The following is a 204,901-nucleotide window of genomic DNA, read 5'->3' as shown; positions in this document are numbered from 1 at the left end:
ACCCGATCGGGACGAATGATCGAGTCAAGAACCTTTTTTCGCGTACTTTCGCGTCGTCCGAGAGGCGCCTGCGAATCGATGGCGCAGTTCCGGCGGGCGCAGTACGGTCCAGAGGCTCAAGAACAGCGAACGACCCCGCCGGCGTTAGCGTCGCCGACGGGGTCGAGGGAAAGTCAGATGAAAGGTGGTTCAACCCAGCATGCCCTTCACCCACCACAATGCCCTCGCGAGGCATTCGGTTCCTCCCGAAACTACCATTCCGTGTCGCGGGCCCGGTGAAACGACGCGGAGCCTGCGCATTCTGGACGTGTCCCTGCGCCTGAGTCTGGTGGTGTGCGTTCCCACCGCGCCGCTGGTCGCCCTGGCCGGGTCCCTGGATGCCGGCGCGGCCGCGTTCCTGGCTGCCGCCGCCGCCCTGGCGGGCCGTTCCGTCGTTCGTTACGTCCACGTCCGCTGACCCGAAACGCCGCCGAATCGCGCCCACCCTGCGGTGGGCGCGATTCGGCGGCGCGATTCGGTCAGCCCCCGCGAAGGGAGAAACCGCACGATGAACACCGACCGCGGAACCACCGCGTGCGCGGCGTGCGGCATCACGTTCGACCAACACCCCGGCACCGGCCGCAAGCGGTCCTACTGCACCGTCAAATGCCGCCGCAGCGCCGAACAGGGCCGTATCCGCACCACCACCGGCGCACCCCGCCGCACCACCCCCACCCTCACCTCCGAACACGTCCGTGCCGGCGCGGATGCGGAACTCATCACGCTGCTGCGCACGTTCGCGGGCGCCGTCGAGGACGCCGGCCGAGCCCGCGCGGTGCTGCGGGTGCGCCTGTCATACACCGACCGCGACTGCGGGCGCATCATTCGCTACGGCGCGGTCGTCGGCGCCGACCGCCCGCCGCGCGATCCCCGCGGATCACGTACCGCCGGCGCCGGAGCGGCGTCGCGTCAGGCAGGCCCTCGCCTGGCCGCGGCACTGCGCCTGTGGTGCGAACGCGCCGGCGCGAACACGGACGTCATCGCCCACCGGGCCGGCATCGACGGCCGTCACCTGAGCGACCTCCTCGACGGAAGGAGGCAGCCGTCCTGGCCGTCGGTGCACTCGCTGGTGGCGAGCGTGGGCGGTGACGTCGACGGTGCGCGGGCGTTGTGGGAGATCGCGTGCGGCATCGACCACCGTCTCCATCGCACCCGCGAGGACCTGAGCGGCATGCTCACCGCCGCGCTGCGGGTCCTGCGCCTGACCCACCGTCCGTGCCGCCCCGACACCTTCCCGGATCCGGCCAGATCGGCCGCCACAGGCGAGCCCGGTGCGAGCTTCGACACGATGCCCGACCGGAACGCTCTGGCCGCGGCGAGCGTGGAACTCGATTTCCCCGTGGAGGAGTTGCTGCGTCTGTGGTCCGACGCGCACGCCGCGGACGAGATTCCCGCTGGCCGAGGTCGCGCGCGACGCCACCATCGCGACGGGCAACGGTGATCGCCATCGCCCGCCCGCCGCACACCGAGCCCCGCCCCGGCCCGCCCGGACCGTGCGCCCGAGGCCGATCACATGTTCCCGCGGCCGGGATCGACGTCGCCGCGTTCTTGCAATTGCACCGCGAACCCTGGCGCCGGTACGCCAGGGTGCGCCTGGGTGACGAGGAGGAGGGAACCCGCGTCGCCGACGACGCCCTGGGTCGCCTGGCCGGCGCCTGGGACGGCCTGATGCGCGACGCGAACCCGACCGCGCTCGCCTGGGACCGTCTGTGCCGTGAGGTCGGCGCCCACCGACCCACCCGGCACGGCGACCGCGCCCACCGCCTGCTGCCCGCGCGCGAGGCGGACGCGGTGGTCCTGCACTACCGCCTGGGCCTGACGCTGACCGCGGCGGCGGCCCTCATGGGCACCGACGTGCCCGAGGTCGCGGCCCGTCTCGTCCTGGCGGAACGCCGCCTGCCCCAACCCACCGTCCGCGCCCTCACCCACCGCCCCACCCACCCCTGACCCACCACCCCCTGTCCGCCCCGGCGACACCGCCGGGGCGGGCGCAGAGGTGTCGGGCGCCGTTTTTCCCCACCCCGGCGCCCCCGCGCGCCCGCCGAGAATCGCCTCGCTCCCCTCGAACGGGTGGCTGCGCCGAAGCCCGCAGGGCAACTAGCATGAAGGGCACGGCGATTCGGGGCGCCCGCTCGGGCCGCCCCGGGAGGGGGCAACCGTGAGTGCGGACAAACGCGTCGTCGAGGCGATCGACGTGGACACACCCAGCGTCGCCCGCATGTACGACTGGCTCCTGGGCGGCACCGACAACTACCCCGCGGACCGCGACGCCTGCCACAAACTCCTGGACATCGCACCCAGCACCCAGGCCCTGGCCCGCATCAACCGCGCGTTCCTGCGAAGGGTCGTGCGCCACCTCGCCGCCGAGTGCGGGATCCGACAGTTCATCGATCACGGATCCGGGCTGCCCACCCAGGACAACGTCCACGAGATCGCCCAGTCAGTCGACCGTTCCTCCCGCGTCGTCTACATCGACCTGGACCCGATCGTGCTGGCGCACGGGCGCGTGGTCCTCCAGGAGAACGACGACACCGCCGTCATCCGCGCGGACATGCGCCACACCGACACCATCTTTGCCCACCCCCAGGTCGAGCGGCTCATCCGCCCGAACGAACCGGTCGCCGCGCTGTTCGTGTCCGTCCTGCACTGCATCCCCGACCACGACGACCCCGCAGCGCTGATCCGCCGCGTCGCGGCCCACCTGCCGTCCGGGTCCTACATGGTCATCTGCCAACTCGTCAGCCAGGACGCCGCCATCCGCGACGAGGTGACCGACTTCATGGCCCACACCACCCCCGAATGGGGCAGGGTCCGCGCCCCCGAAGAGGTCCGCGCCTACTTCGATGGCATGGACATCGTCGATCCCGGCCTGGTCGAAGTCTCCCTGTGGCGCCCCGACTCCCAGGTCACGCCCCGCCAACGCACCCAGGAGTGGCAGGAATGGGGAGGCGTCGCCCGCATCCGTTGACCGACCCACACCCGGGAGGGACCGGCACCGTTCACGCCCGGTGCGTATACCGGGTGATGGCCTGCTCCAGCATCGCCTCGGTGGCGGGCCCGTCCTCCGCCGCCTGCACCAGCCTGGACAACCGCAGCCGGTAGGCGTCCAACTCGCTCTCGCGGCTGAGATACAACGCCCCGTCGATCTGCTCGAGATACACCAATTCCGACGGGCCGCCCGCGGCGAACCTCAGCACCGTGACCGACGACGGTGGCGCCACGCTGGCAGCCTCGCCGTAGCGCACCACGTTCACCGAGATCCGACGCCGACGCATCTGCGTGAGCAGGAACCGCATCTGCTCGGCCATCACCTCCGGCCCGCCGACCGGCCGCCACAGGATCGACTCGTCCAACAACGCCAACAACTTCGGCCGTTGCGGACCCCGCAACAGCGACTGCCGTTGCATCCGCAGATCCACCCGACGCTCGATGTCCGACACATCCGCCGCAGGAAATCCCGCCCGCACCACCGCGCGCGCATACGCACGCGTCTGCAACAGACCCGGCACCACCTGCACCTCATAGGTGCGGATCTCCTCCGCCGAGTCCTCCAGGCTGATCAACCGCCGCAACCACCCCGGCGTCACGTCGCTGTAGTGACTCCACCACGACTCCGTCGCCGCGGTCCGCAGCAACTCCTCCACCTCGGCGACGGTCTCCGCCGAATCCGCGCCGTAGAACGCGACCAGATCCAGCACGTCCCGCCGCCGCGGCGGATGCTCGCCCCGCTCCAGACGGGAGATCTTCGACATGGACGCCCGGATCACCGGCGCCGCGTCCTTGAGCCCCAACCCGCGCGCCCGGCGAAGGTCGCGCAACATCGCCCCCAGGACCTTCACCGCAGCGGCGGGATTGTCCTGACGAACCAGCGGCGCCACCTTCGCCTTCGACGAGGCCCGAACCGGACGATCCGCGACCATGCAACACTCCCGAACGCCCGACGACGCCCGTCATTATCCCCGAACGGGAACAGCACGTCCGGCCTTCGCCCGAACGACCCCGACCACGGAAATCACTCCGTCAAATGATCGAACTCACCAGCCCTGGCACCCGCAAGAAACGCGACGATCTCCTCCCGCGTGTACACCAACGCCGGCCCGCGCGGACTCCGCGAATTCCGCACCGCGACACCGCCTCCGTCGAGTTGCGCCATCTCCACACAGTTCCCTTCGAAAGTGCTCGCGCTGCTCTTCGTCCACCGCGCACCGACCAACGCGTCCGCGTGCTCGACGAAACCGACCTGCTTCATGACAACCCCTTCCACCTGCGATCGAATAGCCGACCGACCGCGCGAATCGCGTATGCATTTGCACGCCGATCGATTCCGAAAGCGTAACCACAGCCACCAACCACCCAGAAGTCCCCCGAAAGAGTGACCAATTCCCAGGGACGGAGCGGAGACGCCCGATCGGTGCGCCGTACGTTGCTCTGGCACGCTTGCCGCGTCGGATGCCATGTCTCCTCCCCGGCAGCGGGCCGTGTCCGTGACCAGAACACTTCCGCCGACCGCCGTCGACTTCGCCCACACCCGCCTGCGCACCGCCGACATCGACGGCTCACGCGACGCCTTCACCCGCCGGGCCGCCACCACCGACTACCTCGAGCTCCGCCGCGGCGAGCCGGCCCCGCAGCCGCGACCGCCACCTCTTCGTCGGCAAGCAGATCGCACACAGACGCGCCGGTCACCTTTGGCTGGACGCAATCGCCGCTGCGCGACCTCCCGGTCACCGCCCAACAGCGGTGCAAAGAGCGACTGTCGGAGGCAACCATTGCCACCGGCACGTGCTCGCTCCACCTCAGGACGGAGAGACCGGGTTTGCGGTACACCCGGCCTGCGCGGGAATCGTGCGCCCGTCTTCCATCGCGAAGGTCAGGACGGCTCCAACGCGAAGACGGTCATCGCACCGGCGGCATTGACGGAGATCACCAGCGCCCGGTCGGAGGTAACGCCGTAGGGGAGAGGTCCGTCCCGGCCCAATGTCCTGACCCGGCCCGGATCGGATGCCGCGATCGCGATTCCCTCCGACTCGCCGCGCCGCCCGTAGAGCGTGCCGTTCGCGAAGTTCGTGGGATACAGACCCGGGACCAGGTTGCCGGTTCCGCGTTTTAGATCCAGGACCAGCGGGCCGAGGGCCGCGATCGGGCCTCCGTCCCATCGCCAGTCGGCGTCGGCGATCTCGCGCGCGGGGGTATCGACGGCCAGGACGACCGCGCCGGTGGTCGCGTCGTGCATCGCCACGGTGGTGTCTCCCTCGCGCGCACCCGACCACAGAATCGTCACCCGGTCGTGTCCGCCCGCGCGTACCTGCCGCACCGCAGCGCCGGGGCGCGGAGGTACGGGCGTGACCTCCACGGCGGGCGTGCCCGCTCGGGAGCGCCACCACGTGCCGGTGTCGATCGCACTCAGGACCGTGTCGCCGTCCGCGCCCAACTGCGTCGTCCCCACGGGCAGGCGCACGTTCACCAACTGTGCAGTGTCCTGGTCCAGGACCATGGCGCCGTTGCCCGGGTACGTCACCAGAAGACTGGTACCGGTCGTCGACACACGGGAACCGAGCGGTACGTACGGGGTGGTGGTCGGCGACGGAGACCCGTCCAGGCTCACCATCACCAGACGGGGACCGGAGTGGACGACCGCCAATTCGCCGGCCTTCCACAATCCGTGCAGGGCCGCGTCCGCGGCGAACGGGACGCTCGCGAGGACGTGTCCGTCACGCAGGTCGAGCACGTTGACCCGGGCCTCGTCCGGGGCGATCACGGCCGCCGAGGTCCGCCCGGACACCAGCGGGTTCCGCAGGTCCTTGCGCGGCACCGCGATCGGGGCTTGCCACACGGCGTCCGGTGACCAACCGGGCAACCGCCCGTCGGGGCCTTGGCGTGCGCCGGCCACTGCCCTGGGCGAGGGGGGCGCGCCATCATCGTCGCGCAAGGCGATCGTGAGTGTCGCGGCGATCAGGCCGAGGACCGCAAGACCCGCGACCAGGCCCCACCGGCGGGGTTTCGGGGCGCCCGCAGGGACGGCCTGTTCGGGCATCGGCTCGGCAGGGTGATCCACCGGTGCGGGTGCGACCCGAACGGTGGAGCCGTCCTCCGTCATCACGAACTCGACGCGGGAACCGTCCGGGCGCGTGATCCGCACCCGCGCCCGATGTCCCAACATCTGCACCGACGCGCGCACATGCTCGATTGCCGCCTGCTCCGGAGTGGTGCCTGCCGGGACCGCGATCGGACGGCCCTGGACCCATACGGTGCCATCGGCACGCAACCGGACCTCGACCAGCCTTAACTGCCCACTCTCGACCCTCGGCGCGTACTCGCTCATCGCGTCCCCTCGATCACAGCCCCGGCCCGGATCACCTCGCCGGTCCTCGGACAGACCGTACCGGCGCGGGAGCCGCGAACAGCTTCGAACGGCTGAGCGGTTCCCGTGCCGAAACGCGCAGAACGCCCAACGCGACGCGGAACATTCGACGCTCGGCACGCACATGAAGCGGCCGGCATGTCCCGGCGTGCAGCATTCACAGCCTTGGGATGAGCGGTCGGGGATTGACGTCCGGATGGTTCGTGTGTCCACAGGACGTACCGACCGCGGCCGAACCCCTGCGCGCGCCGCATTCGTCTTAATGGCGGACATCCCTCGGCCGCGAAGCGGTCGATCCAGTCGGGGAGTTCGCGGCCTCGACGTTCGTGCAGCATCTCGGCGAACTTCCGGACCGCGTCGGATACGTTCCGGAGCTCCGGTCCCGTCGGGGCCAGGATGCGGTTGAGCGGCAGTGTTTCCTCGGCGGCGAGCGAGTCGGGGTGGCTGGTGAGCCACTGGGTGACCTGGCGGACGGTGGACGTGTCGGACACCTTTGGCGCTGGCCGTCCGGACACCCGCAGAGGTTCCAGCCACCGTCGCACCGTCCGCACCGGAGAAACCTTCGCCGACGTGGACGTTGTCGGCCGACTCGCCGTCCCTGCCCCGGGATCACGTCCTGCGCGGAGTGATGCCCCGACGCCCCGGCCGCACCGTCGTCTCGAACTCAGCGCTCGGACGGACGTATCGAAACAGAACTGGAATCCCGCGCGTATCAGCGATCGTGTGCCGCCCGCCGTCCACTGCCGCGACTGGGGAGAAGAAGCGGACGTCGCCGGGCCGCGGGGCGACGCCGGAGACGGGCACCAACTCCCGTGCCAGTGCGACACGGCGTCGTTCGCGGGTAATGACGACTCGGTGTCGGGCCGGGTGCTCGGATCCCACAACGTTCCCCCTGGACGAGGATGATGGCGAAACCTGGCGCTGTAGGGCGCGAAGACGGGGAGCGCGGGCGAAACCGGCGGAGTGCGCAGCGCCCGACGTCTCCGACGGGCGGCTCCGGGCGTCGCCCGAACGCGTTTCCGCGCAGGTGTCTCCCGAACTCGCATGGGAGCAACAGCGTTCGGATGGTTGACTGGCAGCGGCGAATTCGCGACGGGACCGAGACGAGGAGGCCGGGCCACGCGTGACTGCGGTCATTGGCGCAGTACACGCGCGAGGACACTCGTCGAGTGTCTTGTCGCGGACTGTACGGACCGACCAGCGGAGGACGCTGGCCGATGGCGTGGCCGGTCGCGCCATTTCGATGCATGTCCCCGGGAGGAGACGAATGGTTCACTGTCCGCGGTGCCGACAGGTCGATCAGGTCGTGAAGGTCCGGGCCCAGTACGAGAGTGGAGTGGCGGTGTCCAAGACCCGGAGCCGCGCGTCCGTACACGTGCACGGCGCGCGCGGACTCGAGAGCGGTTTCGCGTCGGTGACCGGCTCCGGACGGGCGCAAACGCCCCTGTCGCGGTCGTTGGGACCGCCGGCACGCCCGTGGGCGGCACGCGGATGGGCGCACGCATCGGCGGCGGCGTTCGTGCTCATGTTCCTGACGGCACTGGTGGTCAATGCCCTCCTGGGGTCCGCGGCGTCGTCGTCGGCTGCTCTGGTGGTCGGCGTCTGGTTCCTGATCGCCCACCGCAGACGTCACCGCGTGGCCCACCCGCAGTGGCTCGAGCGTCGCGCGGTCTGGGCCCGGCTGTTCTACTGCCGCCGGTGCGACGGGGTGTTCCTGCCCGCCGACGTCGCCCCGGCCCACCTGCGCGGCCGATTCGTGGAACGACACGCCATGCCCGGATTCCTCGCGGGGTGCACCCCACCGCAATAGGGGCGGGTGTGGGATGTCGGCCGAAGGAAGGAGACGGTTGCGCGCCGGCGTGCCCCGTGGGGGCGGACGAACGAAGCTCGCCCGCGTCGAATGGCTCACCGTTCTGGGCGCCGGGACCACAGCCTCGTTAGTGTCCACGAATCCACGGAACCCACGGAGGCGGCAGGTTCCTTCCGGGCGGCATGCGCGGTCGCCGATTGTCCGGAACCAACACGACCCGGTACGTGCACATCGCATCCGCGCGGCGTACACGAAACCCTCGTCGACGCCCTCCGGTCCGCTGCATCTTGGCGCGGCCCGGCGCAGCTGGCCGTCCTGCTCCGCGCTCCGTGGTTACCGGCGCTTGCCGCTCCTCCTGGTGATCGGTCGCTGCCGAATGGTCGTGCGCGTGCCAAAGACGTCGCGGAACGCCGCCTCCCAGTCGGGTTCGTGCACGCCGTTGAGGTCGTCGGTCACCAACAGAATCCCGCGAGGACCACCTGCGGGCGCGGGGAGTACGCCGTGTGCCGCGTACCACTGCTTCTTCGTTTCCCACTTGCGCGCGTACGCCGGATCTTGGAGCTTTCCCAGGTGCTCCCAGTAGATGGGCCGGTTCGGATCGTCCGTTTGGATGGTGAAGTCCGGCCAACGGCGTGTGCCGTCCGCTGCGACGAGGGGTTGCTCGTAGGCCCACAGGCCCGGGGCGAGGCGTTCGAGCAGGTTGGCGACGATGACCTCGTTTTTGCTTCGCACCGCAACGCGTCGGTGCGTGACGTGAATGAGGTTGCCGTCGTAGATCTGGGGGCCTGCGGGAGTGGGGACGAGTACCGGCTTCGGCGGGCGCCGGAGGTCGGTGAGACGTCGTGCGGTGTCGGAGGCGGTCGGTGCGGCGAGGTCCCGAAGGGCTTCCAGCGGCCCTTCGTGGCAGATGACGATCTTGTCGGTCTGGCGTGTAAGGGCCGTGTAGACCAGCTCGCGGGAGATTCTGCGCAGGTCGGCCGGCAACATGAGGATGACGGTGCCGAATTCGCTGCCCTGGCTCTTGTGTACGGTCAGTGCCCAGGCCAGTTCGAGGGCTTCCTCGTCATCGGCCCGCCTGGTGTACGAGAAGCTCATCTTCGGTTGCGTCGAGAATTCGACGTCGGTCGACCACGGCGCGTCCCCGCGTTTCGTGATCCGGCCGGTGACGACCCCGATCTCACCGTTGGCGACGTACGCATCGTGTCGCTGCTGCCCGGAGCGGTGGTCGAAAGCCCGGCGTTGGTGGTTCGTCGTGTTCACGACTTTGTCCCCGACCACGATCTGCTCGGGCCCGAGGGGCTTGGGGATGCTTCGGTCGGGTCGTCGGGCACGTTTCAGGTCACCGGAGCGGTGCGTTTGCTTCAGGTGTCGATTGAGGTCCATGGTGCCGTGCGGTCGCCCGCGTACCGGGGAAAGCACCTGCCACGCGTCGCATCCGGTGGGCGCGAGGGAGAAGTCCGGATAGGTCCTGCCGTCCTTCACATTCTCGCCGGCGCCGTACGACTTCGCGAAGCCGAGAGCGTCGCTGACACCGAACTCCTCCCTCAAGACCTGGTCGAGAACCTGCGCGGGTCTGCGGGAGTTCCACGGCACCGCCCGAAGCGTCGGCATCGCCACGCCGGCGCGCAGGTTCTCCCACACGTGCTCGGCCGCGTCGTCGATCTCGTCGTCTCCGTACCAGCGCGCGAGGGCCAAATCGTGCCGGTCTTGGCCACGTTGGCGGTGCAGCACCGTCAGTTCGGCCCACTGCTTGGCGGTACGCGGCCACGACGGCTGCTCCGGGCGCAGTGTGCTCTCGATGTCGACGAACGGCCGGCCCGAGCCGATGGGCGGTAGTTGGCGCCGATCACCGACCAGGATGAGGCGTCGGGTCACCTCCACGGCGTCGAGCAGGGACGCCAGCATCTCCTCGGTGAGCATGGAGGCTTCGTCGACCACGACCGTGCCCACCGCACGACGGTCCCGCCCATCGCGGGTGACGTAGCGTTCGTACTCGTCGTACCGCTTGGTCTTGCCCATATTGAGGAACTGCGCGAGGGTGAAGGCCTCGCGCCCGACCTTGTTTTGCAACTGCACGCGCGCCTTGCCCGTGGGCGCCAGGAGCAACAATCCGTCCTTCACCACTTCCCGACGGTGGGCCAGTGCCGTGATCAGCGTTGTCTTGCCGGTCCCGGCAGGTCCGTTCAGGACGGTCATCCGGCCGGCGTACAGGACGCCGAGCGCGGCGTACTTCTCCTCGCGCGCCGCCTTCTCGATGCTGGGATCCACCGCGCCACCCTGACGATTCGCCCGGCCGACCACCGTGTTCAAGGTCGTCGCCAGGTCTGCGGGCACCGCGTGTTCCCCGGGCTTGCAGATCTGGTTCAATCGCTCACGGATGAAGTCGCGGCGCGCGGCGGCGGATGCGAGTTTGTACGCCTGCTCGCCTTCGGCGAGTGCGGTACGCCGCACCTGGCTCCAGGGCTGTGACTCGTTGTCGTCGCCGCCGTCGACCGGCTCGCCGTTGCCTTCGCTGTCCCCGACCTCCTCGGATGCCTGCAGGGACGGCGGAACGAGGCCGAGGGCGCTGAGGATGCCCCAGTCGGTGCTGAAGGCTCTGACGATGTTCAAGGTGTCGAGGCGCTCGACCATCTGCTCGAACGGCAGCAGCGTGTGCCCGTCGTTCAGCGCCCGCAGCAGCACCGTGCTCATGGCCGCGTCGATCCTGCGCGGGTCGTTGGGGTCGTCGAACGTGCGGGTGACCGGCAACGGATGGTGCACGGTTACCTGGTGGTCCGCGTAGCACCCGCGGTCGACAACCTCGAACGGAACCGGCTCGCCGTCATCGATCGAACAGGTGACCAGGTCGTAGGGGTTGTCGAGTAGATCGCCGAGTGTCGTCTCGACGCCGAGTTCACCTTGGAAGGCACGCCGCGCCATGTCGGGGGTCAGGTCGAAGCGGCTCAGCAGCTTGAGCGCCTGTCGTTCCTCGTCGGTTTTGTTCCGCCAGATCGTTCGGCGCACGTCGGTCACCAGGTCGGCGACCGCAGCCTCGGGCACGGCCGGGCCGGTAGCGAGGGTCCGCTGCGACCCGAGCAGGCCCTCCAACAAGGGCCAGGGGTCCGCGTTCTCACCGACTGCTCCGAGGACGCGGTGCGCGGAGAACGTCGGGTACTCCCACCCGAGGAGGGAAAGAACCGCCGGCAGACCGGGCGCCGGTCCGCGCCTCTGCCACGCCAACCTCAGTTGGTCGTCCAGCCAGTCGCGAGATACCTCCGGAATCGTCACCGACGGGTCCCCCAGTGCCATGACGGCCCGGACCGCACGGTCCAGCTCCATCAGGGAGGCGACCGCTGCGTCGGGCGCGACATGTTCGGTCCCGTAGGAAAAGTTGCGTCCGACCTCCGGGGCCTTCGCGAGCGTCGCCCCGACTTCGACGCCGGTCGCCGCGAGGCGGGCCAGCGCCTGAACGGGGAGCAGGATGCCACCGGTTCCGCCCGGGCGCAGGCTGTGCCGAAGGGTGGTCTCCCACATGTGGCTGGGGAAGGGGCCCTTGCCCGACCCCGGCCATCTGCCCGGCTGCGTACGGTGGGTCACCGTCGCGGCGCCCACCAGCATGCGCCTCGGCTGATCCTCGAACGGCGAGTGCTTGAGGTAGAAGAACACCAGTGATCGGTCGGCCGTGACGTTCCGGTAGAAGGACTCGATGATGGCCTGCTGATTGTCACCGTGTAGAACCCAGTTCAGGTCCTGTTTCTTCACTGCTTTCCGTGCCGTGCCCTCGAGTTCCTCGTGGAACCCGTCGATCGGCCGATCCATCAGGACGTGGTCGACGTACCTACGGTTCAGCCAGAAGAACGGGATGCTGTGCAGGGCGTACGCCGGGATCTCGAGGTCGGTTTCCTCGAGGCCGCCCAGCCCGGGGAACGTCGCGTAGGGGTGTCGGCGTCGGTACACGTGGGACTTCGCGCTCATGAAACCGCCGCGCTCGGCCGCACACGGCGGTAACCGTCCCACAATCGAGGCCCAGTCGGCCCCGGCATGATTGTTTTCGTAGTCGTCGTTGCGGTGCCTACCGATGTTGTCCAGCATCAGGCAGTGGCTGTTCGCACTCGGGGCTGCGCACACCGCCCCCGTCCAGCCGGTGTCGTGCCAGGGCACGCGTACGGACAGGTGCTGAATGTAGGACATCGGCGTCTCCCCCTCATCCCAATGCTCAAGCCGGACGCCAGCCTAGAGGGTGTCCGGGAGGGTCCGAGCAGGGAAGCTTGGTAGTCGCTTCTTTCGGGTGGGTGCGGGACCGTGGCGGGGGCTCCGCGCCGTGTACGGGGCGGATCCGTCCGACGCGGAGCGGGAGATCCTCGCCTCTCCCGTGCGCCGACGGAACGGGGTGATGAGGCGGGCTCTGACCGGGGCTCCGTGAATAGGAACTTCTAACGAAATGATCTTCGACATGGTTGGACCATTCCCAGCCTGGTGATCTGGGGGTGTGGAGTGGCGCGGCCGAAGCCGGGGAGGTCGACGATGGCCTATGGGCGGTAATCGAGCCGCTGCTGCCTGAGATCGAGCATCGAACTCGGCATCCTCGGCCGCCAGCGACATCCGGACCGGCTGGTATTCCAGGGCATCCTGTTCGTGCTGCATACCGGGATCTCCTGGGAACACCTCCCGCAAGAGCTCGGGCCCGAACGCGCCCGGCCGGCCGGGTGCGCGGAGAAGCCGTCGCGGGTCACGGGCAGTTCCACGGGCGGTGTCCGCCTGGGCAGGTGGCGGGGGGTTGAGAGAACATCAGGGTGCGGGGCGGGGTGGGCTTCGGCTTCGGGCGCTCGGTCCGGTACTGGGCGGTCACGGATGCGCGGACGACGAACGGGTGCTCGGTGTACGCGTGTTGCCAGCGCACAGGTTCGGCGTACAGGCCGCTCCCGCTCCCTCCGAGCGGGCTGTACTGCTCGCCCGTTCCCGGCGGTGGCGTCGGGTCCGGGAAGCGCAGGTCCGGAACCGGTTGGGGCCTCGTCCAGGTCGCCGTGTCCGGCATCAACCCGAGCCTTCGCGCTTCATGCACGAAGTCGGCCGTCAACCTCGTGGGATCGTCCGAACCGTAGAAGTACACGGCCGTGGACGTGCATATCACGCCCACCATGCCCGCCTGGGGCTTGGGCCGGGGCGTGGTGTCGCGCCAACACCTGTCGAACGCGTGGCGCTCGAACTCCGCACTCGCCGGCTCGCGGAAGACCCGGAAAGGCAGCTCCACATCGACCCGGGCGCGCCTCTCCTCGGCGCGGTGCCTCTCGTGTGCCTCCTTCTCCCTCTCGGCCGCCGCGAACTGCCGTTGGCACGCGTACAGTCCGCCGAGGAAGGTCACGACGGCCAGGGTGAGCACGGCCAAGACGAACCGGCCGAGCCACAACAGGCAACCACCCATCGGCCGCGTATCGGGACGTGAAGACATGCGCTTATCGTGTCGCGGAACTCCGCCCATGGAACGCGGAACCGGCCCACGAGGTCGATGGTGCGTCTGTCGGGCGGGGTCCGCGGATTCGCCGGGCGCAGCCACGCGATCCCGGCTCCGGCACCGGTAGCGGCAGCCTTTGCGCCCGGTGCACGATCTGCGGTGCTCCCGAGCTGATCACCGCGGCCGGTACGACGCGCGACATCCGGGACTGGCGGACCATTCGGGGCGGCAGCGGCGGCTATGGCTACTCCGTCGTCGTTCACGACACATCTTGGTGGCCTCGGCCCCCAGAGGGCGTCGTCGGCCGGGCGTCTCCGGAGCTGCGGGCAGTTGACCGACGCGTGGCGCGTCGGCGTTCCTGGTCGGGTTCTCCGGGGTGCGGCGCTGTGGATGTCCGTGCAGGCGGGCGGGGTGTGCGGCGTTGCTCGGGCAACGTGCGAGGGGGCCGGGAACTCCCCGGCCCCCTCGATGGGTTCACCCCCACCTGCGTGGGACACCGTCTTGGACTGCAACCACGGCGATCTTTCGGGCGAGTGGTTCACCCCCACCCGCGTGGGGAACTCCCTGTTCGCCTGCCGAGATTCACCCTCACATCGGTGAGGACGCCGTCGGCGTGGTGCTCGCCATCGGATAGGGGAACTCTACCGTCACAACGACGAATCCGGTACATCAACCTTCGATTTTAGTACTTAGATGTTCGAGATTTGGTCGCGATGGCGCCCGGCGGCTGCGCGAGGGGCCTCAGGTTGTGTGCGTACTCGGTGCAACGGCGCCGGTGCCGCGCTCGCGACTACACCGCGCCGCCACAGGTGTCGGTGCGTCGTCGGGCGCCGGAGTGGCATCGCCCCGGGCTACGCGGCGGAGCCCCCGAGGGGCGACTCGACAGCGGCTGTACGCACTTCCTTGTACAGACCCACCGGGTACAGATCCGTCTCGAGTTCCATCTCGAGTCGGGCCAACGTTGCCACCGTCACGCTCGTCGTGCCGGCCAGGATCCGGCCGAGGGTGGGGTGCGAGAGCCCGGCCCTGGCGGCCACGCTGGTCTCCTTCAAGTGTCGGTCCCTGAGGATCGTGTGCAGTCGCCGCGCGACCTCCCGGCCGTAGTGGGCGCTCACCGGCGCGTCCGGCACCAGCTGGACGTCCGGCCACGTGCCCGACCCGGGCAGTTCGTACTCCCGCGGGGGTCGATCGCCACCACTCCGCACGCGCAGGTCCTCCACTGTGTGCACACGCCTGGTCCGGTTGTCGGCCCTCATCATTCCGTGTCTCCTCGCATCTCGTCCCACACCCCCGTATCCGTACTTATATGTACGGAAGCAGTATGTAAATGTACTGGATTAGTTCATACATGTACTGAGGTGTCATCTGGGTGGTCGACTGGTCACGCATCTTCCGTACATGTAAGTTCTGTCTCGTCGCGCGACGCGTATCGCGCGGCGACGGGGGAGGACCACGCCTGTTGCGATCCCGGGCCGGCCTTACAACCGCGAGCCCTCATTTGAGAACGGCGACCTCCCCCGTCCCCCTCGACACCACACACCGGGCGGACCCGTTGGACGTCGGCATCACCGCAGGCATAGATCTCTCCGACAGATGGAGTGACGTCGCAATCAAGGACCCGGCCGGCGACGTGCTCGCCGAGGCGCGCGTGACCAACGACCCCGAAGGCATCCGGCACATCACGGACCTGCTCAAGCAGGTGGCACCGCGCCGGTGGAAGCGCGTACCTGTTGCCCTGGAGCGCCCGCGCAGCCTGTTCGTCGATGCCCTCGTCGCCGCCGGTGTGCGCATCGTGCCCATCGACCCGACCCTGGCCGCGCGCCACCGCGGGCTACGTTCCCCTTCCGGGAAGAAGAAATCCGACGCCGCCGACGCGCGACTACTGGCCGACATGCTCCGCGTGGACGGCCTGACCCGTCGCCCCGCCCCCGCCAACTCGGCGACCGTGCAACGCCTCGCGGTCCTGATGCGCGGACACCTGGCCGCGACCCGCATGCGCACCGATCTGCTGCACCGGATCCGTGCCCTGCTCGTCGAGTACCACCCCGCGATGGTCGCCGCCTACCCCGAGCACCAACTACGCTCCGCCCAGGCCCGCGCGGTCCTCGCCGCGGCTCCCACCCCGGGCCTGGCCCGCGAACTCACCCGCGCACAACTTGCCGACATCCTCGTCGACGCCGGACGCGCCCGGCGCATCGCCGATGAGGCGGAACGCCTCCAACTCCTCATGCGCGCCGACCGACTGCGCCAACCCCCGGCCATCGAGGGCGCGATGGGCATCCGCCTCCTCAGCCTCCTGCGTCTGCTCGATGCCCTGTGCGACGAGATCGACGACGCCCTCCACCGCATGACCGAGGTCCTGCACACTCACCCCGACGCTCCCACCTACCTCGCCGTCCCCGGCCTGGGCCCCGTCCTCGCCACACGCCTGCTCGCCGAAATCGGCGACGACCGCGCTCGCTTCGCCACCGCCCGCGGCTTTTGCAGCTACGCGGGACTCCCCCCGATCACCTGGTCCAGCGGCACCAGCACCCGCGTCTACCACCGCACGGCAGCCAACAAGAACCTCAAGGCCACCTTCTTCCAGGCCGCGTTCTGCTCACTGAGCCACAGCCCCCACGCCCGCGCCCTCTACAACTACCGGCGCATGCGCGGCGACCGTTACGCCGCCGCCCTGCGGCAGGTGAGTCTCCGTCACGCCCGAGCCTTGCACCACTGCCTGCACGCGGGGGTCGCCTACGACGACGCCCGCGCCTTCAGACGGCTCACGGCGGTCACACCGGACCCGGACGGCGTCCGCGTCCCGACCGCGTGAGCATCCGAGAGCGACCGACGGTCGACAACGCCTCACTTATCCCCGGGTCGCAGAGCCCTGACGTGGGAACGGCGGACCGCCGGTCGCTCTCGCCCCGCCACACCGCCCCTCCACAGGAAACACCCGTCCGCGCCCGCCACGGAGGCAGCCCCGTGCATCCGACCCCGACCGTTATCGTCGAACACGCCCGGCACCCCGACGACCTGTACCTCCTGCCCGACGGGCGAACGGAGCCGCAACCGGCTGCCGTCGAACTGAACGTCACGACAGGCCGGTTGACCGCTCTGCCGCTGCCGTACCTGGAAAGCGCCCGCGAACCCCTGGTGGCCATGGGCGTCGCACGCCGCCACCGCATACCGCTGCTCGGCGGCGACCCCGCGAACGAACTCCTCGACCTGCTCGTCGGCGCCGCGCAACGCGTCATCGACGGCGCCTCCTGGCTCTGGAACCCCGACGCGGGCCATCTCCAGGTCGCCCTCGACGCCCGTGCCACTCGTGCCGAGGCCGAGATGCGCGCGTCCTGTACCCGGTGGGACACGCCGGGCCCGATCCGCGACGCCCGAGTCCTGCGTGTCCTGACCGCGCACGGCTGGGCCCGGGACACCGGGCGCACCCTTGCCTCCCTCGCTCACGAACACGACATCGCCGCCGACAGCGACCTCCAACACCTGGCCGCCGTCACCGAGATCGAGACCGCGCGGGCCCGCGCCGCCCTGGGCGTGCCGCACGCACGTGATCATCCCCGACCTGCTGCGGCACCTGCACGATCTCCACCTCACGATCCGAGAACGGATGCGGGCGCCGTAGGGGACGATCAGGCCCGGGTAGGGCGGCTTTCGCGTGCGTGTTGTTCTTCCCGGTCACCGCCATGTCGCGTTCGCTCGATACACGGGACGTGACCGCTGTGGGCGGCGGCTCGTGCCTCGTCGGTCCGGCCGGTCAGCCGCCAGTGTCCGGGCCAGCCCGGATTCACGCGGTCGGCGTGGGCGCATTTGAAAAGATGGTGTGCCCATGGCAGCGCGGACAAGGGAACCATGCGCAACCCCTCGACCCCTTCCATCAGCAGTGCGCGCTCGGCGGGATCGGTGATCAGCGTCGGATACAGGTCGCCCTCTCCGGCCGGAGGGCGGGGCCGCAGCCGGGCGTCGACGGCACGAGCCCAGGTCTCGTCGGGCTCGGTGGCGTCCTCGAAACGGCGGCGAAAAATGTCGTCGACCGCTTCCGTGCCCCTGTCGAAGGCGACGCGTTCGACGTTGGGCGCGGTCAGGACGTCCACGTCCACGTCCGGCAGGAGCAGGAGGTCCAGGTTGTCGGCGTAGGCGACGGCGACCAGGCGTCCGTGGGCCCACTGCGGCCTGGTCAGGATCCGCTCCACCGCGTCCTGGGCCAGGTGCGCCGTCCACAGGACGCGACTGAATCCCTCGTCCAAGCCGCGCTCGGCGGACGGATGGCGCCGGTGCACACGTAGGTAGTCGCCGGGGAGCAGGGCGCCGGCCGGTTTCGCGAACGCCGCAGCGTGGCGGGCCCGTTCCGGCGTGGGCGTGTCCAAAACGGCGACGGGGTCGGCGGGTTCGGTCACGAGCGCGGCGCCGCACAACAGCGTTTTCGTCCCGCCCCAGGTCGGGTGGCGCTCGTCGTGCTCCGCTCGCGCTCGGGGGACACCGCGCAGGGTACGGTGATGGTTGCCGCGATGCAGGACCAGTGGGCCGGGCATTCCCTGGCACCATGCGACGGCCGCGGTCGGAACAGGACGTCCGCAGGCAAGTGTTCGACGCGCTCCACACGCGCGTACCCGGCGTCCGGGGACGGGCCGCCCCGGGTGTCGACCCACAGGTAGTGCCCTGGACGGATGCGGGTGTGGCTCAGAGCGATCCACGGCGGATCACCGACTGGGCGGTTGACGACCGTCGGCGGACGTTCGGGCGATGGCGTGGCCGGCGTGTCGGGGTGGGCTAGGATCGCGCAACCGTTGTCACCCACCGCACGCACTCGAACCCGTGGCGCAGCCGTCCGGGGTCGGTTCGCGTGCCTGTGCGACTCATCGTGCGTGCCTGCCGGGGCCACCCGGTCCGTTCGGCGTTGTTTCGTTTCGGTGCCGAGCGATCCCGTCGATCGCGGCTGGGCGCGGGCGCGGGCGTGTGTGACGTATGAGAGGACGCACGTCGTGGAGATCCTGCCCGAGGTCTCGCGCACGCTGGGCGAGTACCTGCTGCTGCCGAACGAGACCACCGAGGAATGCACTCCGGACCGCGTCGACTTGACGACCGCGCTGGTGCGGCACCGCGTCGGCGAGGTGTCGCCGTTGCGGGTGGCGACGCCCCTGCTGAGCGCGATCATGGAAGCGGTGTCCGGCCCTCGCCTGGCGATCGCCCTGGCGCAGTGCGGCGGTTTGTCGTTCGTTCACCAGAACCAGGCCGTCGAGGCGCAGGTCGAGGACGTGGTGGCGGTCAAGCGGCACAAGGCGGGGTTTCGGCCGGTGCCCGTGGCGGTCAAGCCCACCGCGACGCTCGACGAGGTCACGCGGCTGGTGCGGGAGTCCGGTGCAGAGCACGTTCCGGTGACCGAGGACGGATCCGCGGGCGGACCGCTTCTGGGGTTGATCGGTGTCGGCGACTTCCACCGGGACCGCCATGCTGGCGTCGACCCGGTGACCACGCGCATGCGCGGTCTCAGGGAACTGTTGACGGCGCGGGTGGGTGTGTCGTTGGGCGAGGCGAACGAGTTGCTGTGGGAGCGGCGCGCCGACGTCCTCGCGGTCCTGGACGGCGTGGGCGCGCTCGACTCGCTGGTGCTGCGGCGCGACTACGACACGCACAAGCGGTTCCGGCACGAGAGCGTGGACGACCGCAAGCGGTTGCGGGTTGCGGCCGGGATCAACACCCGTGATCACCATGATCGGGTGCCGGCGTTGGTGGAGGCGGGCGCGGATCTGCTGTGCATCGACTCCTCGGACGGCTACTCCGTTTACCAGGCGCGCGTTCTGGAGGACGTGCGTTCGGCCCACGGGGACGCGCTGCACGCGGGTGCGGGCAACGTCGTGGACGGGCGGGCGTTCGAGTACCTCGCGGACGCGGGTGCGGCGTTCGTCAAGGTCGGCATCGGTGGCGGCAGCATCTGCACGACCCGCGCGCAGAAGGGCATCGGTCGTGGTCAGGCGTCGGCGTTGCTGGACGTGGCGCGTGCCCGGGACGCGTACGCGGAGCGGACGGGCGAGTATGTGCCGCTGGTGTGCGACGGCGGGGTGTTGGAGGACAGTCACATGGCGATCGCGCTCGCCATGGGCGCCGACGCGATCATGCTCGGCCGCTACTTCGCGCGCACCACCGAGAGCCCGACCCGCCGGGTGCGGGTGAACGGGCAGGACTACAAGGAGTACTGGGGCGAGGGTTCGATGCGGGCCCGCAACACCGCCCGCTACGAGCATCACGAGGACACGGAGGCGGTTGCCTTCGCCGAGGGTGTGGACGGGCTCGTGCCGTACGCGGGCAGCCTGTACGATGCGGTCGCGATGACGAGCGCGAAGGTCCGCGCGACGATGGTCAGTTGCGGTTCGACGTCACTCGAGGCGTTTCGGGAGTCGGCGCGCATGGTGGTGGTGTCGGAGCAGAGTTTCCGGCAGACCGGCGCCGAGGTGATGGTGCGCGAGCGCGCCGACGCCATCGGCTGATGTGCGGCGCGGGCCGAGGGGTGTCGGCCCGCGCCGGGCTTGTCAGCGGGTGTGCACGTCGATCCACGCGCGGTTGGCCGGGCCTGTGGCGAGCGCGGGGTGGACTCCGGCGGTGTGGGCGTCGCGCCACAGCCGGGAGAACGTGCCGCGCTGCGACGCCGTGGTGCCGGCGTCGCGCCACATCAGATCGACCCCGGCCAGCGCGTGGGTGGCGGCGGCGTGGTCGCGGCGCGCACGGACCGCGGTGGCCGGGTCCATCGGCGTCCGCTCGGCGGCGTCGGCGGTCTCGGCGGCGTCGAGGAGCAGCAGGCGCGCCGCGTTGAGGTGGGCGGAGGCGGTTCCCGGGGCGTCGGCGTGCAGCGCCGGGTCCGTCCCCGTTTCGCGCAGGCGGGCGATGCGGTGGTCGAGCATGGCTTCGGCTGCGCCCAGGAGCGGCGCGGCGAACGTGAGGCCCGATACCGCTTCGTGCGGGACCGTGACCTTCGTGCGTGCGTGGCCGGTGAACAGTCGCGCCGAGATGAAGACGTCGTCGCGGGTGATGTGGACGTCGTTCAGGCGCAGGGTGTGGCTGCCGGTGGCACGTAGGCCGGTGACGTCCCAGGTGGGGTGCACCGTCCACGCGGTGGCGGGGATCAGGGCGAAGTGGTCGACGGGCCCGGGGTGTTCGTCGGTGGGCAGGCGGCAGGCCAACAGTGCCCATCGGGCGTGGTGGGCGGCGCTGACGTAGGGCCATTCCCCGGACAGGGTCCAGCCGTGGGGGTGGCGTGGGCGGTGCCCTGGGGGCGCAGGGTTCCGGCGATGAGCGTGTCGGGGTCGTCGTCCCAGAGTCGGTGTTGGGCCGGTTCGGGGAGGAAGGTCGCGAAGCGGGACATCGACGCGGTGACTGCGGCGATCCAGGCCGCGGAGGGGTCGGCGTGGGCGAGCGCGGTGATGTCGCGGGTGTGCCCCGGCTGGAGCGCGAGTTGGTGAAACACGAGATGTGGATCTTGCGTATCGGTGATCGCGCCGGGTGTCTGTCACCGAGCTGATCAGGGTGCCCTTCTCTCAATTCGCTCCACGCGTCGAGGAGGATTGCGGGGGCCCGTGCCCGACGCTGTGACGGAGCTTGTCGTTCACGCGTCGAGGAGGGCGAGGAGGCGCTCGGCCTGCTGTTCGAGAGTTCCGGCGGGGTTGCGGGTGTGTGCGAGGCCGCCGGGAAGGAGCATGCGGGTCCACAGGTAGGCGAGCAGGGGCCGCAGTCGGCGCAGGCCCTCGTGTTCGGCCGGGTCGAGGTCGAGGCGCTCGACGAGGCGGTCGGGGTCGAAGGCGTGGGTGTCGACCCAGGTCGAGGGGTGTTCGAGGAGTTCGGCGAGTTCGAAGGCTCGGGTGCTGCGGCCGGAGTCCTCGTAGTCGACGATGTGAACGCGATTCCCGGTGTCGATCAGGTAGTTGGCGAGGTTTCCGTCGGCGATCCCCAGAGCGGGAGGCATGTCGTGGAGACGGCGGGCGTGTTGCGTTTGGAGCCATGCCGCGCCGGAGGTCAGTGCCCGTCCGACGCGGGGATCGAGACCCGGGGGCGGGGGTTCTGCGGTGCAGGCCACGGCTTTGGCGAGGGCGGTCTCGGGGTTCCAGGGAGGTGGTGCGATGGCGTCGAGCGACGGGGAGGGGATGGCGGTGTGCAGGGTGGTGAGCGCGTCGGCGAGCGCGTCCAGGTGCGCGGGGGCAAGGGTGGTGCCGCGCAGGGGTGTTGCCTCGATGCGGGACATGACGATGGTGGGCGGGTCGCCGTCGAGGTCGGCGTGCAGGGGGCGTGGGGCCAGGCCGGGTGCGTGATGGTCGAGGAGGGTGAGGGCGGTCCATTCGCGGGCGGGTTCGCCGCGGTGGTTTCGGGGGAAGCGTTTGACGACCCGGTCGGGCAGGAACTCGACGGCGTGGGTGCCGGTGGGGACGGCCAGGGTGGGCTCCGTGGTGGGTGCGGTGGCGGGGTCAGACCAGGGGTGGGCGGCCGAGGCGGGTCATGCGCCACACGGTGCGCCATCGCATCGGGTGGCGTTCGGCGGGGCCGGTCCAGCCTTCGCGGAATCCGCCGGCCCACGCCTTCAGGCCCCGGGGGTCGCGACGGCCTCGGGCGAGGGTGAGGAGAGTCCAGGTGCCCAGGTAGGCGGGCACCAGTGGCGCGGGCAGGTTGCGGCGGGCGAGCCAGACGCGGTTGCGGGCGGTCATCCGGTGGTAGACGGCGTGCCGGGTGGGTTCGGTGCGCGGGTGCTCGAGCAGGAGGCTCGGCGCGTACAGGACGTCCCAGTCGGCGTCCAGGGCGCGCCAGGCGAGGTCGGTTTCCTCGTGGGTGAAGAAGAAGTCCTGGGGCCAGTCGCCGATCTCGTCGAGCATGCGCAGGGACAGGGCGTGTCCGCCGCCGAGGAATGTGGTGACCGGGCCGCCGCGCAGGGGGTCGCGGGCGCGCAGTCGGGGTACGTGGCGGCGTTGGGTGAAGCCGGTCTCGTCGGCGATGCGGAATCCGACGATGCCCAGCCGGGGCGTCTGGTCGTACAGGTCCCGGAGGCGGCCCAGGGTGTCGGTGTCGGGGAGGAGTCCGTCGTCGTCGAGGTCGACGATCACGTCGACGTCGCCCGCGGCGCGCAGGTGCGCGATGGCAACGTTGCGTCCGCCGGACACGCCGAGGTTCTCCGGGAGTTCGATCCCGGTGACTCCGGGGGGCAGCGTCGGGAGCGGGGCGCCGTTGGCGACGACGACGGTGCGCTCGGGTGGTGCGTCCTGGGCGGCGACCGAGGCCAGGAGCGCCGCGAGTTCGGTGGGGCGGTTGCCCATGGTCAGGACGGCGACGCCCAGGCGGGTGCGGGTCACGATGCGGCCGATCCGTTCGGCAGATGACGACGACGGTCGAGCATATCGGCGTTCGTGGCTGCGGCCGGGACGGCGCGGGGCGTGCGGCGACGGCCCCGGCACGGCATGCGGTCGAGGGCATCCGCCCTCGAGGGTCCTGCCAGTGGGAGCCGCGGCCGAGGGTCCGGGCTGCGTTGTGTGTTGAATGCGCCGAACGTTCGGCATCTGCCTGGTGTGTAAGCCGCAGCGGGGTGTGAATTGCCGGCGATAGGACCAGGGGGTCCGCGCGCGGTCGCGGGGAGTCGGATCAGATGGCGAGTGCAGTGATGAGTTCGCGTACGTGTGGGTGGTGGGCGTGCGGGCGCAGGTGGGTGGTGATCTCTCGGACACGGGCTGTGGCACGGGGGGAGCGGACGTGGTTGCCATGCTGCAGAGCAGTCATGGCGCACGTGGCGGAGGCGTCGATGTCGCCGCGCAGCCGGTGGGCGTCGGCGAGGTCGAGCTGTGCCAGTAGCGCGTCCCGAGGGTAGGCGGTCGCGGTGGCGGCGGCTCGGCGTTCGAGGTGGGCGCGGGCGTGGTCGGGTTCGTTCGCGGCAAGCCACGCGCGGCCTGTTGCCGCGTCGATCGCCTCGGCGGAGAGCCAGGCGCAGAACCAGGGACGTTCGGCCGTTGTGTCCAGGAGGTGTTCGTTGGCGATGTCGCGGGCGCGGCGCAGGGTCTCGGTGTCGCCGCTGCGGCCTGCGGCGAAGATTCGGCGGTCGGCTATGACGGCTCGGAGGAGCGGGGGCAGTCGGTGTGCGTCCTTCTCGGCGACGTCGAGGAGGGTTCGGGCGTCGTCGTGTCGGCCCAGCCAGGAGGCTTGGTAGGCCGTGGAGGCGAGGAGGTTGCGGGTGGCGAGGTCCTTGTCCCGGTTGTCGTCGGTCTCGGTGGCCAGCCGCATTCCTGCCTGATAGACGCGCTGGGCCTGGGTCTGCCTGTTGGAGTCGAACAGCATCCATCCGTATGTTTCGCTCAGTTCGATGAATGTGGTGCGCAGTCGCAGATCGTCGGCGGATCCGGTTGCGGAGTTGGCGAGAACGCGGGCGGTGCTCTGCCACAGTCCACCCGCCCACAGCAGTCCGCTGGTGCTTCCGGTGGTGTCGTCCAGATCCCGGAGTTCTCGGACTGCGGAGCTGATGCTGTCGACCAGGCGTGGCGGTAGGCGCTCGCCTTCCTCGGCTGCGGCGTGCAGCGGGTTCGGTCCGCCCATGAGCAGGAAGAGTGCGGGTGCGGTGGCTGCAGCGCCGGTGAGGTGGGTGAAGCGACGGCGGTCCATGGGGTCTCCCTCGGCGATCTCCCGGAGCAATGCGGATGCGGTGGCCTCGCAGGGTCGTTCGAGCGCGGAGCGGCGGGTGGGTCGCGGCTTGTCCCAGCCGGCGTCGGCCGTGGTGACGGGATGTCCGGCGAAGTCGGCGAGGACGGCCAGCGCGTCGCGTTGGTTCTCGGGGTTGGGGCGTGTGTTGCGCACCCATGGATAGGCGCTTTTGCAGTCCAGGGGGGTCTGTCCTCGCCGGGCACGCAAGATGTTGATCCGTGCGATCAGTTGTTCCGGTTTGAGGCCGTGTTCGCACAGCAATCGTGCGAGCGGGTTGTCCGAGTGCGCGTTCTGGTTCAACGGAATTCCCCCGAGTACCGGTGGCGCGTGTTCCTCTCGCGAACGTAGCACTGTGCTCTCGTACGATCGCGTTTTGAGGCGATCGGGGTGGTGTACCTACACCGGTTCGTGGCGTACACCCGGTGTGGTGCATCCACCGACTACCCCAAGTACACCTCTGCGGGCCCTTCATCGCTCGTCTGTCGAGGCGTTGGATGGTCGTAGTCGCGAGGTTGTCGATGGCGCCCGGTCCGTTCCGGCGCCCTGTCGGCGGGTTTCCGCCGGCCTTCGCGGATGGGGAGAGGGGGCCTGGTGATGCTTCGCGAACGTCTGGGCGGCCTTCATGCCGCCGTCCCTTCCGGACGCGGATCGGCGCGGGCTTGTGGTCCGCGGTTCCGGGCGGGCGGGTCGACCGCGCGGTCGGATTGCGGATTCGAAGCGGGTTGGCCTCGCGCTCCCTGTTCGAGTTCGAACATGGGCGCACCTGCTCGCACGGTGTGGGTTACGGGTCGGCGAACCGGGTCTGGGCGTGGTGCCTGCCCTGTTGTGTCATCGCGGGCCGTCAGCGGCGGAAGCGGACGAGTTCGAGGAGTTCCGGGACTCCGGCAACTTTGTGGTGCGGCGCGAATTGTGGAGCCAGGTTGCGGACGAGTTCCGTGCAGCGGGGTGCGCCGATGCGGTTGGCCAGCGTCAACGCCTGGGTGGCCGCGTGTGCTGCCTGGTCGATGTCGCCGGTGGACAGGAACGTCTCGGATTCGTAGCTCAGGAACACTCCGCGGGTCTTGTCGCGGGGGCGGGGCAGAAGTGCGAGGCCTTCGCCGATGAGGCGGTGGGCGCCCGCGGGCTGGCCGAGGTCCAGTAGGCAGCGGCCACTGTCCACGGCGAGGTCGGCTTCCGACATCCACGAGCACCAGGAGGGTGAAGGGTCGGCGGAAGCGGCGGCGTCGAGTTCTTGTTCGGAGACGGCGAGGGCCCGTCGGCAGGAGGCGGCTTCGCCGAGGGCGGCGTGCGCTCGCGCCTTGCGCAGATGCAGGAGCGATTTGGCGGTGGGGTGGGTGGCGCGGGTGACGGCGTGGTCGAGGATGTCGATTGCGGTGCGCGCCTCGTTGGTCCAGGTGGCCTGGTAGGCGAGGTCGGAGAGGATGCCCGCGCCGAGATCGTGGTCGCCGCTGGCGTGGGCGCTGTGCAGGCCGGCATGCCAGTAGGTCGCTGCGGCCCGGTGGGCGCCTTGGTCGAAGCGGTGCCATCCGATCGTCTGCGCGAGTGAGGCCGCGAGGACGTGCAGCCGGTGTCCGATCGGCGGGGCGTAGCGGGCCTGGGCGATCAAGGTGGTGACCGTTTCCAGGTGCGCGTCGAGCAGGCGGGCGGTGTGTTGGCGTTGTTCGGTGGCCAGTGTGGTCAGTCGGGCGCTGGTGGCCTCGAGCCAGTCGAGGAGTTCGGCATCGACGTGTTGGCCGGTGGTCCCGGTGATCGGGTCCGTGGGGTCGTGGGTGGCCCATTGTTGGGCGAACGCGGCCAAGGCGGCGCCGCCGTAGGTGAAGGTGCGGCGATCCATGGAGAGTTTCAACGCCTCTCGCAGGGCGGGCACGGCGCTGCGTGCACCGAGAAGGATGGGCGTGCTGCGGTGGGGAAGCCAGTGGGGCCAGCCCAGCGTGTGCACGACGTCGGCGGGTACGTCGAAGACTTCCGCCAGCAGGGCCTGTGATTCGTCGCTGGGGACGGTGGTGCGTTCCCACAGGGAGATGCGGTTCTTGTCCGTTCCCGATCGCAGGCCCCTCGCCCGGGCCACGCGTGCGATTTCGCGTGCGAGGTCGGTCTGGGACCAGCCGCGTTCGAGTCGGGCGTGGTGCAGGGGATGGCGGATCGGTGTGTCCACGAACCCATCCCATCACGGCACATGAGCGCGGGTGTAGGGCGTGAAGGGGTGACACACAGGTGACACACAGCCGGCCTCTCCCCGGGATCGAACGGGCGTGCTGTACTCCCATCTCCGGCCCAGGGACGCAGGTGGGAGCTGCGGAACCGTCCCGGGCATGGCGCGAAACAGTGGCCTCGTGGCCCAGGCGAACCGGGTTGGGAAGTCACCTGGTTCGACCACCTCTGGCACTTCTCGTCGAAGGGGGAAACAGTGGCGACAGCATCGATCGGTCCCGAAGTCGAGGGGCGTCCCGGGGTGATGCCGGCCTGCGCGGACTCGGCTGCCACGGCAGGAGCGGGAAACGACCGCAGCAGCGCGTACGCCACGGCGAAGGCGTTGGTGAGCTCGCGTGCGGACTGGGACCTCCTGTGCCGGGGCCGGGATCCGGAGTTGTTGCAGCGCACGGTCTACGCGTTTGTGCTCGCGCTCGACAGCGGGACGGACGACCCCGTCGTCCTGGCCCCGGTCGACGGTGGCGCTTCCCGCCCCGGTTTCGCGTCGTTGCCGATCGTCGCCGGGCGGTCCCTCTTCGATCACATGCGCCGGTGGAATTGCCGCCCGGCCGGGGAGTCGGACGGCACACGGGAGTTGGGGGACCTGCGTCGGCTGATCGATGCCGTCGGGTACCCCGAGTTCACCGTCGCCGACGGTGATTCCCCGCCGTGCACAGAGGAGTTCGCGGATCCTCCCCTCCGGTGCACGACCACGATGACGTACGAAGGCCCGCTGTGGACGCTCCGGGCCCCGCGCGAGCGTTTCGACGAGGCCCTTCTGGGGTCCTTCCTCGGGCAGGCGGCGGCGGTGCTGGCCGCCGTCCGCCGGGCTCCGGCCACCTCGTTCGGGGAGATCGCGCAGGTCGTCCGTGGCGCGACGTTCGATGTGCGCGTGATCACGCCTGCCGGGTTCGCGGCCTTGGACGGTGCGCTGGGGGCGTGGGGCACCACGATCGGCCTGCCGCTGCACGTGCGTCACGTCGAACCCGACGCCGCCCACATCCCCGACACCGGCGCGAGCACCCTGCGGGCCGTGCCGTGGGGCGCCAACCTCGTCGTGGTCGCACCCGGCCTCGCGCATCTCGCGGGCGACGTCGCGATGTCTGCGGATCGGTCGGCAGGCAGGCTCCCCGGTGGCCTGCCGATCGCGGAGTTGAACGCGAACGAGACACGCGAACTCTTCGACGAGATCGTCGTTCGAGCCCGATACCTGCGTGGCGGCATACGGATCGACGACGGAGACCTCGTCGTCGACGTCGGCGCGAACATCGGCCTGTTCTGCCTGTTCGCCGCCTCCCAGGCCTCCGGCGTCCGGATCCACGCCTTCGAACCCGCTCCCGCCGCGGCCGACGCGCTGGAGACCAACGTCCGCGCCTACAACCTTGCGGCTCACGTGGAACGGGCAGCCCTCGGCCGCTCCGACGGGCGACGCGCACTCACCTACTACCCCCGTTCGTCGCTCCAGTCCGGCCTGTACGCGGACAGCGCGGCCGACGAGGACGTCGTGCGCGGCTACGCCCGCCGGCAGGTCGAAACCCGCGCGACGATCCCTCCCGAACTCCGGGAGGCCGTCGCCGATGCCCTCGCTCCGCAGATCCACCGCACCACCGCCGCGCCCGTGAGGTCGACGGTGACCGTCCGGCGGTTGTCCGGGTGGATCCGCGAGCGGGGGATCGACCGGATCGACCTGCTGAAGATCGATGCCGAGCGCGCCGAGGAGGACGTGCTGCTCGGTATCGACGAGGCACACTGGCCGCTCATCGGCCAGATCGTCGTGGAGGTCCACGACACCGACGGCCGGATGTGTCGCCTGCGGGCACTGCTGGACGCGCACGGCTTCGACACCGTCACCGAACAGGACGAACTGTTCACCGGGTCGGAGATACGCATGCTGTACGCCCGCCGCCCCCGGCCCGCACGGGCGGATCGAGCGGCGGCCCCGTGGATGCTCCGACAGATCGACACCGCGGCGCGGTGGGCCGAGAACTCCGCGCTGCCGGTCCTGGTCACGGTCCCTCCCGGCACCCCCGACGAGGAAGCGGGGCGCGTGCGCGACGAGGCCACCGCTCGCGGCCTGTCCTGGGCCGGGCCGGGCGAGGGTTCCACCACGGCTTGGGCGGAGGCGCTGCTGCGCGCGATGACGGCGGCGGATCGACCGGTGGCCAAGGCCGTCGTGGTGGACGGGGACGACACCCTGTGGGGCGGGATATGCGGTGAGGTCGGCCCCGAGAACGTCCGGACGGACGGACCGTATCGCCTGGTGCAGGAGTTCCTGCGCGAGCAGGGCCGGTCCGGTCGCGCACTGGTGCTGTGCTCGCGCAACAACGCGGCCGATCTGCGTGAGGTGTTCGCCGCGCACCCGGACATGCCGTTGCAACCCGGTGACTTCGTGGCCGTGCACACCACCTGGGGCCGCAAGTCGGACGCGGTGGCGGCCATCGCCGACGAGTTGGGCTTCGCCACCGAGAGCCTGGTTTTCATCGACGACAACCCCGCGGAACGCGTCGAGGTCGGACTGCGCCACCCCGCGCTGACCGTGGTGGACGTCCCGGCGGACCCCGATGCGGTCCCGGCGGCCCTGCGGGCCACGTGGCAACTGGCCCTCGACACCCCCGGCACCACCGAAGACCGCCGCCGGACCCGCCTCGTCGACCACGAACGCCTACGCCGTGAAGTCGCCGGCCCGATCACCGACCCACAGGCGTACCTGCGCGAACTCGCCCTCGAGGTGGACGTCATCGACGCCACGGACGCCGACGCCGAGCGCATCTGCCAACTCGCCGCGCGCACCACCCAGTTCAACCTGTGCTTGCGCCGACACCACCTGTCCGGAGTGCGCCGCCTGCTGGCCGGGCCGGGAATCGCCCTGGCGGTCCGAGCCCGCGACAGATTCGGCGACTACGGGCTGGTCGGGTTCGCGAGTGCACGCCGCGAGGACGAGATGCTGCGGGTTCGCGATTTCTTCCTCAGTTGCCGAACCCTGGGCCGCAACGTGGAATGGCGGCTGCTGAGAGCGCTGGGAGAGCGGGCCGCCGCCGACGGCCTGTCGGGCGTGGGCCTGCAGGCGGTCACCGGGCCCCGCAATCAACCCGCACGCACGTTCGTCCGTGCCGCCCACGCCCGCTTCACCGCGGGCAGCCGCGCGGCCACCGCGGTGCTGGACGCCGCCCGGGTCGCGGAACTCGACTGGAAACAGGGCGAAATCCCGCACACCGACCCACACGGAGACCGGGCCGCGACCGGGGTGTCCGACCTGCCGTGCGTCAGATGGCCGGTCTCCCTCGCGGCCGCGCAACGCGCCGCGACAACCGTCGCCCGCCCGGGCACGCAAACCGCACCCACCACGGTCTACGTCCCTCCCGAAACCGCCGTCGAGCACCGGATCACGGCCGTGTGGGAGGAAACCCTCGGTGTACGCTCGATCGGCGTCGCAGACGACCTCTTCACGCTGGGCTGCGACTCCTTGACCGCGGCGGTGATCTGCGCCCGTCTGGACCGGATCGGCCTGCGCCTTGACGTCCACGACTTGTGGCAACATCCCACGATCGAGGGCGTCGCCCGCGCGGCACGCCCCACCCCGACCGAACCCTGCGCGGACGCGGGCGAGCTTGAACCCGAGCCACAAGAGCAGCACGCGCCATCCCTGGGACAACAGCGCATCTGGGTCGCCGAGACGACCCATCCGCACGCCAACGCGCAGATCATCCCCGCCGCCCACCGCATCACCGGACCCCTGGACGTCGAGGCGCTCCGCCGTGCCTTCCAAGACGTCGTCACACGACACCCCGCGCTGCGCACCACGCTGACCGAACGCGACGGCAGTCTCCACACCCACGTGCTCCCGGCCGGCCGCTTCGACTTGGGCCACGTGGATCTCCGGGAATCTACCCGGCGCGACGCGGAGACGGACCGCGCGGCACACGCGTTCTTCGACACGCCCTTCGCCCTGGACCGTGACGTACTCCTGCGCGCGACCCTGATCCGCCTCGCCCCGGACGCCCATCTCCTGATGACCGCAGTCCACCACAGCGCCTGCGACGGCTGGTCGCTGGACCTGCTGAACCGAGACCTGAGCGCCGCCTACGCCGGCCCCCAGGCGCTCGCCGCCCTGCCGGAGCCGACACCCTTCGCCCACTACCAACGCAAGACGGCCCACCGGCTCCGACACGGGAAACACCAAGGCCCCATCAGCGAGATCCTCGCCGCCCTCGAACCGACACCCCGCGCAGCCGGGACCACCCCGTACCCGCACGTCCCGGCGCCCCGACACCATCGCTTCGCCCTCGACCTGGCGCTGACGCACCTGGTGCGCAACACCGCCCGTACGTACGCCACCACTCCCTTCCACCTCTACCTCGCCGCCTACCAACTGCTCCTGGCCGCCGCCTTCGGGACGGACACCCCGGTCAGCGGCTGTCCGGTGGCCAACCGGCACGACCCGGCACACGCGGACACCGTCGGCTTCCTCGCCAACCTGGTCCCCGTCCCCGCCCACATCGACTGGTCCACCACCCTGGGCAGGCACCTGGCCGGTGCCGTCGAGACCAGCACCCGGGCACTGCGCCACGCCGATCTTCCCTACGCGTTGCTCACCCGCGCCCGCCCCCAACCCGGCGGCCTGTTCGACAACCTGTTCACGCTCCAGCCGCCCCCCACCCACCGGCTCGAGTTTCGCAACTGCTCGGTCGAGCGGGCCGAACCCGTCCGGTGGCCGCTGCCCTATCCCTTGATGCTCGACCTGCAAGAGCACGCGGACGGTGCGAGCGCGCTGCTGCGCTTCGACGCCCTCGCCGCGATGCCCGTGCCCGCCGACACGATCGCCGAGGCCTATCCGCTGTTCCTGAACGCGGCATGCGCCCTTCCGGGCCTGCCCCTGGAACGGCTGCGTACCTCGCTGCGCCCGCCCCGCGCCGCCGTCGAACAACTCGTGCGCCGACGCCTGAAGGACCTCGACCGACAGGAGGGCACCGCGGATGCCTGATTCCGCCCGACCCGCCACGGCCGCCGGCACGGTATGGGAGATCCACGCGGGCGCGCGCGGCAGCACCCGTCCGGCGACCGCTCCCCAGCACCGCCGCATCGGCGACAACGACCGACACCCCGGCTGCCTGCTGCGCCTGGCCATCGGCGGGGACATCGACACCGAGCGGCTGCGCGCCGCAGCCGAGCGGGTGGTGCGCGACCACGCCGTTCTGCGACGGCGTTTGCAGCAGTCCCCGGACGGACCCCGCGTGTTCACCGCGGCGCACCTCGCCTCGGCGGCGTCGGCCGATCCTCCGCACGGGACACCGCTCGTACGGCTGCTCGTCGATCACGACGGGTGCCTCCTTCTCGAGCTGCGCCCCGCCCCCGGCGTGCTCGACGGACCGGGACTGCTGCGCGCGGCCGAGGCCATCACGACCGCCTACACCACCCCGGCCGTCGCCCGCCGCCCGGACGACAGCCCCACTGCGGAGGACGTCGACGCCTTCCTCGGCGCGCTGCTGATCGACCCGGAGGCGGCCACGGCCCGGGACTTCTGGCGGCGTGGCCACCAGAGCGCGCCCGCCGGCGACGTCGCCCGAGCCCTGAACCTGCGCCACGCCCCCAGGACGGGACGCGTCCGCGTCCCGGTGCGCCTGGACGAGACGACCCGCCGCGGCCTGAGCGATCTCGCCCGGGGCGCCGACGTGGCGATCGAGGCGGTCGTGCTGACCGCCTGGCGGCTGCTGCTCGCTCGCATCGCCCCCGCCGAGACGGGATCACTGGGCCTGTTCACCGCAGGGCCGGTCGGGCAACTCCCGCATACCATCGGCCTGCTGGGCCGCCACGTCCCGATAGCCGCCGTCCCCTCACCCACAGGCGATCTCCTCGCCGACCACCTCCACGGCGCCGAACAGGAGACGAGAGCCGCCGACCGGCACGGGGAATTCTTCGCCCACCCGCGCCCCGAGGAAGGCTTCACGGTCGGATTCCGGCATCTCACCGCCCCGGCCGTGTTCCCGCTCGGGCCCGGCGGACGAGCCGTGATCGAGGTGGTGGATGCGCCCCTGGACCCCATGGCCCTGGACGTGCATTCCCTGATCCGCGGAACCGAGCTGGACGTGCACGTGGCCGCGGACATCACCGCCCTGGACAAGGACGGCGCCGGTCGGGTCGCCGACTGGCTCGGCCAGATCCTTCATCGGATGGCACAGCCGAACGCCGCCCTGCAACCGGCCGCCGACGTGTGCGACCTGCCGACGGCGTCGAGCCGCCTGACCGGCCCCGCGCGCCCCGCGCCCGCGCACACCCTGCTCGACGCGTTCGACGCCCAGACGACCCGTGGCCCCGACGTCGTGGCGGCCGCCGACGACCGCACCCACACCACCTACCGCACGCTGCAGCAGACCAGCACCGCCCTGGCCCGGGTTCTGCGCGACCACGGCATCGGGCCGGGAGACCGGGTCGCGGTGTGCATGGCCCGCCGGATACCGCTGCTGGTCGCGCTGCTGGCCGTGTGGCGCTGCGGAGCCCACTACGTTCCCCTCGACCCCTTCTGGCCGCCCGCCCGCGTCGACGACCTGCTGCGCGACGCCACGCCCCGACTGCTGCTCACCGACGCGGACACCGCCGACCGGACGACGAGCGCGGGCGTTCGCGTGCTGCGGGCCGACGATCCGCACACCCCCACCGCCCCCGCAGAGCGCTGGGCATCTCGGGCTCGGACCTCGGACACCGCCTACCTGATCTACACCTCCGGTTCGACCGGCCGCCCCAAGGGCGTACCGGTCACCCACGGGGCGCTGGCGCAGTACCTGACGTGGGCTTCCGACCGCTACGACACCGCGAGGGGAACCGGCAGCGTGGCCCACTCGTCGATCGCCGCCGACCTGACCGTGACCAGCCTGTTCCTGCCGTTGCTCACCGGCCGGCGCGTCACTCTGGTGCCCTCCGAGGACCCCGGTGACCTGGCCCGTGTGCTCGACGACGCCCGCGACCTGAGTCCGCTGAAGGTGACCCCGGGCGGCATGCGGTTGCTGACTCGACTCCTCACCCGGGAGCAACTGGCCCGCGCTGTTCGGCATCTCGTCGTCGGCGGCGAGCAACTGACCGCCCGGGCCTTGGCCGCGTTGGACGTGCCCGGCCTTGCGGTCACCAACGAGTACGGGCCGACGGAGGCCACCGTGGGCTGCACCGCGTACACCTTCCGCTGCGGCACCACGGTCCCGGACCCGGTGCCCATCGGCCGGCCGGTATGGAACGCGACCATCGAGCTGCGCACCCCCGGCAGTGGGGAACCGGTGTTGCCCGGCTGCGCGGGGGAGATCGTCGTCCTCGGATCCCAAGTGGCGGCCGGATACCGCAACCGGCCGCAGGAGAGCGCCGCACGGTTCTTCACCGACCCCGCAGGCACCATGGCCTACCGCACCGGGGACCTTGCGCGGCTGCGGCCGGACGGCCACCTCGAGATGCTCGGGCGGATCGACGGGCAACTGAAGATCCACGGATACCGCGTCGAACCCGGCGAGATCGAAGCCGTCCTGGCCGCAGATCCGCGCATCGCCGAGGCCGCCGTCGTCGCCACCGAAGCCCGCGGCGACGAAACCGCACCGGTCCTCAGCGCCTTCCTCGTCCCCGCCGCCACCGACACCGCGGGAATCGTCGAGCGTGCCCGGGTCCTGTCCGAACGACAACTGCCCTTCTACGCCCGGCCCGACCGCATCCACGTCCTGGCAGCGCTGCCCCGGCAGCCGGGCGGCAAGGTCGACCGACGGGCACTGGCCGCGCTCCCGGCCGCAACCCACGGGGCCACCGGCGGTCCCCGGAGCCATGACGATCCCGTCACGGCCACGCTCGCGCGGCTGTGGGCCGACATCCTGGGCGATCCCCCGGAAGGCCCGGAAGCCAACTTCTTCTCCGGGGGCGGCGATTCGCTCAAGGCCGTGCTGTTCGCCAACCGGGCGCAGCGGGCCGGCCTGCGGTTGACGGTGCACGACGTCCTGCACCAGCGCACCCTCGGTCGGCTCGCCACGGTCGCGAGCGCAGCCACGATCACAGGGGGCGGGGTGGTTGCCGACGGGCCCATTCCGTTGAGCCCCCTCCAGGCCGCCGTCCTGAGCACGCGGCCGGTGCCGGGATCGTGGACATTGCGGTACCTGTCCCAGGCGCCGCACCCGGAGGTGGACACCACCCGGCTGCAGACGGCCCTCGAGACCGTCCTGCGGCAACATCCGGCGCTTCGCTCCGCCTTCTCGCACACCGAGGGCAGCTGGTCCGCCCGGCTCCGGTCGCCCACCCCGACCACCGTGCACCTCGTGGACCTGCGCGGCCGCCCGCCCGGCGAGCACGAGGCGATCGTGCGCCAGGAACTGGAGGACCGCGAGCGGCGGTTCGACCTGGCGGGGCCGCTCGTCGACCTCGTCCTGATCCGCAGCCACCGGCAACCCCGGATCGCCTGGATCGCGCACCACCTCGTCGCCGACCTCGTGTCCATGCGGATCCTCACCCACGACCTGTGGCACGCCTACCAACACCCCACCGCGCACCAACCGGTCGGCGACGACGGCTACCTCCCGTGGCTGGCGAGCGCAGCCGTCACGAACACGCCCACGCTTCCCACCGGGACGTGGCTCGCCGAAGCCCCGCGCACCGTGTCCAGCCGACTGGGCCCACAAGCTCGTGACATCCTGACCGCCACCGGACCGGGAACACCGCGCCGGCCGCTCGCCGTCGTCGCCGGCGCCCTGCTCGCCGCGCTCGCCGACGTCCGCCCGGATCTGCCCAGCGCGTTGTGCGTGGAACTCCACGGGCGTGACCTCGTCGGACACGACCTGGCCTCCACGGTGGGCTGGCTCACCACCCTCCGCCTCCTGCACGCCGAACGCGCCCTGCCGGCCGACGCGGCCACCGTGGCCGCCGCGGTGCACGCCCAACTCGCCCACCCCGCTCCCGCACCGGCCGGGCCATTGCCGCTCGTGGCATTGAACTACCTCGGCGAACTCTCCTCCGGCGCCATGGACATGCCGCCCATCGGTGCGTCAGGCCCGCTGTTCCCGTTGGAGGTCGTGTGCTTCGCCCCGCCCGGATCGTTCGAGATCCGGTGGCGCGCCTGCCCTACCTGGATGCCCGACGCCACACTGACCCGCCTTGCCGAAGCCTTCGCCCGCCACGCCGCGACCGCACCGCCTCCTCCCGCCGCCACCGCGGTCACGCCCGACGACCTGGCCCGGATCACCGCGACCTTCGGAAACGAGGGACCATGATCGACTCCTCCATCGCCGCGCTCCACCCCACGACACCCGCACAACAAGGCTTCCTCCTGGGCACGCTCACCAGCCCCGACACCGCAGTCTTCATCGAGCAGACCGTCTTCCCGCTGACCGGACCCCTCGATCCGGGCCGGCTGGACGCCTGCGTCGCCACGATGGTCGCCGACCACGAGATCCTGCGCACCGGCCTGGCCTGGGACCTGACCAGCGACCCGCGCCAAGTCGTCCTTTCCGCAGCCGAACTGCCCGTGGAACACCTCGACAGCAGCGGCAAGACACCCCAGGAGCAGCGCGCAGCCCTCGACTCCCTCCTGCGCGTACACCGGCACACCCCCTTCGACCTGCACCGGCCCCCGCTGCTGCGCCTGGCGGTCCACCACCTGGGCCCGCTGAGCCATCAGCTCGTGTGGAGCCACCACCACGCGATCCTCGACGGCCGCGCCCACCTCCTGCTCGCCACCGAACTCCTGTACCGCTACAACACCCGCACCCGCCCCGCGGCGACGACGGCGCCCTTCGGCCCGTACGCGCAGTGGCTGACAGAGCAGCCTCGCGAGCATCGACAGGCCCACTGGACCAAACACCTCGACGGCTACGCCGGCTGCCCTCCGCCGGCGCACGTGAGAGCGCCGTCCCCGGCGGAGGCCGAGCGATTCGGCCGGCACACCCGTGACCTGTCCGCTTCGCAGGTGCGCGGCCTTTCCGCGTTCACGCGAACCCACGGGACCACGACGGCGGCCGCCCTGGTTGCCTGCTGGAGCCTGATCGCCGCACGTCGGCGGAAGGGGGACGACATCGCGATCGGGGTCACCGTCTCCGGCCGTACCCATCCCCACCCTGACGCCCTCGACATGGTGGGCCCACTGGCCGAGACGGTGCCCCTGCGCTGTCCGCCCGAACCGGGCGAGGCCGTGGGCCCGTGGATCAGCCGAGTCCAGGACGAACTCGCCCTGGCCGACAGGTACAGCGGATGCTCGACCACCGACCTGCACACCTGGGCCCGAATCCCCGAGGGACGGACGCTCTACGACAGCGTCATCGCCGTCGCCAACTACCCCTACACCACGACCGAGTCGCCCCCCGACACCGACGATGAACCCCTCGTCCTGGACACCACCGGGGTTCGCTCGTACGGCGGCCGCACCCGCCACGCCCTGACCCTGGTCGTGGAGACGACCGCCGGACTGCGGCTGCAGTTGGTCAACGACCGTTCCCAGATCGACGACGGCCACGCCCGCGCGGCCTTGGACGCGATGTGCTCGATGCTCGACCGGCTCACGTCCGACGGCCGGGCACAGGTCGGCGACCTCGCGCAGCACACCGCCGAACTGGCCGTCGTCACCGCGCGAGCACCTCTCCCGCAGACCACCGTGCGGACGAGACCCGGCATCGACGGCGGCTCGGACCCGGTCCTGGAGGTGGTGACCGCGCATTTCGCCGCGCTCCTGGGATACCGTGCCGGGCCCGACACCGACTTCCTGGCCGCCGGTGGCCACTCCCTCCTGGCGTTGCGCCTGGTCACCCGACTTCGGGCCGCGTTCGCTGTCGACCTCTCCCTCGGCGCCGTTCTCCGAGCCCCCACACCGCGGACCCTGGCCGCGCTCGTGCGCGAACTCGTCCTGGGCGCACCGGTGGGCGAGGTCCCCGAGGCGCTGCCCCTGCTGCCCGCCACCACCGGCGAAAGCGACGAACCCTTTCCCCTGACCGGCATCCAGCAGGCCTACTGGGCCGGGCGTCGGGACGACTTCGACCGCGGCGGCGTCGACTCCCACCTGTACGCCGAGGTCGATGTGGCGGACCTGGACGTCGACCGGCTGGGCAGGGTGTGGCGCGCCCTGATCGAGCGGCATCCCATGCTCCGCGCCGTGATCACCGAGGACGGCCGGCAACGAATCCTGCCGGCCGTGGCACCGTACCGGATCGACGCCCTCGACCTGCGGCGGAGCCCGGACGCGGAGAGCCGACTCGCCGCCGTACGGAGCCGGTTGTCACACCCGCGCCGCGACACCGCCGCCTGGCCGCTGTTCACGATCGAAGCCGCACACCTGCCCGGCGGCGTCGTCCGGCTCTTCCTGAGCTTCGACCTCCTCATCGGCGATGCCCTGAGCTGGCAGATCCTCTACCGCGAAGCGTGCGCCCTCTACCGGGACCCGGCGGCCGAACTGGCTTCTCTCACCATGACGTTCGCGGACTACGTGGCCCACCAGCACACAGTGAAGGCCTGTGGCCGCCACGCACGCGATCGCGACTACTGGCACGGCCGGCTGGCCGAGTTGCCCTCGCCCCCTCCGCTACCCGTGCTCACCGTTTTGTCCGACGCCGATCGGCCGCGCTTCACCCGTGTGCAGACCCGCTGGACGCCGGGCGAACTCGCCGCGCTGCGGGCCGTGGCCGCCGCTCACGGAACGACCCTTTCCGCGCTCCTACTCGCGGCCTTCAGCGAGGCCCTGGGCCGCCACACCAACACCCGTGCCTTCCTCGTCAACGTCACCGTCTACAACCGGCCGCCCATCCACCCGCACATCAACGGGATCGTCGGGGATTTCACCAGCACCGTCCTGACCGCCGTGGACCTGTCCGGGCCGACGTTCGCGGAGCGCCTGCGCATGCTGCAACACCGGCTGTGGGCCGATCTCGACCACAGCACCTACAGCGGCGTGGACGTGCTGCGCGAGATCCGCGAGAGCACCGACAGCGCGGCGAGCGCGCCCGTGGTGTTCACCAGCACTCTCGACCTCGAAGTCCCCGGCGACGCACCGGAGGAGTTCCCGGGCCGGATCGTCTACGGCATCGGACAGACCCCCCAGGTCCTGCTCGACTACCAGACCTACGAGGCCGCCGGGCACCTGGTGATCAACCTCGACACCGTCGCCGGAGCACTGCCCGACACCTTCGTGAAGGCCCTGCTGGACGAGCACACCACCGGTCTGCGCGCGCTGATCGACGACTCCGCAGCGCCGCGGCGCGCCCATCTCGTTCCGCCGCCCGAACCCGAACGCCTTCCCGCGCCGCTCGGCGGCGACCAGCTGCTCCACCAACCCTTCCTGGACCGCGTCCGCGACCACCCCGAACGCCCCGCGCTCGTGTGCGACGGCCGGACCACGACCTACGCCGAACTCCACGACCGCGCACGGGCGATAGCCGCCCGCATCGGCGCGGAGCCGCCCCACGGTGAACTGATCGCCGTCGTCTGCGATCCCGGGCCCGAGCAGGCGATCGCGGCCCTCGGGGTGCTGCTCGCGGGATACGCCTACGTTCCCGTGGACGCCTCCTGGCCCACCCGGCGCATCACCGACCTGCTCACCGCCACCGGCACACGCCTCGTTCTCACCCACCGCGCGGCAGCCGAACGCCTGACCGGCATAGCGGGACGTGCCGAGCACGTCATGGTCGTCGACGACGAACAAGCGGCCCCCTGCGCCGCGTTCGCGGCGGAAGGCGCGGCGCGGCCGCGTACGGCCGACGACCTCGCGTACGTGATCTTCACGTCCGGGTCCACCGGCCGCCCGAAGGGCGTGATGATCTCCCACCGGGGTGCGCTGAACACCGTGCTCGACATCAACACCCGATTCGGGGTCGGCACGCACGACGTGCTCTTGGCGGTGTCGCCCTTTACGTTCGACCTGGCCGTGTACGACCTGTTCGGCGCGCTCGCGGCCGGGGCCACTCTGATCGTGCCCACCCGGGGGGAACGCACCGACCCGTCCTCCTGGATCCGCCTGATCCGCACCGGTGGCGTCACCGTGTGGAACTCGGTGCCCACCCTGGCGGAACTGCTGCTCGACGCCCCGACCGGCTCCGACGCCCACGACGCCTTTCGGACACTGCGGCTGTGGCTGCTCAGCGGCGACTGGATTCCGCTCGCTCTTCCCGATCGACTACGCGCCCGGGCCGGAGACTGCCGGGTCATCTCCCTCGGCGGCGCCACCGAGGGCTCCATCTGGTCGATCCTCCACGAGGTAGGGCACGTCGAGGCGGGATGGTCCAGCATCCCCTACGGCACCGCCATGACCGGCCAACGCGTGCAGGTCCTCGACGAGAGCCTGCTGCCCTGCCCGGCCTGGACCCCGGGTCAGATCCACATCGCCGGCCACGGCACCGCACTCGGCTACTGGGACGCACACGAACTGACCGAGGCCGCGTTCGTCTTCGACGGCCGCACCGGACAACACTGGTACCGCACGGGGGACTGGGGACGTCTCCTGCCCGACGGCACCATCGAGTTCCTCGGCCGCCGCGACGACCAGGTGAAGATCCGCGGCTACCGCGTCGAACTGCGCGAGGTCGAGACCGCGCTGTGCGCGCTGGAGGGGGTCGAGCAGGCCGCCGTGGTCACCCTCGGCGAGCGCACCGACCGGCGCCTGCACGCCGCGGTGGTCTGTGCCCGCCCGCCATCGGAACTGCGCGCCGAACTCGCCCGCCGCCTGCCCTCCCACATGCTCCCGGCCACGCTCACCGCCCGCGACGAACTGCCGCGCACCGCCACCGGAAAGATCGACCGGGCCGAACTCGCCCGTACCGCCCCGCAGCCCGACAACCCCGCACCGCCACACCATGGGGGCGGGGCGCTGCTCGACGCGCTCCGCGCGGGGCTGCCCGCACCGGCCGAACCCGACGACGACCTGCTCCACGCCGGGCTCACCAGCATCGACGTCATCCGACTGGCGAACGTCGTCGAGCGGCACACCGGGACGCGCCCCGACCTCGCCACGTTCTACCGCGCCCCCACCCTGCGCACCCTGCTCCGACACACCCCCGGCACCGGCGACGCGGACGCCGGCCCGGGACCGGACACCGACGCGTCACCGTGGACGCCCGTCCCCGTCCTCACCGATCCCCGGGAGCGGGAGCGGTTCCGCGCTGCCCGCCCCGCCTACCCGCCCGCTCCCGCCCGACGAATCCTGCCCGCCGCGCCGCCGGCCGCGGATTCGGACCGGGAACGGCGCTTCACCCCACGCGTCTTCAGCGACCGCCCGGTGACCACCACCAGCCTCGGGCAACTCGTGGAAAGCCTGCGCCGGTGTCCGACCCCCGGTCGAACCGGCTTCCTGTACCCGTCGGCCGGCGGCCTCTACAGCGTGCGGATCCACCTGTACGCCCGCCCCGGGCGCGTGGAGGGCCTCGAAGGCGGCGTCTACGGCTACCACCCCGACGCACACGACCTCATCCCGCAGGCCCCGGGCATCGACCTCGACCCGGCCGCTCTGCACCCGGGGCCGGTGAACCGGCCACCGGCCGAGAGCGCCGCCTTCACCGTGTTCCTGACCACCGACCCGGCCGACTCCGCGCCGCTGTACGGGGCGGACGCCGAGCCGCTCGCCCTGCTGAACGCCGGATACATGGGACAGCTGCTGTGCGAACGGGCCACCGACGCCGGACTGGGACTGTGCCCGGTCCACGGCCTCGACTTCGAACCGCTGCGCTGGCTGCTGCCCGACGGCGAACGCCTCGTCCTGCTCCACACTCTTCTCGGCGGCATTCCCGCCGAGCGGCCCCAAGAGGACCGATGATCACCCGGCCCGCCCCGCATCCCGCCGGCCGACCCGCGATCGTGGAGACGGCACCGCTGTCGCCCGGCCAAGAGCGCCTGATCGCCGCCGAGTTCGTCCGCCCCGACGGAACGTGGCCCGCCCCCGGCGAGCCGACCCGGCTCCGACCGATCGACACCGCGGCCGTCCTCGTCGACGGCCCCCTGGACACCCGAGCACTGCAACACGCCGTGTCCGCGCTGATCGTCCGACAGAGCGCGCTGCGCACCCGCCTGCACCACCTGCCCGACAACACCCCGATCCAACTCGTCGCCGCCTCCATCCCGGATCGGGTCGGCCACAGCACCCTCACCGCCCCAACCCCGCCGACCCGCGACGTGCTTCTCGCCCAGGCCCCGCCGCAACACGTCGATCCACGCAGCCACACCCTCTTCCGCACCCACCTCGTCCGCCTCGGCGACCGACGAAACGTCCTGCTCCTGCAAATCCACCACTTCGTCAGCGACGGCTGGTCCATCGGTGTCCTCTACCGTGAACTCGCCGCCCTCTACAACGCCGCCCACACCGGCCGCCCCGCGGAACTTCCCCCTCTCCCGCGCACCTTCGCCACCGTGTGCCGCGATATGCGCGACGAACGCCACAGCCCGAAACTGCAACGGCAACTCGCGTTCTGGCGCGAACGCCTGGCTCCGCCGCGGCCACCCCTGGCCTTCACCACCCATCCCGCCCAGGACGACACCGGGCAGCGGCCCGTCGACGTCCACCCCGTCCACATCCCCCGCCCCGCCCTCGCAGGATTGCGGGCCGGAGCGCGCAGCGCCGCACGGCGCGGCCCGCTGGCCGGCCCGTTCCTCGCAGCACTCGCCCTCGTTCTGCACCATCAGACCGCGGCCACCGACATCCGCGTCGGCATGATGATCTCCAACCGGGCCCGGCCCGACACCGAGCACCTGATCGGCTACTTCGTGAACACCGCGGTCATTCGGCTCCGCCTCCACGCGGACATGACCGCCACATCCCTCACCGACGCCGCGAACAATGCCGTACGCCAAGCCCTCGAACACCAGGCCCTGCCGATCCAGGACCTCGCCCGCGACCTCCACCATCACCACGCGAACACTCCCGGCCCGCTCTACCAGGTCACCCTCGCCCTCAACACGATGCGCCCCCAAACGCTGACGCTGGACGGCCTGACCTGCCGCGACATCGACATGGAACCGACCGGCCCGCGAAACGCCCCCACCAGCATCGAACAGCGCTGGGTCCTCGAAGAACAGGCCGGAGCCCTGACCGGCACGCTCACCTACCGGACCGACACCTTCAGCGAACCGCAGATCCGCCTGGCCCTCGACCACCTCGACCAGGCCATCGCCGCCGTCACCGCCGGCCGCCCCACCGTCGCGGAAATCACCGCCGCCTTCCGCGCACCCGGGAGCGGGCAATGACCCTCTCGCACCCGCGCATCGCGCCGCCCACCCACGACGACATCGCCGCGGTCCTGGAGGAGTACCGGCTGCGCCCCCGGGCGGTTCGGCCGCTGGACGGCGGCATGGAGAACACACACCTGCGCGCCGAGACCCAGGACGGCACCGTCGTGGTGACCTTGCTGCGCAAGAAGGACGCGGCGGCCACCGAGGAGTACACCCGCTTCCTGTGCCACCTCGACCGGGCGGGCGCGCCGGTACCGCGCCTGCGGCAACGGCGCGACGGCGGCTGGGTCGGCGCGTGCGCCGGATACCCCGTGATCGTCTGCGACTTCGTGCGGGGCCACCAACACACGGTGCTGCCCCCGGCTCGGGTCGAGGAGGTCGGCACCATCCTGGGCCGCGTGCACAGCACCGCGTCCGTACCGGACTGCACCCTGGTGCCCCGACTGCGGCTGAGCGGCGCCGAAGCCGTGCTCCTGGCCGATCTCCCCGACAACGCCTTCTCCCGGTGGGCCCGCGCAACCCACCGCGCCGTCGCCCACGTGACCGAGCAGAGCGCGCAGCTCGTCCCCGTCCACGCCGACACCTTTCCGGACAACGTCGTCATCACACCCCAGGGCGAGGTGGTCCTCCTCGACTGGGAGGACGGCTCACTGGACCTCCCGGCCATCGACGTCGGCATGGCGCTGATCGGCCTGTGCTGCCCCGACGGATTCTGCGTGCCGCGTGCCCGCCGCCTGCTGCGCGGCTACCGCGCCGGAGGCGGTCCCGAACTCGCCCCACGGCTCGTTCGCGATGCCGCCCTGCACGCTGCCGTCCTCGTCGCGCTCCGCCGCTACCAGTGGCAGCGCACCGGAAACCTGCCCGCCGACCCGTCCCGCACCCACACCGCCCTCGTCCGCGCCGCACAGGACCTGGAACGGCGCTGGCCGGAGGTGACGGCCGGATGACACCCACCGTCCGCGCGACCGGTGCCGCAACTCCTGTTCGCCATGACCGAAAGCGAGCCGCCATGCCCCGCGACCAGGTCCTCGTCGTCGTCCCTCCCAACTCCAACACCGTCATCACCGGCCGCCTGCTGACCGTGACCCGCCCCGAGGAGCACAGCGACTGGTCCGACTTCCTGTGTCTGGGCGCGCTGTCCCTCGCGTCCGCCCTCGAGGACAACCCACAGATCACCCCGGTCTACATCGACGGCACCGTCATCGACCTCGATGACGTCCTCACCTACATCACCGACCACGCCGAGCACATCCTCGCCGTCTGCCTGGGCATGCTGACCGCGAACTTCGAGGCCGGCGTCCTCATCGCGCGCCACGCCAAGGACACCGACCCGCGCATCACCACCGTCGCGGGCAACGACCACTTCTCCTCCCTGTGGCGCGAATGCATGACCGCCGCCCCGAGCCTGGACTACGGATTCGTCGGCAACGAGATCATCGGCCCGTTCACCCGCCTCATCGCCACCCTGCGCGCCGGCGCACCCGTCGACCCCGGCGCCTTCCCCGGCCTCGTCCACCGCACCACCGACGGAACCCACCTCACCCCGCCCGGCACCGAACCCGTCTTCACCCGATTCGACTACACCCTCGTGGACCGCGCCTTCCACCAAACCCCCCTGTACACCGGGCACTTCCAGACCCGAATCGCGCCACGCCTGCGGGAGCTCCACGGCCGCAAGGTCACCGCGGGCGTACCCGTCGAGATCGGGCGCGGATGCGTAAAGTTCGCGGGCGACGACGCGTGCAGCTTCTGCTCGATCCACCCCGGAATGCTGTGGCGCAACCAACTCAACGCGGCCCAGGCCTGGGACGTCGTCGAGGCCGCCTTCACGGCCGGCTACGACTACCTCTACCTCACCGCCGACGAACTGCCCCTGACCTTCGCCAAACTCCTCACCGCCATGAGCGACACCCGGCCCGCATGGTGGTCGGCCCTCACGGACCGGGACCGCCCCGTCCTGGTCGGCTACGGACGCGCCGACGGCATCGCCGACCCCCGGCGCACCGCACTGCTCACCGACCTGGGCGTACGCCAGATCATGATCGGCATGGACGCGGGCGCGCCCCTGTCGCTGGCCGCCATGAACAAGCCCGTCGGAGGACGCCGACGCGACGTCCTCACCGAGGCCGAGCGGCTGTACGAACTCAACTCGACGGCCATCACCACCGCCCGCGACCACGGCCTGCTCATCCGGGCCGGCTTCGTCGTCGGTCACATCGGCATGAACCGTGCCCTGCTGGAGGAGAACGTGCAGCGGATCCGCGCGCTGATCTCCGAAGGCGGCAGCAACGGGGTCTTCTCCGCGGTCGACGTCGAGGTGCTGTCCCCGCAGCCCGGTGCCCGGGACTACACCTACCTCACCGACCCGGACGCCGCGCAGGCGGCGGCCTCCCGCCTGGGCCTGCACATCGCCGACGGGCCGGTCCGCACCGAGATCGCCCGGCGCTGGGCAGGGCAGGCCGTCATCCCTCCCGAGGACGCGATGCGCGACTACGCCACCGCGCTCATGCCCGAGGTGACCTTCGACGAACTCGCGCAGGCCCGCACGACGATCCGCGCCCACGCCAAGGCCTGCGGCGTGGTCATCGGCGAGTAGCACCCGGCCCCGAACAGTGGTGACGAGGAGAACCCCATGCGCCTGACCCCCGCCGAAAGCGACCGACTCCAGCTCTATCTGGCCACGCTGCTCGCCCGAGAACGACGCGCCCGGGGCGTCCTGCTCAACGTTCCCGAGGCCACCGCGCTCATCGCCCACGCCGCCTGCGAGGCCGCACGGGACGGCGCCCGCCTGGACGAGGCAGCCGCTGCCGCACGCCGCGTCCTCACCACCGCCGACGTCCTGCCCGGCGTCCCGCACATCCTGGACGAGATCCAAGTCGAGGCCACCTTCGACGACGGCACCAAGCTCATCGTGATCACCGTGCCCATCCCCACCACCGCAGACCCGTCGACCGCGCCCGGCGCCGTACTGTGCGCGCCCGCTCCCTCAGCCGACTACGCCGACCCGGTCGACGTCACGGTCACCAACACCGGCGACGTCCCGATCAGCGTCAGCAGCCATTTCCACTTCTTCGAAGCGAACCGGGCGCTCGCCTTCGACCGCCGCACCGCCTACGGCAGACGCCCCGCCCTTCCCGTCGGCTCCGTCCTCGTCTTCGCCCCCGGCACCACCCACACCGTGTCCCTCACCCCACTGGGCGGCGACCGCATCGCCATCGGCTTCGCCGGCCTGGTCGACGGCCCCCTGGACACCCCCGGCACACGCGAAAGGGCACTCCTTCGCGCCCGCGCCGACGGCTACCTCGACACCGGGAACCCGCCCCCGCAGGAAGGCCACCCCACATGAACCCCATGGACTACGCCCAGCTCCACGGGCCCACCACCGGCGACCGGATCCGCCTCGCCGACACCGGCCTGGTGCTCCGCGTCGTCGACGACGCACAACGTCGCGGCGAGGAGTTCGTGACCGGCTACGCCAAGACCGCCCGCGACGGCATGCACATGAAAGCCGAACCCACCGCCGACACCTGCGACCTCGTCGTCTCCAACGCGATCCTGGTCGACCCGATCGCCGGGATTCGCAAGGTCTCCATCGGCATCAAGCACGGCCGCATCCACGCCATCGGCCGTGCCGGCAACCCGGACACCCTCGAAGGCGTCGACGTCGTCGTGGGCACCGGCACCACCGTCATCGCCGGGGAAGGCCTCATCGCCACCCCCGGCATCGTCGACACCCACGTCCACCTCGTGTCCCCGCGCATTCTGGACGCCGCCCTCGCCGCCGGGGTGACCACGATCGTCTCCCAGAACTTCGGCCCGACCTGGGGCTGCGGTGTGACCGCCCCGGCCGAACTGCGCCACGCACTACGCGCGTTCGACGCATGGCCGGTCAACATCGCCCTGCTCGCCAGGGGATCCAGCTCCCACCCCGCCGGCCTCGTCCGAGCCCTGGCCGAAGGTGGCGCATCCGGCTTCAAGGTCCACGAGGACATGGGCGCCCACGCCCGCGCCCTCGACACGGCCCTGACCGTCGCCGACGAACACGACGTCCAAGTCGCCCTCCACAGCGACACCCTCAACGAAGCCCTCTACGTCGACGACACCCTCGCCGTCATCGCCGGCCGAACCCTGCACGCCTTCCACGTCGAAGGCTGCGGCGGCGGCCACGCCCCCAACGTGCTGCAACTGGCCGGTGTCCCCAACATCATCGGCTCCTCCACCAACCCCGGCCTGCCCTTCACCCGCGACACCGCCGCCGAACACCTCCACATGATCGCCACCGTCCACCGCCTCGACCCCGCAAACCCCGACGCCATGCGCCTGGCCGCCGACCGGATCCGCACCGGAACCCTCGGAGCCGAAGACGTCCTCCACGACCTCGGCGTCATCCCCATCACCTCCTCCGACTCCCAGGCCATGGGCCGCATCGGCGAGACCGTACGCCGCACCTTCGCCGTCGCCGCCAAGATGAAAACCCTCGACCCCGACGCACCCACGCGCTCCGACGACAACGAACGCATCCTGCGCTACATCGCCAAACTCACCATCAACCCCGCACTCGCCCACGGCATGGCACACGAGATCGGCGCCCTCACCCCCGGACGACTCGCCGACATTGTCCTGTGGGACCCCCGCTACTTCGGCGCCAAACCCCACCTCGTCCTCAAAGCCGGCTACCCCGCCTACGGCGTCACCGGAGACCCGAACGCATCCACCGAATCCTGCCAACCCCAAACCCTCGGAAAGCAGTTCGGCGCCTACGGCGAAACCGCCGCCGACCTGTCCGTCGCCTTCGTCAGCCAAGCAGCGCACGACACGGGCGCCGACCGGCTGCCCACCCGCCGACGCCGCGTCCCCGTCCGCGACACCCGCACCATCGGCCTGGCCACCATGCACCTCAACAACCGCACCGCCACCGTGCGCGTGGATCCCGCGAGCAGCCGCGTCACCCTGGACGACACCCCCATCAGCTCCCCGCCCGCCCCACACACCGCCCTCGGCCGCCTCTACTTCCTGTGACCGGCCACCAGCCACCCCGCCCCGACCCACCCAGGGAGCCAGTCTTGCCCGCACACACGATCACCACCGAGCTGCTCCGGCACGCCCGCGCGAGCGTCGACCTCGACGCCGACGACCGCCGAACCCTCGCCGCGCTGCGCACCGCCGCCACGGACTTCTTCAGACAGGACGAAGCCGTCAAACGCACCCATGGCAGCATCGACTTCAACTACGGCTTCCGCCCCTGGGGCCGTCAGTACTCCATCAGCCCCGACCGCCCCGACATGAACGAGAGCTTCACCTACTGGGCGGATCGACCCGCCACCGTCCCGGACCACGACGCGCACACCGTCGCACCGTTCCTGGCGGCGCTCGGCGCCTACTGGGACGTGACCGCCCGGATCACCGCGGACGCCCTCGCGGGCATCGCGGCCCACTACGGCGGCCACAGTGAGCCGCTGCCGTTTCGCGACTACTCCTACCTCGAGGTCAACTGGTACCACCCCAGCGACCGGGACCTGCTCCAGGACCGTCACGAGGACGGCCACCTCTTGACACTGGCGGTCGCCGACGGCCCCGGCCTGGAGATCGAAACCGCAGGGAAGATGGAACCCGTGCCCGGGACGGACAGCCAACTCCTCGCCATGCCCGGCAGCCTGCTCACCGCGATGACCGGCGGGGACATCCCCCCGCTGTACCACCACGTCCGCAACCACCGGCTCCCGCGACGCTTGACCGTGCTCTTCCTGGCCAACCCGCCACTCGACCGCCCCGTCGCGCCCTACGCAACGCGCAAAGGCCGGCCCGCGGACATCGCCCGGCTCGCCCGCGACAACGGAGCCATGTTCGGCCTTCCGCCCGCACCCAGCAGCCCGGGCGCGGACGCCGCAGGCAACCCGGTCACGAGGGATCAGGACAGCGACCGGTCGAAGACCTCACGGTTGGTGTAGACGAACGAGGCCTCTCGCCTGCTCCAGGCAATCCGGTCCGCCAGAACGTCCGGAGCCGCAGGAGCCGTCTCCGGCCGCGCCAGGAACTCCGCCCAGAACCGCACGTTCCGCGACTGACGCTCGAGAACGCAGTCGACCAAGGCGTGCCGCTCCACATCCTCCAAGCCGTACGCGTCCGCGATCACCCGGACCTGGTCCGCCTGCTCTTGCAGCGGCATTACCTGCTTGGACGAGATCGTCCACGTCCAGGCCATGTAGCCGACGTCCTCGAGCCGACTGCCCGGAGCGGCCTCCGCAAAGTCGATGATCGCAATCGGCACGTCGTCCCGGAACACGAAATTGTTGGGCCCGGGATCGTGATGGCACACCACGTCGAACCGGCCCGCCAGCGCGCTTCCCCGCGTCGCGTCGTGCATACCCCGCAAGAGACGGGCCGCCGCGCGGACCTGATCGTCCGACCACGGGCGAAAACGTGACGGAACATCCCCGGCAATGTAAGTCAGGACGTCCTTCTCGTCGACCTGGCCCAGGTATTTCGGAGCACCTGGGAAGTTCCCCTGATCCAGGATCTTCAGGAGGGACGCCATGAATTCCGAGGAATCCGACGCGGGTCTGAGAACCGTGTCATGCCTCCGAAGGACCTCCGAGGCCATGCGCCCACCGGTCAGCACGACTGCACCATCGGACGCATCAGTCACTGCTGCCGCTCCCGTACCTAGATTGCCAGTCGACCAACACGCATCGCGTAACTCTCTGCCTGCCCGGACACCCCGGTCCCGCTTCGCGACCCGAGTGATGCTAGCGGAGAGGAGCAGAATCGCGAGGCAGACACCCGCAAGTACACAGGATGCGTCGGCAGGCGCGGCTGCGGCCGGTGATCGACCGCGCGTCGTTGGTGGCTCCGTCGCAGATGGTCGTGTCCTGCGCTGCGGCTTCCGGCGTGGGACGGAACGGTGGCGAATACTCACGACAGGGGCGTAGACGCCCGCGCCGAGGCGGGCGCATCGCCGCGATCCACCTGTTGGCCAGGGGAGAGTACGACCTGGTGTGCCCCTGGCTGGTGCGGCTGCTGTGGCCTCGCGAGGATCCCCCAGGAACTGATGAGCGCCACGTCCGATCTGCGGGCCTGGTGTGGCTGGGAGCTTCCGGCGCAGGTTCGCCGAAACCGCCCACTTCGTGACGGCGAACAGGGCTCCGGAGCGCTCACCCATGTCTCACCGGACACCCGGGGAACCGAGGCCCTGCGGAGCGCCGCTGCGGTGTTCGGTGAGCGTTCGCGCGAAAGGCCGAAAGGTGACGGTGGGAGCGTAGGGTTCCGGACGGCCGGCTGGAACGGCCCCAGTAGGCACAGGCGTTCGATCTCGTCAAGGAATCGGGGTGCCCAGCATTCATTGATTAGCGCCTCTGTGTGTCAAGCGGCTGCTACGAGTTGCTTTCGTTGGTCGCGTTTCATGATCCGATAGACAACGTTCGACAAGCGTCGCTTGAGTGCTCGGCGGGCCTCGGCGGGTGTCTTGCCTTCGGCGATCTTGCGCAGGTAGTACTCCTGGCCGCGGCCGCCGTCACGGATCTGGCAGATCGCGATGATGTGGAGAGCGGAGTTTGCCGCCGGTGTTCAGCCGGTGCCGGACGTTCTTCCCGCTCGAGGGGTCCAACGGTGCGCTTTCGACGTAGCTGGCGAAGTGGTGCTCGGTGGGGAAGCGGGCGGCGTCGCCGACGTGTCCGAGGATTTTTGCGGCCAGCACGGTGCCGAGCCCGGGCAGCGACGTCAACGTGGTTCGGGACGCCGCCACGGCGTCGCGCATCTGGACCTCGTTGTCCTTGACCTGCCGGTCCAGTCGCCGCACATCGGCCAGCAGGTCCCGGGCGATGTCGCGCCGGCAGTTGTCGGTCGCGGTCGCGGGGCGGATGCCCTTTCATCAGCACGGCGGCCTTGTCGGCCGAGAGCCGTGTGGGCGCGCCTCCGGGCAGCAGGTCGCGAAGGACCGCGTGAAGTCGGTTGATCGCGCGGGTGCGCTCGTTGACCAGGTCGTCCGTCAACAACCGCAAAATCGTGGATTGATCCTCTGCGGCCACCTTGCGAAGGTCGGTCCGGAAGAGCGCGACTTGGGCCACGTGCAGGGCGTCCGCGGGGTCGGTCTTGCGGTCGCCGCCGGTGGCAAGGAGCCTGGTTCTGGCCGAGAGTGTCGAGGGAACGTCCACGACGTCCTCGCCGGCCGCGGCCAGTTGCTGGGCGAGCGTTCGACCGAGCCCACCGGCTCCCTCGACCGCGAACCGGCGCTCGGGCCACTGCTCGCACCAACGCATCAGCTGCGCGAAGGTGCCGGCGTTGACGACGAACCGTCGCTGGCCGATCTTCCCTCCCCCGATATCGATCGTGACGGCTGTGTGAGAGGACTTGTGGGGGTCGATCCCGATGGTTATCACGCGCATCCCGACCTGTTCGAAGCGGCAGAAGTGTGCGGTGGGCACCCTGACTTGAAGTAGTGATCACACATTCATGCCTCTGTCGAGCCACACCGCGCGGATGCCGATCGGCGGCGGCACGCTAATCATGAGCCAGTCCCGGAGGACGGCAAGGAGCTATGCGAGCCAGTGCCGATCGGCACCCTGGACGCTACGGCTGCAGACCGAGCATCTGGTGACGATTCAACAAGTCAGGATCTCCGAAGTCGGCTGGACCTTGGCGTAGTTGGCGCGAGTCCGGTCCGCGAACCGATGGTCGGTGGGCCGCGGCGAGCCCGCCGGATTAACCAATGCGAGCCGCGACTCCGGACCGCGTTGATGTACCGCCGGGACAATGATCAGCAGGCGTGAGGGGTGAGGTTCCAGACGAAACAGGCGACGTCGAGGTCGAACGTGGCGACAAGTCCCGTGCTCGTCGCGGCTACGACTCCCGCGACACGGGGCGCCCGGGCGCTGTGAATTCGACAAACCTCCAGCCCGGTGATCAGGTCCCACACCATCGCGGTCCCGTCGTGGCCGGTGGTGACGGCGTGCGGACGCCCGTCGATGATTACCGCGCTTACCGAGATCACCGCGTTGGTGTGGCCGGTGAGCGTATGGCGTCGGATCCCGTTGATCAGGTCCCACACCATCGCGGTCTCGTCGTGGCCGGTGGTGATGGCGTGCGGACGCCCGTCGACGGTCACCGTTGCCACTGAAGTCACCATGTCGGTGTGGCCGGTGAGGGTGTGGCGTCGGGTTCCGGTGGTCAGGTCCCACACCAGCGCGGTCTTGTCGTGGCCCGTGGTGACGGCGTGCGGACGGCCTTTGACGGTTATGGTCGCCACGGCGTGCCACATGTGGGAGTGGCCGGTGAGAGTGTGGCGTCGGGTTCCGGTGGTCAGGTCCCACACCATCGCGGTGTCGTCGCTGGTGGTGATGGCGTGCGGGCGCCCGTCGATGGTCGCCGTCGCCACGGTGTACACAACGCCGGTGTGGCCGGTGAGGGTGTGGCGTCGGGTTCCGGTGGTCAGGTCCCACACGATCGCAGTCTTGTCGTTGCTGGTGACGGCGTGGGGCCGGCCGTCGACGGTTGCCGTTGCTACGGCGTTTACCGGGTGCGTGTGCCCGGTGAGGGTGTGGCGTGGGGTTCCGGTGGTCAGGTCCCACACGATCGCGGTCTTGTCGTTGCTGGTGGTGACGGCGTGGGGCCGGCCGTCGACGGTTGCCGTTGCTACGGCGTTTACCGGGTGCGTGTGCCCGGTGAGGGTGTGGCGTGGGGTTCCGGTGGTCAGGTCCCACACGATCGCGGTCTTGTCGTGGCTGGTGGTGACAGCGTGCAGACGGTTGTTGACCGTCACGGTCGCCACCGCGTTCACGCTGCTGGTATGGCCGGTGCGAGCAGCACGACTTCGAGGTTCTGTGGTCAGGTCCCACACCATCGCGGTCTCGTCGTGGCCAGCGCTGACGGCGTGCGGGCGCCCGTCAACGGTCGCCGTCGCCAGGGAGAGCACCACGTCGGTGTGGCCGGTGAGGGTGTGGCGCCGGGTGCCGGCGGTCAGGTCCCAGACCACCGCGATCTTGCCGTAGCCGCTGGTGACGGCGTGTGGATGCCCGTTGATGGTCACCGTCGCCACTGAGAGCACCGGGTGGGTGTGGCCGGTGAGGGTGTGGCGTGGAGTTCCGGTGGTCAGGTCCCACACGATCGCGGTCTTGTCGTTGCTGGTGGTGACGGCGTGCGGGCGCCCGTCGACGGTTGCCGTCGCCACGGAGTTCACCGGGTGGGTGTGGCCGGTGAGGGTGTGGCGTGGAGTTCCGGTGGTCAGGTCCCACACGATCGCGGTTTCGTCGTTGCTGGTGGTGACGGCGTGCGGACGGCCATCGACGGTTGCCGTCGCCACGGAGTTCACCGGGTGGGTGTGGCCGGTAAGCGTGTGGCGTCGGGTTCCGGTGGTCAGGTCCCACACCACCGCGGTCTTGTCGTAGCTGGTGATGGCCAGCGGACGGCCGTCGACGGTCACGGTCGCCACCGCGCTTGCGTGCCCGTTGAGGGTGTGGCGCCGGGTTCCGGTGCTCAGGTCCCACACGATCGCGGTCTCGTCGCAGCTCGTGGTGACGGCGTGCGGACGGCCGTCGATGGTCACGGTCGCGACCGCGCATACCTCGTCTGTGTGGCCGGTGAGGGTGTGGCGTGGGGTTCCGGTGGTCAGGTCCCACACGATCGCGGTTTCGTCGCAACTGGTGGTGACGGCGTGCGGACGGCCATCGACGGTTGCCGTCGCCACGGAGTTCACCGGGTGGGTGTGGCCGGTAAGCGTGTGGCGTCGGGTTCCGGTGGTCAGGTCCCACACGATCGCGGTCTTGTCGCAACTGGTGGTGACGGCGTGCGGACGGCCATCAACGATCAGCGTCACCACGGTGTACACCGCGTTGGTGTGGCCGGTGAGGGTGTGGCGGCGTGCGGGGTGTACGAGGCTGGTGGCCCAGAGGGGAATGACGCCAGCGGTCTTGTGGTCCAGGGCGGTGGTGGCAAGGGCGTGGGCGAGTGCGGGTTTTCGCCATGCGGCGGCGTCGATGGCCAGCAGGCTGCGGCGGGCCTCGATGTCGTGGCGCCGGGGGTGGTGGGTGGTGGTGGTTCGGTAGACGTAGGCGTTGTCGACGGCGGCGGGGATGGTGGCGTGATGGAGGTGGGGTGCGAGGTGGTCGGGGTCGACGTGGAGCACGAATGCGGGATCGGTGAGGAGTTCGTCGAATGCGCCGTAACCAGCGGTGACCGCGTGGGTGGGGGCATGGCGGTGGAGGTAGGGATGGGCCAGTGCCCAGTCCCGGTGGTGTCCGTTGCTTCGGGGGATGGTGTCCAGGAGTGCTTGGTGGGTGGTGGTGGGGTCGGCGACGTGCGCAGTGTGTTCGGCGAGGGCTTGGTGGTAGTAGCGGTAGAGGAGACGGCCGTCGGTGTCGGCGTCGGTACGCAGGTAGAACCAGGCCTGAGCGAGGGCTTCGCGAGTTGCCGTGATGTCGGCGGGCAGCACGTCGTCGGCGTGGGGGCCATGGTGACCCACGGCGACGGCGTGAAGGAGTTCGAGGGGTATTCCGCGGCCTCGGGCCTGTCCCAGGGCGGCCAGAACGGGGCGGATCCATGGGTTGGCATGCGCGAGCCGGGCAACATGGAGATCGAACATAGCCGTGATGTTGCAGGGCAGTTCGGCCGTGATCCGCGCGACGTCGTGGTCTGCAGTGGCGTCCTGGTGGAGGAGGTGGTCGGCGTAGAGGGAGGCGATGAGGAATGCGCCGTGTTCGGTGGCGTGGGCAAGGCGGTGCGCGATGGCCCGGGCCGTGGCAGCGGGGAAGCGGCCGTAGAGGAGCGCGGCGAGGTAGCCGGTGAGCTCTCGGGTGAGTTCGTCAGGTGTGCGCGTGTCCAGGTCCAAGACACGATCGGGGCGGTCGCGGATGGCCCGGTGGAGGGAGGGGAGGGCGTCCCACCACGGGCGGGTGCCGATCATGATCCGGCATGGGATGTCTTCGGCGGTGGCCAAAGGGAGGAGAAGTTCGCCAAGGATGTGGGTGGGCTCGGGAGACTCGTCGAGGGCATCCAGGACGATCGTCACGGGTCCGACGTCGCGTAGCCGCGTGAACAGACGGTTGTGGTCGCCAACGGGCGAGTGGCTGGGCACGGTCGGGATTGCTCGGGGTGTGTCGGGGAGTTGGCGAGTGAGGCTGTCGACGACTTGGGCGAGGGTGCGTTCGCGGGCGTGGACCGCCAGGACGTGGCCGTGGGAATCGGGCATGAAGCGATCCTGGACGCGGCCCAGAACCGGTCCCCTGATCGGTTCGAGCGCGGGATGGGCGACGCAGACGGTGACGCCCAGGAGCGCGGATTTCCCCGACCCGGGTCCGCCGGTGACCACCAGGAGCCGGTCGTTGTCCGTGTCGGGGTTCTCCAACCAGCCTTGGATGCGGCGTAGTTCGCCGTCGCGTCCGCTGAACAGGCAGGTGCCGTGGGGGGCGCCGGAGGCGCGGGTGACGAAGTGGGCGGGGTCCAGGCCCGGGTCGCTCTCCAAGGCGAACTGGCGCAGGCTGGCGTCCAGTCGGGCGAGGTAGCGGCCAGCGGGGTCGGTGGCATGGGCGGGGTTGCGGAAGAACGGCGGCGGGTCGACGTACGCCTCGGTGCGGGGAGTGCGTACCACGGTCTGTGGGGTTGCGTTGCTCGTGTGGGCAGTGCGGGCGAGGTCGCGGTCGATCTCGCGGGCGAGGGTGGACACGGGAACGTGCTCCAGCGCCGGTGAGAGGTCGAGTCGGCCGTCGGCGAGGTTGCGCAGGACGGTGGCGGTGGCGTTGCTGAAGCGGGCGCCGTGAGTGGTTTCGTCGGCGGCGCACGCCGCTATCACCCACGCCTTGCGATGGTTTCCCGACAGCCGTTGGGCGAGTTGGGTGGCCAGCGCTTGTCCGCCGCCGCACACGTCCAACAGGAACAACACCGGCCCACTGGACCTGTTCTCGACGTCGCGCAGCAAATCGCCCGCCTCGATCGTGGTTGCCCACAACCGGTCGCCCCGTTCGCTGCCGCCCACGGCCAGACACAGGCTCGTCCCGTCGCGGGCGACCTCGCCGTGCCCGCTGAAGTGCACAACCAGCGGCTCGCCCGCGGCTTCGTCCAGCGTCCGTGCCCATACGTCGCGGAACCCGTCGCGGTCGGGGTCGAGCGTCGGCACCCCCGACACCACACCGGCACGGGTCAACGCGCGTGCCACCTGTTCCACAGCGTTCGCCACCTGCGGCAGCGGCGCGAAAGGGGCGATTGCATCCCTGTGTTCCTCCTCGGTCACGATCCGTGAGGGAAAGCTGCCCGCTCCCACCACCAAAGACCGCACCATCACACACCCACTCCCTCCTGTCCCGATGGGACGAACTCGACCGCCGGACTCCGTTTGGACCGCCATCAGCATCTGCGCGGTGCGAGCCTCAGAGGGCGAGGTAGGGCGCGATCGCGGCCGCCGTCAGGCGGTGGCCCAGATACATCCCCAGCGTGTGCGGGTCCGCGATCTTGGCATCAACCGTCTCATGCTCCACTCCGGAGAACAGGCCACCCAACTCGGCTGGGGTCGCGACGAAGTCGCCGACGTCCGCGATGTTCAACCACCGGTCCACACCGGCGGGACGCTTCCCCAGACCATGATGGGGTTCCGGTTCCAGCACAGGGAAGATCCCGGACACCGCCAACGGGGATCCCACCGTCACCAACAACTCGACCCGCAGGTCGGGGTAGGCGTGCAGTGTCTCGTATGCAACCACCGACCCGAGCGAGTGCGCCACCACCACCCGAGGACAGGTCTCGCGGATTCGGTTCGCCACCAGGTTGCGCACCGCCAGGCGGCGCGACCGTATCGAGGTGTAGGCGTCCACCTCCCTGATCGATGCCACGAACGCGCGCGACCAACGACGCACGAACTCCTCCCGACGCGTAGGCGAAGCGTCCTCACCCAACTCGTGCAACCGCTGCCGCGCCAACCACCCCAGCGCCCCCCGCAGCGGCGCCCACATCATGGCCTGCGTTCCGGTCGGTTCGGGTACTCCCGCCGCTCGCAGCCACTCCCTCAGGCGTTCCTCCACGTGCTCGGACAGGCCCTCCAGTGGGTCGGCGGGCTCCCCGGCCTGCTCCTCGCTCGCGTCGTCCAGCAGGTGCGCGTAGTAAGCCATCACCACGTTCGGCACAGGAACGTCCACCAGTCCGGCGGCCGTCAGTCCTTTGCGTACGTGCGACCGCGCACGCTCCGCCAGCCCCTCGGCCGCCGCTTGCAGCGACATCCCCCGCTGCCGGTTCCAGATCCCGTGCACCACGACCAACCCCATGCGTCACCCCCACCGCCGCGCCCCGACAGCAACGCCCCCACTCAACACCCCTACGCCACGGGCCGGGAGTGGAACCTGCGGATTGGTACACCTCCAGTACCGCTACAGAACGGGTCGGATGTTGGGCAGCTGACCGAACACGGGCTTCGACTGGAGTAACCGTCCGGTCGGCCTTCAAATGGTGCCGGGGGCGGGTGCAGCAAGCCGAGCGGTGGCCCGGAAGGGGGAGGACCTCTGGACTTCTGGGTTCGGCGGGAGCCTCCGCCGCTCGAACGCCGGTCCCCTAAATGCCTTTTCACCCAAGATGTGGCTACTACTACTCTGCTCCTGCTGGGCGTCGTCGGGGCTGCGGGCAGGGCGGGATGAACTGGCCGCGTTCCAGGGGAGGCGCCTGTCCGCCCGCGAGACGGCCTTGAGCGTGCTGCAGCGACTCTGCGGCTGCGCGTGACGAGCCGAGAATGGATGCCCGACGTGGTGACGTGCTCAGGCGCGTCCGTGCCGAGTCGCCGCCCGGTTCATTCGGTGGTGGGATCGGCGGCCGGGTTCATGGGCAGGCCAAGGCGCCAGCGTCGTCTCGAGGAGCCGCCGCGCTGAACGGCGGTATCGAACAGGTGTGCGTAGTGCCCAATCAAGTCCGTGTTGGCGGGACTCACGTGTCCGCCGAACGCGTCGAACAGCGCCAGAAGTCGCGCGGCGTCGAGGTCGTGACGTGAGCACCGGGGGCACACGTACGCCACGTGTATCCTCTCTTGTCCGTCGCGTTCGTAGGGGACGTCCAGCGCGCAGTAGGGTTCCCGGCAGGTCAGCGTGTCTTCGGCGCGGACGTCGTATTCGCGGTGCCCGTTCACATGCTCCACGCCTCCGCGCCGAGCATCGACTTGATCTCGCCGGCGAGGCCGCCTTCGGGGTTGACCCGGAAGTCCAGGTTGTAGCGGGTGCGCATGCGCGCGCTCTCCAGGATCAGGTGCACCGGGTTGTCCCCGGGGTGTGAGGAGAGCACCCGCTTGATGTCTCTCACGAGGTTCTCGGTGACCCTGTTCGCCGCGAGGGTGAGGGTCACCGGGGCCTTGCCGCCGTGTTCGGCCGAGCCGATGTCGAGCGGGACCAGTTCGGAGCCGAACACGCTCAGCGCGCCGTCGCGTTCGTTGAGCCGGCCCTTGATGCTGACCGCGACGTCCTCCTCCAGCGCGTGCGCGACCAGCGTGTACGACTGCGGGAAGAACAACACCTCGATCTCGCCGTCGTGGTCGGCGAGGTTGATCATCGCCCACGGCGAACCGCTCTTGTTGACCTTGCGCTGGATGCCGGTGATCAGGCCCGCCAACTGCACCTGGCCCTCGGTCCGGCCGGAGTTCTTCAGCTCGGTGATCGAGGTGTCGCGGTGTCGGGACAGGATGTGCTCGGCGCCGTCGAGCGGGTGCGCGGAGACGTACAGGCCGAGCATCTCGCGCTCGGTGGCCAGCTTGAGCTTCCGCGGCCACTCCTGGTCGGTGAGCGTGAAGTCGAGCCCGACTGCGGGGTCGTCCGCCGCTTCCTCGCCGCCGAACAGGTCGTACTGACCCGCGGCCTCCTGCTTCTTCAGGCCCACCACCGCGTCCAGGGCGCGGTCGTGCACTTCCACCAGGGCCCGGCGGGTGTGCCCGAGGGCGTCGAACGACCCGGCCTTGACCAGTGATTCCACCGCGCGCTTGTTGCACGCGGGCAGGCCGATCTTGGTCAGGAAGTCGGCGAACGAGTTGAACTTCCCCTTGCTCGTACGCGCCTCGACGATGTCGTTGATGACGTTGTCGCCCACGTTGCGGATCGCCCGCAGGCCGAATCGCACGTCGGAGCCGACGGCGGTGAAGTCGGCCACGGACTCGTTGACGTCCGGCGAGAGCACCCGGATGCCGGCCGACCTGGCGTCGGCCAGGTACATGCCCATCTTGTCCTTTTCATCGCCCACCGAGGTGAGCAGCGCGGCCATGTACTCGGCGGGGAAGTTCGCCTTGAGATAGGCCGTCTGGTACGACACCAGGCCGTACGCGGCCGAGTGCGACTTGTTGAACGCGTAGCCGGCGAACGGCACGAGGACGTCCCAGACGGCCCGGATGGCCTCGTCGCCGTAGCCGCGTTCGCGACACCCGGCCTGGAACGGGATGAATTCCCGGTCGAGGACTTCCTTCTTCTTCTTGCCCATCGCGCGACGGAGCAGGTCGGCCTGGCCGAGGTTGTAGCCGGCCAGCACCTGGGCGGCACGCTGTACCTGTTCCTGGTAGACGATCAGGCCGTAGGTGGGGCCGAGTACGTCCTGCAGGGGTTTTTCCAGTTCGGGGTGGATGGGCGTGATCTCCTGCTGCCCGTTCTTGCGGAGTGCGTAGTTGATGTGCGAGTTCATGCCCATCGGACCGGGCCGGTACAGCGCGGAGACCGCGGAGATGTCCTCGAACTCGGTCGGCTTCATCAGCTTGAGCAGCGCCCGCATGGGGCCGCCATCGAGCTGGAACACGCCCAACGTGTCGCCCCGGGACAGCAGTTCGAACGTGGTCGGGTCGTCGAGCGGGATCTTCTCGATGTCGACGTCGACACCCCGGTTGGCCTTGATGATCTTGATGGCGTGATCGATGATGCCCAGGTTCCGCAGACCCAGGAAGTCCATCTTGACCAGACCCATCGCCTCACACGACGGGTAGTCGAAGCCGGTGATGATCACGCCGTCCTTGTCCCGCCGGTGCAGCGGGATCAGGTCGATCAGCGGCGTCGAGGACAGGATGACCGCGGCGGCGTGCACACCGGTGCCGCGCATGAGGCCCTCGATGCCGCGCGCGGTGTCGATCACCATCTTCACCTCGGGGTCGGACTCGTACAGCGCGCGAATCTCGCCGGCCTCGGTGTAGCGCGCGTGGTCCTTGTCGAACATCCCGGACAAGGGCATCGACTTGCCCATCACGTCCGCCGGGTACGCCTTCGTGATCCGGTCGCCGGTCACGAAGGGAAAGCCCAGGATCCGGCTCGCGTCCTTGATCGCGGCCTTGGCCTTGATCGTGCTGAACGTATTGACCTGCGCGGTGTAGGCCGAGCCGTACTTCTCGGTGACGTAGCGCACCATCTGGTCGCGCTGGCGGTCGTCGAAGTCGATGTCGACGTCCGGCGGGTTGATGCGCTCGGGGTTGAGGAAGCGCTCGAACAGCAGGTCGTAGTCGAGCGGATTCAGGCCGGTGATGCCGGTGAGGTAGGCGACCATCGATCCGGCCGCCGAGCCGCGGCCGGGGCCGACGGGGATGCCGTTGTCCCGGGCGTACTGGCAGATGTCGGCGACCACGAGGAAGTAGGAGTCGAAGCCCATGGGCGTGATCACGCCCATCTCCAACTCGATCCGGTCCAGCACCTCCTGGCTCGGGTTGTCGCCGAACCGGTGCTTGAGGCCCGCGGCGATCTTCTTGCGCAGGTACGTCGCCTGCGTCTCGCCCTCCGGGACGTCGAACTGCGGCATCCGGTTGACCTCGGCGAACACCTCGTCGTACGGCTGGATGCGCTCGGCGATGGCCAGGGTGTTGTCGCACGCCTGCGGAAGCTCACGAAAAAGCCGGCGCATTTCGTCGGAGGTCTTGATGTAGTAGCCGGTGCCGGCGAACTTGAACCGGTTCGGGTCGGCCTTGTTCTTGCCCACGCCCACACACAGCAGCGAGTCGTGCGCGTCGGCCTGGTCCTCGGTCACGTAGTGCGAGTCGTTCGTGGCCAACAACGGGATGCCCAGTTCCCTGGCGATCCTCAGCAGACCCTCACGGACGTTGCGCTCGATGTCGAGATCGTGGTCCATCAGTTCCAGGAAGTAGTTCTCCTTGCCGAAGATGTCCTGGTACGCCGACGCCGCCTTGATCGCCTCGTCGTACTGATCCAGGCGCAACCGGGTCTGCACCTCGCCCGACGGGCAACCGGTCGTGGCGATGATGCCCTCGTGGTGCTGCGCGATCAGCTCGCGGTCCATCCGGGGCTTCATGTAGAAGCCCTCGATGGACGCCAGGCTGGAGAGTTTGAACAGGTTCCGCAGCCCTTGCGCGTTCTCCGCCCACATCGTCATGTGGGTGAACCGGCCGCCACCCGAGACGTCCTTGCCGCCCTCACCCTCGGCGGTGGTCACCGTCCGGCGTCCGCCGGGCGCCCAGAACTCGGGCCGGCGGGCGTGTCGGGTGCTGGGGGCGACATACGCCTCGATGCCGATGATCGGCTTCACCGTCGAGCGCTTCGCGGTCTGGACGAACTCGTACGCCCCGAAGACGTTGCCGTGGTCCGACATGGCGACCGCGGGCATGCCCTGGCGCTCGACCTCGGCGATCAGCCCGGTGTTCTTCGCCGCCCCGTCCAGCATCGAGTACTCGGTGTGGACATGCAGGTGCACGAAGGTTGACACAAGGGTTCTCCTCGTCCGCAGAGTCACCCACCCTAGCCGCGCACGCTCTTGCTCCAGAGGGCATCCGGGACCCGAAGTCGCACCGCGACGCGTCGACCCGGGTGACGCTTGGGAAATCACGAACCGGCTGCGGCGAGCCTGGCGTGTCGACTCTCCCGGCTGTCCGCAAGCGCTCGCTCATGACGGCCGGGCCGCGGGCCAGGATCGCCTCGAGCAGGTACCGACGCGTGAGCCCCATCGCTTGCTGTGGGTTCCGGGCCAAGGCGTCGGGCGTCACCTCCGCGCGCGTCATCTGAGTCCATGATGTCTACTCGGGGATGTCTCCGACGAGGGGCTCCTCATGCGGATGGACACCGAGGTCACGCAGGTCGAGATTCCTTCCTGCTCCTGCGCCCCGATCACGATCGGGTGAGGCATGCACCTCTCACGGTGGAGTGGCCCGATCCCGTCTGCCGCGCGATCAGGGCTGCCCCAGGCGTGACGTTGGCCGCCGGTCCAGGTCGGCTCCGACCACCACGCACGGTGGGAGCCGGACCTTGCCTCGCGACGCAAGCTCACCGCAATCGAACACCGCTCCCGTCGCTTCTTCGGCCCTGGGTAGGGTGCCCCGATGATCGTGGGAAGCGAAGCGACGCGCCTGGTGGTGATTCGGGGTAACTCGGCGTCGGGTAAGTCCTCTGTGGCCGCGGGGATTCGCAACCGGTTCGGCCGAGGTCTGGCACTGGTGGGGCAGGACAATCTCCGCAGAGTTGTGCTCCGTGAGCGTGATCGGCCCGGAGCCGCCAACATCGGGCTGATCTCCACCGTGGCACGCTATGCGCTCGATGCCGGCTATCACGTGGTCGTCGAGGGAATCCTGTACGCCGACCGCTACGGGGAAATGCTGGAGGCCCTCGTGCGCGAGCATCGCGGCACCTCCCGCTGCTACTACCTCGACGTGTCCCTCGCGGAAACCATGATTCGGCACGCGACCAAACCCGACGCCGAGTACCTCACACACGTAACCGACCAGGAACTCACCGGCTGGTACCGCGCACGCGACTTGCTGCCCGGTGGAGTTGAGACCCTCATCGGCGCCGACAGCTCGTTGAAGGAGACGGTCGACCACATCATGCGCGACACGGGCCTCGACAGGTTGCCTCCACGCGATCTCTGATTCTGCAGGACCGTCGTCGCGTCGGCCTCCGTTGTCTGTGGCACTTTGTACGTTGCCGCGCATGGAAAACCTCAGCGAGCACGGAGCTCCCACGGCTGGAAGCACCCACCAGCTCAAGGTCGAGGACAAAGCCTTCGGACCGGTCCAGGCCTTCTGCGCGGAGTACCTGTCCGCGGTGTCCTTCGCGGAGGCCGGAGATCGCGTAGTGCTGCACGGCGGGAAGACCCGCATGTACGACATCGCGACCGCACCGTTCTTCACGGATATCAAGACCCTGATGCCGATGAAGCCGCACGAGAGGGAAGAGGCACGGCGCGAATTCGGATACGAGGCCGACTGGAAGCTCTTCGTGCCCAGCAGCGGCGAATTCCCCACGGCCAACCAGTCGGGCAGTGCGCGGCGTACGCACCTCGGGCTCGTCAGACTGGTGGCGGACTACTCGGCGACGTGGACCGGCAGAAAGTTGGTGATCGAAGCAAAACCCGCACAGTTCGTCTGCTCATGGATACCCACCGAGGACGTCAACGCCAGGATCGACGACTCCGGAGCGGTGTGGTATGTCCCGAAAAACTGGCTGGAGTCCTACCCGACATTCGAGTTGAGAGAGTTGGCTACGGGCAACGCAACTGCCGATCGGGTCGACGATCTCCTGTAGCTGAGGCGTCGCGAGGCGGCCTTCCCCTCTCCGGCCCGCTTCGCATGTGGGCCGGTCGGTTGCCGACACAGCGGCTGCGGTGGATGGGCGGGAAATTCCACGGGATGCGTGTACTCGCCGTGCGCCTGGCCCACGCGATCGCGCGGGTCCACGACGAGACGCAGCGCGAGATCGCCCGCCGGGCGGCACACCCCGCCGATGCCCTCGTGGGGCTTGTAGACGTCGACCGGATTGCCTCGGAAGCGAGATCATCGTGAAGGCCGCTGCGTTGTTCTTGTTCGGTGGGCCACAGCGAGCCCCGGGTGGGCCTGACCCTCGGGCGGACCCGCGCCTGGGACGCCGGTCGGCCCGCCGACCGGGGAAGGTGCGACATGTGGCAGGCGGACTCGGGTGGGGAGGCAAGGCCCGATAGGTCTCCTTCGAATATCAGGATCCCCGAGCAACCCTGTCGACGCGGTGCCTCCTGGGTACTCGGAATCATCCGGGTTCACGGACGCCACCGTGGGGGCGAGGCTCGATACCCGCCCTGGCTCCGGTCCGTGTGCGGTGCGGGTGTCAGCGTGATGGAAGGTTGTTCCTGCGGTCGTTGTTCCCAAGTCTGCGCGGGCGACCGGTGCGGCGCAGCGTCAGCGGTAGTCGTCGGGGTGGTCCTGCATCCAGGTGTTGATCCGGTCCCGGGTGCGGATCAGCGAGGTCTGGTGCTTCTTCAGATTCTCGAAGGATCGGTCGCCGCGGAGTTCGGTGTCGAGCGCCTTGATCAGGGCGATCGGTTCGGGAAAGTGACCGGCGCCCTTCGGATCCGCCTTCATCGCCCGATCCAGGCGGTGCAGTTCGTCGTGGACGCGCCCGAGGAAGTAGGCGCAATTGCCGGGGGTGCACGTATCGTTGAGCGTTGCCTGGAGTCCGGCGAACGCGTCCCGAACCCTTACCGCCGGCACTGCGGCCGGCGTGGCGGCCGACGCCGAAACCGGAGCGGGGGAGGCCGCGCCCCCGCCGGGCGTCGGCGGTGGGACGGACGCGCTCGCCGACGCACTCGACAGGGCGGTCGTGTCCGGCGTGTCCTGCGATCCGCCGTCCGACGTGTCGCAGGACACGCTTAACACGACGGATACCGCCACGGCGACCACCGCGCCTCGTACCGATGGCGTGAACGACGTGAACATGGAAGTCCTTTCGCGGGCATCGAGTCGGACGACCATAGCGTCACGCACCGACGCCGTTCGGCTACTGCGCCGGCGGGTGCCTCGGGAAGACCCCGGGTCGCGGACTCGTGCTCGAGGTCGCCGTCGTCGATGGCGCGCCGGGAGAGAGGGGTCGCTGACGAGGGAGGTGTCTCATGTGCTTGAGACGATCCGACGATGCGATTCGGAGAACACCCCTGATGACCCGGCACACCCCTCTTCCGGACGAATTGCGGCGATGGATCGCCGACCACTTGCCCGGCGTGGACGACGTCACGGACGTGTCCTGGGCCCGGGGGAACTCCATGGTGTGGCGGGTGGCCGCTGGCGCGGACATGGTGTTCGTGAAGATCAGCCCCAGCGCACGGGAGTACGAACGCGAGGTCCGGGGCTACGCGCACGCGGCACGCGCTCTCATCGTCGGCACGGCCCCCCGCCTGATTGCCGCGGACCCCGACCTGCAGGCCCTCATGAGCTCGCCGCTGTCGGGACGGGTCGTGCGCGACCTGCCCCTGACGCAGGCCGACGAGCGCCGGGTGCACCAGCAGGCCGGGCATCTGCTCCGCCGCTGGCACGACCACTCCCCGCCCGCCACGGCCCACGACCGCGCGGTCATCCGCGCAGACGTGGCCGGACAGGCGAAGGAGGCCGCCGCCTGCCTGGAGGACACCGCCGGTCACCTCGACGACGCGCAACGCGCCCTGGTGCAGTGCGTGGTCGAGGAACTGCCACGGCGCACCGAGGGGATGCCGGTGGTCTACCGGCACGGTGACCACGCCACCCGCAACTGGCTCTTCGACGCCGCCCAAGACACAGTCGGCCTGATCGACTTCGAAATGGCGCAACACGGCAGCATCGCGGACGAGTTCGTATGGCTGCACGGCGCGCTGTGGACCACCCGGCCCGACCTGAAGGCCGCGCACTTCAATGGCTACGGCCGCCACCTGGACGACGACGAGGAGCGCCTCCTGCTGCTCCTGACCGCCCGACTGGGCGTGTCCTACCTGCGCTCCGGGCTCGCAAAGGAGCGGTCCGACCTCGTTGAGCGCGGCAAACTCGTCCTCACCCGGATGACACGCCGAGCCCGGTAGTCCCCAACCCTGCCACGAGATCCAGGCCACGGCCGCACCGGGCCGTGGCCCCGATACCCCCTTGCCGTCTCCAGCACGAGCAGCCCAACGCGGACGCGCCACTCATACGCACCAGGTCGCTGCCCCGTGCGTGACGTCGGCCCGCCGGTCCGGGTCGGCTCCGACCATTACGTGTGATGCCAGCCGCCCCTCGTTCTGCCTCGCGACGCAGGGTCGGACCGACCCGACCCGTGCGAGAGTGCGGGCCGAAAGCGACATGGGCGGCGCGCCGGTGGTGTCAGGAGGGCGAGCCGTCCGGGGTCACCGCGCCGCACCAAACCGGCTCGAGGAGCAGAGCGCCGTGGGTGAGGCCGACGCCGAACCGGGTTTCGGCAAGCCCGAAGAACAACTCCACCGGGTCGGTGGTTCCCACGGTCGGTGCGTGGGGATCCGCGCCGAGCGCGGTGACGTCCGCGTCGAACATCGCGGGACGGCTTCCTGCGTGACCGCTCGGCGGCGGGCGTCTCCACGTGTTGATCGCCGTGACCAAGGTGCCGTTCTCGGCGCAGGTGAGGGCGGTCATCGACCTCAGGTCGTGGTACAGGGACAGGGCGAGTGTCCCTGCGGACACGGCGCGCGTCACCTCGGGGTCCGCGCTGCGCGACGTCGACTCCTCGTGGGCCCAGGCCCACTTGCCGCAGGTCCCGGCGCGGATCACCCGGCCGTCCCATGCGTCGTACGCGTCGTCGAAGCCGGGTGGATCTCGTCGCCGTTCTCGTCGAAGTTGTCCGCCTGCCCGCGCATGGCGATGGTCTGCGGATCCGCTCCGAGTCGTTCGAGGAGCACGTGCGGTTCGAGGTTCCTCGCGAAGGTCAGGCCGCACCCGCGACGCTCGCACTGCACCAGCCAACCCAAACCCTGGCCCAACGCCGTCACGCCTCCCGCCATCGACGGCCGACAAAGGATGTACTCGCGATTCCGTGCAACGCCCCTGACACACATCAAGCACACACGGCAAGCGGGCAAGTTAACTCGTGGGTGAAGAAGAATGTCGGGCAAGTCGCCGCTCGTGACGGATCGATCCTGGACTCACCGGCAGGTTACGTGCCGGGCGTGCGCCTGTGGGTGGGGCGGGGGGCGGGCGGTGGGCCGAAGGTCCAGGTCGGGTGTTGTTCGGTGAGGTGGGGGAGGTGAGTGGTCCAGTCGGAGGGGGCCAGGGGTCGGGTGGGGAGCACGGTGATGGTTTCGGTGCGGTCGATGGTGAAGCCCCATGAGAAGCCGACCAGCGGGATGGCGTGGCGTTCGATGGTGTCGGCCATGGGGGTCCAGGCCAGGAAACTGTGGGCGAGCCAGGTCATCGGGTCGCGGGTGTGGCGGGCCGGCGAGTCGAAGAGGGTCGGCGTGACACCGAAGTAGCAGTACGGGGAGCCGGCGTCGGCGAAGAGTGGGAACGGGTCCATCTCGAACTCCGTGCCGGCCGAGGAGCCGTCGGTGGATCGCACCAACTGCACCCAACCGAAGAGCGCGCCGTAGCCGCGTGCCGGGAAGTCGACCAGCGCGGTCAGGCAGGGGAAGTCCCTTGCCTCGGCGGTCTGTCCGACGGCGGAGGGGTTCTCGACCCGCTCGACGGTCACCCGGACGGAACCATATTTCTCTTCGCGTACGAAGGGCAGAATCATGCGTTCAACCTGCCGGGGGTTCCTCCGATCGGCAAGGGCCGAAAGCGGCCACGACGGCGCGACGGGACGGGATAGTGGTGATGGTGGGTAGGTGTCGGAACGGCGTTCGCTCGCGGGCGTACCCGATCTCGAGGTCACCGGCGCGGAAACCGAGGAGAAGAAGCAGAACTGCGCGCGGTGAAGCCCAATACGCCGCGCCATTCAGGCGCGCCGCGCACACTGACGGCTCCGCCGCCACCCGGCGCCGTACCGCCGTGCCCGCACCCACGACCAGGGAGGGAAACCGACCTGATCCAGATCAACATCCAGGCCAGGCACCCGGCCGAGGCGGAGGAGGAACTCGGCCGCAAGTACTGCGGCTGGGACGAAGGAATGACCCACCAGGAGATCTACGAATCCTCACGCGGCTGCTGGAGCCTGGGCGAGCAAGCCGACGGCGAGAAGTTCGCCGCGGTCGTGCACGACAAGCTGGTGCGCTGCGTCATCGAGATCGACCGCATCGATACCATGCCCAGCGGCAAGCGCGCCCTCGTCGGACGCCCCGTCGGCCCCGGACACCCCTTCCACGACCGCTGGTACGGCAAGCCCACACCCAGCAACCGCGGCGTCGGCTCGATCACCTACATCGACGACACCGCCACTCCCGCGTGACACCCGCCCTGGGCGAGGCGCCGCACCAACGCATCGCCCAGGACCACACAACCGCGGCCGCGCTCCTCGAGAGGGAGGCGACATGCGCGACGAAGTCATGGGGTCTTCGGGTCGGTGTCGGCGGTGTTGGGCCGCGGGGCGAGGGACTCGCGGAGTTCGGTGGTCTGATCGCGGGCGTGGGCGGCGTATCGGCGGTAGCGGCGGGCCTGTTCGGGGTCGTCCTCGGCGGCGGCGAAGCGTTCGTACAGCACGGTCTGGCGTTCGCGCACGGCCGCCAGTTCGGCCGGCGGCAGGGCTCCGCGGCTGTGCGCGAGCAGCAGGTCGAGTTCCTCGGCCGCGCCCAGCCGGCCCAGACGCTCGGAGATCGCGGCGTCCTGAGGACCGGACGGCCTCGCGGCGTGCTCGCGCAGCCAGGCATCGAGTTCGTGGGCGAGGGCGGCCGCGTCCTCGGCCCGATGCGTTCGGGGCAGACCGGGCCGGCCGTCTGGGCCGACGATGCTCGTTCGCCATTCCTCGACGGCCGGGCCGTGCTTTCGGGCGACGCTCTGCCGGGTCTGTCCCAGGACCGTGGCGATGCGTTCCCAGCCGATGCCGGACGTCTGTGTGTGCACGACGGCCGCTCGCAAAAGGGCCTGGACGTGCTCGGCGAGGTTGCGCGTCGCGATCAGGGTGAGAATGGCCTCCCTGTCGCGTTCGTCCCGGCCGTCCGGGCGGAACTCGTCCTCGCGGATCACCGCCAGGCCGATCGCCCGCTCCGCTACGATCGTTGCCTGCTCGGACAGGACCAGTCGGGACAGACTCGCCGGACTGTAGGTATGGCCGTCGAAGGCATCGGATTCGTTGTCGTCTTCGGTAGCCGTGGAGGTCGAGGTCACTTCATCGAACTCCGCTTCGGATATGTTCACTTGCTCGAATTCGGTCATGTCCGTGAAACTAGCGAACGCCCGAGATCGATGGCGTCGCATTTCACGGGTTCACTCGGGCGGGAAGTTGGCGACGTGGCCGTGTCGGTGCGCGGCACCCGAGCGGTGCCGGTGAACTCAGCCGATTGCCCGGCGTCGCAGTTCGAGTGGGCGGGCCGATCCGGGTCGTCGGACCCGAAGGCGAGGGCAAGGCCTCCGACAGCCGTGCCGTGACGCCACGCACCCCCTACCGGCAACGGTTCCGGCGAGCCCGCAATGATCACCGCGTACCCAAGGTGGAGTACGGGAGGGGGAGCGGATGCGGTGGCCGATGGCGGCGCTCGCGTGCGTGGTGGTGGCCGCCGGGACGTCGGCGACCGGGTGCGCGCGCTACTTCGCGTGTGCCGAGGAGGGCGGGCGACCGTCCGGGTTGGTCGCCTCGGATCTGGTCGGAACCTACACGGGCAAGCCCTTGGGCCGGCTGACGCTGGAGGCGGACGGCACGTTCACGGCGCTGGACTGGCCCGACCCGGACGATTTCGAGATCACGTCCTTGACCCCGCGAATACCGTCCGGCAAGGGAACCTGGAGCTTGAAACCGCGTCGGGACTTCGGCGATGTGCAGCTGCTCTTCGCGACGTTGGGCACCCGCCACAACTACGGCGGTCGCTACGAGGTGTCCGGTTCACGGCGGGAACCTCGGATGTATCGGTTCGCCGGGGACCCCGACATCTGCAAGTTCCACACCTTCCGGCGCACGCTGCGAGAGAGCGAGTCCCCTCCGGTACGCGTGTCCGAATTTCCGGCTGCGCGAGCGGCGGCCAGAGCGTCCGAAACCTCGGTCACCGAGGCCTGACGGGGGCTGTGCCGCGCGGCCCGCTACCCGTGGTGGTCCGGTGGAGATGCCGCGGCTGCGATGCGGCTCTCCCGAAGAGGGAGCCTACGCGGGAATCCCGCCGCGAGGATCTTCGGCGCCGTAGGCGGTCCGTCCTCCGGGTCGCCGGTGTTCTCGCGGCCGGCGCCCGGTACCCGAGCGAGCTCGCCCATGGGCCGCGGCTTTGGCCGGCGCGTCGGGCCCACCCGGGCCGGCATGTCGGTGAACTCGGCTTGATGGTGGGAGCCACCAGGCGACATGCGTGTCGCCGGTGGCCTCGGGGGGCTCCGGATTGTTGACCAATCGAGGGACCGCCGGCGGGCCGGGGCCGGGTTCAGTGCATCGCGGCGAGCAGTTCGCCGTTCTCGACGTCCTCGCGGGGCAGCGTCACGCCGAACTCGGTGTGCATCATGCGGTGGATGAGTCGCTGCCGTTCGCCGATTCCCAAGTCGGGTTCGTCCCCGTCGGGGAGCAGCAGCCCGGCTCGGGTCAGGTGGGGCACGAGCCGGTCTGGATCGGTGCCATGGCGAACCTGTGCCGATTCGAACACACATACCACTTCCCCGGACTGCGCGTGGAGGAACCGCGTGAGCGCGTTGACGTTGCGGTAGGTGCTCATGGCCACGGTGTCGGTCGAGACGACGGCGAGGACGTCCTGGTCGATACCACGGATTCCGGCGTCCTCGATGGCGAACGCCCAGCCGTTCACCTCGCCGGCCCGGATCACCCCCTCCTTGTCCGCGACCGCCCGCCGGCCGAACTCGTCGGCGACGTCCTCGATCCAGTGGTTCGCGTCGGTCGGGGCCTTGCGGGCCGTGTTCGCCACGTCGCACCCCATGCGCCGCAGCAACTCCACTGCCGACAGGCCACGCGCGAACGTCACGCAGTAGCCGAACTCGTCGAAGGACGAATCCTCCAACCATTCGACACCGTCGGCACTCATTGCCTCGCTCCCTTGATGATCGGTCACCACGGGATCCGGACGTCAGCCGAGCGGTCGGACACACCCGGCCCGAGTCGAGGGCCCGGATGCCCAGAAGTGAATCCATGATGCCCGACCGCGTGTGCGTGGATGCGGGGCATGACAAGCGGGTTGTTCTTTGCTGCCGCCCGAGACACGAAGCGGGCAGCCGGATCATGAGCGTCTCCTTGAGGCGGTGACGGCCCCATGGCAGTGCCGCGACTTTGTGTTCCGGCCCGAGAGGATGACGGCGCGGCGACGGACATCAGCGAAGATCACGTGAAGGTTCGCTTCCGTATGGAGGTGGACGATGACGGTTGGCCTCCAGTGAGTGTCGAGAGCCTGTGGGCGGTGGACCTGGGCGATGGGACGGTGCGACTCGACAACACCCCGTGGTTCGTGCGCGGGATCGCCGGCGGCGACATCGTCAAGGTGGGGATCGAGGAGGACGGACTGCGTTGGGCTGGGGAAACGGTCCGCTCGTCGGAGAACTGCACCATCCGTTTGATCGTGCTGAAGGACGGGGGATCGGCCGCTGCCCGGCAAACCGTGCTGGAGACGTTCCACCGGCTCGGCACGACGGGCGAGGGCATAGAGCAGTTCCGCATGGTCGCGCGAGGACGTCCCGCCGGAGGCGGACATCCCGCGCATTCGGAAGCTGTTGGATCACGGCGCGGCCAAGGAGTGGTGGTGTTGGGAAGAAGGGTGTGTCACTTCCGCTTGGAGGGCTGCCGCTGCGGGTGGAGCCGGGGGCAGCTGACGACCTCCTTCTCAGCCTCACGAGGCTCACACGGTCGCGCGATACCGTCCCAGGAGCCCATGCACACACCGTAGGACCGACATTCGACCCTCGCTGCGTCCCCGTGCGAAAACACCGCGTGGTTCGTCCGGGCGAGGGGGCGGTGTCGGTGCCCTGCGGCATGGTGCCGCGCATGATCAACGACTTGGACGGCATCGCCTGGTCGTCTATGGGCCACGCGTACGGCCCCGCCGACGACGTCCCGATGTGGTTGCGGGCGATGACCTCGCCGGACGCCGAGATTCGCGGGAGGGCCCTGGACGACTTCTACGGCGCCGCCCATCATCAGGGCGACGTGTACCCGTGTACCGCGGCGAGCCTTCCGTTCCTGTTCGACATGGCCGACGATCCCGCCACGCCCGACCGCGCCTCGATCGTCGCACTACTCCTCAGCATCGGCCGCGCCGCCGTCGACCGCGGCGACACCGTCTACATCGCCCCCGACGGCACCCTGTCGACGGCGACCGCCGACAGCGCCGCGCTGATGCGCGAACGCGCCGACACCTTCGTCGCCTACGCCACGGACCCGGACGTCCGGGTACGGGGCGCGGCGATCGAAGCACTCGGCCTCTTCCTGGACGACACCGACCGGGCACTCACGATCCTGCAGGGCAGGTTGCCAGCCGAGAACGGGATCGGGGAACGGCTGCTGATCGTACGGACCACGGCCGACCTCGCGCTGCGACTGCCACTTGCCCGAACCCCCGTCATGGCGTGGCTCGACACCCTCGCGGACGACACGACCGCAGACCCCGACATCCGCCTCGCCTCCCTCGTCCACCGAGCCCGCTGCGCCCCTGCGGACATCGGCGCCGCGATCGTGCCCACGACGATCGACCTGCTGCGCGAACTCACCCCCGCACCGCGTCCCGGCCCCGACGACCAGGGATGCCAGGGCCGTTCCGGAGCGTGCGCGTGCACCACCGACGCCAACACCCCGACGGCCGAGGACGTCCCACCGCAGATCGCCGCCGTGTTCGCCGACCTCGAACGGCACAACCGCGTTCACGCGCCCACCACAACCCTGCTGCGCACCTTCCATGATGTCCTCGACGCTCGCGTTCGCGAACGCACGACCCTGCTCACCGAACAACTCCGCAGCCCGGACCCCGCCACCCGCCACGACGCGATCCGCATGACCCGGGACCTGATCGTGCACTGGCGAGGCGACCACCGCGAACTCGTCCTGCTGCTCGCGAACTGCCTGCTGCCCCACGACGCGTACACCGCCGCCGCAGCGGCCGAAACCCTCCAAGCCCTCGCACCGGTCGCCGAACCGGCCCGCGAAACCCTCGCCGCATACGTCACCGCACAACGCACCACCCACGGACCCGCCGCCTGGGCGCATCCGCACCCACTGCTGCGCCGCGCCCATCGGGAAGCCGTCATGGCACTCGCGCGCCTGGGGGACGTACGAGCGGTGCCCTCGCTGCTGACGGCTCTGGACGACGACGTGGACGCCTGGCGCGCCGAACAGGTCGCGGGACATCTGCGCGCGGTCGCCGACGAACTGGTGCCGCGGCTGTCCCGCCGCCTCGTCGACATCGACCTCGCGCGGCAACGGTCGGCCATGAGCGCGGGCGCCGTCGTCCACGCTCTGGCCGAGCTGGGCGACCCGGCGGCCGTCGATGCGATCACCGCGTTCGCCGGTGCCGCGGTTCGCCACGAGCGGTGGAACACCGCCGCCTCGGCCGTGGACGCGCTCGCGTCCTTCGGCACCGCTGCCGCACCGGCCCTGGGGGTGGTTCGTCCCCTGGCCGACGCAGCGGACGTGAACGTGCGCGCGGCCGCGACAGCCGCCCTGTGGGCGCTCGAACGCGACCCGGCCGACGTCGTGCCCCGACTGGAGAAGCTGCTCGACAGCGAACGAAACCACGCGACGATCGACGTCCTCGGCCGGATCGGCCCGCCCGCCCGAGCCGTACTACCGCGTCTGCGAGCCATGTCGCACGACGAACACGATTGGACCCGCGTCCACGCCGCGGCGGCGCTGTGGGACATCGCAGGCGAGACCGAGGCCGACCTCGTCGTACACACGCTGTCGGCCGCCTGGGCGAAGAACGACGCGACCTCGAACCTCGTCCTGACCTGCCTGGACCGGATGGGATCGGCAGCCGCTCCGGCGCTGCCGCGCGTGCGGGCGGAACTCGCGCTGCCCCGCCGCAGCGGCCGCTACGCCAACCTCGCCGACGACGAGGAACTCCAGCGCATGTGCCGTGATGTTCTGGCGCGTGTGGCCGGCGTGTCGAACGATCCGTCGAGGAGCGTGGACACGCGGTGAAGCGGCCGGTCCGGTGTTGTCTGCGGCGTCGGGATCGGGTGTTCCCCGCTGGACCCGTGGTGTCGTACACCCCCGTGCCGCGAACTCGTCTGCAGTGGAAGGACGTTCCCGGGTACGTGTTGTCCGTGCCGTGCGGCAGCATGACGCCTGGTTGCCCGGGTCGGGGACGCGGGGCCGGTGACGTTTCGGGGGAGTGTTCGTGCGGACGGTGTTCGAGGGTTCGGTGCACGTGGAGTACATGCAGATGTACGTCGACAGCCGCGCCAACTGCGTGCCGATCCGGGGCGACCCCCGGGCGGGTCAGGTCAACGGCCTGTGCGCCGCTGCCGTGGAGGGGTATCTGTCGCTGACCACCGGCATGCACACCGGCAGTGTGGGGTTGACCATCGAGGTTCACGAGACCCCGCCCGCGGTGGACGGGCGGTGGGAGGAGGTGGTCGAGGCACCGTTCACCCCCCGGACCCGGACCGTGTGGCTCACGCAGTGGGAGGGCGGAATCGCGTGCGAGTTCGAACTCGACCCGGTGGACCATCGGGTGCGGTACTGCGCGGTGGGGATGGACGAGGCCAACGCCCACGGCGTGGTGTTCGACGGCGAGCCGCCGGTTGACCGCTACCTCCTGCAGTTCTGGCCCGCGCCCGCGGAACCGGACCGCGTGGTGCGGCAGACCAGCGACCAGGCGGCCTACTGGAACCAGGTCGCCCGGGACCTGCCGGCGCCGCCGACGCCCGGCGAGCGGGCCGCGGCAGCACGCGCGGCCCGCGCCGAAGAGGCCCGCGCACGCGCGGAAACCGTCCGGAATTATGAACTCCGCATGTGGGCGGGCCGGTTGCCGACCGAGCGGCTGCGGGGCGTGGGCGGGAACGTGCACGGGATGCGCATGCTGGATGTGCACCTGGTCCACGCGATCGCGCGGGTCGACGACGGGACGCAACGCGAGATCGCCCGCTGGGCGGCGCACCGCGCCTGCGCCCTGGCGGGGCTGGCCGACGTCGACTGGATCGCCCCGGCGTTGGCGGCCCTGGACGCGGGCCTGCCGCTGCCCGCGCCGTTCGACGAACCGGGCGCGGCGTGGCGGCGCCTGCTGGAGGACCCGAATGCTCCACTTACCACGATCACCCTCCCGGACGGCACCACCCACAACGCGTTCCAACAGGCTTTCGCTCTGCCGGCGTTGTTCGGTGCCGCGGAGTCGGACTCGCTGCAGGCCGCCCTCGATGCCCTGTACGCCGTCGCGTCGGCCCACGGCACCGACCATCGCGCGTTCCTGGACGAGGTCCGCGATACCTGGCCCGGGCTCGGTGTCGTACCACCGGCGCCGGCCGAGTCGCTCCCGCCGCCGTTTCCCTTGCACCTGTTCACCCGGGACGCGCCCGACGACACCGCGTCGGGCGAGCCGAACCCGGCCGCGGAAGCACCGCCCGCCGCTTCGGCGCCCGACCCGAAGGCCCCGGCCGCCCCGCCCCGGAGCCGCCCGTCGGCCACGCCTCCCCTCGCTCCCTCCACCGCACGGCGGCCCCCTGGCGTGGACCACGCACCGCCGATCCCGGCCCCCAGCCCTCGGCCGCGCCCCGCCGGCAAGGCAACTCCGATCGCACAAGCTCAGATCGTCATCGCCGCGACGTCGCCGGGCCGGCCGGCGGCCGCCGAGGCCCTCGCACCGGACGGCGCGTCGCTCTTCCCGATCAAGGAGGGCGATTCCGACGGCGACGGCGAGCAGGGGCCTTCGGAAGCCGGATGATCGTGCAGGTCCTGCTGTACGGGGGCGCACCGTCGCACGACGTATCGGGCGGGGCCCCAGGCCGACCGGGACGTCGGCGACTTTGCCGTCACTGCCCGATGAAGTTCAGATCGCGAGCCATCCGGGGCCGCCGTAGCTGGGCGAGACCGCGTTCGCCTCGAACCGGGCGGCGATCTCGTCGCCGAGGGCGCGGTGTTCGGGGCCCAGGATCACCTCGACGTGGTTTGCCATGACGTCGACGTACGTACCGTAGGTGGCGTTTCCGTATGCCTCCCGGACGGCCCGTTCGATGTCGTTCAGTCGGGCGAGTGTGAAGCGGCAGGCGGCGATCCGAAGGCGGTTCGGGTCCGCGACGAGCGCCGCGACCTCCCGCTGTGTCTCGGTGTGGCGGTTGGTCAGGCCCAGGACGACCGCCGAGGTCACGTCCGGGTCCTCCTCGGTCGGCAGGTCCTTCCACACGCCCGCGTAGATGTCCGCATGGTCGATTCCCCAGGCCTCCATGGCGTCGTACGCGTCGTCCAGGATCTGTTCAACCGCGGCTCCATGCCCGTTCCGACGGCGTCGGGAACGACGCGGGCTCCGAGGTATTCCATACCGATCGATCACACTTTCCCTCTTTCCGATTTCCGGGACGAACGGGCGTCGTCCATCTCGCTGGCGAACCGCCGACCCGGGGCGGCCGAGCGAGGGCCCTCGGGTCTGGACAGGGGGAGATCAGCGGCGGGCCCACGGATCGGTCGTGTCGACGTTGTCGGTGTCGACGCGGAACACCAGCCCGTGGTGGTCCGAGGCGCCTTCGGGACGGTCCAGCAGGCGGTAGTTCGACACCGCCCCCGCCAGGGGGCTGCTCACCCACGCCTGGTCGATTCTGTCGTCCGTCCCCGTCCGCGCGAGCAGGCGTTCGTCACCCGTTTGCTCGAACAGGTGCCAGGCTACGTCGACAAGCCCGTTCTGCACCAGCTTGCGGGCCACGCGACGATCCGGCTCCGGCGCCGTGCCGGGTGTGACGTCCCCGGCCGGCAGCAGCGTTCTGGATCCGGCGTTGTACGCCCGCATCGCCGCATAATCCGGCAAGGGGTTCCGGGCGGAGGCCGGGGGATAGTTGCAGTCGCCGCTGACGACGGCGAACGGACCGTACTTGTGGGCGCGACTGGCCACGAGATTGGCCTCGCTGAGAGCGGCGTCCGCGTCGAACGGCGTGAAGTGCACGGGAACGAAACTCAGCGGCGCCGGCAACCCGACGTCGAAGGAGGTCACCGCGAACCCGTGCAGCGTCTCGCACGCGAAGTCCGGGTTGTGGCGCACCCAATGCCCCATGGTCTCGCGGCGGAACAACAGTGCGGTGCCGATGCCGCTACGGGAGGGAGCGAGCGGCGCCGCGTCCAACCCGAGGTCGCACAAAGCCCGCACCAACTGCTTGTGCCCGTACCGGTGCCAGTCCACGACCTCGCAGAGCATGACGACATCGACCCGTTCGGCCGCGGCCAGGATCCGCTCCACCAACAACGGCCACCGACCCTGCGGATCCCCGTCATCGGACCGCAGGGCACCGAGCTTGAGGTTTTGTGTCACGACCGTCAACTCCACGCGAATCCCTCCACGTTGGTCCCATCCAGCGGGCTGCATCCCGGCCGCCGATGGTCCCGGCAGCGGCGGCCTCGAAGCAGGCGTGTCGTCCGGTTGCGAAGCCGGTGCCGGCTTCGGTGCCGGTCTCGAACCTACTCGGCCGACGGATCGGGCGCTTTGCGACGACCCGGACGGTGAACGCCTGTGGGCGGTGGCGACCGGTAACCCGGGCGGCTACCCCCGCAGGCGGTCCGGCGCGAGGTCGTGATTACGGGCTTGGAGGGCATTGCCGAAGGCGGCCCCGCGTCCGTGACCGGGCGGTACCGGACGAGCCCACCGAGCAAGCCGGGGAGAGCGCCGGCGGCGTAGGACGCCACAGGGTGCTCGACTGCTGTTCACGGTGGGGGAGTTGGTTTGCCGGGCGGGCGGGCGGGCGGGCGCTGCGACGTTGAGGTCGAGTGATCCGTGATACTGCTGCGGATGGATCGGGAGTCATTCCTCCGCCGGTTTCCCGGCGGCACGGGGGTGCGGCAGCCGCGGGCGCAGTCCCGGGCGGTTCGGAAAGGGAGGCGCGCAGCCGGGCCTGTGCGACGGGCGCGCCGGCGCCGTGGACGTTTCGATCGTGTCGCGTTCGTTTCGATCGCTGTTCATCGGGGGAGCCGCTCCCGCAGAATGACCGCACCACGGGTCAACCGGGGAGGATGGGGTCCGTGATCGGTTTTGCGCATCGCGCCAAAGGCGGGGCCGTCCTGGGCGCGTCCCGGGGCGACGGGCCCTTCGGTGTCGCCGGCCCGAGCCACCCGGCGGGCGTGCGTCTGGTGCCCCGCTCGATCACCCATCCCGACGCACAGGCCCTCGTGCATGCCCTGTACGCCAGGGAGATGGACCTTCGGGGGTTCGCCGACCACCCCGAGACCATCGAACCCCGCGACTACGAACCGCCCGCGGGCCTGTTCGTCCTCGTCTATCACGGAACGGTGCCGATCGGCTGTGGCGGTTGGCGCACCCTGCCGGGCAGGACGGCACAGATCACCCACCTGTACATCGACGCGGAACATCGGGGCAGGGGCCACGGCCGTCACCTGCTCGGCACGCTGGAACGCACCGCCACCGAGGCCGGAGCACGACGCCTGATCGTGGAGACCGGCAACCCCGACATCGGGGCCCTCGCGGACATCGGCTACACGCCCTGCGATCCGTACTCCCGAGGCCGTGACCCTGCCGTCGACGCGGCGATGATCAAGCCCCTGTTCCGCGCGCTGGGCGCCCGCCCGCTCTCGGCCCCACCCCAGTGAAGAGCGGATCCGAGGCATGGACGGACCGGTCGCGGGACGGCCGATTCCCCGTCGGCGTGGCAGGCAGCAGCAGTCGGCGACCGGCCTCGTGGCGGCGCCCGGCGGGGGATCGACACCACCGGGTTGCCGACGTCGGGGGCCGCGGCGTCCTGGGTTTCCCCGGGTATTCGCAGGGCTCGGTCGGTCCCTTCTGCGAGTGTGTCGCCATGACGATGGCATCACCTGACGAGCGTCCCGACGAGGCCGCTCTCGAATTCCTGCGCTCGGCGTTCGAACCGGCGTGGCGGGAGCCGGCTCTCGGATACGAGGCCGTCTCGGCGTGGGAGACCGAGAACGGGGCCGTGCTTCCGGAGCCGTACCGGAGTCTGGTCGCGGAGATCTCCAACGGGTCCTCGGTCGGGCCGCCGGAGGACGGTGGCCTGCTGCCCCTGGGCCGGCTCACGCCGGGTTGGTCCCACCGGGTCGACCGGGATCCCGCCGCGCCGTTCCCGCTCCGGGAGTCCTGGGCCTGGGAGGGCGAGCCCCTCACGGCTGGCCACGACGAGCGCGTGGCCGACGTCTACGGCCACGGCTCCGTCGTGTTGGGCACCGATGACGAACTCTTCTACTGGCTACTCGTCGTCAACGGGCCCCAACGGGGCAGGGTCTGGCTGGTCGGCGAGACGGGCGCCTACCGGTATCCGGGGCCGGAAGCCTGCGGCTTCCTGGAATGGGTTCGACGTTGGCAGGTCGGCGACGGCTGGTGGGACTGACCGCGACAGGGAGCCCGACGCGCCGAGAGTGCGTCGGGCTCCAACGTTTGGCGGAGAGACTGCCGACGCCGACGGGAACCGCTCGCTTTCCCAGACGGGTTGCCGGTTGTCCGGGGTGCCCTGTGCCGGCCGCGACACCGGCAAGCCGACGCGCAGCCACGAAGCACAAGGTCCGTTCGTCCGCGTGCCCCGGCCGAGGAGCCGGGCGGTCGGCACGTCGAGGATTGTGCACGCCCGGATCACACGTCGAACGGCTCGAACAGCGCAGCGAGGCGAGGCATGGTCACCCCGGTGGCCTGGTCGAAGGGGTACTTGCGCGACCACGTGGGCGCACTGTCCACCCGCAACGCTCGTCGCCGGCGTGGACGTGCTTGCCACCATCACACCGTCGAACCGCAGTGATGGCACCCGCCGTTCGCAGCATTTCCGGCGCCCCTCGACGGCTACAGCACGCGACCCACCATCTCGTAGGACGGCTCTTCCAGAACCGAATCGTGAAAGAAGTGAACATCTCCCGCGAGCGCCTTGGTGAGGAACTCCTTGAAACCCATCTGATAATCGAGCCACTCGGTGCCCCAGTCGACCAGAACGGACCAGCCGTCGTCGACTCGGGCGGCCCTGGGTCGCAGGAACACCTGGTGCCCGAAGTGCGTGTGCCCGATCGGGAACACACCACCTGCCATGGGGAAGATCCGGTACGGCACGAGAGCCGGTTCGGTCTGTTCGTACACGTTGGAAACGGTCGCGATCTTCCAGCGCAGGCTGAGACTGTCGTCCGCATTGGGTGCCCGAGGATGGAAGAGGGTCAACGTGTCGCTGATCACGCACGGCCCGTACGCCGACATGAACCTCTCGTAGTCGAGTGGGAGGCGGACTTCGAATCCGTTCTCGAAATCCCGCCAATCGGAGTCGACGTCGTGATTCAACAGAGGTGCGCCGAGGACGCGCGCAAGCTCCACCAGATGTCCTTCGTATGCAGTCGTGACCGGGTGTGGGATCCGGGAGCGGGCAGCGTCAGTTCTACGCGCCGTCGTCCAGGACGGGCGCCACCAGCGTCGCGAATTCCTCCGGGGTGATGATCTTGATGTTCAGGGTCTCGGCCTTGGCGCGTTTGGAGCCGGCCTTGTCCCCGGCGACGACGAGGGTGGTCTTCGCGGAGACGCTCGACGCGGCGCGGCCTCCGGCGCGTTCGATCAACTCGTTCATCTCGTTGCGGGACAGCGCTTCGAGCACGCCGGTCATGGCACCGGTCACGACGACGGCCTGGCCGGCCAACGGCAGCGGCCCCTGCCCGGCGGCCGGGTCGTCCGCCGCGTCCGGGGCCGTCGATGCTCCGGGGGTGACGCCGGGTTCGGTCGTGTTCACGCCGGCGGCGACGAGCTTGTCCAACACCTCTGCCAAGTCGACGAGTTCGGCCACGATCACCGGGCCCTTGCCGTCGCCGATGCCCTCGACCTGTGCCATCTCGACGACGTCCGCCGCCCGGATCGCGTCCATGGTGGCGAAGTGGCGGGCGATGCGCCGCGACATCGAACGCCCCGTGCCCCGGATCCCCAGCGCGCACAGCACCCTGCTCAGCGGCCTGGTCCTGGCCTGCTCGATCCCGGCGAGGAGCTTGTCCGCGCTCTTGTCGCCCATGCGCTCCAGTGTGAGGAGTTGTTCGCGGGTGAGGGTGAACAGGTCGGCTACATCGGCGACGGCGCCGGTGTCGACGAGTTGGGTGACGAGTCGGCCGCCGATGCCCTCGATGTCGAGCTGGTCGCGGCCGACCGCGTACAGGATTCCGGCGTGCAGCCCGCACGCCCGTCCCTGGACGCACCGCCACCGCTGCTCGGACGTGTCGATCCCGCCGCCGCACTGTGGGCACACCGCGGGGAATTCGATCGGTGTCTCGTCCCCGGTGCGCACGTGCACCAATGGCGCCTCCACGCGCGGGATGATGTCGCCCGCCTTGTAGACGCTGACCTGGTCGCCGATCATCAGTCCGCGGCGTTCGATGTCGGCGGGGTTGTGCAGGGTGGCGAAGCCGACGGTGCTGCCGTCGATCTCGATCGGGTCCAGGATCGCCCGCGGCGCGATCACCCCGGTGCGGCCCACGGCCCAGTCGACGCCGACGAGCCGGGTGATCTTGTGCACGGCGGCGAGTTTGTACGCGATGGCCCAGCGCGGCGCGCGCGTCCCGTTGCCCGCGTCGGCCTGGTCGGCGGCACTGTCGGCCTTGATCACCACGCCGTCGATGCCGAACGGCAGGTCCGGCCGCATGGCCGCGATCGCGTCCACGGCCTCCTGCACCTCCACCAACGTGGGGCACACCCGCAGCCCGGCGGGGGTGCCACCGGTCGTGTTCACCCCCAGGTTCGCCACGGCGGCCATCACCTCGGAGTGCGGCGCCTCGCGCAGGAAGGCGGCGAAGGAGCCGTCGTCGTCGGCCACGGGCATGCCGACGTAGCCGTAGAACGTCGTGGGGATCGTGTACGGCCGGTCCTTGGCCCGCAGCGTGCCGGCGGCGCCGCTGCGGGGGTTGGAGAAGACGGTCGCGCCGTTCTCCACGCGTATCTCGTTGGCCCGCTCGAACTGTTCGCCGGTCAGCAGGATCTCCCCGCGGACCTCGATCGACACCGGCTCGGCCAACCGCTCCGGCAGACCCCGCACGGTGCCGATCGCGTGCGACACGTCCTCCCCGGCGATCCCGTCGCCCCGCGTGACCAACTGCTCCAGCCGACCCTCGCGGTAGTGGGCCGCGACCGCGAGACCGTCCATCTTCGGTTCCACGGTGAACCCGTCGACCGGCCGGCCCAGTCGCCGCTCCAGCGACGCGCCCCAGGCGAGGAGCCCCTCCGGGTCGAACACGTTCGCGATGCTGAGCATCGGCACCGAGTGGGGGACGTCCCCGGGCGCGATCGCCCCGGCGGCCACCTTCCCGACGGGGGACTCGGCGAGCACGTGGTCGGGGTGCTCGCGCTCGTACTCCTCGATGCCGCGCACCAGGGCGTCGTACACGTCGTCGTCGAGCGCGGAGTCCGCGCCGCCGTAGTACGCCCGCGCAGCGGTGGCAACGGTTTCGATTATCTTGGGCTATCCAAAGGCTTCTGGCACGTGAGTTACGTATGCTCTCGTCTCATGTGCCTTACAGATATCAGTAGGGTTTGAGTGACATTGAACGAAGACCGGCCGCTCCCACAGGCCTACCGTCCGGAGAAGGCCGTGTCCCCCGCCGACGGTTCGCCCGTGTGGGTGGTCGTGGACCGGCAGTACCTGCTCCACGAGGACGCGTCCGACTTTCTGGCCTCGCTCCGCGGCCAGGAAGACGCGTCGGTGAACACCGAGCGCACCTACGCCGGTCGTGTTGCCCTGTATCTCTCGTACTGCGAGGAGCACGGGATCGCCTGGGGTGCCCCGACGATGCGTCAACTCGGAGCGTTCCTGAACTGGTTGGCGGCTGAGCCATTGCCCGGGAAGGGCCGTCGTCCTTCGGCAGAGCCACGTCACCGCTCGAAGAGCACGGCGAACGCCATCCTGACGACCGTCTGCCAGTTCCTTCGCTTCTGTTCGTTGATGGGCCGCGTGTCGCCTGACTTGGTGGCGCTCCTGTCGCAGCCCAAGCAACTGCGCTTCCTGCCCAGGGGGTACGACGTCGGCGAGGAAGGACAGTTCGCCACCCTCAACGTGAAGACCATCCGCTTCAAGGTGTCGGTGCCGGGCTTCGAGTACCTGACGGACGGCGAGATCAGCCGTCTGCTCGACTGCACGACCCGGGCACGCGACCGGTTCCTGATCGTGCTGTTGGCGGTGACCGGCATACGCATCGGCGAAGCCCTGGGGCTGCGTCGAGAGGACATGCACTTGCTTGCGAACTCGATGTCGCTGGGCTGCCGGGTGGCGGGCCCGCACGTCCACATCCGGCGGCGCCAGAATGCCAACGGGGCCTTGGCCAAGGCCCGCCAGCCGCGGTGGGTGCCCGTGGACGAGGAAGTCGCCCGGTTCTACGCGGACTACCAGTGGGAGCGCGACACGGTCGCCGAGGCGGCGGACTGCGACATGGTCTTCGTCAACTTGTTCAAGCAGCCGCTCGGCGATCCGATGAAGTATCCCAGCACCTACGAGCTGTTCACCCGCCTGGCGAAGAAGGCCGGGTTCCCCGCCCGCCCGCACATGCTCCGGCATTCGGCGGCGACTCGCTGGGTCCGTGAGGGGCGGCCGCGCCACGTGATCCAGGACTTGATGGGCCACGTCTCTCCCCAATCGATGGAGCCCTATCTCCATGCCAGTGACCAGGAGAAACGCGAGGCCGTGCGGCTCGTGTCCAAGATCAGGGAGCGGCGCCGGTGACGGTCTGTGTGGTTACGACAGATCAGGTCGGGAACGGTGCAGGGGCTCGCTCGCCGGACGACCTCACGGCGTGGGCGGCGTGGATCGAGGGCCAGCTCGATTCGGACTGGCGGCCCGGCGAATGGAGCTACACGGACATGCTGTTCGTTGGCGACCCCGGCAACTCGATGACCAGGCTCAACGCGTGTTCGATCGTGAGCTGCGGGAAGCCGACCACCGCCGCGACGTGGTGCACGACGTGTGAGCGGGAACAGCGAAAGAGCGGCCTGAGCGCCGACGAGTTCGCCGCGACCTTCCGGGCGTCGGAGCGACTCCGCAGCTATGAGATGTGCAAAATCCAGGATTGCCCCCGCACGACGCAGGCCGTCGGGCTCTGCAACACGCACTACATGCGCTGGTTCAGGGAACGAGTACACCAACCGCAGCTGGACCTGTCCGTCTGGATCCCGGCGCAGAGGCCCTGTCCTCCGTTCGGTGAGTGCCCCGTTCTGGGCTGCAGCAAGGAACGGCAGTCGTCGCTGGGACTGTGCAATGCCCACTACCGGCGGTGGAAGACCGAGCGCCGTCGCCGCGAGTCCGAGGGCCGGAGCGACGCCTGCGGTCCGGACGATCTCGCTGTCTGGCTGCGAGGGGAGGTTCCGCTGCTGGACATGGCCAGGTTCTCCCTCGGGCCCTTGAGCGACGTGGGGCGCCTGGAGATGCTCTTCGTCCTGCAGGCGCGTGACGCATTGGGGCAAACGATCCCGCCGAAAGACGTCAAGGCGTGCGTGAAACGGCTGACCGGGCTGGAGTCGATCGCCTTCGCCGGGACGCAGTTCCCCGACTACGCGAAGATGCGTGACATCGGCTGCGCGTCCATTCTGCGGCAGGTCCAGTGGCACCTCTCGGTGGCGCTCGACAACTTTCGGGGGATCGATCCCACCCGCAAGCTCGTCTGGGACCTTCGTGTCATCGGCCAGCGGATCCCCTCTCTCCGGACGGTCACCGATCGCCCCCGTCACGCGTCCTTCCTCGACTTCAGCGAGATCCGACAGCCGTGGCTCCGCGACCTGGTCATGCACTACGGTCGGGTCGCCAGTCCCACTTCGGCGCGGCTCCACGACGCCCACCGCGCCGCCGTGATCACCTCCGAGGCGCTGGACCTGGTGCCCGGTGGGGGCCTGGACCCCAGGGCGCTGGGCTACTCGGACGTGTCCGCCGTGGTCGACGGCTTCAAGCGGGCCAAGGGGCACAATGGCAAGCCCTACCGCCCGCGACAGCAGCAGGGACTATTGAACAGCTTCTTCCAACTCCTGGAGTTCGGGCGGCTCGACGGGGTACTGGGCGAGCTGTCCCCCAGGTTCAGCCGTCACAAGGGACACTCGATCAAGGCGCTGGAGGACAACGAGGACGAGATCGGCAAGAGCCTGCCGGACACGGTCATCCGGCAGTTGGACGAGCATGTGCACCTTCTCGGCGACGTCCCCTACGGGACGATGCCAGCCGAAGCGGTGAAGGTGATGTTCGAGACGGCCTACGTCGTGCTGCGGGACACCGGCCGCAGGCCACTGGAGCTGTCTGGCCTCGCGTTGGACTGCCTGGAATTCGACGAAGGCGAATACCAGCTGATCTGGGACAACCACAAGGGACGTCGGCTGCGGCGGCGTCTGCCCATTCCGTCCGAGACCGCCGATGCCATCAAGGCGTGGCTGAAGGTCCGAGCGACCTTGGAGATCACCGAGACCAGCGCCGAGTTCCTCTTTCCTGGAAAGACCGCCCGCACGAAGCACATGACTACAGGCGACCTGTGGCGGACGTTGCGGACCTGGGCGGACGGCATTCCGGTGCTGGACTCGGACGAGCTCGGTCCCGACGCCAACTTCGTGCCGTTCGACCGCTCCAAGATCTATCCCTACGCATTCCGGCACACCTTCTGCCAGCGTTACGCGGACGCGGGAGTCCCGCTGCACGTCCTGCAGGATTTGATGGATCACCGATCTCCAAAGACCACGGGTGCCTACTACCGGGTCGGCAACAGGATGAAGCGGGCAGCCATGAACACCTTGCGCCAGCTCACCACAGACCGCCACGGCGACCCGAAGCCCATCGCGTCGGCCACCTCATACGCGATCGGGTCGGTGGCTGTTCAGTACGGCAACTGCATCGAGCCATCCAACGTCAAGGCGGGAGGTCACGCCTGCCCGATCCGCTACCAGTGCTCCGGCTGCCCGTCCTTCCGCCCTGATCCGTCCCACCTGCCCGCCATCCAGGACCATCTCCGCACACTGAAGGCCAACCGTGAGCTGGCCATGGCGATGGGAGCCGCCGACTACACCATCACCGGCATGGCGGGCGAGATCGCCGACTACCAGTCGGTGATCGTCAAGATGCGGGCCAAACTGGAGCGCATGACCGATGAAGAGCGCGCAGAGGTGGAAGAGGCCAGCCGGATCCTGCGCAAGCTCCGCGCGGCCTCTGCCTCCCGCGCCGTTGCCTTGCCCATGCCGGTCGTCTCCCGGCGCGACGGGGACCGGCCGTGACCGAGCCTCGGACTCCCGCGCAGGTTCTCCGGGAAGCCCGCCAGAAGGCCAGCCGCGAGAAGCGTGCGCGTGTGATCGCGGTCGTGGACCAGATGAAGGCGAGCGGAGAGCCGATCAGCTTCCTTGCGGTGGCGAGGATCGCGGGAGTGTCGAACTGGCTGGTATATGCCGAGGGAGTACGTGAGCACATCGAGGAGGCCCGCAAAAGCCAAGCCAAAGGCGAGTCCAGAAAGGCCAAGGAGGGTGCGGTCGCAAGCGCTGCGAGCGTGGCCACGGATTTCGAACTGATCCGGGCCGAGCTGCGAGCGGTCCGGGCCGAACGCGACGCCCTCAAGGCCGCCGTTCAACGCAGCCTGGGCCGGCAGGTCGACCAGGCCGGCTCTGCCGAACTCGTGGCCCGCATCCGGGAGTTGATCACACAGATCGAGGTACGGGACGAGACCATCAAGGCTCTGACCAGCGAGCGGAACGCGCTCAAGCACGTGCTGGAGGAGGCTCAGGACGACCTGATTTCGTCCCGGACAGCTCTCCGGAACATGATCCGTGGCCAGAATGCCCCACAAGACGAGGTTCACTGAGATCAGGTCAGTGCGGCGACCCGCTGGTCGAGTTCCTGGGCGGTGGGCACCGCCTTGAGGCGGCAGGCTCGCATCTCGGTGTGACCTTGCGCGTCGACCGTTCCGTCAGTGGCCTCATCTAGGGTCGCCCGATGACCGAACTCTCCCACCTGGCCGCTGTCCGGGAGTCGTACGACACCGTCGCAGCCGCCTACGTCACACGGGTCCTGGCCCCGGCCCAGCTGGATCCTTTGTCACGCGCGATGCTCGCCGCGTTTGCCGAACTCGTGCAGAAGGCCAGCCTCGGACCGGTCGCGGATCTGGGGCGCGGACCCGGCAGGGTCACCGCGTATCTGGCCGAGCTGGGGTTGTCCGCGTTCGGTATCGACCTGTCACCGAAGATGATCGGGCTGGCCCGACATGCCTATCCGAGCCTGCGATTCGACGTGGGCTCGATGACCGCACTGGACCTCCCGGACGACGAACTCGGCGGCATCCTGGCCTTCTTCTCCACGCACCACACCCCGCCGGAGCATTTGCCGGTGGTGTTCACCGAGTTTCACCGCACGCTGGCGCCCGGTGGCTATCTGATGCTGGGCGGCCACATCGGGGACGACGAGCACCTGCGTCACACACAGGCATACGGCGGTCATCCGGTGTCCTACGAGTCCTACTTCCTGTCGCTCGACCGCATCGCCGAGCTGCTGGGCCAAGCTGACCTCATCGTCACGGCACGACTGCGGCAGGAACCCGGCAACAGGGCGAAAAGACCGCATGCCTACCTCTTGGCCCGCAAACCCGAATAGCCGTACCACGGGAGGCCGGCCCATCAGCCAGGCTGTCGGACGAGTTCCTCGGCTTCGGACTCCAACGTGAACGCAGGGTTGCTGATGAGCCTTCGGACCGACTGCGCAGAGCTGGATTGCGAGCTGCCGTGTCGAACCACGACTACTTGTGGCACGAGTTTGGGTCCTGGCTCAAGTTCTGTGGACCGCGCACGCCGAGTCACAACCCTGGGTCGTCCGGCCTGAACGCCAGATGTTCGGACGAGCGGGCTTCGAGCTCCCGCGCGTGCCGTCTGCCCCGTGACAGCCATGTCGCCGCCCGGTGCCATGATCACACCGAACCCGGATATGAGGAGATGCGACCTTGGGCACCTGGGACATCGGCCCGTTCGACAACGACATGGCTGCGGACTTCGCCGGCACCCTTGACGAAACACCCCACGACCAGCGCGTGGGCGTGGTGCGTTCAGCGCTCATGCAAGCCGTCCAGGCCCAGGACTACCTGGAAGGCGCGGAAGGGGACGAGGCGGTCGCCGCCGCGGCACTCGTGGCGGCACAGTGCCCAGGTGGCGAACCCGTCTGCACGAGCTACGGACCTGACGAACCCGTTCCGACCCTCCCCGATGACCTTCGGTCGTTGGCCGTCGCCGCACTCGACCGAGTCGTTGCGGAGAACTCCGAGCTCGCCGAACTCTGGGACGACACGGCCCACGGCCCGGCCTGGCGCGACAGTGTTCGTCGCCTGCGCGCCGTCCTGGACCCGGAGCCGGAACGGCTGGAGGAACCGCTCTTCGAAGTCTGAACCCACAACACAGCACTACCGATCACAAAAGGGGACACCGTGGACGAGCACGTGGTGGTCAGCCTGTTGCGTCTCGCCGCTGCTGACGTGGCACAGGATGCGGCCTGGCAGCGGCCGTCGGACGAACGGCTTGTTCTACTGGGGTTGGACGCTCTCCTGGCTGGTGTCGAATCCCCTTCACTCGCGCAGTTGGCCGGGCTTGGGCACCGCGAACATCACGCGGCGCGAGAGCTGTTCGCTCAGGCACTGGAAGAGCTGAGCCTCCTGCCTCTCGCCGAGGACGACCTCGAGGACGCCCGCTGGACGGCAGCGCGATGGTGGTCCCGCGAAATCCTCGCCGGAAACCTCGACCCCCTCGACGGTGCCACGCTGATCTGGCTCGAAGCAGCCGCCGAACTCGGCTACCCGCAAGCCCTGCAACCCATCGTCACACTGGCCCAGGCCGCCACCGCAAACGAGGACCCACCCGCCGGGCAACAGCCGCTGAAGACAGACATCGTGTCCGCAGCCAGCCGTTTCCTCCGCGCAGTCTGACGAGCCGGGCAGCCGCCATCGTCACCCAGAGCATGTTGCCACAAAACCTGAGCCAGAACCGCAACTCGTGAACAGAGCCAACTACTTGCCTAATGTGACTTGAAGGCTACAGAGCCTTCATCTGCGGAAAGGCTTGACAACCCTAGATAATCGAAACGGCCTGGGCGTAGGCGTCGAGGTCGGCGAGAGCGGCGGCCGGCGCCGGGGTGTCGGTCATGTGGACGATCATGGCCGGGGGCACCGACACCCGCCGACGCGGGGCGTGTCCTTCCGCTCTCTCGGACGCGGACTCCGGGTCCGGATCGACCCGCTCGGCCCGCCTGTCGTCGTCCGCGCAGAACGTCACCCCGACCGAAAGATTGCGACCCGATATGACCGACATGCAAGAGTTCAGGAGTCTGTTCACCGAGCTTGCGGCCACGCCGTATCCGAGTCGCGCAAGGCTGGAAGCGCTACGGGAGGTGGGATCACTCCTTCTCGGCCTCGACACTCACGTCGCGGGATACGCGTCCCAAGTCCATGGCGGCCACATGCAAGCCGAGGAAGTGCCGGACCTGCCTCACCTGCTCGCCGAGGTCGAGTCTCTACGCCGAGCCGCGAATGCCGTTCGTCCGCAATCGGAACAGGACGTCCGACTGGCCCAGGAATATGTCCGGTACATACAGATCCTGGAGTCCTTGGTTCGCAGCCTCGACCGACTCGCCCACGGGCAGAAGTAGCCCCGGCCGGCCGACTTCGTCAACCTCGACTGTGGAGGCACTCACCGCCGGCCACGCAGGCCCCGTCCGCCACGCGAGGTTTCGAGTCCGAGGGGCAGAGACCGGGGGCCGGTGCGCCGCCGGATCGTTTGTGCTCGTGGTGTCCGTGCCGTGCGCCAGCATGACACCTGGTTGCCCGGGTCGAGGACGCGGGGCCGGTGACGTTCGGGGGAGTGTTGATGCGGACGGTGTTCGAGGGTTCGGTACACGTGGCGTACTCGCAGATGTACGTCGACAGCCGCGTCGACGGGGCGGCGATCGAGGGGGAGCACTGGGCGGGTCAGGCGAACGGCTTGTGCGGCGCCGCGGTGGAGGGGTTCCTGTTCCTGGTCACCGGTATGCACACCGGCCGCGTCGGGCTGACCATCGAGGTCCACGACGGCCCGCCCGCCGTGGACGGGCGGTGGGAGGACGTGGTCGAGGCCCCGTTCACCCCGCTGACCCGCGCCGTGCGGCTCGCGCAGTGGGGGGACGCCGACGCGTGCGGGTTTGAACTCGACCCGGTCGACCATCGGGTGCGGTACTGCGCGGTGGGGATGGACGAGGCCTCCGCGCACGGCGTGGTGTCCGCCGGGGAGCAGCCGGTGGACCGCTACCTGCTGCAGTTCTGGCCCGCGCCCGCGGAACCGGACCGCGTGGTGCGCCAGACGAGCGACCGGGCGGCGTACTGGCACAGGTTCGCCCGGCAACAGCCGCCGCCACCGACGCCCCGGGAGCGGGCCGCGGCAGCGCGCGCCGCCCGCGAGGAAGAGGCCCGCGCGCGGGCGGAGCGTGCCCGGGAGTACGAACTACGCCAGTGGGCGGGCCGGTTGCCGACTGAGCGGCTGCGGCGGGTGGGCGGGAACGTGCACGGGATGCGGATGCTGGACGTGCACCTGGTCCACGCGATCGCGCGCGTGGACGACGCGACGCAACGCCTGATCGCCCGCTGGGCCGCGCACCGCGCCTGTGCTGCGGCGGGCCTGGCCGACGTCGATTGGATCGCCTCCGCGTTGGCGGCGCTGGACGCGGGCGCACCGCTGCCCGCGCCGTTCGACGACCCGGGCGAAGTGTGGCGGCGCCTGCTCGAGGACCCGAATGTTCCGCGCACCACGATCACCCTCCCGGACGGGACCACCCACAACGCGCTCCGACAGGCGTTCGCCCTGCCGGCGTTGCTCGGCGCCGCCGAGCCGGACTCCCTGCAGGCCGCCCTCGACGCCCTGTACGCCGCCACGGTGTCCCACGGCACCGACCATCGCGCCTTCCTGGACGAGGTCCGCGACACCTGGCCCGGGCTCGGCGTCGTACCACCCGCACCGCCGGAGTCACCCCCGCCGCACTTCCCGTTCCCCCCGCCCACCGGGGACGGATTCGCCGACACCGCGTCGGGCCCGCGGACTTCGGTGGCCGAGGTGCGACCGACCGCCTCGGCGCCCGATCCGAAGACCTCGTCCACCCCGCCCCGACACCGCCCACCGACCACACCTCCCGTCGCGCGTCGGTCGCCCGGTTTGGGCAAGGGCCTTGCGTCGCTGATCCCGGCCTCCGGCCCCCGGCACCGCCCCGCCGGCGCAGCCACCTCGATGGACGGGGATCGATTCGTCATCGTCGCAGGATCCTCGGGCCGCCCTGCGGCTGCCGAGCCCGCCGCGGTACACGGCCTGGCGGGTGCCCCGAACAAGGGCGTCGACCCCGCCGGCGACGGCGACGGTGAGGAGGAGCCTCACGACGTCGGCTGAACAGGGGCGGATTCCCTGCCGCAACCTGAGCTCGCACCCGGCATGATCTCCCCTGCGGGCACGCCGAGTTCGTCCGTCGAGGGAGTCGCGTCGTGTAACCGCGCGCGACGCATCGGCCGTATCGGTGCCCGGCGGTGTGGGACGCGGCTGCGACCGCCCGATCCGGAGTGTGGGCGGTGTCCGAGCCGTGTGCGAGTGTCCCGGGGGAGCCCCGCATGGGGCTTCTCGGGTCGCGGCTGGAGGGGTCATCGGTGTCGGTGCGGGGGGATGGTTGGGCCGGTATCGGCTGGGACTGGAAGGACCATGACGACATCCGTCGTCGCCTGGACCGGGGCGCCGACCCGGAGGCGTGGCGCGGGCGGCGGCCCCTGCACCGTGCGGCCGTGTTCGGCTCTGCGGAGGTGGTTGCGGAGTTGGCCCGGCGGGTTGCGGACGTGGACGCGCTCGAGAACGGGGTGACGGCGTTGTGGGAGGCCGTCGTGTCCAGGAAACCGGACAACGCGCGGGCCCTTGCCGCCGCCGGGGCCGATCCGTGGCGTCGGTCGCTCGGCGGCTGGTCGCCGGGCCGGCTGAGCCTGGCCGGGCCCACCCCGGACCTGTTCACCGTGCCGCCCGACGAGCACCTGACCGACACGGAGCGCGCGGCGGCACAGGACGCCGACCGGCTCATCGCGGCGCTGGGCCGCTTCCACTGGGATGGCACGGGACTGGCCTGCGTGGCCGGGATCGACGCCCCCGAGGCGATCCGCCGCCTCGAGGCGACACCCGCACCGGCCGACACCGTCGACACGGCGCTACAGAATCCGCACACCGCCGAACAGGACGAGATCCTACGGATCGTCGGTGTGACATCCGTGCCGGGCGGCTGCGCCGTGACCCAACCGTGGGGATACGCCCCGAAGATGCCGGGCGTGCTGACCCGATTGTCGGTGGGAACCGTCTGCTACGGCCTGTACGCCAACCCCAAGAGCGGCAACCAGGGCGCGATCGCACGCGACGGAGCCATCGAGGGCTGGGACCTGCATCCGGGCGGCGGACCGTACCAGGACGACACCCCCGAGGAGGTCTTGACCGCCTACCTCCACCAGTACCACGCGGTGGCCTTCACCTGCGCCTTCGCGGGACTGCGCCCTACAGGGCCGCGGGCGGTTGTCGGACCCCCCGACCGGTGGGTTCGATTGCCGGAACGCGACTTCTGGAAACATTGACACCGGGCAAGCCGGTGCCCCGGAAGGCGGAAGCCAAGAGCACCCGGTTCTCGGGTTCGACCCCGCCGCCGGCAAGGTCGTTCTGTTTGAGAGACCCGACGCCGACTCCTTCTCGGACCGGACTGGAGCGCTGATGGACGAGCAGCACAGCCTTGATTTCGCCGAGCACGCACAACGGATAGTCGAGGCAGCGTCAATGGCACCGTGGCGGCTGCGCGACGGCCGGACCGTGGTTCCGCGCGTGGTACTGGCCGACTTGGCCGAGGTCGCCGTCGAAGCCCCGATCACCGGTCGAGAGATCGACTACACGCAGACGCTTCGCGAGTGCTTCGACGCTCTGGCTGCGAAGGATCACGGTGGCGATCCCGAACTCCACATCCTCGGCCTGATGCTCGCGCTGATGAGCATGGACCGCGGCGGCTTCGTCCCGCAGGCCAACGCCTGCGAGAACGCCCTTCAGTACATGGCCAGCCTGCGAGCCTGGCGCGAGGTCGGTATCACGTTCGGCGGCGCCTCCGCTTGACAAGACGGATTCCACAGAATGCTGCGGTATCTGTCCGAGCCGGCTCTGCGGGAGCACATCACCGCGGTGACGAAGCGCACCGAGGCGTTCCACAACTACGCGACGTGGAGCAGTTCGGGGCAGGATCAACAGACAACCGCAGCGTGGCCGGACAGCAGTTCCGCGGGTCGGGCCGCCGCAAGCGATCGGCGCCGCAGTCGACTTCCGACACGGAGCCGAGACACCGAACGTCCGACACGGCGTGAGACGGTGGACGAGACCGCAGGTCGCGGCGTCGGCATCCGAGGTGAGCCACGAGGTCCTACAGCATGTGTAGGGTCTCGCGCCGTGTGTCGGAACCTCACGCTGGATGTCGGATCGCTATCGGATCCGACATCGCCGTGAGACACCGCATGTCTCGTCTCAACTCGGTTGTCGGATTCTCACTGCATCTCATAGCGAGTTGGCCGATTCTCATGTATCTGGTCGTTCTGGCGATGTCCCGTCTCGGATGATCCGGTCCGATTTGGTCGTGGTTTCCACGACACGACGTGAGACAGCGGACGGACTCGTAGGTCACGGGACCGACATCAGTGCGGTGTAAGGACATCCGGCGCTTCTACTGGCCCGGCACGACCGACGATTTCGTTGTGGAGCCGACCCGTCATCGTCACGTCGCACTCGACGTGTGGTGACACCCATCGGCCGCCCGCACGCGCATGTCCCAGCGCGCGGGCGGCGCACACCGCAGGCCACCGAGCCGGACATGAAAGTTGCTTCCGGTCCCGTTTGGCGGGCCGGGCCAACGGAGCCGAGGGCTGCGGGTCACAGCACCCCTGTGCACACACGGCCCGTCTCGCCACTTCTGCCTGCGCGTCTTGTGATGCGCTCGAGTGGGACGGGACCGTGTGTGCCGGGTGCGCATGGCGAGCCGGGCGATTTGCCGCGACCCGACACGGAACGCCGCGAAGTGTGAATGATCAGCTGCGGCGACGGCGTACGGCGAAGGTGGTGCCGGCGCCCGCGGCGAGGGCGAGCACGCCGGCGGCGCCCAGGAGGGTCGCGGTGTTGCCGTTGTCGTCGCCGGTCTCGGCAAGTTCCGGCTTGCCCTGGGCGGGCGGGACCGGTGCGGCCGTGGCGGGCGTGGACGGCGCGGTGGTCGGAGTGGTGGTGGTCGCGTCACCGGCGCACCTGGGGGCGCCGGGGACGGTGACCGTGGTGAAGTCGGCCTTCTCGTAATAGTTGTTGGGGCCGGCGCCCGGGTAGTAGCCGAAGGCGATCCAGTGGTTCGTCGGGGTGGCGTAGCCACCGCCGATGCTGATCCGGGCCTGGAGGACCTTGTGGTCGACGGGGCCGGTGGCCCACTTGGCGACGTCGACGTCGAGCTCGCTCCGGCCTGCCGCCTCGTTCTTGACCTTGTGCCAGACGCCCTGTGGGTCCTTGACCTCGATCTGGGCGTCGCAGGCGGACGTCCCGCTCATCGCGCGGTCCAGGTCCATGCCGAACGAGGCACGGCTCAGGTGCCAGTCGGCCTTGTTCCGGGTCTTGAGGTGCACCTGGAACTCGTGCGGTTTGGCGTCGGCGGGGAGCTCCTTGGGCAGGCCCGTGTAGGAGGTCTCCAGCCCGCTCACACGCAACATGGTGCGTCCGTCGCCCTGGAGGTCGACGTAATTGCCGTTGGAGGTCGACCCCTTCGCGACGAAGACGCCCACGCCCATGTCGCTGGTGGGGCCCTCCGTGGCGACCTGCAGCAGACGCACCCGCACCCGCCAGGTGTGGTCGTACCCGGCGGGCAGGTCCATGCCCGCGGCCGGGGCGAGGTCGCCTCGCACGTCCCGCAATTCGCCGATGGTCCGGGTCGCGAGCGGCTTCCAGGGAGCGCCCGGTCCGTCGGCGACCTCCACGAGGACGGAACTGGGGACGGCCGGGTCATAGGAGGCACCCTGCAAGGACAGGTACGGGTGAACGCCCGTCAGGGACGTTCCGGTCTTGTTCGTCAGCCGGATCGTCCCCTCGGTCCAACCCCCCGCGTACTCGGCGGCATTGGGGAACTCGACGGTGACCGCCCCTTCGGGCAGGGCAAGCGCGGACGCCGGAGAGGCCGGAGCGAACACGCACAAGGGCACGGCGATTACTGCGGCGCTCACTATGAGACGCAGTGACTTCATGGATGTCCGTTCGAAAAGAACACGCCTCTGGGTGGGGCGTGTCACGTGGAATGCCGGGGAAGGCACGGTGGCTCACTCTAGAGGCCAACCACACGCTCCCACCATCGAGTTGCCCACACCGCCCGAACACGATTCGGCGAACACATTCCGACGTCGGACACCGACGTGTTCCAGGAACTCGTCACGGTCTGCCCGTCCGACGCCGGGTGTCGGTGGGGCCGGCTATGCTCCGCATCCGCCGGGTCCGGGGCGGTGCGGTGGCGCGACCGCCCTCGCGAACGGCCGGGTGTGTGAGGGCGTGTCGAGGGTCGTCGTCGTGTCGGGGCGTGGGGGCTTGGGGGGAGGCGTGCGGGATGGACGACGGTGTCGACGCGAAGGCGTTGCACGAGGCCTGGGTCGATGCGTTGCCGCGGTACTGGTCGCAGCAGTGGCAGGGGACCGACAGGGACGTGCGCACCGTGGTGGCGCGGATGCCGGTGGAGGTGTGGGACGGTTTCGTGTACGACGGGGTGCCGTGGGGCCGGTTCTCCCACGCCTACGGCTCGGGCGAGGACGTCCCCGAGGACCTTGAGGGGATGCGTTGTGCCGACGCCGTGACGGCGGAGCGGTCGCTCGGGTCGTTGTGGGGCTCGATCTGCCATCAGGGCTCGCGGGGTTCGGTGGCGCCGCTCGCGGTGCCGTTCCTGTTGCGGGTCGCCGCGGACCGCCGCGCGCATCCCCGGGTGGGCGCGCTCCTCCTGGTCGCGACGGTGGCACGCTGTGATTGTCAGGAGGATTCCCGCGCCGATCTGCTGCGGGTGGCCGATTCCGACGGCGACCACGGGCACTTCGATGTGGGCGGCTACTTTCAGAACTGGACCGTGGAGGCGGCACGCGACGCGATCACCGCGGACGCGCACATCCCGATCGCGCTCCTTCACGACCCGGACCCCGACGTCCGGGAGGCGGCCGCGTACGCCCTGGCCGCGGCCTCGGGCCGGGGAGATCTCCACCGCCCTGCACGACCGCTTCCGGATCGAGGACCACACGCGCGTACGCGCGAGCCTGATCCTGGCGATCGCGCGGTCGGCCCGGGAACACCGACACGACAATGCCGCCGCCTTCACCCGCGCCCTGTGGTCGGACCCCACGCGCCCCGCCGAGGTCCGGGTGGGCGCCGCCCTGGGCTGGTTGTGTCTGGTCGAGGACCCCGTGCCCGACACCCTGCGCGCCGCCCTCGCCGCGTGCGCCACCCCCGAACTCGACCGTGCAATGGCCTCGGTGCCCTGGCTCCGCCGGGTCGATCAAGCCGGCGCCGGATCGACCCATGTTCTCCGGCAGTTGCTCGATCCGGACCCGTTCCGACGTTCGGTGGCCGACGGCCGCCTCTGGGCGGAGGCCGAGGGCTGCGCCGACGACCCGCCCTTTTGACGGCTCGGTGGCGGCCGCGTCGATCGGGCGCTTCGGGGGCGGTTCGCGTCGGTGTCTGGGCATCTCGGCCATGCGCAGTTCGCATCCGCGCGCCCGGGCGTCGTCGTCGGGGGGTGTGCCGTCCGGGGCGAGGAGCCCACCGTGGCCCAGGACGTCAGTGCGTCGTCTCAGATCCACAGCCGGGAAGGAAGTCGTCGCCCGGTTTCGGGTCGTCGTTCCAGGCCCGGTGCTCCCGAAAGGCTTCCTTGTACGTTGCGCGAAGGTAGCCAAGCACGGCAAGGGAACTTTGCACGAGGTAATCGACGCAGGTCACGCCTCCAGCAAACGTCACTCTCTGATACGTGACGTGTCATGGGGCAGCTTCGGAAGTACCGGGCGCAGAGGGGCCACCGGGGGCCGGTGTGTCAGGCCCGGCGGATCGGCCGGTGCCTCGGAGTTGGAGCCGCTTCGGCAGAGCGCTACGGTGGTAGTGCCGTCGTGGTCCCGGGATGGTGTCCTGGCAACAGGCAGAGGTCTCTTGAGAGGCTCCGGGACGCTTACTTTCTTCCACGGGTTCTCGCAGCCGGTCCCCCGCGACGGGAGCACCTCCTTCACGTGCGGCGCCTCCGATCCTTCTCCCTGCCCGAACTCCCGAACGGGCTACGATCCTTGCATTCGGCCGACGCCGACAACGCGTGACCCGCAATGGGCAACGAGCGTGCCCATGGGACGACGGCATCGGTTCGAGCGGTCGCCGGGGCGCGGACACGGCCGGGATCGCGAGGTGCGCCGCAGACGGCGTTTGCGGACCTCGCGTGCGATACGGGCCGGGACCGGCGTGATGACGCCGCGGCATGTCGCCCCTCTCGCGGCATGGTCGCGGCCGGGACCACAACGGATCTATCGGAGGCTTGGGGTCGCCGGTGCGGGATGGGCGGGTGGTCATCAGGCGGCGGTCGCGAGGGTGGCCAGGGCGGTGGTGACGGTCGCGGCGAGGGTGAGGGTGGCGGCGAACGTGACGGCTGCCCGGGTGAGGGCCTGGGGGTATGTGGCAATGGCAATCCCCCGCACGTGTATCGACGGGCCGCGGTCAGCGTGCGTGTACCGCCCAGGTCACACCGGCACCGGCGCCCGGGTTCGACCGGTTCCGGCCGGGCGGGTGATCGGGTTCAGCCGGTCTTCTTGCGTGTTCGGGCCGCAGGGCCGTTCTTCCTCGTGCTGCCCGCGGTCTTGGACGTCGTGCGCTTCGCGGCCTTGGGGCGGTCCTTGGTGGCCGCCTCGACGCTGGCGGTGAGTGCGGACATCAGGTCGACGACGTTGTCCGCGGTCGCGGTGCGTTCGGCAGCCTCGTCGGGGTGGGCGCCGGCGGCCTTGGCCTCGACCAGGGCGTCCAGTGCGCGTTGATAGTCGTCGTGTACGTCGGCCAGGTCGAAGTCCTCGCTGAGGGTGTCCATGAGCGAGGCGGCCATCTTCAATTCCTGGGGGCGGATGGTCACCTCGCCCCGCGGGGCGATGCCCTCGGGGGCACGGAGCTCGTCCGGCCACAACATCGTCTGGAGGGTGAGGATGTCTCCCTGCACGCGGACCAGGGCCAGGCTCTCGCGGGTGGACAGGGTGATCTTGGTGACCGCCGCCCGGCCCTGTCCGGCGAGGGCCTCGCGGATGAGGACGTACGGCTTGGTCGCGGTGGGCCCGGCGGGCCCGAGGTAGTAGGGCTTGGACAGGGCGAGCGGGTCGATGTCGGCCTCGTCGACGAACGCGAGCACGTCGACGATCTTCTTGCTGGGCAACGGCAACTCGGCCATGTCCTCGTCCGTGAGCACGACCTGGCGCCCCTCCGAGGACTCGTAGGCCTTGGCGATCTCGGCGTACGGGACCTCCTCGCCATCCAGCTCGCAAACTCTCCGGTATCGGATTCGGCCGCCGTCGCTCTCATGAACCTGATGCGCCGCGGAGCGACTCTCCGAAACGGTTGCGGGATACAACTCGACCGGGATGCTCACCAACCCGAACGAGATGGAGCCCTTCCACGTCGCCCGCATACACACTCCTCGCCAAATGACACAAAATGACCGCTTTTCGATCGTATGGGATCAGTGCGGTGGTGACCAGGAACGCTTCGTCACCGACCGACGCCGGCGAGGGCGAGTCGGACACGGCCTCGGTCGCCGAGACGGCGCCGGAGGCGGCCGGGCCGGGGCGGGGCGGGGTCGGCGTGGCGGGGTCGAGCGGCGGTTGTCGGTGCGGCACCGTAGCGTCCGGTTTCGGTTGTCCGCTCCCGGGTGCGGGGTGGAGGATGTTCCCGTTCGGGGGGTGGGTGCGATTCCTGTCGTTGCTTCCGCGCGTGGTGTCGTGTTCGTCGACAATCACTCGCTGCACCTGGTCGCGGGGGAGAGGTTTCCCTGGGACTGGTCGTATTCCGTGGACACCACCGGTCTCGTCGAGGCTCGCGACGACGAGGTCCGCGTGAGCACCGGACTGGCGACGTGTGCGCGGATGCCGTTGACGGTGGAGGTCCACGACACGGACCCGGGCACACCCGGAGGCGAGTGGGACGACGTCACGGAGACCTCGCTGACCGTGCACACCGACGACCTCCACACCGTGGAGACCGGCGATGTCCCCTCCGTGCGCCTGCCCCTGGGCGCCGACGGGGCGGCCACCTACCGCGTCCGGGTCCACGCGCACGGACGCGACCTGGAATACGACGGCAGCGCCGGCGACCCGGCGGGCGAGCGCTACCTCGTCCAACTGTGGCCCGCGGCCCACGCCCCGGACCGCGTCGTGCGCCTGAGCGACGCCGCCCGGCACAGGCGGGACGCCGCGATCGCCCACGCCCGCAAACCCCTGCCACCCGTCCCGCTCCCGCCCGGGATTCCGCCCGGGCGGCCCATGACCGAACCCCGCCCGATGTCCACGCCCGCGTCGGCCGGCGGGCAACGCCCCACAACCATGCGGGCCGAGCGGCGACCCGCGGACGACGACCGACGGATTCCTCCCGGCCGCTAGCCTGCGGTCCATGAGTCTGGAAGCCGAACCGAGCGCGTTGGCGGCCCAGAAGGACCTCGCGGCCGACCTGGTGTGGCGTCTGCTTCGACACCGGGAGACCCGCCGCGCGGTGGCGCTGCTGCGCGAAGACCTGACCGAGGCGATGATCGAGGAGATCATCGCGCTCGGCTCGGCGCGCTCCCTCGCGGCCAACTGCTCCGTGCCTGCCGAGGTCAGGGCCCGCCTGGCGGAGCACCCGGAGCCGGCGGTCCGGTGCGCGATCGCCGCAAGCGTCGCGGACGATCCGCCGGGACTGTGGGTCCGGCTGGCGGACGATCCGGATCCCTCCGTGCGGATGTTCCTCGCGATGAACGATCATCTGGCGCCGGAACTGCCGGCCGGCCTGGCCGCGGACCCGGATCCGGGTGTGCGGTCGTCGATCGTCGACCACTGGCGCGATGCCCCGGACCGGGTGCGTCGGGCCCTGATGACCGATCCCGTCCCCCCCGTCCGCAGGGACAGTGTCCGGAACTACGTCCCGCCGGCGGACCTGCTGCCCGCACTTCTCGCCGACCCCGTGACCCGCGCCGCCGCCGTCGGTCATACGGCCCCGTCGCCGGAACTGGCCGCCGACCCCGATTCCGCCGTACGCGTGGCCGTTGCCGACCATCCGGACCTTCCCGCGGGTCTGCGCGACCAACTCGCGCAAGATCCGGACATGTTCGTCCGCAACGCGATCGCGGCCCGCCCGGACACCCCGCCGGCCCTGCGCGAGCGGATCGTGGCCACCCTGCAGACCGACAACCCCGTCGCCGGGTGGTTCCTGGCGTACCGCCGCGATCCCAACGTGGGTGGCACACCACCACCGGTCCCGCCGATACTCACCCGCGAACAGGCGGAAGCACTCCTGGCCCGGGCCGACCTGTAGGGCGCACGAAGCATCCGCAGCGGCCGAGGCAGGCCCCGCTTCAGGCTGCGGGCAAGAGCCGGACCACGCCCACCGACGCGTCGTCCCCATCCACGTATGCGGCACTCACGCGCCATCGACCGGCCTCGACCGGGACGGGCGCCTGCTCCGGGAGAGCGCCCCCGCCCGGATACCCGACGTCCAACGCGTTCCCGGCCATCACGGCGTCCATCAGCACTGCGGCCCCGTCCGTCTCCCAGACGCCGCAGTCCTCCCACACGGTCGCCGAATCGGCGATGACGGCTTCCGCCATGGCAAGGAGTTCCGCTTCGGAGTCCGCCCCTAGCCACCGCACGAACCCCCGCAGGTCCGGCACGAAACAGCTGCTCGCCGGCTCATCGCCCAACACCAGCACCCGGGCACCGCCGGTTCCGACGGCGAGCACGCCGGCCAAACCCTCCACGTCACAGGCACGGTCGTAGTCCTCACGGACTCCCGTCCGACCCCACGACTGCGACGAGCCCGCCCAGTCCGCCTGCACCGAGAGGGGGACCACGACCAGCGGACCGCCCGTCGACTCCACCCAACACAAGGAGCCGCGGACCGGGCCGAAGGGACCGGACGACACTTCATGCATGCGGTGATTCTTCACCAACGCGTCGAACCCTCATCCACCAGGTGCCCGACAGCGTCACGCGCCGACTCGGCCCGGATTACCAGGGCCGCGGTGGCGGTAGCGGGTCGGATCGACCGGAGGGGGGTTGGAGGTCGGCGTAGGGGGTTGGCTCCCCGGTGCCGCAACGCAGGACGCCCGTTGTCGGGGCGGGGTGGGATGCGCGGTGGGGGCACCTCGACCCGTTCCGGCCCGGGCCGTTCGCTCAGCGTGCTCACCGACCCCGACCTCACCGAGGCGGACGAGGTCAGGGCGTGGCTGGACTACCACGACGCGCCGATCGCGCAGGCCGGAGCCGCGTACGTCTAGCCCGCGCTTCCGGGGCTGCGGTGGCCGTAGCGGGTGAGGTCGGCGGAGCGTTGGCCGGGGGGTTGGAGGTCGGCGTAGGGGTGTTGGAGTGCGCCGGTGCCGTGGACGAGGATGCGCCGTGGTTGGGCGGGGGTGGGGTGTGGGGTGGGGGCGCCGAGGAGGTCGAGTGCGGCCTGGGGTCCGTGGTCGCGGCGGAGGGTGGCGATTTCGTCGAGGTCCCAGGCCATGGTGCCGACGACGGTGCGCCGGCGTCCCCGGACCTGGACCTTGCCTCGGACCAGGAGGAGTCCGGAGTGGAAGACGGTGTGGGCGCAGGCGGGGTGGGAGTCCTCGAAGAAGGCGAGGTCGACGAGGCCGGAGCCGTCTTCGAGGGTGACGAAGATGACGCGTTTGCCGGAGGCGATGGGTGGGGTCTGGGTGGAGGCGCGGACGCCGGCGACGAGGACTTGTCGGCCTGCCGGCTGTTCGGCGAGGTGGGTGGCGTCGACGGCGCCGATCTCGCGGAGGAGTCGGTGGTGGTGTTCCATCAGGTGGCGGGAGAGGTCGATGCCCAGGATGTGGAGTTCGGCGCCGACGGCTTCTCGGGTGGTCATCTCGGGGAGTCCGCTGGGGGCGGTGGCGTCGAGTCGGCTGTCGGCGAGGGGGAGTTGTCCGTCGCCGACCCTGCGGGTGCGGCGGTGGAGTTCGGGCAGTTGCAGGAGCAGGTCGCGGCGGGTCAGGCGTCCGTCGTGCAGGGAGTCGAGGGCGCCGATGCGGGCGAGGTGTTCGGCGGTGGGCAGGGCGGGGCGGGCGCGTTGCCACAGGTCGGACAGTGAGGTGTAGGGGCGGCCGGCGTCGAGGCGGGCGCATTCCTCGTCGGTGATGCCGCGCACCGCGGACAGTGCCAGCCGCACCCCCCACGTGCCGTCGCTCGTCTGCTCGATGGTGTGGCCGGGGCGGGAGTGGTTGACGTCGACGGGCAGGATCGGGACCCGGTGGCGGCGGGCGTCGGCGACGATCACCCGGCGCGGCCACATCCCCGGATCGTGCTCGAGCAACCCCGCGTACAGCGCGGCCGGATGGTGGGCCTTGAGCCACGCACTCTGCAACGCCGGGACGGCGAACGCGACCGCGTGCGCGCGGCAGAAGCCGTATGCGCCGAAGCTCTCGACGATGCGCCACACCTCCTCGCGCACCTCGGGGGTGTAGCCGCGGGTGGCGGCGTGTTCGTGGAACCAGTCGCGGACCTGTGGCATGCGGTCGCGGTCGGACAGGGCGCGGCGGGCGACGTCGGCCAGCGCCAGGTCGCAACCGGTCATGACGGACAGCAGGCCCATGATCTGCTCGTGCCAGATCGTGACGCCGTAGGTGTCCGCGAGGACCGGTTCCAGGTCGGGGTGGGGGTAGGTGGGGGCGGCGCCGTGGCGGGCGGCGATGTACTGCTCCGGCATGCCCCCTGCGACCGGCCCGGGCCGGAACAGGGAGATGTCGGCGATGACGTCCTGGACGCCGCGCGGCTGCAGGCGACTGAGCAGATCCTGCTGGCCCGGGCTCTCCAACTGGAACATGCCGATGGTGTCGGACGCCTGGATCAGCCTGAACGCGAAGAAGTCGTCGAGCGGCACCTGATGTGGGTCGTCGAGGTCGATGTGTGTGCCGGTGGTGCGTTCGACCTCGGCGACCGCGTGCGCCATCGCGGACTGCATCCGCACCCCCAGCACGTCCAACTTGATCAGGCCGAGGGCTTCGACCTCCTCCTTCGCCGCCTGCACCATGGGGAAGGCGTCGCCGGGGGTGGGCTGCACCGGCAGCCGGTCCAGCAGGGTGGCGTCGGTGATGATCACCCCGCAGGGGTGCATCGCCATCCCGCGCGGCAACGCCTCCAACCGCTCGGCGAGTTCGAACAGCGGCCCGTACCGCCCCGCCTCGGCCGCGAGCTGCCGCAGTTCGGGCAACTCGGCCAGCGCGGTGGTGATCCCGCGGGCGCGGATGTGGGGGAAGGACTTCGCGATCCGGTCGATGTCGGGTGCGGCCAGGCCCAGGGCGAGGCCGACGTCGCGCAGTGCGTGGCGGGCCCGGTAGGTCTCGGGCATCGACGTCACCGCGACCCGCTCGCTCCCGAACCGCTCGAAAATTCTGCGGTAGACGTCCAGGCGCCGGGCGGACTCCACGTCGATGTCCACGTCCGGCAACGAGGACCTGCGCTCGGACAGGAACCGTTCGAACAGCAGGCTGTGGTCCAGGGGATTGGCGGTGGCGATGTCCAGCGCGTGGCACACCATCGACCCCGCCCCCGACCCGCGCGCCGCCACCCGCACCCCCATCTCCCGCACATCCGCCACCACCTGGCCGACCGTGAGGAAATAGGTGTCGCACCGCAGCCGCGCGATCACCTCCAACTCCCGCGCCAACCGCCCCATCGCGACCTCGTCGCGGTCCAGGCCCCGCCGGACCATTCCGGCCTCGCAACGCTCGCGCAACACCCGCGCCGCCGACTCGTCCGTGGCACCCACCACGGCCGGCTCCGGCAGGTGCGCCGAGCCCAGGCCCAGGTCTCCCACCGGATCCAGCCGGCACTCGTCCGCGGTCGCCGCGGTCCGCGCCAGCAACGCCCGAGCACGATCGGGCCCGGCCCCGGCGGCGTCCGCGATCCGGTCAGCGATCGCCGCCATCGCCTCAGGCCCCTTGAGCCATCGCTCACCGGAGTCCAGGTAGGCCGGATACGCGAAGCGGATCGGCCGCAGCAACCGGGCCGCGTCCAGAACGTCGGCGACCTTGTGCTGATCCGGGTCGGCGTAGCGGACCGCATTGCTCACCACCGCCGCCACCCCGGTTCGGTCGGCGAACTGCACGGTCCGGGCGGCCAGACGCAGCGAACCCGGCCCGGTCCCCGACAACCCGTAGTAGACGCTCTCCAGGCGCAGCGCATCACCGAACAGTTCACGCCACGGCGCCAACAGGTGCTCCGCGGTGTCCGGCCGGCCGTCGGACAGTGCCCTGACCGGTTCCGAGGTCGGCCCGAGCAGCACGGTCAACCCTGATCCCGCGTGTTCGCGCAGCGCCGACCACGGCACCACCGGCGGCCCTTCGACGGCGTGTTCGGCCGAGACCAGACGGCACAACCGCGACCAGCCCTCGCGGTCCCGGGCGAGGAGGGTCACGCGCAGCGGGGGTTGTTCGACGTGGGCCCCGCCGCGGACCGGCGTTCGGCGCCGCTGCGCGCGGGGCGTGGCGGGCGTGGTGGGGTCCACGGCGACGTCGACGCCGAAGATCGGGCGCACCGCGCGCTTCGCGCAGCTCTGGGCGAAGCGCACCGCGCCGCCGACGGTGTCGCGGTCCGTCAGGGCCAGGGCCGACATGCCGCGCTCGGCGGCCCGCGCCACCAGGTCCTCGGGGTGGGAGGCGCCGTACCGGGCCGAGTAGCCCGACGCGGTGTGCAAGTGCGCGAAACCGTCCACCGCACACCTCCGCCCGCGTCCACCCCCCCTGTCCGAAAATTACCTCTCATTCGGACAATAGTTCGAATAGATCAACTTTGCCAACCGTCCTCCTCGCGACGGGGCGTTGGTTGGCCATGGGCATCGGTCGTTGGCCATCTGGATCTTTCAGCCGTCGGGACGGCCCCGACTCGCAGCCCGGCGTTGTCTGCCACGCAGGCGCCGGCCCTCGGGCGGGCTCGCCGGCAGCGTGTCGGAACCGAAGGGCGGCGCCCCAGGCCCACGTTCCGGCGGTCGGCCCACCCCGAACCTCCGCTTCCGCAGGCCGGCCCTGGGTAGGAGTCGAGCATCCGCGGTGGTCCGGGGGCCGGACCCGAGGCTCGGACGACCACGCCCGATCCGGAAGGCCCCGCCCATGCCCACCACCCGTCACGAGGAACTGCGCACGGCCGTCACCGGCGCCCGCCGCGCACTCGCCGCACACCCGGACGCGGAGACCGCGCCCGCCCTGGCCGACCTGATCGCCGCCGCGGAGCCCTTCGCCAACTTCGCTCCCGCCGTCCTCCCTCCCGTACCGCGCGCTGGGCACACACACGAACACCATCGACACCGCACCACCGACGAGGCCGGGGCGCCGACCTCGACGGGCGTCGTGATCGAGGATTCGGCCGACGGCCCATCGTGCGGCCGCTTCCCGCCCGCGACGACGGATGGCCAACCGACCCTGACCAAGGTGGCCAACGGTCGATGACCGCCCCACCGTTGACCGGCGGTGTTCCGAGCGCCTCTGGCCATCCATCGCCGACGGTGTGCGACCACAGCCGGGGCGGCTGAGCCGTGACAAGGTAGTGGGAACCCGGTCTCGACTGGTGGCACCGGGTCTTGACGGCTGACACCGAAGCCGCACTCTCGTTCTGCGCGTCGGTGTGACGAGTTCCGCAACGCATCCCAGCACCAAACACGGGGCGTACGCGGTGGCGCCCGAATCGGGTCGCGCAGGCATTGTCGGCTGCGAGAGGATCACGCCGGCAGGAGGGGAACGTCAGGGAGCCCGGGTGACTGGTCAAACAGCGAAGATCGCATCGCGTTGCGAGTGCGGCAGCATGGCGGTGCGACAGGTGAACCAATTCATCCTGCGCGACGAGTTGTGGTGGGACACGGAGTTCTCTTGCGGGTCCTGCGGCACCTACCTGTGCGAACACGCCGGTCCGGGACCAGCACCTGATCATGTCCGGGAGGCTCTACTCGCGGCGCACGGACCTGTCAGACTGCGGTTGGTCGGTCCGGCTCCCAGTCTCGTCCCGGCTTTGAAGGTCCTTCGGGAGGTCTCGGCGGCCTCGTTGTCGCGGGCTCGTGAGCTGGTCGGGGAACTGAGCCATGACGGCCTCGTGGGGACGCTCTCGGAGATGGAGTTCCTGAAGGCCCGGCTGCAGTTGCGCGGGGTTCACGTCCACGTCGAACGGTAGTTGTCCCCGGAGTGCCACCCCTGTCGAACTTTCTCGGCCGCCGGTCGTCCAGCGCTCCTAGACTCGGGCGATGAAGAACACCAAGGCGTTCCGTACCGCGTTGGGCGAGACGCTCAGCGAACTGGCCCGACGCGGGGTCACGGTGCGGCCGGGTACGGTCGCCGACACGATCGAGGCCAACATGACCGCGGTGGCCCGGCAGTTGGGGATCCAACCGCGTTCGGCCTGGCGGTACTTCGACGCCGCGGCCCTGGCCGACACGATTGCGAAACAGGTCCATGAGCGCGAGGACCGGGGGTCGAAGGACGTGGGTTGCGCCCCGATGCCGCCGGTGGGCAACCCCGAGCTCGCCCTGATCCTGGCGGGTGTTCCCGACGCCCTGGCGGAGAGCGGCGGCGACCTGTACGCGGTGATGGTCAACGTGGCGGTGAACGCGTGGATGGCGGGCCACATCCACGGCGAGGACGGATGCGACGGGTGCGAGGGCGCGCGCGGTCCGGCCGGTCACGACTGGCAGGCGCGGATGGACGCCGTCTCCACGCTGATGCCCGACATCGACAAGTGGTTCGATCGCGACGTGTGGACCGCGGCACTGCACGACAGCGGCTACGGCGTCACCCGACGCTGACAGCCCCTGCCGGGGAACGTACGGAGCGACGGCCCGGCCCCGCTGCGCAGACGCGTGCCGCCACCCACGGCACCGACGGCGACCCGTTCCGCGCCTCGGGTACCCGACCTTCCGTCGGCTCGGGGTGCGGGCGGTCGGAGTCCACCCGTCCGGGTCGGTCGCACCCGGTTCGCCGGACCGGCCGTGAACGCCGGTCCTACGCTGACGGCCGTGGCAGACATCGAAGAGAGCACGACGTACAAGTCCCTGGTGACACGGATCCGGGCGGCGCTGTCGGAACGCGGCCTGGACGCGGAGCCGGTGGCGGTGCGCAACGTCCTCACCCACGCGGTGGCGACGCTGGCCGAACGCCTGGACGTCGGCCCCCGGGCGGTCCTGCTCTACATCGAGCCCGACGTGATCGCCGACCAGATCGCCGCCGCCGCCGATCCCGCCGCGGAGGGGTCGGACTACGTCCACGGCGTTCGCCCGGCCCGCCCCGACGCGCGTTCGGTCCCCACACCCCGACACGCCTGCTCTCGGCCGCTGATGGCGCTGACCCAGGCCCTCAAGTACGCCTCCACCAACGGGGACTCCCGCACGGTGCAGCACGCCGCGGACCTCGCCTTCGAGCTCGGCGTCGCGGTCGGGGCCGACCCCGACCGGGACCGCGTGGACATCCCCGTGGGCGTCCTCGACGAGGCCGCCGACATCCTCGACCACGTCGCCGACCGGATCGAGTCCCACGGATGGAGCCTGTGCCCGTGCGGCGACAAGCACGGCCAGGCGCGGATCGACGCACAAGTCCTCGACGCCCTGCGCGGCGACGCCGATCTCGTCCGCACCACACGCGCCGGCGTCGACGGCTGAGCGCCCGCAACCCCGGCAACGACTCGGGCTCGCCCGGGCGGGGCCGCGCCGCACCCTCGCCCCCGGCGATTGTCCTGCCCCGCGTTCCTGCAAGGCCGGAGCGACCGGTGGGGTCGAAGACCGTGGGTCGGGTAGTGCGCCACACGGATTCCGTGCTCGACGCAAGCGCGGTGCGTCGCGGAGCGAGGGTCGGCGGCGGGCCATGGGAGCGCCCGAGCTCGAAGTTCCTAGAGGACGTGGCGTACCCCGAAGTCTGACCTGGCAGCAACCGATCGCTGATGCGGACGGAATTGAGGCATACAACCAGAATTGGTGGACCGTCGACGGGTGTCTCCCGTCAGCTCGGGCGCCTTCGCCCTGGCGAGCGCGGTCACCCGTACGTGGCCGAGCGCGGCGTTCACATGCACGCCACCGGGCGGCAGTCCGACCACCGGTGCTCCCGTATCCGGGTGGACCGGGCGGTCGAGACAGGGCTCCCGTTCCCGGCCCGGTCGGACCCGGGCGCGGGGTTCGCCACGGGTCGTGACCGGGATATCGGTGGAGTGTGGATGTTCCGGATGCGCGCTATTGCCCGTCGGGTGTCGGCCGGTTCGCGAACGCCGGCAGCCGACGGCCTGACGCCGTCTCCAGGAGCCGGACGATGCCGGGGTCCTCGACCGCGAGGGCGTCCCTCGCCACTTCGCACCAGTCGTCACGTTCGAGGAGAGCCAGGTAGTCGTCCCGGTAGGGCTGCCATCGCCGAACCGGGCCGATCGAGCCCGCGTCGCCTTGCAGGCTGTTCGCCAGCCATGCGGCGGTGCAGTATCGGCCGGCGGAAGGCTCCGATCGCTCGAGGTGGCGCAGATGCGCGGCGAGTACCGCCTCGGCGTGGGGATAGCGCGCGAGCGTGACGCCCATGCCCTGGCTGTACGTCATCACCAAAAGCAGTCTGCCGGTGTGGTCGGTGATCTCGTCGTCCACGCAGGGGCCGGTGACGACTTCGTGCAGACGAGTGGTCCGGGCGACCTCGCCGACGAAGTACGCGTTGAGGAGATCGCCGTCGCATGCCCTGCGCAGGAGCCAGGGCCGGGCGGTGGGGTCGTCGCGTCGACACAGGGCCTCCACGACGTAGACCCGTCCCCAGCCGGTGACTCGATCGGCGAGCCACAGGAGGGCATCGGTGCCCTGGGGCAGTCTTTCCAGGGTGTGCGCGGCCAGGGGGCCGAAGTGGTTGGACAGCAGGCCGATGGTTCGGATCAGGGTGACGTCGTCGGCCGTTGCGACGGCGGCGACCAGGGCGAGCCCCACGGTGACCGAGTCGCGGTCGGTTCCGTGTCGGACCAGCCATCGGCCCGTGTCGTGAACACGACGCCTGTCCGCTCCCTCGGCCGCGGCAGTGATGTGGGCGTTGGGATGAATGGGGACGTAGACGTCGTGGAACGCGCCGACCAGTTCGCCGGGTTGCGCGGCGGTGCGGGCGAAATACGCGTCCAGGACGAGCGCGGCCTCCTTGCCGGCGGCGTGCCGGTCCTGCGGCGTCTTCGGCCGAGACCGGCGGCGGTGCAACGCATCGTCGGGGTACGGCTCTCCGTCCCGCGGCAGCGGCTCGTCCGGGGCCGGTAGGTGGAGTCGTAGCACGTGTTCGAACAGGGACATCCGCGATCCGGGCGGTTGCATCCCGGCCGTCTCGCTCATCGGCGGACGGAGGACTCGATTCTCTTGATCATGTCGGGCAGCGTGCCACGCCCCGTGGGGGCCTGCAAGGCGAATATCGCTCCTTGGGGCCGCACGAGGCGCGCCGAGTTCACAGCGATCCGGCTATCCCCGGGTGGGGGCTTCGCGTGGGCGCGGGCCCGGCAGCGGCTCGGGCGGCCCGCCGATCGGGGGATGTCGGCGGGCCCGGAGCGCGGCCGCACGACGGGGTGACGCGGGGCCACAATCGACCAACGACCGCAGCGGCCCGAGGTCACCCACGTGTCGATGAACGCCCTCGCTGTTCGGGCGTGTTCCGCCGGGAGCGACCCGAGCGCGACGCACCGGGCCGTCGACCGCGACCGGCACGCAGCCGCGCCGCCCGCTTCGCGGGATCGCTCCGTGACAACCGCATGTGATCTGCGGTCAGCACGCAGTTCCCGATGTCGACGGTGCCGGCGGTTCCAGATATGAGCTGCGCACTGCTCCCTCGCGCCCACGACGCCACGGCCCTGCGATCGCTGTGCCGCGTGCTCAAGGCCGAGCAGGTGGTTGCGCCGGGCCGCCTCGACAAGGTGTCGACGCGCGGACCGGGCCAGGAGCCGTCGAGGACCTCGGGCCCGGTCAAGCGGGACGTTGCCGCCGTTCGGGCGACCCGTGCGGGTACCGGGTGTGGTCGCGAGGCGAAGGTGCGTTCACAGGGCGGGTGTTCCGCTCGACGTACCGAACGCGGCCGAACCCCCGTGCGGGCCGCATCCGGTACGTCGATTCGGCCCGCCGACGGGGGGGGCGCTTTCCAGTGGTCGTTGCAACACGTGGTTGGTTGTTCAGGCCGCGAGCAGTTTAAGCAGGCGCTCGGCTGGGGTTTCCCAGCCGAGCGTTTTGCGTGGGCGACCGTTGAGCTCGGCGGCGACCGTGTCCAGGTCCTCACGGGTGTGGGCGGACAGGTCGGTGCCCTTGGGGAAGTACTGCCGCAGCAGCCCGTTCGTGTTCTCGTTTGAGCCGCGCTGCCAGGGGCTGGCCGGGTCGCAGAAGTAGACCGGGATGTCGGTGGCGAGGGTGAACTCCCGGTGCCGTCCCATCTCGCTGCCCTGGTCCCAGGTCAACGACCGCTTCAGGTGGGCCGGCAGGGTCTGCACGGTCTCCACCAGGGCGTCACGGACCAGCTCAGTGCCCCGGCCGTGGGGCAGGTGCAGGAGCATCACGTAGCGAGTGGAGCGTTCAACCAGGGTGCCGATGGCCGAGGCACCGTCCTTGCCGATGATGAGGTCGCCCTCCCAGTGGCCTGGCACCGCCCGGTCCTCTGCCTCCGCGGGACGCTCGCTGATCATCACCATGGGGTCGCGGTATCGGGGCTGGCGCTGCTGGGCCTGGCGGCGGGGCTTGCGCCGGGCACGGCCGGTGCGCAGGTCGCGGGCCAGGTCGCGGCGTAGTTCGCCGCGGCTTTGGACGTAGAGGGCCTGGTAGACCGTTTCGTGGACCACGTGCATCTCCGGCCGGTCGGGGAAGCGGGCCCGCAGAGCCTGGCAGATCTGTTCAGGGCTCCAACGGCGTTCGAGGTGGTCCCGGATGAAGTCCCGGAGCTCGGGGTTCAGGCCGATCTTCCCCGGCTTCGGACGAGGCCGTCGGGCAATGGCGCGGGACTGTGCGGCGTGTGGCCGGTAGTGCCATTTCCCTCGCGGGTCGATGGTGCGGTTGCGCTGTATCTCCCGGCTGATCGTGGACGGGCTGCGATTCAGCTCGGACGCGATGGTGCGGATGGATGCCCTTTCCCGGAGGCGGTCCGCAATGTGTATGCGCTCTTCCTCGCGAAGGTACCGCCCGCAAGACGCAGAAGCCGGCGCCACCGGTCGAACCGGTGGCGCCGCTCCTGTGCCTCCCGACGCATTGCGTCCATTGCGCCAGCGTCTGCCGGTCTTCGGGTTGATCCCGACGATTCGACATGCTTCGTAGTTGCTGAACCCCTGCTGCACGAGCAGGAAGTATGCAGCTCGCTCAGCAGAGAGCGATCTGCGGCCCTGATTGACCGTCCGATCCCTGATCTCGAAGTCCATCGCGCCCCTTGAGCTGGGGTGTTGCGACGACCACTAGAACGGAAGGGGAGTGCCGGCGGGCCGACCCGGGCCGTCGGACCCGAATGGGAGGGCAAGGTCTCCGACGGCCGTGCCGTGACGGTAGCGACCCCCACCGACAAAGACCGGGCGGGGCGTCGACCAGGCGATGCCGGGATCGACACGGCGTCTGCCCGACAGGCCCGACCGAGAACGGAAGGCCGGGGTGCGTGACCTGGCAGCCACGGTTGCCGACCGCATCGGCCGCCCGATGACGACAACTTTCGTTGTCATCCGTAAAGGCGCTGGTCAATGCCCCGAACGTGGAGCCAGGATGGGCCCGTTCCGGTACACGACACGAGAAGAATCCGATGGCCGTGCCCCCACCGCTGAATCCCGAGCAGCGCCGGGCAGCGCACGACAGGGCGGCCGCCGTCCGCAGGGAACGAGGCGGTGTCCAAGAGCGCGACCGACTCCTCGAGCGCTTCTGAGGGCCTGGGGCGTGTGTCGTGTTCGCCGACATCGCGCACACGTCGCAGGCTGTCGTTCATGCCGTTCACGTGAGCATCCGTGTTGCCGCGGACCGGAGTCGGGTGTCCAGGGGCAGGTCGGTGCTCGGCGCGAACGGGTCGTCGGAGGACACCGCGCGGCGGTCGGTGGTCGACCAGCGCAGGAGGTGCGGCCGCAGGTGGGGTGGGTAGGGCGGACCGATCGACAGGAGCGTTTCGAGCGCAAGCACAGGCGCGGGGAGGGATTCGGCGAGCGCGGTCAGGACCGGCACTGCTTTGGAGCGGTCGCCGGTGATGCGCCAGTGGGCTTCGGCGGCGATCGTCCGTGTCCATTCGTGGCCGTCGGTGAGACGGTCCTCGATCAGAGGCAGCAGCGGTGCGGCCGTCGGGCCCAGGCGACCTGCCTCCTCCAGGTACGGTCCGTCGTCCTTGAGGCGGCGTGCCAGCAGGTCCAGCGCCGGGGCCGGGTCGGCGCCCAGGCGGGCGGCGGCGACCGTTGCGGCGGTGGCGAGTTCGTCGTCGTTGCCGCGGGCGTTGTCGGCGAGCAGGTCGAGCAGTTCGGTGTCGCGGATGCCCCAGTCGCCGAATCGTCGTACGAGCGTCACGGTGGGGCGTCGACGCAGCAGGTCTTTGAGGTCCCGCAGGAGGGTGCGGGCGGCGTGGGATGTCAGCGTGGCGAGGAGTTCGTCGGGACACGCATGGCGGTGGCGCAGCGCGAGCCGTTGGTGGTCGAGGTCGTGGGTGCGGGCGGCGAGCGCGACCAGCGGCCTGGGCTGGGGGTCGGGGACGGCGGTGAGCAGGCGTTCGTCGCCGAGGAGGCCGAGTGCCAGTTGGGCGAGCTCGGCCGTGGTGGTGCCGGCGAGCGCGTGCGGCATGAGGTTGTCCCCGAGCGAGGGGTCGGGGTGGGTGGCGCCGGGAGCCCAGCGGATGACGGCGACGAGCAGTTCGGACAGGTCCCAGGGTGTCGTCGGGTGGGGGAGGGCGGCGGCGAGGAGGGCGAGGGTGTCGTGCTCGCGGTCGCGCCAGTGGGTGGAGAGTTCGTGGGCGCGGCGTGCACCGCGCCCTTCGGCGTTGCCCTGTGCGATCCAGGCGCGGGCCACCGTCGCGGTGGCGTCCGGGTCGTGGGCCAGGACGGCGGCGACGCGGGAGTCGGTGTCGCCGATCCCGGGAAAGAACTCGAGCCGATTGACCGCGAGTTCGCTGTCGCCGCCGGCGTCCGCCAGAACCGCGACCAGGTCCGCCGGGTAGGGGGCTTGTTCCTGTTCCAGGAGGGCCAGGGCGGCGACCGCGCGGACGGCGGCGACCGGGTCCGTGAGGGCGTCGCGGAGGCGCCGTGTGCGGGCCTGTGGGTCGGGGTCGATGCAGGTGAGGACGATCAGGGCTTCCGCGCGTACGGCGGGGACCGGGTCCCTCGCGTACGCCGCGGCCAGTTCGCGCGTCGCCGCCGGCAGGGTCTTGGCGCTCGCGCGGCGGGCGACGCGCACCGCGTGGCGGCGCACCTGCGGGTCGTCGTCACCGAGCAGGTGCAGCAGGCCGCAGACTTCGGCCCCGACCCGCGCGTGCCCCTCTTCCTCGTCACCGGCCCACGGCACGGGACCCTGGCCCCCTGCGCCCGCGAGCAACGCGAGCGCACCCGCTCGTGCGTGAAGGGTGTGCACGGCGGTGTGGGCGAGGAAGGGCACGGCTGCCACGGTCGCCGGATACACCGATCCCTGGTGCAACACATGGTTGAACAACGCGCCCAGGGCCTTGTCGACGCGATCCCCATCGCCCGAATACAGGGCCCGTATCAGGTCCGGGACGTCGCCGCCGTCCCCGTAGGCGTGGTACAGCGACGGCCAGTCGATCCTGTCGAGTTCCTCGGGTGATCTCACGCCGGCGAACTGTAGCGCCCGGCACCACCATCACACGGTGCTTGCATCACCTCGCCGAGGATCGACCCCGCCCCGCAAATCACCGACCCCGCCGGGCTCGGGCGGTGTACCGGCTTCGTCTCGGTGATCGCGGCGTTCGCCTCGAACAGACGCAGGCGCGGCGACAGGGACGGACACCGATTCGGGCCACGAACGGCGCCGTCCCCAACGGTCAAGTCATGTCGAGTGCCGAGGGATTGGTGCTCCAGGTGCGTACCCTGTGCACATTGCAGGCGACCGGGGGGACGGCAATGGCCACAGACGCGGAACAGGCGAGGGAGGCAGCGCGACTGCGCCGCGAAGAGCTGTTCGTCCGCCAGGTCGGGCCGGACACCGCCGCCCGCGAGGACATCGTGGCGGCGTGGCGGGACTCGGCCACCGGTGACCGCTGCGGCAGGCACCTCAGGAAACTACCCGAGGTACTCCTCGGCCGTGAGCGCGTCCTCGTCGTGGCCGCGGGCTCCCTCGACAAGGACGAGGGCGCCGTCGTCCTGACGAGCCAGCAACTGATGCTCATCAGGCAGGGATGGACCGGCACGACCGCCCTCGCCGTATCACTGGCCGAGGTCCGGACCAGCCACCTCAAGCAGGGAGTCTTCCGGACCTGGTTGACACTGCACACCCACGACGGAGCCGAGGCGGACTTCACCGTTCGCGACGCAGCGGACCGCACGCGATTGGACGAGACGCTGCGCCTGCTCCGGGGAACCCTCGCGGCCCCCGATCCGTCTTCCGTCAACGTGTCCGTGTCGATGGCGGCGGAGCCTGCGGCCGAGCCGCAGGACCTCCTCGACCGGATCGCCAAGCTGGGGGCATTGCACGCGGCGGGCGTGCTCGCGGACGCCGAGTTCGAGCGGAAGAAGCGGCAACTGCTCGATCGACTGTGACAGCGACGGTCCTTGGCCGAGCAGGATCGCAACGTCGCGAACAGATCGTCATGACGGGCTCGTTTCCGTATCGACAACGAGGAAATCCCGATGGCCGTGCCCGTGATCGGTCCCGACGACAGGCGTGCCCCGCTCGCCGCACCCTCAACCACTGCCTCTTCGACCCGGCCCAGGCCGAATGCCACAAACCCCTGCCCGAATCCGAACGCGGCACCGGTCCGGTCATCGGCGCCTGCCACCCGGCACGCTGCCGCAACTCCGCCGTCACCACCGCCCATGCGCCCGTGTGGCTCGCCGAACGCGACGACCTGGCCGCCATGCTCCGCACCAAACGCCTCGCCCCACCGCGGGCGTGACCGCGGTGGATCGGACCGGTTTCAGGGCCTGCACGGCCGCGTGCGTGTGTACCGACAGCACCCCCGTGCGAGGCGCTCCACGCCCGTCCCGCTTCCGGTCGCCGGCCGATCGGGGCATTGCCGCCGCGCCGCACGTAACGACCGCTCCCCATGCGACCGTGAGGACGCCCGCGCGGCTGCCACGCACAGAGCTCCGCATGTCCTCGCCTACGGTTCCGCGACACCGTGATCGACCGTGGCTCTGCCGCGTCCGGCCGAGGAGCAGGGGCGGGATGGATGGAAACGACCCGGTTGTCCTCGGCGAAGATCGCTGCCCGTACGCTTGCCCGGCCGCCTGCCACCGCCAGCGGTCACCGTCTGCGGACTCGGAGCCGGCAACACCGTGATGGAACGTCGCAAGGTCTTGTTCACCAGCATCGAGGCCCTCACCGGGGACGGTGAGCGCGATGCGCTTGCCGCGGCCCTGCTCACGGCGGAAACCCGGGAAGGCGAGCGGCTGGGATGGGACCGCCAGCCGACGCTGTGGGCTCTTCACCTCCCGGCCATGGACATCGGCGTGATCGAGTTGCGCGTGGTCCCCTCCCGGCGGTGGCGAGGCAGCGAGGACCGGAATCCGGCCGACGTCCTGGCGGGATGGGGCCTGCGGCAGCCCGTGCCCGAGAGCGCCCCCGCGCGGCGCGTCGCGGACGCTCCGGACGGGTTTGCCGGCATCGCCTTCATGTACGAGGCATGGTCGGTACCGGACGCGGCGCTCGACGAGGCGATGGAGCAGTCACGGGCCGCCGGAGAACGGCTGTTCCACGAGCGTGACGACCGGATCGAAGTACGCCAGATCGTGGCGGTGGACATCAACGGCAACGGCTACCTGGTCGTCCGCCGCCGTGGAGCCGGGCCTGTCCTCAAGGTCACCGACGCGCTCGAACCCCACCATCGGATCGAACTCTCCGGCGACCTGATCGACCCCCTGCACCGCCTGGTCGATGCCGTCCGTGTCGGGGCCGTCCACCTGGGCTGACCCACACCTGTCCCCGATCCCACCTGCGCCCGGCCCACGTCGACAGGGCCCGCACGTCGTGAGCTCCGCAGGCCGGGCATGGTCGCCACCATCGCTCCGAGAGGCAGGTCGGGAGCGCGTGATCCGGATCGCTGCGACAGATCACCCGTCAGAGCGCGCGGTACGCGGCCCACGCGCGGGCGGTCTCCGCCAACGCGCGGGACCAGGGCGCCGGTCTGCGCCTCGTGATGCCCGCCCAGTACCGGACCTCGGCCCCGGCGAAGTCGGTGAGCATCCGATCGGGCACGCCGCGCCAGCCGGGCAGTCGCGTCGCCCACGCCTGCGCGGGGGCGGGCGACTGTCCGCCCGTGCCGACCAGGCGCACCCCACTTTTCACATCACGGACTTATGCGAACTTTCAGACATACCCTACGTCTAGCCCGCACTTCCGGGGCTGCGGTGGCCGTAGCGGGTCAGGTCGGCGGCGCGTTGGCCGGGGCTGGAGGTCGGCGTAGGGGTGCTGTAGCGCTCCGATGCCGTGGACGAGGATGCGCCGTGGTTGGGCAGGCGTGGGGTGTGGGGTGGGGGCGCGGCGCACGCGGCCGAGCGGTACACCGCGTCCGACCGTGTCCCGACGGGGAGCGCTATGCGGCCCTGCGCACATCGACGCGGCGAGGCGGGTTTCACCGTGGTCACCTTCGCCCGGAGCTCCCGCCGCCGGCCTCGTTCGTCGCGGCCGCCGACTGGGCGCGCGGCGCGAAGTCGGTCTCGGCCGACTTGCCACTCGGGTTCCGCGATGCCGAGGACTGGATCCGGGACGCGGCTGCGGACGTCATCGGCGTGTGCCCGCCGGACCCGCCGTGACCGTGCCCGCCGCGGCCCTTGTGGCCGCCGCTCTTGCCACCGCTGGACTTGTCCATGGCGATCACCTCTACGGCCATCCTCCGACCGCCTGCGCCGCCTCGCATCCGGGCCCGACGACACGCGCCACCCTCTCCCCACCGACCCCACCCGTGTTGTCCGACGTGAACCTGTCGTCGGCGGTGACAGCGCGGAGCCAGCCGAGTTGATGACCGGACGCGGCACGGCTCGCCGTCTACGGTCGGCGCGCCTGGCTCACCTCGTCGTCGGTGTTCTCACGCCGGCGGGTCGTGACCGGGCCGGCGTTGCGGCGTCGATGGTGGCGAGGAGTTCCCCGAGGCTGACGCCGTGGGGGAGCCGGTCGAGGGCGGTGAACAGCGCCGCCCAGCGTTTCGGGTCGTCGCCGCACGTGTCGATCAGAACAGGCGTCGCGGTGTGGGGGGCGGTGCGTCCCAGGACATCGTCTGCCGGCAGTCGCAGCAGCAACTCCGGGGTGCAGTGCCGCGACTTGCCCACGGCGCCTGCGACGGCGTGGTAGGGGTCGTCGTCGCCGGTGTTCTCCAGCCAGGACGCCAGGACGGCGGCCGGGTTCGGATGGGCGTCGAGTTCGTCGTCGGTCAGCAGGCGCACGGTCGTGTCGTCGGTGGCGCGATGGTCGGCCGCGAGTGTGCGCAACCATGCGGGTGCGGTGTCGGTTTCGGCGAGGGCGGCGGTCTCCGCGGGGTGGAGCCGTTCGAGGACGCCGATGACGGCGTCGCGCGGGGTGCGTGGGTTCGCCGCGAGTCGGGCCAGGGCTGCGACCCGTCCGCCCTGGTTCCAGCCGAGTTCTCGACCGGTTCCGCTGTATCGGTCGTCCTGGGCTCGGACGACGATGGTGGGTTGGGGAAGGCGGGCGAGCTGCTCGCACAGCGCGGTCAGCTCGCGGGGTTTGTCGCCGACCACGGCGAGGTCCTGCGCGAGCCGCTGGACGCCGTGGTCGGACAGGTTGCGCGCACTCGCCAGTCGGCCTCGGCGCATGCACTCGGTCGCGGCGGCGTGTACCTGCTCGGCGGCGATTTCCAGGACGCGGGGATGCCGGCGGGCGCGGTCGGCGATCTCGCTCAGGCGCTCTCGTTGGGTCACCGAGGGCTTGGGCAGGTCGGCGAGTTCGGGGCAGGTCAGCGCGGGCAGGCAGGCCGTGAGCAGGTCGTCGTCGAGGGCCTCGGTGGCGGCGTGGGTCAGGAGCAGGTGCCGGACCGCGCCTTTCAGATGTGGGTGTTCGACCAGGTCGGCCCAGCGGTGGGGGCAGCGCTCGAGTGCCTGCCAGGCGGGGCCGCCGAACGGGCCGTCGCGCCAGGACATTCCCGGGCCCGTGGACCGGATCCAGTCCATGGGCCATGTCGCGGTCTCGGGCTCGACCAGTGCCCGTGCGCACGGGGCCAGGAGCCGCTCCAGGATCGCGTCCAGCAACGCGTCGGGGATCGCACCCGGGTCGCCGGAGGCATCGCGGCGATGGCGCGTGTCCCAGTACGTGACGACGGCGGCCAGGTCGTGGTCGTCGAGGAAGGTGACGAGATCGGTGGCGGCCCGCACGTGTTCGTCGCGGTCGGCCAACGCCAGAATCAGGGCCGGCCACACCCTGTGGGCGGCGGTGACAGCCGGGAGGTCCTCCGGGCCGAGTAGACCGTTCCGCAGGTGCGACAGGACCTGCTCGCGTCCGGCGGCCCGGATCAACTCCGCGCGCTCGTCCGGCTCCCGCACCCGGGCAAGCAATGCCGGCATGGCCGCCAGCAACGCGTCCTGCCGCCACCGATCGGTGTGTTCAGGGCCGTCGGAGGGTACGGTCAGCGCGCGCACCACGCACGACAGAGCCGCGTCGGGCAGATCCTCACGACACGCCAGTGCACCCCACAATCCGTACGTGCGTGCGTCGACCAACGCCATCCCCCTCTCGTGTGGGCCCTCGACATCCGGACCGCTCGGCCGGAACGTATCCGATACGGGGCGACCCGGGACGAGAATCGGCGAACATCGACCCCCGGGCGCGCTGATGCCTACAATCCGGCCGAAGAACCCGCGATCCCGCCGCGCGCCGGTTCCGGGGGTTGTTGGTGTTGCTACTGGGTGGCGAGCAGGTGCAGTTGTGCGCTGCGTGCGTTGGCCGGGCCGCTCAGGTCGACGACCTTGGCCGGGACCGCGTTCGGGGTGTCCAGGGCGAGTCGGTACAGGGCCGGGGGCCCGGACCCGGCACGGGAGACGAAGTAGGCGGTGCGGCCGTCGGCGGCCAGGACGGCCTCGCTGTTGTCGCGGTCGTTCTCCGGCAGGAGACTCTCGACCCGGGTGACGGATCCGTGGTCGGCTGCGAAGGTGACCCGGACGAGGGCCCGGGCGTTCGCGCACACCAGCACGGTGGGGCCGCTCCAGAATCGCGGCGAGCAGCCGTCCGGTACCCGATCGCTGCCGGGCAGGTTCTTGTCTCCGTAGCGTGAGGGCCCGAGCTTGGGCGTGTCGGTGTCCTCCTGTCCGTTGCGCACCAGGTGCAGGCCCCAGACCTCGTCGAAGACGGCCGCGATCGCGCCACCGGGGGCAATCGCCTCGGCCGAGGCGCTGAGCATCGACCACGACAGGGGAGTCCACACCGTCGACCCCTCCAGCATGAACCCGTTGCCCGCGGAACGGCCGCGTTCCGGCGCCGGGGCCTGCGTCGCGCGCGCGTCGCGGGACCAGATGCGCCGGTCCTGGTCCTGGTACCACAGGAGGTCCGTACCGGACTGGAAGACGGGCGAGGAATGTCGGGGCGCGACACCGAACGCGTCCGGATCGGGCCGCGGACCGACCACCTGCCCGGACTCGAGATCGAGCGCGGTCGCCTGCCGGCCCTGCCCGTTCGCCGCGCGCACGATCCCGGCGAGCAGGGTGAAGTCCTTGTTGAACAACTGCCGCACCTGCTGCTGCGACAGGTCCCGCGGCGACCCGCACACGTACTGCGGTTCGCTGTCGGAGGGGTACGAGACCGGACGCTGCCCGGCGATACGCCCGTCGGCCGTGTACGAGACGATCGCGGCCCCGAACGTGCTCAGCCCTCCCGGCGTGCCATCGCACCACATCACCGTCACGGTTCCCGGCCCGAACAACCCCCCGCGCTCCGGCGCCCGTGCACCGCCCGACGCCGACGCCGGGGCAGGGGAGACGTCCGCAGGTAACCCGGGCAGGCCCGGATTGTTCCCGTCACCACTGCAACCCGCACCCAGCGCAACCGCCAGCATCGCGCCCGCCATGGCCGCGCGACGTCCCCGACGCCTCATGACACCCCCGTGTGGTCGACGCGGCGACCCTACCAATCAAGCCCCGACTACGTGACCGAAGAATCACGTTCCGCTTATGAACCGCCGTGCACGAAAAGGCGATCGGACCCCGGCGCGACCAACGGGCCTACACCACAACGGAGTTCTCGGACGATGGCGGCAACTCTTCTGCGTGGCCCGCCACCGAGGCATCGGGTAAGGCGCCGTTGCTCCGCGTCGGCGCCCGACGTGTCGGCATCTACTGGCGCGCATCCCGGCCAGGGCACCTGCGGCAGGCACGGGAGCGGCCGGATCGACGGGATCGTGGCCGGCTCCGTCACAGCGGACCGTGTCCTTGCCGGCGAACCCCGGCGTAGGGTCGAACGGTGACGAGCACTCACGGGCCCGACGAGGGCGTCGACGCGCGGGCCGAGGCGGGCGAGGCGGCCGCGATCCACCTGATGGCCGAACGGGCCGCCGCCAAACGAGAGTACGACCTCGCGCGTTCCTGGTTGGCGCGGCTGGGGCCGCGTGAGGATCCCGGGAGCTGGTGAGCGTCGCGTCGGATCTGTGGGCCTGGTGCGGCTGGGGAGGCTTCCGGCACAGGTTCGCCGATCCCTTCCACTTCGCGTACGACGAGCAGGGCGACGCGGCGTTCACCGTCGTCTCACCGGACAGCGAGGGGGCGACCGAGGCCCTGCGGCGCGCCGCTGCGGTGTTCGGGCGCGTGATCGGCGACGGATGCGTCCTGTCCTGGGAGGACATCGAGGACGACATCGACCCCGCCCACCCCCACGACGAAGCCACATGGCTGCACAGCGCCAACTACATCTCCGACCCCGAGCCCACCCCCGCGGGGCCCCACGCGTGGGTCGACACCAAGAACTTCCTGCCCGCCCCCATGGGCAAGACCATGCTCCGCCTGCTCACCGACGAACTCGTCGCCGCCCGCATCCCCGCGCACATCGTCTCCGGACACGGCGATCCCGAGGACCTGCCGAAGCGACACACGAACCTGATCCCGCTGTCACCCGGTTGATCACCGAGCCGGTGGCGCCGCACAGCCGGGTCGTTCGGCGGCGTCAGGTTCCCGTGGCGTTGACCAGGTGCGAGCTGCCCAGCCCGCCGTTGACAACCGTGATCGGCGCGTCCGGCGCCTCGGGGACGGACACCAGCACCGACGCGACGTACTCCAGCCGGATCGAGGCGAACGACTTCGTGCGGCCCAACAACGCCACCAGGTCCGGGCCGTCCGCATTCAGCTTCACCACGGGATCGGCCACCGCGGTATCGACGACCTCGTTCAGCACACACGGCACCAACGAACTGCCCGCCGCAGTGCGGAAGACCGGCGCGATTCGATTCTCGCGCGCCGTCACGGTCACGGACCGCCTGATCCGCGCGTCCCGGTCGCCGATGATCTCCTGACGCAGCACCGTGGTGTGGGCGCCGGGCGCGAACCGCCCGTCCTCGGGCGCGGCGCCGGTGTCCGGGACGGACATGTACGCCGCGTACCGCGCGCACGCGGACCGTGCCGGGTCGCCGGGATCCGCGAGCAACGCTCCTCCACCGGCGTCACGCGCCACCGGCTCGAGTTTCGGGAGCGCGTCCCGCGCGGGGTCCGCGCTCGCCGTGGCCGGTGGATCGCCGACGCGTACCCAGGCCGACACGATCGCCTTCCACGGCGCCTGGGGGGACTCCCGGGCGAAGTACATCACCGAGTGGCCCTCCCGACTCCCGGTGTTCGACACGATCACGAACGCGCGGGGGTAGCCGTGGCCGCGAGGGATCCAGAAGGTGGGGTCGTTGTGGGTGAACGGCTTGTACGGCTCGCGGTCCGGACGCAACCCGCGCACGCGGTACGACGCGAGCGAGGTCTCCAAGAGATCGCCCGCCTCGATGCCGGCGATACGGTCGCGGTCCATGTCGGCGTTCGCCGCGTTGTTCTCGCGGTCGTAACTGGCCAGGACCTCACGGGCCTCCGCCTCCGAGACGACCAACGGCGCCTGCCCGGACGGGGAGGCGCTCGGCGCGGCGGTGGGCGCTTGCGAATTGTTCGATCCGCCGCCGAAGGAACAGGCCCCCAGTACCAGAGCCGCCACAGCCGTGAGCCCGCACGCCCGTCCTCGGTTCGTGGACCATCCGCGCATCGTTCCCCCGAACATCCGCCCGACCCTGAGAGTCGCAGCCTGCCACACTCGGCGGACAACCCTCCCGTGATCTGAAAGCGACCGCCGCAACGAGCCGGACCGGCGGCGCCCGACTGCGCCACGGCCGTGGCGCGCGCCGCCGAAACGAGCGGACCTCACTACCGGTCGACCCCTTGAAGAGGTGTCTCAGCGGCTGGGGTCGTGTGAGCGGGGTTGATCCATGTCGGGCGCAGGTCCGTCACAGCAGCCGATGTGCGCGACCCACGCGCTGAGTTGGGATGCCTCTTCCAAATGGGCGGCGTTGAAGCGATGGAAGCCGTCGATCAGGAACAGATAGTCGTCACCGCCTGCCTGCAGGGTGTGGACCAGGACAAGCGGAGGGAGAGACTTCTGTCGGCGGATCTCCAGGCGTAGGCTGTTGATCTTGCGCCAGCTGTCGTCGGCGTCGGGATCGTCGATGAGCTGGGAGCGGTCGATGTGGCGGGTCGCCACCGTCGCGCGATCCCAGCAAGCAAGATCTTCAGTGCTGCGGTAGTTCGCAGCCAAGACGTCCACGACCGTGCCGAAATCCTTGCACGGCCATTTCTCGTGCAGCTCGCTCAATGTCATCCGCGTGGTCACACGGCCAGGCTAGGTGCAGGTCGATGCCTCACACAGTCGAAACGACCGGACGGATTCGGATGAAAGGTCGCTGACCGATTGCTATCCGGGAGCCGCTGGGCAACCCACAACGCCGTACGTCGGTTCGAAACCGCCGCTGGCATCACCCTCGTGGTCACCGCCTACATCGTCCTTGCGGGCTCCGGCCTCGGCGGCGTGGCCGACGTTCTTTCGGCAGATGGGCGTCATCACCCGCTCCGCGCACGACGTGGGGAACGGAGACTGCGGAGCTCCGCTGTACCACGGGCGAGTGCACTTGCCCTCGCTACGGAGTCACCGCCAAGCAGTGGCCGACGCCCAAAGACCACCTCCTGTTCGACGGGCGGTACCGGGAGAACATCCCCCTCGGCCTGGTCCGCCCGACGGGGACCGAGCAATGGGAACGGGTCCTGCACAGGCGCAGAATGATCGAACCGGGGACCGGAAACGATCTCCCCGACAACCTCGTCACCGACCCGGCGACACCACAACCGTCCCCGGCCGCGGCGCTCCCGGAGGCCGGGTTCTGGTGAGCGCGGGGTTCGCGGCGCGCTCAAGGTGGCGTGCCAGGCCGGTCGTTCGGGTGGTGTCGGTGCCCCGTGGTAGGCAAGTGCCTTTCGGCCGGCGACACCCGCAGGAGGCGACCGTGACATCCGAGGAGCTCGTGTTCGATTTCGAGCGAATGCGTGTGCACGGTATCGAGGTGTACGAGGGGACCGGGCTCGATGTGCGCACGGTGGTTGCGGGCTTGTCGAGGGATGTCAGGGACGGGTTCCGTCTCGAGGAGGCGCCGTGGGGCCGGTTCTCCCATGCGTACGGCTCGGGCAAGGACGTGCCCGACCACCTGTTGCGGATGCGTTCCGCCGATGCGGCTGCGGCGCGGGAGGCGTCTTTGTTGCTGGGAAACTCCATCTGCCATCAGGGCACGACGGAGTCGGTGGCGCCGTTGACCGTGCCGTTCCTGCTGCGGATCGCCGAGGACCCGGCCGCGCACGAGCGGGTGAACGCGCTTGGCCTGGTCACCGCGGTGGCGTGTCGCAACCACTGGGGCGACGGGTCGCGCGCCGCCTTGTTGCGGGTCGCCGACCCGGACGACGAGGTGCACTTCGACGGGGGCGGCTATCCGCAGAACTGGTCGGTGCGGGCGGCGCGGGACGCGATCGCCGCGGACGCGCACATCCCGATTGCCCTTCTGGACGACCCGGACCCGGCTGTGCGGGAGGAGGCGGCGTGCGTCCTGGCCGCCTCGTGGGGCCGGGCGTGGGAGATCTCCGCGGCCCTGCACGAGCGGTTCCGCGTCGAGGAGCACCCACGTCTGCGGGCGGGCCTGGTCCTGGCGATCGCGCAACTGGCGAGGGAACACCGCCACGAGGACGCGGCCGGCTTCACCCGCGCGTGCTGGTCCGACCCCGCACGCCCTGCCGAGGTCAGGGTCGCCGCCGCGCTGGGATGGCTGTGCCTGGTCGACGACCCCGCCCCCGAGGACCTGAACGCCGTCCTGGACGAACTTGTGACGCACGAACTCGGCCGCCTGATGGCCGAGGTGCCCTGGCTGCAGCAGGTCGACCACTACTCCGGCGCCGGACTGACCCTCACCCTGAAGCACATGTTCGACCCCGCCCCACGGCCCACGTTCCCCGGCACCTGGGGGAAGCCCGAGGGGTTCGCCGGCGATCCACCCCGCTGAGACCGCGGCGACACCGCCGCCGACGGCGGCGGTGCGTTTCGCGGGACGACGATCGGCGTGCGTTGCAGCGCAGCGAACTGCCCGCAGGATCCCCTGAAGAAGCCCTCGACCGCGCTGGCAACCTCTACCTCAACGCTCCTGCACCGGGCATCTCCGGGCTGATCCAAGTGCCAGCGGGCCTGGTCGTCCTCGTCGGACCGCCGGCCTCGGGTAAGACCAGCTTCGTTCGGGCGCTGATCGTGCGTCAGCAGATCGACGAGGAAGCCGTGGTATCCAGCGACGAGATCGGCGCGGACCTGGTCGCCTTGGTCAAGGCCCCGGATCGCCGTGCCGAGGGATACCCATGACCGCAGTCACCACCCCACTGTTGCTCGTCGACGGCCACCATCTCCTCTACAACGCCTGGTTCGGCTTCCCCGCCCGCATTACCAGCCGCAAGGGCGCCGACCTCACCGGCGTGTTCGGCACCCTCGCCCTGCTCCGCAAGGCGCACCGCGAACACGCCCCCGGACACGAGGTCTTCGTCGCCTTCGACGGCGAACACGGCAGCGCGGCTCGCGCCGAGACCGACCCCGACTACAAGGCCAACCGCGCCAACGCCGACCACAGCCCCATCGCGTCCCTGCCCTGGGTGAAAACCGCCCTCGACTCGATCGGCGTGCGCTGGATCGAGCACGACACGGCCGAAGGCGACGACACCATCGCCACCCTGACCACCCGAGCCCTCACCGAGACACGGTCGGTGCGGATCATGTCCGGCGACCGCGACCTCCTGCAACTCCTGACCGACCCCGCCGTCAGCGTCCTCAACCGCGGGGCCCCACCGGACCGACGCGTCCAGACCCGGCCCGACGTCCACACCCGCTTCGGCGTCCACCCCGAGCAGTGGCCGTGCTTTCGAGCCCTCACGGGCGATCCGGCCGACAACATCCCCGGCATCCGCGGGGTCGGAGCCCTCACCGCCGCGCGACTCCTGCCCGGCGGCCTCACCCTCGACGGACTCCTGGCCTCCGACCGCCTGGTGGGCGCCGTCGGCGCGCGCATCGCCGCCCACGCCGAAGACCTGCGCCGATGGCGCGACCTGATCCGCCTCGACCACAACGTCGAACTTCCCGACGACCTGACCACAGGGCACCCCACACCACACCTCGCACCCGCCGCCGCGATCCTGGACGACCTCGCACTGTGGGACACCGCAACACTGAACACGCCGTCGCCCACCGCGAAGGACCGGATCGCATGCTGAGCCCGGCCGAAGGCGGTGGAACGGATGAACGAGATCCGGGTCAACCACAAGCACCATGGCTCGATCCCTTCACAGACAGACATCGAGCAGGTCCGCGCCGACGTCGGGACCAGCGCGCGACCACGCTCGTCTTCGACGCCGACTTCTTTGCCGTCGACATGGCGGACCTGGTGACTCGTCCCAAGACCTCCGCGCTCCTGGCGCGGGCAGGAGCGCGTCGAAGCCGGCGGGGTGGTGGAGGCGTTCGTGGACCTCGCATGTCTTCGACGAGATGGTGAGCTATTGCGGGCGCCGCTACCACGACATGTTCGAGATCCCCGGCCCGCTTCGCTTGGGTCCGACCGTCCGACCGATCGAACGGAGACGGCCCCGCACGGCAATCGAACGGAGACGGCCCGGCACCGCGGCGGAGGAGCACCGATACCCGCACCATCCCGCATCGCGCGATCGGGCCGACACAACGTGATCGTGTAAGTTCGACGCCGCGTGCGCGAACCGCGACTGCGCGGTCTATGTGGCGCCCCGCGCGGGCGTCGTCGCCCGCATCGGCACGGGCACCGGAGGCGGCGCGTGGGTGACCCGGTGCAGCGCGTGTGCGCCTGACGAGGCGGGGAGTCGTCTCCTCCCTCCGGACCGAAACGGATTCGGAAGGTCCGGTCCCTGGCACCTGACGGCACGGCGGTTCCTGCCGTCGCCGGGTACGCGGCTCCACAGGACGATGTACCGCCTCCGTCGGGTGCGTTCGGCATGAACGTCGCCCGACGGGCGCGGTCTGCCCCTGCGTCTGTCAGGGCTCTAGGATTGCGTAATGGCGATGTCCCCTGGGCCCCGATACAGCGGTGTGGTCTTCGACTTCTTCGGGGTCTTGACCTGGAACATGGTCGAGGTGATCTCGGCCTTCGAGGATCGGGAGAAGGTCGCGCGGGGAACCTTCCTCCGCGGGTGGGCCGATCCGCGAGGGCAGGAGCTGTTCCGACGGTTGGAGCTGGGCCTGATCACTCAGACCGAGTGGAACGAAGGCTACGGGGCTCTGATCGGTGTTGTTCCCCACGACCTGATGGCCCGATACCTCCATGACGCGTTCCCGGCGCACGAGGTGCTCAAGGTCGCTCGGCAGGCGCGGTCCGCGGGGATCAAAACAGCGGTGTTGTCGAACAGTCTCGGGCGGGAACCGTACGATCCCTACGCGGGGTTCGACCTGCGCGGCACCTTCGACGAGGTCGTGTTGTCGGCGGAGCACGGGATACGCAAGCCCGATCCCGCCGCCTTCCGCCTGGTACTCGACAAACTCGGCGTGTCGGCCGAGCGGTGTGTGTTCGTCGACGACGGCGAGGACAACCTTGCCGCCGCGCACCGTCTGGGCATGACGCCGCTGCTCGCACTCGACGAGCGCGTCGCCGCCCGTCGTCTGCGCGACATGCTCGGCCTACCCGACCTGTAGGAAATCGCGCACACCCGCGTGGGAGAGGTGCGCCGCCAGCTTCGCGCGAAGCCCCGTCAGTTCGGTGGCCGAACGGGCGGAATCCACCGACCCGAGACATCGGGCGGCGTGGCGCGCTGTGGCGACCGCGGCATCCAGGTCGTGCAGGGCCAGATGTGCTTCGGCGGCCCGGGCGAGGTAGATCGCGTGGCTTCGCGGATACTCGTCGTCGCCGGGGTAGGACGCCTGCATGGCCGCCTCGAAGTACCGTATCGCCCGGGCCGGTTCGCCCAGCTGCAAGGCGGCCGAGCCGGCGATCATCTCGACCTCGCCGTAGTCCACCCAGTACAGGGTCCTCGGGTCGTCGTCGTGTCTTCCCCGGTCCAAGGCCGCGCGGGCGACGTCGAGTTGGCGTGCGCATTCCTTCTTTGCGCCGGTCTTGGACAGGGCGCGGGCGGTGCGTGCGGCCAGCATGGCGTGCATGCGCGGAGTGGCCTTGTGCTTCACCTGCTCGTGTGCCGTCTCCAGGAGCGATATCGCCCTCTGCGCCTGTCCGGGGGCGGAGTAGCACTGGATCGCGGCGAAGGAGAGTGCGTAGGCGCCGCCGATCGGATCCCGGGCCTCGGCCGAGGCCCGGAGGGAGGCGTCGAAGTAGCGCTGGGCGATGCCGAGACGGCCCTGGTCGAACGCGGCCCACGCCACCTGCCTGGCCGCTTCGGATGCCGTCGAGTGCAGCCGGTCCACGGTCGGCCCGTCGTAGCGGCCTGACTTGATAAGCCCGACGATCAAGGACAGCTCCCCGCGGGCCAGCCGGTACACCTCACCGCTGCCGAGTTCGTCGTCGAGGTGCATGAGGTGGTCGAGCCGCTCGTTCACGTGAGCCAACACCGCCGGGCCGCCGGGAAGAGGCGCGCGCGTGCGGGTCGTCCGCAGCCGTTCCACGGCCTCGGACCAGCCGCGTGCCGAGGCGGAGAGCGCCACTCCTACCGTGAGGAAGCTCCTGCGGTCCACATCACTCCCGTCTGAGAGTCTCGCGAGCACCGTCAGGGCCCCCGCCCGGTTCCACGGCGTGTTCCCGGCCGTCGCCGAGCCGGTGGCCTCCAGTCTCCTCGTGAACACGCCCCCGGTGCGCAGGACCCGGTCGTACGCGGTGGCGACACCGAGGGTCACCGACCGGTTCCCGTTCTCGACGCTGCGCAGGTATGCCTGGTGGAACCCCGCCTCAAGGGTGAACCTCGCCCAGGTCATCGCGGATGCTCTGCGCGCCTCCCGTAGATCGTGCCGGATCTGGTCGGGCATCGCAGACGCCCTCCTCGGTTTGGGATCGGTGCCGGCTCGGCCCACCTCATTGTTCTCCGCCCGATCCCGGTGTGTGCTCGGTTCGGGACACAACGCAACGGTCCTCGCCCCGCCTCGAGGGAGCGGGCGAGGTGTGGACCCCGAGCTTCGTTGCCGACGCCCGCGGACCGCGCCCGGCGGCACCAGGCCGCGCGTTTGCACCAGAGCACCGGCCGCGTATCCGGACCGGTTCCTCCGAAAACGGATCAGGAGCACAGACGATGCAGACTCCGACCATCGGGCAGAGCCCCGAGCCGCAGGACACCGTCGACACCGATACCGGGTTCGACCCCTTCCGGCTCGACATCACGCTCATCGAGAACACGCCGGCGACCGAGACGGTGCTGACGTGCACCACCGGCGACAACTGCGGGAGTTCCTGCCCGAGCGCCTGCACCACCTCATAGCCCGGATCGTTCGGGCTCGCGGGCCGGACGGAGCCGTCCGCCCGGCCCGCGGCCCTTCGTCAGGAACGGAGTGTGGGTGATGACGCGCTCACGACACAGCCTGTACCGGAGCGCCGGTGAAGGGATGCTGCGCGCCGCGGTGAACCTCGCCGGGCCGCAGATGCCCACCTGGCCGAGCCCCGGCGCGCCGTTCGAGCACTGGCGGTCCTGGTTGGGCGCGGTCTGGGCCGACGACGCCTTTCGCCGGGCGGTGTCCGCGGCCAGCCCGGATCTGGACCGCTGTGTCGGGGAGATCCTCGGCGGACGATCGACGAAGGCACGCCGCGCACGCCGGGCCGCACTGGCCACCGCCCGGTACGCGATCAGGTACACGCAGCGCTCCACACCGTTCGGCCTGTTCGCGGGTGTCGCGCCGATCGAGTTCGGCGGCGCGGCACAAGCACGGTTCGGGGACCGACACCGGGTTGTCGCCCGGCCGGACCCGGTGGCGCTGGACGCGGCGATCGCCGAGTGGGAGAGGGACGCCGAGCGGATGGCGGACGTCGAGGTCTGCGTCAACACCCTGGCCCGTCGGCGGAGAGGGCGCCTGTTCGTTCCCTCCGAGGGCCCCTCGGAGTTCTCGCTCGCGTTGACGCCCGCAGTCGCGCTGGTGCTGGAGGCGGCCCGGTCGCCGATTCGGTACTCGGCCCTGGCGGACAAGGTCGCCGCCGAGTTCCCCGACGCGGACGAACACGGCCGGAAGCGGCTGCTGACGCAACTCCTTCGCGTGCGGCTGTTGCGCTCGTCGCTGCGTGCGCCCGCCACCGTCGTCGACACGGCCGACCCGTTGCCCCGCGAACTGCGCGAGAGGGCCCGCACCGACACTGCGGCTCCGGATCTGCAATTGGACGCCTTCGTGCGACTGCCGCGAGCGGTCGAGGTGGAGGCCGAGACGGCCGCGACCGTTCTGGCCAGGCTCGCCACACACCCGTCGGGAACCCGGGCGTGGAGCCGCTACGCCGAGCGGTTCGCCGACCGCTTCGGGGAGGGCGTCGAGGTGCCGCTGTTACAGGCGACGGACTCCGACACGGGCCTGGGCTTCCCCGAGGGGTTCGGTCACGTCTTCGAACCGCCTCGCCCGATGACCCGCCGGGACCGCCTGCTCCTGGAACTGGCCGGCACCGCCGCCGTCGAGGGCCGCGGGTCGGTGGTGTTGTCCGGCGCGATGATCGAGCGGCTGGAGGCCGCGGGCGGCAGGCCCACGTGCCGCGCGCCCCACCTCGAACTGTGTGTGCAGGTCCAGGCGGCATCGACCCGCGTGCTGGACCAGGGGGGCTTTCGCCTGCGGGTGGCCACCGTTTCGCGCGCGGCCGGGTCGATGACGGGCCGCTTCCGGCACCTGTTCCCGCAGACCGCCTCGACCCACGCCGATCTGCCCACGGTCGAACCCGGAGCGCAGAACGCCCAGTTGTCCTTCCACGCCGGCCGCGTCCGGGCCGACCTGCTCACACGCACCCCACAGGTACTGCCACGGCTGATCAGCGTCGGGGAGTTCCGGCACGCAGGCAAGGACGTGCTCTTCCCGGCCGATCTGATCGTCGGCCTTCGCGAGGGACGCCTGTACCTGGCCGAGGCCGCCACGGGCACGCGTCTGGAGCTTCTCGCGCCGACCGCGATCAACTTCCTGTGGAACAACAACACCCCACCGCTGGCCCGCTTCCTCGCCGAGATCGCCCGCGCCGGGGCCCCGCAGGTGACGGGGTTCGACTGGGGCGCGGCCTGGACCCTTCCGTTCACCCCCGCCCTGCACCACCGGCGCTCGATCCTGGTGGCCGCCCGCTGGAAGGTACCGGCCACGGCATTGCCCGGGCCCGCAGCGACGTTCGACGGATGGGCGGGGCAACTGCATGCCTGGAAGAGCAGGTTCCGCGTGCCGGACCGCGTGCTCCTGGCCGAGGACGACCAACACCTGCCGCTCGACCTGCGCCGGGACATGGACCTGGACCTGTTGCGCACGCACCTGGCCGCCGCCCCGACCGGGGTCGCGGTCCTGCACGAGGCGCCGCCGCCGGACGCCGACGGCTGGATCGGCGGCCGTGCCCACAGCATCGTCATCCCGCTGCGGGCACGCCCGTGAAGGCGACCGCCGGCTCGCCCGGGACGCAGGACCTGTCCGAGGGCCCCTTGGGGGTGGCGCTGCTGCACGTCGAACGTGGCCACCTCGCCCGCGCGCGAAGCAGCCTGGAAGAGGCGGTCGCGGGCGGTGTCAGCGCCGGAGGCAACGCGTCGCTGTTCCACGGCGCACCGGCGTTGGAGTTCGTTCTCGGCCGGGCCGGGCGCACCGACCGCGACGTACAGCGCGCCGTCGACCGCATCGTGGCCACCCGGCTGGCGGCGGCCCACCGCCGGCAGGCTTGCGGAGGGCTGCCACGCCTCGCGGAGTTCGACCTCGTCCGGGGCCTGAGCGGACTGGGCGCGCTGCTGCTTGCCCGCGACGACACCCCGCCTCTCCTGGCGGAGGTGCTGGCATACCTGGTGTCCCTGTCCCGGCCGATCCTCGTCGAGGGCCGGGCCTTGCCGGGCTGGTGGTCGCAGACCGGACCCGCCGGCGAGGCGATGGACGGCGGACACGGCAACAACGGTGTCGCACACGGCATCGCAGGCCCCCTGGCGGTACTGGCCCTCGCCGCCCGACACGGCATCCATGTTCCCGGACACAACGACGCCATCGCCGTGTTCGCGCGTTGGCTGGACAGACACGGCCACCGCTACTGGACGACACGCGACCGGTTGTCCGCAGACGAGCCGCCCCCGGCGGCGGCCGCACGCCCGTCCTGGTGCTACGGCGAACCCGGCATCGCCCTGGCCCTGCAGTCGGCCGCCATCGCCCTGGGCGACCCGGCCCGTGCACGCGCGGCGGAGGACACCTTCATGAGCGCGTTGACCGACCCGGACCGTCTGGCACGGGTCACCGACGCCTCGCTGTGCCACGGCTGGGCCGGTCTGCTGACCGCCACCCGTGCCGTCGCCGACCACAGCCCCACGCCCGCCCGGCTCATCCCGCTGATCGCGGACCTCCGCGAGCGCCTGGCCGCCCACGCGGACCGGTTGACCAAGCCCGGCCTGATGGAAGGCCGAGCCGGCGCACACCTGGCACTCGACGGCACGAACTCCACCGGTTGGGCCCGCGCCCTGCTGATCCCCTGACCCGCCCATTCCCGCCCGGACCCCACGACCAGGAGCACCCACCACCATGGACGTCGACGACGAAGACCCCCCGATCACCCGAAACGCGCTCTGGTGGCACGCCACCGTGTCCTTCCCCGACCGCGCGGGAGCCGGCCCGGAAGCCGCCCGGGCGCTGTCGCTCGCCCTGCGCGACCGACGGTTCCACTTCGTACGCAAGGACCCGGGGCTGCGACTGCGCACCGAGCGCCCCGCCGCCCACCTCCTGGACGCACTCGTCGCCGACCGACTGCTCCACGGCTGGGTCGCAGGCGTCTACGAACCGGAAATTACGGCATTCGGCGGCCCCCGCGGCATGGACGTCGCCCACGACCTGTTCTGCGCGGACAGCCCCGCCGCCCTGGCCGAGACCGGCAGCCCCGGCGCCAGAGAACGCTGCGTCCTCCTGCTCTCCCACCTGAACCGGGCGGCCGGCCTGGACCCGTTCGAGATCGGCGACGTCTGGGCCAGGCTCGGCTCGCTGCGCCCCGCGGTCATCGTCCCCACCGGCCGGGCGCGCGAGCGGGCGATCGCGGCGATGCGGCGCCTGATGAACGCCGATGCCGCCCGGCGGCCGGACGCCGAACGCGCCTGGCCGGGACGCGTCGCCGCCTTCGAGGACACCGGGCACCGACTGCGGCGACTGGCCGTCGACGGGCACCTGACCCGGGGCCTGCGCGCGGTACTCGCCCACCACGCGATCTTCGCCCTCAACCGCGCAGGGGTACCCGTCGCCGAACAGGCGGCAACGGCATGGCTGGGCCTACAGGTCGCCTTCGCCGACAGGAGTGAAACCGACGTGTCCACCCACCGAGCCGCCTCTCCCACCCCTAGCCTCACTCGCATGGAGACCACCACGCCCCCGGCCAACGACCCCGCCGCACTTCGCGAGGCGCTCGTGACCCGCCTCGTCGACGGCCACCTGCGCACCCCCGCCGCCATTGCCGCCTTCCGGGAGGTCGAACGTCACCTGTTCCTCCCCGGCGTCGACCTGCGGACGGCGTACGTCGAGGACGCCGTGCCCGTCAAGCACGACGACAACGGCGAGATGATCTCCTGCATCTCCGCACCCTCGATCGTCGCCACCCAGATCGAGCAACTCGGCCCCCGACCCGGCCACAAGATCCTCGAAGCCGGGGCCGCCACCGGCTACAACGCCTCCCTGCTCGGCCGACTCGTCGCCCCGGACGGCCACGTGTGGACCGTGGACGTCGACCAGGACCTCGTCGACCGCGCCCGCAAGAACCTCGCACAGGCCGGAGCGTCGAACGTGAGCGTCGAACTCGCCGACGGCGCCACCGGACTCCCCGAACACGCCCCCTTCGACCGCATCCAGTTCACCGTCGGCGCCGGCGACGTCCCCGTGCAGATCCTCGACCAACTCGCCCCCGACGGACGCCTGGTCCTGCCGATGCGCATCCGCGGCAGCGTCTCCCGCAGCTTCGCCTTCGAACGCGACGGCCGCACCTGGAAGACCGTCTCCTGCGAGATGGCAACCTTCGTACCCCTGCGCAAGGGCGTCTGCGACGACGTCTACACCCTCGTACCCATGGCCGGGGAAGGCAACGTACGTCTGGAGACGTTCAGCGAACAGGACGTGGACCGCGAGGCGATCCGCACCGTCCTCGATCAGCCCTCCCGCAAGGTCTACTCCGGCGTGAAGTTCCGCCAGGGCGACCCCTGGGAGTGGCTGTACCTGTACCTGGCGACCGTGCTGCCCAACGGCCTGTCCCGCATGCCCGGATCCCGCCCCGGCTTCACCCCGCACTTCGCATGGGGCTCCATGGCAGCCCTCGACGGCGACACCCTCGCCTACCTGACCGTGCGCGAAGGCGAGGACGAGCAGGGCAGGTTCTGGGAGATCGGCGCCATCGGCCACGGCCCCCACGCCGCCACGCTCGCCGAACAGGTCGCCACGGAGATCGGCGAATGGGACCGCGGCTGGGGCAACACCGCACCCGAACCCGGCTTCCGCATGGCCGTCGGCGACGCCCGCCGGCAACTCGCGCCCACCGAGCCGCGCTTCGTCGTAGACAAGCCCAACAGCCGCCTTGTCGTCGACTGGCCACGCAGGAGCTGAGTCGATGATCCCCGCGATAGCCGCCCGCATCCCTTTGGTGCGTCGACCGAAAGCGCCCGGGTTACCCCTGGCCGAGCGCATCGACCACCTCACCGCGCTGGCCGCCCCGCCCGCCGACGCGGGCCACCGCGCCTTGGTGGCCCGCGCGAGCGGAGTCCTCAACTACGCCGCGCTGATTGCCTCCGACGTCGGGATGCCCGACCTGGCCGCCGATCTGTGCTGGAAACAGCACCGGGCCTTCGCCGACGCAGGACGCCTCACCGGGGACATCGCAGTGATGGCGCTCATGCCGGTGGTGAACCTGGCCCGCCTGCTGATCCGCGAAGGCGACGGCGAAGGTGCCTACGAGGTCCTGGAGCGGTTGCTCCACGCCGGCCGACGGCGCGGAACAACCGAGATCCGCGACCGGGAGATCGACCTGTCGGTGTTGACCGGCACCGACGCCGACCACCGAAGAATCTGCGAGGAACTGTGGGCGACGGTGCTGATCGACGGCGCCAGGGCCCTGGCGCGGATCGGCCGCTGGACCGAGGCCGCCGAAACCATGGCAGCACACCGGGGCGTCGGCAACCGACTACTCGACGGCCGCCAGATCACGATCATGTCGTTGATGGAACGCGGCCTCGACCGGAAGGCCCGCACCATGATCGACACCACGGTTCCCACGGAACCATGGGAGAACACCGTGGCGGCCCTTCTGCGCGCCCACTGCCGACCACGACGACCGGACCCCGACCTCGCCGTGCGCGAGGCACTCCCGGTGATCACGCCGCCCGATCCGGCCACCGCCGCGTTCCAGGCCCGAGTCGGACTCACCGCGCTCGACCTGAACCGCGAACCCGCGAACCCCACCGGCATCCGCGTGAGGGACGCTCTCGCCGACGTGGCGGCCCTCGACGCCTACGCCGCCCGCGACGTCCTGAACCACCACCCGGCACGCTCCCGCCTGACCAATGGACAGACACGCAACCTGCGTGCCGTCGTGGCCGCATCGGGGCTCGACGCCGGACATCTCTGCGCAGCCCACGCGCAAGCCCTCACGGCCGCCGTGGACAGAGCCGAAATCGCGCTCCGCAGGCAACTGTGAGCCGCCGCACGGTCGACCCTTCGCGTGATCCCGCGGTCCTGGACGACGCCACACCGCGACTGTCGGTAGGGATCTCTACGCTCTGCGTGATGACATCGAACCGTCCCTTCCCGCGCCGCGCATCACTCTCCCCGACCCCGACGGCGTGATCACGAGACCCCGCGTCGAACCCGGAGTCCGCCGACGGTCGGGAACTTCCCTATGCGCGGAGAGGAAGCCGTCTCGCTACCGACCCGGCCCGTCGCGTCCGGTACGCGGGGCGTCCTGAACGTCGTCGGCCTCCACCTGGACGCGCCGCAAACGTGCCCGCGCATGCAGATGATCTTCCGTGCCCGCCGGTGGACGGGCACGCCCGAAGTCCTCGAACCCGACGTGTGCCTCGGTTGGGGGTGGCGGCACCACCACGACCTTCCGACTACACCCGCGCCGTGATCCGAGCCATCCAAGCCGGCCGCCTCTACACCGAGTTCGGCTGGACCTGACATCGAACACGCACCCCGTCCGTACAGAAGGGTCCCCGTCGTGAGCGAGCCCACACCACCCGACACCGCGACCGCCGTGACCGTGCCACTCGATGGCCGGGCACGCAACGCCCACCCTGCGAACACCACCACCCGAGAACCCGTCGCGACGACAGTCGGGTGCAAGTTCCGGTCGGCGTGGTTCGGCGACCACGGACCGCGCGACGAAGGACCACCCCGCCACGACCCACCGGCGGAAGGCCCGTCAGCCGAGTCGCGTCGCTGCCTGCCCAGGGGTGCGAATTGAGCGCGGTGGCGCGGCACACGGAGCCCGTGGACGTCCACCTGATCCTTCGCCGCGACGGCATGGACGGTCCTCGGGTACTGCTGTCGCGGCGGGCGGGAGCGGTGTACGCCGCAGGCCTGTGGCACCTTCCGTCAGGACATCTGGACGGGCCGCACGAGGACGTCGTCGACGCCCTGGTCCGTGAAACGGCGGAGGAGACGGGCGTATTCGTCGACCCGGCCGACGTGCGCCCCGCCACCGCGATACACCATCGCAGCCCGGACGGGGGTGCACGGGTCGGCTTCTTCTTCGAGGTCCGGCGCTGGCACGGCACACCGCGGGTGATGGAACCGGCCGTTTGCGACGCGATGGACTGGTGCCGGCTCGACGCGTTGCCGGTGCCAATGGTTGCCTACTGCCGGGCCGGGCTCGACGCCTACTGGGCCGGCGCCCGACTCGCCGTGCACTTCCAACGCCCCGGCGACCCGATCGCGTACGACCCCACGCAGGACCGGCTGCGTACGGTGCCGGCCGTCGGCGACACGAGGTCGCCGCTGTCCGAGACGGCCGCTCGGGCGCTCACCGAACGCCCTGTCGACGAGGGGAGCGGGGCATGACCGACACCACCGGCAGACTGCGCGACAAGCACGCCGACGCGGGGGAGCCGGAAGCGGAAGCGCCCGAGGAGACGTTGACGTACGACCACCCGGGCGGCGACAGCCTGGAGTTGGCCGAGTTGCTGACCGGCCGCAGCATGGCGCGCCGGCTCCCGTCGCTGGTCCGCAGAACCTTCGCCCTGGCGTGGGAGGTGGACCGCAAGGCGGTCGTGTGGCTGCTGGCCTGCCAACTCGTGTCCGGAGTGTCCGCCGCCCTGGGGCTGTTCGCGACCACCGCCGCGTTCTCCGTGCTGATCGACACGGCACACGACCCCGGCCGGCTGGGCGCGGCGATTCCGGCGGTGTCGGTGCTGGCCGCCACCGCCGGCCTGCGGGCCCTGCTGGGCATCGTCATCCAGGCCCTGTCCAACCGCCTCTCACCCCGGATCTGCCGCGAGGCGGAGTACAAGATGCTGGAGGCCGCGACCAACGCGGAACAGGCCGCCTACGACCACCCCGGCTTCAACGACAGATACGACGCGGCCGAACGGGGCGTGGACGTCAGCCGCGACATGATCGGACAGTCCCAGAACTACATCTCCTCCCTCGCCACCCTCGTCGCCGCGGGCGTGGTGCTCGCCGCGCTGTATCCGCTGTTGCTGCCGCTGCTCCTGCTGGCGGCCGTCCCGCAGGCGATGGCCTCGATCCGTGGCGAACGCGTCACTTACCTGGCAGTGGTGGCCACACACAAGGACCGCCGGGTGATGTCCATGCTGCGCTGGCACCTGATCGCCAAGGAACAGGCCGACCAGGTCCGCACGGACACCCTGGCCCCCTACCTCCTCGACAAGTACAGAGCCAGCGCGGTGCGGGTCGAGGCCACCAACAACCGGGCGACCTGGGATCGGGCGAAGATCGCGGTGGTGGGCGCCGTCGCCACCGGGCTGGCGTCCGCGGTGGTGTGGGGCGCGGTGTTGCTGCTGCTGGGCACCGGGAACATCTCCGCGGCGTCCGCCGGCACGGCGATCTTCGCCCTGCGCTCCGCGGGCACCGGCCTCCAGGGCCTGGTCGGCTACGGCCGCGACCTGCTGCGGACCGGCCTGTACCTCGACGACTGGGAACGGTTCGTCACCGAAGCGGCCGGACAACGCCTGGATCGCGGCGACATCGTCCCGGACCGACCGCGCCACATCGCCCTGCGCGACGTCGTCTTCCGCTACCCCGAGGCCGACCGGGACACCCTGCGCGGCGTCGACTTCGACGTCCACCAAGGAGAGATCGTGGCCGTCGTCGGCGAGAACGGCTCGGGCAAGTCGACCCTGATGAAACTGCTGTCGGGTCTCAACCTGCCCACCACCGGCACCGTCGCCTGGGACGGGGTCGATATCGCCGACCTGGACCCACAGGCCATGTGGAAACAGACGTCGGTGGTTCCGCAGGTCTTCGCCCGCTGGCCGATGACCGCGCGGGAGAACATCCATCTGGGACAGCCCCGCACGGAGGGCGAGCGAGCCGTGATCGCGGCAGCCCGGGCCAGTGGCGCCGACGACGTGATCGAGACCCTGCGGTCCGGAATGGGCACCCTCCTGGCGCGGGAGTGGTGGGGCGGGGTGGCCCTGTCCCCGGGACAGTGGCAGCGCATCGCCGTGGCGCGCGCGATCCATCGCGACGCAGGTCTGCTGGTCATGGACGAGCCGACCTCCGACCTGGACCCGCGCGCCGAGCACCGGATCTTCACCGGCCTGCGTGACCTGGCCGGCAACCGCGCGGTCGTGCTCGTCACGCACAACCTGGCCAACACCTCCGTCGCCGATCGCGTGGTCGTCATGGAGAAGGGCCGTGTGGTGCAGAGCGGAACCTTCCACGAACTGATCAGCCGGCCAGGCCTGATGCAGGACCTGTGGCGCCTCCAGCAGGATCGGGACGCCTACCGGCAGGGAGGGGAGCCATGACCGAGATGCAGGGGCAAACCGGTGACTCTCAATAGGCTGAACGAACCTCGCTCCGCCCGTCTTCGTACACTTCGCCCACCCGCTCAAGTCCCCGGTTGCCACCAAGGTTTGTCGCAGAACGGGCAGTAGTTTTCGGCCGGGTCGGCGTAACCTGTCGGTCTCGGCACATCCCCCCTGGCCGGTGATGGGCCCGTGATCCCCACCCCCATCCGGGATCGCGGGCCCTCGGCCTGGCCGGGCGGTCCCGACGAAGCCCGAGCGCGCAACGCCACCACCGTGTGCGAACGCTGCGGGCGTTCGCGTTGTCATCCCGCGGGTAACGCGCCTGCGGATACCGGGAGTTGCCGGGCCCAACTCCCGAGCATCGCGCGGTCCTCGGCCGGCAGGTCGAAGTACACGGCGGGTTCCAGGGTTTCCACAGGCGGGTCCCTTGCGGACGTGGATGCTTTCGACACCGCGATCGCTCGGCTGCTGGAGCCGGGTCGCACGCCGCAGCCATTCGTCGGCGTCGGTCACGGAAGCAGCCGGATCGGTCATCCCATGCCCCACCTGCGTTGTCCGAATTCGGTAGGCCGGGCACCCCGCGCCACGCCCGCGACGGCGCATACAGGCCGCGTTCGCGGATACCGGACCAGGCCCGATCCCCGCGATCTCACCGTGTGTGTCGGAGCGAATCGCTATCGTGGTCGAGGCCAGGGGAGGACCGTCTCGGGGGAGGCTGCGCATGGCCCGCAGTACGTTCGGCGCCGGCGCATCCGCCGCCCGTCAGTCCCGCTCCATCCGCAGCGCCCACCGACGGGCGCGGCACCGCGTCGCCCTGCGGCGTGCCCCGCTCGTCGCGGGGATGGCATCCCTCGTCGGGTGGGTGGCGGCCGCGGCCTCCGCATCCGCCGGCTTCGGCGCGGGCGCGGGCATCGTGGTGGGCGCGACCCTCACCGGCGGCTCGTACACGCGCTCGCTCACCGCCGATCGCTGGGCCAAGGGCGCCAAGGGGGAGCGGCGTACCGCCCGTTCGCTGGCCCTGGCCCGCGGCTGGGTCGCGTTGCACGATCGGGCGATCCCCGGATCGGCCGCGAATTTGGACCACATCCTCTTCGGCGGCGGAGGAGTGGTCTACCTGGACACCAAGACGTGGACCTCGACCAAGTCGCGGGCGCGCTTCGACGCCGACGGCCGCCTGTGGTACGGCAGATACCCCCAGGACAGGGCCCTGCGCACGGTGCGATGGGAGGCCGATCAGGCCCAGGAGGCGCTGGGCGTGGGCGTGCAGGCGGTGATCTCCGTCCACGGTCAGCCGCATCTGCCTCGTCGGGGCACCGTGGTGGACGGCGTCACCGTCGTGCCCGCCGAGGCCCTGCGTGAGTGGCTCGACGCCCGACCGCGTGTGCTCGACGAGAGCCGTGTCGCCGCGCTGGTGGCCCTCGCCGAGAACGCCCTTCCCCCGTACGTCCACTGACCCCGGAGGCATCGTGTCCGACGTCCCGCCCGGCTACGTCCGCGTGCGCTCGCACCTGCGCCGCAAGCCCCGCCCTCGCCCTGCCGTCAGCGATGGGGGTGACGGTTTCTCGTTCGGGGGGATGGCGACCTTCGGCGGCATCGCGCTCGTCGTGGTCGTCGGGGGATGCAGCCTCCTCAACGCGGGCGACGACAAGCCCGACACCGAGTCCGCCGCCAAGAGCGCCGTCACCGCGTCGACCGCCCCGACATCGGCCGCCACGCCGCCCGGCACACCGGCGGCGAAGGCACCGGCAGCCCCGGCAGCCGAGGCGCAGGTCACCCGCACCACCGTGACCGCGCTGCAGAAGATCGGTCTGCCGATGCGGTCCCGACCCGGCGCCGGTTCCACCGTCACCACGGTCCCCGTGGGCACCGACCTCACCGCCACCTGCGCAAGCACGGGGCCCACCACGTGGGGCTGGCACGGAGTCCGCAGCAACCTGTGGGCACGGGTGACCACCGACAACGGCATCACCGGGTACGCGCCCGTGGCGTGGCTCCAGGCGCCGGCCACCCTCCCCACCTGCTGAATCCGCCGGCCCGCAGGCGAGAACGGCAGTCGGGGCCACACCGGTTCCGTGCATGCCCGGGCGCCCACACACCGATCTCTGCGACCAAGTCGGCTTCGGATGGCTCGGATACGTCACCTCGGTGGGGTCCGTGGATCGAGCGATGCCAATGTCGATGGGTCGATGTCGTGGGGAGCAGCCCTCTCGTGAGCCGATGGCCATCGACTTGGCGTGGATCCCCGCCGCCGGCAGCCGCTTCGGCTCCCGGGCTGCGAGGGGTTGTGTCCCGTGGGGAGGGCCTACGAGGCGGATTCGTGGTCGGTGTCGCAGACCCCTGCGAAGAGGAGCTCCCACAGGTCCAGGCGTCCCTGCGCCTGCTTGGCGGTCACGTACTCCTGGTGCGAGCGGCCCTGTTCGCCGTACAGCTCCGGGTTGCACAGGGCATCCACGAACGCGATCGTGATCAGTTCCGCGTCCGGGTCGATCTCGCGAAGCCGCGCGAGATTGGCGTCCAGGGCCCACGCGTTGGTGGCCTCGTCGAGGAACTCGCGGAGAACCGGATCCTGCTCGTGCATGTGCCGTTCCTTGCGTGGACTACCGGGAAGCCCATCACGGGCAATCGGCTCGATGGGGGCGATCATCGCAGAGAGGGAGTTTCCGCCGTTGCTCGGGTCGCCGTTCTCCCGCGCGACGCTCACCGACATAGCTCCTGCACGTCCGACCGCGCGCCGCGCACCGTCATCCGAAGTCGATGCGCTGGGACCGGTTTCCGCCACGCGGCGATCACCGGACCATGCCGTCGCCGACGCCCTCGACCCGTGGCGTCTCGACCGCGTCGGACGCCTGCGGAGGGTCGTTCGGCGGGAGGGCGCCCTGTGGCCGTCAGGTCCCGGGCAGGTTGGCGATGTAGCCGTTGGCGCGGTCCCCGCGCATGGAGCGTGCCAGTTCGGCGACGTGCCGTGCCTGGGTGGCGGACAGGCGCCGTGCCTCCCACAGCAGGGCGGCGGCGTCGACCGCCTCCGGGGGCGGGGGTGGTGGTACCTCGGGCAAGTGGACGCCCGTCAGCGCCGCCAGCTCCAGGGCGTCGATCCCCAACACGGCCGCGAAGTCCGTCACCAGGCGAGGCGACAACTCCTTGCGACCGGAGCCGATCAAACCGTAGGTGGACGCCGACAGGAGCGTGGGTGTCGCGACCGCCAAGGCCCTTTGCATGCCCGTCCAGCTCAGATTGCGGTACTGGAGCATGCGGACGACCGCTCCGCCCCGATCCGCGAGGGCCGCGAGCGGCTTCGGGACGAAGACGGAAAGCCTTTCCTCCTGGGGCAACGAACGGATGACCCGCAGGAGTTCACGCCGCCCCGCCGCCGGAAGGTGAATCCCGTCCGACACGATGCGGGGCGCCCACTCCTCGGCCGCGCCGTCCAACGGCGCCAGGTCCTCCGGGACGGCCGACCCCGCGAGGATGAACAGATCGACGGTCCGCAACCCGACGGCGGGCGCGATCCGTCGCAGCAGCCGCTCGCCGGGGGCCTCCCTTGCGAGTACCGCCCGGACCTCGTCCGCCGTCACCCCCGCGCGATCGGCCAGATCCCGCACGCCGAGCTCTCTGCGGTCCAGCAACCACGCCAACAACACACCGAACCCGGAATCCTGCGTCATACGCGCATCGTAGGTGTGGTGCCGCTCCACCATGACGGCGTGCTCTCAAGCCACCAGGGTTCGTACGGCTCACGCGCGCACGGAGCGAAGCCTTGGACGACACCGAAATCGCACTCCGCGGAGGGCCCCACTTCGCGTCATGACCGATCGGCCGCGAGGTCGGCCGTCGCGGCGACGACGAACCGGCACGTCGAGTGCGGTACACGTGGCGTCCTGAACGTCGTCGGCGTCCACCTGTACGTGCAGGACTCCCGGGGGCGGATCCTGCTCGGGTTGCGGCATCCCGATTCGCTCTACGCGCCCTCGACCCACCACTTCCTGGCCCGGCATTGCGAGCAGGAGTCCGCCGTGGCCTGCCTGGTGCGTGAGGCCCGGGAGGAGGCCGGGCTGGTGATCCACCCCGACGACGTCGAGTTCGCCCATGCCCTCCACCTCATGGACGCGCCGGGAACATGCCCGCGCATGCAGATGGTCTTCCGGGCCCGGCGCTGGACGGGCACGCCCGAAGTCCTCGAACCCGACAAGTGCCTCGGCCGGGGATGGTGGCACCCCACGACCTTCCGGACCCGACCGTCGACTACACCCGCGCCGCGATCCGAGCCATCCAAGCCGGCCACCTCTACAGCGAGTTCGGCTGGACCTGACATCGAGCACGCATCCCGTCCGTACGGAAGGGTCCCCGCCGTGAGCGAGCGCACACCACCCGACACCGCGACCGCCATGCCGGCGCCTTTGCCGCTCGGTGACCGGGCGTGCAATGCCCACCCTGCCAACGCCACCACCCGAGAACCCGCCGCGAGGACAGTCGGGTGCAAGGCCCGGTCGGCGTGGTTCGGCGATCACGGGCCGCGCGACCCCCGGCACGATTGTGTGGGGAGTCGTCGAGCGGGATGCACCCGCGGCGCACTCGTACTCCGGTTCGCCGTGGACCGGACATGCTCGGGCCGTCTTTCCAGGTCGGTGAGAGGCACCCGCTTCACGAAGACGGGGGTTCCGGCGACCTCCAGCAGGGACGCCGTCCCGCCGATGCCGGACCCGTTCGGCACTGCCGTGTCCACGAACTCGCGCAGCGCGCGATCACTGCACATGGCCAGGGATGTGGGGACGGCGCCATGGGCGGTGAGACGCGCATCGCGCGACATGTCAGGGACTTTCACTGTTGCCTCCATCCGGATGCCGGCCTCGCGTCGCGCATCCCGCGATGGCGGCGAAACCGAGCCGAGCTGCGACCACCGCACCACCAGCCGCACCTTCCCGGTGACCTTATGTGTGCGCGCGAGAGAATCGCGTGCGAGAGGTGTGGGTTCGTTCAGTCGCGGCCGGCGTTTCGGAGGTGTTCCGCCGCGCGGCGGGCGAGTCGGTCCGAGGTGGTGGGGTCGAGGCCGGCGTCGGCGGGGAGCGTGATGGTGGCGAGGTTGGGCCCGATGCGTACGAAGATCGAGTCGACGGTTCTGGTGTCGCCGCTCTGGTTCGTGACGATGCGCATGCCGAGTGTCTCGTCCCCGACGGTGGGAGAGGCGACGGCACGAAAGCGTGCCGTGGCACCCGCCCACGGCACGGGCAGGTCCGCACAGCCGGTCAACATGGCGCGGGTCTTGGCCAACTGAAGCGCGGCACCGTTGCCTTCGTATGCCTGGACGGTGGCGACCAGCCGGGTGCCGGCCGTGTTCTCGAAGGTTCGCTGTGCGCCGAGGAGGACAACGATCGGGCCGGTCGGGGCGCCCGCCAGGGCGCGGTCGCACCCGGCGTCGCCGCTGAGTCCCGAGTACGGCGCGGCGGCCGGCTTGGGTCCGGTGTCGGTCGGCGCGCCCGCGGTCCAGCCGCTGCCGACGTCGTCCACGGTCAACACGGCGCGCCTGGCCCGCTCCGGGGTCAGCGCGGCCGTCACGGGGATCGGGGGAGTGGCGAGCGGGCCGGAGGGGGTCTGTTTCATGGTCGAGGAAACTCCCGGGCGTCCCTCGAACGCGGAGGCCACCGTCGTGATGGTGCCGGGGTCCTTGAGTTTGACGCGGAAGGACTCCGGGAGTTGCTCGGCCGTCATGGCGTCGAGGAGGAGGGGGTTGCCGGCGTTCTGCGCGCGAAACAACTCCCACGCCTGTCTCCGGTCCTCGAAGTACACGTGCTTGACCTGCGGCATGGCTTTGAGGGCGGCGAGGATTTCCTCGCGTTGGACGGTGGTGACGGCGCCGTTCGAGCAGCCGCCCGTCTTCGGGTCGGAGGCCTGGCACAGGAACACCGCCAGGTCCACCTTCCCGGCCCAGAAGTCGACGCCCGGTGGCAGGTTGTCCGTGTCCCAGGCGGGAGCCTCCTCGTCCGCGTCGTCGGAGCCGGGCCCGGCCGACCCCGCGGCTGCCGAGGGGGCCGCCTTCGGCTGCTTCGGGGGTGCCTTCCCGCCGTCGCCGCCGGTGCAGGCGGCGGCCGTCGTGATCGACAGGATCACGGCCGCGCATCGGATGGCGATCCCGCCCGTACGGGACGTGCTTTGTTTGCCCATGCTCATCCCCCGATGTGAACGTGTGTGGAACCGAGCGTAGTTGGTGGGTCTCTCACCGGATCCGACCCACCCTTGTGGATGTCCGCCAGGTCGGACGTCCGGCGCGCCCGCGCGCCGTTCCGGGGGATGCTGCGTTGTGTTCGGTTGCACGGGCGATCGGGTTGGTCATGGCCGGGATCGGTCGGTCTGGCCTATTGGGCCCGGGAGAGGTCCGGTGTTCTGCGTCACCGGGCGCCTCCGCCCGCCCGCCCGAGGGGTGACCCTTCGGCGTGCGGCTCCCGGCACCGGGCCCCTGGCCCAGGGACAGGGGCCCTCCTGCTTCCCCCGCGGAGGGCCGGATCGACGAGGGACCGGAAGGCAGGCACGTGCACGACGACGACGGCTACGACCAACGGCCCGAACCCCCGCGGACCATCTGCGGCGTCGTGACCGTCTTCCACACCCGGGAGTGCCTCGACGAGTTCAGCGCGCAGCTGACTCTCACCCCCGTCACGATGATGCAGCAGCGCGAACGAGCCGTCCGCGCAGGACGCGGACCTTCACGCCGAGCACTCGTAAACGCCTGCGCGCCAAGCACGTGGCGTCGGTCGTCTCGTACGACACCCGTTCTTCCCGGAAGGTCATGACGCTGCGGGTCTCGCCGCCGAGAACGGTCGGTGAGGCGCCGCGCACCCGAGAATCCCTCGGTGCCCCTGGCGGTAGTACCGAACGAAGGTGGCAGCGAGCTGTTGTTTGCGTTCGTCGGCTGCTTGAACGAGCCGGAAGTAGTGCCCGACGAAGGCGTACCCGTGTTTCTCGTGCTTGTGATGGGCTTGCCGACCGGGCGGCCGTTCGTCCAAGCGCATCAGGTGTGCGAATTCGTGCGGGGCCGCGAGCCGCCCCGGAGCATTCGGATGGAGATCGATCCCGCGATTCCCACGCGTGTCCTTCGGCGGATGTGCGGTTTCGGAGCTTGCGTTACCGATCCTGACGTATGCAGAGTTCGCCTCGTGGTGTTCCAGGACACGCAAGGCCCGACGGAGAAACTCCTGCGCCAAGACGGCGTTCTCCGGGCCACCCGAACCGTGTCGAAGGTATGGATGCCCGACGAGAAGCCGATGCTGAACGTAGGAGACGAGGAGATCATGGGGATCGGCTCGCCCTTGTTGTAGTTGCTCCGATGTCCACGTGCCTCGGTCGAAGGGACTGAACGCGCCGTGTACGTGCACGTAGTGACCGTCGGCCTGTGACGCGGAGGAATGGAAGTCGAGGTTCGTGGCGTCGTTCACGGCGGTGCCCTCACGCGGGTCTCCGAGGCGCTCGTGCGTGGCCGCCGAGGTGCCTTCGAGTGGACGGCCACCCAGTCACGGTACGCGCTGAGGACAGACGGAGAACTGGTACGTGGAAAAAGACTGTTCACGCCTGAAACCCGCTCCTGCACGGGTGAAGCAGCAGGCGTCAGGATCAGTTGCCACAGCAACGGCCTCCATGCCCTGGTCGCAGACCGCGCGTTCGGCGCGCGGGTGACCGTGGTCGGCGACCGGGCCTTTGCCGCTGCGATCGAGCACGACGAACTCGACTGCCGCAACGCGCCGCTGGGTCGTCACGAGCCGATCACCGTGCCCGAGGACATCGAGCGTGCGTGTGTCGAGCACGTCCGCGACCTACAACTCTCCAACAGCGCCCTGGACTTCGTGGTCGACCACCGGTTGACCTGGAACCACCTGGAGGCCAACGTCGTCGGCGAGTTCGGCGGAATCGAGAGGAGCACGGATCTGCCGATCTCGACCGAGATCGGCCGCCTTCGTCCACGGCCCCACCACACCGCCCCACGCGCGAGGATGCGAAACATGGACCCGCTTCTTGCCGCCGCGCTTGATGCGCTCGGCGTCTCCGAGCCCCCGCGGCCCCTGAGCCCCGACCACGCCACCGCCTGTCGCACCACCGCGTGGAAGATCAAGACCGCCACCGAGCCCGGTGACGTCGCCTCACTGCTGCACGAGGCACGCGCCGTAGCGCTTCCGCACCACGCTGGCCTGACCCCGATGGCCGTCGAGCACGGCGAATTCGCCGGCGTAGCCCGGAGTGCCAATTCTGCGAGATGAGCTGGCCCGCGGGCGAGCCGGCCGCGGAGGACTACGCGTCCGATGTCCTCGGCTTGTCGTGGTACGACGTCGCGCGAGATGACGCGCCTGCCCCGGTGTACACCTGTCCGGAGTGCCAGCAGTGCGCTCTGGTGGTCGTCGCCGACCCGGACATCGAGACGGTGCTGTGCTTCTGTTGCGGCTTCTCCGATCCTTCCCGAAACCTGGCTGCATGCTCCCGTGCAGCATCCCGATCATCGACTCGAATGGCGGCTTCGACATCTGCGTCCGCCGGGCGAGTCTCATCGGCGACTGAAGGAGTCGGCGGCCCCGAGAGCGCCGGGGTGGAACCGTGCTTTTCCTGCGGCGTGGCCACGTCACGGACGAAGATGAGTAGATGGCGTTCCATCCCGCAAGAGCCTGGCCGACACGTGAGGTTGCCGGCCGTCCTGGTGTTCTGGGTGGCTGCCCTGGATGCCGTCGGCCGCTGACGGAAGAGGGGGAGGAAGCGTGACGCAGCAGGAGCGCTGGGGGCACTGGCAGCCCGGGTTTGGCTCGGGGGAACTGGTGCGCCTGGTACGTGCCTGGTATCGGCGGGCGGAGTGCTCTGCCTGCCACTCGGCCGCCGGCCGCGCCTGCCGCTCTCCCTCCGGCTACTCCACCGAACACCACCGAGTCCGACGAGATGCTGCCGGACAGCCCCCGTACGAGGAATGGCGCAAGCGGGGGCTCATCCCGGAGATCAAGCACATCCCTGTCCCCGCCGTTCTCGAGGCCAGCCGCGCAGCCCGGGACGAGTTCGGGGTCGACGAGTCCGTTGGCGACGCCGTGGCGGTCGTCCGTCGCATCCTGGCCGACCTGCTCGGCATCGCCTTGGGCGACGACACCACGCTCGACCGGCTCGATGACGCAACGCGCGCCCTGGTCTTGGCGCGCGGACCCGAGGGGAGCGCGGACGTGATCACCGTCCTTGCATCTCAGGTGGTCACGCTCACCCGCCGCCTGGCGGGACCAGGTGGTGACCCCGCTGCGCTCTTGACAACCTTGATCCATTCGCAAGTCGATCACGCACGCCGGCAGCGGCATGCCCAGCAGCGTGTGCGCGCCCGGGAGACCTGACGGCGTCGGGCCGGTCACCCACACCACCGCCGGTACCCGAGGCGGCGCGTGGGTGACATGGTGTGCCGCCTGTGCGCCCGACGCGACCGGCGGAGCCGCCTCCCTTTGAACCGGAACGGATCCGGAGGCTCCGGCCCCTGGCGCTTGACGCCACGGCAGCACCTACGGATGCCCGACTGACGATCGGTTCTCCGTTCGGCTTCCCGCACGGTGGCGGGCCCCGAAATGCGAACTGACCTCCTGGCCGGGCTGGTTGCGGTGCCGGCGTGCATGCGTCCGCCGAGCGGTCGGTGCGTCGGGGCTTGTCGGCGCCCGGTAGCCTGTCCGGGAAACGGAGGCGGGGATGCGGACACGGGGGAGGCCGTCCAGGGCGGTTGTCGCCGGGGTGTTGGCCATGGTGACGGCGGCGTGTTCCGGGGGCGGTGGGGGCGCGGGCGTACCGCCGCCGCGGTCGAATGTGTCCGGCGCGCCCGCGGTGGTGCCGCCCGTGGTGAGGGCGTTCGATCCGCCGAAGGCGTTCGCGGGGTCCGGGGTGGTGCTCCCGACCGTGTCCAAGGCGGCGTCGGGGGCGGTGGTACTTCACAACACGACCGCCTACGTCACGACCACGTCGGGGATCCAGGCGCTGGACACCGTGACCGGGCGGCCGTTGGCCACCATCGCGCCCGCCGGTGCCCCTTCTGCGGGTGCCGGGCCGGACGGGCTCATGCAGGGGCTGGTGTCGGCGGGTCCCGCGGTCCTGGTGCGGGTGGGCGGCCGCGAGTTGGTGGTGGCCCCGTTCGTGGTCATGGTCCCGGGCCGCGGCACGACGGCCGGGCGCCTCGATCTGAGCCTCACCGCGGTCGATCCGGCCGACAACACCGCCGCGTGGACGGTGTCCGCTCCCCTGCCCGCCGGTGCCGCGGCGGCGGCGGTGATCGGCACGCACGGCGACCGGGTCCTGGTCACCGTCGCCCGGGACTCCATCGGGTCGGTGTACGCGGTCGACACCGTCACCCGCGCGGTCGTGTGGTCGAAGGACGGCTTCCTCGGAGCCACGGTCACCGGCGACTCGGTCGTCGCGGTCGAACCGCGGGACGGCTCCAACACCATGCAGACGGTAACCGCGCTCAACGTCGCGGACGGCAGCCGCCGCTGGAGCCTGCCGAACAACCGCTACGAGAGCACGATCACGTACGCCGGACCGAAGCTCGTCGCCGTGGAAGGCCGCGACTACTCCAGCGGCCGTGCCTCCTTCCAACTGATCGACGGCGACACCGGTGCCGACGCCATGGCCCCCTCCACCGCCACCGGCTGGTCCGGCACCTACGCCATGAAGTGTCTGTACGACCGCCGCGCGGTGACGGTCTGCTCCGGCGTCGGCATCGTCATGGGACTCGACGCGACGACCGGCAAAGAGCTGTGGCGGCTGCCCGACCGGGCCGCCGGCCGCGTCGCACCGAGTGTCACCGCGGCCTGGCACGGCGTCGTGTACGCAACGGCCGACGGACCGGTCGTCCTGGACGCCGCCACCGGCCGAGACCTCGCCACACCGAACATCTCCCCCGTCGCCGTCAGCGCCACCACAGGCATCGTCGTGGATCCCTCCGGCAGCGTCCGCGCCCACCCGGCCACCGGATGACCCCCGTCCCGCCACCCCCGGCCGGCGTCCCCGGAGCCGGAGGGGTGGTCGACCGGCCGCCGGCATCGACGACGGAGGCAAGCTCTGTGAGGTCGTGACGCACGATGCGGCCGAACACTGTCTCGATCGCGCGGTGCGCTCGCATCCGGAGATCGAGGCGCAACGCGAGAGTGAGCAAGTCGAGCGCGGCCCGGGAGGAGGCTTGGCGGCCCATGACCGCGAGCGCGAACACGTCCGCGTCCCGGCGGTCGCCGACCGCACGTCGACTCGCCTCAACGACAAGGGACTCGGTCGCGACGTGCGACTGAAACCGGTTGAGCACGTCCTGACCCTGGAGGACGGCAGCGCCACCCGGGAATGGACCGTCGAGCGGTATTCGACCTCGGGTGCCCTGACGCCCGACAACCGCGAGGTCGCGCAGCGCGGCGAAAGCCGCTCGCCGCGCGAGCGGCGCTCGTTGCGCCGGGGACGCCCCAGGCGCTCGGCGACCACGACCGCGAACCGCTCGACCGGCCCGTCCGACTACCGCGCGCTCTCCCGGCTCGCGGTCGCGCCCAACGGATCGCTGACCGGAGTCCTGCCGGCGACCCGCGTCACGTTGCCCGACTACCGGCCTGTCTCAGGGACACGAACAATCCTGATCTGCTCACCCCCGCGGCTGTGGCGATCGCGTTCTGGGACGCCCCGCTCGCGGTGAGCTCCAGGGCCAGGCGCACCAGTTCCTCGCGGTCGGCGGCGTTGCTCAGGGCGGCGACCTCGTCGGCGGTGAGGGGACGCCGGAAAGGGCCTCGCATACGCGAGCATGCCTGCGCGCCGCAGGTACGGCCTCGGTCCGCGGATGTGGCCGGGGTGCAGGTGCCGCCGCATCGCGTGCACACGCGCACCCGCAGGCCGGCCACCGCCGCACCCGCCGGTTCTCGATCGACGTATGACGTGTTGGCGGGAGCCGCCTCCGCATCGCCAGGGCCGCGGTGCAGGGCGTCTTGGCACCGTGTTCACTGCCGCGGGTAGCCGTGTCGGAGGAGCGCGCAAGGGCCGAACGGACTCGGCTGTGCGACGGCCGACTGTCCTGCCCGAGGGCCCGGGACGTGGCGGCGCTCGTCGACGAATGGCGTCCGCGCCGGGTGGGGCGTTCACGCGTCGGGGGATGTTCGGTCATCGGCGGGCGACCTTGTCGTGGGGATCGTGCCCGGGCCGGAGGTCTTGGTCGGGTGTGCGCCGTACTGGTCGGACTGAAGTGTGAACATGTCCGCGTAGATCGCGCCTGCCGCCATGAGTTCGTGGTGGTTGCCGTGTTCGGCGATGCGGCCCTTGTCGAGGACGTAGATGTGGTCGGCGTGTTGGACCGAGGCGAGGCGGTGGGTGATCAGGACGACGATGGTTCCGTCGGCGACGAGTTCGCGGATGCGCGCGAACGTCTCGATCTCCTTGCGGGCGTCCAGCGCCGAGGTGGGCTCGTCCGCGATCACCACGGGTGCGCGCCGGTAGCGTTCGCGGGCCAGGGCGATGGCCTGCCATTGGCCGCCGGACAGTTCCACGCCGCCCTCGTAGTTGCGGTCGAGGAGGGTGTCCAGGCCGCGAGGAAGGTCGTCGATGACCGGTCGGGCGCCGGCGTACTCGCAGGCTGAGAGCAGCGCGTCCTCGTCGGGGCCGGTGGCGATGTCGGGGCGGCCGAGGACGACGTTCGTACGGGCGGTGAGGTCCCAACGGACGAAGTCCTGCGGGACGAGGGCGACCTGGTCGAACACGCTGGTGCGGTCGGCGTCGGCGACGTCCACGCCGTCCCACTCGATGCTGCCGCTCTCGGGCCGGTACAGGCCTGCGATCAGTTTCGCCAAGGTCGTCTTGCCGGAGCCGTTCTCCCCGGCGAACGCGACGATGGTGCCCTTGGTGAGGGTGACGTCGACGCCGTCGAGGGCCTTGTGATCCCTGCCGGGGTACGTGAAGGACACGTCCTTGACCCGCACCGTGTGCGGTGCGGTGATCGTGCTACCGCAGGTGGGGATGGCGTGAAGGTCGGCCCGGGCGCACGCCTCCCGGAGGTCGTTGGCGAACAGCGCCTGCTCGTACAGGTGTTGAATCCCCGTGACGAGGCCGGCCAGACTGGAGGTGCCGGTGCGGATCGCCAGGACCGCGGTACCGGAGGTGGCAAGATCCGCCCGCCCGCTCAACAGCAGCCACGCGAGGGTCAGGTACGTCAGCCCGGACGCCACCCCGGACAGCGCGGACGCGAGGAGGTCGGTACCGGCCTCGGCCTTGGCCAGGCGTTCCTTCTCCGCCTCCGCCGCGGCCGCCATGCGCTCGTAGTGGTGCAGCAGATACGGCCCCGCGCCGTGCACCCGGATCTCCTGGGCGGTGCTCTGCGCGGCCAACGCCCAGGCGATCTCCGCCTGTTGCCGACCATGATCGGTCCACGCCAATGTCGACTCGTAGCGGCGCCGGGCCGAGCGCACGGTGCCCCAGCCCGGCGGCAGGATGATCAGCAGCATCATCGGCAGCAACAGCGGATGCAACACCGCCAGGACCGTGCCCACCGCGGCGAGCGACACGAGCGCGTTGACGACCTGCACGCTGTAGGTGATCATCAGCCGGCTGGCGTTGGTGCCCCACTTGGCGGTCTGCAGGAGACGCTTGAAGTCGGCGTCCTCCAGCGTCGACATCTCCACCCGCATCACCCGCCGCAGCAACTCGACCTCGGCGAACCGCTCCACCTTCGGCTCCAGCCGGCCGGTCGCCGCCGTGGACGCGGCCCGCAGCAACGCCCCCAGCACCCCCATTGCGGCGACGAACACCAGCGCGGGCGCGGCCGAGCGCACCCGATCGGGCGTGGGCCCGGCGCTGAACAACTCGACCAGGATGCGGTTGGTGCCCACCAGGCCCAGCGCGGAGGTGACGCCCTGGCCGATCTGGGCGCACGCCACCACCAGCAGAGCGAGCCGGTCCGCCGCCCAGCCCATGCGCACCGAGCGGGCGATCAGACGCGGCAGGCGCCGCAGCGTCCCCAGGAACGACAGTTCCGTGTGGACCCCGCGGTGCAGGTGCCGCCCCCACGTGGGTTTGAGTTTGCCGCCGAACAACTCCCGGCCGCTCGCGTCGCCCTCGGCCATCGTCTCCGCGGCCCGGTCGCGCCGCGCCCGGCGCGGCCGGATCACCCGGACACCGTTTCGTGCGTGTCCCGGTTCGGCGGGTGCGGCGCGAGCAGGGCGGGGCGCGGCTTGCGGTGGGAGTTGGGATATCGATCCATGGGGAAGTCCTCCGATTCCGGTCGGTCCTGGTCGGATCCGTTCTCTGTCGGGTTCGGCCAGGGTTTCGGCGGGGGCATCTCACTCGGGGTGGAGGTCGGACGGGTCCTGACCACCGACCACTTCGTTACGTCGAGGGCGGTTGTCGGTGCCCTGTGGGAGAGGCGGGCTCGTGGATACGACGCATCGGGATTCACCTACTCGACCCTCGCGTCGTGCGGGGCGGGATCGTCGTGTTCCCCCGTCCTCGGGTGAGGAGGCGGGCGCCGCAGGGGATGACGCCGACGGTGGCGCCGTGTTCGGGGAGTTCGTCGCGACGCCGGTGGTGGCGGATGTCGTCCGGGAGTACCGAGGTGAGGCGGGACGGTGGGGAAATTGGGGATGCATATCGGAAACACACCTCCCTTTCATATTGTGGGAGATCATGAGAGCTTGTCCGGAATTTCGCCCGATGCGTCGGCCGTCCGGGCGCCCGCCGGCGAACTCGATCCAGTCGGTGAGCGGTTCCCGGTACGGGGCACCGCGCGTGTGGGATCGGTGAGCCCTCCGACACCCGGCGGACGAGCCCGGCCGCGCGGCTCGTCGGGAACGATCGGGGTCAGGTGGTCGCGTCGGTCGCGGAAGACTTCCTGTGGGTCGGGGGCGAGCGTCGCGAGCGTGACGGCTGCGGTCGCGATGACGTCGCACATCTCCCTCCGGACGTCCTCCCACGTGCCGGCGGCAACTTCCGAGGGTTCGCTCTCCGAGGACGCCGTGGTACGCCTCGGCCGACCTCACCGGCTTCCTCCATGATCTTGAGAATGCGCAGCCGCACCGGATCGCGGCCCTCTGTCCGATGACGCGCGTCGAGCCGTTTCCGCAGCCGATCGATTTCGGTCCGGGTGTCGGCGTCCGCCACGGTTCCATCAGTCGATACGCGGCAGGCAAAAGGGTGGGGCTGCTCGGGGGCGGCACTTCGCTCCGTCCGTCGAGACCCCGGATCAAGGCGGGAGAGAGGCCGGCCGACCATCGACCGTGCGGCGGACACGGGATGGGAACCGCATGGTCGGCCTCGGACAACAATCCGAGGGCGCACGCGATGGCGACCCCGGCGGCGGGGGTGGCCGCGTGCAGCCGTGTGCAGGCCGAGGCGAGGTCTTCGACGTATCGCTCGATCGACACCCCCAGCGTCACCGCGGCGGCATGGTCCGGGATGCCGCGGGCGGTGGCGACCAGCGCCCGGACCTGATCGACCGTCAACACTGCCCGGCCCGTGCGGATGCTCGTCAACCCTGCCGCCCCGAGGGGGTGAGGGCGGGAGCGTCCACACCCAGACGTCGCGCGGTCTGCGCGCCCGCGAACTCGGCGATTGCCCACAATCGCGTCGGGTGCTCCACCAGTCCCAACCGGGACACGTCCGTGGTCACGACGTCGTACACGGCGTCGGTGATCCTCTCGGCGAGGTTGCATTCGTCGCGCGTGCTCCACGTCCGCTCCGGAGCGGTCACGTCCACCTCCCCACTCACCTCGAGCTCGGTTCGCTCCGGAGAGGGGCTCAGGGACTCGGCGGCGTCCGAGTCGCTCACGGCCCGCGTGATCCACAGCGGCCCGTCCGCGCAGTCGATCCGCCGTCCGGACACCGGCCGCGTGCTCGTCGCGGAGACGTAGAAGTCGTTGCCTTCGATCGTGACCCGGGGCCCGGCCAGGCCCGTGTACCGGTGACACCGGACGAGGTCGTGCAGCGCTTTCCGGGGACCGGTGAGGTCGGCGATGTCGAACGCGCCGCCTTCGAGCGGGCCCGCGTACGTCGCCCGGGACTCGTCCTGGGGAACGCCGCGTTCGCCCGCCGCGACGCTGTCGAGGGCCTCGCGCATGCTGTCCTCGACGGCGTCACACAGGTGTCGGTCCAGCGCCACACGGTCGGTGTCGTCGGGTAGCGGCAGTTCCCGGTACGCCAGAACCGGCCCCGTGCCCACGCCAACGCCGTCCACCCGATGCACTGTCACCCCGAAGGTGCGGTCACCGGCGCGGATCGCCCATTCGACCGGGCAGGTGCCCCGCCAACGGGGCAGCAGCGATTCGTGCGCCCGTAGGACCCCGAGCGGGGGAAGCGCGACGACGTCCTTCGGTAGGGGCCGGGACCAGCGGTGGACGACGAGCACGTCCACGGCGAAGCCCCGCAGAACCTCCCCGAGCGACGCGGACCGGGTCGGCGCCACCAGGACTGCTCCGGGCGGGAGTTCGCGGTAAGCCGCCGACACACGGGAGCAGGCGGGGGGAGAGGGTTCCTCCTCGCAAGGGTCAACGCAGATGACGACGGGTTCGAAGCCCGCGTTCAGGGCCGCGGTGTGCAGGGCGAGGAGGCCGTCGAGGGCGTGGACCAACAGGCCCGCGCGCGGCAGGGAAGAGGACACATGCCGTCCAAGGGGTGAGGTGGTCGTGGTGGTTTGTCACGAGAGGGCGTGCGGGCCGTGGGGCGGTTCGCGCCGTGCATCTGCGTGCCCGACGTGGTGCGTCCGGCCCGTGTGGTCACGTGGCGCGACCAGTTGTCCGCCGCGTGGCCGCACGCGGCCAGGTCTGCCAGGACTGCGTCGGTGTGTTTGGTGCCGGCTGCGCCTCGCATTCCGGCGAGGGCTGCGGTCGGGTGGGGGAGAGCTTCCCCCTCGCCTTGTCCCAGCACCGCGTGAGTGCGGGCCCGGTAGTGGACCGCACACGCCGCCTCGAGCGCGCGACCGTGCAAACGGTGGTGCTCCTCGGCCAGCCGCAGCAGACGCAGCGACAACGCGGGGTCGTGCCGACACTCCAACAAGCCCGAGGAGGTGAACATCCGCCTCGGCATCGACGTCGACCCGCAGCGACCAGGACCACAGGCAGTCCGCCGGAACCGCCGCACCGCCAGCCATCTCGCCTGCCCGCGCAGTGGCGAACGTCGGCAATGACGGCGGGCAACTCCGCGAGGAACCACAACAGCGCCTCGTCGGTGTCGGCGAATCGCGCGGCCGGGACGCGGGGACCGCGGCCGGCGGTCTCCAACTGTCGCCGGCCCGGGTGCAGTGCACGGGCGGCGTCGGAGGACACGACGAGGTGATATTCGAGCAGCCCCGCGCGGTTTCGCGTTTTGTCTGCGGACCGTTCGGGTGCCCGCGCTCTCGCAGGCGGGCAGGGCACCGGCCGCGACGACGTGGACGCCCGGAGCGCCTTGTGCGTCGGTGACGAGACGGTGCTCGCGCAGGGCGGCGCTGGCCTGCGCGGCTCGGGAGGAGTCGCCAGCGCCGCGACGGTCCGTGCGGTGAGCGGGCTGCTGAGCAGCAGGCCTAGCCGCGCGAAGAGCACCCAACTGGGTTCCGAGCACGGATCCAAGGCGTGCGTGATCGCACCGTGTGTCACGTGTGATCCGTTTCGTTGGGATGTGGAGGGCGGCTATCGATTCGCTGGGACGTCGGGTGGCTGACCGGACAAGTTACGACCAGGGACGGTTGCCGTCTCGGAAGCGGAGCCCTGGGGAAACCCTTGCGTGCCGAGGGCGGCGAGTCCACCCGGCGCCCCCGCCGTCTTGCCGTCATCCCCACAAAGCCCAACCACACAGGCTGCGTCTGGGTGTAACGTCTTTGCGTCCCTGATTCGATCTATTAGGTGCAAAGCATCCATCGGTCTCACTTTGTGTGATGCTTCGGTATGTCGGAACGAGACGGGGATGACGGCTAGATGGCGGTGCTACGGGAGGCGCTCGCCGCCTGGCCGCCGCCTCCGGGTTCAAGGGCGACGGCCTCTGTCGCCGCCCTGTCCGACGTCTCCAAGCCGAAGTGCGGCCGAGCACCCGCCGGTGGTGCACACGCCCGCGCCGAGCAGCGCGTCCGCGCCCGGCCCGACCGCGCTGCGGAGCATGTGCGAGAGCCGACACGGGCCGCTTGTGGCGCACGGCACTTTGCGCGTCGTGGGACTCAGGCGTCGGGATGCCTAGGCGGCGGCCCATCGATACGCGCGGCTGGAGGGCCCGTCCATCACACCCCCGACGGAATCCGACGTGCCAGCGCGGGCTGGCTGATTCAACAACTCGGACATCACCCCAACACACCCACCTGGGCCCCGGCATCTGGTGCTTGACCCGCCGCGCACTCCCCTCGTGGTCCGCGAGCACGCCACCACGACCACATTCACCGTCACGCTCACGGAGCTGCGGACCGAAGTGGAAACCGCCTTCGGCATCCGCGTCCACCCCGAACCGGCCGCGCCACCCTCGACAACCGTGCGTCTGCGCCGGGCGGCCCTGAACAGCGTGTCTCGTCGAACCAGTGGATGAACTACCGCCACCTGGCCGGGAGGACACGAGAGTCGTGAAGCCGGACCTCGGTCTCTGTTCGGAGGTTCAGCGTCGACGTCCGAGAATGTCGGGTCCTCCACTGCCCGGGTTGAGGGTGGCGTCGGGACGGGCGAGCGGGAGACGGTGGAGAAGGTCCCAGCGGTAGGTGGCGTGTTCGCGGCGGAGCTCGACGAGGTCGACATGGGCGATGTCGAGGCGAACCGGGGCGCGATGGCGCAGGCCCGCGACGGCCCGGATCACCGGCGCGGCCGGGCGGTCGGTGTTGTTGTAGGCGATGCCCAGATGGGGGCGGAACGGTCGTGGTCGCGGGCCGTGGGTGGCAGCTTCGCCGGTGGCGGGCGTGAGGCGGGCAAGCGCGTCCCGCAGGCGGGTCAGGGGAGTCCATGGGGAGAGGCTGAAGCGTACGGCGCCGGATGAGCCGGCCATGGGATGCGCGTGGATGGTGAAGGATTCGCCGGCGACGGTGGCGGCGCGGACGGCGAGATCCGAGACGGCGTGTGCGGGGATGTGCCGGGCGTCGCCGATCGCGGCGAGGGTCACGTGCAGGTTGTCTGCGGGGACGGGGTCCATGCCCAGGTGTGCGATGACCTGTTGTCCGATCGCGGCCTCGGTGGCCAGAGCCCGGTGGCCGGCGAAGGTGAGGAACCAGTAGAGATGCCGGCGTCCGGGTTCCCAATCCGGCCGCGCCCAGTGATCGCTCATGCGGGTGAGTTTTGCGAACGCGGACCAATCGTTGGCGACGATCGTGTCCGGGGCGTCCGGATCGGTGGGCAGCAGCGGAGGGAAGGCGTTCACGGGGCTGTCTTTCGAGTCGAAATGGGGGACGGATCCCGCGGGTTGCCGAGGTCGGCGGTCAACGATGCCGGGGGCAGCGTACGTGTGGCGAGCGCGTGGGCGTATCGGAGCACACAGTCGTGTCCGGACCATGGTTCCGCCTCGTCCCGGAGTTCATGCGCACGGATCCACACGGACCGGATCGGCGTGGGACCGCCGTGCTCCAGGGCGCGCAATCCGAGCGTCATGGCGTGCTCCACGTCCGGCGGGCGCCGGCGCAGCAGCGCGGTGGCCACGTCGAGGTCGACCAGTGCGCGGGTCCAGTCGGAATCGGAGCGGGTGACGAGATCCTCGATGCGGTTCGCATGGCGCAGGACGTCGGCGGTGCGGCCGAGGGACAGGTGCGCGGTGACGGCGTTGGCGAGGGTGCGGGCGGGACTGTAGGGGGTGAAGGCGATGCAGGGGCTGACGCCGTCGGGGAGTTCGACCTGTCGGTCGGTCAGGTCGAGGGCACGTCCTATGGCCCGGGTTGCCCGACGGTGTTCGCCCAGGCGCGCCAGGGCTCGGGCGCGGCCGTTGGCGAGCAGGCGGACGGCCTGGGGGTGAGCCGGGCCGAGGGCGATGCCGGCGGCGGCCGCGGTGTCGGCGTCGGCGTAGCGTCCGGCGTAGTAGAAGCCGAGGGAGCGGGTTCCCCAGATCCATATGCAAGTCTCGGTGTCGCCGACGTCGTCGGCGATGGTCAGGGCGCGGCGGCTCCAGGCCTCCGCAGCGGTGAGGGCACCGAGGTTGACGGCCATGTAGGCGAGCAGGCCGGCGGAGCGCGCGGCCAGGCGTGCTCTGTCCGGCGCGAGGCGACCGTGTGCGTTGGTGCGGGCCAGGGCGTCGGTCATGCGCCACAGCAGTCGGGCCTCGCCCACCATGTGGCCGGGGCCGTGGGACTCGTAACGGTCGACGATGTCGTCGATTCCGGCCTGGGCGGCGTCGATCAGGGCCGTGGCGACGGTTCGGGTCTCGGGGTGCGCGTGGGGGTCGTGGGCGCGGGGGAAGGGGGCGGGGCCGAACAGGGCGGTGGCGGGAACCCCGAGCATGTGCTGGAGGATGCGACGGGTGCCGATCTGGGGCACCGAGCGCACGTCGCCGCTCATCCACCGTTCGAAGGTGCGTTTGGACAGGGTGACGCGATGGAGGTCGGGTTCGCGTTCGCGTCCGGCGAGGGCGTCGCGGGCAAGGGAGAACTTGATGTCGAACGTGTCGTACCTGTTCCACCCGCGTTCGATGACCAGTGCCCTGAACAGGGTGTCGCGCACGGGAGGGTCCTTCGCTGCGAGGGGGCGGCAAGCCGTTCGGTCGTGCGATGCACCGGACCGTGGGTAAAAGCCTTCAGCTGGCGGCTTGGGCGAACCGGTCCACCACGTCACGGATCTCCGCGGATCGGCGCCGGTGGGTGTGGAGTTCACGGCGGAGGCGGTCGAGCAGCCGCCCGCACTGGACGGAGGTGACGAGGGGCAGATGATGCAGAGTCTGCCGGGTGGTGTGGGCGGCTTGGTCGAGGTCGTCGGTGGTGAGCTGGGCGAGTGCCTTGTACGCGCCGTGGCGCAGGGCCGAGCGTTCGTGGCCGGTGGATTGGCGGACGCGGCCGTCGAGGAGGTGTTGGGCCCGGTCGAGGAGCGGGCCGGGATCGGGGGTCTTGGGGGCGATCATGACGAGGGCGCGGCCGGCGAGGGCGTCGAGTTCCGTTCGATCGGCGGTCGGATCGTCGGGCGCGTGGTGATGGCGCAGTGCCTCGTCGTGGGCACGGCACAGGCCCTCGAGGTCCGCGGCGCCCGCGTGGGCGAGGCAGGCGCGTGCGGCGACCATCGCGCGTACGGGGGCGGCCGCGTCGCGGGCGACGTGTTCGGCGCGTCGTGCCAGGTGGAGTGCGTCGCGGTGACGGCCGCACACGGTGGCCTGGTTGCTCATCAGGGCGAGGATGCTCGCGGTGAGGTCGGCATCATGCGCGCTGTGGGCGGCGCGCAGCCCGGTGAGGTACCAACGCTGAGCGGTGCCTTCGTCGGCCTGTTCGTGGGTCATGAATCCGGCGGTGCGGGCGAGACGACCCAGGGATGTGTGCAGGCGGCGTTCGACGACAAGATCGTGGGGAGTGTCGCGGGCCAGGCGGGCAACGGTGGCGAACTGGTCGCCGACGAAGGCCGCGGCGGCGGAGCCGTGGCGTTCGTCGAGGTCGTGCGCACGTGCGGTGATGTCGTCGACGAGGTCGAGAAGCGGTTCGGCGTCCAGCCGACGCGACCGCCTCGTTGCCGGGGACGTGTCCGGCGTGCGCAGGCGTGTGCGGGGTGTGGCGCTCCACAGCGCGGCCCCCCAGACGGCGGTGAACTCCCGGCGATCAAGCATCCCTTGGGACCATCCCTCCACGAGCCGTCGGGCGTCGGCGTGCGTCCACGCTACGTCCAGGCCGGTCGATGCCGGAGCGTGCGCCCGAGGCCGCGATCGTGGGCCTGTGGCGTCGCCGGGCCCCTGCCCGGCGGACACTGCGGTCGCGAACAATTCGTCGGCGGTGTTGCCGAAGAGGTGTTCCAGGATGCGGCAGGTGTCGGGGCGGGGGAGTGAAGACAGGCCTCCGGCCATCCATCGTTCGAAGGTGCGTTCTGAAACGGTGACGCGGTGGAGGTCGGGTTCGCGTTCGCGTCCTGCGAGGGCGTCGCGGGCCAGGCCGAACTTGACGTCGAAGGTGGCGAATCGACTCCAGCCCCGCTCCAGCACCAACGCCCGGAACAATGTCTGACGCACGATCGATCGCTTCCTTTCGTGCGGGATGCTCGGCGCCTTCGCGGGAGCGCATGTGCGATCGCCGTGCGATCAGGGCGAGTTGCGCTGTTCGGCGAAGTCCGCGCCTCGGATGTCGGACGAGGCCGGCTTCTCTCATGGTGGGCCGAGGCATCCCCCCGAACCACGGGTGGCCCATCATTCTCCCTTTGCCGCCGCCGTGTTCGCGTCCGCCTCGACAGTTTCGCTCGGTGTGACATCGACCCGGTAGAAGACTTTGTCCGGCCGGGGTTCGGCACGGTGGGCGTCGTAGAAGGCGCGGGCGCCGGTGTTGTCGCGTTCGGTGGTCCATTCCACGCGCGAGCAGCCACAGTTGATCGCCACCGTGTGCAGGTGTCGCATCAGGGTGTCGCCGACACCGCGTCGGCGGTGGGGCACGCGGACGTAGAGTTCCTTGAGGAACAGGGATTGCGTGTCGCCGGCCGCGGGCCACAGGAACGAGTACGAGGCCATCCCGACCACCTCGCGGTCGAGGCGCGCGAGGGCCACGAACGCGGGTGGGCGAGGTCCGAACAGCAGCGCGGTCAGGCGTTCCAGACGCGCGGGCGAGGTGCCCTGGGCCGGGCCGCCGTAGTGTTCCTCTATCTCGTCGAGCAGGACGGCGAGGGTTTCGACGTCGGCACGTGTGGCGGTGTCGACGGTCATGTCGTTCACGGATCCTCCGGGGCGGGGGTCGGTTCGGCCAGGAACGCGCGCAGCGCGCGGACCGGTTCCGGCGCGTCCGAACCGGTCGGCATGAGGCCGGCCAGGTGGCGGCCGCGCGCGAGGACGATGCCGGTCCGGTCGGGTTCGGGCAGGTCTGTCAAGGCGTCCAGGAGTTCGAGAGCGGCGCCGGCGGCCTCGCCGCGGTGCAGCCGGCACGTGGCGACGTCCGTGCGCACCAGCGCCCGATCCAGCCGCTCCTCGACCGGGTACAGCTCCAGCGCCCGGGCGTGCGCGATCGCGGCGCGGTCGACGTCGCCCAGGTGGGTGAGCGCGTTGCCCTGGTGGAAGCGGAACTGCGCCTCGGTGTAGCCCACAGCCGTGTCCTGTCGCTGGTCGTCGGTGAGGGTTTCGAGCACTCGCTCGGCGCGGGCCAGGGCGTTGTGGGTGCGACGCGTGTCGCCGCGCAGGGCGTGGGCGCGCGCTTCCAAGGGGGCGGCGAGGGCCGCGCCCACGCCGCGCCACCCGCCCGCGCCCTGGGCGCGTCGCGCCAACGCGGCGGCTCCGCTCGGGTCTCCGGCGTAGAAGAGGCCGTAGGCGTCCTCGGCGAGTACCCAGGCGCGCACGGCGTCGTCGTCGGCCTCGTCCGCCGCCGTCCACGCGGTCCGCGCCCACGCGCGTGCCCGTTCGTGCGCGCCGGATCGCACGAGACACAGGGTCATCAGTCCGCCCATCCAGGCCGCGGTCCGGGTCAGTGTGCGCAGGCCGGCCAACGACTGCGGCTGCTCGAGCGCGGTCGTCAACGCGACGAAGTCGCGGCGCAGTTCGGGGAGGAGTTCGGCGTCGGGGCGCCGGCGTGTGGCGAGGGCGTGCCGCAGGACGACCTCCTCCCACACGCGTGCCTGCGCGGCGCCCTGGCGGCCGCGGGTGAGGGCGTCGTGGATCTCGCGGCGGAAGTCCTCGTCGCCGGGCTTCGATACCTCGGGTTCGGGCATGGGCGAGAACAGGTCGGCGGCGGGGACGCCGAACAGGTGCTCCAGGACGCGGCAGGTGTCGGGATAGGGACGGCCCTTGACGTCGCCGGCCATCCAGCGTTCGAACGTGCGCTTGGCCACGGTCACCGTATACAGGCGGGGATCCTTTTCGCGGCCGGCGAGTGCGTCGCGGGCCATCGCGAACTTCACGTCGAACCTGCGGTGGCTGGTCCACCCACGCTCCTCGACGAGGGCACGGAACCGGAGGCGGCGCATCAGTGCGTCCTCCGCCCCGATCCGTACTGCCCGGGGGCCCGGTCGGTACGGATGTCGACGCGGACCGAGGGCCGCAGCGGCCCGGGACCGGTCGTCACCATGGCGGGTTCCCGTCGTGCAGGTAGCGCGGGACTCGATCACGCACCGCGTCGAGAGCGTGTGCCAGGCGCCGGCGTTGCCGCTCGCCCAGCAGTTCCAGGCCTTGGGTCGGCTCGAAGAAGGCGCACGCTGCGATCTCGTCGTCGTGGGGGCGCAGCCGGGCACACGCGTCGGGGGAGAGGGTACCGGCGTCGAAGACGAAGGCGATCAGATCGTCCCAGGGCCCGTGGGGTGCGACCCAGTCCACGCACAACAGGTCGTTGAAGCGGATGTCGAGGCCGAGTTCCTCGGCGAGTTCACGGCGGACGGCGTCCACGGGTGTCTCGTTGGCCTCGGCCATGCCCCCGGGCAGGTCCCAGTCCGGCTTGTATGTGGGGTCGACGAGCAGGACCCGGCCGTCGACGTCGAGGAGGAGGGCGTCGGAGGCGACCCGCTTGCGGGCCTGGTGGGCGTTGCCCTCGGCCATGTGGGTATTCCATCCGGGGCTGCCCGGGCCGGGTATGGCGTTCATGTGTCTGCTCCCCCTCGGGGTGTGAGGTGGATGCGCGGCCGTGCCGACGCAGGGTCTCCATGTGGCAGGTCGAGGATTGGGCGGCCCTCGGCCGGCGCGGGTTCAGCCGCGCGTCGGCGCGTAGTAGTCGGTGAGCATCCGGGTGGGCCACTCGGGTTGGTGGGTGTCGCCGCGGGGGCCCATCTCGGCGAACCAGGGCTTGATGTCCAGGACGGGTGTGCCGTCGACGGCGTCGAGGTCCTCGACGTGCAGGTCCAGGCCGTCGACGGCGAGCAGCCGGCACCGGGAGACACCGATCCAGTTGAGGCGTCGCATGTTGCGGTGCCCGAAGATGCCGACCGGGGGCCACCGGGGGTTGTCGCGGGGCCGGCGGGCGCCGGGGTGCAGGTCGGTGGGATCGGTGAGGTGGAAGCGGAAGACGATCTCCAAATGGGAGAACGCCTCGAGGCCCGCGGTGCTGTCGGGCGGGAATGCCGGGTCGACACGGACGATCGCGCGGGTGCCGCCCCAGTGGTCGTCGGTGGGCTCGATCCGGCCGCCGACGACGTGGGCGACGGGCACCACGGTGTACTCCTGCGTCATGGAGGCGTCTCCTTCAGGCGGTGCGGGCGAGGTGGGCCGTGACACGGGAGTGGAGTTCCCGCGCGGCCGCGACGGTGGGTAGCCGCCCCAGGGTGCGGTGCATGTCGACGGCGGTGGCGCGGGTGCGGGCGGAGCGGATTCCGCCCATGGCGTCGAGCGCCTGCGACCAGACGGCGCAGGCGTGTTCGACGTCGCCCCGGGCGGCGTGGGCGGCGCCGAGGTATCCGAGGGTGACCGCGTGGGTGCGGGTGAACGCGGTCGCCTTGCGGGTGCGCACGCTGCGGTCGAATTCGCGGACCGCGCCGCGCATGTCGCCGAGCTCGCGCAGGGCGCAGGCGGTTTCGTGGGCGAGGCCGGCCTCGCCGAAGAAGAAGACGCGGTCGGGCTCCGGCAGATCCGGGCGGGCGTCGTCCAGGTCGCGCTCGGCGCGCACGAGCGCCGCGGCCGCGGCCTTGGGGCGGTCGTTGACCGCCAGCGCCCGAGCGTGGACGACGCCCAGCAGCGCGCGTTCGCGAGGAGTGGCGCTCGCGTAGCGCCCGGTGTCGATCGAGGCGTCGGCGAGGGCGAGCGCGCGAGGGCGGTCGCCGAGGTCGATCGCCTGGTGGGCCATTGCGCGCAGCACGTGACCGGTCAGCGGTGCGTCGTCCGCCTCCGCAGCCAGGCGGGTCGCCTTCTCGAAGTAGAAGGCGGCCGTGGCGTGTTCCGCGTCGTCGAAGGCCATCCAGCCGCACAGGTAGGCGAGTTCGGCCGCGGCCGAGAAGGCGGCACGTCGGACGCTGTCGTCGGCGAACCGTCCGCTCAACAGGGCCGTCACGTCCGCGGCGAGGTACTGCACGACCGCGCCGCGGGCGTGTCCGCCGCCGTAGCGCTGGTCTATCCGGGAGAACGTGGCCGTCGTCTCGCGCAGCGCCTCGAGGTCTCGGCGGCCCACGTGGCGACCACCCGCGGGCGAACGTGGTCTCTCGGGCGGCGCCGGTACGGCGACGGCGGCGAGGGAGTACGCGGCGGTCGACAGGGCCTGCCTGCGGTGCATGTCCAAGCCCCGTTCCTTCGGATCCCCCGGCGTCGTCAGCGTATCGGCAGCCCCGTCCGCCGGCGGGATGCGGACGCCGCTCGAGGCGCCGTCGTCGGTCGGCGGCGCGAACAACGACTTCGCGGGCTCGCCCAGCAGGTGCTCGAGGACTCGACGGGTCTGGGGGCGGGGCAGCGACTTGATGTCCCCGGCCATCCACCGCTCGAACGTGCGCTGCGCGACGAAGATCCTGCACAGACCCGGTTCGCGCTCACGCCCGGCCAACGCGTCCCGGGCGAGCCCGAACTTCACGTCGAACGTCTCGTACCGGGCCCAGCCGCGCTCCGTGACCAGGTCCCGAAAGCGGGTCTCGCGCACGTCCGTTCCCTCCTCGGGTCGCCGACCGACGTCGCACGACGAGAGGGCCTCACGTGCCGCTACGCTCGCCGTACGCATCGTGACGCCGTCAGCATGCCGGTTCCCGGCCAACAAGGGCAACGTGTTCGGACACATTGACAATATGCGTCTTGCGGGCCCCGCGGCGCGCTCCGCAGACTGACGTCCATGGTCACCCCCTCCCGCAGCACCGGCGAGGTACCCGCGTCCGCCCACCGACGCGAACTCGGGTCCCGCCTGGCCCGGTTGCGCAAACGCGCCGACCTCACCCAGGCCGAGGCGGCCGGCCGCGTCGGCATCGACCGCGCCAGCTTCAGCCGCATCGAACGAGGCCTGCGCGGTACCGGCCCGGACCTCGTCGACGCCCTCCTGGGCGTCTACGGCGCCGATGCCGACGAACGCGACGCCGTATACCAACTGGTCGCCGCCGACCGCGGACGCACGCGGCCCTGGTGGAGGAAACACGGGCCGCTCGTCAACGCCACCTCCTACGCCGCACTCCTCACCCTGGAGACCGGCGCCCGACGCCTGCGCGGCTACGAACAGGCCGTCCTCCCGGGCCTGGTCCAGACCCGCGCCTACGCCGAACACGTCATCCGCGCGTTGCGCCCCGAACTCGAGGCGCGGCAGATCCACTCGCTGGTGAACGTGCGCGAACTGCGCCGCCGCCACCTACGCGAGGCCGCCGTGACCGTGGACGTGGTGGTCGAAGAGGGCGCCCTCACACGACCGGTCGCCCCGCCCGACGTGCTGCGTGAGCAACTGCGGTTCCTCGCGGAAACCACCGACGTCACCGTCCGGATGTTGCCGACCGACGTCGGCTGCCACGCCGGGCTGTACGGATCGTTCCTGCTCGTCGACTTCCCCGCGCCCGGCCCCAGCGTCGTGTGGCAGGAGAACCTGGCCGGGTCCACCAGGATCGAGACACCCGAACACGTCCACCGCTACGACCGGGCGTTCCGCGAACTGTGGGACCACGCCCTCACGGCCTCGCAGACCCGTGACCGGATCCGCCCGCTGATCGAGGAGACGACGCGATGACCGCAGCCGCCGACACACCCGCCGCGGGCAAGCCCTCCGCCGCCGACCTGGATCTCGACGGTGTCACCTGGGAGAAACCCTCGGGCTCGCTCGGCGAGGACAACTGCGTGCAGTTCGCACGCGTCGGCGACCACGTCGTCTGGCGCGACTCCAAGAACCCGCAACAGACCCCGCTTGTCTACACCCGCGACGAGATCCGCGCCCTCATCCGCGCCGCCCGTGACGGCGAGCTGGACCACCTCGTCGAATAGCCCGCGATCCGACACCCGGTCGCACGGAGCCGGGTCCGACCCGGGGGCTCCGGGTGGAGCCGGCGGGTCGCCCGAAAGGGACCGACCGGGCGCGCCGCACCGTGCGGCTGCGAGAGTCGGGCCCGGCGCGCGGACACTCCGTTGCCCTGCCGGCGCGGGCCTGCGCGCGGCGCTGGTCACCGCAGGGCCGTGCGCGCGCCGCGCGCACGAGCACGGGCGGGACCCGGGACGTGCCCGAGTCGGTCGGCGAGGCGTGAGCGCATGCGGCGGTAGGTCTCGTCGACGAACCGGGCCTCCTCGTCGGTGGATTCGGGGCCCGGCCCGTGATGGGCGCCGGCCTGTTCCGGGTCGGTGGCCCCGACCACCACCGCGGTGTGTTCCCCCAGACGCAGGCAGTGCTGCACGGCCAGGCGGACGAGGATTCGGGGGTCCGGGCCGAAGCGGGCGCGCAGCCGGGACAGTTCCGGTTCGATCGCGGTCAGCGTGTCGGGGGTGAACCAGGGGTGTCCACGACGGCTGTCGCCCGTGCCGAACCTCGGCGGACGGCGCGGGTCGTACTTCCCGGAGAGCACGCCCAGGGCGAGGGGCTCGCGAACGATCAGACCGACGCCCTGACGGGCGGTGAAATCGGCGATGTACTCACCGTCCAGGCGGATCGGCGGACACAGCCCGTTGTGGCGCAGGGTGACGATGTCGGGACGGATCACCTTGAACAGGCGGACGAAACGCCGGGCGGCGGCTTCGGGGTTGCGGTGGTGGGGGTCGGGCGCGGGCATGGCGACGGCGCGCACGTGGTCGTCCTCCCGCAGTGCCCGCATCTGCGCGAGGCAGTCACCCAGGTGTTCATCGTCGGGGCCGAAATCGAGACGGTCGAGGGCGTACACGTCGAGATGGTCGGTACCCAGGTTCTCCAGGGTCTGTTCGAACTGCCGCCGCAGGGCGGTACCGGCGAAGGGGTGGGTGGAGGTGCCCGGCGCCCGGCCCACGCCGACGGCGATGCGGACCTGATCGCGGGGGACCTCCCGCAGGAGGCGCCCCACGAGTCGTTCCGCGCGACCGTGGCCGAAGACGTCCGCCACGTCGAGGAGTTCGGCGCCGTGCCCGACCGCCGTCCGCAGGGTCTCCAGAGCGTGATCGCGAGCGGGGGACGCCCATCCCAACGCGCGGTTGTCCACGCGCGTGGGACCGCCCAGGGGACGACATCCGATGCCGACGGGACGGGTGAGGATCCCGGAGGACAGTTGCCGTGTGGGGGGTGGGGGGACGGGCGGTGTCCGTCGCGGGAGCTCGGGCCGGCTCGTCAATCGGTCCTCCTCGGCGTCGCGCGACCCGATCGGTCGCAGGCGGGCGCCGTCGGCGCCGTCGTGCTCCACGATGACCGCCCGACCCTCGCGCCTCCACACACGGACACCGCCATCTTGCCGTCGTCTCTGCGACGACCCGCGACGCCCGACACGGCCTCGATGACGATCGAAACACAGAGAACACCCATTTTAGGGTGATTCACGATGTGAAAAACAGAGCCAAATGAAGGGTTGTCCTTGTGGGATGTCGGTGGTGAATGACGGTGAGATGGCGGTGGCGCAACGTGGAGATTCCCGTCCGGGACCGCGATCGTGGAGCCACCGACCCGGCCCTGCCGGGCAGCCCGATACGGCCCCGTCGCTCGGAAGGACCCCGCCATGACCTCCACGTCCCTGAAAATGCACCGGGCGACTGCGGCCTGGGCATTGAAGGACCGGAGGTGCGAGATTCGTGCTTGTGCAGGCCGCGTCGACAGCGTTGCCGACCGGGATTCGGCCCGACACCGAGCAACTCTTTCTCTTCGGCACGAACTCCGTTACGGCGTAGCGCCGTTGCCCGTCGGGCTCGTGACGATCGCTGGCGCCCTGGGCGGATGCCGCTCTCCCTGACCTACACGCCTGACGCGTCGCAATGATCGACGTCGTGCCTGGAGAGTCCGGGCAACGACGCTGCGGTGCACATGTTGCGGCATGTCGCAGAGGCGGAGCCAGACCGGTGGGGCGTGGACGAGGAGTTCGGCGTCCGCAGTCAGAGGATCGTCCATGGCAGGTGACGATCGGCGCTGCGCAGGCCTTCGACGCGGTGTTCGACTTCGTCGAGGCTGCCCGGTGTTTGGTGCGTCTTTCGGGCGTTGGTCGTGATCATGCGGAGCTCGCGGATGTCGGCGAGGGTGGCGTATCCGGGCCAGGCGCGAACGTCCCAGCCGTAGGTGTCGGCGAATCGGCTGTAGTGCCGGGGACCGTGGCCGAAGCGGCGGCAGTGGACCTCGACGGTGACCAGATCCCATTCGGGTTGTCCGAAGGCGACGGTGTCCCAATCGCAGAGAACGGCCCGGCCGTCGGGTGTGTGCAGCGCGTTCCGGTGCTGCGGGTCGCCCTGGATCGTCCCGGGGTCCAGGGCGAACTCCACACCGGCGAGCTCGGTCTCGAGGCGATCGGTGTGTTCGGACAGGAAGGCCAGACTGGTGGAAGGCAGACAGGTGATCGCCGATATCGAGCGCCGGATCGCTCGTATGTCGTCGCGTACGGGCAGGGCGAACTCCGGCTGCCTCAGTGCGTGCAACGCGCGCAGTGGTTCCGCGAGTTGCTCGGCCGACACGGGGTGCGACGGCTGGGGGAGATACACCCAGAACGTGACCGCGTGCCCGTCGACGACGACGGGTTGTTCGACGGCCAGCAGGGGGACGGTCGCGAAGGCGAGGTCCGTCAGCCCGCGCACGAAGGCGACGGTGCGTCGGACGTCGTCGACGCGCGATCCACGCCGGGCGATCTTGACGACCACCCCCTCCCGTTCGAGCAGGACCACCGCGTTGGTGTGCCCGCGGAGCAGCCGCGCGTCCGAGGCGTCGAGGCCTGCGCTCGCGCAGGCACGCCGAAGGAGCCGGTGCATCTCGGACGTTTCGAATCCGCCGGGAGCCTGCGTCGACGTCGTCATGGCACCAGGGTCCCGGACCGCCCGTGTGCTGTCACACCCGGCCGGGTGGGAGCGCGATGATCTCCCGCAATTCCCGTACGGCCCGGCCGGCGCGCACCCTGGGCGGCAGGGTGGCGATCACATCACGCGCCCGCTCCTCGACGATGGGTGTCCGGTGATCCCCGGCCACCCCCAGCAGTGTCGCGCCGGCCAAGGCGCACGCCTCGGTGGGGTCGTTCTCGCGCGCCAGGCAGATGGCCGCCTCGAAGCTGAGCAGCGTCGGGTCGATACCGGTTGCGTCCGCGCCGGGGTACAGCGCCAACGCCTGCTCCTGGACCCGTCGGGCCGGCCGGGTGTGACCCAGCGCCGTCAACGTCCCGCTCTTGTACAACAACAGCCTGCGCAGCGGGAACCCGAAGGCCTCGTGGTCGCCGCCGGCCGGGCCGGTGCGCTCGAACGACTCCTCGGCGTGGCGCAGCGCCGCCTGCGCTCCTTCGGCGTCGCCCAACCGGGCCCGGGCACGCGCCTCGGCCGCGGCCGCGAACGCCCCCGTGGGAGTGGGGCGCGCGCGGCAGATCATGCGCGCCTCGCGGGACAGGGCGACCGCAGCCTCCAGCGGGCCGTAGTAGAACGGCAGCATCGCCGCCTGAGCACGCACGCGCGCCCGCAGTTCGGTGTTGCCGCTGTCGTCGGCGGCGTTGCGCGCGGTGCCGTACCAGCCCTGCGATCGCACGAGATCGCCGAGCTTCATGAGCGCGTCGGCGACCAGGGTCGCGAGCATGGCCGTCAACTCCGACAACCGCACCTGTACGACGGCGGGTTGCCGATCCGCCGCGAGATCCTCGACCTCCGCCAGATGGGCCAGGAGAATTTCCAACATCGCCGCCGGCGGCGTGTACACGTACTGCTGGCGCGCCCACAGCACCCGCTCGTCCAGGACGTCCAACTGCGCCTGGCTCACGCTGGACGCGGACAGCGTGCGGTCCACCGAACGACGCGCGGCGTCGACACGCGTGCCGAGCGACCCGCCGCCGGCGGACCGGCCGCGGGCAGCGGCGGCGGACGATCCGGCCGGTGCGATCACACGGCCGACCAACGGCATCGCGCCGGCGGCGGCCGCGTCCCCGAACCCCAACTCGCCGACGGAACAGGCGTAGAACCGAGACAACAACGCGATCGCCGCAGGCTTGGGGTGATGATGCCCCACCTCCCAGTGGCCGAGCTGGATCGCGTCGACCCTGGGGGCGTCCGCGCCCAGATCCGCGCCCAGCGCCCGCAACCCCTCGGCGACGGCCTGCTGCGTCATACCCCGGGCCAGACGCTGTGCCCGCAGCGGGGAGACGGCACAGTGCTCGTGAATGAAGCGAGCGATCTCGTGGACGGAATCTCCACGTTCTTCGCCTTCGCCGCGAAGGCGCCTCGCGCAGGAGGGCCGGTGCTGCTCCCTGTGTCCGTCCACCGTCGCCTCCCGTCCGCATCGTCATTGCCGAGCGTAGCGACGGACCTTGACACCGCGGGCCGCAATGTGATGCCGGGCTCACAGATCTGTGACCGGATCTGTGACCGCAAGGCCGCCTTTCACAGATCTGTGATCGATGCCAGTGGATACCCGACCCGATCGAGGCCAGGGTTGCCGCTCATCGATCCCCTCACGGGCGCCGCACACCGACCGCAACGCCGGGCGGCTCGCCGTCCGTTGCAGCGCATGCACAGGGGTGGGACCCGTGATCACCGACGAATTCCGGAGAGGCCGATGATCGTTGCCGTGACCGGTCTGCCAGGGACCGGGAAGTCGACCCTGGCCAGGGCACTGAGCGAGGCGATCCCGGGGGTTCTCTTCGACAAGGTCGCCCTGCGTGGGCATTTGTTCCCCGGTGCGGGCGACACGTCCCGCGAGCAGAACGACTGGGCGTACGAGGTGACACTTACCGCCCTCGCCTGGCGATTCCAGACCGCCCCGGACGGCGTGGTCGTGCTCGACGGCCGTCCCCTGACCCGGACGACGGAGGTGCGTGCCCTGCAACGATTCGCCGCCGGGCTGGGCACGCACCTGCACATCGTCGAGTGCGTGTGCCCCGCGCACCTCGCCCGTGATCGCAGCGGAACCCGGTTGCCCACGCCCGCGGACGACCCCTGCCGATCCATCGGTGACGACTGCCCGGCCCCCATTCCCCAACCGAAGATCGTCGCGGACACCACACTCCCACTCGACCGGTGCCTCGCCCTCGTCCTTCGGCAACTTCCCCACGAGAACCACACCGTCGACCGGGAACGATGCGCACGCGAGGAGCCGACACGACCCGTCGTCAGGGCGGATCCGCCACCCGGGCGGGCACGGCTGGACATTCGTACCTGACCAGCCTCGGCGAACACACGTCCCCGCACCGCGAGCACCGATCCCCCGACGCCTGCGAGGACTTCGACACGGTGGCCTCCACCGAGGGCGCCGGCTGTCTAAGCCGGGCGGCGCGAACGGCCGCCACCCCTGCGGTGACCTCGCCGGCGCACTCCCGGCGGACCCGTCTTCGCGCCGGTGATCAAGGACCCACACCGTTCCCCTTTCACCGATCCCCGCTCCCAGCGCCGTTATCCACGAAGGACCTTCCCGATGCGTTCCCTTTCCCGAGTTCCGAAGCCCGTCGATCGTGCGCCGTCATCGCCGCGGTGGCCGTGGGCGGTGTGCGTCGGCACCGGCTGCGCCGCGACGGCGGCGGCCGAGGCCCTCGGCGTCTCCCACCTGGCCGGCGTCGTGCTGGGCTGCGCGGTGTCGGCGACCACGGTCGGCGGCCCCCTGGGTGTCGCCACCGCACGCGTGCGCCGGTACTGGCACGGGCGGTGGGAGTGGGCAGGGGCACGGGCCGTGGAGGCCGAGAAGAGCGCGCGCCGGGCCGAGCACGCGTTGAACCACCTGACCGGGTCCACCCGGCATCTCGCCGAGGCCCGGTTGCGGGTGCTGCTGGAGGATCCGCAGGCTCGGCGCGGCGACGTGCCGTCGGCACCGGTCGACCCGTGCCCGGCGGAGCCGTGGGCGAGTGCGGTGCGCGCGGACCACGAGGCTCTTGTGGATGCGGTGTTCGTCGCGCTGGAGGTGGAGAGGGGCAAGCGGGAGAACACGCAGTACGCGTTTTTGGCGATGGCCGAGCGGGTGCGCGCCCAGGCGCAACTCGCCATCGCGGAGGCCCGCGAACTCCGGGGCCGCGTGACCGACTCGTCGTTGCTGGCGGCGTTGATGCGCGACGAGCACGCCTGGGCGCGGGTGGGGCGGGCGGCGCAGGCCCTGGAGGTGTTGTCCGGGGGGCGGCCGGGGCGGTCGTGGGATCGGCCGTTGCTGTTGTCCGAGGTGGTCGGTGCGGCCCAGTCGCGGATCCTCGATTACCTGCGTGTGTCGGTGGTCGGCGGCGAGGACACGGCGGTGCACGGGGTGCACGCGGAGGCGTTGATCCACGCGCTGGCGGAGTTGGTGGACAACTCGACCTGGTTCAGTCCGCCGACGAGCACCGTCCGGGTGCAGGTGGAACGTGGGCACGACGGGGCGAGTGTGGTCATCGAGGACGCTGGCCGGGGCATGGACGCACAGACGATGCAGCGCGCGCAGGAGGCCGTCAACCGTGCCGACGCGGACGTGTCCACGCTGGGAGGCGACCCGCGTTTCGGGTTGGCGGTGGTCGGCGTGTTGGCCGGGCGCATCGGGTTTCGGGTGCAGTTCTCCGCTCCCGGCGCCCACGGCGGCATCCGCACCGTCGTCTGGATCCCCGGACACCTCCTCACCCCACCGCCCCCACAGCCCGTGCGCCCGGGAACGCGGGCGACTTCGGCCGGCGCGAGTGCCCGCGCCGGCACACCGGCGATCCCGGCCACCCCGAAAGCCCAGGCCCCCGCAGCCGCTTCCGCGGTCCTGCCGCAGCGCCCCCGGCGCCGCGTCGAGCCGCAGGGGGTTGCAGGCGGTCGCCGCGACGCGGCGACCGCCGTGGGGCCCCGCACGCCCATCGACGCCGGCGCGCCCTCCGGGCCCGGATCGCCCCCCGAAGGCACACCCGACTCCGCCCCTCCCGGACACGACGCGTTCATATCCGCGTTCGTGAACGGGAGACCGACCGCCCCCGACACCGGCACCACCGCCGACGCCGTTCCCGACTTCACCGCCGACCACTTCCGTTCCCAGGACGAAGGACCGACTCCGTGACCCAGCAGCCCACCACCACATCCGATCTGAACTGGCTCGTCGAGAAGTGCGTCGACGAAATCCACGGTGTGCGCGGGATCGTGGTCTTCAGCGACGACGGCATCAGGACGGCCTGGCACACGCCCACGGTGGCTCTCGCCGAGCAGCTCGCCGCAGCCGGCACGGGCCTGCGGTCCCTGGGCGCCGGGATCGGCGCCCTGGCGGAACTCGGCCCTGTGGTCAAGCAGTTCGTCGAATTCACCGACGGGTACGTGTTCCTGATCAGTGCCGGCCGGCACGCCCACGCCACGGTCCTTGCCGACCGTCGCGTGGACCCGGGCATCGTCACAGGCCACCTGCACAAGCTTTTGACCGACATCCGCGCGTCCCTGGACGCACGCACACCGACATCGAACACGCCCATTGCGGCGCACTCCACCGAGCATGCCGCCACGCTCCCTGCCGCGCGCCGCTCCCGTCCCCAGGCTGGTCACGAGAGCGGCCGTGATCCGGCGGACGGTGGGGGTGGGGTGCGGTGAGCTCGGCGCAGGACCATCCGGTCGCCGACTACGTCGTCACCCGGGGCCGGGCACATCCCACCCACCGCGGCCTGACGTTGACCACGCTCCTGCACGCGCCCGTTGCGGAACCCACCGACACCGGCTGCGGGCGGAGAAAGCCGCTGGGTGCGGAGCACCGCCGGATCCTGCGGCTGTGTACCGGGCTGCTGACACTGGCGGAGGTCTCCGCCCATCTGGCCCGGGCACCCGCCGTGGTCAAGGTCCTGGTCGCCGAGCTGATCGACGCCGACCTGATCGTCACCCCCGCACCCGCACCCGCACCCCCCACGCCCGGCCCCGACGCCACCGTGATGAAGGCGGTTCTGGATGGACTTCGACGGCTTTGACCCCCGGCCCCTGCCGGACACCGTCACCACCGTGGTCAAATTCCTGGTCGCCGGCGGCTTCGGCGTCGGCAAAACCACCCTGGTCGGCGCGGTCAGCGAAATCCGGCCGCTGCGCACCGAGGAGACGCTGACCACCGCGACCGTCGGCGTGGACGACCTCACCGGATTGCCCGACAAGACCACCACCACCGTCGGCGTCGACTTCGGACGTCTGACCCTCGCCGACTGGCTCACGCTCTACCTGTTCGGCACCCCCGGACAACAACGCTTCTGGCACCTGTGGAACGACCTGGTCGTGGGCACCCACGGCATCGTCGTGCTCGTCGACACCCGACGCCTGGACCACAGCTTCGACGTGCTGGAACGCGTCGAGGGCGCGGGCGTGCCGTTCGTCGTCGCCGTCAACACCTTCCCCGACACCCTCGACCACCCCGCGTCGGCACTGCGCCAGGCCCTCGACCTGCCCGACCACGTCCCGCTCACCACCTGCGACGCCCGCGACCGCACCTCGGCCCGCAACGTCCTGATCACCCTCGCCGAACACATCACCACCACCGCACCCCACACCCCGGCCGTCCCGACCGCAGCCACGGAGCCCACGTGACCACCCACCCCGACCCCACCGACCCCGAAGCGGCCGACGTCGCGCCCCCGCCCGGCTGCCCCGCCCACCGCACCACCGCGAACCGCGTCGACTTCGCCCGCGCCACACCCCTGTTCGGACCCGGGCTCGACGACATGGATACCTTCTACGGCACCCTGCGCGCCGACCACGGACCCGTCGCGCCGGTCCTGCTCGAACCCGGGGTCGGTGCCTGGCTCGTGCTGGGCTACCACGCCCTGCTCGAGATGCTCCGCGACGGCCACCGCTTCCCCCGCAGCCCCCTGAACTGGACGGACCTCACCGCCGGCGTCGTCGCGCCCGATTCGGGGCTGCGGCCGATGATGGCCCACCGTCCCAACAACGTGGCTTTCGCCGACGGCCCCGACCACCAACGCCTGCGCAGGATCGTCCAGGACAGCCTGAGCGCCGCCACCACGCCCCGCCTGCGCCACGACCTGCACGGCACGTGCGACCGTGTCGTCGACACGTTCGCGGGCCGCGGCCACGCCGACCTGATCCGCGAGTACGCCACCGTCGTACCCCTGCACGCGTTCGCCCGCGTCTTCGGCCTTCCCTCCGGCCAGGACGGCGAGTTCGCCCGCGTCATGCACGCCCTGTTCGACTCCCAGGCCGACTCCCAAGCGGGCGACCGCGCGTTCGAACAAATCCTGGCCGACCTGCTCGACCACCGCCGCGCCCACCCCGCCGACGACCTCACCACCTGGCTGCTGAGATCCGAACTCCGCGACGAGGAACTCCTGCCGCAGCTGGTGGTCATGCTCTCCGCCGGCTGCGAGACCCTCGCCAACCTCATCGGCTCCACCCTGCGCCTCAAACTCGTCGACCCGTCCTTCGCCCACTCCCTCACGGGGGGACGGCGCACCGTCAACCAGGCCATCGACGAGGCCCTCGTCCGCTATCCGCCGTTGCGGAACTTCCCCGGCCGCTACCTCGCCCACGACACCACCCTCGCCGGCCGCCACCTCCGCGCCGGCGACGCCCTCCTGCTCGGCATCGGCGGCGCCCACACCGACCCCGCCATCGCCCCCACCAACCCCGCCGACGCCCTCGGCCACGGCAACGGCGCCCACCTCGCCTTCGGCGCCGGCACCCACGCCTGCCCCGCCGTGGCCCAGGCCCGCCTCATCGCTGGCATCGCCGTCGGCACCCTCCTCGACCGCCTCCCCGACCTGACCTGCGCCGTCCCACCGGAGACCCTGCGCCTGCGCCCGTCCCCATGGAGCACCGCCCTCGAAGCACTGCCCGCGCGTTTCACCCCCGCCCCGACCACGGGTAACCCCTAGCCCACCGCACCGTGTCCGCACGTCCGTCCCCACCCGGGAGGCACGCCATCGACACCCCCGACACCGCCACCACGCACCCGGCAACCGCGATACGCCTGGACCCGGCCGCACCCGACCACCACGGCGAGATCCACCGCCTGCGCACCCACGGACCCGTCGCGCCCGTCCTGCTCCCCGGCGACGTACCCGCCTGGGCCGTCCTGGGCGACCACGCGTTGCGCCGGGTCCTCACCCACCCGCACGTCGTCAAGGACTACCGCGCCTGGAACCTGTGGGGCGGCATCCCCGCGGACTGGCCGCTGATCGGCATGGTCAAGGTCGACAACGCCGTCACCGCCGACGGACCCGAACACGCCCGCCTGCGCGCCCCGTTGCGCACCGCCCTCAACCCCCGACGCATCACCGCCCTCCAAGCACACATCCGCACCCTCACCGACCACCTCCTCGACCGCGCCTCGCACCAACCGGGCCCCGTCGACCTGCGCGCGCACCTCGCCGCCCCGCTGCCCATCGCCGTCCTCGGCCACCTCCTCGGCATCCCGGACACCGAACTCCAGCAGCTGCGCCCGCTGGTCGAGAGCATCTTCACCTCCACCGCCGCCCCCGACGAGGTCACCACCACCCAACACGCCATCACCGAACGCCTCGAACACCTCGTCGCCCTGCGCCGCGACCGGCCCGGCGACGACCTCACCACCGACCTGATCGCCCACCACGACCAGGGCACGCTCACCCACGGCGAACTCATCGGGTCCCTGTGGCTGACCGTCGCGGCTGGCTACGAGACCACCACCGGCCTGATCGTGAACGCGATCCACGCCCTGCTCACCCACACCGACCAACGCACCCTCGCCACCACCGCGCCCCGGGACGGCGACAGCGATCCGTGGGCGGCCGTCGTCACCGAGACGCTGCGGTGGAACAGCCCGGTCGGGCACTTCCTCATGCGCTACACGACCAGCGACGTGACGATAGGCGACACCACCATCCCCACCGGCGACGCGGTCATCGCCTCCTACACCGCGGCCGGCCGCGACCCTTTGGTTCACGGCGACACCGCCGACCGCTTCGACATCACCCGCCGACCCGCCACCACGCTCCTGGCGTTCGGCCACGGACCCCACCTGTGCCCCGGCGCACCCCTGGCCCGCCTCCAGGCCCGCATCTGCCTGCGCACCCTGTTCGCCCGCTTCCCCCACATCACCCTCGACACCACCGCGCCACCACCGCGCCCGGTGCCCTCCCTGGTCGCCAACACCCTCGACAGCCTCCCCGTCCGGCTGCAATGACCCACCGCCCCCGCCCCGTCACCGTCCTCTCGCCCAGGAGCACTCGACATGATCGTCTCGGCCCCCAGCAGACCCTCGTCACCGGTCCTCGCCCGGATGGTGGCAATCGAGGGCCCCCGCGGCGTCGGCAAGACGACGATCACCGCGCACCTGCGTGCGGCGCTGGGATGTGGCGGGACCGCCGCCGACCAGGCCCCGGTCGCGGATTCCGGTTCGCCCGGCGGCGATTGGCGCGGTGAATTCGAGACGCGGATGCACCGACTTCTGACGGCGTCGGGCATGTGCGACCAGCCGGAACACGCGCCCGTGTTCGTCGTCGACGGCTACGTCCGCACGGCCGCCGCCAGCCACGCGGACGAGCACGACCTGCCGACGTACAGGGTCGAACGCCTCCTGATCGACCACCGCGCGTTGCTGCGGACACCGCTCACCATCTGCCTCACGGCGAGCGTCGACACGCTGGCCCGAAGGCTGCGCGAGAAGGAAGGGGCCCAGCCGCAGGATCTGGTGCTGGCCGCCTCCCCGAAGCGGCTGGGTCGCATGGTCGAGTACCACGGCCCGTACGGACAGAGCCCGGCGCCGGGAACGGTGATCCACACCGAGGACCGCACTCCCGACCAGGTCCTGACACAGGTCCTGGACGTACTCGCCCGACACCGCATCCACCCCCGCAACGGCGCGCCCAGCCAAGTACGGGCGCGTCTGCCAACCCTGGTGTGAGCACCGCGGGGGAGTGCCTCGGCCCTTCGGGCGCGCAGTCGGGCGCCGGCGCGCACAGCGTCATGCGTGGTTGCGAATCTCCGGGGCGCCGGTGGACCGACTCCCGGCCGTCCACCGACGCCCCGGGCACCCCGACGCGCCGTTCCCTCGAGAGGGGTCTCGAGGTGGAGCGGCCCGACGGGGCAAGGGGGTCCGTCAACGGCGACGGCCCGCGCGGTGGTGGCGTCCGGGCGTCGCGGCGCCACCACCGCACCTCAGATCGACTCGGACACCACGGCACCGGCCGGTGGGCCCGAGCAGGATTCGAAAGGAATGGACGTGCACGGCAGGACAGAGACCACGCGCGGACTGCCTCGGACGGCTATCGAGCGGGTGGTGTCGTGACGGCCGCGAGCGAAGTGACCGCGCTGCCGACGGCTCCCGCCGCGGATCCGCACGCGCACGTGTCGGTCACCGTGCGGGTCGGTGGGACCGGCGCGGTGGTGATGACACGTGAGGAGATCCCGCCGGGCGACACGGTGGGCCGCATGCGGTTACTCCTGCTCGACAACGCCCGCGAGTGCGCCGCCGCCGTCGTGGCGTGCGACGACGCGGAGCAGGGCGATCTGGGCGAGGCGTTATGGAATCTCGCCAGGCGACACTTCGGTCTCGGCTCGCGCGCCTTTGACGCTTTTGTGGCAGCCGTGTCCGGCGACGACTACGCAGCCGCGGACACCGCCCCCGACGCGTTCGCTTCCGTGACCGGCACACGACCGATCCCGGCGACACTGCGGCGGTGTTCCGCCGCACGCGTCCTGCGCCTGTTCCGTCCACGCGCCGTCGACCTCGACCGCGAGGACACCCCGTCCCCACCCGCGGACGTTCGTGACCCATGACCCGCTCGTTCCGTCCCCGCCACAACACCGGCGCACGCGCGGCTGATCCGCCGACGCCCACGTCATGGCGAGTCCCCAGTTCCGTAGACCGTGATCCGCCCCGGAGGGGCGTACCTCCACACACCGACTCCGGCAGGAGAGCCATGACCGACCACGACGTACCGGACGCCCGCGCGATTCCACCCGAGGGAGCCACGCGGGCGACGCCGGCACGCATGTACAACACCTACCTCCAGGGCAAGGACAACCGGACCGTCGACCGCGAGGCCACGGCCCGCCTGCTGGAGGACATCCCCGACATCGCTCAAGCCGCGGCGGAGAACCGGGAGTTCGTCCTGCGCGCCGTCGGGCACTGCGCCGAAGCGGGGGTCGACCAGTTCCTCGACCTGGGCGCGGGACTGCCCACGGACCGCAACGTGCACGAGGTTGCCCGGGAGAAGAAGCCGATCGCGAGGGTGGTCTACGTCGACAACGACCCCGTGGTCCTCGCCCACGGTCGGGCACTGCTGGCGGACAACGGCCACACCACCGTGATCGTGGGGGACGTGCGCCGGCCGGCGGACGTCCTCAAGGATCCGGCCCTGCGCGCGTCGATCGACCTGCGACGCCCGGTGGCCGTACTGCTGGGGGCCGTCCTGCACTTCGTTCGCGACGACGAACACCCGCACGACATCGTCGCCGCGTTCCGCGACGTCCTGGCGCCCGGGAGCCGGTTGGTGCTTTCGCACGCCACCGACGAGGGGCCGCCCCCGGAACACGTCACCATCCTCGAGGAGGCCTACGCGAACGCCACCGCCCAGGTGACGCTCCGCTCCCGCGACGCGATCGCCGGGTTCTTCGACGGGTTCGACCTGGAGGACCCGGGTCTGACTCGTCCCGGCCTGTGGCGCCCGGCCCCAGTACCGGGCCCGAGCACGCACTGGCAGTTCGCGGGCGTGGGCCGCGTGCAGGCGCGGGGGCTCCGATGACGACGGGACTGCTCGGGCGTCGGAGTTTCGTCGTGGTGCGGGTTCGGGCCGAGTTCGGTGACCGGCGGCGTGGTCGGGTACTTGCCGCGGCCGGCTTGCGCCGCGTGGTGGGACGCCGTCGGAGGGTGCCGGAGGACGTCGTGGCGGAACCTTCGGTTCGGCCTGCCGATGGCCACGGGTGTCTCTGCGGGGGAGGGGGTCCCCGGGGCGGTCCGCACGGGGCGCGGCGCGGCGACTCGACTGTCGTTGCCCGCCGCAACGTGGCCAACGTCGGGCTACCGCAGGGCGATTCGGCGGCCGGCGACGGCGACGGCCCGATCACCGTTGCCACGTTCAATTTTCAGAACGGTGGTTACGACAAGCGCACCGGGACGTACGATCTGCGGCCCCTGGCGGCGTTGGCCCCGTTGATCGCGGACGTCGACGTCCTGTGCTTCCAGGAGGGCTGGGGGTACGGCGCCGACGGTCAGCGCACGATGTTCGCGGCCGAGGAGATCCTGGGGATGCGCGCCCTGCGCACACCCGGCCCCAGCGGACCGCTGGACGTGGTGGTGTTCGTCCGCTGGCCCCGCATCGGGGTTGAGCGGCACTACGACCGGTGCGATCCGGCCGTGTTCGAGGACCAGTACGGGAATGTCCACCTGTGGCTGCCTGGGTTTCCGGAACCGGTGCTGGTGCGTTCGGTGCAGTGGTCGTACGCGTCGGGCGACGCCCGACTGCACGCGGCCCAGCAACTGGTCGCCCGGGCGGCCCCCACGACCTGGTCGCTGATCGCCGGCGACTTCAACAGCTTGTGGCCCGACCGGGACGGCCTGCGGGAGTTCCGCCCGCGATGGTCGCTGTTGCCGGCGCACGCACGCTCGCACAAGACCCTCCCGCCGGGAGCCGGCCGCGCCGGCCGGGGACGCGGTGTTCGGGAGTGGTGGGCATGGAATCCCCGGCGGGCGTGGCGTGCCCGGCGGGAGGCACACAGGTGGGTCACCGACACCCGGGCCACCACGGTCCTGGCCGACGGCGGGTTCGTCAATGCCGGTTCCCTCGCCCGTGACACGACGGTCACCGTCAACGCGCACGTCGACAACGGCCAGGGGCCGCGCATCGACCACATCCTGTTCAGCCCGCGGCTCGCGGCGGCGTACGTGCCGGGCAGTTACCGGGTCGTCAGCGGCAACCTCGTGGACGCGGCCGGTGACCACCGCCTGGTGAAGGCGCAACTGGACGCCCGCCTCCTCCCCCGGACGTCCTCGACCGGCACCGGCACCGGACGCGGGATTAGCGACTTCCGGCGGGGACGGCCGTGCACAGCCACCGCCGGCGCCCGGGCACGGGTCGAGGATCGGGCTTCCGTCCGATGTGTGAAGTGCTCGGTCGAGCCGGCGGAACCGGTCGACGCCGTGGTGGTAGCGGCATGAGTGTTCGTCACCCCTTTCTCCTTGGGCGGCGGGTGCGGTCGCTCACGCTGGCGGTGGTGGCCGCGGAGTCGGTGGTGGGTGCCCGTGTCGCGCCCGGGCACCCACCGGCTCCGTCAGCCTCGTCCTGCCAGACGTCCCACCAGACCGGACCAGGCACCGGCACCGAGTGCCAGCACCGGGGCGCGCTCGCCGTCCTTCGAGTCGCGCACCTCGACGCCGCCCGGTGCGCGGTCCCGCACCTGCACGCAGTCCTGTTGGCCGCTGTGGCTGCTCTTGATCCATACCCGCGTGCTCGGGGTGCCTGGCATGGGCGATCCTCTCGTGGCTGTCGTGTCGTGGTGTCACAGGGAGCGGATCACGTCGCGGACGAGGTCGCGCGAGTCCCGCTCGTTCAGGGCGCGTTCGCCGAGCTGGTCGAACGCGGCGGTGTAGGCGGCCAGGGTGTCGGGGCCGTCGAGGTAGGTGATGTTCAACAGCGACTGGACGGTGACGATCCTGCCGCCGTCGTTGAGGTCGAACACCGAGAACGGGCCGTCCAGGCCCAGGTGGAACCCGGAGCCCATGGGCACGACGCGCATGCGGACGTTGTCCCGCGCGGATTCGGTGAGGACGTGGTCGAGTTGCCCGCGCATGACCTGCGGGTCGGTCGAGGTGCGCAGCGCGGCCTCGCCGACGATCGCGTCCAGGGTGAGGCCGGGGTTGTCGAGGATGCGGCGGCGTTCGCGGCGGATGCGCACGTACGCGTCGAGCCGGTCGGGGTCGGTGTGCAGGATGCCGTGTCCGGCGGCGAGAACGGCCCGGGTGTACGCCTCGGTCTGCAGGACGGCGGGCAACAGCGCGTTGTCCCAGACACGGATCGTCGCGGCGTCGGCCTCCAGGCCGAGGATGTCGGCGTGGGCGGGGGTCAGGTACGAGCGGTAGGCGTGCCACCAGCCCTTGGTGCGGATCGCGAGCACCATGGACTCGAGGGTGTCGCGGGTGGCCTTGTCGGTTACGCCGTAGACGTCGAGGAGCGTGCGCAGCAGCGGGATATCGATCCTGCCCTGGCCGCTCTCGACCCGGCCGATCTGCACGTGGTCCTTGCCGATCTGTGCACCGGCCTCGGCCTGGGTCATGCCCGCGGTCTTGCGGAACCCGGCCAGGGCGTTGCCGACGCGGCGTTTGAGCAGCGAGGGCTCCTTGGGCGGCGTGGTCTGGGTCATCGGCTCGTTTCGTTGTCGGGAACTGTGCGATCGGTTGCGACTACATGCTACGACCATTGCTGGAATCGCACATGTTCAAAATTAGTAGTTGACGAGATGTACATGTGCGTTTCACAGTGGTGGTGCGGACGACACGTCGCCACACCTTCCGGGGATGCGCGGCACGCCGACCGGACACCCACGACGCACGCCGGGCACGTCACCACCTGCGGACCCGACGCGCCGCCAGCTTCACCAAGGAGAAGGAGTCGAACCCATGGCGTACCGACAGCCGTTCAGAGCCGGAGACCTCGTCGAGGCCGTCGTGGTGAGCACGCCGCCGCGTCCCCGCCCCGTGCGATTGCGCCTGGACCGCGACCCGTGGCCCAGCACCGGCGCGGGAACGCTCGTCGTCTGCGACGCGACATCTGCCACCGTGGTCCGCGCGGACACCCTGCGCCGCGTCAAGGACGACGCCCCCGTAACCGCCACCTCCCGCATCGCGGCCCGGCCACCCGACCGGTCGCAACGCTCCGTCACCGAGGAACGGCACACCGGCGACACGCGCGCGGACCGCTCGGAACGGTGAGCCGTGATCACCTCATGGGACTTGCGTACCGCAGCGCCGGGCCGATCCCGCCCGCGCCGCCCCCGGACGGGTCGTTGCGGACGCCGTCCGGTCCTGCTCCTCAGGGTCGGCAACGCCCGCTCCGCCGTCGGCGGCTCCCGCAACGTCGTGACCAGGACGCTGGAGACCTGGGGCGCGTCCGAGGAGGTGCGCGACTGGGCCGAGTCGGTCATCAGCGAACTCGTCACCAACGCGATCACGCACGGTCGATGCCGCCACGTGCTCGTGATCCTGCTTGCCGGGAACGGCGAGTTCGTGGTCGTCGTGGCCAACGACGGTTGCCCGCCCGTCCGTTCGTTGACCGACGTCGACCCGAACCTCATCGACGGCGACGCCGAGTGCGGTCGCGGACTGCGGATCGTCAATGCCATGAGCAGCCGCTTCGGCGCGACACGCGGACTCGGGCGCACGATCGTGTGGGCCACCCACGCGATCGAACCCCGAGCCCGCAAACGCACCCGCCCGACAGGACGCGGGCCCTCACCGCGCCGCATGCGCCGCGGCCACGACCCGCGCCCGGATCACGAACGGCCCAGGCGGCGACCGGCAGTACAGCCGTGACCTTCCCGCCCGGGCCGATACGCAACCGCCGTCGCCGCTTTCCCCGACCATGCCCGGAGTCCCACCCATGACCGCATACGAACCCGGCGACGCCGAAGAAGTCGTCACCCGGGGCGTACACACCCACACCCGCGACGAGGCCGTCGGCCAGACCCGCGCCTTCGATGCCCTGCACCTACTCCGACCGGATGTGAAACTCGCCCACCTGGAGTTGCTGCCCGGGGCGACCCCGTCCAGCAGGGTCCGTGTCCGATGGACCGTGCCGGGCGCACCCCTCGCACGCGCTGGCGACGTGTCCGAACTCGTCTGCGCGCAACTGGGGTTGATGGACGCGCACGCCCACACGGACACGGTCGGCGCGGACGAGAACGCGACAGCGCGGCCCCACGGCGCGGTGACGGGCCACCTCTCCCTGCTGTGGAACCGGGAACTGGCGCGTACACGCGACCTGTGGCGCCCTGCGCTGACGCTGTCCCTGGTCGCGGACGCGGACGCCGTCAAAGTCACGGACCACGGCCTGTGGCTCATCCGCCTTCCGCCGCAGACGGGTTACGTGCCGCTGGGCTACAACCTCGCGGTCTACCTGACGACGGCGCCCGTTCCGGCGGACGAGGTGCCGCAGGCGCTGTCCCTGTACCGGCAGGCACTGGCCGAGGGGATCTGCGGTCGCCTCCCGAAGGGCGGGTACTGCGTGTGCGGGCGCACGCCGGACGAACACATCCCGACGGACGAACACGTGCGGCACTACGGCACGATCGCCGCCGCCCACCAGGACTCGCCTCCCCCCGATCGGCGGGGGCCGGAACCTGACCCGGCCCCCGCCGCACCACCCGCCCACCGCGACGCCACCGGCGCAACCTCGACCCCGACGGGCAAGCACACCGGCACGCGGTGAGCGCAGGCGGGCGCCCCCGACGAGACGGGCACCGCACCACGGGCGGCGCGGGACCGAACCCGACGGAACCGCGCCGCCCACCGCCCGCCCATGTCGTGCAGGCGTCGCGGTGCCGTCCTTGCCCGTACCGCCGAACGCCCCGCACCCACAGCCGTTCCGCCACAGGATCCCGGAGCCTTTGCCATGACCGTGTACGAACCCGAGGACGCCATCACGGTGGTCACCCAGGGCGTGGATACCACGCCTGCCTACGACGCGGGCGAGCTGACCGACGCCTTCGACGTCATGAACGAACTCCACCCCGACGTCCGACTCGCGTACCGGGACGACTCGCTTCTCGGCGCCCACCAGGACCAGGCCCGCGTGCGATGGACGGTTCCGGGCGCCGCGCGCCCGCGCACCGACTACGACTACTACACCTGGCGCAGGGACGTCCCGGCCGCGCTGGGAGCCCTGGACGCGGCCGCCCACATGCTCATCACCGAACGCGAGGGGGAGTCGATCGCCGCCCAAGGGTCCTTCACGCGTCTTCTCGAGAATCCGGACGTACCGGACCTGGCGGCCGCCTGCGCACGGTGGCGTCCCGCGCGCACCGTGGCACTGATCACCGACGCGGGCGGGATGGTGCCCACCGACCGCGGGGTGTGGTTCACCCGACTCCCGCCACGGGCAACCGTCGTCCCGGTGGGCCACAACCTCGGCGCCTACCTGACACGGGTGTTCCCCTCCACGCCCGAGGACGACCCACTGTCCGACGACGTTCTCCTGCCGGCGTTCTCCTTCTACTGGGACGCGGTGCACCACGTCCTCGACCGCCACCCCGGGCCCGAGTGCCACGCATGCGAACGCGCCATCAAGGCACACCGGCCGACGGTCGAACAGGTGCGGCACTACGCCTCGATCGCCACCGAGACGGCCCCCTCGCCCTGATCGAGACTCCGCCCCTCACCCCACGACCCACCATCGCACCGCCGGCGGCTCCTCGACCTCGGCGGGAAAGCCCACGCGCGCGATGCACAGGGTGGGGCGCCCCCGACGACCGGGGCACCCCACCGGCGGCGCGGGACCGACCACCCCCACCGCACACCGATCCGAGCGACCGTCCACGCCACACCGGGAGCACGCCGTGACCACCACCCGCACCGACACCGCAAAACCCGCGGCCGCCGCCCGGCACCCACTCGCGGGAACCCGGCGGGTGGCACCCACCGGCGCCGCCCCGCCGCCCGAGTGGTGTCTGCACCTGTTCCTGGCCACCGCGCGACACGAAGACGCCGGAGTCTGCCTGGGCAACCTGCTCCACACCGAAGCGGCCGGTGGAGGAAGCCCGGTCCCGGCCCCGATCACCGGCCTCGGCGCACACCACAAGAACGAGCAGACACCGCGGACATCCGTCGCCGAGAGGTTCCACGCCCTCGTCGACAGCGTCATCGACCCCGCCCGCACCGATGCGGAAAACCGCACCGCGCTCCTCCTGTTCCGCTACACCCGCGAACCCGAAGCCCACCGCACACCACACCTCGATCACGTCGTCGTGTGGGTCCTGGCGCCGGCCGACCTGCCCCGATTCGAGCGCCTCGCCACGTTCGCAGCCGAGTTCCTCCACCGGACATCGGCGCCGACCTGCGCCCCGAAGGCCGTGCCGTTCGCCTTCACGGTCGGCGAAGTGGCACAGCCGGGGTTTCCCCCGGCCCGCCGACCGTCGGAATCGGAAGCGGCACGAGGGGCCGCCCCCGGTGCGTGGGCCCGCGCCGGAACCACACGGCGATTACCTCCACCGTCCGGCCCGCCCGCCCCCTGAACCGGACCGGCCGGGCGCGACGTTCGACCCCCAATACCGGTGGGGCCGTATCTCCGCTCGCCACAGCGGCCCCACCACCTCCGCCCGCTCGCCGCACCCCACGGCCGATCGCCCCGAGGGCGGTCACCGTACGCGCGGCGCGGTGAGCGGGCGCCTGTCCTCGGGCCGCACCGCCGAGCACGCCACACCGGCGCCGACAAATCGTGCGGCGGCGTTCGCCCCCACTTCGAACCACGCGCGGCGCGAATTCCCGCACCCTTGCGCGATCTCCACCCACCGCCCCCGGATCGGACATGACGACCACCTTGCCGGCGCAACCCGCCCCCACTCCGCCCACGCCCCGACCCGGGCCCGGCACCCGCCTGCGCGTGGGTGTCCTCACGACGTCGGCCACCCTGCACGCAGTCCTGGCACGGCAATGCACCGCAGCCGGCCACCCGCCGATTGTCCACGCCACGCCGCGCGTCTACCGCTCCAACGGCGACCCCGAAGCGGACCGCGAGCGCCTGGCCGCCATCGCGGGGCAGGTACACGGCACACCCGTGGTGTCCGCTCATGCCCGGGAACTGGCCACACGGCTTGACAAGTTCGACCTCGACGTCCTGGTCGCCTACGGATACCCCACGCTCGTGCCGCCCGACGCTCTGGCCACGCCCCGCGTGGGCGTGCTCAACCTGCACTCCTCCCGACTGCCGGACCTGCGCGGCGCCGCACCGGTACCCGCCGCGATCCTGCGCGGTGATCGCGAACTGTGGGGCACGGCCCACCTGATGGACGCCCGCTACGATGCCGGCCCCGTCGTCGTCCAACGCCCCCTCCTCGAACTGCCGGCGTGGTGCACGTACGACGAGGGGCACGAGACGATCACCGAAGCCCTCGTGGGCCTGCTTCCGACCGCACTGGCGTTGCTCGCGCGCGGTTTCGCCGGCACGCGGCAGGACGAGGGACGGGCCACATACGCCGAACTGCCCCCGGAGGCGGACCGGGCGAGCATCGACCTCGCACGGCCGGTCGCCGAGGTGCAGGCTCGCATGCGCTTCGCGCGATGGATGGGAAGGACGCCGCACACACGGGTCCACGGGCACCCTTACCGCCTGGGCCGGCCCCACCTACGGCCCGGCCCGGGGCGGACACCGATCCCGTGCGCGAACGCACACCTGTGGGTGGAGGAGTGCACCCCGATCCTCGACCACGAGAACGCGGCCCGGGCACAGGCACGGCCCTCGACCCGCAGCTCGCCACCGGTGCAGACCACCGATGCGGCCCCGGCCCACCATCGATCGGCGGCGTCGATCGGCGGCAGCGTGTCCGTCGACGGCCCCAACGCCTCCGGCAAGACCACCCTCATGCTCGGCCTCGCCCGCGCCTTCCGGGTGCCGGGCCTGGACACGGGCCCCACCTACCGCGCCGCCGCGGCCTACGCGATACCCCAAGGGGTGCCGCCCGCCGACCTCGCACGTCACCTGACGGTCGTCGTACGACCGGGCCTGCCACAGCGTCTGCTGTGGAGAGGCGTCGACACTCTCGACGACGACCTCTTCGGCCCCCGCGCGAGCGCGAACATCAGCCAGGTAGCCGGGGATCCGCAGTGGCGCGAGGCCATCCGCGCCATCCACGCACAGGTTTGTGCACGGCACCGCGACATCGTGGTCGTCGGCCGCGACGTCGCCCCCACGCTCCTGCCCGACGCGACCTTGAGCGTCTTCCTCGACGCGGATCCGCAGGTGCGCCGCGCCCGCCGCGAACTCCAGTGGGCCGACCACCCCGAACGGCCCGTCCACGTCGACGCCCTCAGCCCACGGGACCTGGCCACCCGAGCCTGGATCACCGAACACCGCCCGCAGGCGCGCCGCCTGGACCTGGACACCACCACCATGCGCATCGACGAAGTCCTGGACAGCGTCCGCCGGGCACTCCCCGGATGACCGTCGAGGCAACCCTCATCCGCAACCACACTCACCCCCTCCAATCGGGAGCGCCGCGTCATGATCGGCAACACCCCGGACCCGGAATCCTCCCTCCGGGCCGACACCGCCCCACCCGGCGGGGCCCGCGAAACCGGAGCGGACCGGGTCCCATACTCGGCGACCGACGGCGCGGCCGCCCTGCATCGGCGTGTACGTGAAGTCCCGTACACCGCAGACGCGTTCGCGAGGTTCTTCGGCGGCGACGAGGAACCCGCACACACCTCCACCGCATCCGCCTTCACCCCGCCGTACGCCTGCGCGGGGCCGTTCCTGCTGCGCACGTCCATCATCGGCCCGGTGGAGCTGCTGCCGTGGCCGGATCCCGCCGACGACACGCCCGACGGTGTACGGCGATGCTTGGCGTGGACGCGCGCGGCCTGGCATCTGGCCGCGCTCGCGGCTGCCGTCCGTCACGCGAGCCCGGCGCTGGCCGACGCTCTGGACACCTTGAACAACGAGAACGAACCCGAACACGAGCCCGCTCCCGACACTGTCCGCAAGTGCATGCTGTCCCTAGCCAAGTACGTGTTGCGAGCGCGGGGCAGGGCGACGCCGTTCGGGCTGTTCGCGGGCGTCGCCGAAGGCCGATTCGCCGAAAATGCAAGCCTGCGCACGGGCGTGGAGCACCGGGCGGTCGCCCGCGCCGAAGGCGCCTGGACGTGTGCCCTGATCACCGATCTGGAGAGCACGCCCGAGGTCCGCGCACGGCTGCGCGTCCAGTGCAACTCCGCCGCTGTGGTCCGCGGCGACCGGTGGGTCCTGCCGTGGCAACCCCGCTCGGTGGGCGCCCGCAGCACCACCGTGCACGAGGTGTCGGTGGCCCTGACCAAGCCCGTGCGCACCCTGCGGGCCTTGGCTCGCGCCCCGATCAGCCACGCCGCGCTCACCGCGGAACTGGCCTACCACCACCCCGACCTCGGCCCCGACGGCGCCCGGTCCACGGTGGACACCCTGCTCGCCGACCGACTCCTCGTCACCGACCTGCACCCGCCCGCCACCGAGACCGACGCGCTGGGCCACATCCTGCACGCCCTTGACCGCCGCCGCCCCGACACACCTCCACCGGACGGTGCCGGGATCGCGGAACTGCGGGCGATTTACGACGCGATGGCCGACCACAACCGTACCCCCGCCGCGTCCGGCTCCCGTGCCCGCGCCGCGCTGACACGGCGCATGGACAAGGTCCTGCCCAATGTGGTCGCGCAGCCCCTGAGCGTGGACACCCGCGCGGACGTCGACGCGACCCTGCCCCACGCAATCGCCACGGACATCGAACGCCTCGCCAGCGTTCTCGCCCGCATCGGCCCCCGCCCCCACGGTTCACCCGCATGGCGCGCGTATTCCGACCGCTTCTCCCGCACCTACGGCACCCGCACCGCCGTCCCGCTGCCCGACCTGATCGACGCCGCCACCGGCATCGGACTGCCCGACGAATTCCACGGCACACCCCCCACCGCCCGCCCACCCCTGACCGACCGCGACCGAACCCTGCTCAAGCTGGCGAGCGCAGCCGTCGCACGCGGCGAGGACCTCGTCCTGGACGACGCCACGATCGACCTCCTCGCCCCCGACGACCCCCGCCTCGTGCGGGTACCGCCCCACCTCGAACTCCTCCTCGACGTGCACGCCCCCACCCTCGCGGCGATCGACGCGGGCGAGTACACGCTGACTCTGCGCGGCGTCTCCCGCGAGATGGGCGCCTATGCGGGCGGCCGGTTCACCGCTCTACTGGACGTCGACGGCGATCTCCTCGCGACCCTGTCGAACGTCCCCACCCTGATCGACGGTGCCGACAGCGCGCACGTGTCCTTCCCTCCGCTGAACCCGGCCGCGACGCATCTCGGCCGTGCCCCGCGCCTTTCGACGACGGTGATCAGCCTCGCCGAACACCGCACCCCCGACCCGGACACCCTCACCCCCGCAGATCTGGCCGTCTTCAGCGACGGCACCCGCCTGCACCTGATCCGCCGCGACCGCTCGCAAATCCTCGAGGCTCGCACCCCGCACACGGTCCAACTCGAATGCCACACGCCCGCCGTGGCGCGGTTCATCGGCGAGCTCGTGCGGGGGCAATGCGCCGACCCGACCGGCGATGCGCGCCGCATCGCGGCGTTCGACTGGGGCGCCGCCGCTGGCCTGCCCGTCCTGCCAGCGATCCGCTACCGGCGCACCGTCGTCGCCCCACCCCGATGGCTGCCGCCCCTGGCCGAACTCCCCGGCCCCGAAGCGGACATGAAGGCATGGACAAAGGCGTTCACCGCCTGGCGCACCGAGACCGGCGTCCCGAACCGGGTGCGTCTGGCACGCTACGACCTCGACCTGACCCTGGACCTGACCGAACCCGCACACCTCGCGCTGGCCCGGGCGGAACTGGACCGGCCGATGATCGGCCGCGTCGCCCTCCTCGGTGCACCGCCCCTCGACGCCCACGGCTGGTCCCAAGGACGGCCCGTCGAGATCGTCGTGCCGATGCACACCACCCAACCACCCCTGCCCGCACCACCGTTGACCCGAATTCGCGTCACCGACCGCGACGACGCCCGACTGCCCGGCGCCTCCACACATCTGCGCGCCCACCTGACCGGCACCCACCGAACCCTCGACACCACCACCCACCTCACAACCCTCGCCACCGCACTCGAACACCCCTGGTGGATCACCCCCGACCACGACGTCGACGGCGCCCTGGACCTGGTCGTACGCCTTCCCCACCCGGACGCGTTCGCCCCAACCGCATCGCGCATCGCCGCCTGGGCACACCACCTGCGCGAGGACGGCACCCTCCGCGACCTGGCGTTCCACCCCCACCGACCCGACACCGGCCCCTGGGGCGACGGCACCCTGCGCCAAGCCGCCGAGGACGTCCACGCCGCCGACACCGCCGCCCACCTCCACCAGAGCACCACACTCCACGAAGCCGACCCCCGGGTCGTGGCCGCCGCGAACATCGTCGACATCGTCATCGGCTTCCACGGCGACACCAACGCCGGCCTAGCCCACCTGGCCGCACGACCGCGCACGTCCCACCCCCGACCCGTTCCACGCGGCCTCGCCGTCCAGGCCGCCCGCCTGATCGATCCCGCCTCCGACTGGGCCCACCTGCGGCGACTTTCCGGCGGACCGGCCCTGATCGACAACGCGTTCCCCGCGCGCCGCGCGGCCCTGCACACCTACCGCACCGTCCTGGACGCCGAACCCCACGCCGGCCCCGACCTCGACACCGCCCTCGACGCTTTCCTCCGGGCGCATCTGGCCCGCGACGCCCGCATCCCCGACGACCCCGCTCCGCACGCCGACGTCATGCGCCTGGCCCGGGCAACCGCACTCGACCCCCGCCGCAACCCGACAGGCCCATGACCGACGCGCCCCACGAGCAGCCGACCACGGACGACGGCCCGCGGCGCCTTCCACCCGCCGGCAGCCCGCAGGAGACCCGACTCCACCTGACCATCCTCGACCTGCACGCCCACGGCCTGGACGTCGCCCACATGAGGAAGGCACTGCGCCTGAGCGGCGCACTCCTCGCACACGCCAAACGCGACCTCCTCGCCGTCCACGACGCCGTCAACCTCGACCACGCCATGGTCATTGCCGCCCGCAACGCCGACTTGCCCGCCGCCCGCAACCACCCGCCGAGCCCCTCCCCGCCCACCCTTCCGCGCCTTCACCGCGCCGTTCTCGACGGCTGGGCCCACGGTCACCGCAGACGACAGACCCGGCGCGAACTCGGCCTCACCGAACATGCCTACGACGAGACCCGCGCCGGACTCCTCGCCCTCCTCGACGCCACCCACCGCACCCAGGCCCTCCTCCACGCCCTCCGGTGGAACCTCCTCGACCCGACCCACGCAACGCACTTACGAACCGAGAGCACCATGGACATCGTCACCCACACCGTGTCCGTCCCGAACGGACTGCTCCTGACGACCGTCGTCGACGAGCACAAGGCAGGAAGTTCTCCCGGCCGGGAATGGGGAACGTTCCGCGGGACGTCCTGCGACACCGCCACCGCGGCCGTCGTCGTGGGCGACCCGGACCGCGTCGACGGAGCATCGGGCACCCTCGCCGAAGCCGCCGTTTACGGCGGCGCCCTCCACGCGCACCTCCGCGGTCTGCAGGACCGGGACCCCAGGGCCGGCGCCGTCCTCCTGCGGCTCACATTCCGCGACGACATCCACCTCGCCATCGTCGGAGCTGGCGCCGCTTACACCCTGCACACGGACGGCACCGCCACCTGCCACAGCCAACCCACCGAAGGCACCCTCGCCCTGCCCGACACCGCCAGACGGATCATGATCGGCGTACCCGGGCTGCCTCGACACGCCGAAACCGCCCTGGCCACCGCGATCCTGACCGAAAGCGCTCCTGAACGGGCACTTCGGCAGATGATCCGGGCCACCGAGCGAAGCCACGGCCCAGGCACCCAGCTCCTGCTCGAACTCCCCACTGCCTGAACCGATCCACACACCGCAGCCACCCCACCCCGCGTCTCGCCACGCCCCCGGCCCGTAGGGAATTCGCGACACGCGCGCCGCGTGGGCACCCTCACCACCTCGCCCCATCCAGACAGGAAGACTCCGAAATGCGCACCTTCTTCGTGACGGGCGCCATCGCCACCACCATCGGGTTCGCCAGCGTGGGCGTTGACCGTAAGCGCCGCCCAGGCGTCCCCGCTCGGGGTCGGCTACGCAATGGCGTCTGCGTTCGTGCTGGGTGCCACGAAGTGGGTTTCCGACCTGATCACACCCGACCCGCCACCCGCGCGTGGCTACGATCACGGCGCTATGGCACCGAAGCGGTCCACGCCGGCCGACCCCATCTCGGAAGTGCCGTGAGGTGTCCGCATACCCGGCCAGGTGCGCCGACCTCGGCACCATCGCCGACGAGCCGCTGCGCATTCTCGCGTCGTCCAAGGGGCAGCCGCCCGGCCACAGCGGCTCGGTCGAACCCGACCCGCATACGGGCCGTGTCCCATCACCGCCGTACCGCAGAACCCGATCTACACACGTGAGCAGGCCCATGAGGAATACGCGACAGCTCCCACCCCCCGGCAGCGTCGACGAAGCCCGGCTGTACGCGACCGTCCTTGACATGCACGCGCGTCGCATGTCCTTCGGCGAGATGAAATACGAACTCGGCGTGACCGACGAAGCCTTGAAGACCCTCAGAAGGCGTATCCCCGCCGCCTACGACGCCGTCAGCCTCAACCAGGCCATGCTGATCGCCGCCGCCCGCGGACACCTGCCCAGCGCCCGCAACGAACCCCCCAGGCCCGAGAGACCCACCCTCCTTCCCCGCCACCTCCGCATCCTCACGGGCTGGGCCCAAGGCCTCGACCGGCAACAGATCCAAACGAAGCACCAGCTCAACGCTCGCCAGTACAACTGCACCCGCGGAGAACTCCTCGTCCGCCTGCGCGCCGCGGACTCCACCCAATGCCTGCTCCACGCCCAGCAGTGGCACCTGCTCGCACTCCCCACGGATACCGCCCGGACGGACGGGCAACCATGAACGCCCCAACACACGGCGCGCCCCCGCCCCGGACGACGATCCACAAGGCCCGGGCCACCTGGGCACTCACCGCATGCGCCTCCCGTCTGACCTGGGTCACCACCGTGGCCTACCTCATGACCACCCACACCACGCCCGCGCACACCACCGCGATCCTGGCCGCCACCGCGCTGCCGGCTGCTCTCACGGCCACCCCACCCGGCCGGACACTCCTCCAACACCACAGCCGACCACGCGACATCGCCCGAGCCGACCTGCTGTGCGCAGCCCTCGCCCTGACCCTCACCATCACCGTCTCCACCCACGCGCAACCCGCCACGGCCATCGCGACACTCATCGCACTCGCCTGCGTCAACGCCGTCCGCGACCCCGCCGCAGCCGCCCACCTCCCCACCCTCCTCCCGGCCCACGAACGCCTGCGCGCCCTCGGCACCTTCGACGCCGCAACCCGCATCGGAACCCTCACCGGCTACACCCTCGCCACCCTGTGCCTACTCACCGAACCCGCGACCGCCTGCGCCCTCGCCACCCTGTGCCACACCGGCTCCGCCCTCCTGCGCCCCCACCACCATCCCGAACCCGCCACCCCAACCACCAAGACCCCAACCCCGCCCAAAACCGCGGCCTGGCTACGCGCGCACCCCCACACGCGACTCCTCCTGACGCTCCGCGCAACCGCAGAGGCATCCAACACCACGCTCATGATCGCGCTGCCCCTCGTCCTGGCAACCCACAACACCCCCACCACCTACACCACCGTCCTGACCGCCCTCACCCTCGGCACCATCACCGGAGCACTCGCCGGACCCCCCACCACAGCACGCCTGCCCCCATACCCGACCGCCTGCTGCGCCCTCGCGATCGCCGGAATCCTCCACGCCGCCCGCGCCACGGCCACCCACCCCGCCCCGGCCGTGCTTCTCGCCTTCCTGACCGGCCTGTTCACCCCCCACCTCGACATCGCAGCCCGCACCGCCTACGCCGACGCACCCGCGCCGATCCGTCTGCGCCTGGCCGCCCTCGACCAGGCCACCACCGCCGCCACCCGACTCCTGGTCCTCCCGGCAGCCGCACTCCTGGTCCCCACCGCACCCCACACCGCGTTCATCACCGCCGGACTCCTCCTCACCGGCGCCGCAGCAGGCGCACTGCTCGCCACCGGACCGCCGCACCATCCCAAAGCCGCCGCGCCGCCACCGATCGCCCGGCGCACACCGAACACGAGGACTCCGACGGACCCGGAACCGATCACGGGACCGTTCCGAGCCCCCACCGCGAAGACCACGCCACAGCCCCGGCACACGCAACACGCGCGAGCCCCCACCTCCACAACCCGCGCACACCCGATCCACAGGAGGCACCCGTGAGTTCCTACGCCTGGCGCAAGACTCGACGCAGCGCAACGAGCAACTGCGTCGAATGCCAACTGCAGCCGGACCACCACCACGTCAAGGTCCGCGACTCCAAGTGCCCACACCGCGCCCCGCAACTCACCTTCGCCGACCCGTCCTGGAACGCGTTCGTGAGCAGAGTCCAACCGCGCTGACCGCACACCCCCGGGGGCGGGCCGCCGAGCGATCGAACGGCCCGCCCCCGCAGAACCCCCGCACCGGAAACCGCAATCGCCCGGCCCGGCGCCGCCACAGCACACCCCACGCCCGGGCGCGAAGCCCGGATGCCAGCCCCCCGACGCGTACGACCCGCAGGAGTTCACCGTGACCAGCCGCATCGAGGACTACGCCCTCATCGGGGACATGCAGACCGCCGCTCTCGTGGGCCGCGACGGTTCCATGGATTGGCTCTGCCTCCCCCGCTTCGATTCCCCCGCCGTGTTCGCGGGCCTGCTCGGCAGCGAGGAACACGGTTCGTGGCGGGTCGCGCCGCTTTCCGGCGGGCCCGCGACACGCCGGCGGTATCGCGGCGACTCGCTGATCCTCGAATCGGAATGGGAGACCCCGCGGGGGACCATTCGGGTGATCGATTTCATGCCTCCGGCGGACGCGCTGGTCGGCGCGCCCGTGGTGGTGCGGATCGTGGAGGGCGTGTCGGGCCGGGTGCCGGTCCGCTCGGAGCTGCGCATGCGGTTCCACTACGGCAAGGTCGTGCCCTGGGTGCGGCGCGAGGCGGACGGGCGCACCGTCGCGGTGGCCGGCCCCGACGCGGTGTGGTTCGCCAGTGACACCGAGACCTACGGGCGGGGTCTGACCACCTATTCGGACGTCACCCTCGGCGAGGGCGACCGGGTCACCTTCACCCTCACGTGGCATCCCTCGCACGTCGAGGGCCCGCTGCCCACCGACGCGCTCGCGGCGCTGGCGGACACCGAGAGGTTCTGGACCGACTGGATGACCCGCTGTACCTACCGGGGGCCGTGGCGCGAGCCGGTGGTGCGCTCGCTGATCACGCTCAAGGCGCTCACGTACGCGCCGACCGGCGGGATCGTCGCGGCGCCGACCACGTCGCTGCCCGAGGACGTGGGCGGGGTGCGCAACTGGGACTACCGCTACACGTGGCTGCGGGACGCGGCGATGACGCTGGGCGCGCTGCTGAAGACCGGTTTCGTGGACGAGGCCAAGGCGTGGCGCGAGTGGCTGCTGCGGGCGGTCGCGGGCGACCCGGAGAACCTGCAGATCATGTACGGCGTGGGCGGCGAGCGCCGGCTGACCGAGTACGAGGCGACCTGGCTGCCGGGCTACGAGGGCTCGCAGCCCGTCAACATCGGCAACGCCGCCGCCGACCAGTTCCAACTCGACGTCTACGGCGAAGTCATCGCGGCATTCGACGTCGGACGAACCACCGGCCTCGCATCGGATCCCCACGCCAACGCCCTCCAACTACAACTCGTGCACTGGATGGAGCAGCACTGGCGCGACCCGGACGAGGGCATCTGGGAGGTGCGCGGACCGCGCCGGCACTTCGTGCACTCCAAGGTGATGGCCTGGGTCGCGGTGGACCGCACGATCCGAACGCTCGTGGACGAGCCGATGGCCTCGGACACCGGCAAGATGCTCGAACACCTCAGGGGGGTGCGCGAGGAGATCCACCGCGAGGTGTGCGCGTACGGGTACGACGTGGACCGCAACACCTTCACCCAGTACTACGGCTCGACCGAGCTGGACGCGTCGCTGCTGCTGATCCCGCAGGTGGGCTTTTTGCCGCCGGAGGACAAGCGGGTGATCGGCACGATCGAGGCGATCCAGCGCGAGCTGACCGAGGACGGCCTCGTACGTCGCTACCCGACCAACGGCACCAGCGTCGGCCTGGACGGTCTGCCGGGCGACGAAGGGGCGTTCCTGGCCTGCTCGTTCTGGCTCGCCGACGACCTGGCGATGATCGGCCGGCTGGAGGAGGCCCGCGACCTGTTCGAACGCCTCCTCGCGCTGCGCAACGACCTGGGCCTGCTCGCCGAGGAGTGGGACCCCCGACTCCAGCGCCAGGTGGGCAACTTCCCCCAGGCTTTTTCGCACGTGCCACTGATCGACACCGCACTCCGGCTGACGGGCCACCAGGCCGCGACGGTGCCGGACGCAGCGCTCGGCGCGGCAGGCGAGGGCCTCGCGTCCGGCTCCGGGATCACCCCAGCACGGAAGGCAGTGAGCCGGTGAATGCTCCTCGGGCGATGCGTCCATACCAGCAAGAGGCGATCACGGCGATCGTCGAAGGGTTGCAGGCCCGTGGCCGAGGGCAGTTGCACGCGGCGTGCGGCTCCGGCAAGACGTTCATGGCCCTACGGGTCGTGGAGAACCTGGTTCCGGAATCGGGGGTGATCGTCGTACTGGCCCCGTCGTTGGCGCTCGTCGGGCAGATCCTGCGCGAGTGGCGCAGCGGCAGCACAATCGACTTCCGCGCGATGGCCGTGTGTTCGGACGAGAAAGTGGCCGACGCCCCGACGCGGGCTACGGACCTGCCGGTCCCCGTCGCCACGGATCCGGCCGCGATCGCATCCTGGCTGGGCCACGGCGGGCGCAGGGTGATCGTCGGCACGTATGCGTCCGCCGACCGCGTCGGCCAGGCCCTGAACCGGGCCGAGGTCGAGGCGGACGTACTCGTGTGCGACGAAGGGCATCACCTATTCGGCAGTCGCGACGCCGCCCGACGCCGGATCGTCACCGACTCGGCGTTCCTGCCCCACCGGCGGCGCCTGGTGATGACGGCCACCCCGGACGTCGCGGGCTGGCGGACGGCCGACGCGTTGAGCTGGCGGGACGAGGAACTGTTCGGGCCGGTGCTGTACCGGTACCCATTCTCCCGAGGGATCTCCGAGGGGTACCTGAAGGACTACCGGCTGCTGGTGGTGGGCGTCAGCGACGTCGAGGCCCGTGCGCTGTTGGCAGACACCGCGTCCGACTACGTCGACGGCCAGATCGGCCTGCGGACGGTGGTCGCGCACGCCGCCCTGGCGCACGCCCGCCTCGAATACGGCACCGAGCGCGCCATCACCTTCCATCCGCGGGTGCAACAGGCCGTCGATTTCGCACGCACCCTCCCGGCCACCCTCGCGCGTCTGCCCGCCGACAAACGGCCCGGCGGTCCCGTCGACGCCACCTACGTCACCGGAACCATGAACGCCCGCGAGCGGGACGCCGTCCTGGACCGGCTGGCCACGCCTCCGGTCGGCGGATGGACGGTCGTGGCCAACGCGCAGTGCCTGACCGAGGGAGTCGACGTCCCCGCAGTCAACACCGTCGCGTTCACACACCCGTCCAGGTCCGTCGCCAAGGTCACCCAGGCGGTCGGCCGGGCACTCCGCAGGAGCCCGGGTATCACCGACACGGCGAACATCATCGTGCCGATCGTCGTGCCGGACGCCACCACCGAGATCGACGACCTGGACCCGGGCGACTTCGAGGTCGTGTTCGAGGTCGTGCGCGCCCTGCGCGCCCACGACCAGGACTTCGCGAACCAACTCGACCGCGAACGCTGGAGCCAGGCCCCGAACGCGGCCGGCGACCGGCACGAGCGGGCACCCGGGGTGCCGGGGAGAATCACCTTCCGACTGCCGACGGGCACATCCGACCGAATCCTTACCCAGTTGCGCCTGCTGACGGTACGCAACTCCACATCGTCGTGGTGGGACGGATACGCGGAAGCGCACGCCTACCACCGCGAACACGGTCACCTGAACGTGCCCCGCAGCCACAAGAACGACAACGGCTCACGGCTGGGGGCGTGGATCCGCACCTGCCGGGACCATCGACGCCGGGGCTGGATGCCCCCGGAACGCATCGACGCCTTGGACCGGATCGGCATGGTGTGGGAGCCGCGCGACGCACAGCGACAACAGTTGTTGGCCGCCTGCGACCGCTACCTTCAACACAAGAAAGACCTCGACAGCGTACCCGTCGGCTACGTCGACGCAGGCGGATTCAGACTCGGGATGGCTCTGTCCCACCTGCGTTCCCTCGTCAAGGGATTCGTCAAGGGTCGGGACGGCACGCCACGGACGCTGGACCCCGATCTTCGGGTCGAACTGGAACGACGCGGCATGACCATGGGTCCGCGGGGCACGACCATGGATGACGACCTGAAACAGCTTCTGATCGAAAAGGTGCGGGCGGGCGCTCTGCTGAAAGACGCCGGCGACGCCCTGGGGCTGACTCGCCACATCATCGTGGGGGCCCGGCGGGCCGACCCAGAATTCGATACTCGCTTGGACGCCGCCCGTCGGACACACTACAAAATCCTGAACGAGTCACAGAAACAGGCGTTCGCCGAGCGAGTCGCGGCCGGAAACTCGATTGCACAGACCGCCACGGCCCTCGGCGTGAGCCCGTTCGCCGTCAAGGCGACACGGCGCACCGACACGCGGTTCGACGCCCTCCTGGACACCGCCGTCCGAGCACAACGCCCAAAGCTGACGACACGGGAAAAGCAAATCGTCATCGAGCACGTCGCGGCCGGAAACTCGATCCGATCGGTCGAAGCCCTCGGACTCTCGCGTTCGGCTGTCGCCACCACCCGGCGCGCGGACACTGCCTTCGACAGTGCGTTGATCACCGCGTCCAACGGCCGCATACGCCCCATGAACAAGCCCGGCGCCCACGACGCATCGGGAAATACCTCACCGCCGTGAGAACTCGACGTGACGGGTCGGCAGCCACTCGCCCGGCCAAGCCGTCCCGGTCCGGGCCCGAGTCGCAGCGTACATTTCCTCGTACCCACCCGGGCAGGGACGGCAGCACCGTCGAATCCGATGCCGTGTTTCGTACCGCAGGGATCGCGACGCCGCGGGCGGTGGTCACCGCCACAACCGACGAACGCTGGGACACCCGGCGACGGCCCGGCCCGAACCACCATGCGAAGACCGAGCACCGGATCCGGGACATCGGAAAATTCTCGCCGCCATAACGACGAGCGCGTCCGCGTCTTCGATTATGGGACGCGTATCTCAAAGGACCACGACTCGGATCCTTGTAGGCTCCTCGAACTGCAAGGGAGAAGGGGATTCACCATGGCTCGACGCGTCATCACGGAATACGTGGACGACATCACTGGCAAGTCCGACGGAGAGGTCAAGCCACATACGTTTGCGGTGGACGGCGTCCACTACGAGATCGACCTCAACGGGGAGAACTACCAAGCGCTGCTGGACCGGCTCGGTCCTTACTTTCAGGCTGCTCGGAAGACAAGTTCCCGGTCGCGTACGCAGGGCAAGCGTGCACAGGTGACGAGTCACGGACGACCCGATCCAGTGGCGGTTCGGGAATGGGCCAAAGATCAGGGTATCGCCGTGAACGCGCGAGGTCGTGTTCCCTTGGACGTGGTGCGGCAGTACACGGCAGCGCAGTAGCCGAATCGGTACGAGCACGAGCCAGGCGAGAGCCTGGCGGGGGGTTGGTGCGGTTTCAGGGACGGCGGCCGGCGTGCGTGGCCGGCCGCCACCGGACGTCCCATTCCCCGTTGTGCCAGACGGCCTCGTGCGGATTCTGCGCGCAGGTGTGGAGACTCGGCGTGGGTCCGTAAGGGCGCGGAAGAAGGTACTTCGGTGTGAGCGTGGAATGAGGAGCAGTTGTCCGGCTGCTTCAAGTTCTGCCCGGTGTCTTGCCGAACGGCCGGCGGTGTGATGGTCGGTGTCGTAGTTCACGTGACGCTGCTGGCACATCGCCCGAAGGTTCTCCGGAGCGCAGTGCTCCGGAACGTGGTCCAGGTGTGCGGCGGAGGGCGAGCCGGGACCCGGTTAACGGGTACCGACTGCGGTTTTCGATGCTGATGGGCATGAACTGTTCCTTTTCGCCTGGGCGTCCTCACATGGCATCGCCTATCCGGTTCCGTGTGTCGTGCGCACGGGTCGGTCAGCTGTGGGCCCCGTCGGCGATCGGGCGGTCGGGGGTCTGTTCGTCATCCTTCGCGTGGACGAGGAACACTCGATCGGTGGAAATCCACACCTCCGCGCCCGGCGCAGGCCGATACACGCCGTCTCCGCAGGGGTTCGTGACGCGCACCTTCACCTCGCCTTTCCCGGTGTTCAGACGGGGCCGACGATGTTGGCCTGGTGGCGGCCGGATGTGATGCCGCGCACGGTGTCGCCCGCGCCGCCTGCTCGCCATCGCCGCGTCGGCCGCGGTCCTGTCGCTCTCCGGCGCGGGAGCCGCCACCGCTGACGCAACGGCCGCATCACCGTCACCTTCGCCGACGCGGGGGGCACCGCGGGTTCCCCGGGAGGGCCCGGTCGGCTACCGCAGCCGACCCGACCCAGGCCCGCGATAGTCGGTCACCGTGCCGTGCGGTGGGTCGGTGCGCACCGGTGCGGTGGTGCGCCGCCGGTCGGATCGGTGACCGCGCGACCGCAGCGACCGGGTGGGGCCGGTGGGTGACCCGGTCGGTGCGGCCGGTCATCCCGGTTCGTCGACCGTCCGACCCCGGTGCCAGGCACTCCCGGCGCATCCGCTCCTGCGGCACATCCTCGACCTGTCCGCCTCGACCGCGAGCACCAGGCGGTCCACGTCCAGGCGCCCCGGTTGCGAACAGCCGGCGGTGGGTTGGGACTTCCCTCGCAGCAGCACTGCGCGGTGCAGCAGGCCGCCGGGACGGCCCGATTCCGGCCCGTACACGGGGGCCCGTCCGTCGAGCAGGTATGCATGAGCCACCGCCAGACCCTACGGCCGGATGGACCGCTCTGCAGAATCTCCACGGTCCGGGGGAGGGGCATTGCGGATTATAAGCGGGTCTCATTCCTGCGAAGATGCCGCCATTCCCGTTTTTGGAACGGGACTGACCAATGGAGGTATCGTGGATCAGTTCAAGGCGCCGTGTCTCATGGGATTCCACATGTGGAAGGATTCGGGGAACTCCTACGATTTGGCGCACGAAGTCGTCCGTCTGCTGACCGTGTGGGGCCACCCGATTCGCACCGCCTCTCTCGAGGCCTCACCAGCACGGGAAGGCGCGATCCGACTGACGCTGGATCTATTCGTCCACGAGGCGGTCGTGGATGTGGCGACGAAAGGTTCGGGTACTGCGGATGTCACCTTGCGTGTCGACGGCAGGCTCATCCCCTGGGAGGTCACTGATACCGAAACGCAGACCTTGGCCGCCCACTGCTCTCGCCTGATCGAGACCGAGGCTGATCTCAAGCCCGCGGTCACGTGTGTGTCTCTTTGCGCACCCGATTTCGGGAGCGGAGCACGCCCGGCTTGCCGAAGAAATCGATTACGCACGTACGATCGGTGACGTCCAGGGATTGTCCATCGCCTTCGCGCGGCTGGGGCGGTGTCCCGCACGAGCGGTTCTGCGTGCGGCTGCGGGTCTCCTGTGACGGGGAACGCCCTTAGGCGCAGCCTTACGCTGTCACGTTGACGCCTGGGGTGGCGTATGGGGGTTCTGGACCGGGCACTCCGGAGAAGGAGCAGTCGGGCCTGAGTGACTGCAAGCGGAAGAGCGTCGGCCGGTCGCACAGCGACGCCCGTGACGATCGCGTGCGGCCGCCCGTTGCTGCCGTTGCAGCGCACCGAAACTCCGCTCACCCTGGATCCGTTGAAGATGGCGATGCCGGTTGGCTGTGATGCCAATGCGGATCCGGCCGGATACTGCGATGAGGTCGGAACTGGCTTGCGACGTGTAGCCGTGGGCGCGAACCGAAGCCGCGTCCGGGAACACGTCGGCGTGCGGTTCCACGGTCAGATCGAGCAGGTGATCCTGTACTCCGCCGAGAGAAAAGACATAACGGAAGCGCGGGTACTTGCGAGGGTCGACCAATTCGCGAAATCGTGAGACCTCCTTTGTGTACGCGTAGAAGTTGACATGTTCGGGGGCTGATTGAATTATCCTCAACCATGCTTTGAGATATTCATCCGAAAAAAAGTCCCCGGCGTCGTGAATTCGCACCCAAGACTTCAGGAACCGTTTCGCCAATAGTTCGTGCCCCATCTGATGCTCCCACCCGGACAGGTCATCCAGCACGTATTCCAAGTTCATCTCGTGCCGCGCAAGAACACTGGGAAAGCGATAGGCGCCGGCCCGTGCATAACAGATGTGGGCACATATCCCGGCCGAGGGGCACGTATTATAGGTTCTCCCCGATGGGAGGCGTCCTGCCCAAGCGGGAAGCGTCCAGTTCCAAATTCCTTGCTGTCTCATCCGGGAGTTTTGAGTCAGCAGGCGAAGGGGTCTCTTCGGCACTTTTCCCCCTTGGATCGCTTGGGGGCCACGGCCGCCCATGAGGGCAGTCCATCATTCTCCGGGGTGAGGCGAACGTCAATACCGGGTAATACATGAATGCATTCTGCGTTGAATACGTTCATGGAATACGAACCCAGATCGCTGCCCGGGCCCGCCGACCTCGGACCTCGACGAAGCACGGTCCACATGGCGGGGCGGCAAGGCGGCGGGTGTTGGTGGCGCTGTTCATCGGCGCGCGGGTCCCCGGGGTCGGAGCCGCGGGTGTCAGAGGGCCGATCGAGCCGGCCGTCGACCAAGCCCCGGGAAATCGAGGAGGCCAGGCGCGCCGTCACGATCCTCGACGACGCCGGCACCGTGCTGAGGCCCACTCAAGCTGGCCTACCTGGCCGAGGCGCCGAGCGAGCTCCCTGCATGCCCCCGAGTGAACGCTGCGGCCCCGGGTTCACGAACGAACTCGCCCGTATGCCACGCAGCGACCAGGCGGCGGCGAGGAACGTACCCTCCTGCGAGAACGCACCGCTACCCGTGGGAGCGCAACCGGTGTGCAACCGTGCTTTCGACGCCATGGAGCAGGAGCGTGAACAACAAACGAGAGGTGACGTCCGCAGTCGAGCGACGCCGGGCAGGCTCACACGTGGGTGCTCCCTTCCCTCGGCCCGCAGTCGCGGGGGAGGGCTTCCGCCGGCGGGGCCGCGCCCGAGGGTACGGGCGCGGCCCCGAAAGACGTTGCTCAGACTTCCGACAGTTCCGCCAACGCTTGCAACAGGTGCAAGTGCTCGGCCGCTCCGGGCGTTCCGGTCGGGGAAGCGGCCACGACAGCTTTGATTGCTTCGTGGTCCGTAACCAGCGTCAGATGTGCGCTGTGCCGTGACAGAAGTACGCAAGCGCGGCCCAGTTCCATCGCGAACGGCCCCACTCCGCGATGTCCGATGAGCGGGTGCAGCGCCACTATCGCCGGGCGCTCCGCTCCCTGAAGTTGGTTGGCGGTGCCCACGATCACCTCGGGTACGTCCGACAACAGCGCCCGGATCGCCGACGCCTGGTTCACGTGCGGACACACGACCGCGACATCGGACGGTTCGAGGGGACGCGTCGGCTGTCCCTCCCGTTCCAGCGAGTGCCCGTCCAAAAGCGTCCGAACCCGTTGCGCAGCGGCGTGCATCACTCGGGAATCGGCCGGCCCGGCAGGAGCGCTTACGGTGCGCCGGGCCATCTCGGGTAGGACGCTGCCATCCGTGAAGTGAACGGCCGTGTGGGGTCGGCGGGGTGAACAGGCCGCGC

General features: G+C 70.6%; 160 protein-coding genes and 6 pseudogenes. 98 read left to right on the top strand and 68 right to left on the bottom strand.

Translation table 11 applies throughout. The features are described from left to right. The first annotated feature begins 307 nt into the window (after window positions 1-307). The 4 genes from OG948_RS60400 to OG948_RS60385 all read left to right on the top strand — a co-directional run bounded on the left by OG948_RS60400 (window position 308) and on the right by OG948_RS60385 (window position 3,007). Complete coding sequence (locus OG948_RS60400; RefSeq protein ID WP_406300993.1) at window positions 308-457, top strand: hypothetical protein; 150 nt, start codon at window positions 308-310, stop codon at window positions 455-457. 90 nt (window positions 458-547) lie between these two features. Continuing rightward, the gene (locus OG948_RS60395) at window positions 548-1,480 is read left to right on the top strand and encodes a helix-turn-helix domain-containing protein (protein ID WP_331733730.1); all 933 of its coding nucleotides are present in this window, start codon (window positions 548-550) and stop codon (window positions 1,478-1,480) included. A 107-nt stretch (window positions 1,481-1,587) separates the two neighbouring features. After that, the gene (locus OG948_RS60390; protein WP_331733728.1) at window positions 1,588-1,986 is read left to right on the top strand and encodes a sigma factor-like helix-turn-helix DNA-binding protein; all 399 of its coding nucleotides are present in this window, start codon (window positions 1,588-1,590) and stop codon (window positions 1,984-1,986) included. A gap of 211 nt (window positions 1,987-2,197) precedes the next feature. Further along, complete coding sequence (locus OG948_RS60385; protein ID WP_331733726.1) at window positions 2,198-3,007, top strand: SAM-dependent methyltransferase; 810 nt, start codon at window positions 2,198-2,200, stop codon at window positions 3,005-3,007. A gap of 31 nt (window positions 3,008-3,038) precedes the next feature. Here the strand turns inward: OG948_RS60385 and OG948_RS60380 are convergent, their stop codons facing one another. The 3 genes from OG948_RS60380 to OG948_RS60370 form a co-directional block, all read right to left on the bottom strand. Next, window positions 3,039-3,959: a helix-turn-helix domain-containing protein gene (locus OG948_RS60380; protein ID WP_406300992.1), complete on the bottom strand. Its 921-nt coding sequence runs from the start codon at window positions 3,957-3,959 to the stop codon at window positions 3,039-3,041. A 92-nt stretch (window positions 3,960-4,051) separates the two neighbouring features. Next, on the bottom strand, window positions 4,052-4,288 hold the full coding sequence (locus OG948_RS60375; RefSeq protein WP_331733722.1) for a DUF397 domain-containing protein: 237 nt from the start codon (window positions 4,286-4,288) through the stop codon (window positions 4,052-4,054). 621 nt (window positions 4,289-4,909) lie between these two features. Continuing rightward, on the bottom strand, window positions 4,910-6,361 hold the full coding sequence (locus tag OG948_RS60370; protein ID WP_331733720.1) for a hypothetical protein: 1,452 nt from the start codon (window positions 6,359-6,361) through the stop codon (window positions 4,910-4,912). Between the two features lie 1,381 nt (window positions 6,362-7,742). Here OG948_RS60370 and OG948_RS60365 point away from each other — a divergent pair. Further along, window positions 7,743-8,210 (top strand): hypothetical protein, encoded by a 468-nt coding sequence (locus tag OG948_RS60365; RefSeq protein ID WP_406300991.1) that lies wholly within the window; start codon window positions 7,743-7,745, stop codon window positions 8,208-8,210. A gap of 333 nt (window positions 8,211-8,543) precedes the next feature. Here the strand turns inward: OG948_RS60365 and OG948_RS60360 are convergent, their stop codons facing one another. Further along, complete coding sequence (locus OG948_RS60360) at window positions 8,544-12,380, bottom strand: AAA family ATPase (RefSeq protein WP_331733714.1); 3,837 nt, start codon at window positions 12,378-12,380, stop codon at window positions 8,544-8,546. Window positions 12,381-12,676: 296 nt separating this feature from the next. Between OG948_RS60360 and OG948_RS60355 the strand changes: the two are divergent. Beyond that, a pseudogene (locus OG948_RS60355) lies at window positions 12,677-12,872 on the top strand (transposase); the annotation flags it as partial. Window positions 12,873-12,918: 46 nt separating this feature from the next. Here OG948_RS60355 and OG948_RS60350 read toward each other — a convergent pair. Continuing rightward, a complete protein-coding gene (locus OG948_RS60350) occupies window positions 12,919-13,638 on the bottom strand; it encodes a hypothetical protein (RefSeq protein WP_406300990.1) in 720 nt (239 codons plus the stop codon). An 854-nt stretch (window positions 13,639-14,492) separates the two neighbouring features. Then, window positions 14,493-14,900: a helix-turn-helix transcriptional regulator gene (locus tag OG948_RS60345; protein WP_331733708.1), complete on the bottom strand. Its 408-nt coding sequence runs from the start codon at window positions 14,898-14,900 to the stop codon at window positions 14,493-14,495. A gap of 239 nt (window positions 14,901-15,139) precedes the next feature. Here OG948_RS60345 and OG948_RS60340 point away from each other — a divergent pair, with 239 nt between their 5' ends. Then, window positions 15,140-16,456, top strand: a complete 1,317-nt coding sequence (locus OG948_RS60340) for an IS110 family transposase (protein ID WP_406300989.1) — start codon at window positions 15,140-15,142, stop codon at window positions 16,454-16,456. Window positions 16,457-16,608: 152 nt separating this feature from the next. Continuing rightward, complete coding sequence (locus OG948_RS60335) at window positions 16,609-17,355, top strand: hypothetical protein (RefSeq protein WP_331733703.1); 747 nt, start codon at window positions 16,609-16,611, stop codon at window positions 17,353-17,355. On the opposite strand, the gene OG948_RS60330 is transcribed toward OG948_RS60335, so the two are convergent. After that, window positions 17,271-18,170 carry a hypothetical protein gene (locus tag OG948_RS60330; RefSeq protein WP_331733700.1) on the bottom strand — a complete coding sequence of 300 codons (900 nt, stop codon included), beginning with the start codon at window positions 18,168-18,170 and terminating at the stop codon, window positions 17,271-17,273. The two genes, OG948_RS60335 and OG948_RS60330, sit on opposite strands and share 85 nt — an antisense overlap. 450 nt (window positions 18,171-18,620) lie before the next feature. Between OG948_RS60330 and OG948_RS60325 the strand changes: the two genes are divergently transcribed. After that, the gene (locus tag OG948_RS60325) at window positions 18,621-20,123 is read left to right on the top strand and encodes an IMP dehydrogenase (protein ID WP_406300988.1); all 1,503 of its coding nucleotides are present in this window, start codon (window positions 18,621-18,623) and stop codon (window positions 20,121-20,123) included. A gap of 42 nt (window positions 20,124-20,165) precedes the next feature. On the opposite strand, the gene OG948_RS60320 is transcribed toward OG948_RS60325, so the two are convergent. The 5 genes from OG948_RS60320 to OG948_RS60300 all read right to left on the bottom strand — a co-directional run bounded on the left by OG948_RS60320 (window position 20,166) and on the right by OG948_RS60300 (window position 26,452). After that, window positions 20,166-20,813: a hypothetical protein gene (locus OG948_RS60320; protein WP_331733694.1), complete on the bottom strand. Its 648-nt coding sequence runs from the start codon at window positions 20,811-20,813 to the stop codon at window positions 20,166-20,168. Window positions 20,814-21,235: 422 nt separating this feature from the next. Next, entirely contained in the window at window positions 21,236-21,868 is a 633-nt protein-coding gene (locus OG948_RS60315) for an aminoglycoside phosphotransferase family protein (protein WP_331733692.1), read from the bottom strand. Window positions 21,869-22,088: 220 nt separating this feature from the next. Continuing rightward, window positions 22,089-22,964 carry a glycosyltransferase gene (locus OG948_RS60310; RefSeq protein ID WP_331733689.1) on the bottom strand — a complete coding sequence of 292 codons (876 nt, stop codon included), beginning with the start codon at window positions 22,962-22,964 and terminating at the stop codon, window positions 22,089-22,091. Window positions 22,965-23,250: 286 nt separating this feature from the next. Then, complete coding sequence (locus OG948_RS60305) at window positions 23,251-24,597, bottom strand: XRE family transcriptional regulator (RefSeq protein ID WP_331733687.1); 1,347 nt, start codon at window positions 24,595-24,597, stop codon at window positions 23,251-23,253. Between the two features lie 541 nt (window positions 24,598-25,138). Then, window positions 25,139-26,452 carry a helix-turn-helix transcriptional regulator gene (locus OG948_RS60300; protein WP_331733684.1) on the bottom strand — a complete coding sequence of 438 codons (1,314 nt, stop codon included), beginning with the start codon at window positions 26,450-26,452 and terminating at the stop codon, window positions 25,139-25,141. 252 nt (window positions 26,453-26,704) lie between these two features. Between OG948_RS60300 and OG948_RS60295 the strand changes: the two genes are divergently transcribed. From OG948_RS60295 to OG948_RS60255, 9 genes are all read left to right on the top strand, one after another. Beyond that, window positions 26,705-31,468 carry an FkbM family methyltransferase gene (locus tag OG948_RS60295; protein ID WP_406300987.1) on the top strand — a complete coding sequence of 1,588 codons (4,764 nt, stop codon included), beginning with the start codon at window positions 26,705-26,707 and terminating at the stop codon, window positions 31,466-31,468. After that, the gene (locus OG948_RS60290; protein ID WP_331733678.1) at window positions 31,461-35,711 is read left to right on the top strand and encodes an amino acid adenylation domain-containing protein; all 4,251 of its coding nucleotides are present in this window, start codon (window positions 31,461-31,463) and stop codon (window positions 35,709-35,711) included. The genes OG948_RS60295 and OG948_RS60290 overlap by 8 nt, the downstream gene beginning before the upstream one ends. Next, window positions 35,708-41,227 (top strand): amino acid adenylation domain-containing protein, encoded by a 5,520-nt coding sequence (locus tag OG948_RS60285; protein ID WP_331733676.1) that lies wholly within the window; start codon window positions 35,708-35,710, stop codon window positions 41,225-41,227. Before OG948_RS60290 ends, OG948_RS60285 begins: the two co-directional genes overlap by 4 nt. Continuing rightward, window positions 41,224-42,651, top strand: coding sequence for a condensation domain-containing protein (locus tag OG948_RS60280; RefSeq protein ID WP_331733674.1), 1,428 nt, complete (start codon window positions 41,224-41,226; stop codon window positions 42,649-42,651). The genes OG948_RS60285 and OG948_RS60280 overlap by 4 nt, the downstream gene beginning before the upstream one ends. Continuing rightward, window positions 42,648-43,583, top strand: a complete 936-nt coding sequence (locus OG948_RS60275; protein WP_331733673.1) for a phosphotransferase — start codon at window positions 42,648-42,650, stop codon at window positions 43,581-43,583. The genes OG948_RS60280 and OG948_RS60275 overlap by 4 nt, the downstream gene beginning before the upstream one ends. A 62-nt stretch (window positions 43,584-43,645) precedes the next feature. Next, window positions 43,646-45,232 carry a hypothetical protein gene (locus OG948_RS60270; protein WP_331733670.1) on the top strand — a complete coding sequence of 529 codons (1,587 nt, stop codon included), beginning with the start codon at window positions 43,646-43,648 and terminating at the stop codon, window positions 45,230-45,232. 36 nt (window positions 45,233-45,268) lie between these two features. Next, window positions 45,269-45,982 carry an urease subunit gamma gene (gene ureA, locus OG948_RS60265; RefSeq protein WP_331733668.1) on the top strand — a complete coding sequence of 238 codons (714 nt, stop codon included), beginning with the start codon at window positions 45,269-45,271 and terminating at the stop codon, window positions 45,980-45,982. Then, window positions 45,979-47,655, top strand: coding sequence for an urease subunit alpha (locus OG948_RS60260; protein WP_331733666.1), 1,677 nt, complete (start codon window positions 45,979-45,981; stop codon window positions 47,653-47,655). Before ureA ends, OG948_RS60260 begins: the two co-directional genes overlap by 4 nt. A gap of 44 nt (window positions 47,656-47,699) precedes the next feature. Then, window positions 47,700-48,584 carry a hypothetical protein gene (locus tag OG948_RS60255; RefSeq protein WP_331733665.1) on the top strand — a complete coding sequence of 295 codons (885 nt, stop codon included), beginning with the start codon at window positions 47,700-47,702 and terminating at the stop codon, window positions 48,582-48,584. On the opposite strand, the gene OG948_RS60250 is transcribed toward OG948_RS60255, so the two are convergent. The 7 genes and pseudogenes from OG948_RS60250 to dnaE all read right to left on the bottom strand — a co-directional run bounded on the left by OG948_RS60250 (window position 48,545) and on the right by dnaE (window position 61,266). Next, window positions 48,545-49,282 (bottom strand): phosphotransferase family protein, encoded by a 738-nt coding sequence (locus OG948_RS60250; RefSeq protein ID WP_406300986.1) that lies wholly within the window; start codon window positions 49,280-49,282, stop codon window positions 48,545-48,547. The genes OG948_RS60255 and OG948_RS60250 overlap by 40 nt on opposite strands. Before the next feature lie 864 nt (window positions 49,283-50,146). Then, window positions 50,147-50,431 (bottom strand): transposase, encoded by a 285-nt coding sequence (locus tag OG948_RS60245; protein ID WP_331733661.1) that lies wholly within the window; start codon window positions 50,429-50,431, stop codon window positions 50,147-50,149. 178 nt (window positions 50,432-50,609) lie between these two features. Next, window positions 50,610-51,017 (bottom strand): annotated as a pseudogene (locus OG948_RS60240) (transposase); the annotation flags it as partial. Window positions 51,018-51,388: 371 nt separating this feature from the next. Continuing rightward, window positions 51,389-55,900 carry a hypothetical protein gene (locus OG948_RS60235; protein WP_331733659.1) on the bottom strand — a complete coding sequence of 1,504 codons (4,512 nt, stop codon included), beginning with the start codon at window positions 55,898-55,900 and terminating at the stop codon, window positions 51,389-51,391. Window positions 55,901-55,988: 88 nt separating this feature from the next. Further along, window positions 55,989-56,876 carry a hypothetical protein gene (locus tag OG948_RS60230; RefSeq protein ID WP_331733657.1) on the bottom strand — a complete coding sequence of 296 codons (888 nt, stop codon included), beginning with the start codon at window positions 56,874-56,876 and terminating at the stop codon, window positions 55,989-55,991. A 515-nt stretch (window positions 56,877-57,391) separates the two neighbouring features. Continuing rightward, window positions 57,392-57,733, bottom strand: a complete 342-nt coding sequence (locus OG948_RS60225) for a hypothetical protein (protein WP_406300985.1) — start codon at window positions 57,731-57,733, stop codon at window positions 57,392-57,394. Further along, the gene (dnaE, locus tag OG948_RS60220) at window positions 57,721-61,266 is read right to left on the bottom strand and encodes a DNA polymerase III subunit alpha (protein ID WP_331733654.1); all 3,546 of its coding nucleotides are present in this window, start codon (window positions 61,264-61,266) and stop codon (window positions 57,721-57,723) included. The genes OG948_RS60225 and dnaE overlap by 13 nt, the downstream gene beginning before the upstream one ends. A gap of 610 nt (window positions 61,267-61,876) precedes the next feature. Between dnaE and OG948_RS60215 the strand changes: the two genes are divergently transcribed. Beyond that, window positions 61,877-62,422: an AAA family ATPase gene (locus tag OG948_RS60215; RefSeq protein WP_331733651.1), complete on the top strand. Its 546-nt coding sequence runs from the start codon at window positions 61,877-61,879 to the stop codon at window positions 62,420-62,422. Between the two features lie 61 nt (window positions 62,423-62,483). After that, on the top strand, window positions 62,484-63,077 hold the full coding sequence (locus tag OG948_RS60210) for a hypothetical protein (protein ID WP_331733650.1): 594 nt from the start codon (window positions 62,484-62,486) through the stop codon (window positions 63,075-63,077). Window positions 63,078-63,703: 626 nt separating this feature from the next. Here OG948_RS60210 and OG948_RS60205 read toward each other — a convergent pair. Beyond that, entirely contained in the window at window positions 63,704-64,240 is a 537-nt protein-coding gene (locus OG948_RS60205; RefSeq protein WP_331733646.1) for a hypothetical protein, read from the bottom strand. A 218-nt stretch (window positions 64,241-64,458) separates the two neighbouring features. On the opposite strand from OG948_RS60205, the gene OG948_RS60200 reads away from it, so the two are divergent. Next, window positions 64,459-65,349: an aminoglycoside phosphotransferase family protein gene (locus tag OG948_RS60200; RefSeq protein ID WP_331733645.1), complete on the top strand. Its 891-nt coding sequence runs from the start codon at window positions 64,459-64,461 to the stop codon at window positions 65,347-65,349. Between the two features lie 277 nt (window positions 65,350-65,626). On the opposite strand, the gene OG948_RS60195 is transcribed toward OG948_RS60200, so the two are convergent. The 3 genes from OG948_RS60195 to OG948_RS60185 form a co-directional block, all read right to left on the bottom strand. Beyond that, the gene (locus OG948_RS60195) at window positions 65,627-66,046 is read right to left on the bottom strand and encodes a DUF6461 domain-containing protein (protein ID WP_331733643.1); all 420 of its coding nucleotides are present in this window, start codon (window positions 66,044-66,046) and stop codon (window positions 65,627-65,629) included. Next, window positions 66,043-66,276: a hypothetical protein gene (locus OG948_RS60190; protein WP_331733641.1), complete on the bottom strand. Its 234-nt coding sequence runs from the start codon at window positions 66,274-66,276 to the stop codon at window positions 66,043-66,045. The genes OG948_RS60195 and OG948_RS60190 overlap by 4 nt, the downstream gene beginning before the upstream one ends. A 152-nt stretch (window positions 66,277-66,428) precedes the next feature. Next, window positions 66,429-67,007, bottom strand: a complete 579-nt coding sequence (locus OG948_RS60185) for a hypothetical protein (protein WP_331733639.1) — start codon at window positions 67,005-67,007, stop codon at window positions 66,429-66,431. Window positions 67,008-67,184: 177 nt separating this feature from the next. Between OG948_RS60185 and OG948_RS60180 the strand changes: the two genes are divergently transcribed. Further along, a complete protein-coding gene (locus tag OG948_RS60180) occupies window positions 67,185-67,658 on the top strand; it encodes a hypothetical protein (RefSeq protein WP_331733636.1) in 474 nt (157 codons plus the stop codon). Window positions 67,659-67,753: 95 nt separating this feature from the next. On the opposite strand, the gene OG948_RS60175 is transcribed toward OG948_RS60180, so the two are convergent. Then, window positions 67,754-68,581: a hypothetical protein gene (locus tag OG948_RS60175; protein ID WP_331733633.1), complete on the bottom strand. Its 828-nt coding sequence runs from the start codon at window positions 68,579-68,581 to the stop codon at window positions 67,754-67,756. 298 nt (window positions 68,582-68,879) lie between these two features. Between OG948_RS60175 and OG948_RS60170 the strand changes: the two genes are divergently transcribed. Further along, entirely contained in the window at window positions 68,880-69,416 is a 537-nt protein-coding gene (locus OG948_RS60170; protein WP_406300984.1) for a hypothetical protein, read from the top strand. 352 nt (window positions 69,417-69,768) lie between these two features. Here the strand turns inward: OG948_RS60170 and OG948_RS60165 are convergent, their stop codons facing one another. After that, on the bottom strand, window positions 69,769-70,377 hold the full coding sequence (locus tag OG948_RS60165; RefSeq protein WP_331733626.1) for a DUF6461 domain-containing protein: 609 nt from the start codon (window positions 70,375-70,377) through the stop codon (window positions 69,769-69,771). Between the two features lie 315 nt (window positions 70,378-70,692). Here OG948_RS60165 and OG948_RS60160 point away from each other — a divergent pair. The 3 genes and pseudogenes from OG948_RS60160 to OG948_RS60150 all read left to right on the top strand — a co-directional run bounded on the left by OG948_RS60160 (window position 70,693) and on the right by OG948_RS60150 (window position 75,216). After that, window positions 70,693-71,155, top strand: a pseudogene (locus OG948_RS60160) (DUF4265 domain-containing protein). 172 nt (window positions 71,156-71,327) lie between these two features. Then, entirely contained in the window at window positions 71,328-73,475 is a 2,148-nt protein-coding gene (locus tag OG948_RS60155; protein ID WP_331733624.1) for a HEAT repeat domain-containing protein, read from the top strand. A gap of 199 nt (window positions 73,476-73,674) precedes the next feature. Then, window positions 73,675-75,216, top strand: a complete 1,542-nt coding sequence (locus tag OG948_RS60150) for a hypothetical protein (protein ID WP_406300983.1) — start codon at window positions 73,675-73,677, stop codon at window positions 75,214-75,216. Window positions 75,217-75,321: 105 nt separating this feature from the next. Here the strand turns inward: OG948_RS60150 and OG948_RS60145 are convergent, their stop codons facing one another. After that, window positions 75,322-75,717: a hypothetical protein gene (locus OG948_RS60145; protein ID WP_331733620.1), complete on the bottom strand. Its 396-nt coding sequence runs from the start codon at window positions 75,715-75,717 to the stop codon at window positions 75,322-75,324. Between the two features lie 213 nt (window positions 75,718-75,930). Continuing rightward, entirely contained in the window at window positions 75,931-76,803 is an 873-nt protein-coding gene (locus OG948_RS60140; RefSeq protein WP_331733617.1) for an endonuclease/exonuclease/phosphatase family protein, read from the bottom strand. Between the two features lie 689 nt (window positions 76,804-77,492). Here OG948_RS60140 and OG948_RS60135 point away from each other — a divergent pair. Both OG948_RS60135 and OG948_RS60130 read left to right on the top strand, forming a co-directional pair. Beyond that, on the top strand, window positions 77,493-78,077 hold the full coding sequence (locus tag OG948_RS60135; RefSeq protein ID WP_331733615.1) for a GNAT family N-acetyltransferase: 585 nt from the start codon (window positions 77,493-77,495) through the stop codon (window positions 78,075-78,077). Window positions 78,078-78,283: 206 nt separating this feature from the next. After that, complete coding sequence (locus OG948_RS60130; protein WP_331733612.1) at window positions 78,284-78,829, top strand: SMI1/KNR4 family protein; 546 nt, start codon at window positions 78,284-78,286, stop codon at window positions 78,827-78,829. A 443-nt stretch (window positions 78,830-79,272) separates the two neighbouring features. On the opposite strand, the gene OG948_RS60125 is transcribed toward OG948_RS60130, so the two are convergent. Both OG948_RS60125 and ligA read right to left on the bottom strand, forming a co-directional pair. Continuing rightward, the gene (locus OG948_RS60125) at window positions 79,273-79,788 is read right to left on the bottom strand and encodes a hypothetical protein (RefSeq protein ID WP_331733611.1); all 516 of its coding nucleotides are present in this window, start codon (window positions 79,786-79,788) and stop codon (window positions 79,273-79,275) included. Between the two features lie 61 nt (window positions 79,789-79,849). Then, a complete protein-coding gene (gene ligA / locus OG948_RS60120) occupies window positions 79,850-81,898 on the bottom strand; it encodes an NAD-dependent DNA ligase LigA (RefSeq protein ID WP_331733740.1) in 2,049 nt (682 codons plus the stop codon). 135 nt (window positions 81,899-82,033) lie between these two features. Between ligA and OG948_RS60115 the strand changes: the two genes are divergently transcribed. From OG948_RS60115 to OG948_RS60090, 6 genes are all read left to right on the top strand, one after another. Beyond that, window positions 82,034-83,158, top strand: a complete 1,125-nt coding sequence (locus OG948_RS60115; RefSeq protein ID WP_406300982.1) for a tyrosine-type recombinase/integrase — start codon at window positions 82,034-82,036, stop codon at window positions 83,156-83,158. Continuing rightward, a complete protein-coding gene (locus OG948_RS60110; protein ID WP_331733606.1) occupies window positions 83,155-85,677 on the top strand; it encodes a tyrosine-type recombinase/integrase in 2,523 nt (840 codons plus the stop codon). The genes OG948_RS60115 and OG948_RS60110 overlap by 4 nt, the downstream gene beginning before the upstream one ends. Beyond that, window positions 85,674-86,255 carry a DUF6262 family protein gene (locus OG948_RS60105; RefSeq protein ID WP_331733603.1) on the top strand — a complete coding sequence of 194 codons (582 nt, stop codon included), beginning with the start codon at window positions 85,674-85,676 and terminating at the stop codon, window positions 86,253-86,255. The genes OG948_RS60110 and OG948_RS60105 overlap by 4 nt, the downstream gene beginning before the upstream one ends. Window positions 86,256-86,386: 131 nt before the next feature. Next, window positions 86,387-87,040: a class I SAM-dependent methyltransferase gene (locus tag OG948_RS60100; protein WP_331733602.1), complete on the top strand. Its 654-nt coding sequence runs from the start codon at window positions 86,387-86,389 to the stop codon at window positions 87,038-87,040. A gap of 343 nt (window positions 87,041-87,383) precedes the next feature. After that, a complete protein-coding gene (locus tag OG948_RS60095; RefSeq protein ID WP_331733601.1) occupies window positions 87,384-87,821 on the top strand; it encodes a DUF4259 domain-containing protein in 438 nt (145 codons plus the stop codon). Between the two features lie 39 nt (window positions 87,822-87,860). Beyond that, window positions 87,861-88,355, top strand: a complete 495-nt coding sequence (locus OG948_RS60090; RefSeq protein WP_331733599.1) for a hypothetical protein — start codon at window positions 87,861-87,863, stop codon at window positions 88,353-88,355. Window positions 88,356-88,497: 142 nt separating this feature from the next. Here OG948_RS60090 and OG948_RS60085 read toward each other — a convergent pair whose 3' ends face one another. Beyond that, on the bottom strand, window positions 88,498-88,737 hold the full coding sequence (locus OG948_RS60085) for a hypothetical protein (RefSeq protein WP_406300981.1): 240 nt from the start codon (window positions 88,735-88,737) through the stop codon (window positions 88,498-88,500). A 148-nt stretch (window positions 88,738-88,885) separates the two neighbouring features. On the opposite strand from OG948_RS60085, the gene OG948_RS60080 reads away from it, so the two are divergent. From OG948_RS60080 to OG948_RS60065, 4 genes are all read left to right on the top strand, one after another. Further along, entirely contained in the window at window positions 88,886-89,074 is a 189-nt protein-coding gene (locus OG948_RS60080; RefSeq protein ID WP_406300980.1) for a hypothetical protein, read from the top strand. A 197-nt stretch (window positions 89,075-89,271) separates the two neighbouring features. Beyond that, window positions 89,272-90,834: a hypothetical protein gene (locus tag OG948_RS60075; RefSeq protein WP_406300979.1), complete on the top strand. Its 1,563-nt coding sequence runs from the start codon at window positions 89,272-89,274 to the stop codon at window positions 90,832-90,834. Between the two features lie 215 nt (window positions 90,835-91,049). Further along, the gene (locus OG948_RS60070) at window positions 91,050-92,042 is read left to right on the top strand and encodes an ankyrin repeat domain-containing protein (protein ID WP_331733590.1); all 993 of its coding nucleotides are present in this window, start codon (window positions 91,050-91,052) and stop codon (window positions 92,040-92,042) included. Window positions 92,043-92,175: 133 nt separating this feature from the next. Further along, on the top strand, window positions 92,176-92,565 hold the full coding sequence (locus OG948_RS60065) for a hypothetical protein (protein ID WP_331733588.1): 390 nt from the start codon (window positions 92,176-92,178) through the stop codon (window positions 92,563-92,565). A gap of 959 nt (window positions 92,566-93,524) precedes the next feature. Here the strand turns inward: OG948_RS60065 and OG948_RS60060 are convergent. After that, window positions 93,525-94,712, bottom strand: a complete 1,188-nt coding sequence (locus OG948_RS60060) for an LPXTG cell wall anchor domain-containing protein (protein ID WP_331733586.1) — start codon at window positions 94,710-94,712, stop codon at window positions 93,525-93,527. Window positions 94,713-95,861: 1,149 nt separating this feature from the next. On the opposite strand from OG948_RS60060, the gene OG948_RS60055 reads away from it, so the two are divergent. Further along, a complete protein-coding gene (locus OG948_RS60055) occupies window positions 95,862-96,122 on the top strand; it encodes a hypothetical protein (RefSeq protein ID WP_331733585.1) in 261 nt (86 codons plus the stop codon). A 924-nt stretch (window positions 96,123-97,046) separates the two neighbouring features. Here OG948_RS60055 and OG948_RS60050 read toward each other — a convergent pair. Both OG948_RS60050 and OG948_RS60045 read right to left on the bottom strand, forming a co-directional pair. Next, on the bottom strand, window positions 97,047-97,172 hold the full coding sequence (locus OG948_RS60050; RefSeq protein ID WP_331733581.1) for a hypothetical protein: 126 nt from the start codon (window positions 97,170-97,172) through the stop codon (window positions 97,047-97,049). 98 nt (window positions 97,173-97,270) lie between these two features. Then, complete coding sequence (locus OG948_RS60045) at window positions 97,271-98,143, bottom strand: Ku protein (RefSeq protein ID WP_331733577.1); 873 nt, start codon at window positions 98,141-98,143, stop codon at window positions 97,271-97,273. Window positions 98,144-98,453: 310 nt separating this feature from the next. Between OG948_RS60045 and OG948_RS60040 the strand changes: the two genes are divergently transcribed. Both OG948_RS60040 and OG948_RS60035 read left to right on the top strand, forming a co-directional pair. Continuing rightward, complete coding sequence (locus OG948_RS60040; RefSeq protein ID WP_331733575.1) at window positions 98,454-99,110, top strand: hypothetical protein; 657 nt, start codon at window positions 98,454-98,456, stop codon at window positions 99,108-99,110. A gap of 10 nt (window positions 99,111-99,120) precedes the next feature. Next, window positions 99,121-100,017, top strand: a complete 897-nt coding sequence (locus tag OG948_RS60035; RefSeq protein ID WP_331733573.1) for a hypothetical protein — start codon at window positions 99,121-99,123, stop codon at window positions 100,015-100,017. Window positions 100,018-100,057: 40 nt separating this feature from the next. On the opposite strand, the gene OG948_RS60030 is transcribed toward OG948_RS60035, so the two are convergent. Next, window positions 100,058-100,633: an Imm21 family immunity protein gene (locus tag OG948_RS60030; protein WP_406300978.1), complete on the bottom strand. Its 576-nt coding sequence runs from the start codon at window positions 100,631-100,633 to the stop codon at window positions 100,058-100,060. 195 nt (window positions 100,634-100,828) lie between these two features. On the opposite strand from OG948_RS60030, the gene OG948_RS60025 reads away from it, so the two are divergent. Then, the gene (locus tag OG948_RS60025; protein ID WP_331733571.1) at window positions 100,829-100,978 is read left to right on the top strand and encodes a hypothetical protein; all 150 of its coding nucleotides are present in this window, start codon (window positions 100,829-100,831) and stop codon (window positions 100,976-100,978) included. Here the strand turns inward: OG948_RS60025 and OG948_RS60020 are convergent. Beyond that, window positions 100,975-104,415 (bottom strand): DNA polymerase III subunit alpha, encoded by a 3,441-nt coding sequence (locus OG948_RS60020; protein ID WP_331733569.1) that lies wholly within the window; start codon window positions 104,413-104,415, stop codon window positions 100,975-100,977. The two genes, OG948_RS60025 and OG948_RS60020, sit on opposite strands and share 4 nt — an antisense overlap. A 394-nt stretch (window positions 104,416-104,809) precedes the next feature. Between OG948_RS60020 and OG948_RS60015 the strand changes: the two genes are divergently transcribed. The 4 genes from OG948_RS60015 (at window position 104,810) to OG948_RS60000 (ending at window position 107,337) form a co-directional block, all read left to right on the top strand. Then, window positions 104,810-105,145: a hypothetical protein gene (locus tag OG948_RS60015; RefSeq protein ID WP_331733567.1), complete on the top strand. Its 336-nt coding sequence runs from the start codon at window positions 104,810-104,812 to the stop codon at window positions 105,143-105,145. Between the two features lie 556 nt (window positions 105,146-105,701). After that, a complete protein-coding gene (locus OG948_RS60010) occupies window positions 105,702-105,860 on the top strand; it encodes a hypothetical protein (protein WP_406300977.1) in 159 nt (52 codons plus the stop codon). A 70-nt stretch (window positions 105,861-105,930) separates the two neighbouring features. Then, window positions 105,931-106,488 carry a hypothetical protein gene (locus OG948_RS60005; RefSeq protein ID WP_331733563.1) on the top strand — a complete coding sequence of 186 codons (558 nt, stop codon included), beginning with the start codon at window positions 105,931-105,933 and terminating at the stop codon, window positions 106,486-106,488. 210 nt (window positions 106,489-106,698) lie between these two features. Further along, entirely contained in the window at window positions 106,699-107,337 is a 639-nt protein-coding gene (locus OG948_RS60000) for a hypothetical protein (protein ID WP_406300976.1), read from the top strand. Window positions 107,338-107,901: 564 nt separating this feature from the next. Here the strand turns inward: OG948_RS60000 and OG948_RS59995 are convergent. The 3 genes from OG948_RS59995 to OG948_RS59985 form a co-directional block, all read right to left on the bottom strand. After that, window positions 107,902-109,011 carry a hypothetical protein gene (locus OG948_RS59995; RefSeq protein ID WP_331733561.1) on the bottom strand — a complete coding sequence of 370 codons (1,110 nt, stop codon included), beginning with the start codon at window positions 109,009-109,011 and terminating at the stop codon, window positions 107,902-107,904. 824 nt (window positions 109,012-109,835) lie between these two features. Next, window positions 109,836-111,062 (bottom strand): IS30 family transposase, encoded by a 1,227-nt coding sequence (locus OG948_RS59990; RefSeq protein ID WP_406300975.1) that lies wholly within the window; start codon window positions 111,060-111,062, stop codon window positions 109,836-109,838. Window positions 111,063-111,615: 553 nt separating this feature from the next. Further along, on the bottom strand, window positions 111,616-113,442 hold the full coding sequence (locus OG948_RS59985; RefSeq protein ID WP_331733559.1) for a HEAT repeat domain-containing protein: 1,827 nt from the start codon (window positions 113,440-113,442) through the stop codon (window positions 111,616-111,618). A 218-nt stretch (window positions 113,443-113,660) separates the two neighbouring features. On the opposite strand from OG948_RS59985, the gene OG948_RS59980 reads away from it, so the two are divergent. Further along, a complete protein-coding gene (locus OG948_RS59980; RefSeq protein WP_331733556.1) occupies window positions 113,661-114,368 on the top strand; it encodes an SHOCT domain-containing protein in 708 nt (235 codons plus the stop codon). Between the two features lie 741 nt (window positions 114,369-115,109). Continuing rightward, window positions 115,110-115,739, top strand: coding sequence for a hypothetical protein (locus OG948_RS59975; RefSeq protein WP_331733551.1), 630 nt, complete (start codon window positions 115,110-115,112; stop codon window positions 115,737-115,739). A 148-nt stretch (window positions 115,740-115,887) separates the two neighbouring features. Here the strand turns inward: OG948_RS59975 and OG948_RS59970 are convergent, their stop codons facing one another. The 5 genes from OG948_RS59970 to OG948_RS59950 all read right to left on the bottom strand — a co-directional run bounded on the left by OG948_RS59970 (window position 115,888) and on the right by OG948_RS59950 (window position 119,665). Further along, entirely contained in the window at window positions 115,888-116,115 is a 228-nt protein-coding gene (locus tag OG948_RS59970) for a hypothetical protein (protein ID WP_331733549.1), read from the bottom strand. Between the two features lie 38 nt (window positions 116,116-116,153). Then, the gene (locus tag OG948_RS59965) at window positions 116,154-116,405 is read right to left on the bottom strand and encodes a hypothetical protein (RefSeq protein WP_406300974.1); all 252 of its coding nucleotides are present in this window, start codon (window positions 116,403-116,405) and stop codon (window positions 116,154-116,156) included. Between the two features lie 5 nt (window positions 116,406-116,410). Beyond that, on the bottom strand, window positions 116,411-116,638 hold the full coding sequence (locus OG948_RS59960) for a hypothetical protein (protein ID WP_406300973.1): 228 nt from the start codon (window positions 116,636-116,638) through the stop codon (window positions 116,411-116,413). Between the two features lie 196 nt (window positions 116,639-116,834). Continuing rightward, window positions 116,835-118,502 carry a hypothetical protein gene (locus OG948_RS59955; RefSeq protein ID WP_331733542.1) on the bottom strand — a complete coding sequence of 556 codons (1,668 nt, stop codon included), beginning with the start codon at window positions 118,500-118,502 and terminating at the stop codon, window positions 116,835-116,837. A gap of 173 nt (window positions 118,503-118,675) precedes the next feature. Further along, window positions 118,676-119,665, bottom strand: a complete 990-nt coding sequence (locus OG948_RS59950; protein ID WP_406300972.1) for a hypothetical protein — start codon at window positions 119,663-119,665, stop codon at window positions 118,676-118,678. Window positions 119,666-120,228: 563 nt separating this feature from the next. Between OG948_RS59950 and OG948_RS59945 the strand changes: the two genes are divergently transcribed. Further along, window positions 120,229-120,396 (top strand): hypothetical protein, encoded by a 168-nt coding sequence (locus OG948_RS59945; protein ID WP_331733538.1) that lies wholly within the window; start codon window positions 120,229-120,231, stop codon window positions 120,394-120,396. Then, a complete protein-coding gene (locus OG948_RS59940) occupies window positions 120,393-120,881 on the top strand; it encodes a hypothetical protein (protein WP_331733535.1) in 489 nt (162 codons plus the stop codon). Before OG948_RS59945 ends, OG948_RS59940 begins: the two co-directional genes overlap by 4 nt. 43 nt (window positions 120,882-120,924) lie before the next feature. Here OG948_RS59940 and OG948_RS59935 read toward each other — a convergent pair whose 3' ends face one another. Further along, entirely contained in the window at window positions 120,925-121,944 is a 1,020-nt protein-coding gene (locus OG948_RS59935; RefSeq protein ID WP_331733532.1) for a hypothetical protein, read from the bottom strand. A 234-nt stretch (window positions 121,945-122,178) separates the two neighbouring features. Beyond that, on the bottom strand, window positions 122,179-122,613 hold the full coding sequence (locus OG948_RS59930; protein WP_406300971.1) for a ParB N-terminal domain-containing protein: 435 nt from the start codon (window positions 122,611-122,613) through the stop codon (window positions 122,179-122,181). A 664-nt stretch (window positions 122,614-123,277) separates the two neighbouring features. Between OG948_RS59930 and OG948_RS59925 the strand changes: the two genes are divergently transcribed. The 4 genes from OG948_RS59925 (at window position 123,278) to OG948_RS59910 (ending at window position 127,005) form a co-directional block, all read left to right on the top strand. Next, window positions 123,278-124,318: a hypothetical protein gene (locus tag OG948_RS59925; RefSeq protein WP_331733526.1), complete on the top strand. Its 1,041-nt coding sequence runs from the start codon at window positions 123,278-123,280 to the stop codon at window positions 124,316-124,318. A 62-nt stretch (window positions 124,319-124,380) separates the two neighbouring features. Further along, window positions 124,381-124,665, top strand: a complete 285-nt coding sequence (locus OG948_RS59920; RefSeq protein ID WP_331733524.1) for a hypothetical protein — start codon at window positions 124,381-124,383, stop codon at window positions 124,663-124,665. Next, window positions 124,662-125,564 (top strand): 5'-3' exonuclease H3TH domain-containing protein, encoded by a 903-nt coding sequence (locus OG948_RS59915; protein ID WP_331733521.1) that lies wholly within the window; start codon window positions 124,662-124,664, stop codon window positions 125,562-125,564. The genes OG948_RS59920 and OG948_RS59915 overlap by 4 nt, the downstream gene beginning before the upstream one ends. A gap of 808 nt (window positions 125,565-126,372) precedes the next feature. Next, on the top strand, window positions 126,373-127,005 hold the full coding sequence (locus OG948_RS59910) for an HAD family phosphatase (protein ID WP_331733518.1): 633 nt from the start codon (window positions 126,373-126,375) through the stop codon (window positions 127,003-127,005). Here OG948_RS59910 and OG948_RS59905 read toward each other — a convergent pair. Next, window positions 126,991-128,283, bottom strand: a complete 1,293-nt coding sequence (locus OG948_RS59905) for a helix-turn-helix transcriptional regulator (RefSeq protein ID WP_331733516.1) — start codon at window positions 128,281-128,283, stop codon at window positions 126,991-126,993. The two genes, OG948_RS59910 and OG948_RS59905, sit on opposite strands and share 15 nt — an antisense overlap. A 260-nt stretch (window positions 128,284-128,543) precedes the next feature. On the opposite strand from OG948_RS59905, the gene OG948_RS59900 reads away from it, so the two are divergent. The 9 genes from OG948_RS59900 (at window position 128,544) to OG948_RS59860 (ending at window position 140,422) form a co-directional block, all read left to right on the top strand. Then, window positions 128,544-128,729 (top strand): FxLD family lanthipeptide, encoded by a 186-nt coding sequence (locus OG948_RS59900; RefSeq protein WP_331733514.1) that lies wholly within the window; start codon window positions 128,544-128,546, stop codon window positions 128,727-128,729. Window positions 128,730-128,808: 79 nt separating this feature from the next. Next, complete coding sequence (locus OG948_RS59895; protein ID WP_331733511.1) at window positions 128,809-130,845, top strand: lantibiotic dehydratase family protein; 2,037 nt, start codon at window positions 128,809-128,811, stop codon at window positions 130,843-130,845. Beyond that, complete coding sequence (locus OG948_RS59890) at window positions 130,842-131,915, top strand: lanthionine synthetase C family protein (protein WP_331733508.1); 1,074 nt, start codon at window positions 130,842-130,844, stop codon at window positions 131,913-131,915. The genes OG948_RS59895 and OG948_RS59890 overlap by 4 nt, the downstream gene beginning before the upstream one ends. Window positions 131,916-131,961: 46 nt before the next feature. After that, window positions 131,962-134,013, top strand: a complete 2,052-nt coding sequence (gene fxlM, locus OG948_RS59885) for a methyltransferase, FxLD system (protein ID WP_331733505.1) — start codon at window positions 131,962-131,964, stop codon at window positions 134,011-134,013. Window positions 134,014-134,017: 4 nt separating this feature from the next. Then, entirely contained in the window at window positions 134,018-135,100 is a 1,083-nt protein-coding gene (locus OG948_RS59880) for a hypothetical protein (RefSeq protein ID WP_331733503.1), read from the top strand. A gap of 794 nt (window positions 135,101-135,894) precedes the next feature. Beyond that, the gene (locus OG948_RS59875; RefSeq protein ID WP_331733500.1) at window positions 135,895-136,464 is read left to right on the top strand and encodes an NUDIX domain-containing protein; all 570 of its coding nucleotides are present in this window, start codon (window positions 135,895-135,897) and stop codon (window positions 136,462-136,464) included. Continuing rightward, window positions 136,461-138,395: an ABC transporter ATP-binding protein gene (locus tag OG948_RS59870; protein WP_331733497.1), complete on the top strand. Its 1,935-nt coding sequence runs from the start codon at window positions 136,461-136,463 to the stop codon at window positions 138,393-138,395. The genes OG948_RS59875 and OG948_RS59870 overlap by 4 nt, the downstream gene beginning before the upstream one ends. A 724-nt stretch (window positions 138,396-139,119) precedes the next feature. Further along, a complete protein-coding gene (locus tag OG948_RS59865; RefSeq protein WP_331733494.1) occupies window positions 139,120-139,851 on the top strand; it encodes a nuclease-related domain-containing protein in 732 nt (243 codons plus the stop codon). Window positions 139,852-139,864: 13 nt separating this feature from the next. Next, window positions 139,865-140,422, top strand: a complete 558-nt coding sequence (locus OG948_RS59860) for an SH3 domain-containing protein (RefSeq protein ID WP_406300970.1) — start codon at window positions 139,865-139,867, stop codon at window positions 140,420-140,422. 278 nt (window positions 140,423-140,700) lie between these two features. On the opposite strand, the gene OG948_RS59855 is transcribed toward OG948_RS59860, so the two are convergent. Both OG948_RS59855 and OG948_RS59850 read right to left on the bottom strand, forming a co-directional pair. Beyond that, window positions 140,701-140,976 carry a hypothetical protein gene (locus OG948_RS59855; protein ID WP_406300969.1) on the bottom strand — a complete coding sequence of 92 codons (276 nt, stop codon included), beginning with the start codon at window positions 140,974-140,976 and terminating at the stop codon, window positions 140,701-140,703. A gap of 307 nt (window positions 140,977-141,283) precedes the next feature. Then, window positions 141,284-142,060 carry a hypothetical protein gene (locus tag OG948_RS59850; protein WP_406300968.1) on the bottom strand — a complete coding sequence of 259 codons (777 nt, stop codon included), beginning with the start codon at window positions 142,058-142,060 and terminating at the stop codon, window positions 141,284-141,286. Window positions 142,061-142,075: 15 nt separating this feature from the next. On the opposite strand from OG948_RS59850, the pseudogene OG948_RS59845 reads away from it, so the two are divergent. Then, window positions 142,076-142,561, top strand: a pseudogene (locus tag OG948_RS59845) (NUDIX domain-containing protein); the annotation flags it as partial. A 416-nt stretch (window positions 142,562-142,977) separates the two neighbouring features. On the opposite strand, the pseudogene OG948_RS59840 reads toward OG948_RS59845, so the two are convergent. Together OG948_RS59840 and OG948_RS59835 are read right to left on the bottom strand one after the other, a co-directional pair. Beyond that, window positions 142,978-143,202, bottom strand: a pseudogene (locus OG948_RS59840) (protein kinase family protein); the annotation flags it as partial. 167 nt (window positions 143,203-143,369) lie between these two features. Beyond that, a complete protein-coding gene (locus OG948_RS59835; protein WP_331733482.1) occupies window positions 143,370-144,560 on the bottom strand; it encodes a permease-like cell division protein FtsX in 1,191 nt (396 codons plus the stop codon). Between the two features lie 680 nt (window positions 144,561-145,240). Between OG948_RS59835 and OG948_RS59830 the strand changes: the two genes are divergently transcribed. The 5 genes from OG948_RS59830 to OG948_RS59810 all read left to right on the top strand — a co-directional run bounded on the left by OG948_RS59830 (window position 145,241) and on the right by OG948_RS59810 (window position 150,054). Continuing rightward, complete coding sequence (locus OG948_RS59830) at window positions 145,241-145,705, top strand: hypothetical protein (RefSeq protein WP_331733476.1); 465 nt, start codon at window positions 145,241-145,243, stop codon at window positions 145,703-145,705. An 87-nt stretch (window positions 145,706-145,792) separates the two neighbouring features. Beyond that, window positions 145,793-146,638 (top strand): hypothetical protein, encoded by an 846-nt coding sequence (locus OG948_RS59825; RefSeq protein WP_331733474.1) that lies wholly within the window; start codon window positions 145,793-145,795, stop codon window positions 146,636-146,638. A 489-nt stretch (window positions 146,639-147,127) separates the two neighbouring features. Continuing rightward, window positions 147,128-147,736, top strand: a complete 609-nt coding sequence (locus OG948_RS59820; RefSeq protein ID WP_331733469.1) for a hypothetical protein — start codon at window positions 147,128-147,130, stop codon at window positions 147,734-147,736. Between the two features lie 487 nt (window positions 147,737-148,223). Then, entirely contained in the window at window positions 148,224-149,357 is a 1,134-nt protein-coding gene (locus OG948_RS59815; RefSeq protein ID WP_331733466.1) for a PQQ-binding-like beta-propeller repeat protein, read from the top strand. A 94-nt stretch (window positions 149,358-149,451) separates the two neighbouring features. Then, a complete protein-coding gene (locus OG948_RS59810) occupies window positions 149,452-150,054 on the top strand; it encodes a hypothetical protein (RefSeq protein WP_331733463.1) in 603 nt (200 codons plus the stop codon). 436 nt (window positions 150,055-150,490) lie between these two features. Here the strand turns inward: OG948_RS59810 and OG948_RS59805 are convergent, their stop codons facing one another. Then, entirely contained in the window at window positions 150,491-152,509 is a 2,019-nt protein-coding gene (locus tag OG948_RS59805; RefSeq protein WP_406300967.1) for an ABC transporter ATP-binding protein, read from the bottom strand. Between the two features lie 1,120 nt (window positions 152,510-153,629). Here OG948_RS59805 and OG948_RS59800 point away from each other — a divergent pair. Further along, window positions 153,630-153,827: a hypothetical protein gene (locus tag OG948_RS59800; RefSeq protein ID WP_406300966.1), complete on the top strand. Its 198-nt coding sequence runs from the start codon at window positions 153,630-153,632 to the stop codon at window positions 153,825-153,827. 37 nt (window positions 153,828-153,864) lie between these two features. On the opposite strand, the gene OG948_RS59795 is transcribed toward OG948_RS59800, so the two are convergent. From OG948_RS59795 to OG948_RS59755, 9 genes are all read right to left on the bottom strand, one after another. After that, a complete protein-coding gene (locus OG948_RS59795; RefSeq protein WP_331733457.1) occupies window positions 153,865-154,992 on the bottom strand; it encodes a formyltransferase family protein in 1,128 nt (375 codons plus the stop codon). A 1,952-nt stretch (window positions 154,993-156,944) separates the two neighbouring features. Continuing rightward, window positions 156,945-157,694 (bottom strand): 2'-5' RNA ligase family protein, encoded by a 750-nt coding sequence (locus OG948_RS59790; RefSeq protein WP_331733451.1) that lies wholly within the window; start codon window positions 157,692-157,694, stop codon window positions 156,945-156,947. After that, window positions 157,691-158,980 (bottom strand): hypothetical protein, encoded by a 1,290-nt coding sequence (locus OG948_RS59785; protein ID WP_331733448.1) that lies wholly within the window; start codon window positions 158,978-158,980, stop codon window positions 157,691-157,693. The genes OG948_RS59790 and OG948_RS59785 overlap by 4 nt, the downstream gene beginning before the upstream one ends. A gap of 73 nt (window positions 158,981-159,053) precedes the next feature. Further along, on the bottom strand, window positions 159,054-160,460 hold the full coding sequence (locus OG948_RS59780; RefSeq protein WP_331733445.1) for a hypothetical protein: 1,407 nt from the start codon (window positions 160,458-160,460) through the stop codon (window positions 159,054-159,056). Window positions 160,461-160,634: 174 nt separating this feature from the next. Further along, entirely contained in the window at window positions 160,635-161,141 is a 507-nt protein-coding gene (locus OG948_RS59775; protein WP_331733442.1) for a GNAT family N-acetyltransferase, read from the bottom strand. A gap of 5 nt (window positions 161,142-161,146) precedes the next feature. Then, window positions 161,147-162,388 carry an XRE family transcriptional regulator gene (locus OG948_RS59770; RefSeq protein ID WP_331733439.1) on the bottom strand — a complete coding sequence of 414 codons (1,242 nt, stop codon included), beginning with the start codon at window positions 162,386-162,388 and terminating at the stop codon, window positions 161,147-161,149. A 94-nt stretch (window positions 162,389-162,482) separates the two neighbouring features. Continuing rightward, entirely contained in the window at window positions 162,483-162,998 is a 516-nt protein-coding gene (locus OG948_RS59765) for an NUDIX hydrolase (protein WP_331733436.1), read from the bottom strand. A 102-nt stretch (window positions 162,999-163,100) separates the two neighbouring features. Continuing rightward, window positions 163,101-163,580 carry an SAM-dependent methyltransferase gene (locus OG948_RS59760; RefSeq protein WP_331733433.1) on the bottom strand — a complete coding sequence of 160 codons (480 nt, stop codon included), beginning with the start codon at window positions 163,578-163,580 and terminating at the stop codon, window positions 163,101-163,103. 13 nt (window positions 163,581-163,593) lie between these two features. Continuing rightward, entirely contained in the window at window positions 163,594-164,970 is a 1,377-nt protein-coding gene (locus OG948_RS59755; protein ID WP_406300964.1) for a Tat pathway signal protein, read from the bottom strand. A 186-nt stretch (window positions 164,971-165,156) separates the two neighbouring features. Between OG948_RS59755 and OG948_RS59750 the strand changes: the two genes are divergently transcribed. Next, window positions 165,157-166,029, top strand: a complete 873-nt coding sequence (locus OG948_RS59750; RefSeq protein ID WP_331733429.1) for a helix-turn-helix transcriptional regulator — start codon at window positions 165,157-165,159, stop codon at window positions 166,027-166,029. Beyond that, window positions 166,026-166,280: a DUF397 domain-containing protein gene (locus OG948_RS59745; protein WP_331733425.1), complete on the top strand. Its 255-nt coding sequence runs from the start codon at window positions 166,026-166,028 to the stop codon at window positions 166,278-166,280. The genes OG948_RS59750 and OG948_RS59745 overlap by 4 nt, the downstream gene beginning before the upstream one ends. A gap of 176 nt (window positions 166,281-166,456) precedes the next feature. On the opposite strand, the gene OG948_RS59740 is transcribed toward OG948_RS59745, so the two are convergent. From OG948_RS59740 to OG948_RS59730, 3 genes are all read right to left on the bottom strand, one after another. Continuing rightward, window positions 166,457-167,440, bottom strand: coding sequence for an aldo/keto reductase (locus OG948_RS59740; protein WP_406300963.1), 984 nt, complete (start codon window positions 167,438-167,440; stop codon window positions 166,457-166,459). Window positions 167,441-168,332: 892 nt separating this feature from the next. Next, the gene (locus tag OG948_RS59735; protein WP_331733419.1) at window positions 168,333-169,238 is read right to left on the bottom strand and encodes an aminoglycoside phosphotransferase family protein; all 906 of its coding nucleotides are present in this window, start codon (window positions 169,236-169,238) and stop codon (window positions 168,333-168,335) included. Window positions 169,239-169,269: 31 nt separating this feature from the next. Beyond that, the gene (locus OG948_RS59730) at window positions 169,270-170,523 is read right to left on the bottom strand and encodes an XRE family transcriptional regulator (RefSeq protein ID WP_331733416.1); all 1,254 of its coding nucleotides are present in this window, start codon (window positions 170,521-170,523) and stop codon (window positions 169,270-169,272) included. 459 nt (window positions 170,524-170,982) lie between these two features. Here OG948_RS59730 and OG948_RS59725 point away from each other — a divergent pair, with 459 nt between their 5' ends. The 11 genes from OG948_RS59725 to OG948_RS59675 all read left to right on the top strand — a co-directional run bounded on the left by OG948_RS59725 (window position 170,983) and on the right by OG948_RS59675 (window position 181,458). Then, window positions 170,983-171,573 carry an AAA family ATPase gene (locus OG948_RS59725; RefSeq protein WP_406300962.1) on the top strand — a complete coding sequence of 197 codons (591 nt, stop codon included), beginning with the start codon at window positions 170,983-170,985 and terminating at the stop codon, window positions 171,571-171,573. 321 nt (window positions 171,574-171,894) lie between these two features. After that, on the top strand, window positions 171,895-173,400 hold the full coding sequence (locus OG948_RS59720) for an ATP-binding protein (RefSeq protein ID WP_331733410.1): 1,506 nt from the start codon (window positions 171,895-171,897) through the stop codon (window positions 173,398-173,400). Next, window positions 173,397-173,918: a roadblock/LC7 domain-containing protein gene (locus OG948_RS59715; protein ID WP_331733407.1), complete on the top strand. Its 522-nt coding sequence runs from the start codon at window positions 173,397-173,399 to the stop codon at window positions 173,916-173,918. Before OG948_RS59720 ends, OG948_RS59715 begins: the two co-directional genes overlap by 4 nt. After that, window positions 173,915-174,286: a DUF742 domain-containing protein gene (locus tag OG948_RS59710; RefSeq protein WP_331733405.1), complete on the top strand. Its 372-nt coding sequence runs from the start codon at window positions 173,915-173,917 to the stop codon at window positions 174,284-174,286. The genes OG948_RS59715 and OG948_RS59710 overlap by 4 nt, the downstream gene beginning before the upstream one ends. Next, window positions 174,267-174,890, top strand: coding sequence for an ATP/GTP-binding protein (locus OG948_RS59705; protein ID WP_331733403.1), 624 nt, complete (start codon window positions 174,267-174,269; stop codon window positions 174,888-174,890). The genes OG948_RS59710 and OG948_RS59705 overlap by 20 nt, the downstream gene beginning before the upstream one ends. Further along, window positions 174,887-176,194, top strand: a complete 1,308-nt coding sequence (locus tag OG948_RS59700; RefSeq protein WP_331733402.1) for a cytochrome P450 — start codon at window positions 174,887-174,889, stop codon at window positions 176,192-176,194. Before OG948_RS59705 ends, OG948_RS59700 begins: the two co-directional genes overlap by 4 nt. 11 nt (window positions 176,195-176,205) lie before the next feature. Further along, the gene (locus OG948_RS59695) at window positions 176,206-177,483 is read left to right on the top strand and encodes a cytochrome P450 (protein ID WP_331733400.1); all 1,278 of its coding nucleotides are present in this window, start codon (window positions 176,206-176,208) and stop codon (window positions 177,481-177,483) included. A gap of 48 nt (window positions 177,484-177,531) precedes the next feature. Further along, window positions 177,532-178,203: a hypothetical protein gene (locus tag OG948_RS59690; RefSeq protein ID WP_406300961.1), complete on the top strand. Its 672-nt coding sequence runs from the start codon at window positions 177,532-177,534 to the stop codon at window positions 178,201-178,203. A gap of 380 nt (window positions 178,204-178,583) precedes the next feature. After that, a complete protein-coding gene (locus OG948_RS59685; RefSeq protein ID WP_331733398.1) occupies window positions 178,584-179,078 on the top strand; it encodes a hypothetical protein in 495 nt (164 codons plus the stop codon). A gap of 143 nt (window positions 179,079-179,221) precedes the next feature. Beyond that, on the top strand, window positions 179,222-180,046 hold the full coding sequence (locus OG948_RS59680; protein ID WP_331733395.1) for an SAM-dependent methyltransferase: 825 nt from the start codon (window positions 179,222-179,224) through the stop codon (window positions 180,044-180,046). 260 nt (window positions 180,047-180,306) lie between these two features. After that, window positions 180,307-181,458 (top strand): endonuclease/exonuclease/phosphatase family protein, encoded by a 1,152-nt coding sequence (locus OG948_RS59675; protein ID WP_331733392.1) that lies wholly within the window; start codon window positions 180,307-180,309, stop codon window positions 181,456-181,458. 113 nt (window positions 181,459-181,571) lie between these two features. On the opposite strand, the gene OG948_RS59670 is transcribed toward OG948_RS59675, so the two are convergent. After that, a complete protein-coding gene (locus tag OG948_RS59670; protein WP_331733389.1) occupies window positions 181,572-181,766 on the bottom strand; it encodes a DUF397 domain-containing protein in 195 nt (64 codons plus the stop codon). 33 nt (window positions 181,767-181,799) lie between these two features. Beyond that, a complete protein-coding gene (locus OG948_RS59665) occupies window positions 181,800-182,660 on the bottom strand; it encodes a helix-turn-helix transcriptional regulator (protein ID WP_331733386.1) in 861 nt (286 codons plus the stop codon). Between the two features lie 256 nt (window positions 182,661-182,916). Between OG948_RS59665 and OG948_RS59660 the strand changes: the two genes are divergently transcribed. From OG948_RS59660 to OG948_RS59595, 14 genes and pseudogenes are all read left to right on the top strand, one after another. After that, window positions 182,917-183,228, top strand: a complete 312-nt coding sequence (locus OG948_RS59660) for a hypothetical protein (RefSeq protein ID WP_331733384.1) — start codon at window positions 182,917-182,919, stop codon at window positions 183,226-183,228. A gap of 3 nt (window positions 183,229-183,231) precedes the next feature. Next, complete coding sequence (locus OG948_RS59655) at window positions 183,232-183,828, top strand: ATP-binding protein (RefSeq protein ID WP_331733383.1); 597 nt, start codon at window positions 183,232-183,234, stop codon at window positions 183,826-183,828. Window positions 183,829-183,895: 67 nt separating this feature from the next. Continuing rightward, on the top strand, window positions 183,896-184,723 hold the full coding sequence (locus OG948_RS59650; RefSeq protein ID WP_331733381.1) for a hypothetical protein: 828 nt from the start codon (window positions 183,896-183,898) through the stop codon (window positions 184,721-184,723). 183 nt (window positions 184,724-184,906) lie between these two features. Beyond that, on the top strand, window positions 184,907-185,653 hold the full coding sequence (locus OG948_RS59645) for a hypothetical protein (RefSeq protein ID WP_331733378.1): 747 nt from the start codon (window positions 184,907-184,909) through the stop codon (window positions 185,651-185,653). Between the two features lie 196 nt (window positions 185,654-185,849). Further along, window positions 185,850-186,524: a hypothetical protein gene (locus tag OG948_RS59640; protein ID WP_331733376.1), complete on the top strand. Its 675-nt coding sequence runs from the start codon at window positions 185,850-185,852 to the stop codon at window positions 186,522-186,524. A 293-nt stretch (window positions 186,525-186,817) separates the two neighbouring features. Beyond that, on the top strand, window positions 186,818-188,449 hold the full coding sequence (locus OG948_RS59635) for a (d)CMP kinase (protein ID WP_331733373.1): 1,632 nt from the start codon (window positions 186,818-186,820) through the stop codon (window positions 188,447-188,449). Between the two features lie 60 nt (window positions 188,450-188,509). After that, window positions 188,510-191,848: a lantibiotic dehydratase gene (locus OG948_RS59630; RefSeq protein WP_331733370.1), complete on the top strand. Its 3,339-nt coding sequence runs from the start codon at window positions 188,510-188,512 to the stop codon at window positions 191,846-191,848. Continuing rightward, a complete protein-coding gene (locus tag OG948_RS59625; protein ID WP_331733367.1) occupies window positions 191,845-192,945 on the top strand; it encodes a hypothetical protein in 1,101 nt (366 codons plus the stop codon). Before OG948_RS59630 ends, OG948_RS59625 begins: the two co-directional genes overlap by 4 nt. Before the next feature lie 565 nt (window positions 192,946-193,510). Next, complete coding sequence (locus OG948_RS59620) at window positions 193,511-194,002, top strand: hypothetical protein (RefSeq protein ID WP_331733364.1); 492 nt, start codon at window positions 193,511-193,513, stop codon at window positions 194,000-194,002. After that, window positions 193,999-195,369 (top strand): MFS transporter, encoded by a 1,371-nt coding sequence (locus tag OG948_RS59615; RefSeq protein ID WP_331733362.1) that lies wholly within the window; start codon window positions 193,999-194,001, stop codon window positions 195,367-195,369. Before OG948_RS59620 ends, OG948_RS59615 begins: the two co-directional genes overlap by 4 nt. Next, window positions 195,366-195,548 (top strand): DUF397 domain-containing protein, encoded by a 183-nt coding sequence (locus tag OG948_RS59610; RefSeq protein ID WP_331733359.1) that lies wholly within the window; start codon window positions 195,366-195,368, stop codon window positions 195,546-195,548. The genes OG948_RS59615 and OG948_RS59610 overlap by 4 nt, the downstream gene beginning before the upstream one ends. Window positions 195,549-195,717: 169 nt before the next feature. Beyond that, window positions 195,718-197,514, top strand: a pseudogene (locus tag OG948_RS59605) (glycoside hydrolase family 15 protein); the annotation flags it as partial. 107 nt (window positions 197,515-197,621) lie between these two features. After that, window positions 197,622-200,075: a Helicase associated domain protein gene (locus tag OG948_RS59600; protein WP_331733357.1), complete on the top strand. Its 2,454-nt coding sequence runs from the start codon at window positions 197,622-197,624 to the stop codon at window positions 200,073-200,075. A 378-nt stretch (window positions 200,076-200,453) separates the two neighbouring features. Further along, a complete protein-coding gene (locus OG948_RS59595) occupies window positions 200,454-200,792 on the top strand; it encodes an Lsr2 family protein (RefSeq protein ID WP_331733353.1) in 339 nt (112 codons plus the stop codon). A 1,042-nt stretch (window positions 200,793-201,834) separates the two neighbouring features. Here OG948_RS59595 and OG948_RS59590 read toward each other — a convergent pair. After that, on the bottom strand, window positions 201,835-202,089 hold the full coding sequence (locus OG948_RS59590) for a hypothetical protein (RefSeq protein WP_331733351.1): 255 nt from the start codon (window positions 202,087-202,089) through the stop codon (window positions 201,835-201,837). Between the two features lie 142 nt (window positions 202,090-202,231). Between OG948_RS59590 and OG948_RS59585 the strand changes: the two genes are divergently transcribed. After that, window positions 202,232-202,672 carry a hypothetical protein gene (locus OG948_RS59585; RefSeq protein WP_406300960.1) on the top strand — a complete coding sequence of 147 codons (441 nt, stop codon included), beginning with the start codon at window positions 202,232-202,234 and terminating at the stop codon, window positions 202,670-202,672. Between the two features lie 117 nt (window positions 202,673-202,789). Here OG948_RS59585 and OG948_RS59580 read toward each other — a convergent pair whose 3' ends face one another. Further along, window positions 202,790-203,578: a hypothetical protein gene (locus OG948_RS59580; protein ID WP_406300959.1), complete on the bottom strand. Its 789-nt coding sequence runs from the start codon at window positions 203,576-203,578 to the stop codon at window positions 202,790-202,792. 772 nt (window positions 203,579-204,350) lie between these two features. Then, window positions 204,351-204,782, bottom strand: coding sequence for an AAA domain-containing protein (locus OG948_RS59575; protein ID WP_331733734.1), 432 nt, complete (start codon window positions 204,780-204,782; stop codon window positions 204,351-204,353). Between the last annotated feature and the right edge of the window lie 119 nt (window positions 204,783-204,901).

This window comes from Embleya sp. NBC_00888 (genome assembly GCF_045207655.1).
In the GTDB taxonomy this organism is placed as follows: Bacteria; Actinomycetota; Actinomycetes; order Streptomycetales; family Streptomycetaceae; genus Embleya.
This window is presented reverse-complemented; position numbering and strand designations above follow the sequence as displayed.

What these genes read in the sequence shown, in the direction of transcription:
- OG948_RS59800 (WP_406300966.1), top strand. Translation starts at nt 153,630, where the DNA reads ATGGGAACCGCATGGTCGGCCTCGGACAACAATCCGAGGGCGCACGCG.
- OG948_RS59575 (WP_331733734.1), bottom strand. Translation starts at nt 204,782, where the DNA reads ATGCACGCCGCTGCGCAACGGGTTCGGACGCTTTTGGACGGGCACTCG.
- OG948_RS60285 (WP_331733676.1), top strand. Translation starts at nt 35,708, where the DNA reads ATGATCGACTCCTCCATCGCCGCGCTCCACCCCACGACACCCGCACAA.
- OG948_RS59660 (WP_331733384.1), top strand. Translation starts at nt 182,917, where the DNA reads ATGGCGTACCGACAGCCGTTCAGAGCCGGAGACCTCGTCGAGGCCGTC.
- OG948_RS59960 (WP_406300973.1), bottom strand. Translation starts at nt 116,638, where the DNA reads ATGGACAAGTCCAGCGGTGGCAAGAGCGGCGGCCACAAGGGCCGCGGC.
- fxlM (WP_331733505.1), top strand. Translation starts at nt 131,962, where the DNA reads ATGGACGTCGACGACGAAGACCCCCCGATCACCCGAAACGCGCTCTGG.
- OG948_RS60395 (WP_331733730.1), top strand. Translation starts at nt 548, where the DNA reads ATGAACACCGACCGCGGAACCACCGCGTGCGCGGCGTGCGGCATCACG.
- OG948_RS59615 (WP_331733362.1), top strand. Translation starts at nt 193,999, where the DNA reads ATGAACGCCCCAACACACGGCGCGCCCCCGCCCCGGACGACGATCCAC.
- OG948_RS60060 (WP_331733586.1), bottom strand. Translation starts at nt 94,712, where the DNA reads ATGAAGTCACTGCGTCTCATAGTGAGCGCCGCAGTAATCGCCGTGCCC.
- OG948_RS59835 (WP_331733482.1), bottom strand. Translation starts at nt 144,560, where the DNA reads ATGAGCATGGGCAAACAAAGCACGTCCCGTACGGGCGGGATCGCCATC.
- OG948_RS59770 (WP_331733439.1), bottom strand. Translation starts at nt 162,388, where the DNA reads ATGCGCCGCCTCCGGTTCCGTGCCCTCGTCGAGGAGCGTGGGTGGACC.
- OG948_RS59915 (WP_331733521.1), top strand. Translation starts at nt 124,662, where the DNA reads ATGACCGCAGTCACCACCCCACTGTTGCTCGTCGACGGCCACCATCTC.
- OG948_RS59645 (WP_331733378.1), top strand. Translation starts at nt 184,907, where the DNA reads ATGACCGTGTACGAACCCGAGGACGCCATCACGGTGGTCACCCAGGGC.
- OG948_RS59765 (WP_331733436.1), bottom strand. Translation starts at nt 162,998, where the DNA reads ATGAACGCCATACCCGGCCCGGGCAGCCCCGGATGGAATACCCACATG.
- OG948_RS60170 (WP_406300984.1), top strand. Translation starts at nt 68,880, where the DNA reads ATGCGGTGGCCGATGGCGGCGCTCGCGTGCGTGGTGGTGGCCGCCGGG.
- OG948_RS60260 (WP_331733666.1), top strand. Translation starts at nt 45,979, where the DNA reads ATGAACCCCATGGACTACGCCCAGCTCCACGGGCCCACCACCGGCGAC.
- OG948_RS59850 (WP_406300968.1), bottom strand. Translation starts at nt 142,060, where the DNA reads ATGACGCAGGATTCCGGGTTCGGTGTGTTGTTGGCGTGGTTGCTGGAC.
- OG948_RS60210 (WP_331733650.1), top strand. Translation starts at nt 62,484, where the DNA reads ATGGAAAACCTCAGCGAGCACGGAGCTCCCACGGCTGGAAGCACCCAC.
- OG948_RS59905 (WP_331733516.1), bottom strand. Translation starts at nt 128,283, where the DNA reads ATGCCCGACCAGATCCGGCACGATCTACGGGAGGCGCGCAGAGCATCC.
- OG948_RS59625 (WP_331733367.1), top strand. Translation starts at nt 191,845, where the DNA reads ATGACCGACGCGCCCCACGAGCAGCCGACCACGGACGACGGCCCGCGG.
- OG948_RS59735 (WP_331733419.1), bottom strand. Translation starts at nt 169,238, where the DNA reads ATGACGACGTCGACGCAGGCTCCCGGCGGATTCGAAACGTCCGAGATG.
- OG948_RS59635 (WP_331733373.1), top strand. Translation starts at nt 186,818, where the DNA reads ATGACGACCACCTTGCCGGCGCAACCCGCCCCCACTCCGCCCACGCCC.
- OG948_RS59855 (WP_406300969.1), bottom strand. Translation starts at nt 140,976, where the DNA reads ATGCACGAGCAGGATCCGGTTCTCCGCGAGTTCCTCGACGAGGCCACC.
- OG948_RS60290 (WP_331733678.1), top strand. Translation starts at nt 31,461, where the DNA reads ATGCCTGATTCCGCCCGACCCGCCACGGCCGCCGGCACGGTATGGGAG.
- OG948_RS59775 (WP_331733442.1), bottom strand. Translation starts at nt 161,141, where the DNA reads ATGACCGTCGACACCGCCACACGTGCCGACGTCGAAACCCTCGCCGTC.
- OG948_RS59870 (WP_331733497.1), top strand. Translation starts at nt 136,461, where the DNA reads ATGACCGACACCACCGGCAGACTGCGCGACAAGCACGCCGACGCGGGG.
- OG948_RS60130 (WP_331733612.1), top strand. Translation starts at nt 78,284, where the DNA reads ATGACGATGGCATCACCTGACGAGCGTCCCGACGAGGCCGCTCTCGAA.
- OG948_RS60315 (WP_331733692.1), bottom strand. Translation starts at nt 21,868, where the DNA reads ATGTCCCGCATCGAGGCAACACCCCTGCGCGGCACCACCCTTGCCCCC.
- OG948_RS60330 (WP_331733700.1), bottom strand. Translation starts at nt 18,170, where the DNA reads ATGCCCGGCCCACTGGTCCTGCATCGCGGCAACCATCACCGTACCCTG.
- OG948_RS60025 (WP_331733571.1), top strand. Translation starts at nt 100,829, where the DNA reads ATGCGCGGTGGGGGCACCTCGACCCGTTCCGGCCCGGGCCGTTCGCTC.
- OG948_RS60280 (WP_331733674.1), top strand. Translation starts at nt 41,224, where the DNA reads ATGATCACCCGGCCCGCCCCGCATCCCGCCGGCCGACCCGCGATCGTG.
- ureA (WP_331733668.1), top strand. Translation starts at nt 45,269, where the DNA reads ATGCGCCTGACCCCCGCCGAAAGCGACCGACTCCAGCTCTATCTGGCC.
- OG948_RS60070 (WP_331733590.1), top strand. Translation starts at nt 91,050, where the DNA reads ATGGGGCTTCTCGGGTCGCGGCTGGAGGGGTCATCGGTGTCGGTGCGG.
- OG948_RS60235 (WP_331733659.1), bottom strand. Translation starts at nt 55,900, where the DNA reads ATGGTGCGGTCTTTGGTGGTGGGAGCGGGCAGCTTTCCCTCACGGATC.
- OG948_RS60190 (WP_331733641.1), bottom strand. Translation starts at nt 66,276, where the DNA reads ATGGCGGGAGGCGTGACGGCGTTGGGCCAGGGTTTGGGTTGGCTGGTG.
- OG948_RS60035 (WP_331733573.1), top strand. Translation starts at nt 99,121, where the DNA reads ATGAGTCTGGAAGCCGAACCGAGCGCGTTGGCGGCCCAGAAGGACCTC.
- OG948_RS60015 (WP_331733567.1), top strand. Translation starts at nt 104,810, where the DNA reads ATGCCCACCACCCGTCACGAGGAACTGCGCACGGCCGTCACCGGCGCC.
- OG948_RS59910 (WP_331733518.1), top strand. Translation starts at nt 126,373, where the DNA reads ATGGCGATGTCCCCTGGGCCCCGATACAGCGGTGTGGTCTTCGACTTC.
- OG948_RS59745 (WP_331733425.1), top strand. Translation starts at nt 166,026, where the DNA reads ATGACCGCAGCCGCCGACACACCCGCCGCGGGCAAGCCCTCCGCCGCC.
- OG948_RS59955 (WP_331733542.1), bottom strand. Translation starts at nt 118,502, where the DNA reads ATGGCGTTGGTCGACGCACGCACGTACGGATTGTGGGGTGCACTGGCG.
- OG948_RS59950 (WP_406300972.1), bottom strand. Translation starts at nt 119,665, where the DNA reads ATGTGGTGCGATGGCACGCCGGGAGGGCTGAGCACGTTCGGGGCCGCG.
- OG948_RS59680 (WP_331733395.1), top strand. Translation starts at nt 179,222, where the DNA reads ATGACCGACCACGACGTACCGGACGCCCGCGCGATTCCACCCGAGGGA.
- OG948_RS59895 (WP_331733511.1), top strand. Translation starts at nt 128,809, where the DNA reads ATGACGCGCTCACGACACAGCCTGTACCGGAGCGCCGGTGAAGGGATG.
- OG948_RS60230 (WP_331733657.1), bottom strand. Translation starts at nt 56,876, where the DNA reads ATGGGGTTGGTCGTGGTGCACGGGATCTGGAACCGGCAGCGGGGGATG.
- OG948_RS59600 (WP_331733357.1), top strand. Translation starts at nt 197,622, where the DNA reads ATGCGTCCATACCAGCAAGAGGCGATCACGGCGATCGTCGAAGGGTTG.
- OG948_RS60045 (WP_331733577.1), bottom strand. Translation starts at nt 98,143, where the DNA reads ATGCGGGCGACGTGGAAGGGCTCCATCTCGTTCGGGTTGGTGAGCATC.
- OG948_RS59580 (WP_406300959.1), bottom strand. Translation starts at nt 203,578, where the DNA reads ATGAGACAGCAAGGAATTTGGAACTGGACGCTTCCCGCTTGGGCAGGA.
- OG948_RS59995 (WP_331733561.1), bottom strand. Translation starts at nt 109,011, where the DNA reads ATGAGCGAGACGGCCGGGATGCAACCGCCCGGATCGCGGATGTCCCTG.
- OG948_RS60375 (WP_331733722.1), bottom strand. Translation starts at nt 4,288, where the DNA reads ATGAAGCAGGTCGGTTTCGTCGAGCACGCGGACGCGTTGGTCGGTGCG.
- OG948_RS60030 (WP_406300978.1), bottom strand. Translation starts at nt 100,633, where the DNA reads ATGCATGAAGTGTCGTCCGGTCCCTTCGGCCCGGTCCGCGGCTCCTTG.
- OG948_RS59990 (WP_406300975.1), bottom strand. Translation starts at nt 111,062, where the DNA reads ATGGACTTCGAGATCAGGGATCGGACGGTCAATCAGGGCCGCAGATCG.
- OG948_RS59900 (WP_331733514.1), top strand. Translation starts at nt 128,544, where the DNA reads ATGCAGACTCCGACCATCGGGCAGAGCCCCGAGCCGCAGGACACCGTC.
- OG948_RS59730 (WP_331733416.1), bottom strand. Translation starts at nt 170,523, where the DNA reads ATGACGCAGCAGGCCGTCGCCGAGGGGTTGCGGGCGCTGGGCGCGGAT.
- OG948_RS60155 (WP_331733624.1), top strand. Translation starts at nt 71,328, where the DNA reads ATGATCAACGACTTGGACGGCATCGCCTGGTCGTCTATGGGCCACGCG.
- OG948_RS60205 (WP_331733646.1), bottom strand. Translation starts at nt 64,240, where the DNA reads ATGTTCACGTCGTTCACGCCATCGGTACGAGGCGCGGTGGTCGCCGTG.
- OG948_RS60080 (WP_406300980.1), top strand. Translation starts at nt 88,886, where the DNA reads ATGCAAGCCGAGGAAGTGCCGGACCTGCCTCACCTGCTCGCCGAGGTC.
- OG948_RS59865 (WP_331733494.1), top strand. Translation starts at nt 139,120, where the DNA reads ATGGCCCGCAGTACGTTCGGCGCCGGCGCATCCGCCGCCCGTCAGTCC.
- OG948_RS59665 (WP_331733386.1), bottom strand. Translation starts at nt 182,660, where the DNA reads ATGACCCAGACCACGCCGCCCAAGGAGCCCTCGCTGCTCAAACGCCGC.
- OG948_RS60350 (WP_406300990.1), bottom strand. Translation starts at nt 13,638, where the DNA reads ATGTCTTCACGTCCCGATACGCGGCCGATGGGTGGTTGCCTGTTGTGG.
- OG948_RS60275 (WP_331733673.1), top strand. Translation starts at nt 42,648, where the DNA reads ATGACCCTCTCGCACCCGCGCATCGCGCCGCCCACCCACGACGACATC.
- OG948_RS59750 (WP_331733429.1), top strand. Translation starts at nt 165,157, where the DNA reads ATGGTCACCCCCTCCCGCAGCACCGGCGAGGTACCCGCGTCCGCCCAC.
- OG948_RS60175 (WP_331733633.1), bottom strand. Translation starts at nt 68,581, where the DNA reads ATGACCGAATTCGAGCAAGTGAACATATCCGAAGCGGAGTTCGATGAA.
- OG948_RS60270 (WP_331733670.1), top strand. Translation starts at nt 43,646, where the DNA reads ATGCCCCGCGACCAGGTCCTCGTCGTCGTCCCTCCCAACTCCAACACC.
- OG948_RS59690 (WP_406300961.1), top strand. Translation starts at nt 177,532, where the DNA reads ATGATCGTCTCGGCCCCCAGCAGACCCTCGTCACCGGTCCTCGCCCGG.
- OG948_RS59620 (WP_331733364.1), top strand. Translation starts at nt 193,511, where the DNA reads ATGAGGAATACGCGACAGCTCCCACCCCCCGGCAGCGTCGACGAAGCC.
- OG948_RS59760 (WP_331733433.1), bottom strand. Translation starts at nt 163,580, where the DNA reads ATGACGCAGGAGTACACCGTGGTGCCCGTCGCCCACGTCGTCGGCGGC.
- OG948_RS59975 (WP_331733551.1), top strand. Translation starts at nt 115,110, where the DNA reads ATGGAACGTCGCAAGGTCTTGTTCACCAGCATCGAGGCCCTCACCGGG.
- OG948_RS60380 (WP_406300992.1), bottom strand. Translation starts at nt 3,959, where the DNA reads ATGGTCGCGGATCGTCCGGTTCGGGCCTCGTCGAAGGCGAAGGTGGCG.
- OG948_RS60200 (WP_331733645.1), top strand. Translation starts at nt 64,459, where the DNA reads ATGACCCGGCACACCCCTCTTCCGGACGAATTGCGGCGATGGATCGCC.
- OG948_RS59670 (WP_331733389.1), bottom strand. Translation starts at nt 181,766, where the DNA reads ATGCCAGGCACCCCGAGCACGCGGGTATGGATCAAGAGCAGCCACAGC.
- OG948_RS59650 (WP_331733381.1), top strand. Translation starts at nt 183,896, where the DNA reads ATGACCGCATACGAACCCGGCGACGCCGAAGAAGTCGTCACCCGGGGC.
- OG948_RS60065 (WP_331733588.1), top strand. Translation starts at nt 92,176, where the DNA reads ATGGACGAGCAGCACAGCCTTGATTTCGCCGAGCACGCACAACGGATA.
- OG948_RS60005 (WP_331733563.1), top strand. Translation starts at nt 105,931, where the DNA reads ATGAAGAACACCAAGGCGTTCCGTACCGCGTTGGGCGAGACGCTCAGC.
- OG948_RS60185 (WP_331733639.1), bottom strand. Translation starts at nt 67,007, where the DNA reads ATGATTCTGCCCTTCGTACGCGAAGAGAAATATGGTTCCGTCCGGGTG.
- OG948_RS59705 (WP_331733403.1), top strand. Translation starts at nt 174,267, where the DNA reads ATGGACTTCGACGGCTTTGACCCCCGGCCCCTGCCGGACACCGTCACC.
- OG948_RS60215 (WP_331733651.1), top strand. Translation starts at nt 61,877, where the DNA reads ATGATCGTGGGAAGCGAAGCGACGCGCCTGGTGGTGATTCGGGGTAAC.
- OG948_RS59595 (WP_331733353.1), top strand. Translation starts at nt 200,454, where the DNA reads ATGGCTCGACGCGTCATCACGGAATACGTGGACGACATCACTGGCAAG.
- OG948_RS59880 (WP_331733503.1), top strand. Translation starts at nt 134,018, where the DNA reads ATGATCCCCGCGATAGCCGCCCGCATCCCTTTGGTGCGTCGACCGAAA.
- OG948_RS60100 (WP_331733602.1), top strand. Translation starts at nt 86,387, where the DNA reads ATGACCGAACTCTCCCACCTGGCCGCTGTCCGGGAGTCGTACGACACC.
- OG948_RS59630 (WP_331733370.1), top strand. Translation starts at nt 188,510, where the DNA reads ATGATCGGCAACACCCCGGACCCGGAATCCTCCCTCCGGGCCGACACC.
- OG948_RS60345 (WP_331733708.1), bottom strand. Translation starts at nt 14,900, where the DNA reads ATGATGAGGGCCGACAACCGGACCAGGCGTGTGCACACAGTGGAGGAC.
- OG948_RS60085 (WP_406300981.1), bottom strand. Translation starts at nt 88,737, where the DNA reads ATGTCGGTCATATCGGGTCGCAATCTTTCGGTCGGGGTGACGTTCTGC.
- OG948_RS60370 (WP_331733720.1), bottom strand. Translation starts at nt 6,361, where the DNA reads ATGAGCGAGTACGCGCCGAGGGTCGAGAGTGGGCAGTTAAGGCTGGTC.
- OG948_RS59825 (WP_331733474.1), top strand. Translation starts at nt 145,793, where the DNA reads ATGGAAGTCGAGGTTCGTGGCGTCGTTCACGGCGGTGCCCTCACGCGG.
- OG948_RS60145 (WP_331733620.1), bottom strand. Translation starts at nt 75,717, where the DNA reads ATGGAGGCCTGGGGAATCGACCATGCGGACATCTACGCGGGCGTGTGG.
- OG948_RS60165 (WP_331733626.1), bottom strand. Translation starts at nt 70,377, where the DNA reads ATGAGTGCCGACGGTGTCGAATGGTTGGAGGATTCGTCCTTCGACGAG.
- OG948_RS60360 (WP_331733714.1), bottom strand. Translation starts at nt 12,380, where the DNA reads ATGTCCTACATTCAGCACCTGTCCGTACGCGTGCCCTGGCACGACACC.
- OG948_RS59980 (WP_331733556.1), top strand. Translation starts at nt 113,661, where the DNA reads ATGTCGAGTGCCGAGGGATTGGTGCTCCAGGTGCGTACCCTGTGCACA.